The organism is Streptomyces exfoliatus, from assembly GCF_000725545.1.
GTDB classification, from domain to species: Bacteria; Actinomycetota; Actinomycetes; order Streptomycetales; family Streptomycetaceae; genus Streptomyces; species Streptomyces exfoliatus.
In genome coordinates, this window is the sequence record NZ_JNZP01000001.1 from 57,672 (window position 1) to 283,164 (window position 225,493).

Annotated in this window: 209 protein-coding genes, 1 tRNA gene, 1 other RNA gene, 5 pseudogenes and 1 riboswitch (2 of these 217 only partly in view); of the genes and pseudogenes, 98 read left to right on the plus strand and 118 right to left on the minus strand. The window is 72.1% G+C overall.

Annotated features, from left to right (window positions below):
* The 7 genes from IO20_RS0100245 to IO20_RS0100275 all read right to left on the minus strand — a co-directional run.
* Window positions 1-525, minus strand: partial view of an acyltransferase family protein gene (locus IO20_RS0100245; protein WP_030547907.1) — the 5' portion only. 672 nt of this gene lie to the left of the window's left edge; only the first 525 of its 1,197 coding nucleotides appear in the window; the start codon lies at window positions 523-525; its stop codon lies off the left edge, out of view.
* Entirely contained in the window at window positions 522-1,502 is a 981-nt protein-coding gene (locus IO20_RS0100250; protein ID WP_030547905.1) for an alpha/beta hydrolase, read from the minus strand. Before IO20_RS0100250 ends, IO20_RS0100245 begins: the two co-directional genes overlap by 4 nt.
* 211 nt (window positions 1,503-1,713) lie before the next feature.
* Window positions 1,714-2,394 (minus strand): response regulator, encoded by a 681-nt coding sequence (locus IO20_RS0100255; RefSeq protein WP_030547903.1) that lies wholly within the window; start codon window positions 2,392-2,394, stop codon window positions 1,714-1,716.
* Window positions 2,391-3,839 carry a sensor histidine kinase gene (locus IO20_RS0100260; RefSeq protein WP_078945892.1) on the minus strand — a complete coding sequence of 483 codons (1,449 nt, stop codon included), beginning with the start codon at window positions 3,837-3,839 and terminating at the stop codon, window positions 2,391-2,393. Before IO20_RS0100260 ends, IO20_RS0100255 begins: the two co-directional genes overlap by 4 nt.
* 103 nt (window positions 3,840-3,942) lie before the next feature.
* The gene (locus tag IO20_RS0100265; protein WP_030547899.1) at window positions 3,943-4,911 is read right to left on the minus strand and encodes a DUF4429 domain-containing protein; all 969 of its coding nucleotides are present in this window, start codon (window positions 4,909-4,911) and stop codon (window positions 3,943-3,945) included.
* Between the two features lie 74 nt (window positions 4,912-4,985).
* Window positions 4,986-6,200, minus strand: a complete 1,215-nt coding sequence (locus IO20_RS0100270) for an alpha/beta hydrolase (RefSeq protein ID WP_030547897.1) — start codon at window positions 6,198-6,200, stop codon at window positions 4,986-4,988.
* Window positions 6,201-6,320: 120 nt separating this feature from the next.
* The gene (locus tag IO20_RS0100275) at window positions 6,321-6,956 is read right to left on the minus strand and encodes a TetR/AcrR family transcriptional regulator (RefSeq protein ID WP_030547895.1); all 636 of its coding nucleotides are present in this window, start codon (window positions 6,954-6,956) and stop codon (window positions 6,321-6,323) included.
* 118 nt (window positions 6,957-7,074) lie between these two features.
* On the opposite strand from IO20_RS0100275, the gene IO20_RS0100280 reads away from it, so the two are divergent.
* Window positions 7,075-8,700, plus strand: a complete 1,626-nt coding sequence (locus tag IO20_RS0100280) for an MFS transporter (protein ID WP_030547893.1) — start codon at window positions 7,075-7,077, stop codon at window positions 8,698-8,700.
* Window positions 8,701-8,848: 148 nt separating this feature from the next.
* Window positions 8,849-9,250: a peptidase inhibitor family I36 protein gene (locus IO20_RS0100285; RefSeq protein ID WP_030547891.1), complete on the plus strand. Its 402-nt coding sequence runs from the start codon at window positions 8,849-8,851 to the stop codon at window positions 9,248-9,250.
* Here IO20_RS0100285 and IO20_RS0100290 read toward each other — a convergent pair.
* Window positions 9,231-10,046, minus strand: coding sequence for a potassium channel family protein (locus IO20_RS0100290; RefSeq protein WP_051874326.1), 816 nt, complete (start codon window positions 10,044-10,046; stop codon window positions 9,231-9,233). The genes IO20_RS0100285 and IO20_RS0100290 overlap by 20 nt on opposite strands.
* Window positions 10,047-10,165: 119 nt before the next feature.
* Window positions 10,166-12,898, minus strand: a complete 2,733-nt coding sequence (aceE, locus tag IO20_RS0100295; protein ID WP_030547887.1) for a pyruvate dehydrogenase (acetyl-transferring), homodimeric type — start codon at window positions 12,896-12,898, stop codon at window positions 10,166-10,168.
* Between the two features lie 430 nt (window positions 12,899-13,328).
* Here aceE (IO20_RS0100295) and IO20_RS0100300 point away from each other — a divergent pair, with 430 nt between their 5' ends.
* The 6 genes from IO20_RS0100300 to IO20_RS0100325 all read left to right on the plus strand — a co-directional run bounded on the left by IO20_RS0100300 (window position 13,329) and on the right by IO20_RS0100325 (window position 17,748).
* Window positions 13,329-13,751, plus strand: coding sequence for a DUF3052 domain-containing protein (locus tag IO20_RS0100300; protein ID WP_030207808.1), 423 nt, complete (start codon window positions 13,329-13,331; stop codon window positions 13,749-13,751).
* Between the two features lie 131 nt (window positions 13,752-13,882).
* Window positions 13,883-14,341: a peroxiredoxin gene (locus IO20_RS0100305; RefSeq protein ID WP_030547885.1), complete on the plus strand. Its 459-nt coding sequence runs from the start codon at window positions 13,883-13,885 to the stop codon at window positions 14,339-14,341.
* Window positions 14,342-14,478: 137 nt separating this feature from the next.
* Window positions 14,479-15,054 (plus strand): TerD family protein, encoded by a 576-nt coding sequence (locus IO20_RS0100310; RefSeq protein ID WP_030207810.1) that lies wholly within the window; start codon window positions 14,479-14,481, stop codon window positions 15,052-15,054.
* A gap of 82 nt (window positions 15,055-15,136) precedes the next feature.
* A complete protein-coding gene (locus tag IO20_RS0100315; protein ID WP_030207814.1) occupies window positions 15,137-15,712 on the plus strand; it encodes a TerD family protein in 576 nt (191 codons plus the stop codon).
* Between the two features lie 29 nt (window positions 15,713-15,741).
* Window positions 15,742-16,887, plus strand: a complete 1,146-nt coding sequence (locus IO20_RS0100320; protein WP_030547883.1) for a DUF475 domain-containing protein — start codon at window positions 15,742-15,744, stop codon at window positions 16,885-16,887.
* Between the two features lie 123 nt (window positions 16,888-17,010).
* A complete protein-coding gene (locus IO20_RS0100325; protein ID WP_030547881.1) occupies window positions 17,011-17,748 on the plus strand; it encodes a TerD family protein in 738 nt (245 codons plus the stop codon).
* A gap of 87 nt (window positions 17,749-17,835) precedes the next feature.
* Here IO20_RS0100325 and IO20_RS0100330 read toward each other — a convergent pair whose 3' ends face one another.
* Window positions 17,836-18,741 carry a TerD family protein gene (locus tag IO20_RS0100330; protein ID WP_078945891.1) on the minus strand — a complete coding sequence of 302 codons (906 nt, stop codon included), beginning with the start codon at window positions 18,739-18,741 and terminating at the stop codon, window positions 17,836-17,838.
* Between the two features lie 177 nt (window positions 18,742-18,918).
* Here IO20_RS0100330 and IO20_RS0100335 point away from each other — a divergent pair, with 177 nt between their 5' ends.
* From IO20_RS0100335 to IO20_RS0100345, 3 genes are all read left to right on the plus strand, one after another.
* A complete protein-coding gene (locus IO20_RS0100335; RefSeq protein ID WP_030547877.1) occupies window positions 18,919-20,157 on the plus strand; it encodes an HpcH/HpaI aldolase/citrate lyase family protein in 1,239 nt (412 codons plus the stop codon).
* Window positions 20,158-20,175: 18 nt separating this feature from the next.
* Window positions 20,176-22,650 carry a phosphoribosyltransferase gene (locus IO20_RS0100340; protein ID WP_030547875.1) on the plus strand — a complete coding sequence of 825 codons (2,475 nt, stop codon included), beginning with the start codon at window positions 20,176-20,178 and terminating at the stop codon, window positions 22,648-22,650.
* Window positions 22,651-22,766: 116 nt separating this feature from the next.
* The gene (locus tag IO20_RS0100345; protein WP_245684835.1) at window positions 22,767-23,588 is read left to right on the plus strand and encodes an HAD family hydrolase; all 822 of its coding nucleotides are present in this window, start codon (window positions 22,767-22,769) and stop codon (window positions 23,586-23,588) included.
* Between the two features lie 11 nt (window positions 23,589-23,599).
* Here the strand turns inward: IO20_RS0100345 and IO20_RS0100350 are convergent, their stop codons facing one another.
* Both IO20_RS0100350 and IO20_RS0100355 read right to left on the minus strand, forming a co-directional pair.
* Window positions 23,600-23,815, minus strand: coding sequence for an FmdB family zinc ribbon protein (locus IO20_RS0100350; protein WP_030547871.1), 216 nt, complete (start codon window positions 23,813-23,815; stop codon window positions 23,600-23,602).
* Between the two features lie 69 nt (window positions 23,816-23,884).
* On the minus strand, window positions 23,885-25,201 hold the full coding sequence (locus tag IO20_RS0100355; protein ID WP_245684836.1) for a coiled-coil domain-containing protein: 1,317 nt from the start codon (window positions 25,199-25,201) through the stop codon (window positions 23,885-23,887).
* A 324-nt stretch (window positions 25,202-25,525) separates the two neighbouring features.
* Here IO20_RS0100355 and IO20_RS0100360 point away from each other — a divergent pair.
* Both IO20_RS0100360 and IO20_RS0100365 read left to right on the plus strand, forming a co-directional pair.
* Window positions 25,526-25,600, plus strand: a tRNA-Val gene (locus tag IO20_RS0100360).
* A 114-nt stretch (window positions 25,601-25,714) separates the two neighbouring features.
* Window positions 25,715-26,353 carry a hypothetical protein gene (locus tag IO20_RS0100365; protein WP_030547867.1) on the plus strand — a complete coding sequence of 213 codons (639 nt, stop codon included), beginning with the start codon at window positions 25,715-25,717 and terminating at the stop codon, window positions 26,351-26,353.
* Here IO20_RS0100365 and IO20_RS0100370 read toward each other — a convergent pair.
* The 6 genes and pseudogenes from IO20_RS0100370 to IO20_RS41115 all read right to left on the minus strand — a co-directional run.
* Window positions 26,331-27,482 (minus strand): tyrosine-type recombinase/integrase, encoded by a 1,152-nt coding sequence (locus IO20_RS0100370; RefSeq protein ID WP_030547865.1) that lies wholly within the window; start codon window positions 27,480-27,482, stop codon window positions 26,331-26,333. The genes IO20_RS0100365 and IO20_RS0100370 overlap by 23 nt on opposite strands.
* 646 nt (window positions 27,483-28,128) lie before the next feature.
* A complete protein-coding gene (locus IO20_RS38145; RefSeq protein WP_342668728.1) occupies window positions 28,129-29,922 on the minus strand; it encodes an AAA family ATPase in 1,794 nt (597 codons plus the stop codon).
* Between the two features lie 419 nt (window positions 29,923-30,341).
* Complete coding sequence (locus tag IO20_RS0100380; protein WP_030547864.1) at window positions 30,342-30,623, minus strand: hypothetical protein; 282 nt, start codon at window positions 30,621-30,623, stop codon at window positions 30,342-30,344.
* Window positions 30,620-31,324 carry a GntR family transcriptional regulator gene (locus IO20_RS0100385; protein WP_106978531.1) on the minus strand — a complete coding sequence of 235 codons (705 nt, stop codon included), beginning with the start codon at window positions 31,322-31,324 and terminating at the stop codon, window positions 30,620-30,622. The genes IO20_RS0100380 and IO20_RS0100385 overlap by 4 nt, the downstream gene beginning before the upstream one ends.
* Complete coding sequence (locus IO20_RS0100390; protein WP_030547862.1) at window positions 31,321-31,545, minus strand: hypothetical protein; 225 nt, start codon at window positions 31,543-31,545, stop codon at window positions 31,321-31,323. Before IO20_RS0100390 ends, IO20_RS0100385 begins: the two co-directional genes overlap by 4 nt.
* Before the next feature lie 385 nt (window positions 31,546-31,930).
* Window positions 31,931-32,205 (minus strand): annotated as a pseudogene (locus IO20_RS41115) (hypothetical protein); the annotation flags it as partial.
* A gap of 105 nt (window positions 32,206-32,310) precedes the next feature.
* Here IO20_RS41115 and IO20_RS36150 point away from each other — a divergent pair.
* Window positions 32,311-33,039, plus strand: a complete 729-nt coding sequence (locus IO20_RS36150) for a GntR family transcriptional regulator (RefSeq protein WP_245684849.1) — start codon at window positions 32,311-32,313, stop codon at window positions 33,037-33,039.
* A gap of 727 nt (window positions 33,040-33,766) precedes the next feature.
* Here IO20_RS36150 and IO20_RS40175 read toward each other — a convergent pair.
* The 5 genes from IO20_RS40175 to IO20_RS0100435 all read right to left on the minus strand — a co-directional run bounded on the left by IO20_RS40175 (window position 33,767) and on the right by IO20_RS0100435 (window position 38,169).
* Window positions 33,767-34,702 (minus strand): hypothetical protein, encoded by a 936-nt coding sequence (locus IO20_RS40175; protein ID WP_157850717.1) that lies wholly within the window; start codon window positions 34,700-34,702, stop codon window positions 33,767-33,769.
* Window positions 34,703-34,955: 253 nt separating this feature from the next.
* Window positions 34,956-35,699, minus strand: coding sequence for a hypothetical protein (locus IO20_RS0100410; protein ID WP_030547856.1), 744 nt, complete (start codon window positions 35,697-35,699; stop codon window positions 34,956-34,958).
* Between the two features lie 1,373 nt (window positions 35,700-37,072).
* Window positions 37,073-37,387, minus strand: a complete 315-nt coding sequence (locus IO20_RS40180) for a hypothetical protein (protein WP_157850718.1) — start codon at window positions 37,385-37,387, stop codon at window positions 37,073-37,075.
* 27 nt (window positions 37,388-37,414) lie between these two features.
* Window positions 37,415-37,768: a hypothetical protein gene (locus IO20_RS0100430; RefSeq protein ID WP_030547852.1), complete on the minus strand. Its 354-nt coding sequence runs from the start codon at window positions 37,766-37,768 to the stop codon at window positions 37,415-37,417.
* A gap of 134 nt (window positions 37,769-37,902) precedes the next feature.
* Window positions 37,903-38,169: a DUF6959 family protein gene (locus IO20_RS0100435; RefSeq protein WP_030547850.1), complete on the minus strand. Its 267-nt coding sequence runs from the start codon at window positions 38,167-38,169 to the stop codon at window positions 37,903-37,905.
* A 692-nt stretch (window positions 38,170-38,861) separates the two neighbouring features.
* Between IO20_RS0100435 and IO20_RS36155 the strand changes: the two genes are divergently transcribed.
* A complete protein-coding gene (locus IO20_RS36155; RefSeq protein WP_030547848.1) occupies window positions 38,862-39,257 on the plus strand; it encodes a hypothetical protein in 396 nt (131 codons plus the stop codon).
* Window positions 39,258-39,379: 122 nt separating this feature from the next.
* Here IO20_RS36155 and IO20_RS36160 read toward each other — a convergent pair whose 3' ends face one another.
* Window positions 39,380-39,763 carry a DUF4240 domain-containing protein gene (locus IO20_RS36160; protein ID WP_245684850.1) on the minus strand — a complete coding sequence of 128 codons (384 nt, stop codon included), beginning with the start codon at window positions 39,761-39,763 and terminating at the stop codon, window positions 39,380-39,382.
* A gap of 182 nt (window positions 39,764-39,945) precedes the next feature.
* Between IO20_RS36160 and IO20_RS0100450 the strand changes: the two genes are divergently transcribed.
* Both IO20_RS0100450 and IO20_RS0100455 read left to right on the plus strand, forming a co-directional pair.
* Window positions 39,946-40,341 carry a hypothetical protein gene (locus IO20_RS0100450; protein WP_030547846.1) on the plus strand — a complete coding sequence of 132 codons (396 nt, stop codon included), beginning with the start codon at window positions 39,946-39,948 and terminating at the stop codon, window positions 40,339-40,341.
* Between the two features lie 55 nt (window positions 40,342-40,396).
* Entirely contained in the window at window positions 40,397-40,936 is a 540-nt protein-coding gene (locus IO20_RS0100455; RefSeq protein WP_245684837.1) for a DUF4231 domain-containing protein, read from the plus strand.
* Window positions 40,937-41,011: 75 nt separating this feature from the next.
* Here IO20_RS0100455 and IO20_RS0100460 read toward each other — a convergent pair whose 3' ends face one another.
* Window positions 41,012-41,461, minus strand: coding sequence for a lamin tail domain-containing protein (locus IO20_RS0100460; protein ID WP_030547842.1), 450 nt, complete (start codon window positions 41,459-41,461; stop codon window positions 41,012-41,014).
* A 126-nt stretch (window positions 41,462-41,587) separates the two neighbouring features.
* On the opposite strand from IO20_RS0100460, the gene IO20_RS0100465 reads away from it, so the two are divergent.
* Complete coding sequence (locus tag IO20_RS0100465) at window positions 41,588-42,394, plus strand: MBL fold metallo-hydrolase (RefSeq protein ID WP_030547840.1); 807 nt, start codon at window positions 41,588-41,590, stop codon at window positions 42,392-42,394.
* Here the strand turns inward: IO20_RS0100465 and IO20_RS0100470 are convergent.
* Window positions 42,336-43,094: a GntR family transcriptional regulator gene (locus IO20_RS0100470; protein ID WP_030547838.1), complete on the minus strand. Its 759-nt coding sequence runs from the start codon at window positions 43,092-43,094 to the stop codon at window positions 42,336-42,338. The two genes, IO20_RS0100465 and IO20_RS0100470, sit on opposite strands and share 59 nt — an antisense overlap.
* Window positions 43,095-43,282: 188 nt before the next feature.
* On the opposite strand from IO20_RS0100470, the gene IO20_RS0100475 reads away from it, so the two are divergent.
* Window positions 43,283-43,507: a hypothetical protein gene (locus tag IO20_RS0100475; RefSeq protein ID WP_030547836.1), complete on the plus strand. Its 225-nt coding sequence runs from the start codon at window positions 43,283-43,285 to the stop codon at window positions 43,505-43,507.
* Window positions 43,508-43,656: 149 nt separating this feature from the next.
* Entirely contained in the window at window positions 43,657-43,917 is a 261-nt protein-coding gene (locus IO20_RS0100480) for a DUF2277 domain-containing protein (RefSeq protein WP_030207858.1), read from the plus strand.
* Here IO20_RS0100480 and IO20_RS0100485 read toward each other — a convergent pair.
* From IO20_RS0100485 to IO20_RS41120, 5 genes are all read right to left on the minus strand, one after another.
* Window positions 43,877-44,500: a DedA family protein gene (locus IO20_RS0100485; RefSeq protein ID WP_030547834.1), complete on the minus strand. Its 624-nt coding sequence runs from the start codon at window positions 44,498-44,500 to the stop codon at window positions 43,877-43,879. The two genes, IO20_RS0100480 and IO20_RS0100485, sit on opposite strands and share 41 nt — an antisense overlap.
* Window positions 44,501-44,823: 323 nt before the next feature.
* On the minus strand, window positions 44,824-45,396 hold the full coding sequence (locus IO20_RS0100490; protein WP_078945887.1) for a DoxX family protein: 573 nt from the start codon (window positions 45,394-45,396) through the stop codon (window positions 44,824-44,826).
* A 182-nt stretch (window positions 45,397-45,578) separates the two neighbouring features.
* Window positions 45,579-46,229: an HNH endonuclease family protein gene (locus tag IO20_RS0100495; protein ID WP_030547830.1), complete on the minus strand. Its 651-nt coding sequence runs from the start codon at window positions 46,227-46,229 to the stop codon at window positions 45,579-45,581.
* A 258-nt stretch (window positions 46,230-46,487) separates the two neighbouring features.
* Entirely contained in the window at window positions 46,488-47,156 is a 669-nt protein-coding gene (locus tag IO20_RS0100500; protein ID WP_030547828.1) for an HAD-IA family hydrolase, read from the minus strand.
* A gap of 368 nt (window positions 47,157-47,524) precedes the next feature.
* Complete coding sequence (locus IO20_RS41120; protein WP_051874324.1) at window positions 47,525-47,752, minus strand: peptidoglycan-binding domain-containing protein; 228 nt, start codon at window positions 47,750-47,752, stop codon at window positions 47,525-47,527.
* Between IO20_RS41120 and IO20_RS41125 the strand changes: the two genes are divergently transcribed.
* From IO20_RS41125 to IO20_RS0100515, 3 genes are all read left to right on the plus strand, one after another.
* Window positions 47,742-48,434: a hypothetical protein gene (locus IO20_RS41125; protein ID WP_037634327.1), complete on the plus strand. Its 693-nt coding sequence runs from the start codon at window positions 47,742-47,744 to the stop codon at window positions 48,432-48,434. The two genes, IO20_RS41120 and IO20_RS41125, sit on opposite strands and share 11 nt — an antisense overlap.
* A gap of 617 nt (window positions 48,435-49,051) precedes the next feature.
* The gene (locus tag IO20_RS0100510) at window positions 49,052-51,112 is read left to right on the plus strand and encodes an MDR family MFS transporter (RefSeq protein WP_030547824.1); all 2,061 of its coding nucleotides are present in this window, start codon (window positions 49,052-49,054) and stop codon (window positions 51,110-51,112) included.
* 106 nt (window positions 51,113-51,218) lie between these two features.
* Complete coding sequence (locus tag IO20_RS0100515) at window positions 51,219-52,004, plus strand: hypothetical protein (protein ID WP_078945885.1); 786 nt, start codon at window positions 51,219-51,221, stop codon at window positions 52,002-52,004.
* A gap of 20 nt (window positions 52,005-52,024) precedes the next feature.
* Here IO20_RS0100515 and IO20_RS0100520 read toward each other — a convergent pair whose 3' ends face one another.
* Both IO20_RS0100520 and IO20_RS0100525 read right to left on the minus strand, forming a co-directional pair.
* The gene (locus IO20_RS0100520) at window positions 52,025-52,510 is read right to left on the minus strand and encodes a GNAT family N-acetyltransferase (protein WP_030547821.1); all 486 of its coding nucleotides are present in this window, start codon (window positions 52,508-52,510) and stop codon (window positions 52,025-52,027) included.
* A gap of 65 nt (window positions 52,511-52,575) precedes the next feature.
* Window positions 52,576-52,905 carry an antibiotic biosynthesis monooxygenase family protein gene (locus IO20_RS0100525; RefSeq protein ID WP_030547819.1) on the minus strand — a complete coding sequence of 110 codons (330 nt, stop codon included), beginning with the start codon at window positions 52,903-52,905 and terminating at the stop codon, window positions 52,576-52,578.
* A gap of 248 nt (window positions 52,906-53,153) precedes the next feature.
* Here IO20_RS0100525 and IO20_RS0100530 point away from each other — a divergent pair, with 248 nt between their 5' ends.
* On the plus strand, window positions 53,154-54,344 hold the full coding sequence (locus IO20_RS0100530; RefSeq protein WP_031126568.1) for a serpin family protein: 1,191 nt from the start codon (window positions 53,154-53,156) through the stop codon (window positions 54,342-54,344).
* Here IO20_RS0100530 and IO20_RS0100535 read toward each other — a convergent pair.
* The 3 genes from IO20_RS0100535 to IO20_RS0100545 form a co-directional block, all read right to left on the minus strand.
* On the minus strand, window positions 54,337-55,005 hold the full coding sequence (locus IO20_RS0100535; RefSeq protein WP_030547814.1) for an O-methyltransferase: 669 nt from the start codon (window positions 55,003-55,005) through the stop codon (window positions 54,337-54,339). The two genes, IO20_RS0100530 and IO20_RS0100535, sit on opposite strands and share 8 nt — an antisense overlap.
* A complete protein-coding gene (locus IO20_RS0100540) occupies window positions 55,002-56,099 on the minus strand; it encodes a DUF2330 domain-containing protein (protein ID WP_030547812.1) in 1,098 nt (365 codons plus the stop codon). The genes IO20_RS0100535 and IO20_RS0100540 overlap by 4 nt, the downstream gene beginning before the upstream one ends.
* A gap of 99 nt (window positions 56,100-56,198) precedes the next feature.
* Window positions 56,199-57,446, minus strand: coding sequence for a cytochrome P450 (locus IO20_RS0100545; RefSeq protein WP_030547810.1), 1,248 nt, complete (start codon window positions 57,444-57,446; stop codon window positions 56,199-56,201).
* Between the two features lie 227 nt (window positions 57,447-57,673).
* On the opposite strand from IO20_RS0100545, the gene IO20_RS0100550 reads away from it, so the two are divergent.
* Window positions 57,674-58,852, plus strand: coding sequence for a steroid 3-ketoacyl-CoA thiolase (locus IO20_RS0100550; RefSeq protein ID WP_030547809.1), 1,179 nt, complete (start codon window positions 57,674-57,676; stop codon window positions 58,850-58,852).
* On the opposite strand, the gene IO20_RS0100555 is transcribed toward IO20_RS0100550, so the two are convergent.
* Window positions 58,836-59,927, minus strand: a complete 1,092-nt coding sequence (locus tag IO20_RS0100555; RefSeq protein ID WP_030547807.1) for an NAD(P)H-dependent flavin oxidoreductase — start codon at window positions 59,925-59,927, stop codon at window positions 58,836-58,838. The two genes, IO20_RS0100550 and IO20_RS0100555, sit on opposite strands and share 17 nt — an antisense overlap.
* On the minus strand, window positions 59,924-60,562 hold the full coding sequence (locus IO20_RS0100560) for a flavodoxin family protein (RefSeq protein WP_245684838.1): 639 nt from the start codon (window positions 60,560-60,562) through the stop codon (window positions 59,924-59,926). Before IO20_RS0100560 ends, IO20_RS0100555 begins: the two co-directional genes overlap by 4 nt.
* 132 nt (window positions 60,563-60,694) lie before the next feature.
* Between IO20_RS0100560 and IO20_RS0100565 the strand changes: the two genes are divergently transcribed.
* Window positions 60,695-61,288: a TetR/AcrR family transcriptional regulator gene (locus IO20_RS0100565; protein WP_030547803.1), complete on the plus strand. Its 594-nt coding sequence runs from the start codon at window positions 60,695-60,697 to the stop codon at window positions 61,286-61,288.
* A 92-nt stretch (window positions 61,289-61,380) separates the two neighbouring features.
* Here IO20_RS0100565 and IO20_RS0100570 read toward each other — a convergent pair whose 3' ends face one another.
* The 7 genes from IO20_RS0100570 to IO20_RS0100600 all read right to left on the minus strand — a co-directional run bounded on the left by IO20_RS0100570 (window position 61,381) and on the right by IO20_RS0100600 (window position 69,049).
* Window positions 61,381-61,782: an aggregation-promoting factor C-terminal-like domain-containing protein gene (locus IO20_RS0100570; protein ID WP_030547800.1), complete on the minus strand. Its 402-nt coding sequence runs from the start codon at window positions 61,780-61,782 to the stop codon at window positions 61,381-61,383.
* Between the two features lie 285 nt (window positions 61,783-62,067).
* Window positions 62,068-62,940 carry an ECF transporter S component gene (locus tag IO20_RS0100575; protein WP_030547798.1) on the minus strand — a complete coding sequence of 291 codons (873 nt, stop codon included), beginning with the start codon at window positions 62,938-62,940 and terminating at the stop codon, window positions 62,068-62,070.
* A complete protein-coding gene (locus IO20_RS0100580) occupies window positions 62,937-64,643 on the minus strand; it encodes an ABC transporter ATP-binding protein (protein ID WP_030547796.1) in 1,707 nt (568 codons plus the stop codon). Before IO20_RS0100580 ends, IO20_RS0100575 begins: the two co-directional genes overlap by 4 nt.
* Entirely contained in the window at window positions 64,640-65,761 is a 1,122-nt protein-coding gene (locus IO20_RS0100585; protein WP_030547794.1) for an energy-coupling factor transporter transmembrane component T family protein, read from the minus strand. The genes IO20_RS0100580 and IO20_RS0100585 overlap by 4 nt, the downstream gene beginning before the upstream one ends.
* Before the next feature lie 16 nt (window positions 65,762-65,777).
* Window positions 65,778-66,509 carry an SCO2322 family protein gene (locus tag IO20_RS0100590; protein ID WP_030547793.1) on the minus strand — a complete coding sequence of 244 codons (732 nt, stop codon included), beginning with the start codon at window positions 66,507-66,509 and terminating at the stop codon, window positions 65,778-65,780.
* 5 nt (window positions 66,510-66,514) lie between these two features.
* Window positions 66,515-67,765 carry an SCO2321 family membrane protein gene (locus IO20_RS0100595; protein ID WP_030547791.1) on the minus strand — a complete coding sequence of 417 codons (1,251 nt, stop codon included), beginning with the start codon at window positions 67,763-67,765 and terminating at the stop codon, window positions 66,515-66,517.
* A gap of 95 nt (window positions 67,766-67,860) precedes the next feature.
* Window positions 67,861-67,938, minus strand: a riboswitch (cobalamin riboswitch).
* 73 nt (window positions 67,939-68,011) lie between these two features.
* A complete protein-coding gene (locus IO20_RS0100600) occupies window positions 68,012-69,049 on the minus strand; it encodes a Strvi_7410 family MBL fold metallo-hydrolase (RefSeq protein WP_030547789.1) in 1,038 nt (345 codons plus the stop codon).
* A 131-nt stretch (window positions 69,050-69,180) separates the two neighbouring features.
* On the opposite strand from IO20_RS0100600, the gene IO20_RS0100605 reads away from it, so the two are divergent.
* From IO20_RS0100605 to IO20_RS0100620, 4 genes are all read left to right on the plus strand, one after another.
* A complete protein-coding gene (locus IO20_RS0100605) occupies window positions 69,181-70,641 on the plus strand; it encodes an aldehyde dehydrogenase (protein WP_030547787.1) in 1,461 nt (486 codons plus the stop codon).
* Window positions 70,641-70,877 (plus strand): ferredoxin, encoded by a 237-nt coding sequence (locus IO20_RS0100610; RefSeq protein ID WP_030547785.1) that lies wholly within the window; start codon window positions 70,641-70,643, stop codon window positions 70,875-70,877. Before IO20_RS0100605 ends, IO20_RS0100610 begins: the two co-directional genes overlap by 1 nt.
* 90 nt (window positions 70,878-70,967) lie before the next feature.
* The gene (locus tag IO20_RS0100615) at window positions 70,968-71,543 is read left to right on the plus strand and encodes a hypothetical protein (RefSeq protein WP_030547783.1); all 576 of its coding nucleotides are present in this window, start codon (window positions 70,968-70,970) and stop codon (window positions 71,541-71,543) included.
* A 99-nt stretch (window positions 71,544-71,642) separates the two neighbouring features.
* Window positions 71,643-72,194 (plus strand): hypothetical protein, encoded by a 552-nt coding sequence (locus tag IO20_RS0100620; RefSeq protein ID WP_030547781.1) that lies wholly within the window; start codon window positions 71,643-71,645, stop codon window positions 72,192-72,194.
* Window positions 72,195-72,243: 49 nt separating this feature from the next.
* On the opposite strand, the gene IO20_RS0100625 is transcribed toward IO20_RS0100620, so the two are convergent.
* Window positions 72,244-72,876 carry a TetR family transcriptional regulator gene (locus IO20_RS0100625; protein WP_031126571.1) on the minus strand — a complete coding sequence of 211 codons (633 nt, stop codon included), beginning with the start codon at window positions 72,874-72,876 and terminating at the stop codon, window positions 72,244-72,246.
* Between the two features lie 228 nt (window positions 72,877-73,104).
* Here IO20_RS0100625 and IO20_RS0100630 point away from each other — a divergent pair, with 228 nt between their 5' ends.
* The 4 genes from IO20_RS0100630 to IO20_RS0100645 all read left to right on the plus strand — a co-directional run bounded on the left by IO20_RS0100630 (window position 73,105) and on the right by IO20_RS0100645 (window position 76,992).
* Window positions 73,105-74,433 carry a glycosyltransferase family 4 protein gene (locus IO20_RS0100630; RefSeq protein ID WP_030547777.1) on the plus strand — a complete coding sequence of 443 codons (1,329 nt, stop codon included), beginning with the start codon at window positions 73,105-73,107 and terminating at the stop codon, window positions 74,431-74,433.
* A 10-nt stretch (window positions 74,434-74,443) separates the two neighbouring features.
* The gene (locus IO20_RS0100635) at window positions 74,444-75,223 is read left to right on the plus strand and encodes a class I SAM-dependent methyltransferase (protein ID WP_078945903.1); all 780 of its coding nucleotides are present in this window, start codon (window positions 74,444-74,446) and stop codon (window positions 75,221-75,223) included.
* A complete protein-coding gene (locus IO20_RS0100640; protein ID WP_030547773.1) occupies window positions 75,220-76,311 on the plus strand; it encodes a prenyltransferase/squalene oxidase repeat-containing protein in 1,092 nt (363 codons plus the stop codon). The genes IO20_RS0100635 and IO20_RS0100640 overlap by 4 nt, the downstream gene beginning before the upstream one ends.
* A 129-nt stretch (window positions 76,312-76,440) precedes the next feature.
* Window positions 76,441-76,992 carry a hypothetical protein gene (locus IO20_RS0100645; protein WP_030207942.1) on the plus strand — a complete coding sequence of 184 codons (552 nt, stop codon included), beginning with the start codon at window positions 76,441-76,443 and terminating at the stop codon, window positions 76,990-76,992.
* 5 nt (window positions 76,993-76,997) lie between these two features.
* Here the strand turns inward: IO20_RS0100645 and IO20_RS0100650 are convergent, their stop codons facing one another.
* From IO20_RS0100650 to IO20_RS0100660, 3 genes are all read right to left on the minus strand, one after another.
* Entirely contained in the window at window positions 76,998-78,008 is a 1,011-nt protein-coding gene (locus tag IO20_RS0100650; protein ID WP_030547771.1) for an LLM class F420-dependent oxidoreductase, read from the minus strand.
* Window positions 78,009-78,123: 115 nt separating this feature from the next.
* Window positions 78,124-78,975, minus strand: coding sequence for a DUF5336 domain-containing protein (locus IO20_RS0100655; RefSeq protein ID WP_030547769.1), 852 nt, complete (start codon window positions 78,973-78,975; stop codon window positions 78,124-78,126).
* 105 nt (window positions 78,976-79,080) lie between these two features.
* The gene (locus tag IO20_RS0100660) at window positions 79,081-79,974 is read right to left on the minus strand and encodes an N-acetylmuramoyl-L-alanine amidase (RefSeq protein ID WP_030547767.1); all 894 of its coding nucleotides are present in this window, start codon (window positions 79,972-79,974) and stop codon (window positions 79,081-79,083) included.
* Window positions 79,975-80,373: 399 nt separating this feature from the next.
* Between IO20_RS0100660 and IO20_RS0100665 the strand changes: the two genes are divergently transcribed.
* Entirely contained in the window at window positions 80,374-82,149 is a 1,776-nt protein-coding gene (locus IO20_RS0100665; RefSeq protein WP_245684839.1) for a hypothetical protein, read from the plus strand.
* Between the two features lie 10 nt (window positions 82,150-82,159).
* Here IO20_RS0100665 and IO20_RS0100670 read toward each other — a convergent pair whose 3' ends face one another.
* Both IO20_RS0100670 and IO20_RS0100675 read right to left on the minus strand, forming a co-directional pair.
* Complete coding sequence (locus tag IO20_RS0100670; RefSeq protein ID WP_030547763.1) at window positions 82,160-82,789, minus strand: class I SAM-dependent methyltransferase; 630 nt, start codon at window positions 82,787-82,789, stop codon at window positions 82,160-82,162.
* Window positions 82,790-82,846: 57 nt separating this feature from the next.
* On the minus strand, window positions 82,847-83,254 hold the full coding sequence (locus tag IO20_RS0100675; RefSeq protein WP_037634337.1) for an ATP-binding protein: 408 nt from the start codon (window positions 83,252-83,254) through the stop codon (window positions 82,847-82,849).
* A gap of 84 nt (window positions 83,255-83,338) precedes the next feature.
* Between IO20_RS0100675 and IO20_RS0100680 the strand changes: the two genes are divergently transcribed.
* The 3 genes from IO20_RS0100680 to IO20_RS0100690 are packed head-to-tail and all read left to right on the plus strand — an operon-like array spanning window position 83,339 to window position 84,808.
* Entirely contained in the window at window positions 83,339-84,187 is an 849-nt protein-coding gene (locus IO20_RS0100680) for a helix-turn-helix domain-containing protein (protein ID WP_030547758.1), read from the plus strand.
* A complete protein-coding gene (locus tag IO20_RS0100685; protein WP_030547756.1) occupies window positions 84,147-84,356 on the plus strand; it encodes a DUF397 domain-containing protein in 210 nt (69 codons plus the stop codon). Before IO20_RS0100680 ends, IO20_RS0100685 begins: the two co-directional genes overlap by 41 nt.
* 20 nt (window positions 84,357-84,376) lie before the next feature.
* The gene (locus IO20_RS0100690) at window positions 84,377-84,808 is read left to right on the plus strand and encodes a hypothetical protein (protein ID WP_030547754.1); all 432 of its coding nucleotides are present in this window, start codon (window positions 84,377-84,379) and stop codon (window positions 84,806-84,808) included.
* Between the two features lie 9 nt (window positions 84,809-84,817).
* Here IO20_RS0100690 and IO20_RS0100695 read toward each other — a convergent pair whose 3' ends face one another.
* Together IO20_RS0100695 and IO20_RS0100700 are read right to left on the minus strand one after the other, a co-directional pair.
* Window positions 84,818-85,222 carry a DUF4259 domain-containing protein gene (locus IO20_RS0100695; protein WP_030547752.1) on the minus strand — a complete coding sequence of 135 codons (405 nt, stop codon included), beginning with the start codon at window positions 85,220-85,222 and terminating at the stop codon, window positions 84,818-84,820.
* 72 nt (window positions 85,223-85,294) lie between these two features.
* On the minus strand, window positions 85,295-85,876 hold the full coding sequence (locus IO20_RS0100700) for a hypothetical protein (protein ID WP_030547750.1): 582 nt from the start codon (window positions 85,874-85,876) through the stop codon (window positions 85,295-85,297).
* A gap of 113 nt (window positions 85,877-85,989) precedes the next feature.
* On the opposite strand from IO20_RS0100700, the gene IO20_RS0100705 reads away from it, so the two are divergent.
* The 5 genes from IO20_RS0100705 to IO20_RS0100725 all read left to right on the plus strand — a co-directional run bounded on the left by IO20_RS0100705 (window position 85,990) and on the right by IO20_RS0100725 (window position 92,984).
* Complete coding sequence (locus tag IO20_RS0100705; protein WP_030547748.1) at window positions 85,990-86,961, plus strand: endonuclease/exonuclease/phosphatase family protein; 972 nt, start codon at window positions 85,990-85,992, stop codon at window positions 86,959-86,961.
* 51 nt (window positions 86,962-87,012) lie between these two features.
* On the plus strand, window positions 87,013-87,879 hold the full coding sequence (locus IO20_RS0100710; protein WP_030547747.1) for an alpha/beta fold hydrolase: 867 nt from the start codon (window positions 87,013-87,015) through the stop codon (window positions 87,877-87,879).
* A 139-nt stretch (window positions 87,880-88,018) separates the two neighbouring features.
* Complete coding sequence (locus IO20_RS0100715) at window positions 88,019-90,181, plus strand: acyl-CoA dehydrogenase family protein (protein WP_030547746.1); 2,163 nt, start codon at window positions 88,019-88,021, stop codon at window positions 90,179-90,181.
* Between the two features lie 13 nt (window positions 90,182-90,194).
* Window positions 90,195-91,388 carry a lipid-transfer protein gene (locus IO20_RS0100720; protein WP_030547745.1) on the plus strand — a complete coding sequence of 398 codons (1,194 nt, stop codon included), beginning with the start codon at window positions 90,195-90,197 and terminating at the stop codon, window positions 91,386-91,388.
* 120 nt (window positions 91,389-91,508) lie between these two features.
* Window positions 91,509-92,984: an MFS transporter gene (locus IO20_RS0100725; RefSeq protein WP_030547743.1), complete on the plus strand. Its 1,476-nt coding sequence runs from the start codon at window positions 91,509-91,511 to the stop codon at window positions 92,982-92,984.
* A gap of 55 nt (window positions 92,985-93,039) precedes the next feature.
* Here IO20_RS0100725 and IO20_RS0100730 read toward each other — a convergent pair.
* A pseudogene (locus IO20_RS0100730) lies at window positions 93,040-93,465 on the minus strand (response regulator); the annotation flags it as partial.
* 303 nt (window positions 93,466-93,768) lie between these two features.
* On the opposite strand from IO20_RS0100730, the gene IO20_RS0100735 reads away from it, so the two are divergent.
* From IO20_RS0100735 to IO20_RS0100745, 3 genes are all read left to right on the plus strand, one after another.
* Window positions 93,769-94,623 carry a MaoC/PaaZ C-terminal domain-containing protein gene (locus tag IO20_RS0100735; protein WP_030547739.1) on the plus strand — a complete coding sequence of 285 codons (855 nt, stop codon included), beginning with the start codon at window positions 93,769-93,771 and terminating at the stop codon, window positions 94,621-94,623.
* A gap of 80 nt (window positions 94,624-94,703) precedes the next feature.
* Complete coding sequence (locus IO20_RS0100740) at window positions 94,704-95,780, plus strand: Zn-dependent alcohol dehydrogenase (RefSeq protein WP_030547736.1); 1,077 nt, start codon at window positions 94,704-94,706, stop codon at window positions 95,778-95,780.
* A gap of 15 nt (window positions 95,781-95,795) precedes the next feature.
* Window positions 95,796-96,755 carry a 3-oxoacyl-ACP reductase gene (locus IO20_RS0100745; protein ID WP_030547733.1) on the plus strand — a complete coding sequence of 320 codons (960 nt, stop codon included), beginning with the start codon at window positions 95,796-95,798 and terminating at the stop codon, window positions 96,753-96,755.
* A 108-nt stretch (window positions 96,756-96,863) separates the two neighbouring features.
* Here the strand turns inward: IO20_RS0100745 and IO20_RS41950 are convergent, their stop codons facing one another.
* Both IO20_RS41950 and IO20_RS0100755 read right to left on the minus strand, forming a co-directional pair.
* Window positions 96,864-96,992: a hypothetical protein gene (locus IO20_RS41950; RefSeq protein WP_281181556.1), complete on the minus strand. Its 129-nt coding sequence runs from the start codon at window positions 96,990-96,992 to the stop codon at window positions 96,864-96,866.
* 48 nt (window positions 96,993-97,040) lie between these two features.
* On the minus strand, window positions 97,041-98,213 hold the full coding sequence (locus IO20_RS0100755; RefSeq protein ID WP_031126575.1) for a hypothetical protein: 1,173 nt from the start codon (window positions 98,211-98,213) through the stop codon (window positions 97,041-97,043).
* Between the two features lie 228 nt (window positions 98,214-98,441).
* Between IO20_RS0100755 and IO20_RS0100760 the strand changes: the two genes are divergently transcribed.
* From IO20_RS0100760 to IO20_RS0100780, 5 genes are all read left to right on the plus strand, one after another.
* The gene (locus tag IO20_RS0100760) at window positions 98,442-99,494 is read left to right on the plus strand and encodes an ABC transporter substrate-binding protein (protein ID WP_030547730.1); all 1,053 of its coding nucleotides are present in this window, start codon (window positions 98,442-98,444) and stop codon (window positions 99,492-99,494) included.
* Between the two features lie 66 nt (window positions 99,495-99,560).
* Window positions 99,561-100,379 carry a Nif3-like dinuclear metal center hexameric protein gene (locus IO20_RS0100765; protein WP_030208021.1) on the plus strand — a complete coding sequence of 273 codons (819 nt, stop codon included), beginning with the start codon at window positions 99,561-99,563 and terminating at the stop codon, window positions 100,377-100,379.
* Window positions 100,376-101,119, plus strand: a complete 744-nt coding sequence (locus IO20_RS0100770; RefSeq protein WP_211270337.1) for a zinc ribbon domain-containing protein — start codon at window positions 100,376-100,378, stop codon at window positions 101,117-101,119. The genes IO20_RS0100765 and IO20_RS0100770 overlap by 4 nt, the downstream gene beginning before the upstream one ends.
* Complete coding sequence (locus IO20_RS0100775) at window positions 101,119-102,570, plus strand: bifunctional RNase H/acid phosphatase (protein ID WP_030547725.1); 1,452 nt, start codon at window positions 101,119-101,121, stop codon at window positions 102,568-102,570. Before IO20_RS0100770 ends, IO20_RS0100775 begins: the two co-directional genes overlap by 1 nt.
* Window positions 102,571-102,656: 86 nt before the next feature.
* The gene (locus IO20_RS0100780) at window positions 102,657-103,526 is read left to right on the plus strand and encodes a DUF3592 domain-containing protein (RefSeq protein WP_030547723.1); all 870 of its coding nucleotides are present in this window, start codon (window positions 102,657-102,659) and stop codon (window positions 103,524-103,526) included.
* On the opposite strand, the gene eda is transcribed toward IO20_RS0100780, so the two are convergent.
* Together eda and yaaA are read right to left on the minus strand one after the other, a co-directional pair.
* Complete coding sequence (gene eda / locus IO20_RS0100785) at window positions 103,527-104,177, minus strand: bifunctional 4-hydroxy-2-oxoglutarate aldolase/2-dehydro-3-deoxy-phosphogluconate aldolase (RefSeq protein WP_030547721.1); 651 nt, start codon at window positions 104,175-104,177, stop codon at window positions 103,527-103,529.
* 63 nt (window positions 104,178-104,240) lie between these two features.
* On the minus strand, window positions 104,241-105,008 hold the full coding sequence (gene yaaA / locus IO20_RS0100790) for a peroxide stress protein YaaA (RefSeq protein WP_030547719.1): 768 nt from the start codon (window positions 105,006-105,008) through the stop codon (window positions 104,241-104,243).
* A gap of 130 nt (window positions 105,009-105,138) precedes the next feature.
* On the opposite strand from yaaA, the gene IO20_RS0100795 reads away from it, so the two are divergent.
* Window positions 105,139-106,581, plus strand: coding sequence for an RNB domain-containing ribonuclease (locus IO20_RS0100795; RefSeq protein ID WP_030547717.1), 1,443 nt, complete (start codon window positions 105,139-105,141; stop codon window positions 106,579-106,581).
* Here IO20_RS0100795 and IO20_RS0100800 read toward each other — a convergent pair.
* Both IO20_RS0100800 and IO20_RS0100805 read right to left on the minus strand, forming a co-directional pair.
* A complete protein-coding gene (locus IO20_RS0100800) occupies window positions 106,526-107,485 on the minus strand; it encodes a hypothetical protein (protein WP_245684840.1) in 960 nt (319 codons plus the stop codon). The two genes, IO20_RS0100795 and IO20_RS0100800, sit on opposite strands and share 56 nt — an antisense overlap.
* Window positions 107,482-108,246 carry a MerR family transcriptional regulator gene (locus IO20_RS0100805; RefSeq protein ID WP_030547713.1) on the minus strand — a complete coding sequence of 255 codons (765 nt, stop codon included), beginning with the start codon at window positions 108,244-108,246 and terminating at the stop codon, window positions 107,482-107,484. The genes IO20_RS0100800 and IO20_RS0100805 overlap by 4 nt, the downstream gene beginning before the upstream one ends.
* Window positions 108,247-108,326: 80 nt before the next feature.
* On the opposite strand from IO20_RS0100805, the pseudogene IO20_RS40905 reads away from it, so the two are divergent.
* Window positions 108,327-108,512, plus strand: a pseudogene (locus tag IO20_RS40905) (Uma2 family endonuclease); the annotation flags it as partial.
* 82 nt (window positions 108,513-108,594) lie between these two features.
* Window positions 108,595-108,993: RNase P RNA component class A (rnpB, locus tag IO20_RS37415), an RNA gene on the plus strand.
* 65 nt (window positions 108,994-109,058) lie between these two features.
* Here rnpB and IO20_RS0100815 read toward each other — a convergent pair.
* Both IO20_RS0100815 and IO20_RS0100820 read right to left on the minus strand, forming a co-directional pair.
* Window positions 109,059-109,580, minus strand: coding sequence for a DUF1203 domain-containing protein (locus IO20_RS0100815; protein WP_030547709.1), 522 nt, complete (start codon window positions 109,578-109,580; stop codon window positions 109,059-109,061).
* Window positions 109,581-109,715: 135 nt separating this feature from the next.
* Entirely contained in the window at window positions 109,716-110,720 is a 1,005-nt protein-coding gene (locus tag IO20_RS0100820; protein WP_245684841.1) for a helix-turn-helix transcriptional regulator, read from the minus strand.
* Window positions 110,721-110,838: 118 nt separating this feature from the next.
* On the opposite strand from IO20_RS0100820, the gene IO20_RS0100825 reads away from it, so the two are divergent.
* Complete coding sequence (locus IO20_RS0100825; RefSeq protein ID WP_030547699.1) at window positions 110,839-111,300, plus strand: VOC family protein; 462 nt, start codon at window positions 110,839-110,841, stop codon at window positions 111,298-111,300.
* 44 nt (window positions 111,301-111,344) lie between these two features.
* Here IO20_RS0100825 and IO20_RS0100830 read toward each other — a convergent pair whose 3' ends face one another.
* Window positions 111,345-112,502 (minus strand): serine hydrolase domain-containing protein, encoded by a 1,158-nt coding sequence (locus IO20_RS0100830; protein WP_078945883.1) that lies wholly within the window; start codon window positions 112,500-112,502, stop codon window positions 111,345-111,347.
* A gap of 163 nt (window positions 112,503-112,665) precedes the next feature.
* Between IO20_RS0100830 and IO20_RS0100835 the strand changes: the two genes are divergently transcribed.
* Together IO20_RS0100835 and IO20_RS0100840 are read left to right on the plus strand one after the other, a co-directional pair.
* Complete coding sequence (locus IO20_RS0100835) at window positions 112,666-113,901, plus strand: sensor histidine kinase (RefSeq protein ID WP_030547695.1); 1,236 nt, start codon at window positions 112,666-112,668, stop codon at window positions 113,899-113,901.
* Entirely contained in the window at window positions 113,898-114,614 is a 717-nt protein-coding gene (locus IO20_RS0100840; protein WP_030547693.1) for a response regulator, read from the plus strand. Before IO20_RS0100835 ends, IO20_RS0100840 begins: the two co-directional genes overlap by 4 nt.
* A 21-nt stretch (window positions 114,615-114,635) precedes the next feature.
* On the opposite strand, the gene IO20_RS0100845 is transcribed toward IO20_RS0100840, so the two are convergent.
* A complete protein-coding gene (locus IO20_RS0100845) occupies window positions 114,636-115,070 on the minus strand; it encodes an RICIN domain-containing protein (RefSeq protein ID WP_030547691.1) in 435 nt (144 codons plus the stop codon).
* A gap of 131 nt (window positions 115,071-115,201) precedes the next feature.
* Here IO20_RS0100845 and IO20_RS41130 point away from each other — a divergent pair, with 131 nt between their 5' ends.
* Window positions 115,202-116,362: an excalibur calcium-binding domain-containing protein gene (locus IO20_RS41130; RefSeq protein WP_051874321.1), complete on the plus strand. Its 1,161-nt coding sequence runs from the start codon at window positions 115,202-115,204 to the stop codon at window positions 116,360-116,362.
* A gap of 154 nt (window positions 116,363-116,516) precedes the next feature.
* Entirely contained in the window at window positions 116,517-116,840 is a 324-nt protein-coding gene (locus IO20_RS0100855) for a nuclear transport factor 2 family protein (protein WP_030208062.1), read from the plus strand.
* Window positions 116,841-117,026: 186 nt separating this feature from the next.
* Here IO20_RS0100855 and IO20_RS0100860 read toward each other — a convergent pair whose 3' ends face one another.
* Window positions 117,027-117,803: an SDR family oxidoreductase gene (locus IO20_RS0100860; protein WP_051874320.1), complete on the minus strand. Its 777-nt coding sequence runs from the start codon at window positions 117,801-117,803 to the stop codon at window positions 117,027-117,029.
* Window positions 117,804-117,905: 102 nt separating this feature from the next.
* Between IO20_RS0100860 and IO20_RS0100865 the strand changes: the two genes are divergently transcribed.
* Window positions 117,906-119,549 carry an alkaline phosphatase D family protein gene (locus tag IO20_RS0100865; RefSeq protein WP_030547684.1) on the plus strand — a complete coding sequence of 548 codons (1,644 nt, stop codon included), beginning with the start codon at window positions 117,906-117,908 and terminating at the stop codon, window positions 119,547-119,549.
* On the opposite strand, the gene IO20_RS0100870 is transcribed toward IO20_RS0100865, so the two are convergent.
* Window positions 119,536-120,564, minus strand: coding sequence for a Gfo/Idh/MocA family protein (locus tag IO20_RS0100870; RefSeq protein ID WP_169749502.1), 1,029 nt, complete (start codon window positions 120,562-120,564; stop codon window positions 119,536-119,538). The genes IO20_RS0100865 and IO20_RS0100870 overlap by 14 nt on opposite strands.
* Before the next feature lie 83 nt (window positions 120,565-120,647).
* Here IO20_RS0100870 and IO20_RS0100875 point away from each other — a divergent pair, with 83 nt between their 5' ends.
* Complete coding sequence (locus IO20_RS0100875) at window positions 120,648-122,021, plus strand: multidrug effflux MFS transporter (protein WP_030547680.1); 1,374 nt, start codon at window positions 120,648-120,650, stop codon at window positions 122,019-122,021.
* Between the two features lie 63 nt (window positions 122,022-122,084).
* Here the strand turns inward: IO20_RS0100875 and IO20_RS0100880 are convergent, their stop codons facing one another.
* Window positions 122,085-122,777: a hypothetical protein gene (locus tag IO20_RS0100880; protein WP_157854993.1), complete on the minus strand. Its 693-nt coding sequence runs from the start codon at window positions 122,775-122,777 to the stop codon at window positions 122,085-122,087.
* Window positions 122,778-122,944: 167 nt separating this feature from the next.
* Between IO20_RS0100880 and IO20_RS0100885 the strand changes: the two genes are divergently transcribed.
* Window positions 122,945-123,928, plus strand: a complete 984-nt coding sequence (locus IO20_RS0100885) for a small ribosomal subunit Rsm22 family protein (protein ID WP_030547676.1) — start codon at window positions 122,945-122,947, stop codon at window positions 123,926-123,928.
* Window positions 123,929-123,965: 37 nt separating this feature from the next.
* Here IO20_RS0100885 and ddaH read toward each other — a convergent pair whose 3' ends face one another.
* Entirely contained in the window at window positions 123,966-124,796 is an 831-nt protein-coding gene (ddaH, locus tag IO20_RS0100890; protein ID WP_342668730.1) for a dimethylargininase, read from the minus strand.
* A gap of 154 nt (window positions 124,797-124,950) precedes the next feature.
* Between ddaH and IO20_RS0100895 the strand changes: the two genes are divergently transcribed.
* Window positions 124,951-125,586, plus strand: a complete 636-nt coding sequence (locus IO20_RS0100895) for a TetR/AcrR family transcriptional regulator (RefSeq protein ID WP_030547672.1) — start codon at window positions 124,951-124,953, stop codon at window positions 125,584-125,586.
* 113 nt (window positions 125,587-125,699) lie between these two features.
* Entirely contained in the window at window positions 125,700-126,479 is a 780-nt protein-coding gene (locus IO20_RS0100900; RefSeq protein ID WP_030547669.1) for a bifunctional DNA primase/polymerase, read from the plus strand.
* A 57-nt stretch (window positions 126,480-126,536) separates the two neighbouring features.
* On the opposite strand, the gene IO20_RS0100905 is transcribed toward IO20_RS0100900, so the two are convergent.
* From IO20_RS0100905 to IO20_RS0100935, 7 genes and pseudogenes are all read right to left on the minus strand, one after another.
* The gene (locus IO20_RS0100905; protein ID WP_051874319.1) at window positions 126,537-127,571 is read right to left on the minus strand and encodes an SCO2278 family lipoprotein; all 1,035 of its coding nucleotides are present in this window, start codon (window positions 127,569-127,571) and stop codon (window positions 126,537-126,539) included.
* Complete coding sequence (efeU, locus tag IO20_RS0100910; protein ID WP_030547665.1) at window positions 127,528-128,409, minus strand: iron uptake transporter permease EfeU; 882 nt, start codon at window positions 128,407-128,409, stop codon at window positions 127,528-127,530. The genes IO20_RS0100905 and efeU overlap by 44 nt, the downstream gene beginning before the upstream one ends.
* Window positions 128,410-128,439: 30 nt before the next feature.
* On the minus strand, window positions 128,440-129,690 hold the full coding sequence (gene efeB, locus IO20_RS0100915) for an iron uptake transporter deferrochelatase/peroxidase subunit (protein ID WP_030547663.1): 1,251 nt from the start codon (window positions 129,688-129,690) through the stop codon (window positions 128,440-128,442).
* Window positions 129,691-129,716: 26 nt separating this feature from the next.
* Window positions 129,717-130,874 (minus strand): iron uptake system protein EfeO, encoded by a 1,158-nt coding sequence (gene efeO, locus IO20_RS0100920; protein ID WP_030547662.1) that lies wholly within the window; start codon window positions 130,872-130,874, stop codon window positions 129,717-129,719.
* Window positions 130,875-131,001: 127 nt separating this feature from the next.
* Window positions 131,002-131,778, minus strand: a pseudogene (locus IO20_RS0100925) (heme ABC transporter ATP-binding protein); the annotation flags it as partial.
* Between the two features lie 77 nt (window positions 131,779-131,855).
* Window positions 131,856-133,040: a FecCD family ABC transporter permease gene (locus IO20_RS0100930; protein ID WP_078945882.1), complete on the minus strand. Its 1,185-nt coding sequence runs from the start codon at window positions 133,038-133,040 to the stop codon at window positions 131,856-131,858.
* On the minus strand, window positions 133,037-134,071 hold the full coding sequence (locus tag IO20_RS0100935) for a heme/hemin ABC transporter substrate-binding protein (protein ID WP_030547656.1): 1,035 nt from the start codon (window positions 134,069-134,071) through the stop codon (window positions 133,037-133,039). Before IO20_RS0100935 ends, IO20_RS0100930 begins: the two co-directional genes overlap by 4 nt.
* Before the next feature lie 80 nt (window positions 134,072-134,151).
* Here IO20_RS0100935 and IO20_RS0100940 point away from each other — a divergent pair, with 80 nt between their 5' ends.
* The 3 genes from IO20_RS0100940 to IO20_RS0100950 all read left to right on the plus strand — a co-directional run bounded on the left by IO20_RS0100940 (window position 134,152) and on the right by IO20_RS0100950 (window position 137,968).
* The gene (locus tag IO20_RS0100940) at window positions 134,152-135,558 is read left to right on the plus strand and encodes an HtaA domain-containing protein (RefSeq protein ID WP_030547653.1); all 1,407 of its coding nucleotides are present in this window, start codon (window positions 134,152-134,154) and stop codon (window positions 135,556-135,558) included.
* Window positions 135,559-135,611: 53 nt separating this feature from the next.
* Entirely contained in the window at window positions 135,612-137,213 is a 1,602-nt protein-coding gene (locus IO20_RS0100945; protein ID WP_030547651.1) for an HtaA domain-containing protein, read from the plus strand.
* A gap of 86 nt (window positions 137,214-137,299) precedes the next feature.
* Window positions 137,300-137,968 carry a PhzF family phenazine biosynthesis protein gene (locus IO20_RS0100950; protein ID WP_030547649.1) on the plus strand — a complete coding sequence of 223 codons (669 nt, stop codon included), beginning with the start codon at window positions 137,300-137,302 and terminating at the stop codon, window positions 137,966-137,968.
* Here IO20_RS0100950 and IO20_RS0100955 read toward each other — a convergent pair.
* Window positions 137,958-138,608 carry a biliverdin-producing heme oxygenase gene (locus IO20_RS0100955; protein WP_030547648.1) on the minus strand — a complete coding sequence of 217 codons (651 nt, stop codon included), beginning with the start codon at window positions 138,606-138,608 and terminating at the stop codon, window positions 137,958-137,960. The two genes, IO20_RS0100950 and IO20_RS0100955, sit on opposite strands and share 11 nt — an antisense overlap.
* 127 nt (window positions 138,609-138,735) lie before the next feature.
* Entirely contained in the window at window positions 138,736-139,593 is an 858-nt protein-coding gene (gene map, locus IO20_RS0100960; RefSeq protein ID WP_030547646.1) for a type I methionyl aminopeptidase, read from the minus strand.
* Between the two features lie 61 nt (window positions 139,594-139,654).
* Here map and IO20_RS0100965 point away from each other — a divergent pair, with 61 nt between their 5' ends.
* Window positions 139,655-139,885, plus strand: a complete 231-nt coding sequence (locus IO20_RS0100965) for a hypothetical protein (protein ID WP_030208099.1) — start codon at window positions 139,655-139,657, stop codon at window positions 139,883-139,885.
* Window positions 139,886-139,915: 30 nt separating this feature from the next.
* On the opposite strand, the gene IO20_RS0100970 is transcribed toward IO20_RS0100965, so the two are convergent.
* Window positions 139,916-141,199 (minus strand): MFS transporter, encoded by a 1,284-nt coding sequence (locus tag IO20_RS0100970; RefSeq protein ID WP_030547644.1) that lies wholly within the window; start codon window positions 141,197-141,199, stop codon window positions 139,916-139,918.
* Between the two features lie 85 nt (window positions 141,200-141,284).
* Window positions 141,285-141,887 carry a hypothetical protein gene (locus tag IO20_RS0100975; RefSeq protein ID WP_030547642.1) on the minus strand — a complete coding sequence of 201 codons (603 nt, stop codon included), beginning with the start codon at window positions 141,885-141,887 and terminating at the stop codon, window positions 141,285-141,287.
* A 297-nt stretch (window positions 141,888-142,184) separates the two neighbouring features.
* On the opposite strand from IO20_RS0100975, the gene npdG reads away from it, so the two are divergent.
* Both npdG and IO20_RS0100985 read left to right on the plus strand, forming a co-directional pair.
* Entirely contained in the window at window positions 142,185-142,883 is a 699-nt protein-coding gene (npdG, locus tag IO20_RS0100980) for an NADPH-dependent F420 reductase (RefSeq protein ID WP_030547640.1), read from the plus strand.
* 77 nt (window positions 142,884-142,960) lie between these two features.
* The gene (locus IO20_RS0100985; protein WP_030547638.1) at window positions 142,961-143,146 is read left to right on the plus strand and encodes a hypothetical protein; all 186 of its coding nucleotides are present in this window, start codon (window positions 142,961-142,963) and stop codon (window positions 143,144-143,146) included.
* 15 nt (window positions 143,147-143,161) lie between these two features.
* Here IO20_RS0100985 and IO20_RS0100990 read toward each other — a convergent pair whose 3' ends face one another.
* A complete protein-coding gene (locus tag IO20_RS0100990; RefSeq protein ID WP_030547637.1) occupies window positions 143,162-143,956 on the minus strand; it encodes a site-2 protease family protein in 795 nt (264 codons plus the stop codon).
* Between the two features lie 115 nt (window positions 143,957-144,071).
* Here IO20_RS0100990 and IO20_RS36180 point away from each other — a divergent pair, with 115 nt between their 5' ends.
* Entirely contained in the window at window positions 144,072-147,557 is a 3,486-nt protein-coding gene (locus IO20_RS36180; RefSeq protein ID WP_030547636.1) for an AfsR/SARP family transcriptional regulator, read from the plus strand.
* A 27-nt stretch (window positions 147,558-147,584) separates the two neighbouring features.
* On the opposite strand, the gene IO20_RS0101005 is transcribed toward IO20_RS36180, so the two are convergent.
* From IO20_RS0101005 to panB, 3 genes are all read right to left on the minus strand, one after another.
* Entirely contained in the window at window positions 147,585-148,445 is an 861-nt protein-coding gene (locus tag IO20_RS0101005) for an ABC transporter permease (protein WP_030547635.1), read from the minus strand.
* Window positions 148,442-149,434 (minus strand): ATP-binding cassette domain-containing protein, encoded by a 993-nt coding sequence (locus tag IO20_RS0101010; protein ID WP_030547633.1) that lies wholly within the window; start codon window positions 149,432-149,434, stop codon window positions 148,442-148,444. Before IO20_RS0101010 ends, IO20_RS0101005 begins: the two co-directional genes overlap by 4 nt.
* A 107-nt stretch (window positions 149,435-149,541) precedes the next feature.
* Window positions 149,542-150,405 (minus strand): 3-methyl-2-oxobutanoate hydroxymethyltransferase, encoded by an 864-nt coding sequence (panB, locus tag IO20_RS0101015; protein ID WP_030208117.1) that lies wholly within the window; start codon window positions 150,403-150,405, stop codon window positions 149,542-149,544.
* Between the two features lie 391 nt (window positions 150,406-150,796).
* On the opposite strand from panB, the gene IO20_RS0101020 reads away from it, so the two are divergent.
* Window positions 150,797-151,825, plus strand: a complete 1,029-nt coding sequence (locus IO20_RS0101020; protein ID WP_030547631.1) for an endonuclease/exonuclease/phosphatase family protein — start codon at window positions 150,797-150,799, stop codon at window positions 151,823-151,825.
* Between the two features lie 131 nt (window positions 151,826-151,956).
* On the opposite strand, the gene IO20_RS0101025 is transcribed toward IO20_RS0101020, so the two are convergent.
* Window positions 151,957-153,720 (minus strand): NAD+ synthase, encoded by a 1,764-nt coding sequence (locus tag IO20_RS0101025; RefSeq protein ID WP_030547629.1) that lies wholly within the window; start codon window positions 153,718-153,720, stop codon window positions 151,957-151,959.
* 150 nt (window positions 153,721-153,870) lie between these two features.
* On the opposite strand from IO20_RS0101025, the gene gadC reads away from it, so the two are divergent.
* Genes gadC through IO20_RS0101040 form a run of 3 tightly spaced genes read left to right on the plus strand, consistent with a single transcriptional unit; the run spans window position 153,871 to window position 156,951 of the window.
* The gene (gene gadC, locus IO20_RS0101030) at window positions 153,871-155,349 is read left to right on the plus strand and encodes a glutamate/gamma-aminobutyrate antiporter GadC (protein ID WP_030547627.1); all 1,479 of its coding nucleotides are present in this window, start codon (window positions 153,871-153,873) and stop codon (window positions 155,347-155,349) included.
* 13 nt (window positions 155,350-155,362) lie between these two features.
* Entirely contained in the window at window positions 155,363-156,148 is a 786-nt protein-coding gene (locus tag IO20_RS0101035) for a DUF998 domain-containing protein (RefSeq protein ID WP_051874317.1), read from the plus strand.
* A complete protein-coding gene (locus IO20_RS0101040; RefSeq protein WP_030547623.1) occupies window positions 156,145-156,951 on the plus strand; it encodes an alpha/beta fold hydrolase in 807 nt (268 codons plus the stop codon). Before IO20_RS0101035 ends, IO20_RS0101040 begins: the two co-directional genes overlap by 4 nt.
* Here IO20_RS0101040 and IO20_RS0101045 read toward each other — a convergent pair.
* The 4 genes from IO20_RS0101045 to IO20_RS40650 all read right to left on the minus strand — a co-directional run bounded on the left by IO20_RS0101045 (window position 156,936) and on the right by IO20_RS40650 (window position 159,277).
* Window positions 156,936-157,355, minus strand: coding sequence for a CBS domain-containing protein (locus IO20_RS0101045; RefSeq protein ID WP_030547621.1), 420 nt, complete (start codon window positions 157,353-157,355; stop codon window positions 156,936-156,938). The genes IO20_RS0101040 and IO20_RS0101045 overlap by 16 nt on opposite strands.
* Before the next feature lie 124 nt (window positions 157,356-157,479).
* On the minus strand, window positions 157,480-158,133 hold the full coding sequence (locus IO20_RS0101050) for a DUF305 domain-containing protein (protein WP_030547619.1): 654 nt from the start codon (window positions 158,131-158,133) through the stop codon (window positions 157,480-157,482).
* A gap of 17 nt (window positions 158,134-158,150) precedes the next feature.
* Window positions 158,151-158,798, minus strand: a complete 648-nt coding sequence (locus IO20_RS0101055) for a thioredoxin-like domain-containing protein (protein WP_030547617.1) — start codon at window positions 158,796-158,798, stop codon at window positions 158,151-158,153.
* 74 nt (window positions 158,799-158,872) lie between these two features.
* Window positions 158,873-159,277, minus strand: coding sequence for a hypothetical protein (locus tag IO20_RS40650; RefSeq protein WP_245684842.1), 405 nt, complete (start codon window positions 159,275-159,277; stop codon window positions 158,873-158,875).
* A 290-nt stretch (window positions 159,278-159,567) separates the two neighbouring features.
* On the opposite strand from IO20_RS40650, the gene IO20_RS0101065 reads away from it, so the two are divergent.
* From IO20_RS0101065 to IO20_RS0101075, 3 genes are all read left to right on the plus strand, one after another.
* Window positions 159,568-160,929: a glutamine synthetase family protein gene (locus IO20_RS0101065; RefSeq protein WP_015033133.1), complete on the plus strand. Its 1,362-nt coding sequence runs from the start codon at window positions 159,568-159,570 to the stop codon at window positions 160,927-160,929.
* A 254-nt stretch (window positions 160,930-161,183) separates the two neighbouring features.
* Window positions 161,184-162,224 (plus strand): hypothetical protein, encoded by a 1,041-nt coding sequence (locus IO20_RS0101070; protein WP_051874316.1) that lies wholly within the window; start codon window positions 161,184-161,186, stop codon window positions 162,222-162,224.
* 112 nt (window positions 162,225-162,336) lie between these two features.
* Window positions 162,337-162,825: a GNAT family N-acetyltransferase gene (locus tag IO20_RS0101075; RefSeq protein ID WP_211270334.1), complete on the plus strand. Its 489-nt coding sequence runs from the start codon at window positions 162,337-162,339 to the stop codon at window positions 162,823-162,825.
* A 142-nt stretch (window positions 162,826-162,967) separates the two neighbouring features.
* Here the strand turns inward: IO20_RS0101075 and IO20_RS0101080 are convergent, their stop codons facing one another.
* Entirely contained in the window at window positions 162,968-163,399 is a 432-nt protein-coding gene (locus IO20_RS0101080) for a VOC family protein (protein WP_030547608.1), read from the minus strand.
* A gap of 160 nt (window positions 163,400-163,559) precedes the next feature.
* Entirely contained in the window at window positions 163,560-165,578 is a 2,019-nt protein-coding gene (locus IO20_RS0101085; protein WP_342668732.1) for a PIG-L family deacetylase, read from the minus strand.
* 336 nt (window positions 165,579-165,914) lie between these two features.
* Here IO20_RS0101085 and IO20_RS0101090 point away from each other — a divergent pair, with 336 nt between their 5' ends.
* Entirely contained in the window at window positions 165,915-168,902 is a 2,988-nt protein-coding gene (locus IO20_RS0101090) for a bifunctional [glutamine synthetase] adenylyltransferase/[glutamine synthetase]-adenylyl-L-tyrosine phosphorylase (RefSeq protein ID WP_030547596.1), read from the plus strand.
* A 44-nt stretch (window positions 168,903-168,946) separates the two neighbouring features.
* On the opposite strand, the gene IO20_RS0101095 is transcribed toward IO20_RS0101090, so the two are convergent.
* Window positions 168,947-169,900, minus strand: a complete 954-nt coding sequence (locus tag IO20_RS0101095) for a phosphatase PAP2 family protein (RefSeq protein WP_051874315.1) — start codon at window positions 169,898-169,900, stop codon at window positions 168,947-168,949.
* An 89-nt stretch (window positions 169,901-169,989) separates the two neighbouring features.
* Window positions 169,990-171,012, minus strand: a complete 1,023-nt coding sequence (locus IO20_RS0101100) for a LacI family DNA-binding transcriptional regulator (RefSeq protein WP_030547592.1) — start codon at window positions 171,010-171,012, stop codon at window positions 169,990-169,992.
* 348 nt (window positions 171,013-171,360) lie between these two features.
* On the opposite strand from IO20_RS0101100, the gene IO20_RS0101105 reads away from it, so the two are divergent.
* The 7 genes from IO20_RS0101105 to pulA all read left to right on the plus strand — a co-directional run bounded on the left by IO20_RS0101105 (window position 171,361) and on the right by pulA (window position 184,571).
* Complete coding sequence (locus IO20_RS0101105) at window positions 171,361-172,638, plus strand: extracellular solute-binding protein (protein WP_030547590.1); 1,278 nt, start codon at window positions 171,361-171,363, stop codon at window positions 172,636-172,638.
* Between the two features lie 19 nt (window positions 172,639-172,657).
* The gene (locus IO20_RS0101110) at window positions 172,658-173,674 is read left to right on the plus strand and encodes a carbohydrate ABC transporter permease (RefSeq protein WP_030547588.1); all 1,017 of its coding nucleotides are present in this window, start codon (window positions 172,658-172,660) and stop codon (window positions 173,672-173,674) included.
* On the plus strand, window positions 173,671-174,537 hold the full coding sequence (locus IO20_RS0101115) for a sugar ABC transporter permease (protein ID WP_030547587.1): 867 nt from the start codon (window positions 173,671-173,673) through the stop codon (window positions 174,535-174,537). Before IO20_RS0101110 ends, IO20_RS0101115 begins: the two co-directional genes overlap by 4 nt.
* Before the next feature lie 62 nt (window positions 174,538-174,599).
* On the plus strand, window positions 174,600-176,267 hold the full coding sequence (locus tag IO20_RS0101120; protein WP_030547585.1) for a glycoside hydrolase family 13 protein: 1,668 nt from the start codon (window positions 174,600-174,602) through the stop codon (window positions 176,265-176,267).
* Window positions 176,255-177,358 (plus strand): LacI family DNA-binding transcriptional regulator, encoded by a 1,104-nt coding sequence (locus IO20_RS0101125; RefSeq protein WP_051750921.1) that lies wholly within the window; start codon window positions 176,255-176,257, stop codon window positions 177,356-177,358. Before IO20_RS0101120 ends, IO20_RS0101125 begins: the two co-directional genes overlap by 13 nt.
* A gap of 135 nt (window positions 177,359-177,493) precedes the next feature.
* Window positions 177,494-179,209 carry a carbohydrate-binding module family 20 domain-containing protein gene (locus tag IO20_RS0101130; RefSeq protein ID WP_030547581.1) on the plus strand — a complete coding sequence of 572 codons (1,716 nt, stop codon included), beginning with the start codon at window positions 177,494-177,496 and terminating at the stop codon, window positions 179,207-179,209.
* Window positions 179,210-179,279: 70 nt separating this feature from the next.
* Window positions 179,280-184,571, plus strand: coding sequence for a pullulanase-type alpha-1,6-glucosidase (gene pulA, locus IO20_RS0101135; RefSeq protein ID WP_030547579.1), 5,292 nt, complete (start codon window positions 179,280-179,282; stop codon window positions 184,569-184,571).
* 31 nt (window positions 184,572-184,602) lie between these two features.
* Here the strand turns inward: pulA and IO20_RS0101140 are convergent, their stop codons facing one another.
* Window positions 184,603-185,130 carry a GNAT family N-acetyltransferase gene (locus IO20_RS0101140; RefSeq protein ID WP_030547577.1) on the minus strand — a complete coding sequence of 176 codons (528 nt, stop codon included), beginning with the start codon at window positions 185,128-185,130 and terminating at the stop codon, window positions 184,603-184,605.
* A 64-nt stretch (window positions 185,131-185,194) separates the two neighbouring features.
* Here IO20_RS0101140 and IO20_RS0101145 point away from each other — a divergent pair, with 64 nt between their 5' ends.
* The gene (locus IO20_RS0101145) at window positions 185,195-185,527 is read left to right on the plus strand and encodes a 5-carboxymethyl-2-hydroxymuconate Delta-isomerase (RefSeq protein ID WP_030547575.1); all 333 of its coding nucleotides are present in this window, start codon (window positions 185,195-185,197) and stop codon (window positions 185,525-185,527) included.
* On the opposite strand, the gene IO20_RS0101150 is transcribed toward IO20_RS0101145, so the two are convergent.
* A complete protein-coding gene (locus tag IO20_RS0101150; protein ID WP_030547573.1) occupies window positions 185,512-186,234 on the minus strand; it encodes a TetR/AcrR family transcriptional regulator in 723 nt (240 codons plus the stop codon). The genes IO20_RS0101145 and IO20_RS0101150 overlap by 16 nt on opposite strands.
* Window positions 186,235-186,271: 37 nt before the next feature.
* On the opposite strand from IO20_RS0101150, the gene IO20_RS0101155 reads away from it, so the two are divergent.
* Window positions 186,272-186,691, plus strand: coding sequence for a hypothetical protein (locus tag IO20_RS0101155; protein WP_030547571.1), 420 nt, complete (start codon window positions 186,272-186,274; stop codon window positions 186,689-186,691).
* A gap of 3 nt (window positions 186,692-186,694) precedes the next feature.
* Here the strand turns inward: IO20_RS0101155 and IO20_RS0101160 are convergent, their stop codons facing one another.
* From IO20_RS0101160 to IO20_RS0101180, 5 genes are all read right to left on the minus strand, one after another.
* Window positions 186,695-187,750, minus strand: a complete 1,056-nt coding sequence (locus IO20_RS0101160; RefSeq protein ID WP_030547570.1) for a PDR/VanB family oxidoreductase — start codon at window positions 187,748-187,750, stop codon at window positions 186,695-186,697.
* Window positions 187,750-188,634, minus strand: a complete 885-nt coding sequence (locus tag IO20_RS0101165; RefSeq protein WP_030547569.1) for a metal-dependent hydrolase — start codon at window positions 188,632-188,634, stop codon at window positions 187,750-187,752. The genes IO20_RS0101160 and IO20_RS0101165 overlap by 1 nt, the downstream gene beginning before the upstream one ends.
* Before the next feature lie 161 nt (window positions 188,635-188,795).
* Window positions 188,796-191,156 carry a hypothetical protein gene (locus IO20_RS0101170; protein ID WP_030547568.1) on the minus strand — a complete coding sequence of 787 codons (2,361 nt, stop codon included), beginning with the start codon at window positions 191,154-191,156 and terminating at the stop codon, window positions 188,796-188,798.
* A 95-nt stretch (window positions 191,157-191,251) separates the two neighbouring features.
* Window positions 191,252-192,052 carry a tyrosine-protein phosphatase gene (locus tag IO20_RS0101175; RefSeq protein WP_030547567.1) on the minus strand — a complete coding sequence of 267 codons (801 nt, stop codon included), beginning with the start codon at window positions 192,050-192,052 and terminating at the stop codon, window positions 191,252-191,254.
* 80 nt (window positions 192,053-192,132) lie between these two features.
* Window positions 192,133-193,143 carry an NAD-dependent epimerase/dehydratase family protein gene (locus IO20_RS0101180; protein WP_031126615.1) on the minus strand — a complete coding sequence of 337 codons (1,011 nt, stop codon included), beginning with the start codon at window positions 193,141-193,143 and terminating at the stop codon, window positions 192,133-192,135.
* A 243-nt stretch (window positions 193,144-193,386) separates the two neighbouring features.
* On the opposite strand from IO20_RS0101180, the gene IO20_RS0101185 reads away from it, so the two are divergent.
* The gene (locus tag IO20_RS0101185; RefSeq protein ID WP_245684843.1) at window positions 193,387-193,968 is read left to right on the plus strand and encodes a hypothetical protein; all 582 of its coding nucleotides are present in this window, start codon (window positions 193,387-193,389) and stop codon (window positions 193,966-193,968) included.
* A gap of 43 nt (window positions 193,969-194,011) precedes the next feature.
* Window positions 194,012-195,484 carry a PepSY-associated TM helix domain-containing protein gene (locus IO20_RS0101190; RefSeq protein ID WP_031126620.1) on the plus strand — a complete coding sequence of 491 codons (1,473 nt, stop codon included), beginning with the start codon at window positions 194,012-194,014 and terminating at the stop codon, window positions 195,482-195,484.
* Here IO20_RS0101190 and IO20_RS0101195 read toward each other — a convergent pair whose 3' ends face one another.
* The gene (locus IO20_RS0101195) at window positions 195,485-196,024 is read right to left on the minus strand and encodes a winged helix-turn-helix domain-containing protein (RefSeq protein WP_030547560.1); all 540 of its coding nucleotides are present in this window, start codon (window positions 196,022-196,024) and stop codon (window positions 195,485-195,487) included.
* A gap of 351 nt (window positions 196,025-196,375) precedes the next feature.
* On the minus strand, window positions 196,376-197,407 hold the full coding sequence (gene glnII / locus IO20_RS0101200) for a glutamine synthetase (RefSeq protein WP_030208202.1): 1,032 nt from the start codon (window positions 197,405-197,407) through the stop codon (window positions 196,376-196,378).
* A 353-nt stretch (window positions 197,408-197,760) separates the two neighbouring features.
* Between glnII and IO20_RS0101205 the strand changes: the two genes are divergently transcribed.
* A complete protein-coding gene (locus tag IO20_RS0101205; protein WP_078945880.1) occupies window positions 197,761-198,735 on the plus strand; it encodes a Gfo/Idh/MocA family protein in 975 nt (324 codons plus the stop codon).
* Here the strand turns inward: IO20_RS0101205 and pdxR are convergent.
* Both pdxR and IO20_RS0101215 read right to left on the minus strand, forming a co-directional pair.
* On the minus strand, window positions 198,666-200,084 hold the full coding sequence (pdxR, locus tag IO20_RS0101210; RefSeq protein WP_030547556.1) for a MocR-like pyridoxine biosynthesis transcription factor PdxR: 1,419 nt from the start codon (window positions 200,082-200,084) through the stop codon (window positions 198,666-198,668). The two genes, IO20_RS0101205 and pdxR, sit on opposite strands and share 70 nt — an antisense overlap.
* Before the next feature lie 24 nt (window positions 200,085-200,108).
* The gene (locus tag IO20_RS0101215; RefSeq protein WP_030547553.1) at window positions 200,109-200,468 is read right to left on the minus strand and encodes an arsenate reductase family protein; all 360 of its coding nucleotides are present in this window, start codon (window positions 200,466-200,468) and stop codon (window positions 200,109-200,111) included.
* A 148-nt stretch (window positions 200,469-200,616) separates the two neighbouring features.
* On the opposite strand from IO20_RS0101215, the gene IO20_RS0101220 reads away from it, so the two are divergent.
* Window positions 200,617-200,892 (plus strand): hypothetical protein, encoded by a 276-nt coding sequence (locus IO20_RS0101220; protein ID WP_030547551.1) that lies wholly within the window; start codon window positions 200,617-200,619, stop codon window positions 200,890-200,892.
* Between the two features lie 75 nt (window positions 200,893-200,967).
* Here the strand turns inward: IO20_RS0101220 and glnA are convergent, their stop codons facing one another.
* Complete coding sequence (gene glnA, locus IO20_RS0101225) at window positions 200,968-202,392, minus strand: type I glutamate--ammonia ligase (protein ID WP_030547548.1); 1,425 nt, start codon at window positions 202,390-202,392, stop codon at window positions 200,968-200,970.
* 221 nt (window positions 202,393-202,613) lie between these two features.
* Here glnA and IO20_RS0101230 point away from each other — a divergent pair, with 221 nt between their 5' ends.
* Complete coding sequence (locus tag IO20_RS0101230) at window positions 202,614-203,081, plus strand: RDD family protein (protein WP_030547547.1); 468 nt, start codon at window positions 202,614-202,616, stop codon at window positions 203,079-203,081.
* Between the two features lie 80 nt (window positions 203,082-203,161).
* On the opposite strand, the gene IO20_RS0101235 is transcribed toward IO20_RS0101230, so the two are convergent.
* The 4 genes from IO20_RS0101235 to lipB all read right to left on the minus strand — a co-directional run bounded on the left by IO20_RS0101235 (window position 203,162) and on the right by lipB (window position 206,259).
* Window positions 203,162-203,866: a DUF4191 domain-containing protein gene (locus IO20_RS0101235; RefSeq protein ID WP_030314289.1), complete on the minus strand. Its 705-nt coding sequence runs from the start codon at window positions 203,864-203,866 to the stop codon at window positions 203,162-203,164.
* A 10-nt stretch (window positions 203,867-203,876) separates the two neighbouring features.
* Window positions 203,877-204,092: an SCO2195 family GlnR-regulated protein gene (locus tag IO20_RS0101240; protein WP_030208220.1), complete on the minus strand. Its 216-nt coding sequence runs from the start codon at window positions 204,090-204,092 to the stop codon at window positions 203,877-203,879.
* Between the two features lie 277 nt (window positions 204,093-204,369).
* Complete coding sequence (gene lipA / locus IO20_RS0101245) at window positions 204,370-205,317, minus strand: lipoyl synthase (protein WP_030547545.1); 948 nt, start codon at window positions 205,315-205,317, stop codon at window positions 204,370-204,372.
* Between the two features lie 102 nt (window positions 205,318-205,419).
* Window positions 205,420-206,259 carry a lipoyl(octanoyl) transferase LipB gene (lipB, locus tag IO20_RS0101250; RefSeq protein ID WP_030547543.1) on the minus strand — a complete coding sequence of 280 codons (840 nt, stop codon included), beginning with the start codon at window positions 206,257-206,259 and terminating at the stop codon, window positions 205,420-205,422.
* Between the two features lie 295 nt (window positions 206,260-206,554).
* Between lipB and IO20_RS0101255 the strand changes: the two genes are divergently transcribed.
* A complete protein-coding gene (locus tag IO20_RS0101255) occupies window positions 206,555-208,117 on the plus strand; it encodes an NsdA family TPR-like regulatory protein (RefSeq protein WP_030547540.1) in 1,563 nt (520 codons plus the stop codon).
* Between the two features lie 72 nt (window positions 208,118-208,189).
* Here IO20_RS0101255 and IO20_RS0101260 read toward each other — a convergent pair whose 3' ends face one another.
* Both IO20_RS0101260 and IO20_RS0101265 read right to left on the minus strand, forming a co-directional pair.
* Window positions 208,190-209,617 carry an NAD(P)/FAD-dependent oxidoreductase gene (locus IO20_RS0101260; protein ID WP_078945879.1) on the minus strand — a complete coding sequence of 476 codons (1,428 nt, stop codon included), beginning with the start codon at window positions 209,615-209,617 and terminating at the stop codon, window positions 208,190-208,192.
* A gap of 198 nt (window positions 209,618-209,815) precedes the next feature.
* Window positions 209,816-210,727 (minus strand): TIGR01777 family oxidoreductase, encoded by a 912-nt coding sequence (locus tag IO20_RS0101265; RefSeq protein WP_030547536.1) that lies wholly within the window; start codon window positions 210,725-210,727, stop codon window positions 209,816-209,818.
* Between the two features lie 46 nt (window positions 210,728-210,773).
* Here IO20_RS0101265 and IO20_RS0101270 point away from each other — a divergent pair, with 46 nt between their 5' ends.
* A complete protein-coding gene (locus IO20_RS0101270; RefSeq protein ID WP_030547535.1) occupies window positions 210,774-211,274 on the plus strand; it encodes a GNAT family N-acetyltransferase in 501 nt (166 codons plus the stop codon).
* Here the strand turns inward: IO20_RS0101270 and IO20_RS0101275 are convergent.
* Entirely contained in the window at window positions 211,264-211,965 is a 702-nt protein-coding gene (locus IO20_RS0101275; protein ID WP_051874314.1) for a TetR/AcrR family transcriptional regulator, read from the minus strand. The genes IO20_RS0101270 and IO20_RS0101275 overlap by 11 nt on opposite strands.
* 131 nt (window positions 211,966-212,096) lie before the next feature.
* Between IO20_RS0101275 and IO20_RS0101280 the strand changes: the two genes are divergently transcribed.
* A complete protein-coding gene (locus IO20_RS0101280) occupies window positions 212,097-212,891 on the plus strand; it encodes an SDR family NAD(P)-dependent oxidoreductase (RefSeq protein ID WP_030547531.1) in 795 nt (264 codons plus the stop codon).
* A gap of 43 nt (window positions 212,892-212,934) precedes the next feature.
* Here IO20_RS0101280 and IO20_RS0101285 read toward each other — a convergent pair whose 3' ends face one another.
* Window positions 212,935-213,456 (minus strand): DUF4240 domain-containing protein, encoded by a 522-nt coding sequence (locus tag IO20_RS0101285; protein WP_030547528.1) that lies wholly within the window; start codon window positions 213,454-213,456, stop codon window positions 212,935-212,937.
* Between the two features lie 98 nt (window positions 213,457-213,554).
* On the opposite strand from IO20_RS0101285, the gene IO20_RS0101290 reads away from it, so the two are divergent.
* Window positions 213,555-214,475 (plus strand): SDR family oxidoreductase, encoded by a 921-nt coding sequence (locus IO20_RS0101290; RefSeq protein ID WP_030547526.1) that lies wholly within the window; start codon window positions 213,555-213,557, stop codon window positions 214,473-214,475.
* Window positions 214,476-214,506: 31 nt separating this feature from the next.
* Here the strand turns inward: IO20_RS0101290 and IO20_RS0101295 are convergent, their stop codons facing one another.
* From IO20_RS0101295 to IO20_RS0101320, 6 genes and pseudogenes are all read right to left on the minus strand, one after another.
* The gene (locus IO20_RS0101295) at window positions 214,507-215,487 is read right to left on the minus strand and encodes a helix-turn-helix transcriptional regulator (protein ID WP_031126630.1); all 981 of its coding nucleotides are present in this window, start codon (window positions 215,485-215,487) and stop codon (window positions 214,507-214,509) included.
* 8 nt (window positions 215,488-215,495) lie between these two features.
* Window positions 215,496-218,105, minus strand: a pseudogene (gene aceE, locus IO20_RS0101300) (pyruvate dehydrogenase (acetyl-transferring), homodimeric type); the annotation flags it as partial.
* 310 nt (window positions 218,106-218,415) lie between these two features.
* The gene (locus tag IO20_RS0101305; RefSeq protein ID WP_030208296.1) at window positions 218,416-219,039 is read right to left on the minus strand and encodes a GntR family transcriptional regulator; all 624 of its coding nucleotides are present in this window, start codon (window positions 219,037-219,039) and stop codon (window positions 218,416-218,418) included.
* Between the two features lie 120 nt (window positions 219,040-219,159).
* Window positions 219,160-220,932, minus strand: coding sequence for a 2-oxoglutarate dehydrogenase, E2 component, dihydrolipoamide succinyltransferase (sucB, locus tag IO20_RS0101310; protein ID WP_030547519.1), 1,773 nt, complete (start codon window positions 220,930-220,932; stop codon window positions 219,160-219,162).
* Between the two features lie 62 nt (window positions 220,933-220,994).
* The gene (lpdA, locus tag IO20_RS0101315) at window positions 220,995-222,383 is read right to left on the minus strand and encodes a dihydrolipoyl dehydrogenase (protein WP_030547517.1); all 1,389 of its coding nucleotides are present in this window, start codon (window positions 222,381-222,383) and stop codon (window positions 220,995-220,997) included.
* 288 nt (window positions 222,384-222,671) lie between these two features.
* A complete protein-coding gene (locus tag IO20_RS0101320) occupies window positions 222,672-224,180 on the minus strand; it encodes a leucyl aminopeptidase (protein WP_030547515.1) in 1,509 nt (502 codons plus the stop codon).
* A 314-nt stretch (window positions 224,181-224,494) separates the two neighbouring features.
* Between IO20_RS0101320 and IO20_RS0101325 the strand changes: the two genes are divergently transcribed.
* Window positions 224,495-225,493, plus strand: the 5' portion of a protein-coding gene (locus IO20_RS0101325; RefSeq protein ID WP_030547513.1) for a hypothetical protein. The gene runs 1,125 nt beyond the window's last position; only the first 999 of its 2,124 coding nucleotides appear in the window; the start codon lies at window positions 224,495-224,497; its stop codon lies beyond the right edge, outside the window.

Sequence of the window (225,493 nt, forward strand, 5' to 3'; positions counted from 1 at the left end):
CAGCGGCGCCGCGGCCCACACCCCGAGGCGGCGGGCCGCCCGCACGCACAGCGGGGTGAGCGCGGTGACCACCGTGTAGACGCCGACGAACCAGAGGGGCTGGATGACGAGGGTGGACGCCGTCCGCAGGCTGTCCACGGGCACCCCGAGGCCGAAGTGGAGCAGCGGCAGCAGCGCCGCCCACACCGCGGTGACCCCGAGGACCGGGCGGCCGAGCCGGGCGAGCCGGGCCTTCAGCCACTCGCCCGCCGAACCCTTCCTGCGCCGGTACGAGAGCACCGAGGCGTAGCCGCCGACGAGGAAGAAGATCCCCAGCATCTGGAGGACCCAGCTGACCGGGGCGAGTCCGGCGAACGTGCCCAGCGGGCTCGCGTTGTGGATCGCGCCGTCGGAGGAGAGCGTGAACCCGCCGAGCAGCCAGTGCCCGGTGGGCACGGCGAGCAGGGCCAGGGCGCGGAGCCCGTCGATCGCCCGGTCGCGGTGGACGGGGGTGCGGGATTCGATCCGCTCGGCCAGCCTGTTCATCGGACGTCTCCCTCGGCGATGGCGGCGAAGGCGCGCAGGGAGCCGGTGCCGGGCGCGAAGTAGCCGCCGTGGCCGGCGGCGTCGTCGGCCGGGACGCGGCGGGCGCCGAACGCCGGGTCGGTGGGGTCGGTGCCGTGCCCGAGACCGGCGAGCTCGACGTTCGGGATCCGGTCGATCCAGTCGGTGGGGTCCTTCGCGGCCCAGACGCGGGCGGATGTGCCGAGTTCGGCGACGTTCTCGGCGCGCATCCCGGGGGAGCCGAAGACCACCAGGTCCTTGGCCTTCAGGTCGCGGGCGGCGAGGCCGCAGACGACGGAGCCGTAGCTGTGGCAGAACACGGACGGTTCGGCGGCCCCGACGGCGGCGAGCCCGTCGGTGAACCGGGTGAGCCGGTCCGCCCCGATCTCGGCGAGACGGCCGGTGGCCGCGTCGAGGCCGACGCCGACGGGCGTGGTGTACCCGGCCCAGGCGACGACCGCCGTACGGCCGCCGGTCGCCCGGCGCAGGGCGGTCGCCATGTCCGCGAGCGGCCGGACGTGCGCCGTGTCGGTGTCGGAGCCGGGCACGATCACCGCCACGTGCTCGGCCCGCTCCAGGTCCCCGTACACGAGGGCGACCTGTCCCCGGCCGCGCGGATCGTGGGCCAGGACCCGCGCCCCTTCGAACTGCCCTTGTGTGGCACGGGCGTTGGCCTCGTACCGCAGGGCCAGGGGCGCGCCGTCGAGGTTCCCGACGACCGTGGGGTGCGTGCGGGCCAGTTCACGCTGTCGTACGGGGCCGAGGCCCGCGAAGAACCGACTGACCTCGGCCGGGCTCATCCGCTCCGGGTCCGGCAGCCCCGCAGCCCGCCAGGCCGCGGTCCCGACCGGGGCGCCGGTCACGGCCCGCTGCGCGTCCCCCGACGCCCAGCCGGCCGTTCCGGTGATCACGGTGGCCACCAGGGCCATGGTGGTCAGGGTCCTCGCAAAGCGGCGCATGGGCTCGCCCTCCCTCTCCGGTTCTCGCTCGTTCGTCGGCGAGAGGAAGGTAGGAAGACGGCGGGTGACGACACGTCACACCGGGGAGCCAACCCTGTGCTGATACCCGGGTAGGGGGTGGACGAGCGGCCAACCCCAGCGCGGGGGTGGGGTTTTCCCCCGGGGGTCGGCAGGGGGAGGGGTGGCCGGGGGCGCGGAGGGGCCCGGGAGGTCAGGACGTGCCCGGGGTCACCAGGCCCGACTCGTACGCGAAGACCACGGCCTGCGCCCGGTCGCGGAGGTCCAGCTTGGCGAGGACCCGCCCGATGTGGGTCTTCACCGTCTGCTCGGCGAGGACCAGGTGGTCGGCGATCTCCTGGTTCGACAGGCCCCGGGCGATCAGCTCCAGGACCTCCGTCTCCCTCGGGGTGAGGCCGTTCAGGCGCAGGGCCGTGGTGTCCCGGCGCGGCGCGGGCCGGGACGCGGCGAAGTCGGCGATGAGCCGCCGCGTCACGGACGGGGCGAGCAGCGCCTCGCCCGCCGCCACCACTCGTACCGCCGAGATGAGATCGGCCGGCGGCGCGTCCTTCAGGAGGAAGCCCGACGCGCCCGCGCGCAGCGCCTCGTACACGTAGTCGTCCACGTCGAAGGTGGTCAGCATGAGCACCCTCGGCACGTGGGTGACACCGGTCGGCGGGTGCAGGATCTCCCGGGCGGCGGCCAGCCCGTCCAGCTCCGGCATCCGTACGTCCATCAGGACGACGTCCGGGTGCGTGGACCGCGCCACGTCCACGCCCTGCCGCCCGTCCGGCGCCTCGCCCACCACGTCGATGTCGGGCTGGGCGGAGAGCAGCGCGGCGAATCCGGCCCGCACCATGGCCTGGTCGTCGACGATGATCACGCGGATGGTCACTCGGGTTCCTTGCCGGTCGTGGGGATGTTCGTGCCGCTCGCGGTCGTCGCGGTCGTCGCGGTCGTGACGGTCGGGGTGGCCGGGTCCTGGGCCAGCGGCATCCGTGCGGCCACCCGGAAACCGCCGTCCGGCAGCGGACCGGTGTCGAGCGAGCCGCCCGTCAACCGTACGCGCTCCCGCATGCCGACGAGCCCGTGCCCGGTACCGGACGCGCCCCGCTCGACCGAGGAACCGGGCTCCGTGGCGGGGCCGTTGACCACGAGGACCGTCAGCCACCCCTCGTCCGCCCGGACCGACACCCGGGTCGAGGCGCCGGGCGCGTGCCGGACGACGTTGGCCAGGGCCTCCTGCACGATCCGGTACGCGGACAGGTCCACCGCCTGCGGCACGTCCCCGAGGTCCGCGGCGAGCCGCAGTTCGGCCGGCACCCCGGCCCGTACCGTCGCCTCGACCAGCTGCTGGACCCGGTCGAGACCCGGCTGCGGGGCCCGTTCGCCCTCGCTGCCGTCGCTGCGGAGCACGGACAGCAGCCGCCGCATCTCGGCCAGCGACTCGCGCGCGCTCGCCGCGATCGAGGTGAACTCCTCGCGGGCGGCCTCCGGAAGCTCCGGGATGCGGTACGGGGCCGAGTCGGCCTGCACGGTGATCACGGACATGTGGTGGGCCACCACGTCGTGCAGCTCGCGTGCGATCCTGGCCCGCTCCTCCAGGAGGGTGCGGTGGGCCCGTTCGGCCTCGCTGATGGTCTCCTGCTCCCGCAGCAGCCGCTGGGCGTCGCCCCGCGCGCGTACGGCCGAGGTGAGGAGCAGCAGCACCCCGGTCAGCACGAACAGCAGGGTGTGGATGCTGGTGTACCCGTCGGGCCGGAAGACCTCCATGGCGTATCCGGCCGCGCCCGTGGCCAGCCAGACGCCGAACAGCGTCCGGCGGGACTCGCGCAGGCCGAGCGCGATCATCAGCGCGCAGTAGCCGACGACGCTCGGCGGGGTCCAGGGCCAGAGATGGGCGCGCGGGCCGTCCGATGCGAGCAGGACGAGCGCGCCGAGAAGGTTGGCGGGGAAGATGATCCACCAGGCCTGCAGGGGGCGGGCGACGGCGAGCAGCAGCGGCGCGGTCTGGGCGGTGCCGATCGCGCCGGCGAGGGCGCCGTTGACGCCGTAGTCCCCGCTGAGGAGGTGGACCGTGGTGGGCAGGAGCGACGCGACGAGCGCGAGGCCGAAGACGTACGGCACCAGCCGCACCCAGCGAGAGGAGGCGTCGGAGAGCAGGGGAGCCCCGGGCGCGCTGGGGGTGGTGAGCGCGGACGTGAATCCCTGGAACGTCTCGCCTGCGCGGGCACCGAGCCCGTGGAACGACGCACGCGTCCGGGTGCCGAGCCGGCTGATCCGGTTCGGTTTCTCGGGCCGGCGGGAGGATGGCGGCTCGTGCCGCGGTTCGGTAGCCATGACCCGCCCAGGGTAGGCAGCGTGCCCGGCCCCCGACGTCATACCGCGGACCGGGCTACGGCCTGATACCCGGGTATGACATCGGGGCCAGGACGGCCCGGACTCACAGCTCCGCGAGCAGTTCCGCCTTCTTCGCCGAGAACTCCGCGTCCGTCACCAGGCCGGCCTGGTGCAGTTCACCCAGGTGCCGAATCCTTTCGGCAACGGCTCCGGCAACCGCTCCGGCATCGGCTCCGGGGGCGGCCACGCGGGCGGGGACGCGGTCCGTCGTCGTCCGGATGGCCGCGAGCACCGCCGCGGCGAAGGGGAGGGACAGGTGCACCGGCCCGTAGCCCAGGCCGAAGAGCACGGAGGCGGGGTCCCGGTCCGGCTGGGACGCGCGCGGTTCGCCGCCCCTCGGCACCAGGCGCAGGTGCCCGCCGAGGACGTCCGGAGAGCGCCACTCGACCCCGCAGAGGTCCCGTACCTGGAAGAACTGGTCGCCCGCCTTCCACTTCTCGGAGGACGCGCCCGTCGAGGACCAGCGGAAGGCGACCTCCGACCGGCCGTCGAAACTCGCCTTCCCGTCGTACGCCTTGAAGGCCTGCGGCCCCGGCGGCGGCGCCACGAGGAAGCGCTCGGCGGGCGTCACGTCCACGTCCACGATGTCGAAGGCGCTGGTCCCGAAGGCGCCCGCTTCCAGGAGGTCAGGGGAGGCCTCGGTGGGGTCCGGGACGTCCCAGGCGGCGGTCGTCCGCGGTCCGAGGACCTTCCGCAGCTCGTCCCGGTAGTACTCGGCGAGCGTCTCCCGATCCGCCGGGAGCACCAGGCGGTACGGATCGCATTGTTCCGCGAGCTGCCCCGCGGCCGCCTCCATCAGTGGATCGGCACCCGGTCTCGGCACGGCGTGCAGCACGACGGTGTCCCGTTTGCCGGGCGTGAGCGTCACGGACGCCAACGCCTCGTACGGTATCCGTCGCTCGCGCAGCACGTGGAAGAGCTTCGGCGTGCGGTTCCCCCGTTCGAAGCGGATGACGAGGGCGTCGCTCTCGAACTCCCAGGTGGCATGAATTCCGGCCAGCACATCACCCATACGCCTCATCGTAGGGGGCCCGTGCCCGTGCGTCGCCCCCGTGAAAGGTCCCGAAATCACGTGATCTACGCGCGTCAGTACCCTTCCGCGCCGGATATTCCGTCGTGGCAAGCGCTGTCGGCACGTGCGCAGACCAGGTTCCGGTAGGCGCCGACCCCTATCGCGGCGAAGTTTCCGAGGCTCTCGGTGCCCGGCTCGAAATAGCCGCTGTGGCCGAGCGCCCCCCGCGCCGAGAGCAGCCGGGCACCGAACTCCGGCGCCACCGGATCGGCGCCGTGGCCGATCCCGCCCAGCTCGACGTGGGGCACGTCCCCGATCCAGTCGTCCGGGTCCCGCATCGCCCACACGCGCGCGGGGGTGGCGAGTTCGGCCGCCCGCTCCACCCTCATCCCGGGGCTTCCGGCCACCGTCAGGTCGGTCACCCGGGCGGGCAGCCGCGGTGCCGCGAGCCCGCAGAGCACGGAGCCGTAGCTGTGACAGAACAGCGCCACGCGCGCGTTGCCCGGCAGTGCCTCGGTCAGCCCGACGAGCCGTACGGCGCCTCCCTGGGCGAGCCGGCCCGTCACCGCGTCGACGCCGACCCCGACGGGCGCGGTGTAGTCGGCCCAGGCGATCACGGCGACCCGCTCGTCGGGCGCCGCCCGCCGCTCGGCGGCGTAGAGGGCTTCGGCCATGCCGACGGGAGCCCCGTACCGGCCGTGGGTCTTCTGGAAGGTCAGGAGGTTGGTGTCGACACCGGGCACGATCACGGAGACCCGCCTGGCCCGCTCCAGGTCCCCGAGGACCTCGGCCGCCCGCCCCGTACCGGTCGGGTCGAAGGCGAGGATCTGACGGCCGGGCCGCAGCAGCGAGGTGAAGCGGTCGAACCGGCGCCGCGCCTCGTGCCGGCCTTCGGCGGAGAGCCGGAGGTCGTCGACCCTGCCGCGCTCGGCGGCGAGCGCACGGCCGAGGGTGATCCGGTTGGCGCGGTAGCGCAGCCCGACCGGTGCGCCGTTGAGATTGCCGACGACGAGCGGATGGCGCTCGGCGAGCGTGGCCGCGCGCGCGGGGCCGAGCCCGGCGAAGTACGCGGCGACGGTACGGGAGGGGGAGCCGGGGCCCGGCAGCGGGCGGTGGTCGATCCGGTCGCGCGCCCAGTCGGTGAGCGCGGCCTCCAGGGAAGGCCCCGGCGCGGGGCGGTGCCGGATCGTGGTCCACCCGGTGGTCGCGAGGAGCACGAACACGACGCCGAGCGCGAGCAGGGCGCGCACGACGGTCAGGGAGGGCGAGGCGGCTTCGGCTGACGTCACGGGCCGCCACCCTACGGGGCGCGGGTGAACACCCCCGGATCCGGCCCCGAGGACGCCGGGACCTCAACGCCTCGCTTTCGGGATCATGCCGGGCTCGGCCTGATCCCGAAAGACAGGACCCTAGGGGGTGTCGCGCCAGCTGGGGGCGAGCGCAGGACCGAGGTGGTCGAGGTACTCCTCGGTCAGGGCGCGGATCGCCTCCAGGCTCTGGTCCGTACCCCTGCCCCACAGCTGACCCGTCACCCGCATCACGCCGCTGAACGCCGCCACCGCGATCCGGGGGCGCGGGTCCGCGTCCAGGTCGAGGCCCTCGCGCTCGGCGATGATCCCGGCGATGGTCTCCTCCATCTCGGTCGAGCGGCGCAGATGGACGGCGAGCAGCGCGGGCGTCGACTCGATCATCTGGAAGCTGCGCAGGTACAGCTCGACCGGCACGACCTCGATGATGGCGTCGCCGATGGTGTCCCAGGCGGAGAGCACGGCGTTGCGCATCGCATCGAAGGGGCCCTCGCCCGGCGGCCGCTGCCCCAGGGCGTCGACGAAACGCTCCTCCACCATCTGCTGGACGGCGAAGGCGACCTCCTCCTTGGAGGAGAAGTAACGGAAGAACGTGCGCTGGGAGACCTCGACGGCGTCGACGATCTCGTCGACGGTGGTCCGCTCGTACCCCTGGGCCGTGAAGAGCTCCAGGGCCACCCGGGTCAGCTCGTCGCGCGTGCGCTGTTTCTTCCGCTCGCGCAGGCCGGGCAGGGTCACGTCTCGGTCCTCTTTTCAGGCATTTCGTCCGGGCTCAGCCTACCTGTGAGCTACGTGACAGTTACCGGCGTGTGAATCGCTTTGTCAATTGTCAGTGACTGTCACTAGCCTCGTTCGCATGACTAGTCAGACCACCGTGGAAAAGGCCCCGCAGGGTCAGGGGAGCGCCCGGGAACCCGTTCCGGGCCCGGCGAAGGGACTGCGCGGCCATCCCTGGCTGACCCTGTTCGGCGTGGCCGTGGGCGTGATGATGGTCGCCCTCGACGGCACCATCGTCGCCATCGCCAACCCCGCCATCAAGACCGACCTCGGCGCCTCCCTCGCCCAGGTCCAGTGGATCACCAACGGCTACCTGCTCGCGCTCGCCGTCGCCCTGATCACCGCGGGCAAGCTCGGTGACCGCTTCGGCCACCGGCAGACCTTCCTCATCGGCATCGCCGGCTTCGCGCTCGCCTCCGGTGCGATCGGCCTCTCCGACTCCATCGGCGCCGTGATCGCCTTCCGCGTCCTCCAGGGCCTCTTCGGCGCCCTGCTGATGCCGGCCGCGCTCGGCCTGCTGCGCGCCACCTTCCCCGCCGAGAAGCTGAACATGGCCATCGGCATCTGGGGCATGGTCATCGGCGCCTCCACGGCGGGCGGCCCGATCGTCGGCGGCCTGCTCGTCGAGCACGTCAGCTGGCAGTCCGTCTTCTTCATCAACGTCCCGGTCGGCGTCCTCGCCCTCGTCCTCGGCCTGGTCATCCTCAAGGACCACCGCGCCGAGAACGCGCCGCGCTCCTTCGACGTCCTCGGCATCCTGCTGCTCTCCGGCGCCATGGCCTCCCTCGTCTGGGGCCTCATCAAGGCCGGCGAGTCGTGGGGCTGGACCGGCGGCAAGACCTGGGGCTGTCTGCTCGGCGCGGTGCTCCTCTTCGCGGTCTTCGCCTTCTGGGAGACCAAGGTCAAGGAGCCGCTCGTCCCGCTGGCCATGTTCCGCTCCGTGCCGCTCTCGGCCGGTGTGGTCCTCATGGTCCTCATGGCCTTCGCCTTCATGGGCGGCCTGTTCTTCGTGACCTTCTACCTCCAGGGCGTGAAGGGGCTCAGCCCGGTCGACAGCGGTCTGCGCCTGCTGCCGCTGACCGCGATGATGATCGTCTCCTCGCCGCTGGCCGGCGCCCTGATCACCAAGTTCGGCCCGCGGGTGCCGCTCGTCGGCGGCATGGTCTGCACGGCCGTCTCGATGTTCGGCATGATCACGCTCTCGGCCGGCACCAGCACCCTCGTGATGTCCCTCTGGTTCGCGCTCCTCGGCCTCGGGCTCGCCCCGGTCATGGTCGGCGCCACCGAGGTCATCGTCGGCAACGCGCCGCTCGAGCTGTCCGGCGTGGCCGGCGGTCTGCAGCAGGCCGCCATGCAGGTCGGCGGCGCGCTCGGCACGGCGGTGCTCGGCGCCGTCATGTCCTCCAAGGTCGCCGACGCCTTCGAGGGCAACTGGAAGGACGCCGGCATCCCGGCCCCGGCCAACCCGCAGCTGGAGCAGGCCGCCGAGTTCGGCATGGCCCCGCCGGAGCTGGCGCAGGCGCCGGGGATGACCCCCGACCTCGTCCAGCAGATCACCGGGGTCATCCACGACACCTTCCTGGACGGCATGGGTCTGGCCTTCACCGTCGCCGGTGCCGTCGCCGTCGTCGCGGCGCTCGTCGCCACGCTCACCAAGCGCGGGGAGAACGCGGAGGCGGGCGGCATGGGCGGCGGTCACATCTGACGTCCGCCTGACGTCCGCCTGAGTTTGTCGGGGTTCCCGTAGGGGGCCGTCACCCGTTCGCGTGAACGGGGGCGGCCCCTCTTCCGTCGGCGGGTGGCCTCCGCCATTCTCTTGATTACAGAGAGTGACGAAACGGGGGTTCATCGGTATGTATACGAAGAAGGCCGTACTGGCCATCGCGGCCGTCCTGGCCGCCCTGCTTTCCGCGGTGGCGGCACCGGCGGCAGCTGCGGCACCGGCGGCGGCAGCCGCGCCGTCCGGGACCGTTCTCGGGCCCTGCGGTCCCGGCCGGCTCTGCCTCTGGGCCAAGCCCGACTTCAAGGGCCGGGCACAGACCCACGAGCTGGCCACGACCGACATCGACAGCTGTGTCGCCCTGCCGCCGGGCACCTCGGCCCAATCCCTGGCCAACCGCACGGGGCGGCCGGTGACCACCTACCAGTCCGCCGAGTGCGCGGAGGCGGGCGAGTTCGAGACCTACCCCGGACGCGGGACCTGGGTGCCGCAGACGCCCTACGAGGTCAGAGCGTTCAAGCTGTGGGAGCGGTAGGGGCGGAAGGGACAGAGGCTGCGGAGGCCGTGGGGGTCGGGGCCGGGATGACGGTCTCTGCCGGGACGACGCCCTCCGCCGGAGGAGCGAGCCGTGCCACCTCCGCGCGCAGCTCGCGCACCTCCTGGGTCAGCGCCTCCAGGAGCTCCGTCTGCCGGCGCTCCACGGCGTCGTCCCGGTCGAACCGGGAGATGAACCAGGCCGCGATGTTGGCGGTGACGACACCGAGCAGGGCGATGCCCGAGAGCATCAGGCCCACCGCGAGGACCCGGCCGAGGCCCGTGGTCGGGGCGTGGTCGCCGTAGCCGACGGTGGTCATCGTGGTGAACGACCACCAGACCGCGTCCCCGAGCGTCTTGATGTTGCCCTCGGGGGCGTCCCGTTCGACGTGCAGCACGGCCAGCGAGCCGAACATCATCAGCCCGACGACCGCGCCCGCCACATAGGTGGTGAGCGTTATCTGCGGGGCCATCCGGGCCCGCCGGCCCACCAGGAGGAGCGTCGACACGAGCCGCAGCAGCCGCAGCGGCTGCACCATCGGCAGCAGGACCGCGAGCAGATCGAGGGGATGGGAGCGGACGAAGGCCCAGCGCGACGGGGCGATGGCGAGCCGGACCAGGTAGTCGAGGGCGAAGACCGCCCACACCGCCCACTCGACGTGGGTGCACAGCCGGTGCACCCAGGCATCGGCGCCCGGAGCCACGATCGGCACGGCGTAGGCGACACCGAACGCCACGGCGAGCACGAGCAGCGGTGCCTGTGTGCGTTCTTCCCAGCTGTACCGGCGTTCCTTCATGCGGGGAATCGTAGAGAACGCCGAAGGGCGGCGGGACCAGGGTCCCACCGCCCCTCACCAGGCGCTCCGTGCTACGGGAGCACCGTGTCGGTCAGGCGATCACGATCAGGCGATCACGATCAGGCGTCGCCGCCCGCGGGGCCGGGATCGGCCGCCGCCACGTCGAGCAGCTGGTAGCGGTCCACCGCCTGCTTCAGGACCGACCGCTCGACCTTGCCGGCACGCGCCAGCTCGGTCAGCACCGCGAGGACGATCGAAGGAGCGTCGATGTGGAAGTGGCGACGGGCCGCGCCGCGCGTGTCCGCGAAGCCGAAGCCGTCCGCGCCGAGCGAGGTGTACGGGCCCGGCACCCAGCGGGAGATCTGGTCGGGCACCGCGCGCATCCAGTCCGAGACCGCCACGAACGGGCCCTCGGAGCCCTGGAGCTTGCGCGTCACGTACGGGACGCGCTGCTCCTCGTCCGGGTGGAGCAGGTTGTGCTCCTCGACGGCCACGGCCTCGCGGCGCAGCTCGGTCCAGGACGTCGCGGACCAGACGTCGGCCCGTACGTTCCACTCCTCGGCGAGGATCCGCTGCGCCTCGATCGCCCACGGCACGGCGACACCGGAGGCCATGATCTGCGCGGGGATCGCGCCGGCCTCGGCCGGCCTGAAGCGGTGGATGCCCTGGAGGATGCCCTCGACGTCCACGTCCGACGGCTCGGCCGGGTGCTGGATCGGCTCGTTGTAGACGGTCAGGTAGTAGAAGACGTCCTCGGCCTCGGAGCCGTACATGCGGCGCAGACCGTCCTTGACGATGTGCGCGATCTCGAAGCCGAACGCCGGGTCGTAGGCGATGCAGGCCGGGTTGGTCGAGGCGAGCAGATGCGAGTGGCCGTCCGCGTGCTGGAGGCCCTCGCCGGTCAGCGTCGTCCGGCCGGCGGTGGCGCCGAGCACGAAGCCGCGCGCCAGCTGGTCGGCCATCTGCCAGAACTGGTCGCCGGTCCGCTGGAAACCGAACATCGAGTAGAAGACGTACACGGGGATCAGCGGCTCGCCGTGCGTGGCGTACGCCGAACCGGCGGCGATCAGCGAGGCCGTGCAGCCGGCCTCGGAGATGCCGTCGTGCAGCATCTGCCCGGTCGGCGACTCCTTGTAGGCGAGGAGGAGTTCGCGGTCCACCGCCTCGTACTGCTGGCCGAGCGGGTTGTAGATCTTGGCGCTCGGGAAGAAGGCGTCCATGCCGAAGGTGCGGTACTCGTCGGGGGCGATCAGCACGAAGCGCTTGCCGATCTCCTTGTCCCGCATGAGGTCCTTCAGGATGCGGACGAAGGCCATCGTGGTGGCGATGGACTGATGCCCGGAGCCCTTCTTGGCCGCCGCGTAGGCGTTGTCGTCGGGAAGCGCCAGCGGCTTCGCCCGCACGACCCGGGTCGGGACGTACCCGCCGAGACCGCTGCGGCGGTCGTGCATGTACTGGATCTCCTCGGAGTTCCGGCCCGGGTGGTAGTACGGCGGCAGGCCGTCCTCCAACTGCCGGTCGGTCACCGGGATGTGCAGCCGGTCGCGGAAGCGCTTCAGGTCGTCGACCGTCAGCTTCTTCATCTGGTGGGTCGCGTTGCGGCCCTCGAAGTTCGGGCCGAGCGTCCAGCCCTTGACGGTCTGCGCGAGGATCACGGTCGGCTGGCCCGCGTGGGCCTTCGCCGCCGCGTAGGCCGCGTAGATCTTCTTGTGGTCGTGACCGCCGCGGCCCAGGTGCAGGATCTGCTGGTCCGACATGCCCTCGACCATCGCACGCAGCCGGTGGTCGTCGCCGAAGAAGTGGTCCCGGATGTAGCCGCCGGTCTCCGTGGCGTAGGTCTGGAACTGGCCGTCCGGAGTGGTGTTGAACTTGTTGACCAGGATGCCGTCGCGGTCCTGCGCGAGCAGCGGGTCCCAGGAGCGGTCCCAGATCAGCTTGATGACGTTCCAGCCGTTGCCCCGGAAGATCGACTCCAGCTCCTGGATGATCTTGCCGTTGCCGCGCACCGGGCCGTCGAGCCGCTGCAGGTTGCAGTTGACGACGAAGGTCAGGTTGTCCAGGCCCTCGCGGGCGGCGATGGAGAGCTGGCCGACCGACTCGACCTCGTCCATCTCGCCGTCGCCGAGGAACGCCCAGACGTGCGACCTGGAGGTGTCGGCGATCCCGCGCGCCTCCATGTAGCGGTTCATCCGGGCCTGGTAGATCGCGCCGAGCGGGCCGAGGCCCATGGACACGGTCGGGAACTCCCAGAAGTCCGGCATCAGCCGCGGATGCGGGTACGACGAGAGCCCGTTGGGGAACTTCGACCTCTCCTGGCGGAAGCCGTCGAGCTGGGTGTCGTTCAGCCGGTCCAGGAGGTAGGCGCGGGCGTAGATGCCGGGGGAGGCATGGCCCTGGAAGAAGATCTGGTCGCCGCCGTCACCCTCGTCCTTGCCGCGGAAGAAGTGGTTGAAGCCGACGTCGTACAGCGAGGCCGAGGAGGCGAAGGTCGCGATGTGACCGCCGACGCCGATGCCGGGGCGCTGGGCGCGGGACACCATCACGGCCGCGTTCCACCGGGTGGCGTTGAGGACCTTGCGCTCGATCTCCTCGTTGCCGGGGAAGAACGGTTCGTCCTTGGTGGCGATGGTGTTGACGTAGTCCGTGCTGCGCATCTCGGGCACGGCCACGCGCTTCTCGCGGGCGCGCTCGATCAGCCGGAGCATGAGGTAGCGGGCCCGTTCCCGGCCCCGCTCGTCGACGGCCGCGTCGAGGGAGTCGAGCCATTCCTGGGTCTCTTCCGGGTCGAAATCCGGGACCTGGCTGGGAAGGCCGCCAATGATGATCGGGTTGCGATCGGATCCGGGAGCCACGCTGTTCCTTCGCTGTTCGGTGGTGCCCACGGGGCCACGGGGTGGTCGGGATGTTCCATCGTGTACCCCGCCGACGCCAGACGTCACATTTACCGAGGGGTAACCCCCAGGGGGTGTCTCCCGGTGCCCTCCACGAGTCTGGTTACGGTCAAATCGCAACCTTACGCCCAACTCGCGCATGCGTTTCGTCCGGGTGTTCGGCAGACTGAAGCCTCGGAAACAAGTAAACCGGGATGAATCATGTGTGTCCGATCACGGAGCGGGTATCCGCGGTGCCGGAAGTTGCGGCGAGACGGCCCCAAACGTCACCGTTTCGGCGGTCTCCACGGCCGGGCACTTGCGCGATCCACCCCGGCACGTGTGGACTACGGCCAGCGCCGCGCGCTTACGCGCGGCCCAAAGCATTTACCGAATGAGCAGGAGGCAAGCCGTGAGCGCGACCGCGGACCACGCGGAGGAGCGGACCAACCCGGCCGGAAGGCTGGGGTTCGAGCCCGGACAGGTGGTCCAGGAGATCGGCTACGACGAAGACGTCGACCATGATCTCCGTGAAGGCATCGAGTCCATCATCGGGGCCGATCTCGTGGACGAGGAGTACGACGACGTCGCCGACGCCGTCGTGATCTGGTTCCGCGACGAGGACGGCGATCTCACCGACGCCCTGGTGGACGCCATCGGTCTTCTGGAGGACGGCGGCACCATCTGGCTGCTGACGCCGAAGACCGGCCGCGACGGCTACATCGAGCCGAGCGACATCAACGATGCCGCGCAGACAGCTGGTCTCTCCCAGACCAAGAGCATCAGCGTCGCCAAGGACTGGACGGGCACCCGCCTGACGGCCCCCAAGCGCTGATCACCACGCTGCGACGAGCCCCCGCCGGTACGCCGGCGGGGGCTTTCGTGCACAGGCCGTAGGCTGGGCTTCACCGATTCGGCCCAAGGGCATGTGCAAGGCCAGGGCTCCGTCGAAGGGACGCGTACGCGATGGCGATCGAGGCCGGCACCGAGGCCCCGGAATTCGAGCTGAAGGACAACCACGGGCGCACCGTGCGGCTCTCCGACTTCCGCGGCGAGAAGAACGTGGTGCTGCTCTTCTACCCGTTCGCCTTCACCAGCGTGTGCGCCGGTGAGCTCGGCGAGCTGCGCGACAACCTCCCCACGTTCGTCAACGACGACACCCAGCTGCTCGCCGTCTCCAACGACTCCATCCACACCCTGCGCGTCTTCGCCGAGCAGGAGTCCCTGGACTTCCCGCTGCTCTCCGACTTCTGGAAGCACGGCGAGGCCTCCCGTGCCTACGGCGTCTTCGACGAGGAGAAGGGCTGCGCGGTGCGCGGCACCTTCATCATCGACAAGGAGGGCGTCGTCCGCTGGACCGTCGTCAACGCCCTTCCGGACGCCCGCGATCTCGGCGAGTACGTCAAGGCGCTCGACGGCATCTGAGGCGCATCCGGCCGACATCTCCGATTCGCGGGGCGAATCGACTGTTTCGACCGGGAACCCGTCACTAGGATCCAGTCGTTGATCCGAATGCCAACGCACTACGGGGGCGCTGCCCCTGGAAACCAATGGAGGGACTCGTGGGAGTCAGCCTCAGCAAGGGCGGCAACGTCTCGCTGACCAAGGAGGCCCCTGGCCTCACCGCCGTGACCGTCGGTCTGGGCTGGGACGTCCGCACCACCACCGGTACGGACTTCGACCTCGACGCCAGCGCCATCCTGGTGACCGAGGAGGGCAAGGTCCGCAACGAGCAGGACTTCGTCTTCTTCAACAACCTGAAGAGCGGCGACGGCTCCGTCGAGCACACCGGTGACAACACCACCGGTGAGGGCGAGGGCGACGACGAGCAGGTCAAGGTCAGCCTGGCCACCGTGCCGGCCGATGTCGCCAAGATCGTCTTCCCGGTGTCGATCTACGACGCCGAGAACCGCCAGCAGTCCTTCGGCCAGGTGCGCAACGCGTTCATCCGCGTCGTGAACCAGGCCGGCGGCGCCGAGATCGCCCGGTACGACCTCTCCGAGGACGCCTCGACCGAGACCGCCATGGTCTTCGGCGAGCTGTACCGCCACGGTGCCGAGTGGAAGTTCCGCGCCGTCGGCCAGGGCTACGCCTCGGGTCTGCGCGGCATCGCGCAGGACTTCGGCGTCAACGTCTGAGCCGAGTCGTTCGAACCGTCCGGCGCCGCACATCCCGTGCGGCGCCGGACGTGCCTCATCACCACCGGGGAGGAACCGAAACATGGGCGTCACGCTCGCCAAGGGAGGCAATGTCTCCCTCTCCAAGGCCGCACCCAACCTGACCAAGGTCCTCGTCGGGCTCGGCTGGGACGCGCGCTCCACCACCGGAGCCCCCTTCGACCTCGATGCCAGCGCTCTGCTGTGCCAGGCCGGACGGGTGCTCGGGGACGAGTACTTCATCTTCTACAACCAGCTCCGCAGCCCCGAGGGCTCCGTCGAGCACACCGGTGACAACCTCACCGGCGAGGGTGACGGGGACGACGAGTCCCTCATCGTGGACCTGTCCATGGTGCCGGCCCACTGCGACAAGATCGTCTTCCCGGTGTCGATCCACGACGCCGACAACCGGGGCCAGAGCTTCGGCCAGGTCAGCAACGCGTTCATCCGCGTCGTGAACCAGCTGGACGGCCAGGAGCTCGCCCGCTACGACCTCTCCGAGGACGCCTCCACCGAGACCGCGATGATCTTCGGTGAGCTCTACCGCTACAACAGCGAATGGAAGTTCCGCGCGGTCGGCCAGGGGTACGCGTCGGGGCTGCGGGGCATCGCTCTAGACTTCGGGGTCAACGTTTCGTAAAGCCAAGCAGTTTCACGATGGGGTAGAGAGTGGTTCTGAAAACCTTCGGCTGGTCGTTCGCCATCACGGCGCTCGGCCTGGCCTTCGCCGCTTGGCAGTGGGGGTGGGAGGCGTTCGGGGTCGTTCTGATCCTGTCGATCCTCGAGATCTCGCTGTCCTTCGACAACGCCGTGGTCAACGCGGGAATCCTGAAGAAGATGAATGCCTTCTGGCAGAAGATCTTCCTCACGATCGGCATCCTGATCGCCGTCTTCGGCATGCGACTGGTCTTCCCCGTCGCGATCGTCGCCATCAGCGCCAAGGTCGGCCCGATCGAGGCCATCGAGCTGGCCCTGGACGACCCCGAGCGGTACGAGTCCCTGGTCACGGACGCCCACCCGGCGATCGCCGCCTTCGGTGGCATGTTCCTGCTGATGATCTTCCTCGACTTCATCTTCGAGGACCGTGACATCAAGTGGCTCGGCTGGCTCGAGCGCCCGCTGGCCAAGCTCGGCAAGGTCGACATGCTGTCGGTCTGTGTCGCGCTCATCGCCCTGCTCGTCACGGCGATGACCTTCGCGACGCACGCGCACACCAGCACCGGCGTGGCGGACAAGTCCGCGACCGTACTGCTCTCCGGCGTCGCCGGCCTGATCACGTACCTCATCGTCGGCGGTCTCTCCGGCTTCTTCGAGAACAAGCTGGAGGAAGAGGAGGAGCGCGAGCACGAGGCGGAGGAGAAGGCCAAGGCCGAGGGCAAGCCCGTCTCGGCGGTCGGCCTCGCGGGCAAGGCCGCCTTCTTCCTGTTCCTGTACCTGGAAGTGCTCGACGCCTCGTTCTCCTTCGACGGTGTCATCGGTGCCTTCGCCATCACCAACCACATCTTCTGGATGGCGCTCGGCCTCGGCATCGGCGCCATGTACGTCCGTTCGCTCACGGTCTACCTGGTCCGTGAGGGCACCCTGGACGACTACGTCTACCTGGAGCACGGCGCGCACTACGCGATCGGCGCGCTGGCCGTCATCCTGCTCATCACCATCCAGCACGAGATCAGCGAGCTCATCACCGGCTCCATCGGTGTGGTCCTGATCGCGCTCTCCTTCTGGTCCTCCGTCCGCCGCAACAAGGCGCAGGCGGCGGCCGAGGGCGGGTCCGGCTCCTCGGGGGACAAGACCGAGGTGTCGTCCGGGGTGTGACACCCCCGGCAATGAGGAACGCTTCACTGCGGGGCGGCCGGTGCACCCGGCCGCCCCGCAGGCATGTGCGCGGTGCGATGCGACGACCGGTCGCGTCGACGACCAGTGGGGGGTGAAGGCGGCATGGCCTTCTGGGACAACCTGTTTCCGGGAAGGGCGGCGCAGTTCGAGTCGGGCAGCGCCGCGTCGAACACCATCGACTTGACGAGACGGCGTCCGTCCGTCTCGCTCACCAAGCAGGGCGCCGCCACCGGCAACCTCCGGGTGAACCTCTCCTGGCGGATGAGGACCTCGGACCTCGAAGGACGCTCACGCCAGAGCGGGCGGCTGCTCCGCAACCCGGCGCAGCTCTTCAAGCCGGAGGTCGTCCAGGCGCACACCCAGGGCATGGTCAACGTCGACCTGGACCTGGGCTGCCTCTACGAGCTGACCGACGGCAGCAAGGGCGTCGTGCAGCCGCTCGGTGGCTTCTTCGGTGATCTGAACACCGCCCCGTACGTGAAACTCAGCGGCGACGACCGCTTCGGGGGCTCCTCCGGGGAGACGATATTCGTCAACCTGGACCAGAAGGACGAGATCAAGCGGCTGCTGTTCTTCGTGTACATCTACGACCAGACGCCGGCCTTCGACCGCACGCACGCCAAGATCACCCTGTACCCGAGCAACGGGCCGCGGATCGAGATCGAGCTCGACGAGCGCGCCCCGCAGGCCCGCTCCTGCGCCGTCTTCTCCGTGGACAACAGCAAGGGCGAGCTGACGGTCCGCCGTGAGGTGCGCTTCGTGTACGGCTTCCAGGCCGAACTGGACCGGTTGTACGGCTGGGGCCTGCAGTGGGGGCGCGGCTACAAGACGAAGGCGTAGGCCGTGGCCTGCGCCGGGCTCTCGGGCCTCTTCAGGTCCTCGGGCCCGCTCCGGTCCTCAGGGCCCTCCAGCGGGCCCGTCAGGTCCTCAGGACCGGACGAACTGGGGGCCCATGGGCGGCATCCGGAACTCCGGCGCGGGGTTCTGGTCCGGGCCGCCCACCGGCTGCGGGTAGCCGTACGCGGGGGCCGGGATGTCCGCCTGAGGCTGGGGGTAGCCGTACGCGGGCGCCCGGTCGGGCACGGGCGGCGGCACGGTCGGCCGCGGGGGTACGGGGGTGTGGACGAGGGTCAGGTCGAGGTCCGGGCCGGCTTCGGGGGAGCCGGTGGCGGCCGTGGCGCCCTCCTGGGCCTCCGCGGCGCCCTGGGAGCCCTCCTGACCGTCCGGACGCCCGGCGGGGGCGCTCGACCCGTCCAGGCCCTCCAGGCCGTCCTGGGCGTCCTCGTCGACCGAGATGCCGAAGTCGGTGGCGAGGCCCACGAGGCCCGTCAGGTAGCCCTGCCCCACCGCGCGGAACTTCCAGCCCTCCCCGCGCCGGTACAGCTCGCCGCAGATCACCGCGGTCTCCTCGCCCGTCTCCGCCGTCACGGAGAACAGCGCCAGCGGCTCGCGGTCGGGGCCGGCCGTCGCGTCGTACAGCAGGATCCGCAGGTCGGAGACGGAGCGGAAGGTGCCGCCGTCGGAGGAGGCCGCGATCACCACCCGGTCGACCGAGGGGTCAAGGCTGCCCAGATCGGCCTCCACGGTGTCCGTGAGGCCCTGGGAGTCCCGCTTCTTCGGCAGCCGCCGCACCAGGCCCGAGGGATGGCGCGGCTGGTTGTAGAACACGAAGTCCTCGTCGGACCGCACGCGACCGGAGGGCCCGAGCAGCAGAGCCGAGGCATCCACGTCGGGGACCCCGGAGCCCGGGGTCCAGCGGAGCACGGCCCGTACGGCCGCGGTGTCGAGAGGGACGTTGGAGCCCTTCAGCATCGCGTGCGTCATGACCGTAATCCTGCCCTCCCGGCAGACCCTCGGACAACGCGGGGGCCGTCACCGATACCGGGCCGAGACGACGGATGCTGACGAGTTACCTGAATTTCATGCATGAAGGGAACTGCGGACACCCGCACCTACGTACTATTACCGGCCACATGTCGTCAGGTCGAGAAAGGTAGACGGGGGACTTATATGCGTCATTTCGGACACATCCCGTCCGCGACACGGGCCGGGTTGTTCCACCGCGAGCCGGCCGAGTTCACGGCCGACTCGCCCGCGCGCACGCTCGCCGTGGCCCTGGGTGCCACGCTCTACAGCCCGGCCACCCGGCCGCGGCTCGCCGACGACGTGCGCAAACAGGCGGCCCGCGGAGTGGTCTCCATGGTCCTCTGCCTCGAGGACTCCATCAGCGACGCCGACGTCGAGGACGGCGAGGCCAACCTCGTCCGCCAGTTCGCCGACCTCGCCGCCGGAACCGTGACGGACGCCGACACCGCCACGGCCCCGGGCGCGGACAGCGCGACGGGCACCACACCGGACGCCGGAGCCGCCACCGACGTCCCCCTGCTCTTCATCCGGGTCCGCGAGCCGCGCCAGATCACCGACCTCGTCACCCGCCTGGGCGAATCGGTCCGACTGCTGTCCGGATTCGTGCTGCCCAAGTTCACCGAGACCCGCGGCCGGGCCTTCCTCGAAGCGCTCACCCAGGCCGAGCGGACGAGCGGCAGACGCCTCTTCGCCATGCCCGTCCTGGAGTCCCCCGAGCTGCTCCACCTGGAGACACGGGCCGAGACCCTGGCCGGGATCGCCTCGATCACCGACAAGTACCGCGACCAGGTCCTCGCCCTGCGCCTCGGCGTCACCGACTTCTGCTCCGCCTACGGACTCCGCCGCTCGCCCGACATGACGGCCTACGACGTCAAGATCGTCGCGAACGTCATCGCCGACGTCGTCAACGTCCTCGGCCGCTCCGACGGCACCGGCTTCACCGTCACCGGACCCGTCTGGGAGTACTTCCGACCCGGCGAGCGCATGTTCAAGCCACAACTTCGCCGCAGCCCCTTCCTGGAAGGCCGCGCGGAGGACCTGCGCACCGCCCTCATCGAACACGACCTCGACGGGCTGCTGCGCGAGATCGAGCTCGACCGCGCCAACGGACTGCTCGGCAAGACCTGCATCCACCCCACCCATGTGGTGCCGGTGCACGCGCTCTCCGTGGTCAGCCACGAGGAGTGGAGCGACGCGCAGGACATCCTGCGGCCCGAACAGTGCGGCGGCGGAGTGCTCCGATCCGCCTACACGAACAAGATGAACGAAGTGAAGCCGCATCGCGCGTGGGCCGAGCGCATCCTCCAGCGCGCCGAGGTCTTCGGCGTCGCCCATGAGGACGTCGGCTTCGTGGATCTGCTCACCGCCGGACTTGCCGGCTGACGAAGGGACGTCGACGACGTGGTGTGGACCGGAACGTGGGTCGCGGAGCGACTGGGCGTCGAACTGATCGGCGACGAGGAGCTACCGGCCCTGTTGGGCCTCGCACTGCGTCGCAACCCCAAGCGGGCGCATCTGCTGGTCTCCAGCGTGCTCGGCAAGCACGTGCCCCAGCGGCCGTCCGTGGTGTACGGCTCCGGCCTGGACCTCGGGCGGCGCGTCCGCGCCCTCCTGGGCGACGAGGAGGCGGCGCGCTCCGTCGTCCTCGGCTACGCGGAGACCGCCACGGCCCTCGGCCACGCGGTCGCCGACGGCCTCGGCCCGGCCCCGTACCTCCACTCCACCCGGCGGCCGGTGGCGGGCGTCGCCCGCGCGGGCGGCTTCGAGGAGTCGCACTCGCACGCCACCTCGCACCTGCTGCTGCCCGAGGACCCGAAGCTGCTCGCGGGCGACGGGCCGCTGGTCCTCGTCGACGACGAGTTCTCCACCGGCAACACGGTCCTCAACACCGTGCGGGCCCTGCACGAGCGCTACCCGCGCGACCGGTACGTCGTCGTCGCCCTCGTCGACATGCGCGCACCCGCCGACCGGGACCGCCTCGACGCCTTCGCCTCGGAGATCGGTGCCCGCGTCGACCTGATCGCCGGCGCCGCCGGAACGGTACGCCTCCCCGAGGGCGTACTGGAGAAGGGCCAGGCGCTGGTGGCGGAGCACGAGGCCACCGGTTCCGGGACGCCCGTGCCCGTACGCCCCGTCGAGGCCCCCGCCCCCGTGCGGATCGAGCTCCGCTGGCCCGAGGGCATACCCGACGGCGGCAGGCACGGCTTCACGCCCGAGCACCGCGCGGTCCTGGAGGCCGCGCTGCCGCGCATGGCGGGCAGCATCGCCGAAGCGCTGCGAGCCCCCTCCGCCACGGAACCGCCGGTCGCGAAGCCCCGCGTCCTCGTCCTCGGCTTCGAGGAGCTGATGTACGCGCCGCTCCGCCTCGGCACCGCCCTGGAGGACGCCGGACACGACGTCCGGTACTCCACCACCACCCGTTCGCCCGTCCTCGCGGTCGACGACCCCGGTTACGCGATACGCACCCGGCTCGTCTTCCCCGCCCACGACGACCCCGCCGACGGACCCGGCGAGCGCTACGCCTACAACGTGGCGGGCGCGGGCTTCGACGCCGTCGTGGCCGTCGTCGACTCGACCGCCGACACCCCGGCCCTGCACGCCCCCGACGGCCTCCTCGCGCAGCTGACCGCACACGTCCCGCGCGTGGTGCTCGCCGTCGTCCCCTCGTACACGCCCCAGGTCTCCGACTCCGAAGCTCCCGAAAGGAGCTCCATGCTGCCCGAGCCCCTCCGCGGCCCCGCCTTCTCCTCGTACGCACCCGAGGAGGTCGGCTGGCTGCTCCAGGACCTCTCGGACGTCGAGCTCGAGGCGCCCACCGAGGAACGCGAGGAAGCCATCCAGAGCGGCGGCGCGCACTACGCCGAGTCGCTCCCCGTCGAGTACCAGCCCAGCGCCCGCTACCAGGAGCTCTTCCACACCGCCCTGGAGGGCTCCGCCGCCCGGATCGCCCGCGCCGTCGGCACCGTCACCGAGACCGTCCTCGCCGAGCGTCCCGGCCGCGTCCCGGTGCTCGTCTCGCTCGCCCGGGCCGGCACACCCGTCGGCGTTCTCATGCGCCGCTGGGCGCAGGCCCGCCACGGCCTCGACCTGCCCCACTACGCGGTGTCCATCGTGCGGGGCCGCGGCATCGACGCCAACGCGCTGCGCTGGCTCGCCGCCCACCACGACCCCGCCGACGTCGTGTTCGTCGACGGCTGGACCGGCAAGGGCGCCATCACCCGCGAACTCGCCGAAGCCATCCGTGCGTTCGAGGCGACCGAGGGCATCAAGGGCTTCGACCCGGAGATCGCGGTCCTCGCCGACCCCGGCTCCTGCGTCCGCACGTACGGCACCCGCGAGGACTTCCTCATCCCCTCCGCGTGCCTCAACTCCACGGTGTCCGGCCTGATATCGCGCACGGTCCTGCGCGCCGACCTCGTCGGCCCCGACGACTTCCACGGCGGCAAGTTCTACCGCGAACTCGCCGGTTCCGACGTGTCGAACGACTTCCTCGACGCGGTGGCCGCCCGCTTCGACGAGGTCACCGGAACCGTCGACACCGACGTCAAGGAACTCCTGGCCGCCGACCGCACCCCCACCTGGGAGGGCTGGGCCGCGGTGGAGCGGATCAGCGAGGAGTACGGCATCCACGACGTCAACCTGGTCAAGCCGGGCGTCGGCGAGACGACCCGGGTCCTGCTCCGGCGCGTCCCCTGGAAGATCCTCGCCAAGCGGGGCGCCGACGCCGACCTCGCGCACGTCCGCCTGCTCGCGGAGCAGCGCGGCGTCCCGGTCGAGTTGGTCGACGAACTCCCGTACAGCTGCGTGGGACTGATACACCCTCACTACACCAGGGGTGCGACAGGCGCCGACGGCAAGGCGGTGGTGTCCCAGTGAGTACGACCCCGATCACACAGGTGACGACGACACAGGCGCCGGCGCAGGCACCGGCACCGACCACGGCGCAGATCGCGGCGGTGAGCACGGAAGTGAGCGCGGAAGTAGGCACGGCTGTGAGCACGGCGGTGGGTACGACGCTGGTCGCGAGCGACCTCGACCGCACCCTCATCTACTCGTCCGCGGCCCTCGCCCTCGGCATGCCCGACGCCCAGGCGCCCCGGCTGCTCTGCGTCGAGGTCCACGAGTCCAAGCCGCTCTCCTACATGACCGAGGACGCCGCCGAACTCCTCGCGCGGCTGACCGGTGAAGCGGTCTTCGTCCCCACCACGACACGCACGCGCAAGCAGTACCAGCGCATCCAACTCCCCGGCACCGCACCGAAGTACGCGATCTGCGCCAACGGTGGGCACATCCTCGTCGACGGCGCCACCGACGAGGACTGGCACGCCTCCGTCCTGGACCGGCTCGCCGAGGAGTGCGCGCCGCTCTCCGAGATCCGCGCCTACCTCACCGCCACCACGGACCTGTCCTGGGTGCGCAAGCACCGCGTGGCGGAGGACCTGTTCGCCTACCTGGTCGTCGAGCGGGAACGACTCCCCGAGGAATGGCTGGCGCGCTTCGGCGCCTGGGCGGGGGACCGCGGCTGGACGGTGTCGCTCCAGGGCCGCAAGGTGTACGCCGTGCCGAAGCCGCTCACCAAGAGCGCGGCCGTCCGCGAGGTCGCCCGCCGCACCGGCGCCACGCTCACCCTGGCCGCCGGCGACTCCCTGCTCGACGCCGACCTGCTGCTCGCCGCGGACCGGGCCTGGCGCCCGGGCCACGGCGAACTGGCCGACAGCGACTGGACGGCCCCCCACCTCGACGTCCTCGTGGAACGCGGGGTCGCGGCGGGGGAGGAGATCCTGCGCCGCTTCCGGGCGGCCGCCGCGGTGTAGGAACCCGGGGGTCAGCCGCAGCAGCCCCCACCACAGCAGCCGCCGCCGCCCCCGCCGCTCGGTGCGGGGGCGCCCGCGGCCGAGCCGCCGACGGCCACGGCCGAGAGCAGCTTCACGGTGTCGTCGTGCCCGGCGGGGCAGGAGGCCGGATCGGAGGACTCGGCCATCGGACGGCTGAGCTCGAAGGTGTCGCCGCAGGTGCGGCAGCGGAATTCGTAACGAGGCATGGGACCAGGCTAGAGGCTGCGCCCACGTGCCGGCAGACCCCCGGCGCCGAGGTCCCCCTCCGCCCCGGCTCAATGGCCGGTGCCGCGCTCCTCCCTGATCTGACCGACGACGTGCGCGGCGGCGGCCCGTACGCCCTCCAGCTCGGTCAGGAAGTGCCAGTAGTCCGGGTGCCGGCCCTCCAGACCGTCGACGGCCCGGTCGAGGCGGGCGACGGCTTCGTCGAGGGGCCGGGCATGGCGCGGGTCCGGAGTGGTCCGCCCGGCCATCGCGAGCCGCTGGGCGTCCCGTACGGCGAACCGGGCGCGGTCGATCTCGGCCTTCGGGTCCTTGGCGACGGCGTCCAGGCGGCGCAGCCGGTCGCCGGCGGCCGAGACCGCCTCGTCGGTGGAGTCGAGCAGCGCGCGGACGGTCGACAGGAGCGAGGTCGCGTCGGGCCAGCGCTGCTCGGCCCGCGCCTTCGCCGCCTCGGCGAGCCGCTCCTCGGCCTGCCGCAGCGTGACGGCGGCCTGCTCGGGCACGTGCTGGAGGTCCTGCCAGCAGTGCGCGGTGAAGCGCCGCCGCAGCTCGGACAGGACCGGCTCGACGCCCCCTCCGCGGGTGCCGAGCGCCTCGGTGCGGGTACGGAGGGAGACGAGGCGCCGATCGATCTCGGCGGCCCGCTCGGGCAGGCGCTCCGCCTCGGCCCGTACGGCCTCGGCGTCGCGCAGGACCCGGTCGGCGCGCTGGAGGGTCTCGGGGACGCCGTGCCGTCCGGCGCCTTCGTTGAGCCGGGTCAGCTCGGGCCCGAGGGCGGCGAGCCGGGCGGCGAGGTCGTCGGCACGCAGCCCGCTCTCCCGTACGGCGTCCAGGGCGCCGCTCGCGCCGCGCAGGGCCTGCCGGGCGCGCTCGACGGCGGGGGCGAGCCGGGCGAGCTGGGTCTCGGCGCGGTCGAGCAGCGGCCCGAGACCCTGCTCGAACCGGTCGAGCTCGCCCTTCACCCGATCCAGCTCCTCCTTGGCGCGGGCCAGCTCCGTGCGGGCCCGGCCGGCGGTCGCGGCGTCGAGCTCGTCACGGTCGAGGTCATGGGCGTCGACGGCGCTGATGTAGACGTGGCTGACCTCGTCGATACGGCGCCCGAGCCCCTCGAAGCCCTCGACGGCGCGGCGCGCTTCCGGGGAACTGTCGACGGCGGTGATGGTCTCGATGGAGATCCGCAGCCCGCGCTGGGCGGTGTCGAGCTCGTAGAAGGCCGCGGCGGCGGCGTCCTTGGCGGCCTGCGCCTCGGCCCGCTGCCCCTCACCGCGCCCGCCGAACCAGCGCCGGGTGCCGCCGCCGGCGAAGGCCTGCGGGAGCAGGGCCCCGACGAGCAGCGGCAGGACGAGCCCGATCCCGAACACGGAAGGCACCCCTCCGCCCCCCGAAGCGGATCGACGCTCCCCCCGGCTCGGCACGTCACGACGCCGAACGCCGCCGTCCCCCCTCGCGTCGCTCGCCGCCACGTACCTCTCCCGTGCTGTGTCCGCCGTGCCCGGTCCGGTTCATTCTCCCACCAGGTAAGGACGAACACACAGACAGATCAGTTCACCCCGAGCACGAACGAACGCGGACGACGCCCCGGCATCCCGCCCCCCCCACCACGGAGCGTGACGCCCCGAAGACGCCCCCACCGCCCCCGGGGTATCGGTTTGCGGCACCCACCGGTCCGCCATGTAGGCTGTTGCCTCCTCCACGGGTGCGTAGCTCAGGGGTAGAGCGCTGCTCTTACAAAGCAGATGTCGGCGGTTCGAAACCGTCCGCGCCCACCAGCACAAAGGCCCCTCGCCGATCATGGCGAGGGGCCTTTGACATCTATTTCTGACATCAACGTCCATGGTCACTGTGGCTGGGGTTCCAGGGCCGGGACTCCACGAGGGGGAGCGGTGGAGGACGTCTTCGACACGACCGGGAGACCGCCGAAGGGCTGGATGCACGCCGTCTTCCACGGCGGCCCGTACGGAGAGGACGTGGGCCGCTGCATCCCCGGCCCTCCCGCGCCGGCCACTCTGTCGGTCCCGCTGCCAGGGGGCGGTGTCCACGTGTACCGCCTGTGGACGGTGGGCTCGTGGTCCGACCCGGACGACCCGATAGCCGTCTATAACCCCGACGGCCCTTCGGTTCCGCCGTCTCTTCTGACCGCCCAGGAGGGGCAGTGGACCCAGGAAGGGCGACAAAGACGGGGCCTCGGGCCCGTCAGGCTCGTCGCGCTGACCGACGAGGGACAGATGACGTACGACCCTGATGCCGCCGCCGTCGAGGCGATGCTTGCAGGGCTGGAGGAGCGGCAGTACGTGGTTCTCCAGCGGCTGACCGACCACGATGAAGGTGACTGCTACTTCCAGGTTCTGTTTTCCGAGGACGCCATCTACGAGATGGAACACCGAGCGGGTACGACCGGTGAGCGTCAGCAGACGCGATCGGCTTCCCAGACGGAGGTTCGTGACGCCGTCCTCCGCTGGGTAGCCGATCAGTCGAGCCGGTGCACTGACCTCGAAGGTCCTACGACCGGGGACGGCTCTTGAGCAGTCGATCCACGTGACTCACGGCCTCCCGCTGCGTGTCCTGGACGACGTGGGTGTACACGTTCATCGTCACGGCGATCTGGCTGTGCCCGAGGATCTCCATCACGACGCGGGGCGGGACGCCGGCCGCGGTGAGGAGCGTCGCCGTACCGTGCCGGGCGTCGTGCAGCCGGACGACGCGGAGACCGGCGTTCTTCGCGACGCGGGTGAACGAGCGGTACAGGTTGCGCGGCTCGATGGGCTGGCCGGTGCGCGTGGTGAAGACGTACCCGGTCTCCGTCCACTTCTCCCCGGCACGCTCACGGGCGGCGGCCTGCTTGAGACGCTGCCACCGCAGGGGAGCGACGCAGATCGCGGGGAGGGGAAGCGTCTGCTTGCGCCGACGCCCCTTGGGGTCGTCCTCGTACACCTCACCGGCCACTCGTTGCCGCTGCGTCCTGACTCGGATCTCCCGCTTGTCGAGGTCGACGTTCTCCCAGCGGAGGCCGACGACCTCCCCACGGCGGAAGCCGAGGGCGATGGCGAGCACGAAGGCGGCGTACAGCGGGTCCTTCCGGGCGGCGGCGAGGAAGTCGAGCGTCTCGTCCAGGGACCAGGGGGAGAGCTCCCGGGCGGCGACGGTCGGCGGCTCGACGAGCGTCGCGACGTTCCGGCTCACCAGCTCCTCGCGGCAGGCGGCGGTGAGGGCGGTGCGGAGGACGCGGTGCGACTCCTTGGCGGTGGCGGCGCTGGTCTTCTTCTCCAACTGGACGAGGAAGCGCCGAACGTCGGCGACGCCGAGGGATTCCAGCCGCTTGGAGCCGAGCATCGGGACGAGGTAGAGCCGGACGTGCACCTCGTACTTGGCCGCGGTGGTCTTCTTGCGGCGCGGCTTGACGATGTTGTCCAGCCAGTACGGCAGCCACTCGGAGAGCTTCATCGAACGGGTCGGGACGGGAACGCCGTTGTTGACCTTGTCGAGGAGCGCACGGCGCTTTGCGTCGCACTCGGCCCAGGTCTTGCCGTAGGCGAACTTCCGGGCGCGGGTGCCGTCGGGCTGGAGGACGTAGACGGCGGCCTGAAAGCGGCCGTCGGACCGCTGGGTGATGGTGCCGGCCCCGTTGGGGTTGCGCTTGCGCTGGGTGGCCATCAGGCGGCCTCCTCGATCTGGTGGTCGATGAAGTCCCGGACGGCGTCGATGGGGACACGGCGCGAGCGGCCGACGGTGATCGAGACCAAGGCACCCGCCGCGCATGGCGCGGCGCGCGCGGCCCGTCGCCCGGGCCTGCGCTCCTGTCTCCGCCCCGCTCCAGCCCGACCGCCGGCCGCACGCCTGACAGCTCGGGTTATTGGGCGACGAACCACGACGCGGCCGAGGCCGTACGCGAGTGCGACTCAAGACGATGCCTCCGGCGGGGGCGCTCAGGCTCCAGGATGGGAGGGGCTCGCGGGCGGGTGCCGGCCGGTGGGGTGTGGAGGTGGGTGGCTCCCATCCCGTCTGCCGTCGACCCAGGCAGAGCCGAGCAGACACGGCACCGGGCGTCCAGGTCGTTCGTACAGTGGCGCGCTCCACCTGGACGCCCGGCACCGCGCCTGCTCCACGGTGTGTGGGTCGACGGCAGACGGGATGGGGGCTGGAACTGTTGCTACGCGCCGGCTTCTTCACGTCATGGAGCCTCTTCAGCGGCCACTCCAGAGGGTGAACGACTCTGTCGAGTTGACCAGGCTCTGATCTGCGGTTGCGCTCGGCTTCCGAAGATCAGGCCGTCACCCGATCGTGGCCGTTCTGAAGAAGCTCATGGGAAGCGAATGATTCCGCAGTTGCAGTGAAAAATGTTTCCATGCTTCCCTATGGTTTGACGACAGGTTTTGCACCATACCTTATCCCACAACTCCAGTACGGCATCACCAAAATTCCGGGCGTCAACAATAGATAGCCCTGTGGCCCATTCATTGTAATGAGCCCCATGGATATTCCTTAGCCACATGTAGTCGTTGACTCGGTTGGCTTCCTCCTTGAGGCCAATCTCCCTCAGTTTCTTTGCCACGCTCGGCCATGTGTCACCGAGGGTGTACTTGTCGCCGTACCTTCGAGTTACCGAGGTCTGAAGGCTCTTGCTCATCCAGTCGGATAGCGTCTCCAATAGGTACCCGGCATTTCCGCAAATTAGCCTGGGATCATCCGCTGCAACTACACCCCGCAGGTCATCTGAGGCGTCTCTACGGGCCTCGATAATCCTTGGGCCAGTTGCAAAGCCCCAGTCGTGAACTTCCCTCTCAACAAACTGATGCTTCGCCGCGAAGACCGCAGAGAACTGCTCCTTCCAGAGCCGATCGTGGAAGGTAACCAAGAATTGCCACCCCTTGAATTCCTCAAGGAGGTATCGTGCAACCTTTACCCTAATGGCCGAGTCTACGCTCTGAAGGACATCGTCGAGCACCATGATTTTCGGCTGCCCGTGCTCACTTGCGAACTTCATGAGAGAAAGGAATAGAAGCAACGCCAGGAGATCCAAATTCGCCTCACTGAAGTAACCCTCAGCGCGTACTGTAACACCATTGGAAAGTTTAGCAATGAGTGCAATTTCTGCACTTTCCGAGGAGAGTTCCAGGCTGACTGAAATGACGGACTCGGCTGTAGGGGAAATCCTTTTGAAGCTGTCAGTTAGAGTCTGGGCGACCTCGCCAAGAAGTGAGAATAGCGGTGCATTGTTAGCAGCCTTCCTTGCTTTTGCGACCTCGTCGCTCGCTGCTCGAACACGGCCAATCTCCTTCCGGACGATGGCCGCCTGTTCGTAGATCTCTTTCCTCTGTGCCGTAATCCTGCCCTGGCGCGTATCCTGATTCCTGGAATATCCCCGTGACGCAAACCAGGCATTGAACGAAGCCAAGTCGTGCAACTTAGTCTTCAACCCACCAAAATTAGATCGAGTGATCTTCGCTAGCACCCTTGCCGCGTTGTTGCGCGCAATCGTGCATGTTTCTCTATGTGATTCAGCGTGGCTGATTGCGTCGGAATATTCTTGAGGCACAGCTGAGACAGAAGCGACATTTCTCATGAATTCCGCGAATACGCCGTGCCGTGCTCTGGGGGCGCTTCTAAGGAAGCTAATGATCTCTTCTCTATGTAGGGCCAAGCCGCTTCCACGGAAAGCAGGATGTGGAGCTCTCGGGACGCTATCCAAGGCCCCATCTATCTCGACCACTGAACGCTTAAAGGTGGATCCGTCCGCGAAGGTGACCTCAACCTCTGTAGCTTGATCGGGGCTGACGACATTGCGAAGTCGCTCAAGCGAGTGTTGCTTGGATTCGCTGGCGAATCGTGGGTACCTTCCGGAGATACAAAATTCGAGCGCATCGACGAAAGTTGATTTACCCGCTCCATTCTCTCCAGTCAGGAGACACGACAAAGGGGTCGAGCTGTCGGAGTTTGAGAAATTCAGGGTCATTTGATGTGGAATTCCCCTGAAGCCCTTAACTCGCACACTCCTAATTCGCACCCTGCACCTCGCTATTTGGAGAGATTTTCGAGGGGGCTTACAGTGCTGAGGGTGGCCTCGGGCCGGAGTGCGGGGCCACCGGTTTTTCACTGTGGATGATCTCGCCGCCTCGGCGTCGCCCTCTACCGGTCAGGGGATCTTAGCCCGCTACGCGTCGTCATGTAACCATCCCATTGCTGCTTGTTACGGCGGGAAGGGCCGCCATGTGTTGTGTCGCCCTTGAGGGGTAAAAACAGGTCACTCTGGGAGGAAAGTTGCGAACCGGCTTCCAAGAGGAATAGCTGCTGGACTAGCCGCCTCAACGTGGCCTATGCGTGGACGACGCGCTGCACTGAGCCCCAGCTCCCCTGCGACCGGCGGCAACATGCGGGACGCAAAGGGCCTCCGAAGCCGTGTGTCCGAGAAGCCCCCGGCAGAGATGCTGGGGGCTTCGTGGTCGTACATATGGGGCCCTGTGCCCCATGGCGTTTCGAGGAGGGATGCCTTGTTGGCGTGGGCGAGCACCCCGCCTATGGGAGGCGTCGGCCGCGGCTCTCTGCAACGCGTAGCACCTGGCCCAGGGCAGTCGTGAGATCTGCGGACGCCGCACGAAGATCCACCGGGTCGGGCTCCGGGAGGCCGAGCAGCTCGATGGCGTGGTGCAGTACGTCGGCCGCCTGGTCGAGGCAGGTCGTTTCGAGGGTGTCGGCCAGGCGAGACAGGCGGCTGCTGTCGTCGTCGGTGCTCAGGAAGCACGGTTTGCCGTCGGGGCCGGACCACGGGAGGAGCCGCAGCTCGTCACGGGAGGTCATCTGTCCGTCTCCTCCTTGAGGGTCGGGTGGGTGGTGAATACCGCGTCTGCGGCGTCGCTGGGGAGGGCCAGGAGCGCGGCTTCGAGTACGCGGCCGGTGGAGTTGAGGGCGATGCGCGTGATGGTGAGGACCGTCCGCGTGGGGCTGATGCGGAGGGCGGCTGCCTCATCCGGAGTGGGGAGGCGGGCGGTGACCGTCTCCTGGGTTTCCGTACGGTCCACGTCTCGACCGCCGGGCCAGGAGGACGAGGCGAGTTGTGCGGCCGGGGCGAGCTCGCGGGGGATGTAGATGCGGGCCACGCTTCGGGGAGTATCGCCCTCGTAGGTAATGCAGTGGAACTCCGTCAGGGGAGTGTTGGACGGGACCTTCAAGAGGGTTCTGATGTGGCCGCGGGCCCGGATGTTGGTCGTGCGGATGGTGGTCTGGAGGTCGCGGGCGAACGGTATGCCGGCGCCGCCTGTGTAGGCGATGCGGCGTAGCGGAGTGCGGACGAAGTTGCCCTTGCCGTGGGTCTTCTCGATGAGCCCTTCCGCCTGGAGGAGGGCGAGTGCCTGGCGGATGGTCGGGGTGCTGACCTTGTAGTGGGTGGCCAGTTTGGGTTCCGAGGGGAGGCGGTCTCCGGCCTTGAGGTGGCCGGTGGTGATCTGGGTGCGGAGGTCTTCGGCGATGGTGTCGCGGAGGGTCGGCACGGTCGTAGTCACCACCTTTTCTGGACTCGGAGGGCGACCAGGCGGGTGCGGGGGTGCATGGTCAGTTGCTCGCCCGTTTCGAAGAGGAGGCGTTTGGCTCCGAGGGGGAGTTGGCGGAGGTCGGCTACTCGGCAGGGCATGCCGCCGATCTGGATGACGTCGCCTCGCTGGACGTTGATCGAGGTGATCTCGATGGGCGCGACCACGGCGCCGGTCGGGGCCCAGGACTTCATGCCGTTGCCTCCGAGTGGGGCGGGGCGGTCGCTGGCATGTGGCAGGGGCAGGCGCACGCCTCGTAGATCACCGGGATGTCGACAGGCGCCGTTACCGGGGAGGAGTGGGCGCACTCGTGATGGGTGCCGATCTGGCACCGGGACGAGCGGTACGGGGTGGGCTTCGTGTGGGGCATCAGGCCGTCTCCGCCTGGGTGAGGTGGGGGCGCTCGGTGGTGGGGGCGGCGTACCGACTGACGCAGGGCGTGCTGGCGCCGTGGCCGATGGTCCGTCCCGGTGGGGTGGTGCGGCGTAAGGGCTTGTAGGGATGGGCGGTTCGGACCGGCCGCGGTCTGGTCGAGTGGAGTGCGCGGCGGATACGGTTGCGCATGCTGATCAGCTCCCATCGCTGATGGCCGGGTCCCCGGACGTCGTGTGTCGCGGGGACCGCTTGTTCACGGCGGCCCAGAGGGTTCGGCCGCCCAGGCTGGTGGCGAGGAGACCGAAGCGGTCTGCCTGTGCCAGGACTTCCAGGACCTCCCGCCATGTTTCTGCCGGGAGGGTTTCCGGTACCTCCGCTTCGATCGACGTGTGTCTGGTGTGGGCCAGCACGCGTGTGGTGAGTCCGAGGGCGGACAACCGGGTGGCGAGAGCCTCCGCGCTTACTTCGGGAGCAGGCACAGGGCAGCCTCCGTTACCGGTGATCACTTTAAGTGAAGCTAGTTAACTAGATTAGAGCTAGTGGACTAGATTTTCCATATGCCTGAGCAGCCGCCATAACTCCGTATCGCCGACGAACTGCGGCGGCGGATCGCGGAGCACGAGTGGAGTCCTGGAGACCGGCTGCCCTCGCGGGCTCAGATCGGCCAGGAGTGCGGGGTGGGCGAGAACGTTGTCCGCCGGGCCCAAGAGCTGTTGATCTCCCAGGGCGTGTTGGAGGGGCGGGCCGGGTCCGGGACCTACGTGGCCGAGCCTCGGCAGCGGGTGCGGATGGTGCGGTCCGCGGCGCGCGAGCAGCCTGACGGGTCGCCGTTCCGGGCAGATATGAAGGCCGTCGGGCGGAACGGTGGCTGGGAGAGCCGGACCGATGCGAAGGTGCCCGCGCCGGCGGAGATCGCTGCGCGGCTCGGGGTCGGTGAGGGCGAACTGTGCGTCCGGACCGTCTACGAGTTCCTCGCCGACGGGCGTCCCGTGCAGCTGTCGACGAGCTGGGAGCCGTACGACCTCACCGGCGGGACCCTTGTCGTTCTGCCTGAGGGTGGACCGCATGCAGGGGCCGGCGTTGTGAACCGAATGGCCCAGATCGGCGTCACCGTCAGCCACGCCGTCGAGCAGCCCGAGCCGCGGCAGGCGACTGCGGAGGAGGCTTCCCTTCTCGGGATCCAGAAGGCCGCGCTCGTCACGCATATCCGGCGGACGTACTACAGCGACGAGGGCCGCCCCGTCGAGACTGCCGACATCATCGTGCCCACCGCCCATTGCGAGATCGTCTACGAGATCCCGATCAGCCGCTGACTAGGCTTCGCATAGGGGGTAGAGTCGCTTGGTTCGGTATCTGCAGCAGTAAATGGAGGCAACAGCCGCCATTATTGCCAGCCGCTCCTGGCCGTCAGGCTAGCTTTATGGACCGCTTAGGGGTGATGCGTCGTGGACCCGGACAGCGGATCGCTAGGCGGCTCGCCTGCCAGCCGAATTGCGGGAGACCGTGCGGGCTCGATCGCGTCTCGGTCCGTGACGCCAATTAGTGCGTTGAAAAGCCAAATGAGGCGCATGGAGCGAAGGGAGCCCAGGAGCAGCAAGCCCTCGGCCGGCCAAGCCAAGAATCCCGGTTTGGAGTTCCGGTCGATCAAAAGAAGGACGATGCACCCTCCGGCAATCAAGAGCATGCTGCTCAGGATGCTGGACCAGTTCCGTCGCAAGCTAGGCCCGAACCGCTGACGCATGGCTTGGATTGTATCGCCGCGGGAACTTGCGTACTGCGCGATGGCCGCGGTGGCGAATCCGCCAACCAAGGCCGCGACAGAAGCAGTCGTCGTGTAAACATCCTTCCTTCTATCCAGGCTTGGCCTCTCGAAGAAAGCCGACATCCCTCCAGATTTCCACCAGACTGCGTGAATAGCGAGTACGAGCGCTGCGGCCAGCCAATCAAGGCCTGGCGTTTCGCTCCATATATTCTTGATTCTTGTGACCACCCGGAACATAGCTGCCACACCCCCTCGACCCAAGGAGTCCAACACTAGCCCTAGGCACTGACAGCGGCCCTCAGGTCCCTTTCGCGGTCGCGTGCCACCTGTAGGATCGCCTCTACGGCGGACTCGTAGCGAGGACGCGGGTAGTTTGAGCCCACTTCAATGCGGCACTTGACCGTAATGTGGTGCTTTATGAAGTCGAGTGGCTCATCGGTCACTTCGCCATCTTCATCGATCGATGTGATGTTGGCCTGCGCGCGATCGATCCCGCTAGGCTCCTCCAGGTAGCCGAGTTCTGACATCAGGGAGTGGATGTCGCCCTGCAATCTGCGTTGTGCGCGGAAGCGTGCTACTGGCCCGGGCCCATTCTTCTTGGGGACTTCCAGCTTCAGTGAAATGCGATGATCCGGGTAGCGTTCGGAGCTAAGTCTTACAAAGCTTGCCAATCCCTCTCCGTCGGGGGGCGGGATGGCGGGGCTCGGACGGTAGCTGAACTCGAAGCTATGAACGGCGTCTGCCTTTTCGAGCTTCTCCCATACATTCTGCCCGATTACAGGCCAGAGGGCGATTTCCTCACTCGCGACGTTGCATCCGTTGAGCCACCGTTGAATAGAAGACGCTCGGGGGGAACCTGGCTTCCCTTGCAGGACGCCGATGATATTTCCGTAGTCCAGGAAACATACCGTTGTCGTGTCGATGGTTCCTTTGTTTCCCTCAAGTCTCATCTCCTCGATTCGCCCCAAATCGAGATCCACTGTCTGGAGCTCACTGGTTCCTACTCTTCCGACGAGAAGATTGAATCGACCGGAGGCGTGGACGGATTGGCCGATGTAGCTGTGTTGGGTGTGGGACAAAACTCGATCGGAAACTGGTCGATTCTCAATCTCCATGAGAGGTGCCTGCCAATTTGCATGTTCCATGCGGGGGTTAACCCCATCCTTGGCGCGCACGATCTCAAAGAAGGCAACCGTCCCTGTCCTCGTCGCCATGGCCCCCACCTCGTTCGCTGTACAGCTGCGTAGCCACATAGCGTGACGGTCCGTGACGATCTCCGCAAGGAGTTGTCGTAAAGCGAGCTGTAGCCGCGTGCGCGCACGTGTGCTTTGGCTTGATCGGGACGGCCAGGTGGCCTGGTCCTGCCTAGTGGGTGCCAAAGCGTGGGCCCGTCGCCGTCGCTGGCTACGACAGGCGCACGCAAGTTCAATCGATGGCAGAGCCGGCTTGCGTGCGCTTCCGTCACGGCTAGGAAGGTGGATGGTCCAGGCGCTCCAAGGTGAGCTGGTAGGCGTTCCTCAGTCGCGTGAAGTCGTAGAAGTCCCCCTGCGGCTCGCGCTTGACGGTCAATAGCCCCTGCGCTTCGAGTTCCTTGCGGCCCTTGGTCCACGTGTCCGAGGACAGGTTGTAGCGCTGACGCCTCGCCGTGTGGATGTATCGAGGCTCCGAGTGCCCTCCAAGGGCTTCTCTGAGGGCAAACAGTAGGGCCGTTGCCGTTGGCGACAGCTGGAGGAGCCAGCCCCGTGTCCAGAACTCGACCGGCATGCCGACGTAGCGGCCCTCCTCCCTTGGTTGCGTGTACACCCCTCCATCACCGGTGGCGCTCCGCAAGGTGATCGCCGAGGGCCGCCCCCACTGCGGCTGGAGGTCGATGAACTGGTTCTCTTCCAGCCACTTCAAGTTGCTGGCCACCCGCCTTGGCCCCGTCCTCGGGTCGAGTGCGAGCATCTGCGTCCAGCCGTTCGGGCCCGGCGGTCTGCGCAGGTCAAAGGGCTCTTTCGTGGCCATCATGGTGATGCACAGGTAAAGCTGGAGACGCACCTTGCCGCCGCGCCCGCCTTGGATGAGCCGAGCAAGCGGCGGAGGTGAGTCGCCGTCCTCAGGTGCGATGACGAACGCCGGCGGGAAAGGGATGTGCCCCCGCCTCTTCGCCTTGTCCGCTGCCCCCTGCAAGTAGGCGAGCGCCTCAGGCTGGCGTCCATCGAGTGGCACGTCTTTTACCTTCCTGCAGGAGAAACAGGGATATGGGGCTAACAGGGGTACACGGGGGTGCTTGGAGCTTCTCTATGGATCCCGTCACGAGGGTCGAGAGACTACAGCAAGAGCGTAGACCTATACGAGGCAAAGGAAGACTACTCATCTGCTGATGTCAGGTGACTCCTGCACAGACGGCAAATACCCCTTTTGACCTGCTGTTTTCCCCCTGTCAACATCGCCTCAGTCAAGCCGGAGATCGTCGCGTGGCCCACCTGGGATGCTGCCGCGATTCCACGGATGAGGGGATTGATAGAGGTTGTCCAACCACGACTCATCGCTCCGAGGCCTCTGGGCGGCGGTCATCGTGCTCGGTGCGCTCATGGCCGCCATGCTCAGCACCGCCGCTCTTTGGACGGTGGGAGCGCCTGCGTACGCCGCGCTGGGGGGAGGGGGTGTCACCTTCATCGGTGTAGCCACCCTGGGGTTCACTCTGAGGAAGTTCTTGACCGAGTGAGGAGTAAGGCGTGATGCCGTAAGGCTCTGAGTAGCCGACATGGGTGCTCAGGGCCGTCCGGTCGGTACGGCGGGAGAAGTCTGAGCTTGTTCTCTGGGGCCTGTGCTGTCGGCGTGCTGCCGTCCGCCGCGGTTGCGCCTCCCCGCTCTGCGTCGAGCGCTGGAAGCATTTCACTGTCCGACGACGAAGGGGACAGGATGATTCAGCCGACGTGCAGTGCTCCTACCCAGAGCGGAGGCCGCTGCCGGAACAAGGCGATGACGGGTACCTCGCGGTGCTCCAAGCACCAGGGGGCTTGGTCCCCGTACGGGGTCGAGCAGCGGAAGAAGAAGGAAGCCGAAGCCAAGATGAAGAAGCTTCGGAAGAGGCGGTAACGGGCCGTCGAGTGCGGCCGGCTGACATCCACTGACATCAACGGCGGCGGATGACAGCGGTCGCCCGCGAGCTGCCGTGGCGGTGGTGACCAGCGATCCGCCCTTGGCGAGGGCGCCCCGCACGAGCTTACAAAGCAGATGTCGGCGGTTCGAAACCGTCCGCGCCCACCAGGGAATAGGCCCCCAGCCGATCATGGCTGGGGGCTTCCGCTGTGTTCTGCGGAGGAACGCCGAACCGGCTCGCCCGAGGCAGGTTCCGCGTAATGGCCGACTGGCCGCTCCCGTGCCCCGACTGCGACCGGCCCATGGAATGGAAGGGATTCTTTCTCAGCAAGCGTGAAGAGGACGAAGAGCGGGTCCGCCGCTTCCTGTGGGCGCTGTCAGGGCCGGACCCTATGGTGGCACTGGACCGACCGCCAGGATGAACCGCTGGAGCTCTGTCCCTTTCCCGGCTCGGTCCGCTGACTTCCGCAGCCTTGGGTATTGTCCGAACCGTTTGATCAGCCGGTAGCGGGGGTGGCATACACGACGAGCGGCACGATGAGCGGCTGTCCGATGAGGAGCTGGAGCTGTTCGTCCAGTACCTGCACCGGTTCGCGAACCACGAGGACATCTTCCTGAACCTGGAAGCCGGGGATCGAGAGCACCCCGTCTACGTCGTGGTCGGCAGGGACTGTCCCCCGGTCGGGGACGCCTCTGACTATCGGCGGCCGTTCGCGGATCGGCGGCAGCCGACATCCACCACTGACATCTACGACGGCGAATGACAGCAGTCGTCCACGGCTCCGCACTGCGTCCGCGAGCAGCCGTCCCACCCTGGCAACACCTGCCCGACCGAACTCCTACAGCGGTGATCGCTCGCTCCACCGCTGTAGGCGGAAGCAGGCCACCAGCGCGCTGCCGTCTTCGGTGAGGTAGAAGACGAAGCTCCCTTTCTGATCAGCAGAATCGATCATCCCTCCGCGCACCGGTCGGCCGTGCTCCCTGAGGAGCTGCACCGCTCGTTCCAGCCCGAGAGGTTCGACTCCGCGCAGCCGCGCGCGCTGAAGCCGGCGTGAGAAGACCCCGGCATGTTGCCCTGAGGGCTGCGTCGTATCGAACGTGTGATAGGTGGCGCCGTCATGGAGGGCGGCCAGAGCCGCCACGGACGCCGCCTCGTCATTGGCCAACAGCTTCTCCAGTACGTGCCGTTCCATGCTCACCTCCGTCGGGATCCTGCGGTACAGCAGCCAGGTACCGCAACCCACTCATCGCCCCCGCCCGGCAGCGTTCCTCCGGGGCCTCAGGGACGCCGGTATGCCCCCGCTGACCGATCCGGCTAGAGCTACGGTCAGAAGGGTCGTCGCTCCCCGTGGGCGTCGAGAGCGTCGGTGTAGCGCTGGAGCTTCACCCCGAGATCCTGCCGGAGGAGGCTCGCCACTCGGCGGGCTTCCTCCAGCTCGCCGGCGGCGCAGAGTTCGACGAGCTCAGCCACGTCCGCGGAGAGCGTGCTGAGGGTGTCGCCTTGGACCAGGACGCCGGGAAAGCGACGGCCTGGCAGGCGTACTACGGCGTCGTTGCCACCGTCGGTGAACAGCTCGGCTTCCACGCGCTCCATCGAGCCTCCGTCTCAGTGCCCGTCTCGTCCAGCTTGGTTCAGGGCCAGGGCCGAGGTTGGGGCGCTCGGCATCACTGACCGCGCCTGAACGCAGGTGGACAGCCTGGTGCAGGCTGTCACGCGGCATCAACAGATTTGGAAGGCGTGCGCGCGGCCCGCGCTGGCAGGTCACTCTTGGCCATCGGCGGAGCCTGGCCGTCGGTTGGGTCCCGGAATTGCACCAGGCCGCCCCCGGACAGAGCCAGGGATGCAGCTGCACTACAGAGCTGGATACCTCGGAAACCGGCCGCGCGCAGGCACGACAGTATCTCCGGGTACTGACAGACGAGGCTCTCACGATCCCAGGCCTATGGTGGCCAGCGATGAGGGGAAGCCCCCAGGAAACCTCTGAGCCGGGCGAACTGGTCGAAGCACGCGGCCTACCGCGCTCCCAGCCGCGTTGGTTGCGCTAGCCACTGGCCATCAAGAGAGAGCCCATCTCCGCCTCGGACTGCACCGGCTCCAGGAAGCAGTGGTGGCGCAGTGCGCGGCCATTCCTGGGTCGAAAAAAAATTGGCCCCTTTCGTAGGCCATCGACCCTCTGAGGCGCCCTAGGCGACAGGGCCTCGGGGCCGTGTGTGCTCGAAACTGCTCGGCCAGGCCGTCTGTTCGGCATACTCGGTCACCTGGATCGCGAGCACAGGGGGTGGGCGGTGTACGGCCGGAGCGATGAGGCATGGGACCAGTTGACCGATGCCGGCCTGAAGTTCCTCGTTGAGCGGGCACAGCTCCGCAAGGTCACGACTTACACGGAGATGAACTCTGTGCTGGTTCGGCGGACCGGGATTCCTGGCTTTGACTTCGAGCAGGCGGATGAACGTGCTGCCATGGGCCGCCTGCTCGGATTGATCGTCGAGCGCGATTACCCGGACACCAGACTCATGATCTCTGCCCTGGTGCACTACCTCGGCGCGAATGATGCCGGGCCCGGTTTCTATGCACTTGCGCAGCAGCTCGACCTGCTTCCCAAGGGCTCCTCCGCGATGGCGAAACTGGCGTTTTGGATCGGGCAGGTCAACTCCCTCCACGAGCTTCATGCTCGTTCGTAGCTATCGGGAGACAGCAGGCATTCACGTTCTCTACGTGTCGGACGAGGCGGTCGGAGGCGGCTTCCGTGGCTGGGGGCTTTTTGTGTGAGCATGGGAGGCGTCGCTTCAAGCGGTAGCTCGCCTCAGGCTCGTAGGTCTGGCCAGCCGTCTCTGTTGGAGTAGCTCTCGGAGCAGTACCGGGTCGCGTGGTTCCACTTCTTGCCTGTGGCCAGTTCGTACGCCTTGTCCGGTACGTACAGCAGCCATTCGCCGTCGCGCTCGCTTGAGGTGTACGGGGCGAACTTGTCGGCGTCGGAGAAGACGCTCTCCCACACCGCTTGCCCTGCGGCGACCACAGCGCAGCGTGTGTACAGGAACACGTCGGCCGACTGCGGGAAGGGGCTGCCGTACCGGGCTGTCAGGTCGACGACCGGGAGCGTGCCGAACTTCTCCTGGTCCAGGCGGTAGAGGGCCTCTGACAGGTGCTCCGCGAAGCCGATGATGTGGGGGGCGGGGTGGCGGCTCAGGTTCCTCGGCGAGGCGTCGGCAGCTCTCCTCGGTTGCTTTGCCGTCCAGGGTGGCTGTCAGTGCCCAGAAGTCGGTCCATGTCACTCTCACGCGGCACAGGCTGTCAGGGCGGTCTGACATCTGCCGGGGGCGGTCCTGCCCCGCTGCTCTTTCGTGTGTTTCGGGCTGGCAGAGTTGGTCCATGCTTCTGAGTCCTGAGAAGACCCTGTTCGTTCGGGGTGTCACCCCTGCGCTGCTGCTTTCCGAGGCATCCGTTCACGGACTTCTGCCGACTCTGGCCGTGACGGACGGGGCGGTGCCCCTGTGTGGTGGGTGGAGCATCGTGCCTCGGCTCACTATGTGCGTCGTGGACGGGCCCGGGGAGGCCGGGGTTGTCGTTCCCGCTCTTGTGGCCCCTGTGGTCGATGTCGCCGACGGGGTCCTCGTGCCCGGCGACATGGGGGACTGGTGTGCGGACACCGAGCGGGCCGGCGGGGCGCTTGTCCTGTCGCTCGACGAGCTGCCCGAGACGCTCGACTGGGCCCACTTGATCGGCTCTGGTGTCGCGCGTGGCGGGTTTGTCGCCTGTCCGGTCTGACGCCCGCCCCGCTCTGCCGTTGACGTGGACCTGGCGGAGTGGGTGTACTTCCTGTATGGCTGAGGTGGGGGACGCGCCCGAGATCGGGGTGCAGGGCGGTGAGATGACGCCGCAGCGGTACATCGAGACGAGGCTCTCGCAGTACCAGGAGTGGTACGACTCCAAGGCGACCCGGATGAAGGCGATGCATCTGCGGATGCGGACCGTGTCCGTCGTCGGTGGGGCGCTCGTGCCCGTGTTCGTGAATCTCGACCTGGTCTTCGCCCGGGTCACGGCCACGGTGCTGAGTCTCGTCGTCGTCGCCGCCGTGTCGCTGGAGAGTGTGTACCGGTACCGGGAGCAGTGGAAGAACTACCGGTCGACCGAACAGCTCCTCGGGCACGAGCGCGTGTACTTCGAGACCAAGGTCGGGCCGTACCACGACATGTCGAAGCGGGACGCGTTCTCGACGTTGGTCGCCCGGGTCGAGAAGGCCATCGCCAACGAGAACTCCGCGACCCTGAACGTGATGACGCTCGGCGGGCAGGTCGGTGCCGATGTGCAGCGGCACGGGATTCCCGCCCCGCGGTCGCCGGTCGAGGACGGCCCGGTGTGAGCGCGGTGGAGGTCGAGCGGGCCCCTGGGCGCCTTGTCCCCGGGGCCCGTGGTGTTCACCTGCGGTGCTGCGGGGTCAGCACCACTTGTAGTCGACCTGCGTCGAGTTGTACGAGCAGCCGTCGACCCACGTGCCGGTCGACTTCCGCAGCGTCGCCGTGTCCTTGTCGTTGTTCCAGACGTACCAGCCGCGGTTCTGGAAGACGCTCGTCGCGTTGTTGGTGCCCTTGCCCGTGCGGACCGTGACGATCTTGCCCGCGCCGAGCGTGAAGGTGCCGAAGGTGTACTTGTGGTTGGCCGCGTCGGTGAGCGTCCAGCCCCGCAGGTTCACCGCGTAGGCGGTCGTGTTGCGTATCTGCACCCACTCGCCGTTGAGGCTGTAGTTGCCGCCGCGGTCCGTGCCCGGGCTGTCGTAGTAGATCTTGTACAGGTGGACCGAGCCGGCGGCCTGCGCCTGCGTGGGCAGCAGAAGGATGCCGGAGGCGGCGGCCGCGGTCAGGGCCGCGAGTGTGCGTACGCGAAGCATGGATGTCCCTCGGTTTCTGCCGGAACGCCCGCCGATGGGGCCCGGCGAGCACACAGAATATGCATGACCTTCACTCCTTCCGCACAGATTCCCGTGAGTTGGTCGGCTGTGACCTAAAGTCGTCCCATGGCCGACGAACCCCTGCGTCTCACCGTCCTCGGTTCCGCGACGCCCTTCGCCCGGCCCGGCAACGCCTGTTCGGGCCATCTCGTCGAGGGCGGCGGCGTGCGCGTCTGGGTCGACGCAGGGAGCGGCACCCTCGCCGAACTCCAGCGGTACGTCGCCCTCGGTGACGTCGACGCGGTGTGGATCTCCCATCTGCACGCCGATCACTCCGCCGACCTCCTCACCGCCTACTACGCCCTGCTGTACGCGGGACTTGAACTGCCTTTGCCCGTACTGCTGTTCGGGCCGGCCGGGATCGCGGATCGGCTCGCCGGCTTCCTCACCAACGGGCCCGACCGCAGCCCCGTCGAAGGCGCCTTCCGCGTCGAGGAGTTGTACGACGGGCATGTCGTCCGGGTCGGCGGGCTCACCCTTCGGTCGCGAGCCGTCGAGCACGGGATGCCGGCCTTCGCGCTGCGCGTGGAGGACGAGGCCGGGCGCTCGCTCGTCTACTCCGGGGACTGCGAACCCTGTCCCTCCCTCGTCGAACTCGCCCGCGACTGTGACCTTCTCGTGTGCGAGGCGGACGGGGCGGGGGCCGGGCATCACTCGGCCGCGCAGGCCGGCCGGAGCGCGGCCGATGCCGGTGCCGGCCGGCTTGTCGTGACCCATGTCGGGGCGGGCGTGCGGCCGGAAGAAGCCGTCGCGCTGGCCGCCGCCGAGTTCCCCGGCGAGGTGGCCCACGCCGACCCGGGGCTGCGGATCGAGGTCACGCGTCGAAGTCGTACTCCAGGACGTACGCCGACGAGTCCAGCGTCATCTCGTTGAGCTCCACGGCCGTCCCCGGCCCACTGAACGCCGTACGCCCGATGAGGACCACCGGCGTCCCGAACTGAAGGGCCAGCCGGTCCGACTCCTCCGCCGTCGGCATCCGGCAGCGGATCTCCTCGCGGAACCGCACCGGCCGGTGGCCCAGCTCGGCCAGCCGGGCGTAGGTCCCGCCCGGCCCGGTGTCCGGCTCCGTGATCGGCGTTCCGCGCACGAGGTCCGCGGAGAGGTACGAGACCGAGAGCAGCACCGGCTTGGCGTCGAGGACGAAGCGGCGGCTGCGGACGCATACGGGTGCGCCCGGCGGCAGGTTCAGCGCCCCCGCGACCCGCGCGCCGGCCGGCGTCTCCGCCACCTCGATCTGGTCGACGACCAGGTCCCGGTCCTCCACGTCCGCCGACCAGACCGAGCGTCCGTTGCCCCACTGCTCGCCCGACAGGCGCGGGATGCCCCGGCGGCGCAGCGGGCGGAAGACGCGGACGAAGACCCCGGCACCCTTACGGGCCTCCGCGAGACCCTCGTTGCGCAGCACGGCGAGGGCCTGGCGCGCCGTCATCCGGGCGACCTCGTAGGTCGTCATGAGGTCGTTCTCGCCGGGGAGCCGGTCGCCCGGCGCGAAGGCGCCTGACTGGATCGCGGTTCTCAACTCGTCGGCGATGCGCTGGTACTTGGGCCGACGAGCGCTTTCCTGGTCAGTCACGGGCGGACCACTCCCTTCATTTGCGGGACACCCTACGGCGCACCCCGCGGCCAGGGTGCACACGTGTACGCCGCCCCGCCCGGTCGATCCATCCATCGGGGGACATCTCTAGAGATACGTTGACAGGGCGGGGCCGTAGGGCTTCTCTGGGTGTCCCCACGTTTCAGGGAGATCGGGACGGAGGATGCGTGCAGCCACTTCCCGAGGTCGGTGACCTCGTCCGCGACAACGCCACCGGGCGGGTCGGTTTCTATGTGGAGAGCGTCTCCGGACGCTTTCTGATCCGCGCCGTCCACGGCGGCGGCGAATGGGAGGCCGAGCCCACCGACGTCCAGCCGGCCACGCCCCTGCGGGAGCTGCGCGCCCGCGCCGCCGAGATCAACGCGCGTAGTCGGCGGGGGCTGGGGGCCTGAGGGCCTGAGCGCGCCTGAGCGGGCCTGAGCAGGCCTGGGGGGCTTGTGAGGGGCGTCGGGCGTTCGGTCGGGTAGGGCCTGGTGGTCTCGGTCCGGTGGCCCTTTGTGCGGGCTCGGCGGTTGTCAGTGGGGCGCGCCACACTGGAGGCATGTGCCGCAGCATCAAGACGCTCCGACCGCCCGCGCTGCCCGAGGAGGCGACCGAGGAGGACATCCGCGCCGCCGCCCTGCAGTACGTCCGCAAGGTCTCCGGGTTCCGCGCCCCCGCCGCCCACAACCGCGAGGTCTTCGACCGGGCCGTGGACGAGATCGCCGCCGCGACCGCGAGACTTCTCGACGACCTGGAGGTGCGCGGGGCGCACCCCGGTGTCAGGAGGCAGGAGCGGGAGCCACAGCCGGACGCCGTATGAGGTAGGCGGCGAGACCGCCGGCCAGGAAGAGCGCAAGGGTCGACACCCCCGCGCTGAACCAGGTCGCGCCCAGCCACTGCCCGCCGAGCCAGCCGAGCCCCACGCTGTACGAGGCCCAGGTCACGCCCGCGAGCGCCGACCACGGCAGGAACTCCTCGACCCGCCGCTTCGCCGCGCCCGCGCCGAGGGAGACCACGGAGCGGCCGGCGGGGGCGAAGCGCGCGAGGACCACGAGCAGGCCGCCGCCCCGTGTCAGCGCGGTGCCGAGACGTTCCTGCGCCAGGGACAGGCGCTTCGACCGGGCGATGGCCCGGTCCAGCCTGGCCCCGCCCCGGCGTGCGAGCCGGTACGCGAGGAAGTCGCCGAGCACGGATGCCGTGGCCGCGCAGAGGAGCAGGGGCAGCAGCGACGGCATGCCGGGGGTCGCCGCGGTGGCCGTGGCCGCCGCCGTGGCGGCCGTGATCACCAGGAAGCCGCTCGGCAGCACGGGCAGGAAGACGTCGAGCAGGATCGACGTCGCCACCACCGGATAGATCCATGGGCCGGCGGTGAGCGACCGCAGCGATCCCAGGCTGTCGAGCAGATTCACAGGGCCTGAGCCTACGCGGGGGCGGGAGGCCGTCTGCCGGGTGGGTGCCGGTGGGACGTCGGGCGGGTGCCGCGCGGGTGATGCGCGGGCGCCGGGGGTGCCGGTGGAGTGCGGGGTGGGGTTTCGGGGGCGAAAAGGGCCGGAAGACGTGCTGCGGATTCCGGCCCGTTCCCGTACGGAGACGGCTCCCGTTCCCGTACGGAGGGGGCCCGTTCCCGTACGGAAACTGCTCCCGTTCCCGTACGGGGGGCCCGTTCCCGTACGGAAACTGCTCCCGTTCCCGTACGGAGGCGGCTGTTCTGTCTCTGTGGCCGTGCTCAGGCGGCGCCGACCGGCGTGCCCTGCTCCTCGCGGTCCTCGTTCGTCCTGCGCGTCGTCGAGCCCGTCGCGACCCGGGCTCCGAAGAGCCGGTCCACGGCCAGCGCGCCCGGGCCGGTGAACACCAGGAGCGCGAACGCCCAGCAGAACAGGGCCGCGGTCTCGCCGCCGTTCTGGAGCGGGAAGAGGGACTCGGGCTGGTGCACCTTGAAGTACGCGTACGCCATCGAGCCGGAGGCGAGGAACGCGGCGCTGCGCGTGCCGAGTCCGGCCAGGACCAGGACGCCGGCGCCCAGCTGGATCACGGCCGCGTACCAGCCCGGCCAGGTGCCGGCCGGGATCGTGCCGCCGCCCATCGCGCCGCCGAGGACGCCGAAGAGCGAGGCGGCGCCGTGGCAGGCGAAGAGCAGGCCGACGACGATGCGGAAGAGGCCGAGCGCGTAGGGCTGCGCCTGGTTCAGGCGGTCCGTGAGGCTGCCCGTGTCGCTCTGGCCTCCCTGGCCGCTCCGGCCGCTCGGATTGTCCGTGGTGTTCGCGGTGTTCGTGGTGCTCGTGGTGTTCGTGTTCTTCATGGGGGACTCCTTCGGCCTGCCTCGTCCGTGGGGGACGGGGAGTGGGGGACGGAAACCGATGAGGCCGCAAGGTTAGGCATCCCTCAGTAATACTTGCAAGTTCAACATTCGGCCACCGGGGAGCGGGTGGCGCGGTTTGCTCCCCGGTGGCCTTTGTCGAAGCCGATTCAGCAGGGTTGCTGTCAGCAGGCGTTGAGGACGGACTGCAGGGCGCTCTTCTCGGCGGAGTCGACGCTGAGGTTCCAGTGGTACTTCACGTGCACCCACGCGCGGGCGTAGGTGCAGCGGTAGGCGGTGCGCGGCGGCAGCCACTCCGCCGGGTCGAGGTCGCTCTTCGCCTGGTTGACGTTGTCCGTCACGGCTATGAGCTGCGGCCGCGTCAGGTCGTTCGCGAAGGCCTGGCGCTGTGAGGTGGTCCAGGAGCTGGCGCCCGAGCGCCACGCCTCGGCGAGGGCGACGACGTGGTCGATGTCGAGGTCGGACGCGACGGTCCAGGTGGCGCCGTCGTACTCGGAGTACCAACTGCCGCTCACCGAGGCGCAGCTGGAGTCCGTGACGACGTTCACGCCGTCGCGCTTGAGGACGGTCTCGCGGGTGTTGCAGGCGCCGGACTGGGTGATCCAGTGCGGGAAGAGGTCGCGGCTGTAGCCGGTGGAGGAACCTTCCGCCTTCACGGTGAGGGCGGCCAGGTAGGTGCGGGCTGTGGCGGCGCTGACCGGGGTGGGCATGGCGGCCTGGGCGGTCGGGGCGGTGGCGAGGAGGCCGGTCACGGTGAGGGCGGCGGAGGTGGCGAGAACGGCGAGTCGACGCGCGTAGATCATGCCGACGGGCATGTGAACTCCCTTGAGCTGGGGGGACTGTGCCCGGAGGCCGTCCCCGTGGGGCGCCGGGCGGTGGCCCGGTCATCGTGGCGGCGCCAGGTTTCGGTGGGGCGTGCGCCAGGTAACAGAGTGGCGACATGGACACGTCACATCAAGGGGTGTGCGGCGTCCGATGGAGTGAGGGATTCCGTGCGGCGCCCGGCGGTTGGGCGTACGACGAGACCCCGGGCCGTTTCCCGGCCCGGGGTCTCGTCGTCGTATGCGGAGGTTCTACGGAAGGACGGTCAGGGTGATCGTCCCGTCGGCCGCGGCCTCGACCCGCAGGTGGTCGAGGTCGGGGATGTGGACGTCCGGCGCGAAGGCCGCCGCGCGCGGGCCCACGCCCACGATCCTCATGCCGGCCGCGCGGCCGGCCTGGATGCCGGCCTCCGAGTCCTCGAAGACGATGCAGTCCGCGGGGGCGAAGCCCAGCTCGGCCGCGCCCTTGAGGAAGCCCTCGGGGTCCGGCTTGCTGGCCCCGACGCACTCGGCGGTGACCCGGATCTCCGGCATCGGCAGCGCCGCCGCCCCCATCCGCGCCTGCGCGAGGGCCTCGTCCGCCGAGGTCACCAGGGCGTGCGGCAGCTCCGCGAGCGCGGCCATGAAGGCCGGGGCGCCGGGGACGGGAACGACGCCGTCGAGGTCGGCGGTCTCCTCGGCGAGCATGATCCGGTTGTCGGCGTGGTTCTGCGCCATCGGGCGGTCCGGGAGGAGGACGGCCATCGTCGCGTACCCCTGACGGCCGTGGACCACCTTGAGCACGGCGTCACCGTCGAGGCCCTGCCGCTCCGCCCAGCGTCGCCAGCAGCGCTCGACGACGGCGTCCGAGTTGACGAGGGTGCCGTCCATGTCGAGGAGGAGGGCGCGGGCGGTGAGCGTTGCCGGGGTGGTGGCAGGCATCAGGTCTCCAGAGGGGTGGTACGGAGAACGAAGCGGTCCCGCCCACCGGTCAGGGTTTCGCGGGCGGGGCCACTTTGTTCTTCTACGATACAAAACCGGGGGCCGTCTTGGCCAACCCGGTCCGCATGGCGGGACCGGGAGGGCGCCGGGGCGGGACCGGGAGGCTGCCGGGATGGAGCCGGGGGCGGGACCGGGAGGGCGCCGGGGTGGCACCGGGAGGGAGCCGGGGGCGGCGCTGGGATGGTGCCTGGGTGTAGCCGGGGGCGGTGCCGGGGCGAGGCCCGGATGAGGGCGGGGGCGAGACCGGATGGGGCCCCGATGAGGGCCCGGATGAGGCAGGGGCGAGGCGCGGACGAGGGCCGGTGTCGTCAGATGTTCGGCGTGTTCTCCTCCAGGACCCGGCGGGTGGCGGGGCCGTACACGCCCTCCGGGTCGCTCAGGCCCCAGTGCCACGTCTGGTAGCGGGCCACCGCCTCCCGTACCTCCTCGTCGTACCGTCCGTTGACAGGGCCGTCGTAGACCCACACGGCGGTCAGCCGCCGCTGGAGCTCCTTCACCTCGTGCCCGGTGGAACCGAGGCTCAGGGTGACCTCCACCTCGTCCAGCCCGGGTGACTCCGAAGGAGAAGTCGACGCGGTCGGTCCCGTCGTCGTCGGTCCGGCCCCCGGCGCCGACGAGGAGCCGGTCGGAGGCGCCGCCGGGCCCGTCGCGCTCGGCGAGGCGCTCGGCCGGGCGGTGGTGCGGCTCGCGGTGGGGGTGGGCGTCGGCGACGCGGACGTCGGGCGCGCGGTGGGGGAGGGCGACGCCGGATCCGGGCTCTCGGAGGACGGGGACGGGGACTCGGACACGGCGATGTTCAGGGACGCGCTCGTGGTGACCTCGGGCACGTCCGCCCGGTCGTCGCGCTCCTCCCCGCCGCCGAGCAGCGCCGCCGCCAGGGCCGCCGTGCCCGCCACGGCGGCGGCGGCCACCACGGCCACCACCGCGCCCCGCCTGCGGCCCCGTCCCGGGGCCTGTCCCCGGTCATGGCCGGGTGGCGGCGGTACGGCGCCCCCGCCGCCCAGCAGCAGCGGCATGGTCTCGGAGGGGTCCCCGCCCGGGTACGAGCCCGCGGGCGCGCCGGGACCCGCCCCCTCCCCGTACGCCCCTGTCCCGTATGGCTTCGCCCCGTACGCCCCCGCTCCGTACGCCCCCGGCAGCGGTGCCGTGACGGACGAGGAACCCCCGTCCGGCCGGATCGCCGTCAACTGGGCCGTCGGCGGATCGTCGGCCCCGTGAGAGGAGGTGTCAGCCCCGTGGGGCGAGGCGTCACCCCCGTGCGAGGAGGCGGCACCCCCGGACGGGTCCCCCGCCCCGTAGGACCCGTACGGGCTCGTGTCCTCTCCCGAGTCCAGCGTCACGTACGGCCTGATCCGTAGTGGATCGAAGTCCTCGGCCGCCGCCAGCTCCGCCTGGGCGCAGGCGCAGCCAGGTCTTTCCGCACCGCATTCAGGACAGACGTGTCCGGTCATGATGGGTCCCCTCCCCGATACAACTGCGAGCGATTATGCAGCCCGCCCCTAGGACCTGTCTTTTGGGTCAGGCCGGGCTGGCGGGGCCTGGCACGCACGCTCGCCGCGATGTCGTCACTCTCCCCCAAGCTCTCGGCTTCGCTCGAGCAGGGCGGTATCCCCATGGCTCCGCCATGACTCCCTCCTCCGCCTTGCGATCGCACGCACCAGACCCCGCTCCCTGATCCGGCCTGATCCAAAAGACAGGCCCTAGCCGGTGGGCGAACAGCGGTGCTCTTCGGGAGGCCATAACCGGACATTCGGACCAGGATGGAGGGGCCGTCCCATGGGCCGTCCGGCGGGACGCCCGACGACACGCCCGACGACACGCCCGAGGAGACGCCCATGGCTCAGGAAGTGAGCCCCTCCCAGCTCGGCGGCGCCCCGGCGCCGGGCGAGGGTCAGAGCCACCGCACCGTCCTCGTCGCGATCGGCGCGCTGCTGCTCGGCATGCTGCTCGCCGCCCTCGACCAGACCATCGTCTCCACCGCCCTGCCGACCATCGTCAGCGAGCTCGGCGGCATGGAGCACCTCTCCTGGGTGGTCACGGCGTACATGCTGGCGTCCACGGCCGCGACACCCCTCTGGGGCAAGCTCGGCGACCAGTACGGCCGCAAGAAGCTCTTCCAGTCCGCCATCGTCATCTTCCTCATCGGCTCCGCCCTCTGCGGCATCGCCCAGAACATGCCGCAGCTCATCGCCTTCCGCGCGATCCAGGGCCTCGGCGGCGGCGGCCTCATGGTCCTGTCGATGGCGATCGTCGGCGACCTCGTGTCCCCCCGGGAACGTGGCAAGTACCAGGGCCTCTTCGGCGCCGTCTTCGGCGCCACCAGCGTCCTCGGCCCGCTGCTCGGCGGCCTCTTCACCGAGCACCTCTCCTGGCGCTGGGTCTTCTACATCAACCTGCCGATCGGGATCGTCGCGCTCTTCGTCATCGCGGCCGTGCTCCACATCCCGGTGCGCTCGACCCCGCACGCCATCGACTACCTCGGCACCTTCCTCATCGCCTCGGTCGCCACCTGCCTGGTCCTCGTGGCCTCCCTCGGCGGCACCACCTGGGCGTGGGGTTCGGCGCAGATCATCGGCCTCGCCGTCCTCGGCTGCGTCCTCCTCGTCTGGTTCGTGTACGTCGAACGGCGGGCCGCCGAACCGGTGCTGCCGCTCAAGCTGTTCAGGATCCGGACCTTCACCCTCGTCTCGGTCATCAGCTTCGTCGTCGGCTTCGCGATGTTCGGCGCGATGACCTATCTGCCGACCTTCCTCCAGGTCGTGCAGGGCGTCACGCCGACCATGTCCGGCGTGCACATGCTGCCCATGGTCGCCGGCATGCTGATCACCTCGACCGCCTCCGGCCAGATCGTCTCCCGTACCGGCCGCTGGAAGGTCTTCCCCATCGCGGGCACCGCGCTCACGGCCCTCGGCCTGCTGCTCCTCAACGAGCTGACGGAGACCACCTCCACCGGGGTGATGAGCGTCTACTTCTTCGTCTTCGGCGCCGGACTCGGCCTGGTCATGCAGGTCCTCGTCCTGGTCGTGCAGAACGCCGTCTCGTACGAGGACCTCGGCGTCGCCACCTCCGGAGCCACCTTCTTCCGCTCCATCGGAGCCTCCTTCGGCGTCGCCGTCTTCGGCACGATCTTCACCAACCGGCTCACCGCCAAGCTCGACGAGGTGTTCGCCTCGGCCGGACAGGACATCCCACCGGGCATCGGCCCCGAGGAGGTCGCCGCCGACCCGCGCACCCTCGGCGAACTCCCGGCCGAGCTGCGCCCCTCCGTCCTGCACGCGTACGCCACCTCCATCACCGACGTCTTCCTGTACGCGGCCCCCGTCGTCCTCGTCGCCTTCGTCGTCGCCTGGTTCCTCAAGGAGGACAAGCTGCGGGCCTCGGTCACCGCGCCCGACACCAGCCAGACGCTCGCCTCCAACCCCGTCGAACGCTCCTCGTACGACGAATGCGCCCGCGCCCTCTCCGTCCTCGGTTCCCGCGAAGGACGCAAGGCGATCTACGAGAAGATCACCGCCCGCGCGGGCCTCGACCTGCTGCCCGCCGCGAGCTGGCTGCTGCTCCGCATCCGCCGCCACGGCACGGTCGAGCCCGCCCGGCTCGCCGAGACCGTGCCCGTACCGCTGCGGGTGATCACGGAGGCGTCCCGGCAGGTGGAGGAACGACACCTGGCCACCCGGGAAGGACTCCAGCTGATCCTCACGGAGGAGGGCGTACGGGTGGCGACCCGGCTCGCGGCCGCCCGGGAGGAGTCGCTCGCCGAGCTCCTCGGCGACTGGTGGGGTCCGGACCGTCCCACCGACCTGGTGCAGCTGGTGGAGCAGCTGACGGCGGAACTGTCCGGCTCGGACGGGGAGCGGCCGCACGACCCGGAGCCGCCCCGGGACCACCACGCGTAGGTCGCCGGACGGGGTAACTCCCGCTCCACAAACCCTCTGTGACCAGAACTCAGGCCTGCTCAGTACGCTGTCCTCTCCAAGATCACGTCACAGGGGGACGGGCAGGATGAGCAGCGAACAGCCACACCAGGGCGGGTACGGCGGACAGCCGGGATACGGCGGGCAGTCGGGGTACGGCGGGCAGCCCGGGTACGGGGCGCCCGGCGCCCCCGGCGGATACGGACTGCCGGCGCAGCCCGCCCCCGCCCGAGCGGCCTCCCACCGAGGGGCCTGGATAGGCGCGGGAGCCACCCTCCTCGCGGCGGTGATCGGCGTCGTCGGTACGTACGTGGTGACCAGCGGCAACGCCAAGCCCACACCGCCCGCCGCACAGGGCCCGGCGCCCTCGGCCACCACGGCCGGCACTCCGGGCGGCCAGGCGGCTGCCCCGGACGCGTCGCAGAGCCCGGATGCCTCGCAGTCCCCTGATTCACAGGCGCCCCCGACGGCGGCGACGCCGCCCGCGAAGCCGGCCGGCACCGTCGGGTGGCAGGGCGCCCTGGCGATCACGTACGCGGACGCGAAGGACCTGGACTCCGCGCCTCCCGTGGAGTCCGAGATCAACGAGGAGAACGACTTCTCCGTCCACCCCTTCGGCACCAGTCACATGCTGAGCCCCGACAGCGGGGCCAAGGCGCTGGTGTGGAAGGACTCCACGAAGGTGCCCACGTACGCGGACTGCGCGGGCGTGGTCGACACGCTGGGGACCACGACGGCGATGAAGACGAAGACCGGCCTGGTGCTCTGCGCCCGCACGAACGACGGCCGCGTCGCCCGGCTGACCGTGAAGGAACTGACCGGGCAGGCGAGCGACATGAGCGTGGTCCTCGACGTCGTCGTCTGGAGCGGCTGACCGCGAGCGGCCCCGGCGGATCAGAGGTCCTTGCCGTACCAGACGTCCATGTACGGACCGGAGCAGTAGGCCGGTATCTCCGCGTACCCGTGCCGCGCGTACAGGGCACGTGCCTCGACCAGGTCCAGTCGCGTGTTGAGGACCATCCGGCGCGCGCCGAGCGCGCGGGCCGCGTCCTCGAGGCCGCCCATCAGGACGCCGGCGCCGCCGAGGCCGCGAAAGGCGTGGCGCAGGAAGACCCGGGTCAGCTCGGCGCGTTCCCCGTCGAGGAGCAGGACTCCTCCGCAGGCGGCGGGCTTCCCCTCGTAGCGCCCGACGAGGAACTGCCCGGTCGGCGGGGTCAGCAGCTCGACCCCGTCACCGGCCAGCCCCTCGTCGATCTCCGCCTCGGTCGCGGGGCGCTTCCAGTAGCGGCTGGCGACGTCGTCGTAGTAGTCACGGCGCAGAGCGGTCGCGTCCGGGGTGTCGACGCGCTCGGGGGAGAAGGTCCAGGTCATGCGTGCCATTGTGCGGCGCGCACGACCCGGGGCGCAGCTCCGTTTCCCCCGGCCCGGCCCGGCCGGGGCACGGCTCAGTTCTTGGGGGACGCCTGCTGGACGACCTCGAACGACCAGAGGGTCGATCCGGAGGCGGCGGGCTTCGGCCGCTCACCGCCCTCGCTGCCGCCGCCCTGGTGGGCTGCCTTCATGGAGCCGTTCATCCAGGCCTGGAAGTCCTCCTCGCTGCGCCAGCGGGTGTACACCAGGTACTGGTCGGTGCCTTCCAGCGGGCGCAGCAGCTCGAACCACTCGAAACCGTCGGAACCCTCTACGGCCCCCGCGCGGGACGCGAAGCGCTGCTCCAACACCTCGCGCTGCTCGGCCGGAACGGTCAGGACGTTGATCTTTACCACGCTGGGCACATGACACCTCTCGGGAAGCACAGGCCGGGCACAGCACCCCGCCTTGATCACGCCCGTGCAGTCTCCTACACAGGCCGGTCAAAGCGGCGTGAGGACGACGCGCGGGCATCACCCGTGGCGCGATGACGCCGGCCCCGCGCGGCGGGCTTCTTGGCCAGGGGGGCGACTCCGGCGTGGCTCCCATGTGAGGCTCTGTACGGGTGGCTCGGTGCTCCCTTTCCCCTCACGACGCTCATGGAAGGCACGACATGACGCAGACCCCCACCACCCTCCGGGTGGACGCGGTACGGGAGTTGGCCGCGCGTTGGTTGCCCCTGCTCGGGGACGACGACTTCGTCGTCTCGCCCCTCGGGCTGTGGCTGGCCCTCGGGGCTGTCGCCTCCGGGGCCGGAGGGCGGACCGGCGAGGAGATGGGGGAGTTGCTCGGGGTCGAGGGGGCGGCCGCCGCCGAGGCCGTGACCCTAGGCGGGCGGTGGCTCGGGCAGGCGCCGGACGTGGCGGTGGCGACCGGGGTGTGGAGCCGGGTGCCGGTGCTCGACGCCTTCCGGGCGGGGCTGCCCGACGTGCGGTTCGGGCTGCTGCCCGGGGCGGTGTGGTCCGCGCTGCCCGACGACGCCTTCGGTGCGACGGACGACATGTCCCTCGGCGTGATCCCCGACGCGCAGGAGGAGCTCGACGCCTGGGTACGCAGTGCCACCGGAGGGCGGATCACGCGGCTGCCGCTCGATCTGGACGGTTCCGAGGATCTCGTGCTGCTCAACGCCCTCGCGCTGAAGGCCTCCTGGCTGACCGCCTTCCCCGGGCATCTCACCCGTGACGAGCCCTTCACCGACGGAGACGGGGACGCCCGGCCCGTGCCGACCATGCGGCAGCGGATCCCGGCCGGCCGGGTCTGGTACGTGGGCGGGGTCACCGTCGTCGAGCTGCCCTGCGCGGGGGAGGGGGGCGTGCGGGTGCGCTTCGTGCTGGGGGCCGAGGCCGACGGGGCAGACGTCGACGGGGCCGAGGCCGACGGGCCCGGCGACGTGCTGCCCGCCGCCTGGGCCGGGGCCGACGCGCGGCGGCCGCTCGTCGCGGATGCGGCCGATCTCAGCCTGCCGCGCTTCACCCTCCGTACGAAGACCGACGCGAGGGAGTATCTGGCCGCGCTCGGCCTGACCCGGGCGATCGACCCGCGTGAGGCCGACTTCTCGGGCCTCTCGCCGGCGGACCTGTACATCGCCAAGGTCGTGCAGGAGGCGGTGGTCGAGGTCGCGGAGGAAGGGGTGGAGGCGGCGGCCGTCACCCAGGTGACGATGCCGCGCAGCGCCGCCCCGCCCCGTCACGAGGTGGTGGAACGCATCGCCTTCGACCGGCCGTTCGGTGTGGTCGTCCTCGACGGTTCGGGCGAGGTGCCGCTGTTCACGGGCTGGCGGCGGAGCGCGCCTCCGGTCAGCTGACGACCCGGGCGAGCAGCAGGCCGTCGTAACCCTTCGTGCCGACCGTCTGGAGGGCCGTCGCGTCCAGTCGGGGTTCGCGGGCGACGAACTCGAACAGTTCGCGGGTCCCGGTGATCGCCGGGTCGTCCGGGTCCGGAGTGGCGACCCTGCCGCCGCGCACCACGTTGTCGACGATGATCACCGTGCCGGGGCGGGAGAGCTTGAGGGCCCATTCGGCATAGCGCGGGTTGTTGACCTTGTCGGCGTCGACGAAGACCAGGTCGAAGGGGCCGGCGCCCTCCGCCTCCAGCTGCGGCAGGGTGTCCAGGGCCGCGCCCGTGCGGACCTCGACGAGCTTGTCGAGGCCGGCGCGGGCGATGTTGGCGCGGGCGACGTCCGCGTGGGCGGGGTCGTATTCCAGGGTGATCAGCCGTCCGTCGGCGGGCAGGGCGCGGGCCAGCCAGATCGTGCTGTATCCGCCGAGGGTGCCGATCTCCAGGATGTTCCGGGCGCCCTGCGTCAGGGCCAGCAGGTGGAGCAGCTTCCCCTGGTTGGGGGCGACGGCGATCTCGGGCAGGCCGGCCGCCGTGGAGGCGGCGAGCGCGGCCGTGAGCACGTCGTCGGCCGGTGCGACGGTCCTGCTGAAGTAGTCGTCGACCGCGTTCCACTGAGGGTTCGTCATGTCATGGAACGTACACCGGTGTCCCCCGCCGGGCGGCGCCGTGCCACGCGTACGAGCAGCAGTGCCGCGACCACCACGAGCAGCAGACCGCCGCCCACCGTGAGGAGCCACACGGGGATGCCGCCGGCGACGGTGAGGAGTCGGTCGGTGTACTCGACCTGGCGGTACGGGGTGTCCGCGACGGTCCTCAGACGGTGGTCGTCGTCGATCCGCGCCGGATTCGGGAACTCCTGCTCCACGACCGTCAGATGCACCGGGCGCCGCCCCGCGAGTCCGGCGAGGGCGCCGTCGGGGCGTTCGATCCGGCCGGCGAAGGTCACCTCGGGGCGGTCGCCGCCGATGGCGGAGCGGGGTTCCATCCGGTGGTCGGCCAGGATGGAGAGGCCGAGGGTCTGGGAGTTCGCCGCGAGGCGGGAGAGCCGCATGGGGTAGACGAGTTCGGGCGAGGCGAAGGTGATGCGGAGGGGTGTCAGTTCGCCCTGGAGGACGGTGTCCTTCTCCTCGGGTGCGAGGCGGACGGCGACGTACTCCCACTTCCGGTCCACGTACGGCTGGAGCGCGCCGGTCAGCCGGTCGGGCAGTTCGAAGCCGTGGCTGCGCAGCCAGTCGCCGAGGGCCTCCGGGTCGGTGGCCGTCAGGCGGGCGACGTCGAAGGGGCCGAGCCGCTCGCGGCCGACGACCCCGACGCCTGCGCCCCTTCCGGGCTGGGCGCCGGCCCCGTCGCCGTAGCCGCCCGCGAACGGCCAGTCGTCCTCGCGCGGCCAGAAGTGGAAGCGGTCGCGCTGCTCGGGCTCGGTGAGGCGTTCGATCTCGTCGAAGAGCGCCGGGTCGCCGAGGGTGACGTCGGCCCGGCTCGGCACCGGCATGATCCAGGCGGCGTGCCGGGCGTCGCCGTGGACGTTGAAGCGCATGACGATCGTCTCGGTGCGGCCGTCCCAGTGGACGGCCGACTCCTCCCGGTCGACGCCGATGCGCTCGGACTTCGACGGGATCATGGCGCCGCAGCCGCAGGCGTACGCCGGTGCGACGAGCGAACCGAGCTGGAGTGCGAGCAGCGCGACGATGGTGGTCAGGATTCTGTGTGTCCCCCGCATGCGGGGTGGGACGTCATCGGTGGTGATCCGGTTCCGATGCCGGTCGGTGGTGATCCGGTTCCGGCGCCGGTCGGGGGTGGACGGAGGGCCGTGGCCGGCTCAGGTGCCCGCGCGGACCCGGAGTTCCTTCACGCCGTTCAGCCAGGCGGCCCGCAGCCGGCGCGGTTCGCCGGCGAGCGTCAGGTCGGGCAGGGCGTCCGCGACGGCGTTGAAGATGAGCTCGATCTCCTTGATCGCGAGGGCCTTGCCGAGGCAGAAGTGGGGACCGCCGCCGCCGAAGCCGAGGTGGGGGTTGGGGTCGCGGGTGATGTCGAAGCGTTCGGGGTCGGTGAACACCTCGGGGTCGTTGTTGGCGGAGGAGTAGAAGAGGCCGATCCGGTCGCCCTTGGCGATCTTCTGCCCGCCGAGTTCGGTGTCCTGGGTCGCGGTCCGCTGGAAGGAGACCACGGGGGTGGCCCAACGCACGATCTCCTCGGCGGCGGTCGCCGGCCGTTCCCGCTTGAAGCGCTCCCACTCCTCGGGGTGGGTGAGGAAGGCGTGCATGCCGTGGCTGATGGCGTTGCGGGTGGTCTCGTTGCCGGCGACGGCGAGCAGCAGGACGAAGAACCCGAACTCGTCGGAGGACAGGTTGCCCTGGCCCTCGGCGGCGACGAGCTGGCTGACGATGTCGGCGGCGGGACATTCCTTGCGGGCCGCGGCCATGTTCATCGAGTAGCCGATGAGCTCCATGGCGGCCTCGGCGCCTATCTCCTCGGTGATGGCGTATTCGGGGTCGTCGTACGCGACCATCTTGTTCGACCAGTCGAAGATCCGGGAGCGGTCCTCCTGGGGGACGCCGATGAGTTCGGCGATGGCCTGGAGGGGCAGTTCGACGGCGACCTTGGTGACGAAGTCGAAGGTGCCGTCGGCGTCCGCGCCGCGTTTCGCCTCGTCGACGATGGCGTGGGCGCGGTCGCGCAGCGCGGTCTCCAGGTTGCGGATCGCCCGGGGGGTGAAGCCCCGCTGGACGATCTGGCGGACCCGGGTGTGCTCGGGCGGGTCCATGTTGAGCATGATCAGTTTCTGGACCTCGATCTGGTCCCGGGTGATGTGCTCGTTGAAGCGGATGACGGCCGTGTTCTCGTTCGAGGAGAACAACTCGGGGTGGGTGGAGACGTACCTGACGTCCGCGTGGCGCGTGACGGCCCAGTACCCGGCGTCCTCGAAGCCCGTGATGCCGGGCGGCTGCGGGCACCACCAGACGGGTGCGGTCTGCCGCAGCCGGGCGAACTCGGGCAGCGGGACGCGGTCGCGGAGCAGATCGGGGTCGGTGGCGTCGAACCCTTCGGGGATGTGGGGGCAGGGCATCGGCAACACACTCCATATCTGATGGACCGTCAGGAGGTGTCTGGGAAGTTAGTAACGAGTTCTACAAGTAGCAAGAGGCAGAACGGGAAGTGTTGCCTCCCGGACCCTTGCGTACCCGCGGTAGCAGTCATAAGACTGCACAGAGAACTAGAACGCGTACTAGTTCCCCGTGACGCCGACCGACGGGCTGCCGGGACGCCCCGTCCGGTCGAGGAGAGGACGAGCTCATGGCCGCGGAACCCGTCATCGTCGAAGCCGTACGCACCCCCATCGGCAAGCGCGGAGGCGCGCTCGCCAACCTCCACCCCGCCTACCTCCTGGGCGAGACCTACCGCGAACTCCTCGGCCGCACCGGCATCCACGCCGACTGCGTCGAGCAGATCGTCGGCGGTACGGTCACCCACGCCGGCGAACAGTCCATGAACCCGGCGCGCACCGCCTGGCTCACCATGGGCCTCCCCTACGAGACGGCCGCCACCACCGTCGACTGCCAGTGCGGCTCCTCGCAGCAGGCGAGCCACATGGTCGCCAACATGGTCGCGGCCGGGGTCATCGACATCGGCATCAGCTGCGGCGTCGAGGCCATGTCCCGCGTGCCGCTCGGCTCCGGCTCCAAACACGGGCCGGGCAAGCCCTTCCCCGACGAGTGGAACGTCGACCTCCCCAACCAGTTCGAGGCCGCCGAACGCATCGCCCGCCACCGCGGCCTCACCCGCGAGCGCGTCGACTCCCTCGGCCTGCTCTCCCAGGAACGGGCCGCGAACGCCTGGGCCGAGGAGCGCTTCAAGCGCGAGACCTTCGCCGTCCAGGTCCCCACCACCGAGGAGGAACAGGCCGCCGGACAGGGCATGTGGCGGCTCGTCGACCGGGACGAGGGCCTGCGCGACACCACCATGGAAGGGCTCGCCCGCCTCAAGCCCGTCATGCCGACCGCCGTCCACACGGCCGGGAACTCCTCCCAGATCTCCGACGGCGCCGCCGCCCTCATGTGGGCCTCCAAGCGCATGGCGCGCGCCCTCAAGCTCCGCCCCCGCGCCCGGATCGTCGCCCAGGCCCTCGTCGGCGCCGACCCGCACTTCCACCTCGACGGGCCGATCGACGCCACCCGTGCCGTCCTCGGCAAGGCCGGGATGTCGCTCAGGGACATCGACCTCGTCGAGATCAACGAGGCCTTCGCCTCGGTGGTGCTGAGCTGGGCGCAGGTCTTCGAGCGGGACCTGGACGGTCTGGAGAAGGTCAACGTCAACGGCGGCGCCATCGCCCTCGGCCACCCGGTCGGCGCGACCGGTGCGCGGCTCATCGCCACCGCCCTGCACGAGCTGGAACGCTCGGACAAGGAGTTCGCGCTCATCACGATGTGCGCGGGCGGGGCCGTGGCGACCGGGACGATCATCCAGCGGTTGTAGCCGTCGCGGATGTGCTCTCTTCGACCAGCTTCGCCAGGTACTCCGCGGCGGTCGTCTCCGTACGGGCGAGGGCCGCGGCCTGGCCGGCCCACAGGTTGACGCAGTCGGCGCGACCCGCGGCGGCCGCTGCCCGGCGGATCGGCTGCATCAGGGCGTTCTGGACCGGGTACGGGGGGACCTCGTCCTCGTACGCCGCCATGTCGCGGACGAAGAGGTTCGGGACGCCCCGGGCCGTGCGGCCGGAGAAGAGGCGGGTGAGGACCGTCGTGCGCGACTCCGGCGTGCCGAGCGTCCGCCGGTGCACCTCGCTCGCGCCCGACTCGCGGGTCGCGAGAAAGCCCGTACCGATCTGGACCGCGTCCGCGCCGAGGGCGAGCGCCGCCGTGACCCCGCGGCCGTCGGCGATCCCGCCCGCCGCGATGACCGGCACGCTGACCGCGTCCGCCACCTGCGGGACCAGCGAGAACGTGCCGACCAGAGACTCCCGTACGGGACGCAGGAACGCCCCCCGATGACCGCCCGCGTCGCTGCCCGAGGCGACGATCGCGTCCACGCCGGACTGTTCGAGGGCCACGGCCTCCTCCACTGTCGTCGCCGTACCGATGAGAGAGATGCCGAGCCGTCGCGCCTCCGCGACAAGGTGACGTGACGGCAGCCCCATCACCAGGCTGACGGCTGCCGGTTCGGCGGCGAGCAGGGCGTCGACCTGCGCCTCGTAGTCCGGTCGTGCCGCCGCCAGGTCGGCGGCGGTCGGCGGGGTGACGCCCAACTCGTCGTAGTACGGCTTCAGCCGGGCACGGTGCGCGGCGAGTTCGGTGTCGGTCGGCCGGAGTGCCGCCTCGTCCTCAAGCGGGACCCACAGGTTCACCCCGAACGGGCGCCGGGTGCGGGCCTTCAGCCGGGCCACCAGGTCCGTGATCTCCTCCGGGGAGAGGATGTGGGCCCCGTACGAGCCGAGCCCGCCGCCCTCCGAGACCGCGGCGGTCAGCTCGACCGAGGAGAGCCCGCCGCCGAACGGGCCCTGGACGACCGGGAGCGCGATGCCGAAGAGTTCCCCGAGCCGGCCCGGCCTCACGCCGTCACCGCCAGGGCGCGCTCGGCCGCACGGCCCAGGGCCTGGCGCAGCGCGGCCCGTGCCACCCGCTCGCCCAGGTGCCGGGCGGTGAGCAGGTCCGACGTGCCGGGGGCTTCGTCCGGGCCGAGGTCGGAGGGGGACTGGGCCATGGCGCCGACGAAGCCGCCGAGCCGGTTGAGGTCCTCGGGGCTGCCGCCGCTGGAGTAGATCCAGCCGGGTTCCAGACCGAGCGGCACCCAGGTCATGCCGTGCTGGGCGGCGAAGACGGTCAGGGACAGCAGGGCGTTGTCCTTGTTGCCGTTCACCCCGGCCGAGTTGGTGAAACCGGCCGCGAGCTTGTCCTGCCAGCCGCGCGCTGCCCAGACCGGCGCGCTCGCCTCGGCGAACCGCTGGAAACCGGCCGAGGTCGCGCCCATGTAGGTGGGCGAGCCGAACACGATCGCCTCGGCCGCGTCGAGGGCCGACCAGAGTGACTCGTCGAGGGTCGACACGTCCCGCAGATCGGCGTGTGCGCGGGGAACGGAGGCTGCGCCCTCGGCGACGGCGGCGGCCTGGCGGGCGGTGTGGCCGTAGCCGCTGTGGTGGGCGATGACGACGGTGACGGGTGGGATGGCGAAGCCGGGGACGGCGGACATGCGTGTCCTCCTGTGTCGCGGCGGGCTGTGTGCCCGCCGATGCCGAGGACACTAGACGACCGGTCAACTAAAAAGCCAGTGGCCGCCATGCCGTTCCCGCCGGAATAGTTGACCGGCCGTATAGTGACCGCCATGGGACGCACCAGCACGGCACGCGAACGGCTCCTCGAAGCCACCGGCGACCTCATGCGCAGCCGCGGCTACAGCAGCCTCGGCGTCGCCGAGATCTGCGCCCGCGCTGACGTGAAGAAGGGCAGCTTCTACCACTTCTTCGAGTCCAAGCAGGCCCTCACCGTCGAGGTCGTCGACGCCTACTGGCAGGGCGAGCTCGCCTGCTGGAACGGAGCGCTCGCCGGTCCCGAGCCCGCGCTCGAACGGCTCCGCCGGCTGCTCGACGGCATGGCGGACGTCCAGCGCAGGACGAAGGAGACCTCCGGCACGGTCGACGGCTGCCTTCTCGGAAACCTCGCCCTGGAGCTGAGTACCCAGGAACCGGGCGTACGGGCCCGCCTGGAGGAGATCTTCGACGAGCAGATCGCCCTGGTGGCGGGGGTCCTCGCCGAGGCGGCGGCCGAAGGTGCCGTCCCGGCGGACCGGGCCACGCACGCGACCGCCCGCGCGGTCATCGCACAGGTGGAGGGCATGGTCCTTCTCGCCAAGCTCAAGAACGACCCGACGGTCATGGACGACCTGTGGCCGCACGCGCTGATGCTGCTCGGCGCGTGAAAGTCGTGCGCACGGGCCCGGGAACGCCGCAGGCCCCGCCCTCCCTGTACGGGAGGCGGGGCCTTGCGGGTGCGCTGTGCGGCGGGTGACTCTTAGTACCAGCCGTTGGCCTGCCAGAACGCCCAGGCGGCGTTCGGGGAGCCGTAGCGCTCGTTCATGTAGTCGAGACCCCACTTGATCTGCGTGGCGGGGTTCGTCTTCCAGTCAGAACCGGCCGAGGACATCTTCGACGCCGGCAGGGCCTGGACCAGGCCGTAGGCGCCGCTGGACGAGTTGGTGGCCTTGTGGTTCCAGCCGGACTCGTGCGAGACGATCTTGCTGAAGGACGCGTACTGCGAAGCGGGAACGATCTGTCGGGCGAGCTCCTGCGGGCTGGCGGCGGAAGCCGTGCCCGTCGTGCCCAGCACCGCACCGGACGCGCCCAGCAGCACGGCTGCGGAGGCGGCGATCTTCTTGTTGCGGGCAGAGACACGAGTGGTGAGCGAGCGGAACAACGTATCGACCTAACGTCGGGAACAAGGGCCGCGCCAGACGATTTCGGCAAGCCGGAACCAGAGCCCGGGGAACCCGGGAACTGGGGGGGACCGGCCGTCCGAGGCGCTGTGGTGAGCACCGGCTGCCTGGCGACGTCCACCAGACAACCAGGGCTGGAACGCCGATGCAACGACCCCCTGTACGAGGGAGGTTCGGACTCGCGGGGGAAGGTCCCGGGGTCGGCCTTGGGACGTTTCCGCAGGTCGTGGGGGTATCTAGGGTGATTTGGGCTGCTTCGTCGTCTACTATTCCGCGTCGTACGTGACGTAGGTCCTGTGGGGCGCCTCACCCGGGGCGGCCCTCTCCGGGCCCTCGAATGTGACCTGGGCCTCGAAGTTCGCCCGTCGCGTGGCCCGCCGCAGCGCCTTCAGAAGGGTGCCGCCGATCGTGAGGGTGAGGACGACGGTCAGGGCGGCCCTGCCGAGGTCCCAGCCGAGGGAGGTCGCCACCACGTAGGCGACGAAACGGACCAGGTTCTCGTCGAGGGGAGCGCCCGGCTGGAACGAGACCCCGCTGCTCAGGCCCTGCAGCAGCACCCAGCCCTGCAGATTCATGACCGTCCCGTACGCGAACGCCGCCACGCAGCCGTACGCCGAGAGCATCAGCAGCTCCCCCCGGCCCCGCAGCCCGTCCGGGCCCGGCAGCAGACCGGCGCCCATCGTGAACCAGCCCATCGACAGCATCTGGAACGGCATCCACGGCCCCACACCGCCCGTGAGCAGGGCCGACGCGAACATCGTCACCGCGCCCAGGACGAAACCGAAGCCCGGCCCGAGGACCCGGCCGCTCAGCACCATCAGGAAGAACATCGGCTCCAGACCGGCCGTCCCCGCACCCAGCGGCCGCAGGGCCGCGCCCACGGCGGCCAGCACCCCCAGCATCGCCACCGCCTTCGCGTCCATCCCGCAGTCGGCGATCGTCGCCACGACCACGGCGACCAGGAGCGGCAGCAGCGCAGCGAACAGCCACGGCGCGTCCCCGGCGTGCGAGGTGACGGCGGAACCCGCGTCCGCGAAGAGCGGCCAGCAGAAGGCGATGACCCCGATGAGGGAGACCAGGACGAGAGCGGTGACGGAACGCGGCCCCAGGCGGACAGGGCGTGAGCTTGTCGTCCTCACAGCGCCTCCTCCACCTGCTCGACCGTGAGCCAGTGCTGCGGGGCGAGGATCTTCGCCACCTGCGGCGAGAAGGCGGGGGAGGAGACGACGACCTCGGCCGTCGGGCCGTCCGCCACCACCTCGCCGTCCGCGATGATCACCACCCGGTGCGCCAGTTCCGCCGCCAGCTCCACGTCGTGCGTGGCGAGCACGATCGCGTGCCCGTCCGCCGCGAGGGAGCGGAGGTGGGTGACCAGCCGGGCCTTCGCCGCGTAGTCCAGACCGCGCGTCGGCTCGTCGAGGAGGAGCAGGGGCGGGCTGCCGGTCAGGACGACGGCCAGCGCGAGCGTCAGGCGCTGCCCCTCGGACAGGTCCCGCGGATGCGTCCCGTCCGCCACCCCCGGCAGCAGCTCCGACACCAGCGCCCGGCAGGTCCCGGGCGCCGTGCCGGCGTCCGCGTCGGCCGCGGCGCACTCGGCGGCGACGCTGTCCGCGTACAGCAGGTCACGCGGCTCCTGCGGGACCAGGCCGACCTGGCGGATCAGCTCGCCGGGGGCGGTGGTGTGCGGGACCCGCCCCGCGACGCGGACGGTGCCGGAGGTCGGGGCGATCATGCCGACCAGGGTCGAGAGGAGGGTGGACTTCCCGGCGCCGTTGCGGCCCATGAGCGCGACCGTCTCGCCCGCGTGGACCTGGAGGTCGATGCGGCGGAGGGCCTCTACGCGGCCGCGGCGGACGGCGAGGGCCTCCACGTGGAGCAGAGGGGTGGGGGTGTCGGATTCGGTGCGGCGCCGTTTGAAGAGGTTGAGTCCCCCACCCCGCCCCTTCCCGAAACCGGGGGCTCCGCCCCCGGACCCCCGCGCCTCAAACGCCGGCGGGGCTGAATCTCGCAGCCCGGCAAGAAGCCCCGCAGGGTCCCGCCCCTCCAGTCGCCCCTTCAGCTCGCCCGCCCTCCGCCGCGCGTCCCGCACCGTCAGCGGCAACGGCTCCCAGCCCGCGAGCCGTCCCAGCGCCACCACCGGCGGATGCACCGGCGACACCGCCATGATCTCCGCGGGGGACCCCATCACACCCTCCGGCAGCAGCAGCACCTGATCCGCGTACTGCACCACCCGTTCCAGCCGGTGCTCCGCCAGCAGCACCGTCGTGCCCAGGTCGTGCACCAGCCGCTGGAGGACCGCGAGGACGTCCTCCGCCGCCGACGGGTCGAGCGCGGACGTCGGCTCGTCGAGGACGAGGACCTTGGGGTGCGGGGTGAGGACGGAGCCGATCGCGACCCGCTGGCGCTGGCCGCCGGAGAGCGTGGCGATCGGCCGGTCGCGGAGCTCGGCGAGGCCGAGGAGGTCGAGGGTCTCCTCGACGCGGCGCCGCATGACGGCGGGCGCGAGGCCGAGGGACTCCATCCCGTACGCCAGCTCGTCCTCGACCGTGTCGGTGACGAAGTGCGCGGACGGGTCCTGACCGACCGTGCCCACCACGTCCGCGAGCTCGCGCGGCGGATGGGTGCGGGTGTCGCGGCCGTCGACGGTGACGCGGCCGGTCAACGTGCCGCCGGTGAAGTGCGGGACGAGCCCGGACACCGCGCCGAGGAGCGTCGACTTGCCGACGCCCGACGGGCCGACGAGCAGGACCAGCTCGCCCTCGGGGACGGTGAGGTCCACGCCCCGCAGGGTCGGTTCCGTATCGTCCTCGTACCTCACCGAGACGTTCTCGAAGCGGATCACGCGTTCTCCTTCGGAGCGGGGGCCACGAACGCGGGCAGCAGCCCCACCAGGATCGATACGGCGGGCCAGAGCGGAAGCTCCGGAGCCTCCAGCGGGACGACCCCGGGGTGCAGCGCCTCCGGGGCGTACGCGTTCGCCCAGATCATCAGGACGGCGACCGCCACCCCCGAACCGGCGACGAGCCAGGCCCTCGGGCCCCAGCGGTCCGGCCGGTAGCGGGTGCGGACCGTCCGGCGTCCGCCGAGCCGCAGCCCGGCCATGGCCGCCAGGAGCCCGGCGCCGAGCAGCGGAAGCCCGTACCCCGCGCCCTCGGCGGCGAGCAGCCCGTACGAGCCGGCGCAGACGCCCAGCAGCCCGCCGAGCGTCAGTACGTTCGTGGTGCGCCGTACGGAGGCCGGGACCAGCGCCGTCCGCCCGTACCCGCGCGCGTCCATCGAGGCGGCGACGGCGATCGACCGTTCGAGCGCGCCCTCCAGGACCGGCAGGCCGATCTGGAGGACCGCCCGTACGCCGCCGGTGGGGCGGCCGCGCAGCCGGCGGGCGGTACGAAGCCGGGCCACGTCGGCGACCATGTTCGGCGCGAAGGTCATCGCCACCACCACGGCGACCCCCACCTCGTACAGCGCTCCCGGCAGCGACTTGAGCAGCCGCGCCGGGTTGGCGAGGGCGTTCGCCGCGCCCACGCAGATCAGCAGGGTCGCCAGCTTGGCTCCGTCGTACAGGGCGAACACCAGCTGTTCGGCCGTCACCCGCCCCCCGATCCGCACCCCCTGCGCCCAGTCGGGCAGCGGCACTTCGGGCAGCGTGAACAGCTCGTGCGTCCCCGGGATCGGGGAGCCGAGCAGCAGCGAGAAGACGACCCGCAGGAAGACGACGAACAGGCCCAGCTTCACGAAGGCGCCGTACGAGCGCGCCCAGGGCGCGTCCGTACGGCGGGCCGCCACGACATAGCCGGCGACCCCGACGAGCAGCCCGAGCAGGAGCGGGTTGGTGGTCCTGGACGCGGCGACGGCGAGGCCGAGCGCCCACAGCCACCAGGCGCCGGCGTGCAGGGCGTTGGCCCGGCTCGCCTCGGGGGCCGCGAACGTGCTGAGGCCAGGGCCTGTCTTCTGGATCATGCCGGGCTCGCCGCGCTCATCCGCGGCGGCGGGCCTTCCAGATCGCCGCCCCGCCGAGGGCCAGGACGGCCGCCCCGCCGGCGAGCACGCCGAAGGACGGGCCCCCGCGCTCCTCCCCTGCGGTGGAGGCGGCCGGAGCGGAGGGCGCGGTGGACGCGGCCGACGGCTTCGAGGCGTCCTCCGCGACCTGCTCGCCGCAGCCCCGCGCCGGGTAGCCGGCGATCCCGCACAGCATGGCCGCGCCGTCGTACCGCAGCGGCTTCGCCACCGTGGCGAGCGCCTCCGCGCCCGTCGCGTCCTCGCGGATCTGCGCGCAGCCGACCTCGACCGGCTTCGTCGGCGGGGTCTCGCCGGGCGGTGCGTCGGCCGGGCCGCCGAAGTCGACGACGACCGCGACCCGCTTGGAGCCGTCCTTCTTCTCCACCGCTCCGCAGATCCCGGTGAAGTCGGGTGCGACGGAGGGCAGGGAGGTGTCGGCCGTGCCGTTGCTGATCGCGAAGCGGAAGCCGATCACGTCCCCCTCGGCGGGACGGGCCGTCGCCGGGCCCTGCGTGGCGTACGCCCACGGCGTGCCGCCGGAGCTCTCCCAGAACGACCAGTAGCGGTAGCCGGCGGCCTGCGCCGGAGCCGCCGCGACCGACGTCAGGGTGAGCAGGGCCCCGGCCGCGGCACCCGCGGCGAGGGCGGCGCGGCTTCTCCCGGCGGCTCTCCCGGCCGCCTTCCCGGCCGCCTTCCCGGCCGCCTTCACGGTCGTCACTTCTTGCGGCCGCTCACGAGGAAGCCGATGCCGACGCCGACGACCATGCCGATGCCGATGATCCACCAGACGTCGAAGCCGCGGCCCTCGTCCTCGGTCGTCGAGGACGCGGAGGTGTCGGGGGCCTTGGGCGCGGGGCCGGTGGCGTTGAGCTGCTCCACCAGGTCCGCCGAACCGAACTCGCGCGGGTCGGTGTCCATCGCGCGGGCGGCGAGGATCAGCTGCGCGTAGGCGGCGGGGCCGCTCTCCTTCGCCCAGGCGGCGGAGTTCTTCTCCAGCCACTCCAGGGCGGGCTTCGCCTCCTTCGCGGCGCCGGAGGCGGCGAGCGCGACGACGGCGTCGGCGGTGTTGCCGACGTCGGGCTTCTCGGCGGTGTCGGTGGCGCCCGGCATGGGCGGCAGGGTCAGGTGGCCGGTCTTCGCGAGGGCCTTCGTCAGGTAGGAGGCGCCGTTCAGCGCGGCCCGGTCGATCGTCGGCTTCGCGAGGTCGGTGCAGGCCGGGGGCTGCTCCGGGGAGGCCTTGGTGGCGACGACGCTCTTGCCGAGCCCGGCGAGGGTGGCCGCGGCGGTGGCGTCGGCGTTCGCGAGGAGCTTGCCGGACTTGTCCGGCTGGTACGCGAAGGCGCCCGCGCCGTCCTTGTCCGTGCAGGGCAGCGCGAAGGTGAGGAGCGCGTCGTAGGGCGTACGGCCCTCGGCGGAGGTGAACGAGCCGGGCTTCACGCCCGTCGCGGCGAGCGCGCCGATGACGACGGACGTCGAGTTGGCGTCGCTGGCGCCGCCGGCGCCGTAGCCCCAGCCGCCGTCCTTGTTCTGCACGGACCGCAGCCAGTCGCTGCCCGCCTTGACGGCGGCGTCGAGCTTCTCCGGTTCGGCGGCCTGGCGGCGGACGGCGCGGAGCGCCTGCACGGCGACGGCGGTGGCGTTGGTGTCGCGCATCGTCTTCGCGTCGCAGGGCTTCGTGACGTCCGCGCGGTACGAGCTGAAGGAACCGTCCTCGCACTGCTGGCCGCGCAGCCAGTCCACGGCCTGGTCGGCGGGCTGGAAGCCGGTGGCGCGCTGGGCGAGGAAGGCGAGCGACTGGCGCCAGACACCGTCGTACGTCGGGTCCTTCGTGCCGTAGGGACCGGCCGGGGCCGTGCCGGCCGACGGGGACGGCGAAGGCGCGGCGGTGGCGGCACCGGCTGCTCCGGTGCCGAGCAGGACGGCGGCGGCGGCGAGCGCGGCGGCGCCGCGGCGGACGGTGTTCATGGGGCCCTCTCGTGCGGCCGGGCACCGGCACGCCTCAGGGGCACCAGGCTCCGGCTCCGTATTCCTCGACGGTGCCGGCGGTCACGTCCCGGACGGGGCATTCCGACTCGCCGCTCCCCGTGGGGAGACGGCTCACGGTTGCGGGACAGTGCCGGATTCGCACCGGCTTCCCCCCGTACGGGCATGATGACGACGTGGGCCCACTCTACCGGCCCCCAGGCGCTCCACCCGGGGGTGGGAGGTGCCTCACACGGCCACGTACTCCACGGGGTCCGTGCCCGTCACCGCTTCGGCGCGGCCCAGTTTCACCAGGCGGCGGACGTGGGCCTCGGCCTCGCTGACGGCGATGTTCCGGGAGCCGTAGGGGATCTGTTCCCAGGGGCGGTTCCACTCCATCCGCTCGGCGAGCTGCCAGGGGGTGAGCGGGGCGGCGAGGAGGCCGAGGAGTCCGGTGAGCCGCTCCTCGTGGTGGTCGAGGAGCTCGTGGACGCGGCCGGCGGCGTCCGCGAAGGCGTGCTGGTGGGCGGGGAGGACTTCGGCGACGCCGAGGCGCCCGACGCGTTCGAGCGAGTCCAGGTAGTCCCCGAGGGGGTCGGTCTCGGTGTGGTCGTCGGGGTCCTCGTACAGGCCGATGTGCGGGGAGATCCCGGGCAGCAGGTGGTCGCCGGAGAAGAGCCGGCCGTGGCCGGGCAGCCGGGAGGGGTGCTCCTCCTCCAGGTGGAGGCAGACGTGGCCGGGGGTGTGGCCGGGGGTCCAGATCGCCCGCAGCCGCCGGCCGGCGAGGTCGAGCAGCTCACCGGGGACGATCTCGCGGTCGGGGAGGGCGGAGCGCAGCCCGGGGAGGGTGGCCATGCGGCCGGAGGCGCGCGCGGCCCGGAGCGGGGCGAGGTGGTCCTCGGGGGCGCCGGCGGTGGCGAGTTTGCGGGCGAGGTAGTCGAGCCAGGTGCCGGGATCGGACTCGCGGGTGCGGCGGACGACGGCGGTGTCGGCGGCGTGCATGGCGATCCAGGCCCCGGACTCCTCGCGGACGCGGCCGGAGAGACCGTGGTGGTCGGGGTGGTGGTGGGTGATGACGATCCCGTGGACGTCCGCCACCCCGAGGCCGAGCGCGCCGAGCCCGACGGCCAGTTCGGCCCAGGAGGCCGGGTCGTCCCAGCCGGTGTCGACGAGGACGGGGCCGCGGTCGGTGTCGAGGACGTGGACCAGGGTGTGGCCGAGCGGGTTGTCCGGGATGGGCACCCGGAGCGACCAGACGCCTCCGCCGTGCTCGGTCACCTGGGTCATGTGCCCTCATCTCTCCAAGACCGTACGGAGCTTGCCCGACCGTTGCCCATCATAACTAGAACTGGTATCAGTTCTGGGTGTCAGTACTGATACATCGTCAGGGAATTCCTTCTCCTCTGGAGGCGGCGGTCATGACCGAGCTTGTGGAGCACGGAAAGCTGTACATCGGCGGGGAGTTGACCGACCCGCTCGGCGAGGAGGTCATCGAGGTCGTCTCCCCGCACACCGAGGAGGTCATCGGGCGCGTCCCGCACGCCTCCGCCGCCGACGTCGACCGGGCCGTGGCCGCCGCCCGCCGGGCCTTCGACGAGGGGCCCTGGCCCCGGATGACGGTGGAGGAGCGGATCGCCGTCGTCACCCGTATCAAGGACGGGGTCGCCGCGCGGTACGAGGAGATCGCCCGCTCCATCAGCGCCCAGAACGGCTCCCCGTACTCCTGGTCCGTCCTCGCCCAGGCGCTCGGCGCGATGATGGTCTGGGACGCGGCGATCACCATCGCCCGCGACTTCGTGTACGAGGAGCGGCGCGGCGGCGTCCTCGGGCCGCTGCTCGTCCGGCGCGAGCCGGTCGGGGTCGTCGCGGCCGTCGTCCCGTGGAACGTGCCGCAGTTCACCGCCGCCGCCAAGCTCGGGCCCGCGCTGCTCGCCGGCTGCGCGGTCATCCTCAAGCCCTCGCCCGAGACGCCCCTCGACTCGTACATCCTCGCCGAGATCGCCACCGAGGCCGGGCTGCCCGAGGGCGTGCTCAGCATCCTGCCCGCCGACCGGGAGGTCAGCGAGTACCTCGTCGGCCACCCCGGCGTCGACAAGGTCTCCTTCACCGGCTCGGTCGCGGCCGGCAGGCGCGTCATGGAGGTCGCCTCCCGCAACCTCACCCGCGTCACCCTCGAACTCGGCGGAAAGTCGGCCGCCGTGATCCTGCCGGATGCGGACCTGGACACCGCCGTCGCCGGGATCGTCCCCGCCGCCTGGATGAACAACGGCCAGGCGTGCGTGGCCCAGACCCGTATCCTCGCCCCCCGCTCCCGGTACGAGGAGATCGCCGAGGCCTTCGCGGCGGCGGCCGGCGCGCTCGTCGTCGGCGACCCGCTCGACCCGGCCACCCAGGTCGGCCCGCTCGTCGCCAGGCGCCAGCGGCAGCGCTCCCTCGACTACATCGGCATCGGCCAGGGGGAGGGCGCCAAGGTCCTCGCGGGCGGCGGCCGGCCGGCCGGGCTCGATCGCGGCTGGTACGTCGAGCCGACGCTCTTCGGCGGCGTCGACAACTCCATGCGGATCGCCCGCGAGGAGATCTTCGGCCCGGTCATCTGCCTCCTGCCGTACGCGGACGAGGCCGAGGCCCTCCGGATCGCGAACGACTCCGAGTACGGCCTCAGCGGCAGCGTCTGGACCGGCGACGTCGAGCACGGCATCGACTTCGCCCGCGCGGTGCGCACCGGCACCTTCAACGTCAACACCTTCAGCCTGGACATGCTCGGGCCGTTCGGCGGCTACAAGAACTCCGGCCTGGGGCGCGAGTTCGGCCCCGAGGGCTTCGGCGAGTACCTGGAGCACAAGATGATCCACCTGCCGGCCGGCTACGGAGACGTGTGATGGGCGACCGCTGGCACGTCGAGGTCGACCGGGGCGTCTGCATCGGCTCCGGCATGTGCGTCAACCACGCCCCGGACGGCTTCCGTCTCGACACGGCCCGCCAGTCCCACCCGCGTGAGCCGGAGACCGACGCGGGCGAACTGCTGCTCGCGGCGGCGGAGGGCTGCCCCGTGGAGGCCATCCAGATCACCCTGGCGGCGGGCGGCGAGCCGGTGTTCCCACCGGAGGATGAGTAGCCACGGTCCGCCCCTGACCGCCCGTGACCTGCCCGTACGTCGTGTGTGACACTCCTCCGGCACAGCAGACGCACAGGGAGTGGGGCAGACATGCGGGGTCGCGGTACATGGTGGGCGGCGGTCGCCGGAGCGACGGCGGCGGCGCTTCTGGCGGCGGGCTGCGGGCCCGGTGCGAAGCCCGGGGCCTTCGGCCGCCAGGCGGCGCACGCCGAGATCACCGCTGCCGTCGAGGGGGCGGGGCTGCCGGAGTCCGACCTCCCGGGGACCGGCGGGCCGACCCCCACGGGCTCGACCCCCGAGCCCACGCCGACCACGGAGCGGGAGCGGGTGGCCGCGCGCATGGCCGCCTGCTCCACCGGCTGGCAGTACGTCGGCCCTCTCGTCGAAGGGTCGCGCGGCGACTTCGACAAGGCGGTCGCCGCCCTCGTCGGCGAGAAGTGGGTCCAGGACCAGCGCCAGGTCGAGAAGCTCGACGACAAGGGCAGCACGATGGTCGCGGTCACTCTCAAGAAGCGGGGCTGGACGCTGTTCGGGAGGCACCACAGTGCGCCGCAGACGCTGAGCCTGGAGATGATCTCCCTCCAGGCGTCGGAGGACTCGTGCATGAAGCAGTTCACCGACAAGGAGCTGGACCTCCTGGAGGGCGAGGGCGGCGAACAGCCCTGACGCGACGTGCCTTTGCACGCTCCGTTCGTTCCCACGTGCAAAACTGTGCCCCTGTCAGCGGGGGCAAGAGGTCTTCGTGCGGGCCGTTTTGGGAGTGTTGTGCGCAAGGTGATGACGGCGGTCGCGGCCGCCGGTGTGGTGCTGCTGGTCGCGGGCTGTGGCAGTGAGGGCGGTACGGACAAGGGCGGTTCGTCCTCCGCCGGTTCGTCCTCGGTCGGTTCGGCCGCCACGGGCGGCGCGGGTGGCTCCGGTGGTTCGAGTGACGCGAAGCTGGACGGGGCCGCCGTCACCAAGGAGCTGACCGACGCGGCCACGGCGGCCGGGTTCACGAAGGACTCCTCGGACGACGAGGTGCCGCCGGAGCTCAAGGACTGCATGGTCAGCTGGTCGGCCGACGTCGAGAAGGCCGCCGACCCGAAGAAGTCCTACGCGGCCACGATCACGGCCCTGACCAAGGGCGGCTGGCAGGAGGAGCGGAGCACCGAGCAGAACGGCTCGGTGATCAAGTCCCTGAAGAAGGGCGGCTGGCAGCTCAACGCCAGCGACCACTCCACCGGTCCGGTCAAGCTGGTCATGTTCATCGGCGCGGACAGCAGCCCGACGTGCGCCGCGCTCATCGCGAAGGACAACGCGAAGCACCAGAAGCCCTGATTCGGCGCGCCGCCCGTGCCCCCACCGCAGGGGGCGCGGGTGGCGTACGTCAGGCCCGCCTGTCGCCGGTCTCCGGCGCCGTCAGGTCGATCAGCCGGCAGACCGTCTCGATGTCGATCTTCACCTGTGCGATCGAGGCGCGTCCGGACAGCCAGGTGATCAGCGCCGAGTGCCAGGTGTGCTCGATCACCCGGACCGCCGAGAGCTGCTCCGGTGTGGGGTGCTCCGTCCCCATCGCGTCCAGGATGATCGCGGTCGTCAGCCGGGAGACCGTGTCGACCTCGGGGCTCACGCTGCGGTCGGCGAAGGTCAGGGCCCGCACCATCGCGTCGGCGAGCTGCGGTTCGCGCTGGAGCGCGCGGAAGGTCCGCATCAGGGTCTCCGCGACCCGCTCCGACGGGTCGGCGCCCGCGGGCGGCCGCTTCCGCAGGGTGGTGTGCAGGTGCTGGAGCTGGTCCTGCATCGTCGCGACCAGCAGGTGGATCTTGGACGGGAAGTAGCGGTACAGCGTCCCCAGGGCCACCCCGGCCGCCTCGGCGACCTCCCGCATCTGCACGGCGTCGAAGCCGCCCCGCGCCGCGAGCTGGGCGCTGGCGTTCAGGATGCGGCGCCGCCGCGCCTCCTGGCGCTCCGTGAGGGGCGGCGACGCGGGTCTGTGGTCCGCTCTGTTGTCTGCGGTCATGGGGTCCCGTTCCGTGCGGTGGGGAGCGACAGTATGGCGGGGTGGGCGCCGTGGCGCGAATCACCTGTTCCGGCTCTCACCACGGGGCTACCTGCCGGTAGATTCTGTCCTCCTTGAAGGATCAAGAAGATCAGGCCAGAAGATCAAGAACGATCAAGTCTGTAACTTGTTCTAGATTAGCGCGAGCGGTTACGCTCCGGCGAAACGCACGCTCGAAGGGGGTCGCGCATGACCGCTGAGGCCATAGAGGCAGGCCCCCGCCAGGGCGTCACCGCGACCGGTGACACTCCGCTGCGGATCGCTCTCCTCACGTACAAGGGAAACCCTTTCTGCGGCGGTCAGGGCGTCTACGTCCGGCACCTCTCCCGCGAGCTGGCCCGCCTCGGTCACCACGTCGAGGTCATCGGCTCGCAGCCGTACCCCACTCTCGACGAGGGCGTCCCGCTCACCGAGATCGCCAGCCTCGACCTCTACCGCTCGCCGGACCCGTTCCGGACGCCGAAGCGCGACGAGTACCGGGACTGGATCGACGGTCTCGAGGTCGCCACCATGTGGACCGGCGGCTTCCCCGAGCCGCTCACCTTCTCCCTGCGGGCCCGGCGCATGCTCGCCGCCCGCCGCGGGGACTTCGACGTCGTCCACGACAACCAGACCCTCGGGTACGGGCTCCTCGGCGGCCCGCGCGCCATCGGCGCCCCGCTCGTCACCACGATCCACCACCCCATCACCGTCGACCGGCAGCTCGAACTCGACGCCGCCGCCGGCTGGAAGCGCCGTGCCTCCGTCCGTCGCTGGTACGCCTTCACCCGCATGCAGAAGCGGGTCGCCCGCCGGCTGCCGTCCGTGCTCACCGTCTCCGGCACCTCCCGGCGGGAGATCGTCGACCACCTCGGCGTCCGCGACGACCGCATCCGGGTCGTCCACATCGGCGCCGACACGGACCTGTGGTCGCCCGACCCGGCCGTCGCCGAGGTCCCCGGCCGGATCGTCACCACCTCCAGCGCCGACGTCCCCCTCAAGGGCCTGATCCACCTGATCGAGGCGCTCGCCAAGCTCCGCACCGAGAACCCGGCCGCGCACCTCGTCGTCGTCGGCAGGCGGGCCGAGGACGGGCCGGTCGCCGCGGCCATCGAGCGGTACGGGCTCGACGGCGCCGTCGAGTTCGTCAAGGGCATCAGCGACGCCGAGCTCGTCGACCTGGTCCGCTCCGCCCAGGTCTCCTGCGTGCCCTCGCTGTACGAGGGGTTCTCGCTGCCCGCCGCCGAGGCGATGGCCACGGGCACCCCCCTCGTCGCCACCACCGGCGGGGCCATCCCCGAGGTCGCGGGGCCCGACGGCGAGACCTGCCTCGCGGTGCCGCCTGGCGACGCGGGGGCGCTTGCCGCCGCGCTGGGGCGGGTGCTGGGTGACCCGGGCCTTCGGGCCCGGCTGGGGGCGGCCGGGCGCGCCCGGGTGCTGGAGCGGTTCACCTGGGCGCGGGCCGCGCAGGGCACCGCAGAGCTGTACCGCGAGGCGGTCGCCGCGCAGGGCGCCGGTGTGCGCGGGGGCGCAAGGTGACACCTCGCGCCTGCCCACAACGTTCCGTCAACACCGAAAGCAGGACGACCCCGTGCTGACCGTCGACTTCACCCGCTTCCCGCTCGCCCCCGGCGACCGTGTGCTCGATCTGGGCTGCGGTGCGGGCCGGCACGCGTTCGAGTGCTACCGGCGCGGCGCCCAGGTCGTGGCCCTCGACCAGAACGGCGAGGAGATCCGCGAGGTCGCCAAGTGGTTCGCGGCCATGAAGGAGGCCGGGGAGGCCCCCGCGGGCGCCACCGCCACCGCGATGGAGGGCGACGCCCTCAACCTGCCCTTCCCCGACGAGTCCTTCGACGTCGTCATCATCTCCGAGGTCATGGAGCACATCCCGGACGACAAGGGCGTGCTCGCCGAGATGGTCCGCGTGCTCAAGCCCGGCGGCCGGATCGCGATCACCGTGCCCCGCTACGGCCCCGAGAAGGTCTGCTGGGCGCTCTCCGACGCGTACCACGAGGTCGAGGGCGGCCACATCCGCATCTACAAGGCCGACGAGCTCCTCGGCAAGATCCGGCAGGCCGGCCTCAGGCCGTACGGCACGCACCACGCGCACGCGCTGCACTCGCCGTACTGGTGGCTGAAGTGCGCCTTCGGCGTGGATAACGACAAGGCGCTGCCCGTCCGCGCCTACCACAAGCTCCTGGTCTGGGACATCATGAAGAAGCCCGCCCTGACCCGGGTCGCCGAGCAGCTGCTCAACCCGGTCGTCGGCAAGAGCTTCGTGGCGTACGCGACCAAGCCCCACCTTCCCGAGGCGGACGCGGCCAAGTGACGAGCCCCGAGCGGATCGCCGAGCACCTCGTGCTGCCCGGCGTCCTCACCGCCGAGCAGGCCGCCGAGACGGTCACCGGGATACTCGCCGTCCAGCGCGAGGACGGCGCCATACCGTGGTTCCGCGGCCATCACCTGGACCCGTGGGACCACACCGAGGCCGCCATGGCCCTGGACGCGGCGGGCGAGCACGCCGCCGCGACCCGCGCCTACGAGTGGCTCGCCCGGCACCAGAACGGCGACGGCTCCTGGTACGCGGCCTACCGCGACGGCGACCCGGACGACGTCACCGACCGGAGCCGGGAGTCCAACTTCGTCGCCTACATCGCGGTCGGCGTCTGGCACCACTACCTGTCGACCGGCGACGACGCCTTCCTCGACCGGATGTGGCCCGTCGTCTTCGCCGCCGTCGAGTTCGTCCTCGGGCTCCAGCAGCCCGGCGGCCAGATCGGCTGGAAGCGCGAGGCCGACGGCACCCCGGTGAACGACGCGCTGCTCACCGGCAGTTCGTCGATCCACCAGGCGCTCCGCTGCGCCCTCGCCATCGCCGAGACCCGCGAGGAGCCGCAGCCGGACTGGGAGCTGGCGACCGGGGCGCTCGCTCACGCGATCCGCAGCCACCCGGAGCGTTTCCTCGACAAGTCGCGCTACTCGATGGACTGGTACTACCCGATCCTCGGCGGCGCGGTCACCGGACCGGACGCCCTGGCCAGGATCGAGGCCGACTGGAGCGCGTTCGTCGTGCCCGGCCTCGGGGTGCGCTGCGTGATCCCCAACCCGTGGGTCACCGGCGGCGAGAGCTGCGAACTCGCTCTCGCCCTCTGGGCGATGGGGGAGTCCGACCGCGCCCTCACGATCCTCCAGGACATCCAGCACCTGCGGGCCGGGAACGGCATGTACTGGACGGGGTACGTCTTCGAGGGCGACGAGGGGGCGGGCAGGGCGTTCTGGCCCGAGGAGCAGACCAGCTGGACCGCGGGCTCCCTGCTGCTCGCGGTGGCGGCCCTGGGCGGCGAGGAGGCCACGGGCGCCGTCTTCGGCGGCGAACGCCTCCCGACGGGCCTCGAACCGGACTGCTGCGAGGCCTGAGCGCGCAAGGGCGCCCGTTCCTTCACGCGTGCCCGTCACCCGAGTTCCCGTACCCGTACGGAGTCGTCCGGGTGGCGGGTGCTCGGGCCCCGGGTGAGGCTGACGCCATCACCCCAGGGAGGTCCCGTCGTGCCCAGAAGTCTTTCGCGCGGTGTCGTGGCGCTGCTGCTGTCCTGCACCCTGCTCCTGACCACCGCCGCCTGCGGCGGTGACGGCGAGGCCCAGAGCGTGAGCGGCGCCCCGACCCCGACGGCGTCCGCGAGCTTCGAGCAGCAGAAGCTGGCGAAGACGCGGTTCGTGGCCAACGCCGGTCTGGCCGCGGGTGCCACGTACCAGTGGATCGTGAAGCCGTACCGCGCGGGCAAGTTCAAGAAGGGCGCCGACGGTCGCACCTTCGCCCTGGTGAAGGCGGGCCTCGCGGGCGCGTTCACGTACAACCGGCTCAAGGCGGCGACGAACAACGCCAAGGGCGATCCGCTGCTCTCGAAGGCGGTCGCGCCGCTCACGGCCGGCATCGAGTCGCTCAAGGACCTGGGGACGAAGCTCCGCAAGGGCGAGGTGGGCGACGCGGACGTCGGCGCCTTCGAGGGAGTCATCAACAGCGTCAAGGACGCGGGGAAGAGCGCGGGCGCCGAGGTCGTCGACAAGGTGCCGAGCGCCTCGCAGCTCAGCGGCGGCTGACCGGGTCAGGCGTTGAGCTCCGCGAGCAGACCGAGCGTGGCGGGGTCCGGTGACGTGACGAGGAGGTCCGTCACCGGGCCCCGCCGCCATGTCTCCAGGCGGGCGGCGATCCGCCGCCGGGGGCCGACGAGTGAGATCTCGTCCGCGAAGGCGTCCGGCACCGCGCGTACGGCCTCCTCCCGCCGCCCGGCCGCGAACAGCTCCTGGATGCGCCGGGCCTCCTTCTCGTATCCCATCCGTCCCATCAGGTCGGCGTGGAAGTTGCGGGCCGCGTGCCCCATGCCGCCGATGTAGAAGCCGAGCATCGCCTTGACCGGCAGCAGCCCGGCCGCCACGTCCTCGCAGAGCTGGGCGCGGACCATGGGGGCGACGAGGAAGCCCTCGGGGAGTGCCTCCGGCAGGGCGTACACCTCGGCCCAGCGGTCGGGCGTCCAGTACAGCGGCAGCCAGCCGTCGGCGAGGGTGAGGGTCTGCGCGATGTTCCTGGGGCCCTCGGCGCCGAGGAGGACGGGGACGTCGGACCGGAGCGGATGGGTGATGGGCTTGAGGGCCTTGCCGAGGCCGGTGCCGTCCGCCCCGGTGTACGGGTGGGAGTGGTGGCGCCCGTCGAGCCGGACGGGGCCCTCGCGGCGCAGGACCTGGCGGACCACGTCCACGTACTCCCGGGTCGCGGTCAGCGGGGAGCGGGGGAAGGGGCGCCCGTACCATCCCTCGACGACCTGCGGTCCCGACAGGCCGAGCCCGAGCAGAACCCGTCCGCCGGAGAGGTGGTCGAGCGTGAGGGCGTGCATCGCGGTGGTGGTGGGGGCGCGGGCCGCCATCTGCGCGACGGCGGTGCCCAGCCTGATGCGGCTGGTGTGGGCGGCGATCCAGGTGAGCGCGGTGAAGGCGTCGGAGCCCCAGGCCTCCGCCGTCCACACGGAGTCGTAGCCGAGCCGCTCGGCCTCGCGGGCGAGGTCGAGATGGGCGGGGGAGGGGCCGCGGCCCCAGTAGCCGAGGGCGAGTCCGAGTCGCATGCCCCGCATCCTTTCTGACGATCCGTCAGTTCGGGTGTTGCGGGGACTGTACGGCAACGGCCCCCCGCCCGGAAGGGATTCCGGACGAGGGGCCGTGTGCGCGCGTACGGCGGGATCAGCCGCGCTGGATGCCCGTCGTGTCCTGGAGGACGCCGCGGCGGCCGTCCTGCGTCTGCGCCACCAGGGCGGCACCGCGCTGCTCCACCGCCAGGTACCAGGTACCCGGAGCCAGTTCGGCGATCGGCGCCTGCGAGCCGTCCTCCGCGTACAGCGGACGGGCGACCGGGACGGCGAACCAGAACGGAGCGAAGTCCCCGGCCGGCTGAGCCTGCGGGGCCTGCTGCTGCGGCTCCGGCTGGTGCGGGGCCTGCTGCTGCGGGGCGCCGGCCTGCGCGCCGAACGACTGGCCCGCACCCTGCGAGGGATCCTGCGGACCGCCGTACGGCTGGTGCTGCTGCGCGCCCGGGTAGCCGTAGCCGCCGGGGACGCCCTGCTGGCCGGGCTGCATGCCGTACGGCTGCGGGGTCTGCGGCTTGGGCGCGGGGAGGAGCGGGGCCTTGAGGGCGGGGACCAGCGGGCCGGCCACGGCGGCACCGGCCGCGACCAGGGAGGCGATGAGGCCGAGGATCAGGCCCGCGCCGGCGTTGTCCGACTCGAAGATCCACATCAGCACGGTCCAGGCGGCGGCGATGGTGAACGCGGCACCGACCTGACCGAGCTCCAGGCCGGCCACCTTGCGCGGCTGCGGCAGCGCGCGGGAGACGACGACGAGGGCGACGCCGGCGATGCCGAGGAGGAAGGAGCCCCAGCCGAGCGGCGACGCCTCCCACGCGTTGATGCTGTCGAACTGGTCGCAGACCGCGTCCGGGGCGTCGCAACCGGAGATGCCCAGGAACGAGGCGATGAACAGCACCACCGCTGCGCCGATCAGCACGCCATCGCCTCGGGTGAGGGAGCGGATATTCACGTAAGAGTCCTTCGTCGGTCGTCGGTCGTCGCGTCGGGGTGGCGCTCAAGGTTCGTGGCACGGGGGAGGCCCCATCGTACGGAGCGAATCTATCGCCCGCCGGTTCTACCCCTTGAGGTAGGTGGCGATGCCGTCCGCGATCCCCTGGGCGGCCTTCTGTCGCCACGTCGCCGACGTGAGCAGCGTCGCATCCTTCGGATCACGCATATTGCCGCATTCGACGAACACCTTGGGGACGGTTGAGAGATTGAGTCCGCCGAGGTCGTCGCGGACGTCCAACCCCGTGCCGTCGCCCAGGTAGTTGGCGGGCGCCGTTCCGGTGGCGCGGGCGAACCGGTCGGCGATCCGCTCGCCCAGCTCACGGGAGGGGCCGACGATCTTCGCCGTGTCGGCGGACCCCCCGCGCACGGATGCGGGAAGGATCACATGGAATCCGCGGTGGCCGACGGCGGAACCGTCCGCGTGGACGGAGACGACGGCGTCGGCGCGGGCCGCGTTGCCGATCCGCGCACGCTCGTCGATGCACGGGCCCCAGGGGCGCTCGGCGTCGTGGGTGAGGACGACGGTGGCGCCGCGGGCGGTGAGGAGGTCGCGGAGCCGGTGGGAGACGTCGAGGGTGAACGACGCCTCGGTGTATCCCGCGTTCGTGGAGGTGCCGGTGGTGTCGCACTCCTTGCGGTTGGTGCCGATGTTCACCTTCTGGTTGATTTCCGTGGAATGACGGAAATTGCCGGGGTTGTGACCGGGGTCGATGACGACGGTCCGTCCGGCGAGGGAGAGAGCCGGCTGGGGTGAGGCGGAGGCCAGAGGGGGCCGGGACGCGGTCGCGCTCGCGTGTCCGGTCGTCGGGGACTGCGGGCTCTGCGGGCTCTGCCCGGACTTCCCCGTCGGCGGCGAGGCCTGGGAGGCCCCGCACCCGGCGAGCACGGCGCAGCAGCCCGTGGCGGCGAGGACGAGGGCGAGGGTACGGCGGGCGGTGTTCCGGTGGTCGTACGGCACGCCCGCGACTTTAGGGCCTTTGCGGGGAGAAACCGCGTAGGGATAGGTCGCAGGTTGGTCACCGGCTTCGCAGATCGGTGGACGCGTGTGAGTGAACCGTGAAGGGTAGGTGGGAAGAGGCGACGGTGGGGTGTCACCGCGCATGGACCACGAGGGGGAACCGTGGTGGGGGAAGAACCGACCGACGCACGTCCCGAACCGAACGACGCACGTCCCGAACCGAATGATTCCCGGCCCGAGCCGACGGATGCCCGCCCTGAGCCGGGCGACGCCCGTCCTGAGCCGGTCGATGACCGTCCCTGGGCCGCTCCCGTTCCGGCCGCTCCGACCGCTCCGACCGCTCCGACCGCTCCGACCGCACCGCCTGCTCCGGTCGCACCGCCCGCTCCCGTGCCTCCCGTGGCTCCGGCCCCGCCCGTGGCTCCCGCCCCGGTCGCCGGGCCGCCCACGCTCGCCTTCGGGGCGCCGGCCGCCGCGGCCGCCGCCCCGCAGGGCGCCGCGCCCGGCCCCGTACCCCAGCCCGTGCCCGGTCCCGGCTGGGCGGAGGCGGGAGCCACACCGCCGCCCGGCGCCCCGCCCGGCTACGGTCCGCCGCAGGGTTACGGCGGTCAGCCGCCCGGCTACGGCCCGCCCCCCGGCTACGGCGGTCAGCCGCCCGCGCAGCCGCCCGCCCAGCCGCGCGGGGAGGCGAACCCGGCCCAGGCCGCCATGATCGGCCTGCTCAACCTCTCCTGCCTGGGCCTCGGTTACGTCCTCTTGCGCAACTGGGTCGGCGCCGCGCTCTGCTGGATCGCCACCGCCGCCCTGCTCGTGATGGCACTTCCCGCCGACGTCGACGGCGTGCCCCAGGGGCTCCTCATCGGCTACGGCGTCTTCCTGCTCGCCGTCGCCGCCGACGGGGCCAGGCGCGGGCTGCGCGCGACCCTGCGGATCGGCGCCGCCTTCCGCCGCCTGGCGCTGCCGCTCGCGCTCGTGCTGCTCGCCGTGCCCGCGGGCGGTTCGCTCGCGTACGGGGCGGCCCGCGACGAGGCGAAGCAGCAGGCCCTGCTCGAACAGCTCGCCGCCGCCGACGCACTCGTGAAGTCCGCCGAAGGCCTCCCCTTCGACAAGGCCGAGCCGACCTTCCGCACGGCGCTCACCGCCTACGAGGACCTCGGGACGAAGCACGCGGGATCGCGGGCAGGGAAGCTCGTCCCCGCGCGGCTCGACACGTATTACGAGACGCTCTCCGCTCCGTACACCGAGAAGAAGTACTGCGCGGCCGTCCCGCAGCTCACGCACCTGCGGGGGCTCCCGGACACGGTCGACAAGACCCTCCTCGGCACCCGGCCCGCCAAGACCGACGAGCCGCTGGCCCACTCGCTCTACGAGTGCGGGGCGGCGGCGCTCGGCGTGGCGACCTCCGCGCCGGATGCCAGGGAGAGCTTCAACAAGCTCCTCGGCGACTTCCCGAAGTCGAGCCACGCGGCCCGCGTCGCCCCGGCCGTCGAGGCGTCGATCAAGACCCGGTCGTCCGCCCTCGCCGGGAGCGCCGAGCCCTGCGACACCACCGCGGAGCTGCGCGTCATCCGCGCCTCCGTCGACGGCATGCCCGACCCCTCCCTGGAGAACGCCGGGGACCAGGTCGCCGCCGCGGTCCAGAAGGGCGACTTCGCCTGCGGGACGGACCAGTTCAAGGACAAGGACTTCAAGAGCGCGCTCGACACGATGACGGCGTACGCCAAGGACTACCCGACGAGCCCGCAGGCCGCGCACGCCCGCTCCATCGCCATCGCCGCCGAGATCGCCGAAGAGGAGGCCGACGCGGGGAAGAAGCTGCCCCCGGCCGACGTCCCCGGCGGCGCCCGGATGGTGATGGTCGTGAGCAACGACGGCCCCGGCGAGGTCGAGCTGCTCTACACGGGCCCGATGACCGGCAAGGTCACCCTGAAGGCGTGCGGGACCTGCACGAAGTACAAGACCCCGCTGCTGGTCAACTCGCCCAAGATCAAGGCCTGCACGGGACCGGCCTCGAAGTACCCGAAGGCGACCCTGCTGCTGCCCGCCGGCAACTACCACTTCCTCCAGAAGCGGGCCGCCGGCACGTCCTCGGCCGGTGACACGAAGTCGAGCAAGGCGAAGATCGAACCGGGCTACTCCTACACCAACTGCCTCTACGTGACCTCGCTGTACTGACCCCCCGCGCTCAGCGGCGGCGCAGCACCCGCATCGAGTCGGTGACCGAGATCTCCTCGAAGTCGCCCGACTCGATCGCGCGGAGGTAGATCCGGTACGGGGCCTGGCCGCCGTCGGCCGGGTCCGGGAAGACGTCGTGGATGACGAGCAGGCCCCCGGGGGCGACCTTGGGGGCCCAGCCCTCGTAGTCGTTCGTGGCGTGCTCGTCGGTGTGCCCGCCGTCGATGAACACGAGGCCGAGCTGCCCGCCCCACACCTTCGCGACCTGCGGCGACCGCCCGACCACGGCGATGACGTGCTCCTCAAGGCCTGCCTTGCGCAGCGTCCTGCGGAACGTCGGCAGGGTGTCCATGAGTCCGACCTCCGGGTCCACCACCGTCTCGTCGTGGTACTCCCACCCGGGCTGCTGCTCCTCGCTGCCCCGGTGATGGTCCACGGTCACCGCGACCGTCCCCGCCTGCCGGGCCACGTCCGCGAGCAGGATCGTCGAGCGCCCGCAGTACGTGCCGACCTCCAGGAGCGGCAGCCCGAGCTTCGCGGCCTCGGCGGCCGCCTCGTACAGCGCGAGGCCCTCCCCGGCGGGCATGAACCCCTTCGCGGCCTCGAAGGCGGCAAGGATCTCGGGCGCGGGCACGGACATGGTGACTCCTACTGGCGGGTACGCGGGTACGAGCGCCCATCGTGCCCTACGCCCGCTCTACGCGTCGCACTCGAACCACACCGTCTTGCCGGCGGCCGTCTCGTCGGCCCCCCACCGGTCCGTCACCGCCTCCACGAGCGCGAGCCCCCGCCCGCTCCCGTCCAGCGGACCGGCGAGCTTCGCGATCAGGGCCCCGGGGACGGCGTCCGCGACCTCCACCCGCAGCCCGTACGGCTCGCGCAGCATCAGGACGGAGCACCGCCGGCCCGGCACGTGCCGGACGACGTTCGCGACGAGCTCGGTGAGCGCGAGGGTCGCCGGGTCGGCGAGGCGGTCGAGCTCCCACCGCGTGAGGAACATGCGGAGGATGCGGCGCATGTGACCGGCGGAGTGCTCACCGACGGTGAAGCCCATGCGGTAGCTCGTCGCAAGTGCGGCGGGATAGAGGTCTGTTGCCTGATTCATGCCACCAGGTTGGGGTCGCTTCGTTACGCTCGGCTACGGACTGAACGCAACGCCTCACCGCGTGAGCTTGGGGGTGACCTCGCCGTGGTCAACATCCGCAACCTGGATCCGAGCGCCTCGCCGCTGGACTATTACGGATCCGAACTTCGTCGCCTGAGAGAAGGGGCTGGGCTCAGCCAGTCGCAGCTCGGCGACATCCTCTTCTGCACCGGCTCGCTCGTCGGCCAGGTCGAGACGGCGAGAAAGGTCCCGACCAGGGAGTTCTCGGAGCGCCTTGATGCCGCGCTGATGACCGGTGGGTTCTTCACGCGGCTGGTGGGGCTGGTGCTCAAGAGCCAACTCCCGACGTGGTTCAGGCCGTACGCGGACATGGAGGCGAAGGCGACGTACCTCTGCTCCTTCCAGGCGCAACTGGTGCACGGCCTGCTCCAGACGAAGACCTACGCCCAGGCCCTCATGGGGGCCCGGTTCGAGAGCGATCTCGAAGGCCTGGTCGCCGCCCGCATAGAGCGCCAGCGCATCCTGGACCGTGAACATCCGCCCCTCTTCTGGGTCGTCATGAGCGAGGCGGCACTGCGCCAGGAGGTCGGCGGGAGGGCGGTGATGCGGGAGCAACTGGCCCACCTGTTGGAGATGCAGGAGCGCGAGTGGGTGAAGATCCAGATCCTGCCGTTCGAGGCTGGCGCGCACGCGGGATCGCATGGCTCCTTCAACCTCCTCCGCTTCGAGAGCGACCCCGACCTTGTCTACACCGAGGACTTCGTCCAGGGTCATATGACCGTGGATTCGGCCGCGTTCAGGGAAGGGTCGCTCCGTTACGATCACCTGCGAGCGGCCGCTCTCTCGGTGGAGGACTCGACCGCGCTGATCACCCGCGTCATGGAGGAACACTATGGAGAGCAACCGGAACCTGGCGGGCGCGCGCTGGCGTAAGTCCTCGTACAGCGGCGACAACGGCGGCGACTGCGTCGAGGTCGCCGACCTCGCCGCTCACGTCGCCGTCCGGGACTCCAAGAACCCCGAAGGCCCCGCCTTCCTCACCGCCCCCGCCGCCTTCACGGCGTTCGTGCGGGCCGCCGCCGAGGGGCGTATCGGTCGCTGACCGTGTCGACCCTCATAGGGATGATGATCCTCGCCATCGGCCTGCCGGCCTGGGCGGGGATCACCTACGTCGGCCTCGTCCGCGCCCGGCGAGGCAACGACCTTCCGCAGCCCGACCTGCCCCGCCGCCGTACGCCCGCCAAGAAGGCGGCCTGGATCGCCGCGCTCGCGTACGTCGCGGGTGGTGTGCTGCACGTGTACGGCATGTCGTACCTGCCGTTCCTCTTCCCGGAGGACGCGTGCTGGTTCAACGCGGGGTACAAGGCCGTCCCCGACTCCAGCAGCGCGCTTCCCGTCAGCCTGGTGTGCGCGGGCGAGGAGATCGTCCCGTGGTGGGTGAACCCGGGACTGCTCGTCCTCGCGGTCACCGCCGTCACCGCGACCGTCACGAGTGTCGCGCTCGCCCTCAGGGACAGGCCCGCCGGAGCGCGCACGACCGACCCGATGGGCTGACCTGACAGGTCAGCTCCCCGCCAGGACCGTCCGCAGCTTCCGTACCCCCGCCTTCCATTCCTCGCCGGCCGACTCCTCCCAGAGTTCGAGGAGTTCGGACGGCTCGACGAGCACCCGGTCCAGGGCCTCGACGGCCGCCGGGCGGAGTTCCGCCGGAAGCACGGGCAGGGGCTTCTTCGGGCCGTACGCGGTGGTGACAGGGTCGCCGCCCGGGCATTGCGCCGCGACCAGGGCCGCCGACGCGATGGCCTCCACGGCCAGATCCGAGTCCAGGTAGTCGTCGCCCGTCCCCGTCACCTCGCGGAACGTGGCGAGGAGCACGTCCGCCTTCTTCTCCTCCGGTGCCTCGTCGACCCTGTACGAGAAGTCGGCGGCGGTGTCGTTGTCGAAGGGGCCGATGTCCCAGGTGCCCATGGTGTGCTCACTCTCTCCGTCGTCCAGATCCAAGGAGAGCGTGACAGGCGGCACTGACAACGGACCCGCCGCTCAGTCCTCGACGCCCAGATCCGCGCGCATGGCCTTCTTCATCGCTCCCACGTAGGGCCAGACGTCCTGGTGGAGATCGTCCTTCATCGCCTCCAGCTCGGCCGCGTACCGGGAGGGCTCCTCCGCGTACTTCCTGAGCTTTCCGTACGCCTCGTTCAAGCGTCTCTTGGCCGTGCTGGTAGCGCGCGACACCGTGTCGGGGACGATCATCTGGGACTCCGCGTAGCTGTCCCGGTAGGCCAGCCTGGCCGCCTCCAGGTTCTCCAGGGACGCGGCGACGCCGTCACCGCGCCCGAGCGCGTGGAGGTGGTTGGTCATCTCCGTCAGGTACTGGCGCGAGGCGGTGTTCAGCGCGATGTAGCAAGCGCGTCGGCGCTCCAGGCTCTCGCGCTGCCCCTGCCGGGCCTGCTCCGCCCTGAGCAGCTCCTCGGCGTGCCCGCGTTCCTCGCGCCGCTGCTCGGCGGCGGCCTGGAGCTCCATGCGCTTGGTGCGGTCCGCACGGACCTGTGTCAGGAGCGCCGCTCCCAGTGTTCCCGCCACGCCGACCACGGCGATCAGCAGTGCCGTCCAGCTCGCGCTCATGTGCCCCCCTGCGTACGGCTCGTTCCCCGCGACGATGCTGCCACAGGGGAGGGCCGGTGGGGTGTGCTGTGCGAGGATGCGCCGTCCGTTGCCGATCATGAAGGGACGTGCCCATGCGCGCGTCGTTCAGAGCGCTGTTCGCCGCGCTCTTCTCGATAGGTCTGCTCCTCGGTGCGGGGACCGGGTCGGCCCAGGCCGACGAGGTCACCCCGCAGACCGCACCGGAGCTGCGCTTCGTCTCGTACAACGTGTGCGGCGCGAAGTGCCCGCTGCCGGAGGCCACCGACGCGGTCAGGTCCGCGTGGGTCACCGGTCTGGTGCGGGAGATCGACGCCTGGGACACGGACCTGATCATGCTTCAGGAGCTGTGCTACGGGCAGTGGAGGCTGATCCGCGACGCCCTGGCGGGGCGTACCGGAGAGGACTCCTACGACACCGTGTGGGGCGCGTCGCTGGCCTCCGCCTCCGACTGCGACCAGTGGGACCCGGTCGACCGGCGGTTCGGGCTCGCGATCTTCTCGAAGGGCGCGGGCTCGATCGTCGAGGGGACGCGGAGCGTCACGTTCCTCCCCGAGGCGCCCGCGAAGGACACGGAGGACCGCATCCTGCTCTGCGCCCGGGCCCAGCTGGACGCCCGCGTCGCCCGCGCCTGCAACACCCACATCGACCCCAGTGACGCGGCCACGGCCCTGCAGGTCCCCGAGGTGGCGAAGCTCGTCGAGGCCGGCCGGCAGGCGGGCGAGCCCGTGGTCCTGGCGGGGGACTTCAACCAGGTGCCCGGGCACGCCGACATGAACACCCTCTACAACCACGGGACGGGTTCCACCGGCCGGTTCCAGGAGGTCGACGAGAACGACAAGGAGCACTTCACGGCCGTCGACTGCCCGCAGACGGAAGCCCGCTGCCGCAGCGGCGAGGCGACGGCCAGCCCGACCTGCTCGTCGCACACGACCGGAGCCGCCAAGATCGACTACGTCTTCCTGAGCTACGAGTGGTTCAAGACCGTGCGCGGGGACGCGCTGCCCTGCCCGCCGGGCATGTCCGACCACCACCCCCTACGCGGCGCGGCGGCCTGGGAGCAGTAGTCCGTTCGAATCCGTGAGCGAAGCGGCACATTTCGCCTAGGGTGGTGTGCGATGACTCCCTTACGCGCACACGACTTCGGGGGCGATGGCCCCCAGCTGGTTCTTCTGCACGGTTACGGACGTTCGCTCCACGACTGGGACGCCGCGGCTCCGCTGCTCGCCGCCGCCGGTCACCGGGTCCTCGCCGTCGACCTTCCCGGGCACGGCGGCTCGCCCTCGGTCTCCCCGTGGACCCTCTCCACGGTGGTCGAGCAGCTCGCCGACACCCTCGTCGCGCGCGGGGTGTCGGAGGCCGTCGTGGTCGGCCACTCCCTCGGCGGCATCGTCGCCGTCGAGTACGCCCGCGCCGACCCCGACCGGGCCCGCGCCCGTGCCGCCGTCGATCTCGACGGCTTCTGGTGGCCGCGTGACCGCCCCGGCGGCGCGCAGGTGACCGAGGGGCTGCTCGCGAGGGCCGGGATCGTCGCGCCGCCCGGGTACATCGAGGGGCAGGTCGCCCACTCCGCCCGGTCCGGGATTCCCGCCGACCGGGCGGAGGCCGCCGCCCGCGCCGCCGCCCGCCCGCTGCCCGACGGCAGCTGGCAGACGCTGCCGCGCCGGGAGGCGGCGCTCGAACTCGTCGACGAGCTCCACGCGCTAGGCGAACTCGGCGTCACCGCCTGGCTGGGCGGCGTCGAGCGGCCGCTGTACGTGGTCCAGGCCGCCCGGCGGCCGGTGCCCACGCCCGGCATGGAGTGGTTCGACGAGTTCAGTGCCCGGTGGGCGCGCGAGGTCTCCGACGAGCTGGACGCGCTCTCCCGTGACCGGTCGACGATCAGCGTCGACCGGATCGACGCCACCCATCCGATGATCCTGGAGACTCCGGAGCTGGTGGCGAAGCTGGTCGCCGCGTTCGTCGGGGGTCTGCCGCCCGGCTGAGGAGCGCCACGCGAAGCCTGAGCCCCGTCGATCCGTCCGCGCGGACCGGCGGGGCTTTTCGCTGCGCGTTCGCGTGGCCCGGGCAACAGATACGCATCTGACCTTCCGTCAGAATGGAACGTGTTCTAGTCTGCGCGCCATGGGCATCGCCATCACGCACGAACAGCGGGAGCTCGCCCGATCCGTCCGCGGCCTGCTCGCCCGCGCCGTCCCCCCGGAGGACGTCCGCAAGGAACTCGACGCCCCCGAGCCCGCCACCGGCCGGCCCGGGTACTGGGACACCCTCGCCGGACAGGGCCTCCTGGGGCTCCACCTGCCCGAGGAGTACGGGGGAGGCGGCGGCGACCTGGGAGACCTGGCCGTCGTCGTGGAGGAGGCCGCCGGGGCGCTGCTCCCGGGGCCGTACCTCCCCTCCGTCCTCGCCGCCGAGGTGCTCCACCGAGGCGGGCTCGGGGAGCTGGCCGGCGACCTCGCCTCCGGCGAGCGGATCGGCGCCGTGGACCTCGCGGACACCGGCTCCCTCACCGCCGTCCGTACCGCCGACGGGTACCTCCTCGACGGCACCGCGCCCCCCGTCCTCGGCGGCGCCCAGGCCGACCTGGTGATCCTGCGGGCCGCCACCACCGACGGCGCCGTCTGGCTCGCCGTGGACACCGCCGGGCTCCTCGTGCGGCCCCACACCGGCGCCGACCCCACCCGGACCACCGCCGAGGTCACCGCCAGGAACGTCCCCGTCCCCGCCGCTCGCCGGCTCACCCTCGACCCCGCCCTCGTCCACGACCTCGCCGCCGTCCTCCTCGCCGCCGACGCCTGCGGCACCGCCGCCCGCGCCGTCGAGACCGCCGCCGAACACGCCCGTACCCGCGAACAGTTCGGCCGGCCCATCGGACGGTTCCAGGGCGTCAAACACCTCTGCGCCGACATGCTCGTCCGGCTCGAACAGGCCCGCGCCCTCACCTGGGACGCCGCCCGCGCCACCCGGAGCGAGGCCCGGTCGCTCACCGCCGCGCTCGCCGCCGCCACCGCCCTCGACACCGCGTACACCTGCGCCAAGGACTGCATCCAGATCCTCGGCGGCACCGGTTTCACCTGGGAACACGACGCCCATCTCCTGCTCCGCCGCGCCGTCGTCGCCCGCCAGCTCCTCGGCGCCGGCGACCACCACCGCCTCGCCGCCCTCCGGCACGCGGCCGCCGGCGTCCGCCGCGGTCTCCGGCTCGACCTGCCGCCCGAGGCCGACGCCTACCGCGCCGCCGCCCGCGAGGCCCTCGCCCCCGCCGTCGGACTCGAACCCGCCGCCGCCCGGCGCGCCCTCGCCCCCACGGGGTACGCGGCCCCGCACCTCCCGGAGCCGTACGGGCTCGGCGCGGGACCCCTCCAGCAGCTCGCCGTCCAGCGTGAGATGGACGAGGCCGGCATCAGGGTCTCCGGGCTCGGCATCGGCGCCTGGGTCGTGCCCTCGCTCCTCGCCCACGGCACCCCGGCCCAGCAGGCCGAGCACCTCGGCCCGACCCTGCGCGGCGAACGCCTCTGGTGCCAGCTCTTCTCCGAACCCGGCGCCGGCTCCGACCTCGCCTCCCTCCGCACCCGCGCCGAACGCACCGAGGACGGGCGCTGGCGGATCAACGGCCAGAAGGTGTGGACGAGCGCCGCCCAGTGGGCCCATTACGGCATCCTGCTCGCCCGTACCGACCCCGCCGCCCCCAAGCACCGGGGGCTCAGCTACTTCCTCGTCGACATGCGGAACACCCCCGGGGTCGACGTACGGCCGCTCAAGGAGATCACCGGCGAGTCCCTCTTCAACGAGGTCTGGTTCGACGACGCGGTCCTCCCGGCCGACGCCGTCGTCGGCGAGGTCGGTGACGGCTGGCGGGTCGCCCGCAACACCCTCGGCAACGAACGCGTCCACATGGCCGACCAGGTCGCCTTCGACACCGGCCTCGAAGCCCTCGTCGAACGCGCCGCGCCGCACGACGGCTCCGTGCGCGTAAGGATCGGGGCGCTCCTCGCCGAGGCGCACGCGCTCGCGTGCATCGGCCTGCGCACCACCCTGCTCCAGGTGTCCGGGCTCGAACCGGGCGCGGGCGCCAGCGTCCGCAAGCTCGTCCAGACCCTCCACCAGCAGAAGGTCGCCGAACTCACCCTCGAACTCCTCGGACCGGAAGGCGCCGTGCGCGAGGGCCCCGGCGAAGGGGCCGTCCACGGGCTGCTCATGTCCCGCTGCCTGACCATCGCGGGCGGCACCACCCAAGTACAGCTCAATGTCGTCGCCGAGCGGCTGCTCGGCCTGCCGAGAGACTGAGGGGGAACCGAAGATGGGCAAGGCGTACGTCGTCGGCGTCGGAATGACGAAGTTCGAGAAGCCGGAGACCCGCGACTGGCAGTACTGGGACATGGCCCGCGAGGCCGGCACCGCCGCCCTCGACGACGCCGGCGTCCCGTACGCGCGCGTGGAGCAGGCCGCCGTCGGCTACTGCTTCCAGGCCTCCACCGCGGGACAGCGCGCCGTGTACGAACTCGGGCTCTCCGGCATCCCCGTCTACAACCTCAACAACAACTGCGCGACCGGCTCCACCGCCCTCATGACCGCCCGCCAGTTCGTCGAGGGCGGCATCGCCGACTGCGTCCTCGCCCTCGGCTTCGAGAAGATGAGCCGGGGAGCGCTGGGAGGCGGGTCGGGGGCGGGTGACTTCTCGGCTTCTCCCGTCGCCCGGCACTACGGCATCATGGCCGCCGCCCACGGCTTCGAGGCGAGTCCGCCCACCGCGCAGATCTTCGGCAACGCCGCCCGCGAGCACATGGAGCGGTACGGGACGACCGAGGTGCAGCTCGCGGCCGTCGGGGCCAAGAACCACCAGCACTCGGCGAACAACCCCAACGCCCAGTTCCAGGACGTCTACACCGTCGACGAGATCCTCGCCGCGAAGTCCGTCCACCGGCCGCTCACCCGGCTCCAGTGCTCGCCCACCTCCGACGGCGCGGCGGCGGCCCTCGTCGTCTCCGAACGCTTCGTCGACGCGCACGGGCTGCGGGGGAGGGCCGTGGAGATCGCCGGACAGGCGATGACCACCGACACCGAGGAGTCCTTCGCCTCGCGCTCCTGCATCGACGCCGTCGGCCGCCCGATGTCCCGGGCCGCCGCCCGTCAGGCGTACGAGCGCTCCGGACTCGGCATCGAGGACGTCGACGTCGTCGAACTCCACGACTGCTTCTCCGTCAACGAACTCCTCACCTACGAGGCCCTCGGCATGTGCGAGGACGGCGCCTCCGGCAAGCTCGTCGAGTCGGGCGCCACCACGTACGGCGGGCGCTGGGTCGTGAACCCCTCCGGCGGCCTCATCTCCAAGGGCCACCCGCTGGGCGCGACGGGCCTCGCGCAGACCGCCGAACTGGTCTGGCAGCTCAGGGGCGAGGCGGGCGCGCGGCAGGTGGCGGGGGCGCGGGTCGGACTCGCGCACAACATCGGCCTGGGCGGGGCGGCGGTGGTGACGCTGCTGCGCAAGCCGTAGCGGCCGCGGACGCCCGCTGCTCCCTGCTGCGCGAGCCGTAGCGGCCGAGTACGCCGCCCTCGCTGCTGCGCAAGCCGTAGGACTCACGGCGTATGTACGGGGCGGAGGGGGTCTGCGACCATGACATCCATGTCGCAGACGGACTCCGCCACGAGCACCTCACCCACCCCCTCCATACCCCCGGCCCATCCGTGGAAGGTCGTCCTGACCGCCTGCGCGGGCCAGTTCCTCGTCGTCCTCGACGTCTCCGTCGTGAACGTGGCACTGCCGTCGATGCGGACCGACCTCGGGCTCTCGGCCCTGGGGCTGCAATGGGTGCTCAACGCGTACGCCATCGCCTTCGCCGGCTTCATGCTGCTCGGCGGGCGCGCTTCCGACCTCTACGGACGGAAGGCGATGTTCCTGCTCGGGCTCGGGCTCTTCACCGCCGCCTCCGCCGCGGGCGGCCTCGCCGAGGAGGGCTGGCAGCTCGTCGCCGCCCGAGCCGTGCAGGGCCTCGGTGCCGCCGTCCTCTCCCCGGCCACCCTCACCCTGGTCACCAGCGCCGTCCCTGCGGGAGCCGCCCGCACACGGGCCATCGGCACCTGGACGGCGGTCGGCGCGGCGGGCGGCGCGGCGGGCGGATTCGTCGGCGGCGTCCTCGTCGAACTGCTCTCCTGGCGCTGGGTCCTCCTCATCAACGTCCCCATCGGCGTCCTGGTCCTCGCGGGCGGCCTGCTCTGGCTGCGCGAGTCCCGCACCGGCGCGGGCCGCCGCCTCGACCTGCCGGGAGCCGTCCTCGTCACCGCCGGTCTCGCCACCCTCGCGTACGGCATCGTCGAGACCGAGGCGGCGGGCTGGACGGACCCGGCGACCCTGCTCACGCTCCTCGGCGGCGTGCTGCTCCTCGGCCTCTTCGTGGCCGTCGAGGCCCGGACGGCGGCCCCGCTGATGCCGCTGAAGATCTTCCGTACGCGGGCGGTCACGGCGGCCAACGTGGCGATCCTGCTGTGCGGTTCGAGCTCCTTCGGCATGTGGTTCTTCATGACGACGTACGCGCAGAGCGTCCTCGCCTACACCCCGCTCCAGGCCGGCCTCGCGCTCGTCCCCAGCTCCGTCGCCGTCATCGTGGGCTCCAAGCTGGCACCCCGGCTGATGCCGGCGGTCGGCGCGCGGAACCTGGCCGTGCTCGGCACCCTCGTCGCCGCGGCGGGCTTCGCCTGGCAGTCGACCCTCACGGCCGACGGCACCTTCCTGGGGACGATCCTGGGCCCCGGCGTCCTGATGATGGCCGGCCTCGGCCTGGCCACCACCCCGCTGGCAGCCCTCGCCACCTCCAGCGCCTCCCCCGCGGACACGGGCCTGGTCTCGGGCCTCGTCAACACGTCCCGCACGATGGGCGGTGCCCTCGGCCTCGCCGTACTCTCCACGGTCGCCGCCGCCACGGCCGGACCCGTCGCCCCCGACTTCGGCGACCCGTCCTCCGGCCACCTGGTCCCCGGCTACGCGATGGCCTTCCGCGTCTCGACGGCCGTCCTCATCGCGGCGGCCGTCCTGATGCACCTCTGGCTCCCCAAGCCGGCGGGCCGCGGCGGGGCGCAGACGAAGGGGGCCTAGGGGGTGTCTTGCCGATCAGGCCGGATCGACAAGACACCCCCTAGGGCCTCTCGCCCGGCCCGTCTCCCGCCGCCGGCTCCCCGGCCGTCCCGGCGAGGGCCGGGTCGATGACCGTCTCGCCGCGCAGGGCCCTGCGGATCGCCTCGGCCAGCTCCTCCACGGGGCCGTCCTTCACCAGGAACCCCGCCGCGCCGGCCTCCATCGCCCGGCGCAGAGAGCCCGGCCGGCCGAAGGTCGCGAGGATCAGGACCCGGCAGTCCGGGGCCTCCGACCGCAGGTCCGCCGCCGCGTCCAGGCCCGAACGGCCCGGCAGCCCGATGTCGAGGAGGGCCACGTCGGGCCGGGAGAGCAGGGCTGCGTCCACGACCTCGTCACCGCGGCCCACCTGCGCCACGACCTCCATGTCGTGCTCCATGCCGAGCAGCAGGGCCAGCGCCCCGCGCGTCATGCCCTGGTCCTCGGCGAGCAGCAGTCTGATCATTCCGTCGGCTCCCCTCGTGCGGTCGTTCCGAGTCAAGGGTGCGGCCTTCGGTGGCGGACCGCTCGCCCAGACGCGCTCCCGGGGGACGTGCCGACGCGCCCATCTGACGTATCGTCAGGTAGGGCGACCCGGGAGGGTTCACAACGCTTGCCGCCTCGGCTATACATGGGGACCACCGACCTAGAACGCGTTCTAGAACGGCCGCGTACGGGACGGTCCCCGCACGGCCTCGGTGCGGCCGACGGTGCGGACGGCCGCGCCGAGGTCTTCCACCGCACGAGGAGCCACGAGGAGCAGCAGCCGATGCCCATCGACCCCGCAAAGGCCGTCGCCGCCGAACCCCGCAGCGCCGAGATCTCCTGGGACCACAAGGACGTCCAGCTCTACCACCTCGGGCTGGGGGCGGGCACCCCCGCGACCGACCCCGACGAGCTCCGCTACACCCTCGAATCCCGGCTCCACGTCCTGCCCAGCTTCGCCACCGTCGCGGGCGCCGGCATGGGCGTCGTCGGCGGACTCTCCGCGCCCGGCATCGACATCGACCTCGCCGCCGTCCTGCACGGCGGCCAGTCGGTCACGCTCCACCGCCCGGTACCCGTCGCCGGCCGCGCCGTCTCCACCTCACGCGTCGCCGCCGTGTACGACAAGGGCAAGGCCGCCGTCCTCGTCCTGCGCACCGAGGCCGCCGACGCCGAAGGGCCCCTCTGGACCAGCGACGCCCAGATCTTCGTCCGCGGCGAGGGCGGCTGGGGCGGCGACCGCGGTCCCTCCGAGCGCCTCGCCCTCCCCGACCGCGCGCCCGACGTCACCGCCGAGCGACCGATCCGCGAGGAACAGGCCCTGCTCTACCGGCTCTCGGGCGACTGGAACCCGCTCCACGCCGACCCCGAGTTCGCGAAACTCGCCGGCTTCGACCGCCCGATCCTGCACGGCCTCTGCTCGTACGGGATGACCCTCAAGGCGGTGGTGGACACGGTGCTCGGCGGGGACGTCACCCGCGTCCGCTCGTACCGCACCCGCTTCGCCGGGATCGTCTTCCCCGGCGAGACCCTGCGCGTCCGGATGTGGGCGGGCGAGGGCGGCGTCCAGGTGACGGTCACCGCGGTGGAGCGCGACGACGCCCCCGTACTCGCCGACACGGTCGTCGAACACTCGTAGATCCGCCAGATCCGCCAGATCCGCCAGATCCGCCAGATCCGTTCAGATCCGTTCAGATCCGTCCCGGAGGGAGCCGCACCATGCGCGCAGCCGTACTGCACGAGATCGGCCAGGACAAACTCGAAGTCGTCGACGACGTCGAGGCGGTGGGCTTCGGCCCCGGCAAGGTGCGGATCCGGGTCCGGGCCACCGGCCTCTGCCACTCCGACGTCTCCGCGATGAGCGGCGTCCTCCCGCAGCCCGCCCCCTTCATCCCCGGCCACGAGGGCGCCGGCGAGATCCTCGACGTCGGCGACGGCGTCACCGGACTCGACCAGGGCCAGCGGGTGCTGCTCTGCTGGCTGCCCGCCTGCGGTAGCTGTCCCGCCTGCAAGCGCGGCCAGACACAGCTGTGCCTGGCCGGCTTCATGAACGCCGGCACGCCCAACTTCAAGCGCCCCGGCGGCGACGTCTTCGGCTTCGCCGGCACCGGCACCTTCACCGAGGAGGTCGTCGTCGACGCCGGCTGCGCCGTCCCGATCCCCGACGACGTGCCCTTCGAGATCGCCGCCCTCATCGGCTGCGGCGTCACCACCGGCCTCGGCGCCGCCATCAACACCGCCAAGGTGGAGGCGGGTTCGTCCGTCGCCGTCATCGGCTGCGGCGGCGTCGGCATCTCCGCCATCCAGGGCGCCAAGCTCCAGGGGGCCGCCCAGATCGTCGCCGTCGACCCCGTCGCGTCGCGCCGCGAGGCCGCGCTGCGCTTCGGCGCCACCGAGGCCGTGGCCCCGGACGCGCTCGCCGACGCCAAGCAGCGGGTCACCGGCGGAGAGGGCTTCGACTACGTCTTCGAGGTCGTCGGCAAGTCCGCCACGGCCCGCACCGCGTACGAGACGACCCGCCGCGGCGGCACCCTCTGCGTCGTCGGCGCCGGCGCCCTCGACGACTACCTCCAGCTCAGCATGTTCGAGCTGTTCTTCGACGAGAAGCGGATCCTGCCGTCCATGTACGGCGGCGGGGACGTGCTCCGGTCGTACGAGCGGGCCATCGCGCTCTGGCGGGCGGGCCGCATCGACCTGGAGTCGCTCATCACCCACCGGGTGCCGCTCGCGGGCATCAACGAGGCCCTGGAGCAGATGCGCACGGGCGTGGCGCTCCGCACCTGCATCGAGATCTGAGAGGACCCCCACGCGATGTCACTCCCCCTGGAAGGGCTGAGCGCGATCGTCACCGGCGCCGGGCGCGGCCTCGGCCGCGCCGAGGCCCTCGAACTGGCCAGGCTCGGCGCCGCCGTCGTCGTCAACGACTACGGACAGCCCGGCCGCGACGGCTCCGGCGCCGCCTCCGCCGCGCCCGCCGAGGAGGTCGCCGCGGAGATCCGCGCGGCGGGCGGCCGGGCGGTCGCGCACCTCGGCGACGTCTCCGACTTCGAGACCGCGCGGGCCCTGGTCGACCTGGCCGTCGCCGAGTTCGGGAAGCTGGACGTCCTGGTCAACAACGCGGGCATCCTGCGCGACCGGATGGTCTTCTCGATGAGCGAGGACGAGTGGGACTCGGTCGTACGGGTCCACCTCAAGGGCCACTTCAACACCACCCACTTCGCCGCCGTGCACTGGCGGGGACGCGCCAAGGCCGGGGAGACCGGCGTCTACGGCCGGATCGTCAACACCTCCTCCGAGGCCTTCCTCGCGGGCTCGGCCGGTCAGCCCAACTACGCGGCGGCCAAGGGCGGCATCGTCGGTCTGACCACCTCGACGGCGCTCGCGCTCGCCCGGTACGGGGTCACCGCCAACGCGATCTGCCCCAGGGCCAGGACGCGGATGACGGAGGACGTGTTCGCGGCCATTCCAGCGATCAAGAGCGGCGGCGAGCCGGGGGAGGGGGAGCTCGACCCGCTGTCCCCGGAGCACGTGGCGCCGCTCGTCGGCTATCTCGCCTCCCCGGCCGCGTCCGGGGTCAACGGCCAGCTGCTCGTCGTGCACGGCGGGATGGTGGCGGTCGTGGACCGGCCGCGGGTTTCGGCCAAGTTCGACACGGCCAAGGAGGCGTTCACGTACGAGGAACTGGACGGCCTGCTCACCCCGCACTACGCGTCCCGCCCGGCGGGCGAGACCTTCGCCGCGGCGGAGGTGCTGGGGCTGAAGAAGGGCTGAGGACGGGCCGTCGGACGAGGACGGTCAGCGGTGGGGAAACACGAGGGCCCCGGGGACACCCCGGGGCCCTCGCGTCACTGGAATCGCTCCGTCGCCGGACCTACCGCGTCACTGCGCGTCCGGCTCGCGGCGGTGGCGGCCGTGCGGGGAGGACGCGGAGTCCTCCGTCGGCGAGGCCTCACCGCGGTGCTTGCCGGAGCCGATCCGCTCCTGCCCGTGCGTGCTGTTTTCCGACATGGTCGAACTCACCCCGTTGACATCGGTCTTGCTGTGCAGCCCGAGATTCTAACCAGCGGGTCTCCGGTCGGTGAGAGGCGCCTGCTGCAACGGCACCGGACGGCACACCCGGGGCTCCTCGGCGACCGCCGGCACCGTCACCGGCGGCTCGGGTTCCGGTTCCGGCGGCGCCTCCATGTCCGCGAGCCCGCACGGCGCCCCGGCCGTCGCGTACGGCAGCCGCAGCACGCCCCCGGCCGTCCACAGGCCCGCACCGGCCAGCCAGCCCGCGGGGGCGGCCAGATGGCCCAGTCGGCGGGCCGACGGCCGCCAGACACCCACCCAGCTGCCGCCCGCCGCGTCGATCCGCAGCGCCACCGAGCAGCTCTCCGGCATCAGCACCTGCCCCGGCTGCACCGCGAACGGCGTCACCGCCGCGTCGTCGAGCCGCAGGCACTCCGGGAACCGCACCGGCAGCAGACTCCCGAGCACCCCCCAGCCGAGCCGGTCGTGCCCCGGCGACGGCGCGTCGGAGCGGATCAGGAGCAGCCCGCTGTCCGGGTCGGCGAGGAGCAGCCGGTCGTCGCTCCCCTCGGTGATCTGGAGCAGCGGCGTCACCTCCCCGCCCCGCTCCAGGTCGACGGCGACGGCCTTCACGGGACCGTCGCCGAGCCGCCGGTCGAGCGCGAGCATCCGGCCCGTACGGTCGAGCCACACCCCGCCCGTGCAGCGGCCCCTGACCTCCGCCACCTGCTCGGGGCCGAAGGCGCCGCCCGCCACCAGCCACAGCGTCGTCGTGTCGGGGCCGACGCACATCGCGTACGCGCAGATCCCGTCGGGCGAGGGCGGCAGCAGCACCAGGTGCTCGGAGCCCGGGGCCTCCACCGCGCCGAGCTGGAGTTCGCCGGTGGCCGGTCCTGTGGGATAGAGCAGCGAGAAGGTGTTCCGCCGCCCGTCCACGCGGCGGGCGACGAGGACGCGGCCGTCCGCGAGGGGCAGCAGCCGGGTGCCCGGCTCCTCCGGCTGGTCGAGGGGGAGCGGCACGGCGTACGGCTCCGGGCCGTCGAGCGTCCACCTCTCCACGTACAGGGCGTCACCGGCGCCCGCGAGCCGGGCCGCGTACGCGCCGTTCGCCGTGATCGTGAACCCCGTCGGCCAGTCGGCGCTCCCGGGGCGCGCCCCGTCCCGGTGTCCCTCGCGGTCGTCGTCCTCGGCCGCCGTCTCGATGGCACACGCTGTCATCGACTCGTCACCTCCGGCCACGAAGCTAGTTTTCGCACTTCCAGCCGAACAACACGAGCAGGGTCACTTCACACATAAGGGTGGCCGTGGGCGTGTTCGGCTGAGGGGTGGGGGGTGGTTGTGCTGGAGTTTCCCGTGATGAGTAAGGTAAGGCGAACCTAAACGGAGTCTCAGGCTCCGGCCGGTCGTGCCCGAAATCCCCGCCAGGACCCGTACAGGAGCCTTCTCATGTCCCTCCGCCGCCGCGGCACCGCCGCCGCCGTCGCCCTCGCCGCCGCGCTCTCGCTCGCGGCCTGCGGCGGAGGCGACACCGGATCCGACTCCTCCAAGAACGAGGACACGACCAAGGGCGACACGACCAAGAAGAAGGACGTCGCCACCGGCGGCAAGGACTTCGGCGACGCGGCGGCCAAGACCGCGGCCATGGGCACCGACGCCACGGCGGGCCAGTTCCCCCGCACCCTGACGCACGCCCTCGGCAAGACCGAACTGAAGGCCGCCCCCAAGCGGGTCGTCGTCCTCGACGTCGGCGAGCTCGACAACGTGGTCTCCCTCGGCATCCAGCCCGTCGGCTACGCCCCCTCCGAGGGCGACGACGGCATCCCCGGCTACCTCGCGAAGAACGCCGGCGCCCCGAAGTCCGTCGGCACCATCAACAACCTCAACCTGGAGGCCATCGCCAACCTCCAGCCCGACCTGATCCTCGGGAGCCAGCTCCGCGCCGCGGACAAGTACGACGAGCTGTCGAAGATCGCGCCGACCGTGTTCTCCATCCGTCCGGGCTTCACCTGGAAGGAGAACTACCTCCTCAACGCCGCCGCGCTCGACAGGACCGCCGAGGCGAAGGAGAAGCTCGCCGCGTACGAGACGAAGGCGAAGCAGCTCGGCACCGACATCGGAACGAACAAGCCGACCATCTCGATGGTCCGCTACCTCCCGGGCAAGATCCGCCTCTACGCCAAGGCGTCCTTCATCGGCACCATCCTCGAGGACGCGGGCCTGCCGCGGCCCAAGAACCAGCAGATCAACGAGCTGGCCGCCGAGATCAGCCCCGAGAAGATCGACGAGGCCGACGCCGACTGGATCTTCACCGGCGTGTACGGCGACGCCAAGGCCACCAAGAAGGACACCGCCCAGGCCAACCCGCTCTGGAAGAACCTCAAGGCGGTCAAGGCCGGCCAGGCCAAGGACGTCCCGGACGAGACCTGGTACCTCGGCCTCGGCGTGACCGCGGCGAACAGCGTCCTCGACGACCTGCGCGCGGACCTCGTCAAGAAGTAGTCCCTGGCCGGTGGGTTATCCACAGGCCAGAACGGTGGGGCACGTGAGGAAGGTAGCCTTTCCTCCGTGCCCCGTCTGTCTGAAGTAACCGCCGCGCTCGACGCCCTCTGGCCGCCCGAGCGGGCCGAGTCGTGGGACGCCGTCGGCACCGTCTGCGGCGACCCCGACGCCGAGGTCACCCGCGTGCTCTTCGCCGTCGACCCCGTCCAGGAGATCGCCGACGAGGCCGTCGCCCTCGGCGCCGACCTGATCGTCACCCACCACCCGCTCTACCTGCGCGGTACGACGACGGTCGCGGCCGGCCACTTCAAGGGCCGCGTCGTGCACGGACTCATCAAGCACGACATCGCCCTCCACGTCGCGCACACCAACGCCGACACCGCCGACCCCGGCGTCTCCGACGCCCTCGCCGGCGCCCTCGACCTCCGCGTCACCGGCCCCCTCGTGCCCGAGAACAACCTCGGCCGGATCTGCGAGCTGGACCGCCCCGAGACCCTCGCCGAGTTCGCCGCCCGCGCCGCCGCGCGACTGCCCGCCACCGCGCAGGGCATCAGGGTCGCCGGAGACCCCGGCATGACCGTGCGCCGCGTCGCCGTCAGCGGCGGCTCCGGTGACAGCCTCTTCGACGCCGTGCGGGCCGCGGGCGTGGACGTCTTCCTCACCGCCGACCTGCGCCACCACCCCGTCTCCGAGGCCACCCAGCACTCTCCCCTCGGGCTCGTCGACGCGGCCCACTGGGCCACCGAATGGCCCTGGTGCGAGCAGGCGGCCGCCCAGCTCGACGAGATTTCCGACCGTCACGGCTGGGACCTGCGCGTCCACGTCTCGAAGACGGTCACCGACCCCTGGTCCTTCCACCACACCTCCCCTGGAGCCCCCAACTGAACGCCGCGCCCGCCGACCAGATCCGCCTTCTCGACGTCCAGGCCCTGGACGTCCGCCTCCAGCAGCTCGCCCACAAGCGCGGCTCGCTGCCCGAGCACGCCGAGCTGGAGTCGCTCTCCAAGGACCTCACCCAGCTGCGCGACCTCCTCGTCGCCGCGCAGACCCAGGAGAGCGACTGCGGCCGCGAGCAGACCAAGGCCGAGCAGGACGTCGACCAGGTCCGCCAGCGCGCCACGCGCGACCAGCAGCGCCTCGACTCCGGCGCCGTCTCCTCCCCGAAGGACCTGGAGAACCTCCAGCGCGAGATCGTCTCGCTCGCCAAGCGCCAGGGCGACCTGGAGGAGATCGTCCTCGAGGTCATGGAGCGCCGCGAGGCCATCCAGGAGCGCCTGACCGAGCTGACCGAGCGGGTCTCCGCGGTCCAGGCCAAGACCGACGCCGCCACCGCCCGGCGCGACGCCGCCGAGGCGGAGCTCGACGCCGAGGAGGCCTCCGTGGCCAAGGAGCGCGAGCTGATCGCGGGCTCCGTCCCGGCCGACCTGCTCAAGCTGTACGAGAAGCTGCGCGAGCAGCAGGGCGGCGTCGGCGCGGCCCGGCTCTACCAGCGCAAGTGCGAGGGCTGCCACATCGAGCTCAACATCACCGAGCTGAACGACGTCCGTGCCGCCGCCCGTGACGCGGTCGTCCGCTGCGAGAACTGCCGCCGCATCCTCGTCCGCACCTCGGAGTCCGGTCTGTAATGTCCGTCCCTCCGTCTTCGCGAGAGCTGATCGTCGAGGCCGACGGGGGCTCCCGGGGGAATCCCGGGCCCGCCGGCTACGGGGCGGTCGTCCTGGACCCCGCCACGGGCGAGACGCTCGCGGAGGCGGCCGAGTACATCGGCGTGGCGACGAACAACGTCGCCGAGTACAAGGGCCTGGTGGCAGGCCTGAAAGCGGCCCGGGCGCTGTTCCCCGACGCCACCGTCCACGTCCGCATGGACTCCAAGCTGGTCGTCGAGCAGATGTCCGGCCGCTGGAAGATCAAGCACCCGGACATGAAGCCGCTCGCCGCCGAGGCCGGCCGGGTCTTCCCGGCGGGCCGGGTCCGCTACGAGTGGATCCCGCGCGAGCGCAACAAGCACGCGGACCGGCTCGCGAACGAGGCGATGGACGCGGGCAAGCTGGGCCGCCGGTGGGAGCCGTCCGCCTCGACGGCCGGCCTCGACGCCATGGCCGCCCGCAACGCCGCGACTCCGGCGGGTCCGCCGGGTGACGCGACGGCGGGCGCGGCCCGCGCGAGGGCGGCGCTGGGGGCACGGCCGTCCGCCGGGACCCGCACGAGCGTGCCGGGGACCGGAACGGCCGCCTGGCCGAGCACGGCGTCCCGACCGTCCGCCCCCGGCGACCTGCCGGACGAGGGCCTGTTCACGGAAGAGGCCCTCGGGGCCCCGGGCGACTTCGAGGCCACGGGCGATTTCGAGGCCGAGGCGGGCACGGGGGGCGCGACGCCCGCCGTTCCCGTGCAAGCGGCGACCGCCACTGTCCCCGCCGCCCCCCGGCAGGGCTGGACCGGGCCCGACATGGGCGCCCCCGCGACCTTCGTGCTGCTGCGGCACGGGGAGACCGCGCTCACGCCCGAGAAGCGTTTCTCGGGCAGCGGGGGCACCGACCCCGAGCTCTCGGCGGCCGGGCTGCGGCAGGCCGAGGCCGTCGCGGAGGCGCTGGCCGCGCGCGGCACGATCCAGGAGATCGTCAGCTCGCCGCTCACCCGCTGCCGGCAGACCGCCGCCGCCGTCGCCGCCCGCCTCGGACTCGACGTACGCGTCGATCAGGGGCTGCGCGAGACCGACTTCGGCGCCTGGGAGGGGCTGAGCTTCGGCGAGGTGCGGGAGCGGTACCCGGAGGACCTCGACGCCTGGCTGGCCTCGCCGAAGGCGGCGCCGACGGGCGGGGGAGAGAGCTTCGCCACCGTCGCCCGGCGCGTCGCCGCGACCCGGGACCGGCTGACCGCCGCCCACGCGGGCCGCACCGTCCTCCTCGTCACTCACGTCACGCCGATCAAGACCCTGGTCCGGCTCGCGCTCGGCGCCCCGCCGGAGTCCCTGTTCCGGATGGAGCTGTCGGCCGCGTCGATCTCGGCGGTGGCCTACTACGCCGACGGCAACGCGTCCGTACGACTCCTCAACGACACCTCGCACCTGAGGGCCTGAGAAGCTGAAGGTCTTCGGCCGGGGGACCTTTCACCCCGGCGGTCGTATGATCGCGCGACGTCGTCCGGAGAGCTGGGGGTGCGGCCGTGGAGACGGTGCTGTCGGGGAGAGGCACGCGCGCCAGGTTCGACGGCACACGCCTGAGGATCGTCCGGGACGGCACGACATGGACGGTGCCCGTCCAGGCGATCGCCTCCGTGGAGGAGTCGGCGGGCGGGGCGGTACGGGTCGTCCTCGCCGGGGATCCCTCCCGCGCCCGGCACGGACTCGGCGGCTCCGTCGCCCTGTCGGGACCGAACGCGCGCGCGGCCGGAGCCTTCGCGGGCCATGTCCGTACGGCGCTGGGGCGCGTCACCCCCGCCGCCGACGGGCACGCCCTGGTCACCGTCGTACGCCCGGAACCCGCCGGCGCGGGCGGCGGACTCGGGGGGACGGCGCGGCGCGCGGTCCGCGTCGGCGCGGCGCTCGCCGGCTACGCGACGCTCCTCGCGGTGATCGGTGTGACCGGCCCGCGCAGCACTGTGACAGCCGCCGTGTCCCTCTCCTTCGGCGGGCTGCTCGGCATCCTCGGCGGTGTCCCGCTCTGGCGGGTCGGCCGCCGTTTCCACGCCATGGCTGTCCTGCGGCGGCGAGGTATCGGCGTCGTCGCCCGGATCGACGGCCGCGTCAAGATCTGGTCGAAGGGAGCCTCGCTCTGGGAGTTCCCGTGCCTCTCGTACACGACCGTCGACGGCGAGAAGTACGCGCGGGTGCCGTCACGGGTCTCGATGTGGGCCTGGGGTGAAGTGCGTCCCACGGTGGAGATCCTCTACGACCCCGAGTTCCCGCGCCGCGCCGGTGTGCCCCCGACCGTCGGTTTCGCGCTGCGCAGCGTCGTCCTCGGCCTGCTCGGCCTGGTCCCCATGTTCCTCTTCGTCCTCGCGGTGCTCGCCAACACCCCGCTCCTGGACCTCTAGTCAGCGCAGCGCCGCCGCCTCGCGCGCCAGGGCCTCGACCCGTGCCCAGTCGCGGGCCGCGAGGGCGTCGGGCGGCAGCATCCACGTACCGCCGACGCAGCCGACGTTCGGAAGGGACAGATAGGCCGGGGCGGAGGCGAGGGAGACGCCGCCGGTCGGGCAGAAACGGGCCCGGGGGAGCGGCCCCGCGAGGGACTTCAGGTACGGGACGCCGCCCGCCGCCTCGGCCGGGAAGAACTTCATGGTGTCCACCCCCCGTTCGAGCAGCGCCACGACCTCCGAGGCCGTCGACACCCCCGGCAGGAACGGCACGCCCGAGTCCCGCATCGCGCCGAGCAGCCGCTCGGTCCACCCCGGGCTGACCAGGAACCGGGCACCGGCGCCGACCGCTTCCGCGACCCCGGCCGCCGACACGACCGTCCCCGCGCCGACGACCGCGTCCGGCACCTCGGCCGCGACCGCCCGGAGGGCGTCGAGCGCGGCCGAAGTGCGCAGGGTGATCTCGATGAGCGGCAGACCGCCCGCCACCAGTGCCCGCGCCAGGGGTACGGCGTCGGCGGCGTCCTCGATCACGACGACCGGGACGACGGGGACGGGAGCGGCTGCCGGGGCGAGGCCGGCAAGCTCGGCAAGGTCGAACACGCTCGTCATGGCCTCATCCTGGCCACAGTGAGCGAACTGCGCAACGAGCGTTGCGCAGGGCGCAACGGCACTCTAGTGGATCTCGTCCACCAGGACGTCCAGCGACCCCGCCTTCCCCGTCTCCTCCACCACGTATCCCAGGTCCCGCAGCGCCTCCACCAGCTCCCCGGTCGACCGAGGCCCCGCGCCCGCCTCCAGGAGGCTCCGCACGATCCGCCCCTTCGTCGCCTTGTTGAAGTGGCTGACCACCTTCCCGGTCGGCGCGTGCAGCACCCGCACCGTCGCCGTCCGCGCCGCCACCTCACCCTTCGGCTTCCACGCCGACGCGTACGCCGACGAGCGCAGGTCCAGGACCAGACCGTCCCCGGCCACCTCGGGAAGAACGGACGCCATCGCACCCCGCCAGTGCGCGCCGAGCGCGCCGAGCCCCGGCAGCTTCACCCCCATCGAGCAGCGGTACGACGGAATCCGGTCCGTCACCCGCACCGCGCCCCACAGCCCCGAGAACACGAGCAGCGACCGCCCCGCCCGCTTCCTGGCCGCCGCGTCCAGGGTCGCCAGACCCAGCGCGTCGTACAGCACGCCCGTGTAGACCTCGCCGGCCGGACGCGCGCCCGCCGTCCGCAGCTCCACGTTCTTCGCGACCTCGCCGCGCAGGCCCTCGCTCAGGCCAAGGACCTCGCGCGCCTTCTCCTCGTCGGCCGCGCACAGCTCGACCAGCTCGTCCAGGACCGCCGCCCGTGCCTCCGCGAGCCCCGGCAGGGACAGCGATTCCGGCTTGAGCGGCGCCCCGCGCCCCGAGGAGGCCTTGCCTTCGGAGGGCGGCAACAGCACGAGCACGGCGGTTCTCCTTCATACGTACGGGATCGGGGGTGCGGCCCCGCCCCTCAAGACTACAAAGCGCGAGCCCCCGCCCTTGCCGTACGGCCTTCGGGGTGCCGTCCCCGGCACCCCGCCATACGCTCGGTCCATGCCCCGCCGCCCCCTTCACGTGACCGGCGCAGCCGAGACGCCGCTGCGGGCCGCCCTGCGCGCGCTCCGTACCGAGCTCGCGATCCCCGACGACTTCCCGAGCGCCGTCCTCGCCGAGGCCGAGGCCGCCGCGAAGACCCCCCGGCTCCCCGCCCACGACGCCACCGACCTGCCGTTCTTCACCGTCGACCCGCCCGCCTCCACCGACCTCGACCAGGCCATGCACCTGGCCCGGCGGGCCGACGGCGGCTACCGCGTCCACTACGCCATCGCCGACGTCGCCGCCTTCGTCACCCCCGGCGGCGCGCTCGACGCCGAGGCCCACCGGCGCGTCCTCACCCTCTACTTCCCCGACGGCCGGATCCCGCTCCACCCGGCCGTCCTCTCCGAAGGGGCCGCCAGCCTCCTCCCCGGCGACCCCCGCCCCGCCCTGCTGTGGCGGATCGACCTCGACGCCGAGGGCCGCCGCGTCGCCACCGACGTCCGCCGCGCGATGGTCCGCAGCCGCGCCAAACTCGACTACGAGGAGGTGCAGCGGCAGATCGACACGGGGACGGCGGAGGAGCCCGTCGCCCTCCTCCGGGACATCGGCCGGCTCCGCGAGACCCTCGAAGCCGAACGCGGCGGGATCTCCCTCAACGTCCCCGAACAGGAGATCGTCGCGCACGGCCGGAGCTACTCCCTCGCCTACCGGGCCCCGCTCCCCGCCGACGGCTGGAACGCCCAGATCTCCCTGCTCACCGGCATGGCCGCCGCCGACCTCATGACCGCCGCCGGCACCGGCATCCTGCGCACCCTCCCCACCGCCCCCGACGGCGCCGTCGCCCGCCTGCGCCGCTCCGCACGGGCCCTCGGCGTCGACTGGCCGCACCACGTCTCGTACGCGGACGTCGTCCGCGCCACCGACCCCACGAACCCGCGCCACGCGGCCTTCCTCCAGGAGTGCACCACCCTGCTGCGCGGTGCCGGGTACACCGTCTTCACCGACGGCCTCGTCCCCACGCCGGCCGTGCACGCCGCCGTCGCGGACGAGTACACCCACTGCACCGCGCCGCTGCGGCGGCTCGTCGACCGGTACGCGGGCGAACTGTGCGTGGCGGCGGTGGCGGGCGACGAACCGCCCGAGTGGGTACGGGCCGCCCTGCCGACGCTCCCCGACGAGATGGCCATGGGCACCCGCCGCGCCAACACCGTCGAGCGCGAGAGCGTCGACATCGTCGAGGCGGCCCTGCTCGGCGAACGGGTCGGCGAGGTCTTCGACGCGTACGTCATCGACGTGAAGGAACGCGATCCGGCCGTCGGCACCGTCCACCTGGACGACCCGGCGGTCGTCGCCCGCGTCGCGGGCGGGGACCGCCCGCTGCCGCTGGGGGAGTGGCTCCGGGTCAGACTGACGGCGGCGGACCCGGGGACGGCGAAGGTACTGTTCGCGCCCGCGTGACGTCCGGCATGACGTCCGGCGTGACGTCCGGCGTGACGTCCTCCGCGAGGGCCCGCGTGAGCTGCTTGTACAGGGCGCGCGAATCGTCGGCGTGGACCCGGATCAGCCGTACGGGGCGGGGCGTCCCGCTCAGGAACCGCGGCACGTCGACCGGCTCGGCAAGCTCGATCGTGACGGAGGTCTGGGAGCCGACCGCGAGGTTCAGCTCGCCCTCGGCCTTCTCGTGGGTGAACAGCAGCTCCTGGCGGACCGCCGCGATCCGGCCGAGCGGCACGCGCACGTCGACGTGCGCGGCCTGCCGCAGCCGCAGGACGTCCCCGGTCAGGGTGTGCGGACGGCTCGCGGAAGCGGCGTGCAGCCCGAGGACGAAGAGCACGGTGTAGACGTCCAGGACGAGGACGACCGCGTGGACCAGGGGCCAGTCGGCGAGCAGGTACGACATGCCGACCGTCTCGACCAGACACACGAACGCGAAGCCGTACATCAGCGCCGCCTGGTCCCGCGCGTGCGGGAACACCCCGTCGGCGCCCTCCACCCCGTGCGGCCGCCGCGCCACCCAGCGCACCAGGCTCACCATGATCAGCAGCTCGTGCCCCATGATCCGCAGCACGGGCCCGGGCACCAGCTCGGCCAGGGCCTCCCGCCGCGAGAGCCCGCGCCGCCGCAGCCGCGCCCAGACGAGACCCCCGGCGGCGAGCAGCCCCAGGACGAGCAGCTCCCCGACGAGGAGCACGCCCCCGGGCATCCGTACCCCGGCGAGAAGACAGACGAAGAGCACGGCCTCGGCGGGCAGCGCGGCGTACGCGACACCGCGCAGCAGCCGCAGCCCCCGTCCGCGCGGCGGCCCGCCCGCCGCACCGGCCACCGGCGCCGGGCCCTGCCGTGATGTTCCGGTTCCGGTCATGCCCCCGCCTCCGACGAGTCGTCGTTCCGACGTGTCAGGACCAGCTCGATCGCCCGCCGTACCGCCGCCGACTGGGCGGGGGCCAGGTCGGCGAAGAAGGCGTCGGCGATGCCGCCGGAGCCCTCGGGAGGCAGCTCCACGGCCAGCCCGTCCGGCAGGACGGCGGCCAGGGCGCGGGCGGCCCCGTCCACCCGAGGGTCGTCCGGCTCCGCGTCGGCGAGGGCGTCGAGGAGCCCGTACACCTCCCGGGCGCTGCCGGCCGCCCCGTGCATGAGGCTCATCAGCTCGGCCCGCTCGGTCTCGGGGACGACGGTGTCGAGCAGGGCCAGGATCTCCCGGTCCTTCGCCGCCATCGGGGACTCCGGCAGCTCGCCCAGGCCCGCGAGCAGCGCCGTGAGTTCAGGGGACACGGGCCCGTCGGCGGGCAGGCGCCCGGCCCGCGCCTCGGTGAGGAGCGGGGCGAGTCGTTCCCTGCGCTCCCGGACCACCGCCTCCTGCCGGGCCAGGTCCTCGTCCAGCTCCTCCAGGACCTCCACGAGCCCCCGCCCCTCGTCGTCCGCGAGCACACCGCGTACCTCGTCGAGCCCCAGCCCCAACTCGGTCAGCCGCCGGATCCGGGCGAGCAGCACGGCGTCCCGGACCCCGTACTCGCGGTACCCGTTGGCCCGCCGCGCGGGCTCGGGCAGCAGCCCCGCCTGGTGGTAGTGCCGCACGGCCCGGGGAGTGACCCCGACCAGGGCGGCGATCTCGCCGATACGCATGCGCCCAGTAGAAACCCTGACGCTGCGGCAAGGTCAAGCATGGTCCGCCGTCCCCTCCGGATCATGTGCCACGACCGGTGGGGGAGATCGTCGTGACGCCGCCGCCGGACGGGGACCACGAGAAGTACATCAGCCGCGTCCTGCGGCAGCTCGTCAGGAGATCGCCGGTCGACATGGACGCCTCGGGGACCAAGGGCCTCAAGGCGGCCGGCACCGCTGTGGAGCGGCTCAGGAACCACCTCATCCCGGACCTCACGTTCGCCCCCCTCGGCTTCGACCTGGAGACGGCCGAGTTCCTCTGAGGGCGGCTGCCTCCGAATCGGCGGGTAGCATGGTCGGCACGGCAGACGAGCCGGGCGGACGGCCGCGTGGAGATCTTCGGATCTTCCCGAGGAACGTCCGGGCTCCACAGAGCAGGGTGGTGGCTAACGGCCACCCGGGGTGACCCGCGGGACAGTGCCACAGAAAACAGACCGCCGGGGATCTCGGTCCTCGGTAAGGGTGAAACGGTGGTGTAAGAGACCACCAGCGCCTGAGGTGACTCAGGCGGCTAGGTAAACCCCACTCGGAGCAAGGTCAAGAAGGGACACCTCGGTGTCCCTGCGCGGACGTTCGAGGGCTGCTCGCCCGAGTTCGCGGGTAGACCGCAGGAGGCCGGTGGCAACGCCGGTCCTAGATGGATGGCCGTCGCCCCGACGACCGCGAGGTCCCGGGGCACAGAACCCGGCGTACAGCCCGACTCGTCTGCCGGCCCACGCGGAAGGGCCCCTGATCAGGTGCATACCTGGTCAGGGGCCCTTTTCTCGTGGTCGTCAGGGGCGTCGTACCTCGAAGTGGAAGCAGCCGTACTCGACCGCCCGGACGTGGACCAGGGCCACGGCCGGGTCGGTGAAGGCCTCGGTGAGAGCGGCGTCCAGTCCCTCGTCGGGCGCCTCCGGGAGTTCCAGGAGGCGGCCTCCGACGATGTGGCCCGCCGCGTCGTAGCGGCGGAGGGTCCGGAGCGCCCCGGGGCGGGTGAAGGGGTACGCCTCCGAGGGGGCGGGGTCGCCGCAGTCCTCCGCGTGGATGAAGACGGGACCCTGTTCGTCGTACGCGCCCGGCTCGGCCCCGGTCTCGGCGGCCCAGCGGCGCAGCGGGGCGTACGAGACCAGCGCGATCCGCTCGCCGGGGGCGGAGGGGCGCAGGCAGCAGCGGAGCGGGTCGCCGCCGTCGGTGGCCGTCCGCGGCACACAGGGGCGCCCGGCGTCGTCGGAGGCGCGCAGCTCGGCCAGCGCCGAGGGAGCGATGGGGCGGGCGAGGTGCGCGGTGGTGAGGTGGGTGGCTTCGGTGCTCATGGGGCCAGGCTCGCGCGGGAGCCGCCGCTGCGCTGGCGCAATTCGGACGGCGTGCCGGCCCGGGCACTACCGGCCGTCCAGCCACTCCGCGCGCGTACGCCCGCCCCGCCCCGGCCCGTCATCCCGCCCCGCCCGTCATCCCGTGCCCAGCCGCCCTGTCCGGTCTTCTCCGTCCGGTGCGGGCGCCGCACCGGCCTTCAACAGCCGCTCCGCCAGCGCACGGCAGCGGCCGGCGAGTTCCGGCGGGTCGAGCGGCTCGAAGTCGTGCCCGAGGAGGAGTACGTGCAGGATCAGCGCGTCGAGGCCGGCGGCGCCGCTGAGCACCTCGCAGCGGTCGTCCCCCCGTGGCCGTACGACCGCCGCCGACGCCGGGACCTGCGCGCGGACCGTGTCGGCCGGCGCGTGCACGAGGAACCGGGCCTGGTGGGGGTAGACCCGGCCGGTCACCCCCTCCTGCACGTATGTCGCCGCGTCGGGTGCCTCACGCGGGCGGAACCGCCAGGTCCTGGCGGACACCTCCGTCATCCTGTCGACGCGGAAGCTGCGCCAGTCGGCACGGTCCAGGTCGTACGCGAGGAGGTACCAGCGGCGGTCGGAGGCGACCAGGCGGTAGGGCTCGACCCGCCGACGGCGCACCTCGTCACCGGACGGGTAGTCGAAGCCCGCCTCGACCTCGTCGCGGCAGGCTCCGGCGAGGGCGGTGAGCACCTCGGGGTCGACCGGCTCACGGCCCCTGCCGAAGAACTCCACCGAGCCGGAGAGGGCGCGCACCTCGTGCCGCAGCCGCGTGGGCAGCACCCGGTCGAGCTTCGTCAGCGCCCGGAGCGCCGCGTCGCCGGGTCCCGCGGCCGCGCCGGCGAGCAGTGAGACCGCGGTGGCGATGGCCTCCTCGTCGTCGAGGAGCAGCGGCGGCAGGTCACGCCCGGGGCCGAGCCGGTAGCCGCCGCCGACGCCCTGGCCCGCGTGCACCGGGTAGCCGAGCGAGCGGAGCCGTTCGACGTCACGCCGGACCGTGCGCGTCGTCACCCCGAGCCGGTCGGCGAGTTCGGGGCCGCTCCAGGTGTGGCGCTGCTGCAGCAGGCCGAGCAGGGTCAGCACCCGTTCCGTGGTGCCCCGTTCGGCGCCGGTCGATGCGATCACGGAGCCACCCTGGCACGCCCTTGCACGCCCCTGGGGCATGGCGGACCGATTCTGTCCGCCATGGGTGTCAGGGTGGACTCACAGGACGAGGAACCCCCGTAACGAACGGAGCGGCACGATGAGCCGTCACTTCCAGGTCACCTTCGACGCCCACGACCCGCGCGCGCTGTCGTCCTTCTGGCGCGACGCACTGGACTACGTCCACCCCGGCCCGCCCGGGGTCGAGCTGCCCGAGGGCGCCGACCCGCTGGCCGCGTGGGACGACTTCCTCGCGCGGATCGGCGTACCGGAGGAGCAGCGCAACACGAGGTCCGCCATCGAGGACCCGGACGGGCAGGGCCCGCGGGTGTTCTTCCAGCAGGTGCCGGAGGACAAGGCGGCCAAGAACCGCGTCCACCTCGACGTCCGCGTCGCGCCCGGACTCGAGGGCGACGAGCGGATGGCGGCCCTGGAGGCCGAGTGCGACCGGCTCGTCGCCCTCGGCGCGAAGCGGGTGCGCCGCTTCGAGCCCGAGCCCCCGATGAGCACCGGCTGGATCGTGATGACCGATCCCGAGGGCAACGAGTTCTGTCTCGACTGACGCCCTGCCCCCGGACGGGCCCGGGCGGCCCCGGGCGTCCCGACTCAGCGGCAGAGTGCCTTGTCCACGACCGCCTCGACGCGCCTCGTGCCCGCGATCTCGACCGGGATGCTCGTCACCGCGATGTTGACGGCGCGGCCGTCGTCCGTGGCGCCGCCCCGGGTCTCGTACCCCACGATGTCCCCGCCGTGGCCCCAGTAGACGCCGCCGCACGTCAGCGGCCGGCTCATGAGCCCCAGACCGTAGCCGGCGCCGGTGTTCCCGACCGGGACCGTGGTGCGCATCTGGGCGAGCTGGGCGGCCGGGAGGAGTTCTCCGTCGAGGAGCGCGGTGAAGAAGCGGTTGACGTCGGAGTTGGTGGAGATCATCTGCCCGGCCGCCCCGCCCGCCGAGGGGTCGATCTCGGTGAAGTCGCGCAGCGGCTCATCCGCCGTGAGCCGGTGGTAGCCGCGGGGGTGGGGCTCCCGGATGGTCTTGTCGCCGGGCGCGGGGAAGTAGGTGTGGCGCAGGCCCAGGGGCCGGACGATCCGCCGGTCGATCTCCTCGGCGAGCGGGCGGCCAGTGACCTTCTGGGCGATCAGACCGGCCAAGATGTAGTTGGTGTTGCTGTACGACCACTTCTTCCCCGGGGCGAACTCGGCCTTGTGCCGGAGGGCGATGTCGACCAGGTCGCGGGGCTCGAAGTACCGGTGCGCCATCTCGTCGTCGCTGATGTGCGTCCCGTACTCCGGAAGTCCGCTGGTGTGCTGGAGGAGCTGACGGACCGTGATGTGGCGTCCGTCGATGCCGTTCCCGCGGACGAGGCCCGGCAGGTAGGTGTCGACGTCGGCGTCGAGGTCGACCTTCCCCTCGCCGACCAGCTGCAGGACGACGACCGCGGTGAACGTCTTGGTGTTGCTGCCGATCCGTACCTGGCCGTCCCTCGGCACCTTCGCCCCGGTGGCCAGGTCGCCGACCCCCGCGGTGTACGTACGGCTGCGGCCCGCACGGTCCTGGACGGTCGCGAGCGCGGCGGGCTGCCCGTCGCGCACCAGCGCCTCCAGGCCCTGCTGCACGGTGTCCGGCCGCGCGGCGGCGAAGGCCGTCGGCGGCGCCAGGGCACCCGTGGCCACGACGGCGAGGGCCACCGCGGCCGCGGCCGCCAGGGCTCCGCGCCGGCGGCGCTCGGAGGGTCGGGGACGGTGGGCTGTCTGCTCACGCATGGACGGTCAACTCCCGTGTGATCGTGGTCGTTCGTGCCCTTCGACCGGGCAGGACACGATCATGGGTTCCGGGGGCTCCGGCGCGCATCGCGGGAAAGCGGGAGAAGGTGCTCCCCCGATCGGGGGAGGCCGGGCGCGGGCCGCCCGTCCATACTGGCTGATCATGATCAAGGCAATGCGGCCGCTGCTGCGGCGCTCCACCTACTCGGGTGCGCTGTTCGGCTACGGCGCCGTCCTGGCGAGCCTTCCCCTGCTGTCCTTCGCGCTGCTCCCGGCGCTCGCGTGGCGGTCCGCTCCCGAGGGCGTGCAGATCGGCCTGGCCGTGCTCGTCTGGGCGGTGCTGATCGGCCTGGTCGGCCTCGCCCGCACCACCCGGCGGGTGCTGGTCCTGTCCGCCCGGCGGCTGCTGAAGGTGCCGCTGCCCGACGCCGACGCCGTACGGGCCGCCGGATCCCGCGCCGGCCGCTGGCGGACTCCGCTCTGGCTGCTGCTGCACGTGGCGGTCGGCTGGACGGGTGCGCTGGCGAGCGGTCTGCTGCTCTTCGTGGGCCTGACCCTGCCGGGAGGATGGCTAGACGCCGAGCTGGGCCTGAGTCTTTTCGGCCGGTCGGTACGGGTGGAGGGCGGCTGGCAGAGCTGGGCGGCCGGGCTCGGCTGCCTGCTCCTCGCGGGGGCCGTCTGCGTCCTGGTGACGAGGACCCTGCGGTGGTCGGCGCCCAGGCTGCTCGGGCCGTCCACGGCCGAGCGGCTCGCGTCGGCGGCCGAGCGGGAACTGCGCCTGGCCGAACGCAACCGGCTCGCACACGAGCTGCACGACTCCATCGGGCACACGCTGACGACGACCACGATCCAGGCGGCGGTCGCCGGCGAGGTGCTCGCCGCCGATCCGGTGGCGGCCAGGGCGGCCCTGCGCAGCATCGAGGAGTCGGCCAGGGCCGCCCTGGAGGACCTGGACTACGTGCTCGGCGTCCTGCGGGAACGGGAGGCCGAGACGGCGCCGACCCGCACCCTGGCCGATCTGCCCGAGCTGTTCGACCGGGTACGGCACACGGGCGCGGTGGTGGAGCCGGACCTCTCGGGGGACCTGACCCACGTACAGGGGACGCTGTCCCGGGCCGCGTACAGGATCCTGCAGGAGGGGCTGACCAACGCGATGCGGCACGGAGGGGGCGGGCCCATCGCGGTCCGCGTGCGGGCCGGGGCGGAGGTACTGGAGCTCGGCGTGGTCAACGGGACGGCGGACGAGGGCAAGGGACCCCGTGCCTTCCCGTCGTCCGGGCACGGCCTCTCCGGTCTCGCCGAACGGGTACGGCTCCTGAACGGGGACATCGAGTCCGGCCCGGACGGGCCGCGGCACTGGCGCCTGTCGGTCCGGCTTCCCGTACGGCCGTCGGCATGAGCGGGGCGAGCGCGGCACCCGTCACCCTCCTGATCGCGGACGACGATGAGGTGACCCGCAGCGGCCTGCGCACCCTGCTCGCGGCGCAGCCGGGGATCGCCGTGGTCGGGGAGGCCGCCGACGGCGTCGAGGTCGTCGAACAGGCGCGGCTGCTGCGGCCCGACGTGATCCTGATGGACGTGCGGATGCCGCGCCGCAACGGGATCGAGGCCACCCGGCACCTCCTCGCGGAACCGGCCGGATCCGGTGCCGCCGGGGCGGCCGGGTCGTCCCGCGCGTCCGACCCGCCGAAGGTCGTCGTGATCACCACCTTCGAGAACGACGACTACGTGACGGCCGCGCTCGGCGCCGGCGCCAGCGGGTTCGTGCTGAAGAGGCTGCCGGTCCGGCAGATCGCGGAGGCGGTACGGATCGTGGCGGCGGGGGAGGCGATCCTCTTTCCCGCGACGCTGCGCCGGATGGTCGCCGCCCGCCCCAGGGACTCCGCCGACGCGCTGCCGAGGGCGGCGCTCACGGGGCGGGAGGAGGAGGTCCTGCGGCTGATGGCCACCGGCCTGTCGAATCCGGAGATCGCCCAGACCCTCACCGTCAGCCTGGAGACGGTGAAGACGCACGTCGGGAACGTGCTGACCAAGCTCGGCGCCCAGAACCGGACCCACGCGGTGGTCATCGCGTACGAGTCCGGTCTGGTCGTGCCGGGGTTCGCCGGCTGAGTCCCCGTATCCGTCCGAGGGTCAGTCGAGGACCTCGATCGTCCACTGCGGGTCCCGGTCGTCCGTACGGACGAAGATCCGCTTGGGGAGCAGGGAGCGGTCCTCGAAGAGGTCGCGGCCGAGGGCCAGGCCGTGCTGGTCGATCGTGTACGTCCCGGTGCGGAGGTCGGCGAGCGAGGTGACCGTGGCGGCGCCGTCGTCGTCGACGCGCTGGATCCGCCAGACGGAGGCGGGGGAGTCGTCGCCGCGGACGCCCACCGGGGCGCGGTCGGTGCCCTCCGCGACGATGGTCTCCTCGGTGCCCTTGGCGGTGAAGCGGAAGCCCTGGCCCTCCCGGGTGACCACCCACTCCGCCGAGTGCCCCTGGTCCACGAGGAAGCCGACCAGGGCTCCGTCCTCGACTCCGACCGGGGCCCCCTTCGCGTACAGCTTGACGACCTTGCCGGTGTCTGACATCTGTCCTCCTGGGCTGATTGCGGCAGTTGGGGCGATAGTGCCCGGTCGGGCCTGGGTGGGGCCAGCGAACACGCAGGTCATAGGCTGCGCGGTGCTGGGAAGTCGTCAGGGAGGGGAAGGTTCCGCACGTCGTGGAGCACGATCGGACGCAGGGTCGGGAGCAGGGCCGGACGCAAGGCCGGACGCAGGGTCAGGAGCAGGGGCGGGAGCAGAGGCGGCGCGACTGGGGGCCGATCGGCCCGGCCGGCGTGTCCCCGGACAAGCGGGCGGCGGCCTCGAAGCCGGCCGGGGAACGGTGGTGGCGGCGGCCGGGGTTCGTCGTCCTCTTTCTGGTCCTCGTACCCCCGGCCGGCATGGTGCTCGCCTGGCGGACCCGGTGGACGCCGGGCCGGAAGGTGGTCGCGACCGTCCTGTCGGGGGTGTGGTTCGTGGCGGTGGGGACGAGCGAGCCGTCGACGGAGGAGCCCGCGACGGCCGCCGCCGGGTCCCGGGTGACCGCGTCTCCGACCGCCCGTGCCCCGGACGGCCGGTACACCCCGCCCACCCCCACGCCGCGCCCGACGGTGCGGCGGGTCGTGGCCGACTACACGGGCCAGAACCTGGAGACGGCGACGAGGGCCGCGTACGAGGCGGGCTTCAGGACGCGGTCGCACGACGCGACCGAGGACGACAAGATGCAGCTCGTGGACGGCAACTGGAAGGTCTGCTTCCAGGAGCCGGCGGCCGGGGAGACGGTCGTGGCGGAGGAAGGGCGGCGGAGCAGGATCGAGTTCGCGGTCGTCGAGAAGAGCAGCCCCTGCCCGGCGCGGGACGGCGAGGCCGTGGTGTTCCCCAAGATGCCGGACGTGGTCGGCAAGACCTTCGCGAACGGTTCGGCGGTGCTCCGGAAGCTGGGCCTCACCCGGATCACCGGCACCAGCGTGTACACGGACGTCGACCTGGCGGCCGGTCACGACGACTGGCGGATCTGCTTCCAGGACCCGGAGGCGGGCGAGGACGTCGAACGGCCGGAGCACCTGTCCGTACGGCTCTCCCTCGCGCGGCCGGGGCTCGCCTGTCCGAGCGAGGAGTACGCCCGGCTGAACCCGGACCCCGACCCGGACCGGCACGGCTCCGGAACGGGCACGGGATCGGGTTCCGACTCCGGCTCCGGCTCCGGTGGCGGCCTCGCGTACTACAAGAACTGCGACGCCGTCCGCGCGGCCGGCAGGGCCCCCATCTACCGGGGCCAGCCCGGCTACCGCTCGGGCCTCGACCGCGACGGCGACGGCAAGGCCTGCGACTGGTCATGACGGTCGGGCGGGCGGACGTGCCGGACGACGTGAGCGGCGCTCGGCCGCGTGGCGGGCCCGTGCTCGTCCAGGTGGCCCAGCCCGGCCGCTGACACGCGGGCGCGTACGGCCAGGTTCCCCGGGCGGGCCGGGCCGCCGGGTGTACGGGTGGGGCATGACGATTCCTGTGAACCAGCTCAGCGACCCCGCCGTGCGCGCCTTCGTCACGGCCCTCAACGCGAACGACGAGGAGGCCTTCCGGGCGGCTCTCGTGCCCGGCGCGACCATGTCCGACGACGGGTCCGAGCGGGACGTGGAGCAGTGGACGGAGAAGGAGGTCTTCGCCTCGCGCGGGCACATGGAGATCGAGTCCGAGAAGGGCGACGGGCGCGATCTCGTCGCCCGCTACCGCAACGACACCTGGGGCGAGATGCGGACCCGCTGGCGCTTCACCGTCGAGGACGGCAGGATCGCCCGCTTCGAGACCGGACAGGCCTGACGCCCGGCCCGTCGGACGGGGGTCCTAGGGTCTTTCGTTCGGATCGGGCCGGATCAGGGGGCGGGGTCTGGTGTCGTGCGTCGCAAGGCGGAGGAGGGCGCCATGGCGGCGCCATGGCAACCGACGACAACGCGGCGAGGCGCGGTGCCAGGGCCCGCGAGCCCGGCACGATCCAAACGAGAGGCCCTAGCCCCGGCCGATGTACGGCATCGTCGTCGCCATGACCGTGGCGAACTGGACGTTCGCCGCCAGCGGCAGGGACGCCATGTGCACCACCGTCGCCGCCACGTCCGCCGCGTCCATCACCGGCTCCGCCGCCAGTTCGCCATTGGCCTGCAGGATGCCGGTCTGCATGCGGGCCGTCATCTCGGTCGCCGCGTTGCCGATGTCGAGCTGGCCGCAGGCGATGCGGTACGGGCGGCCGTCGAGCGACAGGGACTTCGTCAGGCCCGTCATCGCGTGCTTCGTCGCCGTGTACGCGATCGAGTGCGGGCGCGGTACGTGGGCGGAGATGGAGCCGTTGTTGATGATCCGGCCGCCCTGCGGGTCCTGCTCCTTCATGGCCCGGAAGGCCGCCTGGGCACAGAGGAACGCGCCCGTCAGGTTGACGTCGACGACCGCCCGCCAGGTGTCCGGGTCCAGGTCCTCGACGGGGACGCCGCCGCCGGCGAACGTACCGGCGTTGTTGAAGAGCAGGTCGACGCGGCCGTAGCGGTCCCGTACCGCCGTGAAGAGGGCCGCCACCTCCTGCGCCGAGGTCACGTCCGTGGGGACCGCCAGGAAGTCGCCGGCCGGGAGGGCCGCCGCCGTCTCCTCCAGGGCCCGCGCCCTGCGCCCCGCCAGGGCCACCGACCAGCCCGCCTCCGCGAGGGCCAGTGCCACGCTCCGGCCGATGCCCGATCCCGCTCCCGTCACCACTGCGATGCTCATGGGCGCGCAGCGTACGCGAGACGTGTGCCCCATGAACTCATTGTCCCGACACGTGGATGTTCTGTACCCGACAACGTGAGGTCGTCCCGTCCCCCTCGAATGGCGGAAGCGCAACATCCGTCCGGGGAGGGGCACATGACCCACGTACACGACGACGTACAGGACCACTCCGAAGAACTCCGCGCCGCGGCCCGCCACTTCGGCCGCCGCCGGTTCCTCACCGTCTCGGGCGCCGCGGCCGCGCTCGCCTTCGCCACCCAGCTGCCCGCGGCCGGCGCCGCGGCCGCCGCCGAACTCGACGGCCGGCGTGTCGGCGAGTACCCGTTCAGCCTGGGGGTGGCCTCGGGCGACCCCCAGCCCGGCTCCGTACTCCTGTGGACCCGGCTCGCACCCCGGCCCTTCGAGCCCGGCGGCGGACTGCCCGCGCGCCGGGTCGGGGTCCGCTGGGAGCTCGCCCACGACGAGCGCTTCACCCGGATCGCCCGGCGCGGCCTGGCCACGGCACACCCCGAGTTCCGCCACGCGATACACGTCGAGGTCGAGCACCTCTCCCCGGGCCGCGTGTACTTCTACCGCTTCCGCGTCGGCGAGTGGACCAGCCCGGTCGGCCGCACCCGCACCGCCCCCGACCTGGGCGCCCACAACACGGCCCTCAAGCTGGCCGCCGTCTCCTGCCAGGCGTACCACGACGGCTACTTCACGGCCTACCGCCACCTCGCGGACGAGGACCTCGACGTCGTCTTCCACCTCGGCGACTACCTGTACGAGTACGCCGTGAACGCCACCGGCGGCGCCCGCGCCTACACCGACCGCGTCCTCCCGGCCGTCTTCAACCGCGAGACGGTCACCCTGGAGGACTACCGGCTGCGCTACGGCCTCTACAAGTCCGACCCCGACCTGCGGGCCGCGCACGCCGCCCACCCCTTCGTCGTCACCTGGGACGACCACGAGACCGAGAACAACTACGCGGGCGGCATCCCCGAGAACGGCGTCCCGCCCGAGGAGTTCCTGCTCCGCCGCGCCTCCGCCTACCGCGCCTACTGGGAGCACCAGCCGCTGCGGGCGCCCCAGCGGCCCGAGGGTCCCGACATGCGGATGTACCGGCGGCTGCGCTTCGGGCGGCTCGCCCAGTTCGACATCCTCGACACCCGCCAGTACCGCTCCGACCAGGCCTACGGGGACGGCTGGCACGTCCCGGGCCCCGTGCTCGACGACCCGGCGCGCACCCTGACCGGCGCCGAGCAGGAACGCTGGCTGCTTGCCGGCTGGCGCGCCTCGCGGGCCCGCTGGAACGTGCTGCCGCAACAGGTGGTGTTCTCCGAGCGCCGCGACCGGCCCACCGCCGACTACACGGTCTCCATGGACGCCTGGGACGGGTACGCGGCCTCCCGGCGGCGGGTCCTCGCGGGCGCCGAGGCCGCGGGCGTCGAGAACCTGATGGTGCTGACCGGCGACGTCCACGTCGGCATCGGCCTCGACATCAAGGCCGACTTCCGCGACCCGGGCTCCAGGACCGTCGGCACCGAGATCGTCACCACCTCGATCGCCAGCGGGAAGAACGGCGCCGACCGCCCGTCCAACTACGACCGGATCACCCAGGCCAACCCGCACGTGAAGCTCTACAGCGGGCGGCGCGGCTACGTGACGGTGGCGCTCGGGACGGAGAGCGCCCGTGCCGACTTCCGTACGGTCCCGTACGTGACGGCCCCGGGCGCCCCCGTCACCACGGCCGGCTCCCTCGTCACGGAAGCAGGCGACCCCGGTCTCAGGCCTGCGTGACGAGCGCCTCCCGAGGCTCTTCCCGCCGGTCCTCCTGCGGGTAGCGGACGCCGATGCGGTCCCGTACCGCGTCGAGCGTCCGCATCACCGCGAGCGAGCCGTCGAGCGGCACGAGCGCCGACTCCGTCGCGCCCGCCCGCAGGCAGCGCATGACCTCGGCGGCCTCGTGCCGGAGGGAGTGCGGATCGTCCTCGTTGACGAACTCCTCCGGCTCCTCGCCGTCGCGGTGCAGCGTGAACCGCTCGGGGAAAAAGAAGCCGCGCGGTACGTCGATCCGGCCGAGGGTGCCCGTCACGGACGCCGTCAGCGGGGTGTCCGCGACGAGCGAGCAGGACAGCAGGGCCGAGGCGCCCTTGTCCGACCAGCCGAGCAACATGCTGGTGTTGACGTCCACGCCCAGCGGCGAGAGCAGCGCGTGCGCCTGGACGGAGTCCGGCTCACCGAGGAGCAGCTGCGCGAACGACACCGGGTACACGCCCAGGTCGAGCAGCGCCCCGCCGCCCACCGCCGGGTCGAGGAGCCGGTGATCCGCGGGGAACGGGCCCGCGAGCCCGAAGTCCGCCTGCACCGTGCGGATCTCGCCGATCGCCCCGTCGCGGACCAGCTCGACGAGCCGCCCGATGAGCGGGTTGCAGTACATCCACATGGCCTCCATGAGGAAGAGACCACGGTCCCGGGAGAGAGTGACGAGTTCCTCCGCCTCCCCGGCGTTCAGCGTGAGAGCCTTCTCGCAGAGCACCGCCTTGCCCGCCTCCAGGGCGAGGCCGGCCGCCTCCCGGTGGGCGTGGTGCGGAGTGGCCACGTACACCACGTCGACGTCCTCGTCGGCGAAGAGCCCGGCCCACTCCCCGTACGCCCGCGGGATCCCGAACCGGTCGGCGAAGGCCTTCGCCGACGCCTCGGTGCGGGACGCCACGGCGACGATCTCCGCGCCGTCGAGCGTCGCGACGTCCGTCGTGAACCGCTCCGCTATGCCGCCCGTCGCCAGGATTCCCCAGCGCACCTTCTGACTCATGTTCCCCACCCGTCCCACAGAGGTCTCGACCATGCCGATCGAGCTGAGAGCATAGGCAAGGATTCAACGAAATGGAGCAGTCGATGCCGGAGAGCGGCCACAAAACGACACAAGGACACATAACCGATACCGCCCCCGAGACCAGCACCGGCCCGGTGACCACCACCGGCCCGGTGACCGCCACCGGCCCGGAGACCGCCACCGCCGGCACGGCGAAGGCCGCCGACGCGACCGCCGCACGAAGGACCGGGCTGCTCGTCACCCTCGTGCTCGGCGGGCTCACCGCCCTCCCCCCGCTCTCCATGGACATGTACCTCCCGGCCCTGCCGGAGGTCACCGGAGCGCTGCACGCCCCCGCCGCCACGATCCAGCTCACCCTCACCGCCTGCCTCGCCGGCATGGCCCTCGGGCAGCTCGTCGTCGGCCCCATGAGCGACAAGTGGGGACGCCGCCGCCCCCTGCTCATCGGCATGATCGTGTACGTCGTCGCCACCGCGTTCTGCGCGCTCGCCCCCACCGCCGGACTCCTCATCGGCTTCCGGCTGCTCCAGGGCCTCGCGGGCGCCGCCGGCATCGTCATCGCCCGCGCCGTCGTCCGCGACCTGTACGACGGCGTCGAGATGGCCCGCTTCTTCTCCACCCTCATGCTGATCTCCGGCGTCGCCCCGATCATCGCGCCCCTCATCGGCGGTCAGATCATGCGGCTCACCGACTGGCGGGGCGTCTTCCACGTCCTCACCCTGATCGGCGTGCTCCTCACCGTCGTCGTCTGGCGCTTCCTCGGCGAGACCCTTCCGCCCGAGCGGCGTCACGAGGGCGGCGTCGGCGAAGCCCTGCGCACCATGAGGGGCCTGCTCGCCGACCGGGTCTTCACCGGCTACATGCTGACCGGCGGACTCGCCTTCGCGGCCCTCTTCGCCTACATCTCGGCCTCGCCGTTCGTCGTCCAGGAGATCTACGGAGCCTCCCCGCAGACCTTCAGCCTGCTCTTCGGGATCAACTCGATCGGGCTCGTCGCCGTCGGCCAGATCAACGGCAAGCTCCTCATCGGCCGCGTCAGCCTCGACAAGGCGCTCGGCTGGGGCCTCGGGATCATCCTCCTCGCCGCCCTCGCGCTGCTCCTCATGACCAGCGGCGTCTTCGGCGAGGTCGGGCTCGTGCCCGTGGCCGCCGGACTCTTCGTCCTGATGTCCGCGATGGGCCTCGCCATGCCGAACACCAACGCCCAGGCCCTGATGCGCACCCCGCACGCCGCCGGGTCCGCCTCCGCGCTCCTCGGCACCACGTCGTTCCTCGTCGGCGCCATCGCCTCCCCGCTCGTCGGCATCGCGGGCGAGCACACGGCCGTCCCGATGGCGGTCGTCCAGCTCACCTGCGCCGTCCTGGCCGTCACCTGCTTCCTCGGCCTGTGCCGCCCGTGGCGGACCACCGACAAGGCGGCGGTCGCGGGCGCCTGACAGGCAGGCGGCCACGGGCGTCCGGCGGGACGGTGCCGGGCGGGTCCCTGGGTGTCCCGGGGGTCAGTACCCCCGGCTCCCGGTCTCGCCGAGGGCCTGGACCTGGCTGGCCTGGACCACGGCGGAGTGCCGCACGTTGTCGGGCAGGACGTCGCTCGCGACGATGTGCGCCACGACGGTGCCCAGGCGCATGACCACGACGTCGACGTCGACCTCGTCGTCCCGGACCGCCTCGGTCTCGTCGGCCCCGGAGTCCACGGTCTTCTGCTGCCAGCGGCCGCCGGAGGAGGCGTCCGCCTTCCGCCACCGGTCCACCTGGCCCTTCATCGCCGCCTTCGCCTGATCGGCCGTCTCGAACGAGAAGAGCCGGAACTCCACGCGGGCGCCGTCGGAGTTGCCCCGAGCCTCCATGTCCTTCCCGGAGGCGGCGACGAGACCCGCGCAGGAGATTCCTTCCTCCTGGGCGCAGTACTCGGCGGCCTCGCCCTCCTGGACGACGAAGGGGTCGCCGCCGACCATGACGTCGCCAACCTGGGACTCGATCGGCAGTGCGTTCAGCAGTCCGGTCGCGTCCAGCATGAGGGGCCGCGGCGCATCCGCCCCCTGCTCGCCCCCCTGCTCCGCCCCCTGCTGGTTCGCGCCGGGAACGGCCGCGGGCTTCGTGCTCCCCGGCGCCGGATCCCCCTCCGTACCGCATCCCGCCAGCGCGAACGCCAGTGCCGTCGCCACGACAGTCCCCCGTACGGCAGCCTTCACCTGAACTCCTCATGCATCCGATGACAAGTGATCAACTTGGCATGAACACCCAACATCATCGGCGGGAGATCGACCAACTCCGCAGGCCCGCACGGTCGCTCGTGGCCGCCGGTGCCCAGGAGGCGGGCTCGGCCGCCGGCCCGCGCTCCACCGCCTAAAATGTCGAGGTGAACGCCTCCGCCCCCTCCGCCGACTCCCTGCGCGCCGCCCTCGCCGGGCTCCTCGACGGGCTGCCGCCCCGCCGGGCCGCCCAGGCCGTCGAGCGGCTGATCGCCAACTACCGGGGCACCACCCCGACGGACGCCCCCGTGCTGCGCGACCGCTCCGACGTCGCCGCGTACGCCGCGTACCGGATGCCGGCGACCTTCGAGGCGGTACGGGGCGCCCTCGGCGCGCTGTGCGCGGCCATGCCCGACTGGGAACCCCGTACCCACACCGACGTCGGCGGGGGGACGGGCGCGGCGAGCTGGGCCGTCGCCGAGGCCTGGGAGGACGCGCCGCCCCGCAGCACCGTCCTCGACTGGGCGGAACCGGCCCTCGCGCTCGGCCGCGAACTCGCGGCCGGCACCCTGGACGCCGAGTGGCGCACGGCCAGGATCGGCGGCGGGCTGCGGCTCGCGGAAACGGACCTCGTCACCGTCTCGTACGTCCTCAAGGAGCTGACCGAGGCCGACCGGGCGGCGCTCGTGGCCGAGGCGGCGCGCGCGGCCAGGACCGTGGTGATCGTCGAGCCCGGCACCCCCGACGGCTACGAGCGGATCATGGCCGCCCGCACCCTCCTCGTCGACGCCGGGTTCACCGTCGCCGCCCCCTGCCCGCACAGCGGGGCCTGCCCGATCGAGCCGGGCGCGGACTGGTGCCACTTCTCGGCCCGGGTGAGCAGGTCCTCGCTGCACCGGCAGGTGAAGGGCGGCTCGCTGCCGTACGAGGACGAGAAGTACAGCTACGTGGCGGCGACCCGCGAACCGGCGGCCCCGACGGTCTCCCGCATCACCCGCAGGCCACAGATCCGCAAGGGCCTGGTGCTCCTGGAACTGTGCGGCCCCGACGGGCTCGCGCGGGAGACGGTCACCAAGCGCCACGGGCCTCTGTACAAGCAGGCCCGTGACGCCGAGTGGGGCGACTCCTGGCCCCCGGACGACGAGGGCTGAGGAGGCCGGCCGGTCGCCGGCGGGGCTCAGGACCGCTTCAGGGCCGCAGCTCCTGGGTGCAGCACTTCACGCTGCCGCCGCCCTTGAGGAATTCGCCCAGGTCCATGCCGATCGGCTCGAAGCCCCGCTCGCGCAGCGGCTCGAAGAGGCCCACCGCCGCCTGCGGGAGGAGGACGTTGAGGCCGTCGCTCACCCCGTTCAGACCGAGGGCCGCCGCGTCCGCGGCCGTCGCGATCAGGGCGTCGGGGAAGAGCCGGGCCAGCACCGCGCGGCTGCCGGGGGAGAAGGCGTCCGGGTAGTACATGATCTCGTCCCGGGCGTCGTCCAGGACGCACAGCGCGGTGTCCAGGTGGTAGTAGCGCGGGTCCACCAGCTCCAGACCGATCACCGGGCGGCCGAAGAACTCCTGCGCCTCGCCGTGGGCGAGCGGGCTGGAGCGGAAGCCGCGTCCTGCGAGGATCCAGGAGGCGGTGACGGCGAAGTCGCCCTCGCCCTCGTTCACGTGCTCCGGGACCCGTACGGCGTCGTCCGCCCAGCCGTTTCCGCGGAACCAGGACAGGTGCGCACCCGCCTCGGCCGCGCGTTCCGCGTGGGCGAACCTCGCGCCGAGGACGCGGCCGCCGACGACGGTGGCGCCGTTCGCCGCGAAGACCATGTCCGGCAGCGCCGGGTCGGGCGTGAGGAGCTCGACGGTGTGGCCGAGCGCGCGGTAGCGGTCGCGCAGGTCCTCCCACTGGGTGAGGGCGAGCGGCAGGTCGACCGGTTTCGTGGGGTCCATCCAGGGGTTGATGGAGTACGTCACCGCGAAGTGTGCGGGTGGGCACATCAGATAACGGCGGGGCGAGGACGAGCGCGGGGTGGGGCGCAATGAGGGCTCCTCACGGACGGGCGGACGTAAGAACCGGAGATCGGTGGACCCCATGTTCCGCCCTCGGAGCCCCGCACGCTGTGGACCGTTCGGGTGGTTCGGGGACCACCCGCACAGGCGAGACGTACCGTCTCGGCGCTGTTAGATTGGGGTCATGTCCGACACCAAGGCCCCCGACGCCTCCCGGCGCAGCGAGCGCTCCCGCCGCGCCATCTTCGACGCCGCCCTCGCCCTCGTCTCCGAGACCGGCTACGCCAGGACCACCATCGAGGGCATCGCCGCCCGCGCCGGCGTCGGCAAGCAGACCATCTACCGCTGGTGGCCCTCCAAGGCCGCCGTCCTCCTCGACGCCTTCCTCGACCTGGCCGCGCGGGCCAACGAAGCAGCGGGGCTGGACGCCCCCGGCGGGGAAGGGGCCGGTGAGATCCCGAACACCGGCGACCTCGCCGCCGACCTCAAGTACGTCCTGCGCGCCACCGTCGACGAGATGAACGACCCCGCCTTCGACCTCCCCACCCGCGCCCTCGCAGCCGAGGGCATCGTCGACCCCGAGCTCGGCGCCCGCTTCACCGAGGCCCTCCTCGAACCCCAGCTCCAGTACTACGCCCGCCGCATCGAGGCGGCCCAGGCCGCGGGCGACGTCGACCCCGACGCCGACCCCCGCATCGCCCTCGAACTGCTCGTCGGCCCCCTCCACCACCGCTGGGCGCACCGCACCCTGCCGCTCACCCACGGCTACGCCGACGCCCTCGTCGACCAGGTCCTGCGCGGGCTCGCCCCCCGCCCCTGACCCCGTGCGCACACCGGTTCCCCACCCCGGTTCCACACTCCGGTCACCTGAGGCGCAGGATGGTGGGACCATGGGAGGAGCCGAACGGGCGAGCATGAGCTGTGAGGGGATAGATGGGCGACGGCATCGGCCGCTACCGCGGCACGGAGAGCAAACTCGCACAGTGGCTGCGCAGGCGCCCCAAACGCACCGCGGCCGACGACGAGAACGACCGCGAGAAGCTGCTCCTGGCCGTCGCCGCCGCAGGGCTGCCCCTGGCCCCCGCCGCGTACCCCGTGGGCTACAGCTGCTCCTGTGAGCGGATCGGCTGTCCCACCCCCGGCCGGCACCCGGTCTCCTTCGCCTGGCAGACCCAGTCGACCACCGACCGCGCCCAGATCGAGCGCTGGGCCCGCAACGAGCCCGAGGCGAACTTCGTCACTTCCACCGGCATGGTCCACGACGTCCTCGACGTACCGATGGCGGCCGGCCGGGCCGCCCTGGAGCGCCTGCTCGCCGACGGCGTCGAGGTCGGGCCCGTCGCCGAGTCCGCCGACGCCGACACCCTCGGCGGGCGGATGCTCTTCTTCACCGCCACCCGCGGCACCCCCGAGGACGAGGACGAGTGGTGGCCGTGTGAGCTCGACTGCCACCCGGAGACGATGGACGAGCACCCGGGGCTGCGCTGGCACTGCCGCGGCAGCTACGTCCTCGTACCGCCCGCCCGGCTTCCCGGGGACGAGAGCGCCCATCCGGTCGTCGCCTGGCTCCGCGGCCCCGAGCACCCGCTGCCCGACCCGCTGAACCTCCTGGACACGCTCCAGGACGCCTGTGCGCGGCACGCGGCGCAGCGCGAGGCGGACGGGGACGGGGAGCACACGGCCCACGAGATCGCCTGGCCGCTGACCCGCTGACCCGCTGACCCGCTGATCTGCTGTCCGCCTGACCCAGCGGGCCGGCCGTTGAGGGCCCTACGAGCCCTGTGCGCCCACCACGCCCTGGAGCCGGCCCGTGACCGTCACCGCGTCGCGGTCCGTGCCCGCCGGCTTCACCAGGACCACCTGGTCGGACACCCACTCCTTGGTGACCGTGTTCTTGACCTCGCCGGTCAGCAGCGCCTTGACGCCCGGGTCGACCTTCGGCCGGTAGCCCGGCGCCGCCGTCTGCCGCTCGAAGTACCGGGTCGCGAAGAAGACGAGCGCGCCGCCGTCCTTCGTCCGCAGTCCGAGCGGCGCGAAGTCGCCCTGGTTCGCGGCCCGGTCGAGGTACTGGGTGGCGAGTCCCGGCCGCTTGGCCGCCTTCTGCCGCTGCTCGCGCCACGCCGTCGTGTGCGGCCCCGCCGCGAACGTCCCCGGCCGCCCGTCCTTCAGGAACGAGGCGTACTGCCCGCCGAGGTCCTGGGGCGCGACCGCGTAAGCGTCGCTGTCCGCCTCGACCGGCACCGCGTACCCGTCCTCCTCGGCGAACTCCGGCACCTCGGAGGGGGTGAGGATCACCAGGTGGGCGACCTCCCACAGCTGCTGCGGCCCGTTGCGGACGAAGACCAGGATCCAGCGCTGGTCCTCGGAGCCCGCGGCGTCCCGGTTGGCGTCGGTGTCCGCGAGGAACCAGCGCGGCCAGCCCGCCTTGCGGGGCAGGACGAACCGCGCGTCCGTCAGTTCGAGGGGCTGGTGATTCGGGTTGCCGCCCGGGCTCGTGACCGCCCCCGCGCGCAGGCCCGCCTGGTTGATCTCCCCGAGCGGACCGGTGACCCGGCCCGCGACGAGGGCCGGGTCGTACGCCTTGTCGGCCCGGTTGTAGGCGCTCGTGAAGTCGGCGAGTGCCTGCGCGGCCTCGGCCTTCGTCGCCGGCGGCATCAGGGCGAGCTCGCCGTGCACCGTCACACAGCCGCTCGCCGTCAGGGCGAGGGCGGTCGCGGCCGCCGTCGCCGCAAGGAGCCTCACAGGCCGTGCCGACCACCGCTCAAGCGGTCGTCCCGGCGCTCGCCTCAGCGTCAGCCTTCTCATCGGTCGCCTTCTGCTTCTTCACCCGCGCGGACGGACCCGACCCTATCGGGGCCAGGAACAGCGCGAGCGTCGGGACCAGATACAGCGCCCACACCGTGACCTGAAGGACCGTCGGGTCCGGCTGGAAGTTGAAGACGCCCTTGAGGAGCGTGCCGTACCAGCTGTCCGGCGGGATCGTCGCCGAGACGTCGAAGGCCTTGTTCGCGAGGCCGTCGAGGAAGCGGGCCTCCTGGAGGTCGTGCACGCCGTACGCGAGCACCCCTGCCGCCACCACGACCAGCATCCCGCCGGTCCAGGTGAAGAACCTCGCCAGGTCGATCCTGAGCGCGCCCCGGTAGAACAGCCAGCCGAGCAGCACCGCCGTGAGCAGCCCGAGGAGGACCCCGGTCAGCGGCGCGTACGAGCCGTCGGACGAGGCCCGTACCGAAGCCCAGACGAAGAGGGCCGTCTCCAGGCCCTCTCGGCCCACCGCCAGGAAGGCGGTGGCGACCAGGGCCCCCGTGCCCATCCGCAGGGCCGCGTCCAGCTTGCCGTGCAGCTCGTCCCTGAGGTGCCGGGCCGTGCGCCGCATCCAGAAGACCATCCAGGTCACGAGGACGACGGCGACGATCGACAGCGTGCCGCCGAGCAGCTCCTGCGCCTCGAACGTCAGCTCCTGCGAGCCGAACTCGAGACCGGCGCCGAAGGCCAGGGACACGCCGACGGCCACGCCGACGCCGATCCAGATCGGCCTCAGGGCGTCCCGCCGGCCGGTCTTCACCAGGTACGCGATGAGGATGCAGACGACCAGACTGGCCTCAAGGCCTTCGCGCAGGCCGATCAGATAGTTGCCGAACACGCCGGTTCCCTCCCTGGGGTACCTGAGGAGTCACGAGAACAGCGCACGGCCCCACCAGTCGTCCCTGTCCCGGACGCCCGGCGGGATCGCGAACAGCGCCGAACCCACGTGCTGGATGTACTCGTTGAGGACGTCGGAGGCCAGCGAGGTCTGCACCGGGACGAAGCCGGTACGGACGTCCCGCTGGTACGCCAGGAAGAACAGGCCCGCGTCGAGCCGCCCGAGCCCGTCCGTGCCGTCGGTGAAGGAGTAGCCGCGCCGCAGGAGCGTCGCCCCGCCGTTGCTGTCCGGGTGCGCGAGCCGGACGTGCGCGTCCGGCTTCATCGCCTTCAGGAACGGCTCGTCGTGCTCCCTCGCCTTGCCGACCGCAGCGCCCTCGCGCTTGTCGCGGCCGAAGATGTCCTCCTGTTCGGCGAGCGGCGTACGGTCCCAGGTCTCGACGTTCATCCGGATGCGGCGGGCGACGAGGTACGAGCCGCCGTCCATCCAGGCGGCGCCGCCCTCGGCGTCCCTGCCGGAGACCCACACGTGCTTCGCGAGCCGCTCGGTGTCGGTGCCCGCGATGTTGCGGGTGCCGTCCTTGAAGCCGAACAGGTTGCGCGGCGTCTGGGCGTCGGGGGTCGTCGACGACGTCTTGCCGAAGCCCAGCTGGGACCAGCGCACCGCGACCTTGCCGAAGCCGATCCGCGCCAGGTTCCGGATGGCGTGCACCGCGACCTGCGGGTCGTCCGCGCACGCCTGGACGCACAGGTCACCGCCGCTGCGCGCCGGATCCAGGTTGTCGCCGGGGAACCTGGGCAGCTCCACCAGCGCCCCGGGCCGCTTGTCCTTCAGCCCGAAGCGCCCGTCGAAGAGCGTGGGGCCGAAGCCGATGGTGAGGGTGAGACGGGACGGCTTGAGGCCCAGGGCCTCGCCGGTGTCGTCGGGCGGCGCCTCCGGCAGCCCGCCGTACGCGCCGCCGCCGACCTCGGCGCCGGCCGTCATGCGCTCGGCGGCCCGTGTCCAGTCCTTGAGGAGCTGGACGACCTCGGCGCGGTCCTCCGTCCGCACGTCGAAGGCCGCGAAGTGCAGCCGGTCCTGCACGGGAGTGGCGATGCCGGCCTGGTGCGTGCCGTGGAACGGCACGGCGGAGCCGCCGTCGGCGACCGGGACGGGGGCGTCCCCGTCAGCGGCCAGCAGGGCCGCGCCGCCTGCCGCGGCGGCGAGCCCGGCACCGCCCAGGGCGATCACCGTACGGCGGGAGGGCGCCGTGGCTTCGGCTTCCCTGTCGTCCTCGGACATGTCCCCGTCCTTCCGTGAAGGCTCGACTACTTGACGACGGCGGCGGCGAGCTTGGAGAGCGGCTCGGCCAGCGCGTTGACGCCGTCCGACAGCTCCTTGCGCTCGGCCGGGCCGACCTTGTCGTACGAGGTGAAGACGTAGCTGTTCTTGTCCGTGCGGTACTTGTCGAGCAGCGTGTTCAGCGCGGCGAACTGCTTGTCCAGTTCGGCCACGAGCTTCGCGTCGTTCTTCGCGGCGACCGGCTTGAGCAGCTCGAAGGACTTCTGCGCGCCCTCGACGTTGGCCTTGAAGTCGACGAGGTCGGTGTGGGAGTAGCGCTCCTCCTCGCCGGTGACCTTGCCGGTGGCGACCTCGTCCAGGAGCTCCTTGGCGCCGTTGGCCATGGAGGTCGGGGTGATCTCGGCCTTGCCGACCCGCTTCACCCAGTCCGCGAGGTCCTTGTCGAGGGTGTCGGCGAGGGTCTTCTCGGCGGCGCCGATCTTCTTGTCCTGCCAGAGCGCCTTCTCCAGGCGGTGCCAGCCGGTCCAGTCCTTCGCCGGGTCCTGACCCGCTTCGAGGCCGTCCTCGCGGACGTCGACCTTGGGGTCGATGTCGCCGAAGGACTCGGCGACGGGCTCGGTGCGCTCCCAGCCGATGCGGGACTCGGCGTAGGCCTTCTTCGCGGCCTCGATGTCACCGGCGCGGACGGCGTCGGTGAAGACCTTCACCTTGGGGAGGGTCGCGTCGGCCTGCGCCTGGACGTACTGGCGGTAGGCGGCGACGGCCGCGTCCATGCCGGGCGAACGCGGGACGGACGAGGCGCCGGCGCCGGTGGCCCTGACCTGCTGGCGGATGCCCGCCCCCGTCATGCCGGGCTTGCAGACGATCGCGTAGTCGCCGGGCTTGATCTCGGCGGTGACGGTGGCCTTGGTGCTGGGGCCGATGTTCTCGCGCTCGGTGACGATCCGGTCGTCCGGGTAGAGGACGTAGACCTCGGTGACCTTCGAGCCGCGGTTCTCGACGGCGAGCCTGACGTGGCCGGCCGGGAAGTCCTTCTTCGACACCTCGCAGGAGTCGTCCTTGGCGACGACGGTGATCGTGCCGTCCTCCCCCTTGGCGTCGCTCTTCTCGGTGCAGCCCGTGACGGCGGTCAGAGCGGCCGCGGTCGCGGCGGCGGTGACGACGGAGAGGCGGACGGCTCGCATGAGGGCTCCAGGAAGGCGGGGTGCGGGGCAGAGGGCAGGGCTGAGGACGTGCTCGGTACGGGGGCGGTGCGGGGCCGAGGCGGACCCAACTTAGCCGTGGCTTACCTAAGAAAGGGTCAACAGTCGGTCAAGCACCCGGAACCGTCCTTTTCGGTACGACGAGGGGGACCCCGGTCCGCGGGTGCGGGAACACCTCCACCGGCTGCCGGTACACCCGGCCGAGCAGCTCCTCGTCGAGGACCTCCGACGGCGGCCCGTCCGCCGCGACCCGGCCGCCGTGCACGATCGCGACCCGGTCGGCATGGGCCGCGGCGAGCCCCAGGTCGTGCAGCACCACCACCACCGCGGCCCCGGCCGCCGCGCGTTCACGGCAGAGCCGGAGCACCAGTTCCTGATGGCGCAGGTCGAGCGCGGCCGTCGGCTCGTCGAGGAGCAGCAGCCCCGTCCGCTGGGCGAGCACCCGGGCCAGGGCGACCCGGGCCCGTTCGCCGCCCGACAGCGCCAGGAAGGGGCGGGCGGCGAACCCCGTCACCTCGGCCGCCGCCATGGCCTCCGCCACGGCCGCCTCGTCCTCGTCCTCCCGGTCCGTCCCCGCCCACGGGGCCCGGCCCATCCGCACCACGTCGGCGACCGGGAAGGGGAAGGACAGCGCGGCCGCCTGCGGCAGCACGGCGCGGCGCAGGGCGAGTTCGGGCGCGGTCCAGGCGCCGACCGGCCGGTCCCCGATCCGTACCTCCCCCGCGTCCGGGACGAGGTCCCCCGCGAGGACGCCGAGCAGCGTCGACTTGCCGGCCCCGTTCGGCCCGGCGAGCGCGAGCACCTCCCCGGCCCGCACCGTGAGCCCGGCCCCGTCGAGCACCGGCCGCCGCCCGAGCGCGATCCGCGCGCCGACGACCTCCGCGACGAGGCCGCCGGCCGGGACGGGGACGGGGAGGGTGCGCGTACGACCCCTGAGACCGCCCCTTCCGAGAACGGCGCGGATCATGCCCAACCACCTTGCTTGCGACGGGTCCTGCGCAGCAGCCAGAAGAAGAACGGGCTGCCGATGAGGGCGGTGAGCACGCCCAGCGGGAGTTCGGCCGGAGCGGCGATCGTCCGGGCCGCCAGATCGCCCGCGGTGAGCGCGACCGCTCCGCCGAGCGCGCTGCCCGGGATCAGGAAGCGGTGACCGGGCCCGTTCGCCATCCGCAGCACGTGCGGGACGACGAGGCCGACGAAGGTGACGATCCCGGAGACCGCGACCGCCGCCGCGGTGAGCAGCGCCACGACCAGGATCAGGGCGATCCTGAGCCGTTCCACGTCCACGCCCAGGTGGCGCGCGGGCCGTTCGCCGAGCGCGAGCAGGTCGAGGCGGCGGGCGTGGAAGGGGGCGACCGCCAGGCCGACCAGCGCGCACGGCAGGACGGCGAGGACCTTGGGCCAGGTGGCCTGGGCGAGCGAACCCAGCTGCCAGAAGGTGATCTGGCTGATCTGCGCGTCGTCGGCGAAGAAGAGGAACAGGCCGATCAGGGCGCCCGCGAAGGCGGTCACCGCGATACCGGTGAGGATCAGCGTCACCACCTCGGTCCGGCCGCCCGAGCGGGACATCGCGTAGACGAGGAGCACGGTGACGAGGCCGCCGGCGAAGGCGCAGACGGACACGGTCCAGTTGCCGAGGAAGGTGAGCCCGAGCACGACCGCGCCGACCGCGCCGACGGCGGCTCCCGAGGAGATGCCGATGACGCCCGGCTCGGCGAGCGGGTTGCCGAACACGCCCTGCATCAGGGCGCCCGCGCAGCCGAGGGAGGCGCCGACGAGGACGGCGAGGACGACCCGGGGGAGCCGGATGTTCCACAGGACGCTCTCGGCCGTGCGGTCGAGCGCGTGCCCGCCGAGCCCGATCCGGTGCTGTACGGAGGAGAGGACGTCCCCGAGCGGGATCCCGTACGCCCCGGTCCCGGCGGAGAGCAGGGCGAGCAGGAGCAGGGCGGCGAGCAGGCCCGCGGTGAGGGGGGTGGCGGTGGAGCGGCGCCGGGGGGCGGCTTCGGCGGTCCGGGGTGAGTCGGGTGAGTCGGGTGAGCCGTGGGTGCCGCGTGTGTCGGTGGCCTCCGGGTTCTCCGGGCTCTCTCGGCTTTCCCGGCTTGCCCGACTCTCCGCGGCGCCCGGAGTCTTCTGGAGCGTCGTCACTTCTTCTCCCCGTACAACTGACCGACCAGGGACTTCAGCACCTGGTCGGTGCGCGGGCCGTAGTTGAGGAGGACGCCGTCGTCGACGGTGACGACCCGGCGGTCGGCCCCCGCCGGGGTCTCCGCGACGCCCGGGACCTCGACCAGGCCGTCGATCCCGCCGACGGAGGCGAGGCCCTTGCTCATGACGAGGATCGCGTCGGGCGCGGCCTTGGCCAGGGCTTCGCTGGTGATCGGGGTGAAGTCCTTCGTCAGGCCCGACTCCTTGCCAGCGTCGACCGCTCCCGCCGCTTCGAGGAGGGAGCTCGCGCCGGACCCGGCCCCTCCGAGGAGGTAGACGGCGGCCGAGCCGCGTACGTACAGGAAGGCCACCCGCGGCTTCTCCTCGCGGGCCGGAATCCCCTTCCGTACGGCGTCGATCCGTTCCCGGGTGCGCTTCCCGAGCGCGCTGCCGGAGTCCGGTACCCCGAGGGCGGCGGCGACGGCGTCGATCCGGGTGCCGACGTCGGCGAGTCCCTTCGCGGGCTTCACGACCACGACCGGGACGCCCGCGTCCCGGATCTGCGCGACGGCCTCGGCGGGCCCCGTGGTGCTCTCGGTGAGGACCAGGGTGGGCCGGAGCGAGAGCACGCTCTCGGCGGAGACGTCATGGGCCCGGGTCACCACCGGGAGGTCCGCGGCCTGTTCGAAGGTGGCGGTGATGTCGCGGGCGACGACCCGGCCGCCGAGGCCGAGGGTGAAGACGATCTCGCTGAGGCCGCCGCTGAGCGGCACGATCCGCTCGGTGGAGGTGACGGTGACCGTGCGTCCGTCGGCCGAGGGGACGGTGACGGGCAGTCGGGGCGAGGCGGGGGCGGCGAGCGGCTCGACCCGGTCGGGGGCGGCGGCGGTTCCGGTGGCGGCGCCGACGGGGGCCGAGCCGCCGCTGCCTCCTCGGCCGGGGGCGCCCCCGCTTCCGTTTCCGCAGCCGGTCGCCGCGAAGGCGAGGGCGAGCACTGCTGTCAGCGCTCCCGCGAGGCGAGTTCTGCGCACCGGGCACCGTCCTGTCGTTCGTTTCCTTCGATGTGACTTAGGTTAGCCTTACCTTACTAGTCAGTCCTCGGAGGGGTTCCATGCCGCTGCCCAGACCTGCCCGCGCGCTTGCCGTGACCCTGTTCGCGGCCCTGCTCGCCGCCCTCGTCCCGGCCGGTGCCGCCCACGCGGAGAGCCGCACGGTGCAGGGCGGACGGCTGGACTGGGGCATCAAGTCCTCCTTCCAGAGCTACGTCACCGGGCCCATCGCGCAAGGGAGTTACGGACTCACCGGCGGAGCCGCCACCGTCGGCGGCGGCCAGTTCCGCTTCCACTCCGCACAGGGCTCGTACGACCCGGAGAGCGGCGCCTTCGAGGCCGCCTTCTCCGGCGGCGTCCGCTTCACCGGCCACCGCAAGGCGGACGGCACCGACGAGCTGGACCTCACCATCAGTCGCCCCCGGGTCCGGATCCAGGGCGGACAGGGCACCCTCTACGCCGACATGGCGAGCAAGGCCAAGGGCAGCGGCAAGGTGACCGTCACCGCCCGGGTGCCGCTCGCCACCCTGAACCTCGGCGGCATCGACATGCGGGGCGGCGGCAGCCCCGTCGCGCTCGCCGGGGTACCCGCCACCCTCACCGCGCAGGGCGCCGCCGCCTTCGCCGGCTACTACCCGGCCGGCACCCCGCTCGACCCCGTCTCCCTCACGGTCGACGTCACGTCCCCTCAGCGGAAGCCGACCTCCGCACCGCCGGCCGTCGAGCCGACCGCCAAGCCCGCCGCGACCGCCTCGGCAACCGCGGGCGCGGCCCTCGGGAGCCTGCGCACCGCGGCCGTCGACTGGGGGGTGCGCCGCACCTTCCGCGAGTACGTCACCGGCGCCGTCTCCGAGGGGAAGTGGACCCTCGCCGGCGGCGCCCAGGACGGCGGCGCGCTCTTCCGCTTCCCGAGCGGCAAGGGCACGTACGACCCGGAGAAGGGAACCCTGGACGCCGCGTTCTCGGGCGGTGTCCGCTTCACCGGCGCCCATCTGGACCTCACGCTCGACCGGATCACCGTGAAGGTGAGCGGTGGCACCGGCACCCTCGGCGCCGACGTGACCAGCGCGGGGAAGACCGAGAAGGCCGTTCCCCTCGTCACCTTCGCCGCCCCGGACCTCGCCCCGAAGAACGGCCTCGCCGCCGTCGCCGAGGCCCCCGCCACCCTCACCGAGGGCGGCGCCAGGGCCTTCGGCGGGATGTACAGGGCCGGGACCGCGATGGACCCGGTGTCCCTGGCCGTCGCCGTCGACACACAGGCCCAGCTGCCCCCGCTCCCGGACCTCGGCAGCGAGACCACGCCGTCCGCCGCCCCCTCGAAGCGGGCCGCCCCCTCCGCCGCGACCGCCGCGACCTCCGACTCCTCCACCGGCGTGTACGCCGCGATCGGCGCCGTCGTGCTCCTCGGCGCCGTGCTCGCGGTCCTCACCGCCGTACGTCGTCGCCGTACCGGCACCCCCACGCACTGACACTCCCCGCGCACCCCCCTCGCGCCCGCGTCCCACCTAGGAGAACCACCGTCATGGCCACCTTCTCGCGCCGTTCCGTCACCCGGGCCGCCGCCGTCACCACGGCCGCCGCCCTCGGTACGGGCGCCCTCGCCCTCGCCCTGCCCGCCGCCGCCGACACCGCGCCGCCGCCCCCGATGACGCTGAGCGACGGCACCCTCGACTGGGGCATCAAGCAGTCCTTCCGCTCGTACCTGGCGCAGCCCTTCGCCCACGGCAAGACCACCGTCGAAGGGGGTGCCACGCAGGCCGCGAACCACGGGGTCTTCACCTTCGTCGACGGCACCGGCACCTACGACACGACCACCCACGGCACCGCCAACTCCTTCAAGGGCGGCGTCCACTTCGAAGCCCACTCGGGCGTCCTCGACATCCGGATCTCGGACGTCAGGCTGTCCACGAAGGGCTCGGCGGCGCCGACCGGCGAGATCACCGCCGACATCGTCACCAAGGAGAAGGACGGCTCCTTCAGCACCCGCCAGGACATCGCCTTCGCCGCCCTCGACATGGCCGGCGTCCGACCGGCCCAGGGTGCGGGCGGCGCCATGGTGTTCAAGGACATACCGGCGAAGCTGACGAAGGACGGCGCGGCGGCGTTCGCGGGCTTCTACAAGGAGGGCGACGCGCTCGACGCCGCCACGCTGACGGTGAAGGCGGGCGGCAGGCCGACCACCGCGCCCCCGACGACCGCCCCGCCGACGACCCCGCCCCCGACCACCGCGCCTCCCACGACCGCCCCTCCGACGACGGCGACGCCGACCACCGCGCCCGCCACCACGGCGCCGCCGACCACCGCGCCGACGAGCCCCGCCCCCACCACCACCGCTCCCGCCGGTGTCGTCGACGGCAGGCTGACCTGGGGGGTGAAGCAGAGCTGGCAGAACTACATCCGCGACATCTGCGGCGGCACGGTCACCCCCTCCGGGGGCGTGACGAGGAACGGCTCGTCCTACGACTTCGGCTACGCCAAGGCGGACCTCGACGCCGACGCCCGCAAGCTGGACGCGGCGTTCACCGGCGAGCTCGCCTTCGCCTGCGCCGCGCACGGCATCGACTGGACCATCGGCGACGTCAAGGTGAAGGCGACGGGCTCCTCCGGCACCCTGACCGCCGACGTCACCACCGCCACCGGCACCAGGAACGACGTGGCCTTCGCCGACCTCGACCTGTCGAAGGCCGACTGGACGGGCCGCGGAGGGGTCGTCACCCTCGCGAACGTCCCGGCGAAGCTGACGGCGGCCGGCTCCGCCACCTTCACCGCCCCGGGCGGCCGGGGCGGTTACCCCGCCGGCACCGTCATGGACCCGCTGACCGTGACCCTCTCGGCCGACGAGGACGCCCCGCTGCCCACCGCCTCCGGCGGCCCGTCCACCCCGGGCGGCTCCGGCGCCACCGGCGGATCCGGTACGGCCGGCGGCTCGTCCACCACGGGCGGCGGCGGAACCGTCGGAGGCGCGGGCACGGTCGGCGGCTCCGGTACGGCCGGCGGTTCCGCCGCCCTCGCCGCCACCGGCTCCGGCACCCCGACCGGTCTCCTGCTCGGCGCCTCCGGGCTGCTCGCCGCCGCCGGCGCGGCCGTCGTCGTCGCCGTACGCCGCCGCGCGATGGAGTCCTGAGCCGTCACCGCCCGGCAGACAGGGCCGCACCCCGGAAACGGCGGTGCGGCCCTGCCGCCATGTCGCGGAATGGTTCAATTCCTGCCATGAACACGACCGCCACTGACATCGACGTGCTCCGGGTCTTCTGCGCGGGCGACGGCCGGTACGGCAACGCGCTCGGAGTCGTACGGGACGCCCGTACCCACCCCGACGAGTCCTCCCGGCAGGCGCTCGCCAAGGAGCTCGGATTCAGCGAGACGGTGTTCGTGGACGACCCGGAGCGCGGGATCGTCGACATCTACACCCCCGGCCTGCGGCTGCCGTTCGCCGGACACCCGCTCGTCGGCGCCGCCTGGCTGCTCGACCTGGAGGTCGTGTGCCCGCCCGCCGGCGAGGTGTGGGTGCGCGGCGACGGGGAGTTCACCTGGATCGAGGCGCGCGCGGAGTGGGCGCCGCCGCGGACCCTGCGCCAGTACGGCTCGGCGGCCGAGGTGGACGCCCTCGGCGTGCCCGAGCCCGGCGAGTGGATCTACGCCTGGGCCTGGGAGGAGGAGGCCGCGGGCCGCGTCAGGGCGCGGGCGTTCCCGGGGCGCGGCGACGGCATCGACGAGGACGAGGCGACCGGCGCGGCGGCCCTGCTGCTCACGGCGGAGCTCGGCCGGGCCCTGAACATCACACAGGGCCGGGGGTCGCAGCTGCTCACCGCCCCCGGCCCTGACGGCATCGTGGAGTTGGGCGGACGGGTCCGCCTGGAAGGAACGCTCACGCGCTGAGCGGGAACTCGCCTCCCAGCTGGTGGAAGACGGCGCTGTTGAAGTCGAACGCGCGCTTGCACTCGTCGACGATCCGCTGCTTCTCCAGGTCGTCGGCGTTCACCCCGTCGAGCAGCTCCCGGTACGCCCGCTTGAACGCGGCCGGGTTGGAGATCTCGTCGAAGACGTAGAAGCGGACGCCGTCGCCCTTGCGGTCGAAGCCCCAGGTGCGCTCCGCCTTGTCGCGGATGATCTGACCGCCCGACAGGTCGCCCAGGTAGCGCGTGTAGTGGTGGGCCACGTACCCGGCCGGCCAGTCGCGCGCGCACTCCGCGACCCGCTCCGCGTACGCGGCGGTGGCGGGCAGCGGGGAGAGCCCGGCGCGCCAGCCGGGGCCCCGCAGATGCGCGAGGTCCTGTTCGAGGGAGGCCGTGCGGAACAGCTCGGGCTGTATGAACGGCCCGGCGACCGGGTCCTCGCGCAGCGCCTCCGCACCCTCCTCCAGGGCGCGGTACACGAACCAGAGCTGCTCCGTGTAGCGCGCGTACGCGTCGACCGCCAGACGCCCACCCAGCAGGTCACCCATGAAGGACGACGTCTCCGCCTCGGTGTGCTGCTCGTGCGAAGCCGTACGGATCAGGGTGGAGAAGGGGGTGTCCAAGGCGTGCCTCCGAGACCGATGGAACGGGAACCAGTGACGATCCTGCCAAGTTAGGCTTACCTAAGTCAACTGGTTCCCGACGTCCTGTCGGTAAACGCTACCCATCCGGAGGGGCGGCGCAACGTACTCAGGGCAACGTGAGGATTTCTGTCCCGTTCTCGGTCACGACGAGCGTGTGCTCGAACTGCGCGGTCCGCTTCCGGTCCTTGGTGACCACGGTCCAGCCGTCGTCCCACATGTCGTAGTCGTGCGTGCCGAGCGTCAGCATCGGCTCGATGGTGAAGGTCATGCCGGTCTTGATCTCGGTGGTGTGGTGGGGCGAGTCGTAGTGCGGGACGATCAGGCCCGAGTGGAAGGACGAGTTGATGCCGTGCCCGGTGAAGTCACGGACGACGCCGTACCCGAAGCGCTTGGCGTAGGACTCGATGACCCGCCCGATGATGTTGATCTGACGGCCGGGACGCACCGCCTTGATGGCCCGGTTCAGGGCCTCCCTCGTCCGCTCGACGAGCAGCCGCGACTCCTCGTCGACGTCACCGCAGAGATAGGTGGCGTTGTTGTCGCCGTGGACGCCGTTGATGTAGGCCGTGACGTCCAGGTTCACGATGTCGCCGTCCCGCAGCACCGTGGAGTCCGGGATGCCGTGGCAGATGACCTCGTTGACCGAGGCGCACAGCGACTTCGGGAACCCGCGGTAGCCGAGGGTGGAAGGGTAGGCGCCGTGGTCGCACATGAACTCGTGCGCGACCCGGTCGAGCTCGTCGGTGGTGACACCGGGGGCGATGTGCTTGGCGGCCTCCTCCATCGCCTGCGCGGCGATGCGGCCGGCGATCCGCATCCGCTCGATGGTGTCGGAATCCTGCACCTCGGGCCCGGTGTACGGGGCCGGGGCGGGCTTCCCGACGTACTCGGGGCGACGGATGGAGCCCGGAACGGAACGATGGGGGGAGAGCTCCCCCGGTACGAGAAGCGACTGGCCAGACATGACAGCGAGTCTAACGACCGGGTCTGGGGCAGCATGGTCTCGGAGGAAGGAGCCGACGACGATGGCCCTGTTCAAGAAGCGCACCGTGGGCAAACCGGGCGAGTGGTACTACTGCCTGGAACACAAGAAGGTCGAAGAGGGACCCGAGTGTCCTGCGAAGAACCGTTTCGGCCCGTACACCACCCGTGAGGAGGCATCGCACGCCATGGAGACCGCCCGCGAGCGGAACCTGGAGTGGGAGACCGACCCGCGCTGGCACGACAGCGGCCGGACGCAGGAGCCGCCCGACTAGGAGAGCGACCGGCCAGGAGCCGCCCGGCCCCTACCGGGCGGCCTCCTGCTGGGCCTTGCGGCGCAGGGAGTCCTCGTCCGTCTCCGAGTCGTACGTGAGCAGCTTCGGCAGCGCCAGACACAGCAGACCCACCGAGGCGACACAGGCCACACCACCCGTCCAGACCGCCGCCCGGGTGCCGGTCCAGCCGGCCATCGCGCCCGCCCTGACCTGGCCCAGCTGCGGGCCGACGCTGTACGAGAGCACCTCGATGCCGGCGAGCCGGCCGCGCAGCTCCTCGGGGATCGTCTGGTTCCAGATCGTGGCGCGGCCGAGCCCGCTCAGCATGTCGCCGGCCCCCGCGAAGGCCAGACAGAGCAGGACCAGCCAGATGTTCCCGAACCAGCCCGCCGCCGCGATGGCGAGTCCCCAGCCCGCCGCGCCGCCGACGACGAGCAGCCCGTGCCGCCGCACCTTCGACGTCCAGCCGCTGGTCAGCCCGATCACCAGGGAGCCGACCGAGCCCGCCGCGTACATCAGGCCGAGCGACCAGTCCGCGTCCAGCTCGTCCGCGAGGAACGGGAAGATCGTGTTCGGGAAGGCGAAGAACATCGCCGCCAGGTCGATCGCGTACGTGCCGAGCAGCACCGGCCGCGACCAGGCGTACCGCGCCCCCTCCGCGATGCCCCGCAGCGAGGGCTTCTCCGCGTCGTGCGCGGGAGGTGCGGGGGAGAGACGGCGGCACAGCAGCACCGAGGCGGCGAAACCGGTGATCGTCACCCCGTACGCGGGCGCGTGACCCGCGTACGCCACGACCAGACCCGCCAGGGCCGGGCCCGCGATCGAGCCGATCTGCCAGCGCAGCGAGTTCAGCGCGGCCGCCGCCGTCTGCTGCTCGTGCGGCACGATCCGGGCCAGCAGCGAGTCCAGGGCGGGCCGCTGGAGCCCCGCGAGCGCCGAGACCCCGGCCGCGACCACGTACAGCGGCCAGAGCAGCGGCTCCGGGAGCAGCGCGTTGACCAGCAGGATCAGGCCGAGGACTCCGAGGCCCGCCTCGGTCGCGAGGATCACCTTCCGCCGGTCGACGGCGTCGGCGAGCGCCCCGCCGTACAGGCCGAACACCACGAGCGGCACCAGCTCGACCGCGCCCATCGCGCCGACGGCGAGCGGCGAACCCGTCATCTCCTTGATCTGCAGCGGCAGCGCGATCATCGCCATCGCGCTGCTGAAGTACGTGACGAGTCCCTGGACCCAGAGGAGCCGGAAGTCGGGGGAGGAGCGCCACGGCGCCAGATCGGGCAGCAGGGCGGAGATCTTCGCGAGGGGGGAGGTCACGAGGGGCCATGCTGCGGTGGGAAGGTGCCGCGGGCAACCGAATTACCGGGCGGGCGGCCTCCGGGTGCCGTGCCCTGGGTCGCGCCTACCAGCGGGACGGCGGCGGGGCCGTCAGCCGGTCCGCGAGAGCCGAGAGGCGGTCCCGGAAGCGGCGGGCCCCGCGCGGCGACGGCGGGCTGTTCTCCCCGGCCGCCGCGCTCACCAGGTGCTGCACCGTGTCCAGGTCCACGCCCGCCCCCTCCGACACGGTGAGCGTCTCGTGCGCGAGCCCCCGTACCTCCTCGTCGCCCCCGTCGAGCGACAGGACCGTCGCCCCCGCCCGCCGGGCGTCGTGCACCCGCTGGAGCAGCCCCGCGTCCGGCCGTTCCGGCGCCACCATGAGCAGGGTCGCCCCGCGCCCCGCCGCCTCGATCCGGCCCAGGCCGACCGCCAGATGCGCCGGATCACCGGGCCGCACCCGGTGCCGCACAAGCGTCGGCGCCAGCTCGGGCAGCCCCGACCAGGCGGACTCGTCGACCAGGTGCGCCGCCAGGTGCCAGGGCTCGTACTCCTCCGTGCCGACCAGGAGCAGCCCGTCCCGGTGCGGGACGAGCGAGGACCGGAGCGTGCCCGCGAACCGGCGGGCCGCCCGCGGCCACTCCGTCCCGGCGAGCACTTCCCGCAGCAACGCGACCCGTACGGCATCCATGGGCCCGCATCCTGCACCAGACGGCGGCCCGGCGGCGGCCGGTTGTGACGGTTCCACTCATACGGGAGCGCCCAGGGGGTGTCTTGTCGGCCAGGCCGGGCTCGCGGCGTCTGGTGCCGCGCCTCGCCGCGTTGTCGTCGGTTGCCGTGGCTCCGCCCCGGCGCCCTCCTCCGCCTCGCGAGGCGTCCCCTGGGCCCTGCGGGCGTGGGGAGACCCCATGCGCCAGACGCCGCTCCCGGATCCGGCCTGACCGACAAGACACCCCCGACACCCCGACCGGTCGGTAATGTCGGGGCCATGACTACGACTGACAGCAAGCCCGCCCCCAAGGACCCGTGGGACCTCCCCGACGTCTCCGGCCTCGTCGTCGGCGTCCTCGGCGGCACCGGCGAGCAGGGCCGCGGCCTCGCCTACCGCCTCGCCAAGGCCGGCCAGCAGGTGATCATCGGCTCCCGCGCCGCCGATCGCGCGCAGGAGGTGGCCGCCGGGATCGGCCACGGCGTCGAGGGCGCCGACAACGCCGAGTGCGCCCGCCGCAGCGACATCGTGATCGTCGCCGTGCCGTGGGACGGTCACGCCAAGACCCTGGAGTCGCTGCGCGAAGAACTCGCGGGCAAGCTCGTCGTCGACTGCGTCAACCCGCTCGGCTTCGACAAGAAGGGCGCCTACGCGCTCAAGCCGGAAGAGGGCTCCGCCGCCGAGCAGGCCGCCGCGCTCCTCCCGGACTCCCGGGTCGCCGCCGCCTTCCACCACCTTTCGGCCGTCCTCCTCCAGGACACCTCCCTGGAGGAGATCGACACCGACGTGATGGTCCTCGGCGAGGAGCGCGCCGACGTCGAGCTGGTGCAGGCCCTCGCCGGCCGCATCCCCGGCATGCGCGGCGTCTTCGCCGGCCGCCTGCGCAACGCCCACCAGGTCGAGTCGCTCGTCGCCAACCTGATCTCGGTCAACCGCCGCTACAAGGCACACGCGGGGCTGCGGGTCACCGACATCTGAGCCGGTCCCGGCGGAGCGGAGGGCATGGGGGACACTGGACGGGCACCAGCAGCCGTACCGGACAGGAGCCGACCCCCATGCCCCGCCTCGCCCTCTACTCCCTCGTGGTCTGCGCGCTGGCCGTCACCGCGGCCGTCGTCTCCTTCGTCGAGGGCAGCTTCCTCGGCGTCGTCTGGATCCTGCTCGCCGGCCTCTCCTCCAACATGGCCTGGTACTACATCCGCCGCGCCAAGATCGAGAAGACGGCCGCCGCCGAGGGCTAGACCCCGCCGTCAGGGTCAGACCTGGCAGAGCTCCGGCGTCTCCTGCCAGAACCGGAACAGCTGCGAACCGCAGTACCGGGTGGCCTCCGGCACCCCGAGCGACCGCATCAGCGCGTCGATCGCGTCGAAGAAGGCCGCGTTGACCGCCGGGACGAACAGCAGCGCGATCACGATGAAGAAACCGTACGGCGCGTACGGCTCGACCTGGCGCTTCACCTTGTACGAGAGCCACGGCTCCACCACCCCGTAGCCGTCGAGCCCCGGCACCGGCAGCAGGTTCAGGAGCGCCGCGGTCACCTGGAGGAACGCCAGGAAGGCCAGCGCGAACTGGAACGTGAGCGGCACCCCGTCCAGGGCGCCGAGCCAGAACGGGGCCGTGCAGACCAGGGCGAACAGCACGTTCGCCAGCGGGCCCGCCGCCGAGATCAGGCTGTGCTTCCAGCGGCCCCTGATCCGGCCCTGCTCGATGAAGACCGCGCCGCCCGGCAGACCGATCCCGCCCATGATCACGAACAGCACCGGAAGCACGATGCTCAGGAGCGCATGGGTGTACGCGAGCGGGTTCAGGGTCAGATAGCCCTTCGCCCCGACCGTGATGTCCCCGCCGTGCAGGGCCGTACGGGCGTGGGCGTACTCGTGCAGACAGAGCGACACGACCCACGCCGAGGTCACGAAGAGGAACACCGCCAGGCCGGGCGAGGCGGCGAAGTCCGTCCACGCCGCCCAGCCGGTGACGGCCATGACGGCGAGGATCGCCAGGAAGACGGGACTGATCCGCCGTTCGTGACGCCGGGTGGTGGCCGTGGTCATCTCGGAAGCTCCCAGGGGACGGAGGGGGCCCGACACACGGGCCCGATGTGCGGGAAACGTACCGGGAGACGGGGCGAGTTCCGGAGTCGGGGACCCACTCACGGAGAATGGGCCCGTGCACTACTCCGTCCTCGGCCCGACCCTCGCCCATGCCGCCGACGGCACCGACGTGGCCGTCGGCGGCCCGCGGGTCCGCGCGCTGCTCACCGTCCTCGCCCTGCGCGCGGGCCGGACCGTGCCCGTGACGGAGCTCGTCGACGAGGTGTGGCACGGCGACGAGCCGCCCGCCGACGCGGTCGCCGCGCTCCAGGCCCTCGTCGGACGCCTCCGCAAGGCGCTCGGCCGGGACCGCGTGATCTCCGCCGACGGCGGCTACCGACTCGACGCCCGGCCCGAGGACGTGGACGCCCACCGCTTCGAACGCCTCACCGTCGAGGGCGTGGCCGCGCTCGGCACCGACCCCGCGCGGGCCGCCGCCCTCCTCGACGAGGGCCTCGCCCTGTGGCGCGGGCCCGCCCTCGCCGACCTGCCGGACCGGGACGCGGAGGCCGCGCGCCGGGAGGCCCGGCGCCTCGACGCCCGCCGGGCCAGACTCGACGCGGCCCTCGCCCTCGGAGAGGCACGGGCGGCCCTGCCCGAGCTGACCGCCCTGTGCGCGGCCCACCCCCTCGACGAGCCCCTCCAGGCCCTGCGGATCCGTGCCCTGCGGGACACCGGGCGCCCGGCCGAGGCCCTCGCCGCGTACGAGGCGGTGCGCCGCGCCTTCGCCACCCGCCTGGGCACGGACCCGTCGCCGGCCCTGCGCGCCCTCCACGCGGAGCTCCTCACCCCGGACCCGACGTCACCCCGCCCCGGACGGAGCCCGGGTCCCTCACCGTTGCCCGCGCCCCCGGCCCCCGTCCCCGGGAACCTGCGGGCCCGGCTCACCAGCTTCGTCGGGCGCGACGAGGAGATCGTCGCGCTCCGGGAGGACCTCCGTACGGCCCGGCTCGTCACCCTGCTCGGACCCGGCGGGGCCGGGAAGACCCGCCTCTCGCAGGAGGCCGCCGAGCGCGGGGCCGAGGCCTGGCCGGACGGGGTCTGGGTCGCCGAACTCGCGCCCGTCACCGACCCGGAGGCCGTCGCAGAGGCCGTCCTCGCGGCCGTCGGTGCCCGCGAGACGGTGCTGCGCGGCGCGGGAGCCGAGGAACTCCGGGCCGGCGGCGACCCGCTGTCCCGGCTCGTCGAGCACTGCGCGGGGCGCCGCATGCTGCTGCTCCTCGACAACTGCGAGCACCTCGTGGCGAGCGCCGCCGCACTCGCCGAGACGCTGCTCGCCCGCTGCCCCGGACTGCGGGTCCTGGCGACGAGCCGGGAACCCCTCGGGGTGCCGGGGGAGAGGGTCCGGCCGGTGGGACCGCTGCGCACGGAGACGGCCCTGCGCCTGCTCGGCGAGCGCGGCGCGGCGGTCCGGCCCGGGTTCCGCGTCGAGGAGGACCCGGAGGCGGCGGCCGAGATCGTGCGCCGCCTGGACGGGCTGCCCCTGGCGATCGAGCTGGCGGCGGCCCGGCTGCGGATGCTGACCCTGCGCCAGATCGCGGAACGGCTCGACGACCGCTTCCGGCTGCTCACCTCGGGAGCGCGGACGGTACTGCCCCGCCAGCAGACCCTGCGGGCGGTCGTCGACTGGTCCTGGGACCTTCTGGACGACGCCGAACGGGCCGTGCTGCGCCGCCTCTCGGTGTTCACCGGCGGCAGCGACCTGGAGGCGGCGGAGGCGGTGTGCGCCGAAGCCACCGAGGAAGCGACCACCGCCGGGCCGACCACCGCCGGAGCGGCCACGGCCGGAGCGACCACGGCCGGGGCGACCACCGCGGGAGCGGCCACGGCCGGGGCGACCACCGCCGGGCCGACCACCGCCGGAGCGGCCGGACCCGGCGGAGCGATCGGGCCCGCCGCCCTCCGGCCCTCCGACGTCCTCGACCTCCTCGGCTCCCTCGTCGACAAGTCCCTCGTCGTCTCCGCCCCCGGCGACGACGGCATGCGCTACCGGCTCCTGGAGACCGTCGCCGAGTACGCGGGGGAGCGGCTCGACGAGGCCGGGGAGCGGGCCGCGACCGAGCGGCGGCACCTCACGTACTACCGGGAACTGGCCCGCCTCACCGACCCCGAGCTGCGCGGCTCCGGCCAGGTCGCGGCCATCGCCCGCTTCGGGACCGAGTACGGCAACATCCGCACCGCCCTGCGCCGGGCCCTCCGCGCCCGCGACGAGGACGAGGCGCTCGTCCTCGTCCACTCCCTGCTCTGGTACTGGCAGATGCGCGACCTGCGCACCGACGCCCTGTACTGGTCGAAGGCCGCCGCCGCCCTCGGACCCGACCCGTTCGCACCGCCCGCCGCCCCCGTCGTCCCCCTGCACGAGCCGTGCACGGCCGCGCCGCCGCCGCTCTCCGAGGCGCAGCGCTGGGAGGCCCGGCGCGGGGTGCGGCTCGTCGAGCTGATCAACATGGACCACGAGACCGGCCCCTGGACCACCCCGGAGGGCGTGCGGCGGCTCCGGGAGATGACCGCCGTCTACGAGCCCGGCCTGCCGCAGACCTGCCGGCTGCCCGGCTCCTTCGCCGTCTTCGCGGTCCTCCTCACCGGCGAGGCGGGCCGGCTGATCGAGCTTCTCGACACGACCGTCGAGGCCTGCCGCCGCCACGGCTACGCGTGGGAACTGGCCAACGCCCTCCAGCTGCGGGCCAACATGTTCGCCAACCGGGCCGACCTGGCCGTCGAGGCGACGGCGGACGCCGACGAGAGCCTGGAGATCTTCGTCCGACTCGGCGACGCCTGGGGCGCGGCGGAGGCACTCCAGTCCCGTGCGGAGGCCCGGGAGCGACGGCTCGAATTCGAGGGCGCGGCCGAGGACTTCGCCGCCGCGATCGGCTACGCGGAGCAGATCGGCGCCCAGTCGCAGATGGCCCTGCTGCGCGCCCGCTACGCCGGAATCCTCGTCGAGACAGGGCAGGTCGACGAGGGGGAGGCGATCCTGCGGGAGATCGTCGCCGGACGGTACGGCTCGGGCCATGAACCCCTGGTCGGCGGCAGGCTCTTCCTCGGCATGACGCTCGGCCGCACCGGCCGCACCGCCGAGGCCCGGGAGCAGTTCGACGCGCTGCGGAAGGAGTTCCACTCCGAGACCCTCTCGCTCTTCGAGGGCTTCACGCTCGGTAGCCTGGGCTGGCTGGACAACCTCGACGGACGGTACGACTCCGGGCTCGCCCTCGCCGCGGAGGCGTACGAGTGCTCCCTCGGCGCGCTGTCGATGATGGTCGCCCCGGCGATGCCGTCGAACCATCTCGTGGTGGCGGCCTGGGCGCTCGCGGGTCTCGGCGGGCCGGACGCGCGGACCGGGGCCGTGCTCCTCGGAGCCAGGGAGGGGCTGCTGCCGCCGGGGCACCGGGTGGCGCCGATGGAGCGGGAGAACCTGGAGCGGGCGACGGAGCTGGCCCGGTCCGCTCTCGGCGAGGACGCGTTCGCGGCGGCGTACGCCGAAGGCGGCGGCCTCTCCCTGGAGGAGGCCGCCGCCCTGCTCGGTCGCGCCGCCGACGCGATCAGTGAGCGCGCCGAGTCCTGAACCCCCGTGGGGAATCCCGTACCGGACTCAGGTCTTCTTGCGGAACTTGGTCACGGCGAGCGGCGCCGTGACGGCCGTGATGACCAGGGCCCAGCCGAGGGTCATCCACACGGAGTGGGCGACCGGACCGCCGTTGATCAGGTTGCGGGCGGCGTCGGCGAGGTTCGACAGCGGGTTGTAGTCGGTGAAGGCCTTCAGCCAGTCGGGCATCGACGTCGGCGGGGCGAAGATCGACGAACCGAACTGCAGCGGCATCAGGACGATCATCGCCATGCCCTGGACGGCCTGGGCGGTCTTCAGGGTCAGGCCGAGCAGGATGAAGATCCACATCAGCGAGGCGCCGAAGACCATCGAGAGACCGATCGCGGCGAAGAGGTGGAGGACCGAGGTGTGGATCTCCAGGCCGAGCAGGAAGCCCATGCCGAGGAGGATCGCGGTGGCGATCAGCATCCGGCCGACCTCGACGACGATCTTCGCGATGAGGACGGAGGACCGGGCGATCGGCATCGTCCGGAACCGGTCCATGACCCCCTTCTTGAAGTCGTCGTTGATGCCCACGCCGACGGCCATGGCGATGTTCATGCCCATCATCGCCATCAGGCCCGGCGTCACGTAGTTGACGTACACCTCGTTGTTGCCCTTGCCGGCGATGGCGCCGCCGAACACGTACACGAACAGCAGGATGAAGATGATCGGCATCAGGACGGCGTCGAACATCGACTCCGGGTCCTGCTTGATCTGCAGGGCGTTGCGCCGGGCGAGGGCGCCGATGTGGCGCAGGTTGCCCCGCAGGCCGATCCGGCCCTCGGCGACGGGCGCGCGCCGCGCCGGGGCGCGGCCCGGGCCGCCGGTCTCGGCGGGGGACTTGGTGACCGTGGTCGTGCTCACGCGGCGACCTCCTCGGTGATCTCGTCGGAAACGGCGGTCTTCTGGCCGGTGATCGCCAGGAACACCTCGTCCAGGCTGGGCAGATGGGTGCCGATGTGGGCGATGCCGAAACCGCGCGCGCCGAACAGGGCCACCACGGCCGTCAGCTGCTGGTCGGTGAGGATCGGGACGTACAGCGCGCCCTCGTCGGGCACCACGGTCGCCCCGGCGACGCCGTCGAGCCCGGTCTCGCGGAGCGCCGCGGCCATCGCCGACAACTGGTCCGGGTCCACCGGGCGGACCTTCAGGGTCCGGCCGCCGACCTTGGCCTTCAGCTCGTCGACGCCGCCCTTGGCGATGACCTTGCCCCGGTCGATGACGGTCAGCTCGCTCGCGAGCTGCTCCGCCTCCTCCATGTACTGGGTGGTGAGGAGGACCGTGACGCCCTCGGAGACCATCCGCTGGACCTCGTCCCACACCTCGTTGCGGGTGCGGGGGTCGAGGCCGGTGGTCGGCTCGTCCAGGTAGAGGACCGCCGGCTGCCCGATCATCGAGGCGGCGAGGTCGAGGCGCCGCCGCATGCCGCCGGAGTAGTTCATCGCGGGCCGCTTGGCGGCCTCGGTGAGGGAGAAGCGCTCCAGCATCTCGTCGGCCCGGCGGCGGGCGTCGGCGCGGGAGAGGTCGAGCAGCCGCCCGATCATGTACAGGTTCTCCCAGCCGGACAGCTTCTCGTCGACCGAGGCGTACTGACCGGTGAGGCCTATGGTGCGGCGCAGCTGGCGGGGGTGCTTCACCACGTCGTACCCGGCGACGGTGGCGGTCCCGGCGTCCGGCACGAGGAGGGTGGAAAGACAGCGGACGAGGGTGGTCTTCCCCGCGCCGTTGGGCCCGAGCACCCCGAGGACCGTGCCCTCCCTCACGTCGAGGTCGACCCCGTCGAGGGCCTTGGTGGCGCCGAAGTGCTTCACGAGGCCCCGGACCTCGACGGCGTTGGTGTGTGATCGCGTCATGCCCCCCACTACACCAGGCGCCACCGACAATCCCCCGACAGACGACCTACAGCCCGCCGATGGGGGATGTCGGCGGGCTGCAGGCCTCTTGGTGGAACCGCGGTGGACTAGTGGAAGGTGTGCTCCTCGGCGGGGAACGACCCGCCGCTGACGTCCTCCGCGAAGGCGCGCGCGGCGTCGCCGAGCGTCGCGCGGAGGTCGGCGTACTGCTTGGTGAAGCGCGGCACCTTGCCGCCGGTGAGACCGGCCATGTCGGTCCAGACGAGGACCTGGGCGTCGGTGCCGGCGCCCGCGCCGATGCCGATGGTCGGGATGTGCAGCGAGCGGGTGACCTCGGCGGCCAGCTCGGCCGGTACGAGTTCCAGGACGACCGCGAACGCGCCCGCGTCCTGCGCCGCCTTCGCGTCACGGAGCAGCTTGTGCGCGGCCTCGTCGGAGCGGCCCTGCACCCGGTAGCCCATGGTGTTGACGGACTGCGGGGTGAGGCCCAGGTGGGACATGACGGGAATGCCGGCCTGCACGAGCAGCTCGGTCTGCGGCAGCGAGCGCTCGCCGCCCTCCAGCTTGATCGCGCCGACACCCGCGTCCTTCACCAGCCGGGTGGCGTTGCGCAGGGCCTGGACGGGCCCCTCCTGGTACGAGCCGAAGGGCAGGTCGCCGACGACGAGGGCGCGCTTGGTGCCCCGGACGACGGCGGCGGAGAGGATCGTCATCTCGTCCATCGTGACCGGCACGGTGGTCTCGTAGCCGAGGTGACAGTTGCCCATGGAGTCGCCGACGAGGATCACCGGGATGCCGGCCTCGTCGAAGACGGAGGCGGTCATCGCGTCGTAGGCGGTGAGCATGGGCCACTTCTCGCCGCGGGTCTTGGCGGCGGCGATGTCGTGGACGGTGATGCGGCGCGTGCCCTTGCCGCCGTACAGCGCCTTGCTGCTGTCGGCGGGCGTCTTCTGGGCAGGCTGAAGCGTCATGGTGAAGCTCCTTGTGTCATCTCGAGGCGCCCTGACGGCGTCCCCGGACCACATCCATGGTGGCACTTCGCCGGGCGGGCGGGGAAGTGGGCCGGAGTGGCGCTGTTCACACCGGTGTGGCGCGCCCCTCCTGGAAGCCCCCCATCCCCCTGGAAGCCCCCCATCCCCCGGGCGCGACCCGCGCGACCGGCCGGGACCCGGTCAGGACCCGGCCCGGACCCGGTCCGGACCCGTACGAATGTGCGCGTTCTGTCACAGGTCCGCCGCCCGTGCCACCTGCAGGAACCCGCCACGCACCAGTGTCGTCCCTGGGGGAGTACGACGGACCCGGGATCGCCTAGTGTCGACATCGGGTCACGCGAGACGGCAAGGCAGCAGTGAGGACAGGGCGATGGCGCGGGTGGACATGACGGAGACCGGGCACGGTGGTGCCGGAGACGAGCGCCACGGTTCCGGGTCCAGGTTCAGGAGCGCACTCGCGGGCCTCCGCCACGACCGGGGCATCTGGCGCCGGGGCGTCCTGGTCGCCGCGGCGGCCGTGGCGCTCACGCTCCTGATGGTCTTCCACGCCGAGATCCCCAACCGGATCGGCAACCTCGGCAGCCTGACCGAGACCTTCCTGCCCTGGCTCGGCCTCTTCGTGCCGCTCCTGCTGGTCCTCGCCCTGCTGCGGCGCTCCGCCACCGCCCTGATCGCCGTGCTGTTGCCCGCCGTGGTGTGGCTCAACCTCTTCGGCGGGCTCGTCGCCGACAAGTCGGCCGCCGGCGGTGACCTGACCGTCGCCACCCACAACGTGAACGCCGACAACCCCGACCCCGAGGGCACGGCCCGCCAGCTCGCCGCGTCCGGGGCCGACGTGCTCGCCCTGGAGGAACTGAAGGGCGACGTCGTCCCGGCCTACGAACGAGGCCTGGCGGAGGCGTACCCGCACCACTCCGTCCAGGGCACGGTCGGCCTGTGGAGCAAGCTGCCCCTGCGGGACGCCCGGCCGGTCGACATCCGGCTGGGCTGGACCCGCGCCATGCGGGCCACCGTCGTCGCCCCCCAGGGCGAGGTGGCCGTGTACGTCGCCCACCTGCCGTCCGTGCGGGTCAAGCTGAACGCCGGCTTCACCGCCAGCCAGCGCGACGTCAGCGCCGACGCCCTCGGCGAGGCCATCGCCCGCGACCGGCACGAGCGGCTCGTCCTCCTCGGCGACCTCAACGGCACCATGAACGACCGCGCGCTCAACGCCGTCACCTCGCAGCTCCGCTCCACCCAGGGCGCGGCAGGCGACGGCTTCGGGTTCAGCTGGCCGGCGTCCTTCCCGATGGCCCGGATCGACCAGATCATGGTCAAGAACGTCGAGCCGATGTCGTCCTGGGCCCTCCCGGAGACGAAGAGCGACCACCTCCCCGTCGCCGCCCGCGTGAAGCTCTGACGAAGCCCTGAGACGTACGTCGCCGACGGCTCAGGCGAGCGTCGGACAGTCCGTGTAGCCCGCCTCGCCGCCCGAGGCCGCCGCCGGTACGGCCGGCTGACCCGGCCGTACCGGCCGCCTCGACCGTCCCGTCAGCGTGCCGTCGGCGTCTCCCGCCAGCGGTTCGTGATCGGCAGGCGCCGGTCCTTGCCGAAGCCCTTCGCCGAGATCTTGGTGCCCGGCGGGTACTGCCGCCGCTTGTACTCCGCCGTGTCCACCATCCGCAGCGTCCGCGTCACCAGCTCCTCGTCGAACCCGGCGGCCACGATCGCGTCCCTGCCCTGGTCCTGGTCCACGTAGAGCGCGAGGATCGCGTCCAGGACGTCGTAGTCCGGCAGCGAGTCCGTGTCGACCTGGCCGGGGCGCAGCTCCGCGCTGGGCGGCTTGGTGATCGAGCTCTCCGGGATCGGCGGGACCTGCCCGCGCTCCTCGGCGGCCCGGTTCCGCCAGCGCGCCAGCCGGAACACGGTCGACTTGTAGACGTCCTTGATGGGGCCGAACGCGCCGACGGAGTCGCCGTACAGCGTCGAATAGCCCACCGCGAGCTCGGACTTGTTGCCCGGCGCGAGGACGATGTGGCCCTCCTGGTTGGAGATCGCCATCAGCGTCGTGCCGCGCAGCCGCGACTGGAGGTTCTCCTCCGCGAGGCCGGTGAGACCGAGCGCGCCCATGTACGCGTCGAACATCGGCTCGATCGACACCGTGCGGTAGTTGAGCCCGGTGCGGCGGGCCAGTTCGGCCGCGTCGCCGCGCGAGTGGTCGGAGGAGTACTTCGAGGGCATCGACACCCCGTACACGTTCGCCGCCCCGAGCGCGTCGCAGGCGATGGCCGCGACGAGCGCCGAGTCGATGCCGCCGGAGAGCCCGACGAGAACCGAGCGGAACCCGTTCTTCGCGACGTACGCGCGCACCCCGATCACCAGGGCGGAGTACACCTCCTCGTCGTCGTCGAGCCGGTGCGCGTAGCCGCCCGTCAGCTCCGGCTCGTACGCCGGCAGCGGCTCCTCGGAGAGCACCACGCGGTCGATCCGCAGTCCGTCGTGCACCAGGCCCTCGGGCGCGTCGGCCGCGGCCGACGGCAGGTCCAGGTCGAGGACGACGCTGCCCTCGACGAACTGCGGCGCCCGCGCGATCACTTCGCCGTCCGCGTCGACCACGATCGAGTCGCCGTCGAAGACCAGCTCGTCCTGACCGCCCGTCATCGCCAGGTAGGCCGTGACGCATCCGGCCTCCTGCGCCCGCTTGCGGACCAGTTCCAGCCGGGTGTCGTCCTTGTCCCGCTCGTACGGCGAGGCGTTGACGGACAGGAGCAGCCCGGCCCCCGCGCTGCGCGCCGCAGGCACCCGGCCGCCCTCCTGCCACAGGTCCTCGCAGATCGCGAGCGCCACGTCGATCCCGTGGACGCGGACGACGGGCATGGTGTCGCCCTGGACGAAGTAGCGGTACTCGTCGAAGACGCCGTAGTTCGGCAGGTGGTGCTTGGCGAAGCGCAGCACCACCTCGCCGCGGTGCAGCACGGCGGCGGCGTTCTCGGGAGACCCCGCGGGCCTGCCGAGCCTCGGCTCGGCCCGCTCGGAGCGGTCCAGGTAGCCGACGACGACCGGCACCTCGCCGAAGCCCTCGTCGGCGAGCCGGCGGGCGAGACCGCGCAGGGCCGCGCGGGACGCCTCTACGAAGGAGGAGCGCAGGGCGAGGTCCTCGACGGGGTATCCGGTCAGCGCCATCTCGGGGAACGCGACGAGATGCGCGCCCTGTCCGGCGGCGTGCCGGGTCCAGTGCACGATCGCCTCGGTGTTTCCGGCGATGTCTCCGACGGTCGAGTCGATCTGATTCAGGGCGAGGCGTAGTTGAGGCACCCGGCCAGTCTAATCGTCAGACCGACGTTATGTCCTGGGATACGGGCGCCGAGTCCCGGATCTCCGCCAGGGACCTCCGCCACGGAGGGCGGGCGCGGACTCCTGGATCTTCGACATGCGGGGCGGCCGTGCCCCGCTGATCATGTCCCCATGACGACCACTGACGATCCGGCAGAGTCGGCACGCCCCACCGGGACCGACACGGCGGTCCTGCGGGACGACGGCACCAAGAGGCAGTTCATCTCCTGGCTGACGCTGGCCTTCATGACCACCGCGTCGGTCGCCAGCCTGCGGCCCTCGCCGTCCATGGCCATCTACGGCCTCGCCGCGATCTTCCTCTACCTGCTGCCCGCCCTCGTCTTCCTGCTCCCGACCGCCCTCGTCGGCGCCGAACTGGCCTCCGGCTGGAACGGCGGCATCTACCGGTGGGTGAGCGAGGCCCTCGGCAAGCCGCTCGGCTTCCTCGCGGTCTGGTGCCAGTTCGCCATGACCATCGCGTACTACCCGAGCCTCCTCGCGTACGTCGCCTCGACCTTCGCGTACGTCATCGACCCCTCCCTCGCCGAGAACGGCGTCTACGTCGCGATCGTCATCGTCGTCGTCTACTGGTCCGGGGTCTGGATCTCCGCGCGCGGTACGAAGACGATCGCCGGCCTCTCCTCCTTCGGCCTGATCATCGGCACCCTCATCCCCGGCGTGCTCCTGGTCGCCCTCGGCATCGTCTTCCTCGCCCAGGGCAACCCCTCCGCGCAGCCCATGAGCGCCGACCACTGGCTCCCCCCGTGGACCGGCCTCGCGAGCCTCGTCCTCATCGTCAACAACTTCCTGTCCTACGCGGGCATGGAGATGAACGGCGTCCACGTCTCCTCGCTGCGCGACCCGAAGCGCGAGTACCCGAAGTCGATGTTCCTCGCGACCGGCCTCGTCCTGCTGATCTTCATCCTTCCGGCCCTGGCCATCGCCTGGGTGATGCCGTCCTCGCAGCTCAGCCTCACCGCCGGGCTGATGCAGGCCTTCCAGGCCTTCTTCGACCACTTCTCCATCGGCTGGATGACCAAGGTCGTCGGCATCATGCTGGTGTGCGCCGCCCTCGGCGGCATGCTCACCTGGCTGGCGGGACCCGCGAAGGGCCTCGTGCTGCTCTCGCGGCAGGAGGGCTATCTGCCGCCCTCGCTGCAGAAGTTCAACAAGGACGGCGCCCCGCAGAACATCATGATCGCTCAGGGTGTCGTCACCACCCTGATCGGCGTCCTCTACGCCTTCAGCGACGACGTCTCCAGCGCGTACTGGATGTTCTCCGTCATCACCGTGCAGATCTACCTGATCGCGTACCTGCTGATGTTCGTGGCCGTCGTCAAGCTCCGCAGGACCCAGCCGGACGTCGAACGAGGCTTCCGCGTCCCCGCCGTCGCATGGGTCGCGGGCGTCGGCTTCGTCGCCTCGGTCGCCGCGCTCGTCATCGGCTTCGTCCCGCCGGACCAGTTCGGCGACCAGCCGCTCTGGCGCTATCTGCTGATCGTCGGCGGCGGACTGCTGCTCCTCGGCGTCGCCATTCCGGCCGCGCTCCTGAAGTACCGCAAACCCAGCTGGATCCATCCCGACCACCGGCAACCCTCCGAGACGCCGTAGCGTCTGATCCACCATGACCGAGAAGGTGACGCGAGCCTCGGCCGCCCTGCTCGCCCTCGGCGCGCTCGCGTACACCGCGTGGGTGCTGGAAGTCGTCGTCAGGACCGGGCTCGACCCGGTCCGGACGTACGTCTCCGAGCTCGCCGCGGCCGACCAGCCCCTCGGCGGCCTGTTCCGGGCGACGGACCTGGTGGCGGGACTCCTCGTCCTGGCGGGGGCGGCGACGGGGCTCGCCGGTCGGTTCACGTCCGCCCGGTGGGTTGCGTCCGCCGGCCGGGGCGCGCTCGATGGCCGGCCCCGGGCGTCCGCCGGCCGGTTCACGTCCGCCGGGTGGATCGCGCTCGCCGTCTTCGGGGCCGCCACCGCCGTCGACTCGCGCCTGCCGCTCAGCTGCGCCCCGACCGCCGACCCCCTGTGCGCGGCCCGCGAGACCGCCGGACTGGTGCCCGCCACCCATGCGGCCCATGCGGTCAGTTCCGGCCTCGCCATGACCGGCGCGCTCGTCGCCATGGTCGCCCTGACCGTCGCCGCCCGCCGACACGGCCGGTGGCCGCCCCTCGCCCGTACCGGCCCGGTTCTCGTCGTCCTGGAGCTGGTGGCCACCGCCTGGACCCTGGCCGCCGTCGCCGCCTTCGAGGCCGGGAAGGGCACGTGGGCGCTCGGCGCGGGCCAGCGGTCCCAGGTGCTCCTGGTGGCACTGTGGCTCGCGGTCCTCGCGTACTCCCTCGCCACCGAGAAGGACCCCTTGCCCGACGGGAGCCCCACGACCGAGGTCCCCACTCCCCAGGAGGAACGGTGACCTTCGTACGCGTCGGGGGAGTCGCCCACCACGTCACCGTCGAAGGCTCGGGACCCGTCTGCGTCCTCAGCGCGGGGCTCGGCCTGAGCTGGTTCGACTGGGACCCCGTCGTCCCTCTCCTCGCCCCGCACCGCACGGTCGTCCGCTTCGACCGCCCGGGGCACGGCCTCTCCGCGCCCGCCGCCGCCCCGCCCACCGCCGAGGGCGAGGCCCACCGGATCGCCGGCCTCCTCGCCGCCCTCGGGCTTCCCGGGCCCGTCACCGTCGTCGGGCACTCGATCGCCGGGTTCCACGCGGAGGCCTTCGCCCGGATCCACCCGGACAGGACCGCCGCCCTCGTCCTCGTCGACTCCTCGGTGGAGGAACATCCCCGCCCCGGCCGCGCCACCGCCGTGGCCCGCCTCCTCGGCGCCGTCCTCTGCGCCGCCGGAGCCCCGGCCGCGCTCGGCCCGGCGGTCCGCCGCGCGGCCGTACGCCACGACCCGGCCCCGGCCGACCTCGTCCGCCGCGTCTACCGCACCTCACGCGTCCTGCGCGGCACCCTCCTGGAGAACGCCCGCTACGGAGCCGTCGCCGCAGGGCTCCTCGCCCTCCGCGACCGGCACCCCCTCCCGCCGTGCCTCCCCGTCACCGTCCTGGCCGCTCCCGACGGCTCGGCCCGCTGGGAGCGGCGCCAACGCGCGCTGGCCCGACGGCTCGGCGCCCACTACGAGGCGGTCGTGCCGTCGGGCCATCTGGTCATGCTGGACCGCCCGGACGCGGTGGCCCTGGCGGTCCTGCACCCGGGTCAGGAAGCGGCGTAGACGCTCGTACAGAACGCCTTGATCTGCTCGTCCGACAGGTGCTGCGCCAGATCGGCCTCGCTGATCATGCCGACGAGCCGCTTGTTCTCGATGACGGGCAGGCGCTTGATCTGGTGACTCTGCATCTCGTCCAGCACGGCGCCCACGTCCGCACCCGCCTCGACCCAGCGCGGGGTGCCCTTCGCCATCTCGCCGCAGGTGATCTTCGCCGGGTCGTGGCCCATGGCCACACAGCCGACCACGATGTCGCGGTCCGTGAGGATGCCGCAGAGGCGTTCGTTCTCGTCGGCGATGGGCAGTGCGCCCACGTTCAGGTCGCGCATCAGCTGCGCGGCGCGGTCGAGCGTCTCGTGTGCCGGGATCCACCGGGCCCCGGGGTGCATGATGTCCTTCGCCGTGGTCATGAGGTGCGTACCTTTCGTCGAACGCGGTCACCGTTACGTCCCCGAGCAGACTCATTCTCGGCGCACGACACGGCCCCCGCGACCGCAAGGGTCACGGGGGCCGTGGGCCGCATCGGCCGACCGGTCAGGCGGCGCCGCGCTTCTTCAGCATGTTCGCCATCAGCAGGATCTCGGACTCCTGCGCGTCGACCATGCCCTGGGCGAGGTCGCGCTCGATGTCCACGGAGCACTTCTGGACACAGCCCTGGGCCATGTGGACCCCGCCCCTGTGGTGCTCGGTCATGAGCTTCAGGTACAGGATCTCGGCCTCGCGGCCACTGGCCTTCCGCAACTCGTCCAGCTGCGCGTTGGTCGCCATGCCCGGCATGAGCGCCCCGTCGAGCGGCCCGGTGTCACCGGAGCCGCCCATGCCCATCCAGGTCATCGGCTCGACGCCGGACTGGACCTTGGGCAGCTCCCACAGGTCGAGCCAGCCGAGCATCATGCCGCGCTGGTTCGCCTGCGTGTTGGCGATGTCGTACGCGAGGCGGCGCACCTCCTCGTCCTGGGTGCGGTCCCGGACGATGAACGACATCTCGACGGCCTGCTGGTGATGGACGGACATGTCCCGGGCGAAACCGGCGTCCGCGGAGGTGGTCGACGGCGTGCCCGGCGCCTCCTCGCGCTCGGCGGAGGCGACGGTGACGGCGCCCCCGGCGAAGAGCAGGGCGAGCGCGACGGCGGTGACCGCCGCCCACTGGGTCCGGTTCGGCCGCCGGGCCGCAGCCGGGGAGGTCAGGCCGTCCTCGTCGCCGGTCACTTGTCGAGTCCGCCGGTGCACGCGGCGCCGGGCTCGGGGGTCTGCTTGCCCTGGACGTACTTCGTGAAGAAGGCGTCGATCCGCGGGTCGGAGGCGTTGTCCACGGTCACCTGCTTGCCCCAGGCGGACAGCATGATCGAGCCGGCCTGGTCGTCCACCGGGCTCATCAGCGTGTACTTGGTCTTGCCGACCTTCTCTTCCAGCTTCTTCACGTCACCGGCGTCGGCCTTCTTGTTGTACGTCACCCAGACGGCGCCGTGCTCGAGCGAGTGGACGGCGTTCACCTCGGAGATGGCCTGCTTGTAGACCACGCCGTCGCAGTTCATCCAGACCGGGTGGTGGTCACCGCCGACCGGCGGCTTCATGTCGTACTTCACGGCCGTCTCGACGTGGTTGCGGCCGAGCTTGGCGGCGTCCCAGGACTTCTCGGCGGCGATGGGGGCCTTCGCCGCGGCTTCCTTCTTGTCCTGCTCGTCGGACTTCTTCATCAGCACGAAGGTGCCGAAGCCGACGAGACCGAGGACGACGATCCCGGAGACGCCGATGGTGATCAGACGGTTGCGGCGCTCACGGGCCTGCTCGGCGCGGCGCATCTCCTCTATTCGGGCGCGGCGGTCGGCGTTGGCGGAGCGGTTGGCGGCCATGGTGATGTCGTCCTTCTTCAGGGATGGGGGTGGAGTTCGGGGGTGGACATGCGGGGGCGGTGAGCCCGCCGCCGCTAGGTCCGGAGAACTTGAAGGACGTGCAGGTCCGGCGCGCGCGGCTGGGCGCAGGAACGGCGTGCCGGGCCGTCGTCGGACGGCGGGTCGAGACGCGGGAGCCCGCCCTCCGCGTGCAGCGGCGGATCGAGCGGGGGCGCGCTGAGCACCGCGGGGGAGAGGGAGGGGAAGAGGGAGCAGCCACCCCGGTCGTACGGGCAGACGTACTCGCGCGCGACGGCGGAGCCCCGCGAGGCGTCGGCCCGGACGGCGTGGGGCCGGGCGGCGTGGGGCCGGGCGGTGTCGGCCGGTACGGCGTCGGCCCGCGGATGGTGGGCATCGGCCACGGTTCCCGCACCCGGCCCCGACCCCAGACAGAAGAAGAGCGCGGCGAGGAGCGTCGCCACGGCACTCACCAGTGCCATGGGACGCGCGTGTCGGGACAGGCGTTCGAGCCGTGGGGCCCCCATGGGCGGAGATCGTAGTGTGCGCGGGCCCTCTGTGGGCCGAACGGGGTACCACTCGGTACGAGGCCGGGTGTCCGCCGGACGGACGCAGCCGCGGACCCGGCCGTTCCCGCGTTACCTGAGTCACACCGGAGCGGGCAGTATGGGTGTGCAACGTGCGCGAAACCATGTGGTGGGATGCTCAGGTGCCCCCCGATGTGCCGAGGCGGTGGGAGCAGGCGGCCTGACCAGCGAGGATGGGTGTGGAAATGGACAAGCAGCAGGAATTTGTGCTCCGTACGCTTGAGGAGCGCGACATCCGCTTCGTACGTCTGTGGTTCACCGACGTGCTGGGCTTCCTCAAGTCGGTGGCCGTGGCGCCCGCCGAACTGGAGCAGGCCTTCGACGAGGGCATCGGGTTCGACGGTTCGGCGATCGAGGGCTTCGCCCGCGTGTACGAATCGGACATGATCGCCAAGCCGGACCCGGGAACCTTCCAGATCCTGCCGTGGCGCGCCGAGGCCCCGGGCACGGCGCGGATGTTCTGCGACATCCTGATGCCGGACGGCTCGCCGTCCTTCGCGGACCCGCGCTACGTGCTGAAGCGGGCGCTGGCGAAGACCTCGGACCTCGGCTTCACCTTCTACACCCACCCCGAGATCGAGTTCTTCCTGCTGAAGGACAAGCCGCTCGACGGCACGCGGCCGACCCCGGCCGACAACTCGGGCTACTTCGACCACACCCCGCAGAACGTGGGCATGGACTTCCGCCGCCAGGCGATCACGATGCTCGAATCGATGGGCATCTCGGTGGAGTTCAGCCACCACGAGGGCGCGCCGGGCCAGCAGGAGATCGACCTGCGGTACGCCGACGCGCTCTCCACGGCGGACAACATCATGACCTTCCGCCTGGTCATGAAGCAGGTGGCCCTGGAGCAGGGCGTCCAGGCCACGTTCATGCCGAAGCCGTTCTCGGACTACCCCGGCTCGGGCATGCACACCCACCTGTCCCTCTTCGAGGGCGACCGGAACGCGTTCTACGAGTCGGGCGCCGAGTACCAGCTGTCGAAGGTGGGCCGCTCCTTCATCGCGGGCCTCCTGAAGCACGCGGGCGAGATCTCCGCCGTCACCAACCAGTGGGTCAACTCGTACAAGCGCATCTGGGGCGGCTCCTCCCGCACGGCCGGCTCGGGCGGCGAGGCCCCCTCGTACATCTGCTGGGGCCACAACAACCGCTCGGCCCTGATCCGCGTCCCCATGTACAAGCCGGGCAAGACGGGCTCCTCCCGCGTCGAGGTCCGCTCCATCGACTCGGGCGCCAACCCGTACCTGACCTACGCGGTCCTCCTCGCCGCCGGCCTCAAGGGCATCGAAGAGGGCTACGAACTCCCGGCCGGCGCCGACGACGACGTCTGGGCCCTCTCCGACGCGGAACGCCGCGCGATGGGCATCGAACCGCTCCCGCAGAACCTGGGCGAGGCGATCGCCCTGATGGAGAAGAGCGAACTGGTCGCGGAGACCCTCGGCGAGCACGTCTTCGACTTCTTCCTCCGCAACAAGAAGCAGGAGTGGGAGGAGTACCGGAGCGAGGTCACCGCCTTCGAACTCCGCAAGAACCTGCCGGTGCTGTAGGGGCGGGCCAGGGCCGCTAGGGCCCTCAACGGACGAGCAGGGCCGACGGTCGCGAACCGTCGGCCCTCAGCCGTTCTGACGGCCGACGCCGTGGCTTCCGGGTGGGGGCCGTCGCGTCGACGAGCGCACTCTTGCTTGGCGATCATGCCTCAGGCATACTCCAGCCCTCCCCCCACGCACGGCTCCTTCCGCGGCCCCCTCCGGTGCCCGGGGAACGCGCCGCTCCGACGACCGTTCCCCTGGACAGGACCAGCGTGACCTTCGACCGTGTGCTTCTCCTGCTGCTCGTGGCAGGGCCCCTTTTCTGGTTCGGGCTGTTCCCGCTGCGCCCGCAGAGCAAGGTGCTCTCCGGGCCCCACCCCGCCCTGTGGCGGGCGATCCTCCTGGCGGGCCTCGGATTCTGGCGGCCGGGCGCGCGACTGATGGAGGAGGCCGGTCAGGACTGGGAGCGCCGTGCCCTCTACAGCCAGCGCCTCGCACGCGCCGGCGGATGGTGGTGGCCGCTGTGGGTGCGCGCCTGGGAGCGGGCGCGCCCGGGCGATCCGGACGTGGCGCTCGTCCGCGCGGCGGCGCAGGTCGGCCATGCGTGGCGGCTGCGCGGGGCCTACGCGGCGAGTATGACGCCGGACGTCCGGTTCAGATGGTTCCACGCCGCACTCTGCCGAGCGCGTGAGGACGTGGCGAAGGCGGCCCTGCTCAACCCCGCTGACCCGACTCCCCATGTGCTCGAAATCCGGATCGCCCTCGGCCTCGGGTATCCCCGTGACGTGATGAGGGAGCTCTGGGGCGAGCTCGTCGCACGCGCTCCGCATCACTTCGACGCCCACTACAGCGCGCTGCAGTACTGGAGCAGGAAGTGGCGGGGGACGGACAAGCTGGCGCGCGAGTTCGCGCGGACGGCCGCCGCCGACGCGCCGGCGGGCTCGCTGCTGGCCGCGTTGCCGCTGTTCGCCTGGTACGAGACGACGATGCACGACGACTACGCCTACCTGCACTGCACCTCTCCGCAGGTGCGGTCCATGGTGGCCGCGGCGGTGGAGGACATGGAACAGGCCGGGGGTCATCCGGCCCTGCCCCGCGTCCAGCACCTGGTCGCTCACTGCCTCCACGAGCAGGGGCGGCACCGGGAGGCGCTGCGGTATTTCCGTGCGGTGGACGGCTGGGTCGACGGGGTCCCCTGGCGCTACCGTCCGCTGGCGAGGTTCGCCTACCGAGGTGCGCGTACGGCGGCGGTTCGCGCCGTCGTCGCCGAGCGCCTGCGCCGCAGGCCCCCCGTCGGAACTCCTGCCCCCTGATCTCCCGGCTCCTCGTACGCGACAGACGTGGGCCCTACCGCAGCCGAGCGGTAGGGCTCCTGACGGTGGGAAATCCGTTGCCGGCGGGCCGCGAGCCGTGAACACTGCCCCGGTGAAGATCACTTCCGTCGCCACCGCGCGACTTCTGCTGCATCCCCTGACCGTCGTCGACGCCGAGCGTGTCGTGGCCCGGGAGTCCGGGCCGGGGGACCCGTGGGGGGAGGGGTATCCCGGGGACGGTGACGTCCGGTCGGCCACCGGGTTTCTGCGCGGGGTCGCCGAGCGGGGCGATCCGGGGGTGTTCCGGCCCTACCGGATACGGCTCGACGGCGTCGTCGTCGGCGGCATCGGGTTCCACGGGCCGCCTGACGCGCAAGGGGTCGTCACCGTCGGGTACGGGCTCGTGCCCGGGGCGCGCGGGAAGGGATACGCCTCCGAGGCCCTGCGGGCCCTCGTCGAGGTGGCGCGGCAGGCCGGCGCCGCCGGGGTGAAGGGGGACGCCGACCTCGACAACCTGGCCTCCCACCGGGTGATGGAGGCCGCCGGGATGCCGTGCGTGGCCCAGGACGCCACGCTCCGCCACTTCTACCTGGCCCTCTAGCGCCCGAGGCCGAGCCCGGCGGAGGGCCGCCGGGAGGGCGGCCGTGGCGAGGAGGGGTCACCCCGGCGGGTGTCCCGCCGGTCGAGCCGGGCGCGCGGCGGGACCGGCGAGACGTGCGGCGGGACCGGCGAGACGCCCGGCGTCAGCGGTCCGAAAGCTCCGACGGGGCCTCCTGGACCACCCAGCCGTTGCCGTCCGGGTCCTCGAAGGCCATGAACGAGTTCCAGGTCTGGCCCTTGCCGTCCTCCCAGCCCGACGCGCCCACGTGCCGGATCGGGGTGACGTCCACACCCCGGTCGACCAGCTCCGCCCGCGCGGCCTCGATGTCCGTGACGCAGAGCTGCAGGCCCTGCAGGCTGCCCGGCGCCATGTCCCTCGTGCCCGGCATCGACGGCATCCCGCTCAGCATCGCGATCGAACAGCGCGAGCCCGGCGGCGTCGCCTGGATGATGCGCATGCCCGGCGCCACCTCGTCGTCCAGGTCGATCTTGAAACCGCACTTGTCGCCGTAGAACTCCTTCGCCCGGTCCATGTCGGTGACAGGTACCGGGACGACTTCCAGGGTCCAGTTCATGGGGGGTCTCCTCAGAAACGCCAGCAGAGTCGTACCACCGTCGCCCACGAACGCCCCCTCGCGCACCTCGAATCGCCAGTCCGGTCCCTACTTCTCGGAGTGCGCCCCCGCGAGGAACTCAGCCGCCCCCGCGAGGAACTCAGCGGTCCCCGCGAGGAACTCAGCGGTCCGCCGGCGTCCAGTGCAGCCGGCCGTCCAGGCCGATCGCCGCCACCCCGTCCGTCCCCGCGTCCGGCGCCCCCGAGAACAGGAACCCCTCCAGGCTCCACACCGGCCGCGCCCCCGTCCGGCCGTGCGGCGCCGTCGCCAGGAAGCCCGTCCGCGAGCGGACCGCCAGCAGACCGTCGCCGCCGCTCACCGGGCCGAAGCCCGCGACCCCGGCGCCCGGCAGCTCCGTGACCGGCGAGACCGGGGCGACGCCCGAGAAGTCGGCGCTCCGCAGGTCGCCGGAGGCCGGCTTGCGGAACCAGAGCCGTACCCCGTCGCCGTCGGGCGCCGCGCTCGCGCTCAGCGCGAGCGTCGTCGCCGGAAGTCCCGTCCGCACCGGACCGGTGAGCGGCCCGCCGGGGCGCTCCTGCGCCCACGCCAGGACGGTCTTCGGGGTGCTGGCGAAGACGTATCCGCGCCCGGTCCCGTCCGTCGCCGCGACCGGATCGCCGTACACGTCCGTGCCGCCGAGCACCCGCCACGGCCCCCAGCCGCCGTCGGTGAGCTGCTCGCGGGCCGTCAGACGGTGCCGGCTGTCGCGCAGCAGCACGGTCGCCCGGCCGTCTCCGGCCACGGTCACGGCGGGCGCGCTGATGTCCGAGGTCCCGTCCGCGTCGCCCCGTTCGGGCGTGCCGAGGGAGCGCCACGCGCCGAAGACGCCGCCCGGCGCCGCCTGCACGGTGGTGACGACCTCGCGCCGGTAGCCGGCCGGGCCGTCCGAGAGGACCGTCCGGGTGCCGAAGACCGCGAGACGGCCGTCGGGCAGGGTCACGGAGGTGACCCCGCTGTCCAGGCCGCCGCCGGGCAGCAGCGTCGGGCCGTGCCACGCGCCGCCGCCCGCCGGCTTCCGCCAGGCCGCGAGCCGGCCGTCGAGGACGGAGAAGGCGTGGAGCCCGCCGTCCCCGTCCCGCTGCACCCAGGAGGTGGAGGTGCCCCGGGCGTACCGGACCGTCTGGGTCCAGCCGCGTCCGCCGGGCCGCGCGGCCACCTTGAGGTCCCCGCAGCCGGCGGCGGTCCCGCAGTCGTTGACGCCGTCGAGCCAGGCGTACGTCTCCAGGGTCTTCAGCTTCGCGCCCGCCGTCTCGGGGTCGAGCGTGTGCGGCAGGAGACTGGTGGGGTAGCCGAGGTAGTTCTGCACGCCGACGTGCGGATGCCCGGGGACCTCGGCGTACCGGGCGAGCGCGGCCTGCGTGAACCTCGCCCCGTACAGGTGGTCCTGGTGGTCCCTGAGCTTCCCGGTCTCCGGGTACGTGCCCGGGCTCGGGTCCTGCATCCGGACGAAGGTCGGCCGGAACCGGTCGAGCAGCCCCGCGATCGTCGCCACGACCTGGTCCTTCGTGTACGTGAAGTCGGCGCCGACCGGGGTGCCGGAGGAGCGCTGGGAGCCGAGCGCGGGGATCCGGCCGTGCCAGAGGCCGTTGAGGCTGTGCGGGCGGTCGCCGGTGGTCGAACCGGCCTCGCGTATCTGCAGCCACACCAGCCTGACCTGCGGATCGGCACGCAGCGTGTCCATCTCGGCCGTCGCGCCGCCGGCGGTGGGGATCGCGACCCGCTCCCAGGGACTGGTCCGGCTGCCGGTCGCCATCTCGGCGTACGCGGCGCGGATGCCGTTCTGCCGGGCCTCGGCGTAGTCCGCCTTGTCGGCCAGGGTCCGGGCGGCGTCGCGCGGGCGCGCGTTCACGCCGTCCGACTCGCCGGCAGTGAGGTAGACCGAGGTCAGGGGGTTGCCGGAGCGGAGGGACTGGGAGACGTCCGGGTTCATGAAGAACAGGTCGTCGTCCGGGTGCGCCACGATCTGCACGACCGACGTGGGCGCCTTCGCGGCCCGCCCGGGCTGGGAAGGCCCCGCCTGCGAAGGCACCGGCGCCTCCGCCTTCGGCTGCGCCGCGTGTGCCGTCGGCGTCCGGGGCGCTCCCGTCACCGAGAGCAGTCCGGCGAAGGTGCCGCCCACCAGGACGGCGGTCACGCCCACGGAGGCGGCCCTGCGGGGGGACGGGAGGAGACGGCGACGGGGGCGGACGGGCATGTTCGGCGGCGCGCTTTCAGCAAGGTGCGGACAGAGGGAGGGCAGGAGAGGAGAAGGACGGACAGGCGGCGGAGGCCCGCCCACGAGCGGGGCAGACCTCGGAACTACAAGACGGACTTTCAAGAAATACGGTTCATCGGCCCCGAAAAGCGATCAATGTGCGAGACGTCACGTGTGATCCGCTGCGAAGCGAAGGCCCGGCCGCCCCCGTCCCCCGCTCCGGATAGGCTCGATCCGCCCGGTCACCACCCGGGGTTGGACGTGCTCGGAGGGAGCGGCGGAATGACGGTGCCGGGGCGCAGGAGCAGCACCTTCTCACGTCTGCTGCGGCACGGGTTCACCGACCCCTCCGGGGCCGAGCGGCTCCTGGAGGTGCCCGAGCTGTCCGCCCTGCGCGGCGACTCCGTCCTCCTCGACGCCCTCGGCGCCACCGCCGACCCCGACCTCGCCCTGCGCGGCCTGGTCCGTCTGGCCGAGGCGCAGCCGGAGACCGAGCGGCAGACGTTCACGACCACGCTGCTCTCCGCCAAGCCCTTCAGGGACCGGCTCCTCGGGGTGCTCGGGGCCTCCGAGGCGCTCGCCGACCACCTGGCCCGGCATCCCCGCGACTGGGAGTCCCTCGTCACGTACGAGGCGGTCGACCTGCATCCGGGGGTCGCCGAGTTCGAGCGGGGGCTCGCCGAGGCCGTCGACGCGGTCACGCTGCGGGTCGCCTACCGCCGCTGCCTGCTCGCCATAGCGGCCCGCGACGTGTGCGGCACCATCGACGTCGCCGAGACCGCCGCCGAGCTCGCCGACCTGGCGACGGCGACCCTGCGCGCCGCGCTCGCCATCGCCCGTTCCGCCGCGCCCGCCGACGCCGCCCAGTGCCGGCTCGCGGTGATCGCGATGGGCAAGTGCGGCGGCCACGAGCTGAACTACGTCTCGGACGTGGACGTGATCTTCGTGGCGGAGCCGATGGAGGGCGCCGACGAAGGCAAGGCGCTCCAGGCCGCCACCCGGCTCGCCTCCCACCTGATGCGGATCTGCTCCGAGACGAACATCGAGGGCACCATCTGGCCGGTCGACGCCAACCTCCGCCCCGAGGGCCGCAACGGCCCCCTCGTCCGTACGCTCTCCTCCCACCTCGCCTACTACCAGCGCTGGGCGAAGACCTGGGAGTTCCAGGCCCTCCTGAAGGCGCGCGCCGTGGCCGGCGACCCGGAGCTCGGCGCCCAGTACATCGACGCCGTCTCCCCGCTCGTCTGGCAGGCCGCCGAGCGCGAGAACTTCGTCCCCGACGTGCAGAAGATGCGCCGCCGCGTCGTCGACAACATCCCCGCCGCCCAGATCGACCGTGAGCTGAAGCTCGGCCCCGGCGGTCTGCGGGACGTCGAGTTCGCCGTCCAGCTCCTCCAGCTCGTGCACGGCCGCAGCGACGCGGGACTGCACAGCAGCACGACCCTCGACGCGCTCGCCGCCCTGGCCGCCGGCGGCTACGTCGGCCGGGCCGACGCCGCCCAGCTCGACGAGGCGTACCGCTTCCTGCGGGCCATGGAGCACCGCATCCAGCTGTACCGGCTGCGCCGCACCCATCTGGTCCCCGAGGACGAGCCCGGCCTGCGCCGCCTCGGCCGCTCGCTCGGACTGCGCACCGACCCGGTCGCCGAGCTGAACAAGGAGTGGAAGCGGCACGCGGCCGTCGTCCGCCGCCTCCACGAGAAGCTCTTCTACCGGCCGCTGCTCGACGCCGTCGCCCAGCTCGCCCCCGGCGAGATCCGGCTCAGCCCGAAGGCGGCGGGACAGCGGCTCGAGGCGCTGGGTTACGTGGACCCCGCCGCCGCCCTGCGGCACCTGGAGGCGCTGGCCTCCGGGGTGAGCCGGAAGGCCGCGATCCAGCGGACGCTGCTGCCGGTGCTGCTCGGCTGGTTCGCGGACTCGGCCGACCCGGACGCCGGCCTGCTGGGCTTCCGCAAGGTCTCGGACGCGCTCGGCAAGACCCCCTGGTACCTGCGGCTCCTCAGGGACGAGGGCGCCGCCGCCGAGAACCTCGCCCGGGTGCTCTCGGCCGGCCGGCTCACCCCCGACCTGCTGCTCCGCGCCCCGGAGGCGGTCGCCCTCCTCGGCGACCCGGAGGGGCTGAAGCCGCGCGGCCGGGACCATCTGGAACAGGAGGTCCTGGCGGCGGTGGGCCGGGCGGGCGACGCCGAGCAGGCGGTCGCGGCGGCCCGCGGGGTGCGCCGCAGGGAGCTGTTCCGTACCGCGGCGGCCGACCTCATCGGCTCGTACGGCACGGAGGACAACCCCCGCGAGCGCGACCCCGGCGCCCTGGTCGACCGGGTGGGGGACGCCGTCACCGATCTCAACGCGGCGACGATCGCCGGCGCCCTGCGGGCCGCCGTGCGCGCCGAGTGGGGCGAGGAGCTGCCCACCCGGTTCGCGGTCATCGGCATGGGCCGCTTCGGCGGTCACGAGCTGGGGTACGGCTCCGACGCCGACGTCCTGTTCGTGCACGAGCCGCGCGAGGGGGGCGACGAGCAGGAGGCGGCCAGGGCCGCGAACCGGGTGGTCGCCGAGATGCGCAGGCTCCTCCAGCTGCCGACCGCCGACCCGCCGCTGCTGATCGACGCGGACCTCAGGCCGGAGGGCAAGAGCGGCCCCATGGTCCGCACCCTGAAGTCGTACGAGGCCTACTACCGCCGCTGGTCCCTGGTCTGGGAGAGCCAGGCGCTGCTGCGCGCCGCGCCCATGGCGGGCGACCGGGAGCTCGGGGAGCGGTTCATCGAGCTCGTCGACCCGCTGCGCTATCCCGCCGAGGGCCTCGGCGAGGACGCGGTCCGCGAGATCCGCCGCCTCAAGGCCCGGATGGAGTCCGAGCGGCTGCCGCGCGGCGCCGACCCGACGCTCCACGCCAAGCTGGGGCGCGGCGGCCTGAGCGACGTCGAGTGGACGGTCCAGCTGCTCCAGATGCGGCACGGCTGGGCGGAGCCGGGGCTGCGGACGACCCGCACCCGCGAGGCGCTCCGGGCGGCGCACGCCGCGGGCCTGATGGCGACGGAGGAGGCGCAGACCCTGGACGAGGCCTGGGTCCTCGCCAGTCGCGTCCGCAACGCGGTCATGCTGGTCCGCGGCCGACCCGGCGACACCTTCCCCTCGGACCCGCGGGAACTGGCCGCGGTGGGCCGGTACCTGGGGTACGGCCCCGGGCGCGTCGGCGAGCTGGTCGACGACTACCGCCGGATCACCCGACGGGCGAGGGCCGTCGTCGAGGAGCTGTTCTACGGGGGGTAGGCCCGCCGACCGCGCCCGCCGTCGTCGGCGGGGACCGGGTCAGGTCACCTGCCGGAGCTGACCCGCGGCTGCTCCGTCGGCTCGCCCGTATCGCCCGTCTCGCCGGTGACCTCGTCGGCCACCGCGGTCTCGCGGTCCTCGCCCTCCACGCGCGGCGGACCGCCCGAGGCGATCGGCGCCGCCGGTTCCACCAGCTTGGGCAGGTGGTGCGGCCGCGAGCCGTACCAGAAGTACGAGACGAGGAAGCCGAAGGCGAGGCAGATCATGCCGCCGACCGCGTCCAGCCAGAAGTGGTTCGCGGTGGCGACGATCACCACGAGCGTCGCCACCGGGTAGAGCGCGCCCAGGATCTTCGCCCAGGGCGCCTTGGCGAGCAGGAGGATGGTCAGCCCGCACCAGAGCGACCAGCCGATGTGCATCGACGGCATCGCCGCGTACTGGTTCGACACGTGCTTGAGGTTGCCCGAGGCCATCGAGCCCCAGGTCTCGTGGACGAGGACCGTGTCGACGAAGTTCTGGTTGGTCATGAGCCGGGGCGGTGCGAGCGGGTACAGGTAGTAACCGACCAGCGCCACACCGGTGGTGGCGAACAGCACGGTGCGGAACGCCCCGTAACGGCCCGGGTGCCACCGGTAGAGCCACACGAGTACACCGATGGTCACGATGAAGTGCAGCGTGGCGTAGTAGTAGTTCATCGAGACGATCAGCCAGGTCACCGAGTTCACGGCGTGGTTGACGGTGTGCTCGAAGGCCAGGCCGATGGACTGCTCGGCCTGCCAGATCCAGTCGGCGTTCTCGAACGCCTGGGCCTTCTGCTCCGGCACCGCGTTGCGGATGAGGGAGTACGTCCAGTAGCTCACCGCGATGAGCAGGATCTCGAACCAGATCGTGGGACGCCGGGGCCCGCGCGTCCGCAGCCGCGACAGCCTGCCGTCGGCCACAGTGGGTGACGACGGGGTCGTCCGGTCGTCCAAACTCTTCACGGTCGTTTCACCCATAGGCAGAGAGTGTGCCAGATCCCCTCCCCCCGACCGATCATCCCTCGAACGGGTGACGGGCGCACCCGCTCCCCCTCGGGGACGAGGTCTCAGGGACGAGAGGGAGCCGAGGCCGTTGAACCGCGAACGACCAGCTCAGGCATGAAGACGAACTCCGAGTGCGGGGCCGGGGTGCCCCCCACCTCTTCGAGCAGCGCGCGGACCGCGGCCTGCCCCATCGCCTGCACGGGCTGCCGGATGGTGGTCAGCGGCGGATCGGTGAAAGCTATGAGGGGCGAGTCGTCGAAACCGACGACGGAGACGTCCCGCGGCACGTCGAGCCCCTGCTGCCGGGCGGCCCTGATCGCGCCGAGCGCCATCATGTCGCTCGCGCAGACGACCGCCGTGCAGCCCCGGGAGATCAGCGCGCCGGCCGCCGCCTGACCGCCCTCCAGGGTGTACAGGGAGTGCTGGATCAGCTCCTCGGACTCCTCGGAGCCGAGGCCGAAGCGCTCCGCCATGCCCTGCTGGAAGCCCTCTATCTTGCGGAGCACCGGCACGAACCGCTTCGGCCCCACGGCGAGCCCGATCCGGGTGTGCCCGAGGGCGGCCAGGTGCGTCACGGCGAGCCGCATCGCGGCCCGGTCGTCGGGGGAGACGAAGGGTGCCTGGATCTTGGGGGAGAAACCGTTGAGGAGGACGTACGGGACGCCCTTGCCGCGCAGCTGGTCGTAGCGCGTCATGTCGGCGGTCGTGTCGGCGTGCAGTCCGGAGACGAAGATGATGCCGGCGACGCCGCGCTCCACCAGCATGTCAGTGAGCTCGTCCTCGGTGGACCCGCCGGGGGTCTGGGTGGCGAGGACCGGCGTGTAGCCCTGCCGGGTCAGGGCCTGCCCGATGACCTGCGCGAGCGCGGGGAAGATCGGGTTGTCCAGTTCGGGGGTGATGAGGCCGACGAGCCCCGCGCTGCGCTGGCGCAGTCGTACGGGACGCTCGTAGCCGAGCACGTCGAGCGCGGCGAGGACGGATTCACGGGTGGCCGTGGCCACGCCGGGCTTGCCGTTGAGCACGCGGCTGACTGTGGCCTCACTGACCCCCGCCTGGGCTGCGATGTCGGAAAGCCGCGCGGTCATGGGGATGGACTGTACCGGTCACGCGGCGTATTGCCCACCGCACGGATGATGCAAGCCACCTCGCAAGGTCTTGCAGTCCTTGCAGGGCGTGCGGGGTCGGTCACGGGGCGCACGCAGGCACCGGAGGGCGCGCGAGAGGCGTGTGTCACCTGGTGTCAAGCGATGCGATGGCAACCTTAGGGACACGTCGATGTAACGATCGCCGGTGCTTGCAGAAAGTTCTCGCAAGGTCTTTCGGCTCGTTTTCATCTTTGTTACGTTCCTGGCAACCCGGAGCGCCGCGAGGGAGCGGTCGCATGAGGAAGGTTCCAGCCCCTCGTCCCCCCGGGATCAGTTGAAGGAGTTCACATGCGGCGTGGCATAGCGGCCACCGCTCTGGTCGCGGCCCTGGGCGTGACCCTGGCGGCGTGCGGTAGTGACAGCGGTTCGAACGGCGGCGGCGCCAAGAGCTCGGGCGAGCTCTCCGGCACCGTGACCTGGTGGGACACCTCCACGGTCGGCTCCGAGGACAAGGTCTTCAAGAAGATCGCCGAGGACTTCAAGAAGAAGCACCCCAAGGTCACCGTCAAGTACGTGAACGTGCCGTTCGGTGAGGCGCAGAACAAGTTCAAGAACGCCGCGCAGTCCGGCTCCGGCGCCCCCGACGTCATCCGCTCCGAGGTCGCCTGGACCCCCGAGTTCGCGGACCTCGGCTACCTCGCCCCGCTCGACGGCACCGCGGCCCTGAAGAACAACGAGGACTTCCTCAAGCAGGCCGCCGCCTCCACCCAGTACAAGGGCAAGACCTACGGCGTCCCGCAGGTCATCGACTCCATGGGCATCTTCTACAACAAGAAGATCTTCAAGGAGGCCGGCGTCGAGGTCCCCAAGACCATCGACGAGCTCAAGACCGTCTCCGCCAAGATCAAGCAGAAGACCGGCAAGCCCGGCCTGTACCTGCGCGGCGACGACGCCTACTGGTTCCTCTCCTTCCTGTACGGCGAGGGCGGCGACCTCGTCGACGCCGAGAAGAAGACGGTCACCGTCGACAGCGCCGCCGGCGTGAAGGCCTTCAAGGTCGTCAAGGACCTGGTGGACTCGGGCGCGGCCAAGACCGACGCGACCGACGGCTGGAACAACATGCAGACGGCCTTCAAGGACGGCAAGGTCGCCATGATGATCAACGGCCCGTGGGCCGTCTCCGACACCTACGCCGGCAAGGAGTTCACCGACAAGGCCAACCTGGGCATCGCCCCGGTCCCGGCCGGCTCGGCCGGCCAGGGTGCCCCGCAGGGCGGTCACAACCTCGCCGTCTACGCGGGCTCCAAGAACCTCGACGCCTCCTACGCCTTCGCCGAGTACATGACCTCGGTCGAGACGCAGGCGACGGTCGCGAAGGAGCTCAGCCTCCTCCCGACCCGCGAGTCCGTCTACATCAAGCCGGACGTGGCGACCAACGAGATGATCGCCTTCTTCAAGCCGGTCGTCGACAAGGCCGTCGAGCGCCCCTGGATCCCGGAGACCGGCAGCCTCTTCGCGCCGCTCGTCACCGAGTACACCAAGGTCCTCACCGGCCAGACCACCCCGGACGCGGGAGCCAAGGCGACGGGCGACGCCTACCGCAAGCTCCTGAAGGACTGGAAGTAACAGGAAGGCAGGCCGGCTGATGGCTGTGGACACCCCCAGCCAGTCGGTGGTGAAGGCCGCGGGCGACGACGTCGCCCGCGGCCGGAGCCGCGGAACTGGTAAGCCCCGGCGCGCGGCGAAGAAGCGCTCCCTCTCCACCCACTGGTACGCCTGGGCGATGGTCGCCCCGGTGACCGTCGTGATCGCCGTGATCATCGGCTATCCACTGGTCCGCGGCGTCTACCTGTCGTTGACGAACGCCAACGAGCGGAACGTCGCCCGCTCGATCGGGGTCAACGAGATCCCGGCCACCTACGAGTTCGTCGGCCTGGACAACTACGCCGACGCGATCACCGGTGGCCAGTTCCTCGGCACGCTCGGCTGGACGGTCCTCTGGACCGTGTCCTGTGTGGCGATCACCTTCGCCCTCGGCCTGAGTCTCGCCAACGTCCTCAACCGCAGGATCGCCGGCCGCTCCGTCTACCGGATGCTGCTCATCCTGCCCTGGGCCGTACCCGGCTTCGTCTCGGTCTTCGCCTGGCGCTTCCTCTACAACCAGGACAACGGTCTCCTCAACAAGATCCTCACGGGCGGCGGCATCGACGGCGTCCCGTGGTTGAACGACCCCACCTGGGCCAAGTTCTCGGTCATCCTCGTGAACGTCTGGCTCGGCATCCCGTTCATGATGGTCGCCCTCCTCGGCGGGCTCCAGTCCATCCCTGGCGAGCTGTACGAGGCCGCCGAGATGGACGGCGCCAACGCCTGGCAGCGCTTCCGGCACATCACCATGCCCGGGCTCAGCTCGGTGTCCACGACGGTGATCCTGCTCTCCACCATCTGGACCTTCAACATGTTCCCGGTGATCTTCCTGCTCACCCGGGGCGGACCCGGCGAGGCCACCCAGATCCTCGTCACCCAGGCGTACAAGTTCTCCTTCGAGATCAGCCCGCGCGACTTCGCCCAGTCGTCCACGTGGGGCGTCCTCATCCTGGTCCTCCTGATGATCTTCGCCGCGATCTACCAGCGCGTCCTCCGCAAGCAGGGAGAAGTCTGGTGACCACCACGACCCCCACCCCCACCGCGAACCTCCCCGTCCGCGGCCGCCGTTCGCCGCTCGCCTCGGTCGCGCTGCACGTCACGCTGATCACGGCGTCCGTGATCGCCGTCTTCCCCGTGCTGTGGGTCCTGCTGACCTCGCTCAAGCCGGCGCAGTACGCCACGACGACGGACTTCTTCAAGGAGACGACGCTCGCGAACTACACGAACCTCCTGAACGACACCCCGTTCCTGACCTGGTTCGCCAACTCGCTGCTCGTCGCCGGTCTCACCACCGTCATCGGCGTCTTCATCTCCGCCACCACGGGCTACGCCGTGAGCCGCTTCCGGTTCCCCGGCAAGCGCGGCCTGATGTGGACGCTGCTCATCACCCAGATGTTCCCGGTCGCCGTCCTCATCGTGCCGATCTACAACATCATGGCGTCGATGGGCCTGCTCAACCAGCCGGTCGGCCTGGTCATCACGTACCTGACGATCGCCGTCCCGTTCTGCGCGTGGATGATGAAGGGCTTCTTCGACACCATCCCGCGCGAGATCGACGAGTCCGGCTACGTCGACGGACTCACCCCGTTCGGCACCTTCTGGCGGCTGATCCTGCCGCTGGCCAAGCCGGGCATCGCCGTCACCGCCTTCTACTCCTTCATCACCGCCTGGGGCGAGGTGGCCTACGCCTCCGCCTTCATGGTCGGCGACGAGAACCTCACCCTGGCCGGCGGACTGCAGAAGTTCGTCAACCAGTACGGCGCCCAGTGGGGCCCGATGGCCGCGGCCTCCGTGCTCATCGCCATCCCCGCCGCCCTGGTGTTCCTCTTCGCCCAGCGGCACCTGGTCACCGGCATGTCAGCCGGTGCCGTCAAGGGCTGACGGCCCTGAGCGCCCCTCCAGTACGCACCCCTGTACGCACCTCCTTACCTCCCAGGGAAGACATGACCCAGCATCTCGCCACCCCGGCCGACGCCCCGACCACCGGCACGCACACGGGCTGGTGGAGAGACGCGGTGATCTACCAGGTCTACCCGCGCAGCTTCGCCGACGGCAACGGCGACGGCATGGGCGACCTGGAGGGCATCCGCAGCCGGCTGCCGTACCTCAAGGAACTCGGCGTCGACGCCGTCTGGCTCTCCCCGTTCTACGCCTCGCCGCAGGCCGACGCCGGCTACGACGTCGCCGACTACCGGGCCATCGACCCCATGTTCGGCTCGCTCCTCGACGCCGACGCCGTGATCCGCGACGCCCACGAACTGGGCCTGCGCATCATCGTCGACCTGGTCCCCAACCACTCCTCCGACCAGCACGAGTGGTTCCAGCGCGCGCTGCGCGAGGGCCCCGGGTCCGTCCTGCGCGAGCGCTACCACTTCCGCCCCGGCAAGGGGAAGAACGGCGAACTCCCGCCGAACGACTGGGAGTCCATCTTCGGCGGCCCGGCCTGGACCCGCACGGAGAACCCGGACGGCACCCCCGGCGACTGGTACCTGCACCTGTTCGCCCCGGAGCAGCCCGACTTCAACTGGGAACACCCCGCCGTCCGCGACGAGTTCCGCTCGATCCTGCGCTTCTGGCTCGACATGGGCGTCGACGGCTTCCGCGTCGACGTCGCCCACGGCCTGGTCAAGGCCGAGGGCCTGCCCGACCTCGGCGCCCATGACCAGCTGAAGCTGCTCGGCAACGACGTCATGCCCTTCTTCGACCAGGACGGCGTCCACGAGATCTACCGCTCCTGGCGGAAGGTCCTCTCCGAGTACGACGGCGAGCGCATCCTCGTCGCCGAGGCCTGGACCCCGACCGTCGACCGCACCGCGAACTACGTGCGCCCCGACGAGATGCACCAGGCGTTCAACTTCCAGTACCTGGGCACCCACTGGGACGCCGCCGAGCTGCGCCGCGTCATCGACGAGTCGCTCCAGGCGATGCTCCCCGTCGGCGCCCCCACCACCTGGGTGCTGTCCAACCACGACGTCACCCGGCACGCCACCCGCTTCGCCAACCCGGCGGGCCTCGGCACCCAGCTGCGCACCCCCGGCGACCGCGCACTCGGTCTGCGCCGGGCCCGCGCGGCGACCCTGCTGATGCTGGCGCTGCCCGGCTCGGCGTACGTCTACCAGGGCGAGGAGCTCGGCCTGCCGGACGTCACCGACCTGCCCGACGAGGTCCGTCAGGACCCGTCGTTCTGGCGGGCCAGCGGCCAGGACGGCTTCCGCGACGGCTGCCGGGTCCCGATCCCGTGGACCGTCGAGGGCTCCTCGTACGGCTTCGGCGACGGCGGCTCCTGGCTGCCGCAGCCCGCGGCCTGGGGCGGCCTGAGCGTCGAGGCCCAGACCGGCGACCCCGGCTCCACCCTGGAGCTGTACCGCAGCGCGCTCGCCGTGCGCCGCGAGCGCCCCGAACTCGGTGCGGGCGAAGGCGTCCAGTGGCTGGAGGCACCCGAGGGTGTGCTCTCCTTCCGCCGCGACGGCTTCGTCTGCACCGCCAACACCACCGGCCGGGCCATCTCCGTCCCGCTGCCCGGCCGGTATCTCCTCTCCAACGAGGAAGTGCGGATCGTCGACGACGAGGCCTTGGTGCCCGCCGACACCACCGTCTGGTGGGCGGTGTGACGATCCCCCTGCCGCGGGGCACCGGAAACGGTGCCCCGCGGCTCGCGGACATCGCGGCCCAGTCCGGGGTCAGCGAGGCCACCGTCAGCCGGGTCCTCAACGGCAAGGCGGGGGTGGCCGGCGCGACCCGGCACAAGGTGCTCGCGGCCCTCGACGTGCTCGGCTACGAGCGTCCCGTACGCCTCAAACGCCGCAGCGCGGGTCTCGTGGGGCTCGTCGTGCCCGAGCTGACCAACCCGATCTTCCCGGCGTTCGCGCAGGTCGTCGAGCAGGTCCTCGCCGGGCACGGCTACACCCCGGTGCTCTGCACCCAGATGCCCGGCGGCGCCACCGAGGACGAGCTCGTCGAGCAGCTCGTGGAGCGCGGGGTGGCCGGCATCGTCTTCCTCTCCGGCCTGCACGCGGACGCCTCCGCCGACCCGGCCCGCTACGCCCGGCTGACCGCCCGCGGCGTGCCGTACGTCCTCATCAACGGCTACAACGAGCACATCGACGCCAACTTCGTCTCCCCGGACGACCGGGCCGCCGCCCGCATGGCCGTACGGCACCTCGTCGAGCTGGGCCACGAGCGGATCGGGCTCGCCATCGGCCCCACCCGCTACGTCCCCTCCCGACGCAAGGCCGAGGGCTTCGCCGCCGAGCTGTACGAACTCCTCGGCGTCGAACGCGCGGACGCGGAACGGTTCATCAGACCCACGCTCTTCGGCGTCGAGGGCGGCCACGCCGCCGCCGACATCCTCCTCCGCGAGGGGTGCACGGGCATCGTCTGCGCCTCCGACCTGATGGCGCTCGGTGTGATCCGCGCCGTCCGCGCCCGCGGTCTCGACGTGCCGGGGGACGTCTCCGTCGTCGGCTTCGACGACTCGCCCCTGATCGCCTTCACCAGCCCGCCGCTGTCCACCGTGCGCCAGCCGGTCCAGGCCATGGCGACGGCCGCCGTCGGCGCGCTCCTGGAGGAGATCGAAGGCAATCCGGTGCAGCGCACGGAGTTCGTCTTCCAGCCGGAGCTGGTCGTCCGCGGCTCCACCGCGCAGCCGCCGGCCAAGGCCGCGGCGGCCTTTTCGCAGGTGGTCCCGCAAGTCCTTTCGTAACAACTTGCGTTGGGCTGTCCGGAGGGTTGACCGGGCACCGGGGCACTCGTACGGTCACGGCTGAAAACAGTTGCTGAACTTTTCGGCAACTTCTTGCGACACCGACTGCGACACCGACGTCGTACAGGAGGAAGCATGGCCAGAAAAACCGTGGCCGCTGCACTCGCCCTCGTGGCGGGAGCCGCCGCTGTGGCCGTCACGGGAAACACCCCGGCGCAGGCCACCCCACCCGGCGAGAAGGACGTCACCGCGGTGATGTTCGAGTGGAACTTCGCCTCGGTCGCCCGTGAGTGCACCGATCGCCTGGGCCCCGCCGGATACGGATACGTGCAGGTCTCCCCGCCGCAGGAACACCTCCAGGGCGGCCAGTGGTGGACCTCGTACCAGCCGGTCAGCTACAAGATCGCCGGACGTCTCGGCGACCGCACCGCCTTCAAGAAGATGATCGACACCTGCCACGCGGCGGGCGTCAAGGTCGTGGCCGACTCCGTCATCAACCACATGGCGAACGGCTCCGGCACGGGAACGGGCGGGACCCCGTTCTCCAAGTACGACTACCCGGGCCTCTGGTCCGGCTCCGACATGGACGACTGCCGCTCCTCGATCAGCAACTACGGCGACCGCGGCAACGTCCAGAACTGCGAACTCGTCCAGCTCCCCGACCTCGACACGGGTGAGGAGTACGTCCGCGGCAAGATAGCGGGCTACCTGAACGACCTCCTCTCGCTCGGCGTCGACGGCTTCCGGATCGACGCCGCCAAGCACATGCCGGCCGCCGACCTCGCCAACATCAAGTCCCGGCTGACGAACCCGAACGCGTACTGGAAGCTGGAGGCCATCCACGGCGCCGGCGAGGCCGTCTCCCCGAGCGAGTACCTCGGCAGCGGAGACGTCCAGGAGTTCCGCTACGCCCGCGACCTCAAGCGCATCGTCCAGAGCGAGAAGCTCGCCTACCTCAAGAACTTCGGCGAGGCCTGGGGCTACATGCCCTCCGGCCAGTCCGGCGTCTTCGTCGACAACCACGACACCGAGCGCGGCGGAGACACCCTCTCCTACAAGGACGGCGCGAACTACACCCTCGCCTCCGTCTTCGCGCTCGCCTGGCCCTACGGCTCCCCGGACGTCCACTCCGGCTACGAGTGGACCGACAAGGACGCGGGCCCGCCCAACGGCGGCCAGGTCAACGCCTGTTACACGGACGGCTGGAAGTGCCAGCACGCCTGGCGCGAGATCTCCTCCATGGTGGCCTTCCGCAACACCGCGCGCGGCCAGGCCGTCACGAACTGGTGGGACAACGCCGGCAACGCCATCGCGTTCGGCCGCGGCTCCAAGGCGTACGTGGCCATCAACCACGAGTCCTCGGCGCTCACCCGCACCTACCAGACCGCCCTGCCCGGCGGCACCTACTGCGACGTCCAGTCGAACACGCCCGTGACGGTGAACTCGTCCGGCCAGTTCACGGCCACCCTCGCCGCCCACACGGCCCTGGCCCTGCACGTCAACGCCACCGGCTGCGGCACCACCCCCACCACGCCGCCGACGACGAACCCGCCCGCCACCTCCGGCGCCTCGTTCAACGTCACCGCCACCACCGTGGTCGGCCAGAACATCTACGTCACCGGCAACCGCGCCGAGCTCGGCAACTGGTCCACCGCCGCCGCCGTGAAGCTCGACCCGGCCGCGTACCCCGTCTGGAAGCTCGCCGTCGGCCTCCCCGCCGGCACGGCCTTCGAGTACAAGTACGTCCGCAAGGACGCCGCGGGGAACGTCACCTGGGAGTCCGGTGCCAACCGCACCGCGACCGTCCCCGCCTCGGGCCAGATCGTCCTGAACGACACCTTCCGCAACTGAGCCTCCCCCTCTCCGCAGGGCCGCCCCACCGGGGCGGCCCCCTCTTCCCGTACCTCCAGGGAGCACCCCCGTGACACGCAAGAGAACGGCGGTCGCGCTCGCCGCCGCCCTGTGCGCCGCCCTCGCGCCCGCCGTCCCCGCGTCCGCCGCGCCCCGGCCCCCCGCGCCGCCCTCCGACCGGGCGCTCGCGGCCGAGCCCGCCCGCCAGGACCTCACCCGCGAGCAGTTCTACTTCGTGCTGCCCGACCGGTTCGCCAACGGCGACGCCTCCAACGACCGCGGCGGCCTCACCGGCAGCCGCACCCAGACCGGCTTCGACCCCACCGACAAGGGCTTCTACCAGGGCGGCGACCTCAAGGGCCTGACCCAGCGGCTCGACTACATCAAGGGCCTCGGCACCACCGCCATCTGGATGGCGCCGATCTTCAAGAACCGGCCCGTCCAGGGGGAGGGGAAGGACGCCTCCGCCGGCTACCACGGCTACTGGATCACCGACTTCACCCAGGTCGACCCGCACTTCGGGACCAACGAGGACCTGGAGAAGCTGATCGCCGCCGCCCACGCCAAGGGCATGAAGGTCTTCTTCGACGTCATCACCAACCACACCGCCGACACCGTCGACTACGCCGAGAAGAAGTACGGCTACCGCCCCAAGGGCGCCTACCCGTACCTCGACAAGGACGGCCGCCCCTTCGACGACCGGGCCGCGATCGGCAAGGTGGACGCGGACTCCTTCCCGTACACCCCCGTCGAGAAGGCGAACACCAAGGTCCCGGCCTGGCTCAACGACCCGACGATGTACCACAACCGGGGCGACTCCACCTGGGCCGGGGAGTCCGCCGAGTACGGCGACTTCGTCGGGCTCGACGACCTGTGGACCGAGCGCCCCGAGGTCGTCGAGGGCATGAAGAGGATCTACGAGACGTGGGTCCGCGACTTCAAGATCGACGGCTTCCGCATCGACACCGTCAAACATGTCGACCTGGACTTCTGGACGCAGTGGGCCACCGCCCTCGACGCGTACGCCAAGGAGCGGGGCCGCGAGGACTTCTTCATGTTCGGCGAGGTCTACTCCGCCGACACCACCGTCACCGCCCCCTACGTCACCCGGGGCCGGCTCGACGCCACCCTCGACTTCCCCTTCCAGGACGCCGCCCGCGCCTTCGCCTCCCAGGGCGCCGGAGCCGACCGCCTCGCCAAGGTCTTCGCCGAGGACTACCGGTACACCACCGACAAGGCCAACGCCTACGAGCAGGTGACCTTCCTCGGCAACCACGACATGGGCCGCATCGGCACGTTCCTCAAGCAGGACAACCCGAACGCCTCCGACACCGAACTCGTGCGCCGGGCCACCCTCGCCAACGAGCTGATGTTCCTGTCCCGCGGCAACCCGGTGATCTACTCCGGCGACGAGCAGGGCTTCACCGGTGCCGGCGGCGACAAGGACGCACGCCAGCCCCTCTTCGCGGCGCGGTCCGCCGACTACCTCGACGACGACCAGCTCGGCACCGACCGCACCCACGCCACCGACGCCTACGACACCACGCACCCGGTGTACCGGTCCGTCGCCGCCCTGTCGAAGCTGACCCGCGAACACCCGGCGCTCCGCGACGGCGTCCAGCAGGAACGGTACGCCGAGGGCTCCGTCTACGCCTTCTCCCGTACGGACGCCACGCAGCGCACCGAGTACCTGGTCGCCTCCAACAGCGCCACCACCGCGAAGACCGTCACCGTCCCCGTCGACTCCGCGAACCTCCGCTTCCTGTACGGAGGACAGGGCGCCGTGACCGCTGCCGACGGCAAGGTCACCGTCACCGTCCCGGCCCTCTCCTCCCTGGTCCTCAAGGCCGACAAGCCCCTCGCGGACCCGGCCGCGAAGCCCGCCCTGTCACTCGAGGCCCCGGCCGCCGGCTCCACCGGCACCGTCGAACTCACCGCCGACGTCACCGGCGGCGGCCTCAACCGGGTCGTCTTCGCCGCCCAGACCGGCAACGGCCGCTGGCAGACCCTCGGCACCGCCGACCACGCCCCCTACAAGGTCACCCAGCACGTGACCGCCGCCGCCGGCACCCCGCTCCGCTACAAGGCCGTCGTCGTCGACAGCGCCGGCCGCACAGCGAGTGCCACCGCCGCCACCACCGCCGGCGCACCCCCGGCCCCCGAGAAGCCGGTGGCCGTCGAGCGCACCCACGCGATCGTCCACTACAAGCGCCAGGACGGCGACTACGAGGGCTGGACCCTGAAGGCCGCCGGGCAGGAGGCCGCGTTCACCGGCCGCGACGCCCACGGCGCCTTCGCCTGGGTCAAGGTCCCCGAAGGCGCGTCCACCGTCACGTACACCGTCGAGAAGAACGGCACCGCCGACGGCCCGCAGCGGAGCATCACCCTCGGCCGCACCGGCGAGGTCTGGATCACGCAGGGCGCCGAAGGCCAGTCCGACACGAACCCGGCCCCCGCCCCGCAGGACAAGACCAAGGCCCTCATCCACTACCAGCGCCCCGACGGCAACTACGACGGCTGGGGCCTCCACACCTGGACCGGCGCCGCCCAGCCCACCGACTGGTCCAGGCCCCTCATGCCCGTCCGCACCGACGCGTACGGCGCCGTCTACGAGGTGCCGCTCGCCGAGGGCGCGACCTCCCTCTCGTACATCCTCCACAAGGGCGACGAGAAGGACCTGCCCACCGACCAGTCCCTCGACCTCGCCACCTACGGCCACGAGATCTGGGCGCTCTCCGGACAGCAGAAGTACCTCCTCCCGACCGTCGGCGGCGCCCCGAACCTCGACCTCGCCAAGGCCGAGGCCCAGTGGATCGACCGGAACACCGTCGTCTGGAAGGTCAAGTCCACCGACGCCACCAGCCAGCAGCTGGTGTACGCGAAGGACGGCGGGATCACCGTCACCGACGGGTCGCTCAGCAGCGAGGGCCAGTGGCTCCGACTCGCCTCGGCCACCCTCACCGACGCCCAGAAGGCGAAGTACCCGCACCTCAAGGACTACCCGGCCTTCACCGTCGACCCGCGTGACGCGGACCGCGTCCGCGCCTCCCTGCGCGGCCAGCTCATCGCCACCCAGCGCGCCGCCAACGGCGCCCTGCTCGCCGCCACCGGCGTCCAGACGGCGGGCGTCCTCGACGACCTGTACGCGCCGAAGGCGACGAAGGCCGCACTCGGCCCGGTCTTCCGCGCCGGCCGCCCCACCCTCTCCCTCTGGGCCCCCACCGCCCAGTCCGTCGCCCTCGAACTCGACGGGAAGACCGTGCCCATGCGGCGCGACGACTCCTCCGGCGTCTGGTCCGTCACCGGCCCCAGGACCTGGACGGGCAAGCCGTACCGGTACGTCGTGAAGGTCTGGGCGCCCACCGTCCAGAAGGTCGTCACCAACAAGGTCACCGACCCCTACTCCACCGCCCTCACCACCGACTCCGCCCGCAGCCTCGCCGTCGACCTCACCGACACGGCCCTGGAGCCCAAGGGCTGGGAAGCCCTGAAGAAGCCGGCCGCCGTGCCGCTGCGCGACGCCCAGATCCAGGAACTCCACATCCGCGACTTCTCCGTCGCGGACCCCACGGCGAAGGCCGGCCACAAGGGCACCTACCTCGCCTTCACCGACAAGGACAGCAAGGGCTCGAAGCACCTCAAGGCGCTCGCCGACTCCGGCACCTCCTACGTCCACCTCCTCCCGGCCTTCGACATCGGCACCATCCCCGAGAAGAAGTCCGACCAGCAGACGCCCGCCTGCGAGCTGAAGGTCTACGCCCCCGACTCCGAGGAGCAGCAGGCCTGCGTCACCGCCGCCGCGGCGAAGGACGCCTACAACTGGGGCTACGACCCGCTGCACTACACCGTCCCCGAGGGTTCCTACGCCACCGACCCGAACGGCACCCGCCGCACCGTCGAGTTCCGGCAGATGGTCCAGGCCCTCAACGGCCAGGGCCTGCGCACGGTCATGGACGTCGTCTACAACCACACCGTCGCCGCCGGACAGTCCGACAAGTCCGTCCTCGACAGGATCGTCCCCGGCTACTACCAGCGCCTCCAGGCCGACGGCAGCGTCGCCACCTCCACCTGCTGCGCCAACACCGCGCCCGAGAACGCCATGATGGGCAAGCTCGTCGTCGACTCCGTCGTCACCTGGGCGCGCGACTACAAGGTCGACGGCTTCCGCTTCGACCTCATGGGCCACCACCCCAAGGACAACATCCTCGCCGTGCGCAAGGCGCTCGACGCCCTGACCGTCGAGAAGGACGGCGTCGACGGCAAGGCGATCGTCCTCTACGGCGAAGGCTGGAACTTCGGCGAGATCGCCGACGACTCCCGCTTCGTCCAGGCCACCCAGAAGAACATGGCCGGCACCGGCATCGCCACCTTCTCCGACCGGGCCCGCGACGCCGTCCGCGGCGGCGGCCCCTTCGACGAGGACCCCGGCGTCCAGGGCTTCGCCTCCGGCCTCTACACCGACCCCAACACCTCCACGGCCAACGGCACTCCGGCCGAGCAGAAGGCCCGACTGCTCCACTACCAGGACCTGATCAAGGTCGGCCTCACCGGCAACCTCGCCGGCTACACCTTCACCGACACCTCGGGCCGTACGGTCAAGGGCTCCGAGGTCGACTACAACGGCGCCCCGGCGGGATACGCCGCCGCCCCCGGCGACGCCCTCGCCTACGCCGACGCCCACGACAACGAGACCCTGTACGACGCGCTCGCGTTCAAGCTCCCGGCCGGCACGTCGGCCACGGACCGCGCCCGCATGCAGGTCCTCGCCATGGCGACCGCGACCCTCTCGCAGGGCCCGGCGCTCTCCCAGGCCGGTTCGGACCTGCTGCGCTCCAAGTCCCTCGACCGCAACTCGTACGACAGTGGCGACTGGTTCAACGCGATCCACTGGGACTGCCGCGAAGGCAACGGCTTCGGCATCGGCCTCCCGCCGGCGCCCGACAACAAGGCCAAGTGGGGCTACGGGAAGCCGCTCCTGGTCAACCCGTCCCTGACGGTCGGCTGCGAGCAGATCGACGGCGCCTCCGCCGCCTACCGCGACCTGCAGAAGATCCGCACCACCGAGCCGGTGTTCTCCCTCGCCACCGCCGGACGGGTGCAGGAGGCCCTCGCCTTCCCGCTCTCCGGAAGCGACGAGACCCCGGGCGTGATCACCATGCGCCTCGGCGACCTGGTGGTCGTGCTCAACGCGACCCCGGGAAGCACCTCGCAGAAGGTCGCGGACCTGGCGGGCAAGGCCTACGGCCTCCACCCCGTCCAGGCCGCCGGCACGGACGAGGTCGTCAAGTCCGCCTCCTACGAGTCCGCTTCGGGCACCTTCACGGTCCCGGCCCGGACGGTGGCGGTCTTCAAGGCCGGGTGATCCTCACCGGGTGATCTCCACAGGGTGATCCTCACCGGGGGAGCGGCGCCTCGACCGGCCGCTCCCACAGGATGACTCCGTACCGGGTTCCGTCGGCGGCGAGCTTGCCCGGCTCCTCGCCGACCACCCGGTAGCCCGCGGCTTCGTAGTACGTACGGAGCCGCGGGTTGCTCGTCATCGAGTCCAGCCGGGCGACCGACCGCCCCCGGGCCGCGATCCGCTCCTCGGCGTGCGCGAGCAGCACCCGCCCGGTTCCGGCGGGCGCCGTCTCCCGGTCGGTCATCAGCCGGTGCACGTAACCGGCGACCGGCGGCTGCGGGCCCCAGGCCTGCTCGTCCTCCCACCACAGTTCGTACGCGCCCACCACCCGGCCCCCGAGGCACGCGAGCCACACCTCGCCCGCGGCGATCCGCGCCCGGAAGTGCCCGGCGCTCTTCGCGCCCGGTTTCCACTGCTCGATCCCGTTCCGCACCATCCAGTGGGCCAGCCCGTCGAACAGCTCCACCAGCAGGTCCAGATCGCCTTCGTCCGCCTGTCGGAAGGTCACTTGTGTCGTCATGGCGATCACCGTAAAGGTGTGGCCGGACATCCGTCCGTCGTACCCCTCTGGCCCGGAGGCACTCATGCCGCAGATCACCGTCGACTACTCCGCGCCCCTCGACCGGCGCGGCTTCGCGCTCGCCCTGCACCCGCTCGTCGCCGAGACGGTCGACACGACGATCGACGCCTGCAAGACCCGGTTCCGGGAGATCGAGGAGCTGGTCGTCGGCGACGGGTCGACCGACGACGTCATCGTGCACGTCGAGATCGCCCTGCTGTTCGGCCGCACCGACGAGGTCAAGGCGCGGCTCTCGAAGGCCGTCCTCGCCCTGCTGCCGGAGTACCTCAAGGCGACGGAGGGCGTACGCCTCTCCGCGGAGGTCCGCGATCTCGAATCGTCCTACCGCAAGCGCTGACCGGGGACGGCGGACAGCGTGGGCATCAGCGCGACGAGCCGGGCGACGAGCTCCCCGAAGGGACCGTCGGCCGGCTCGTCCGCGAGGACGCCGACGAGGATGTCCGCCGTCTCCTGGTCGTAGGCGGCACTCACCGCGGCGAGCGCCGCGAAGTCGTGCACGAGCTGCAACTCCAGCTCCGCGCGCGGCACCCGGCGCCCGTCCAGCCACAGGAGCGCCGTCGACTCGGCGAGCGACACCCACGAGCGGACGACCAACTCGAGCCGCGCGGACGGCTTCCTGACCCGCAGATGGGCCAGGATCTGCTCGTACGCGGCCTGCCGCACCTCGTCGATCATCGCGTTCGTCGTGGAGGAACCCACCGCGGGCCCGCCCCGCATCAGCGCCGCGAACCCCGGGCCGTGCTCGTCCACGAAGTCGAAGAACCGGCCCATCACCCGCAGCAGCCGTGCCCCGAGGGGCCCCTGGGGCGGCTCCACGAACCTGGCCGCCAGCTCGTCGGCGGCCCGGCGCAGCGCCGCCTCGTAGAGGCTCTGCTTGCCGGGGAAGTAGTGGTAGACCAGCGGCCGCGAGATGCCCGCGGCGGCGGCGATCTCGTCGATGGAGACCTCGTCGGGAGAGCGGTGGCTGAAGAGTTCGAGAGCCACCCCGATCAACTGCTGCTTGCGCTCCTCGACGCCCATCCTGCGGCGTACCCCGGTCGTCATACGAACAGCCTAACGGGGTCCGTTAGTGTGCTGCTTCATGAGCGCTTCCGACCAGGACACCACGGCCGCCGGGGCCCAGGAGGCCGCGGAGGCCTCCGAGGGCGACGAGAACGGCGAGACCAACGAAGAGATCTCCGGCGAGGAGACCTCCGACGAGGAGGGCCCCGGCGAGGAGGGCCCCGGCGAGGAGGGCCCCACTTCGGGTCTCACGCCCAAGCAGGCGCGGCGACTGCGCGTCGCCGCCGCCTCCGTGCTGCTCGTGGCGATGGCCGTGGTCCTCGTCGTCCGCCTCGCGAGCCGGACGTCCGTCCTGGTCGTCGGCGTGTACGGACTCGCCATGATCCTCTGCGGGATCGTGATCGAGCTGTCCCGCAACGGCCGTACGCGGCTTGCGACCTGGCTCCTGGTGGCAGGCCTGGCCGCCGCCCTCGCCTTCGACTGGCTCATCCTGCCCTGACGCCTACAGGTCGAGGACGAGCCGCTCGCCCGCGCAGCGCGAGACGCAGATCAGCATCGAGTCGTCCCGCTCGGCATCGGTGAGCAGGTCGTCCCGGTGGTCGATCTCGCCCTCCAGGACGTGCTGTCTGCAGGTTCCGCAGAACCCCTGCCGACAGGAGTACATGAGACCGGGGACCTCTTCGCGGACTGCCGCGAGCACCGACTGGTCGGCCGCCACCGTCACCGTGCGTCCCGAGCGGCGCAGTTCGACCTCGAAGGCGGTGCCGCCGGTCGTCGCCGCGGCCGAGAAGCGTTCGAGGAGCGGCGTCCGGCCCTCCGGCATCGCCGCCGCCACCGCGTCCATGAGGCCCTCGGGGCCGCAGCAGTACACGAGGGTCTCGGCGGGGACGTGCCCGAGGAAGCCGAGGTCGGGGTAGCCCGACTCGTCCTCGGCGACCACCGTCACGCGGTCGCCGCCAAGCGCCTCGATCTCCTTCAGATACGGCAGGGTGGCCCGACTCCGCCCGCAGTACACGAGCCGCCAGTCCGCCCCGGCCGCCTCGGCGGCGCGCAGCATCGGCAGGACCGGGGTGATGCCGATGCCGCCGACGACGAAGACGTACGCGGGGGCCCCGAGGAGCGGGAAGCGGTTGCGCGGGCCCCGGATCTCGATCTCCAGGCCCTCGTGGAGCCGCTCGTGGACCTCGCGCGAACCGCCCCCGCCGTCCTCGATGAGACGCGTGGACACGGTGTACGAGGAGAGGTCGGCCGGATCGCCGCAGAGCGAGTACTGCCGGACGAGCCCGGAGGGCAGGACGAGGTCGATGTGGGCGCCCGGCTGCCAGGCGGGCAGGTCCCGTCCCGCGAGGCGGAGTTCGACGACGCCGTCGGCGGGCGTGGCGCGGCCGGTCACCCGGACCTTGCGGGGGACGGTGCTGCCCCGGCCGTAGCCGGACACGGGCTCGTCGAGCGCGGGCATCGGCCACAGCGGGGCCGTGGACATGCGGCTGCGGACGGCCCGGCGGACGAGCAGCGCGGCGGCCCCGGCGGCGAGGGCGACGGTGGTGAAGCGGGGCATCAGCGGCCTCCGTTGGCGCCGGGGGAGGAGGCCAGGTAGGCCGTGGCCTGCGCGGTGTCGCCCTCCTGGGAGGGGTGGTAGGCGCGGCTGAGGTAGCGGGGTATCGAGCGCAGCATGGCGGGGGTGGAGGGCAGCACACCCTGCCGGCCCTTGCGGATGAACTGGCCGAAGGAGGCCTTGCCGTCGAGGAGCGTCGGGTCGTTCTCCATGAAGAAGCGGACGCCACGCTGCCAGAGGAAGAGGAGCGTGGAGAAGGCGAGCGCCCAGGTGCGGGCGCGGCGCCGGTAGCCGCCGTCGAGGTGCATGAAGAGCTCGAAGGCGACCGAGCGGTGCTCGACCTCCTCCGCGCCGTGCCAGCGCAGCAGGTCGAGCATGACGGGGTCGGCGCCGACCCGGTCGAGCTCGTCGGCGTTGAGGACCCAGTCGCCGAGGAAGGCGGTGTAGTGCTCGATGGCGGCGATCATCGCGACCCGCTCCATCAGCCACCAGCGACGCGGCCGGCCCGGCGGCAGGGTCCGGTCCCCGAGGAGCTTCTCGAAGAACCAGTCGACCTGGGCGGTGTACGGGGTGGGGTCGAGGCCCTGCGCGCGGAGGTGCGGGAGGACGTCGTCGTGGGCCTGGGAGTGGACGGCCTCCTGGCCGATGAACCCGATGACGTCCGCGCGCAGCCGGTCGTCCGTGATGTACGGCAGCGCCTGCTTGTAGACGTGCACGAACCAGCGTTCGCCGGCCGGGAGCAGCAGGTGCAGCACGTTGATGGTGTGCGTGGTGAAGGGATCGCCGGGCACCCAGTGGAGGGGGGTCTCGTCCCAGTCGAAGGAGACCTTGCGGGCCTTGAGCTCGACGTGCTCCGACGCCACCGGTGCAGGCTGCGTATTAGACATGGCGTCAATGTACTGAGAGGTACGGCGATGGCAACAGGCCTGTGCACCCGATTATCGCCCCGCCCCTCGTCCTCTTCTCGCCCTCCCCTCCTCCCTGCCTCCTCCTCCGCTCACCCTCTTCTCACCCTTCTCACCCTCTCCGGCCGCCCTCCCCGGCCGTGTCAGCGCAGGGCGGCCACCCGCGTCCCGTCCCGCAGGGTGCCGTCCAGGTCCGCTCGCGCCCCCGCCTTCGCCTTCACCGCGAGGAACGGGCCGTCCGACCGCCCCTTCACCCCGCCCGAGGTCTCCAGCGCGGTGAAGTCCGGGCTGCCCGCCGCCAGGACGTACCAGCCGCCGCTCGGCGCCTGCCACAGCACACCCGCCAGGACCCGGGGGTCCCGCACCCCGCAGGCGGGCGAGCCCTCGGAGCGGGCCGCGAGCGCCGCCGGGACGGTGGGCGCCGGGACCAGGAACTGGGCGAGGACCCTGCCGCCCGTGCCCCGCCAGGTCTCCGCGCGCGTGCACAGCCAGGTGCCCAGACCCGCCCCCTCCGGGAGCGGCTGCCGGGCGAACCGCCAGGCGTTCACCGACCGCACCCCGTTCCCGCCCACCGCCGTCAGTTGGCACGCGGTCCGCGCCCACGCCTCCCGCGCCTGCGGCCCCGTCGCGTCCGCCGGCGCCGCGGGCGGACCCCACAGGAGCCGGGCGGGGGCCAGCTCACCGAGGTCGGCGAGGAGCCGCAGCCCCGAACCGTCCCGCACCTGAAGGGTGTTCCAGCGGGTGCAGCCCTTCGCCAGGGCGGGGCTCGGCACCGGATCGGTCATCCCCTGCGCGTCCCGCACCAGGGGCCGGGGCGGCTTCGCGGGCGCGAGGAGATCCCGTACCGCCGTCTCCTTCACCCAGGGCGCGGTGAGATAGCGGACGTTGCCCGCCGCACGGGACAGCACGAGCGCCGCCGAACCGACCGAGTCGGCCCCGTCGGTCCGCGCGAAGTCGAGCGCCGCGCCCGCCGTGCCCTCGACCGGCTCCGCGTACCGTACGGCCCGCAGCCCGTCGTGCAGGAGCACCACCCGGGCCCCGTCCACCACCCCCGCGAACAGCAGCTGGGGCGGCCCCATCGGCGGACCGACCGGCGTCCCCGGCGTCGCCGAGGAGCGTACGGAGGCCCCGGGCCTGGCCCACACGGCGAGCGCGCGCCGCAGCAGCGCGCTGTCGCCGGTCAGGCCGCCGCGCGCGGGCCACACGGAGAAGTCCTGCCGGGTCGAACCCGGCCAGGCCGCCGGAGCGACCCGCCTGAGCGCCGCGGGGTCGAGAGCTGCCTCCGCGGCCGGGTTCCGGGCGTACGAGGGCGCCGCAGCACCGTTTCTTCCCCACCCGTCCCCGGGCAGCCCGAGCAGCGTCCCGCACACGACGAGCGCGGCGGCGGCGACGAGCGCGGCCCGGCCGTGCTGCCGCCGCCGCATGAGGTCGGTGGGCCGGGCCTGGAGCGCGCAGGGATCGAACTCGTCGGATTCGAGCAGCGCGGCGCCGCTGACGCGACCGGAACGGGCGAGGGGACCCGGGGCGGGACCGGAGCCGGGGGTGGGGCCGGGACCGGGGGCGGCGACGGGCCGGGGCGTCGAGGGCCCGCCGGGGTGGCCGGCCCGACCGTTCCCGCCGGCGCCCGCGGGCGGCGCGTCCAGGCCCGGCGTATCGGCGCCGACGCTGCCGGCCCGGCCGCCACCCCCGCCGGGACCACCCTGCCCGCCGACCCTGTCGGCGTGGCCGTCCCGGCCGCCGGCACGGGGCACGGCCCCGTCCGTGCCCCCGGTCCCCGCCGGGTTCCCGGGCCTCCCCGGTCCGCCGGGCGCGCGGGGCCCGCCCTGCTCGCCGACCCTCTCCGCACGCCCGTTCCGGCCGAAGCCCTCGGCGGCGCCCGGGCCACGGCCCTGACCGGTGACGAGGCCCGCGGACGGCGAGGCCGCGGCCCCGGTGTCCACCTCGTCCAGCGCGTCCGCCTCCGCCAGGGCCGCCGCGGGGTCCTCCACGCCGACCGACGCCAGGACGCGCAGCACCTCGGGGTCGCCCTGGCGTTCCAGACCGCGCAGGACGTAGGCCGCGCGACCGGGTCCCGAGAGCCGCGACAGCCGCTGGTCCAGGGCGAGTTCGTCGGCGCCGCCCACCCGGGGGAACAGTCGCAGCCCCCACACGTGCGGAAGCAGCGGCGGGAACTGCGCCCGGCGCGGCAGCGCGAGGCGCCGCAGCGGCAGCCCGGCGATCAGCGCCTGCCGCAGCACCTCGCCCCGTACGTACGCGTACCCCGGATCGACCGCGTCCTCCGTGAGCCGCGGCTCCGGCACGGCGGGCCCCGGGACCCGGCGGCGCGGCAGGGAGCGCTGGACGAGCGCGTGCGCGGTCAGCACCCGGCGGTTGCGGCCGAGCGAGGGCGGCAGGACGAGGTAGGCGATGCGGACGAGCCGCGGATAGCGCTCGACGAGCGCGGCCTCGGCCTGCTCGACGTCGATGGGGCCCACGGGCGAGGGAACGAGATCCTGGGTGCTCACGTTCAGCAGAACGAGCGATTCTTCCGATGGTCACCCCGGCCGGGTCGGGCCTCGGCCGCGCTCCCGGACGGGGCGCCGGCCCGGCACCGCCCCGCTCAGCGGGCCTCCACCGTCAGCCGCTCGCGGATCCGTTCCGTCACCTCGTCGGGGACGCCGAGCCCCTCCCGTACGTACTTCTCCATCGACCCGTGCCGGACCTCCACCTCGTCCAGGGCCGCCGCCAGGTACTCCGGCACCACGCCGATCATGTCGAGCGCGAGGTCGGGGTCGCCGCCCTGCGCGGTGAACCCCTCGATCATGGGCGCGAACGCCTGCCGTACCGCGGTGTTGACCGACAGGTACTCGCTCCGCACGGTCTCCTCGTCCGCGCCCAGCAGGGACAGCACGACCGTCGCCGCCCAGCCCGTCCTGTCCTTGCCCGCCGTGCAGTGGAAGAGCAGCGGCCCGGCCCCCGGAGCCCCCAGCTCGGTGAGGAGGGCGTGGTAGGAGGCCCGGCCGGAGTCGCTGGAGACGAAGGCCCTATAGGTCCGGGCGAAGGCCTCCCGGACCTGGCCCCCGCCGAGGTACTCCTCGGCGAGCGCCGGGTCCGTGAGCAGCTTTTTCAGACGCGCGGCGGGCGGCAGCCCGCTGACGGCGAGGTGGTCGGCGAGCACGTCCGCGACGAGCAGCCGCGCCCCGGCGGGCAGCCGGTCGGGCCGGTCCCCGCGCTCCACCTCCGTACGGAGGTCGACGACCGTACGGATGCCGAGACCCGCCACCGCCGGCTCGGACGGATCGAGCCGGTCGAGCTGCGCGGAGCGCAGGACGAGGCCGCGGCGGACGGCCCGCCCGGCACCGAGCGGCAGCCCGCCGAGATCCCGGAGGTTGGCGACGGAGGTGGCGGGAAGGGCGGGCATGACGGCGACTCCTCCGGGTTCGTACGCGTTCGTGTCGACCGTAGACGATCACCCCGGTTCGGGCAGCTCCGAGCGGTTCCTCACCCGCCCGACGACGCCGTGAGCTTCGCCAGGACCTCCGCCTCCCGCTCGGGGGAGAGGCCGACCTGCGGCCGGTCCGGGCGCTGCGGCGCCGCGCCGCCGAGCGACTCCAGCCACGCCCAGGTGTCGGCGACGGTCTCCGCCACCGGGCGGCAGCGCAGTCCGGCCTTGAGCGCCTTGGTGACGTCGGCGGTGTGCATCGCGTCGTACATCTCGCCCGGCGGCAGCCACACCGGCAGCTCCGACCACGGTTCCGCACCCGCCGCGAGCAGTGCTTCCGGGGCGGTCCAGCGGAGTTCGGCCTCCGCGCCGGTCACCCGTACGCACGCGTCGAGCAGCCCGCCCATGGTCGTGTGCCCGGGCGGCGAGACGAGGTTGTACGGCCCGGAGAGCCCGGCCGCTATCGCGTCGAGGGTCCACTCGGCCAGGTCGCGGACGTCGATGTACTGGATCGGCGAGTCCGCGGGACCGGGGGCGAGGACCGGGCCGCCGCGCGCGATCCGGCCGAGCCACCAGGGGAGCCGGCCCACGTTCTCGTACGGGCCGATGATCAGACCCGCGCGGACGAGCAGCGTCCGGTCCGCGCCGAACGCGGCGGTGGCGGCCAGCTCACCGCCCCGCTTGGACTCCGCGTACGGCATGTCCCCGTCGTCCGGCGACCCCTCCACCAGCGGGCCGTCCTCCGCGAGTCCGGCGGCGGGCGGCCAGGCGTACACGGACCGGCTCGACACGTACGCGTACCGCCCGACCCGGTCGGCGAGCAGCCGGGCAGCGTCCCGTACCGCCGAGGGCGCGGCCGACCAGGTGTCCACGACGGCGTCCCAGGAACCCGCCGCGAGCGCGGCGAGACCGTCGGGTCCTGTGGTGCGGTCGCCGAGCAGCGAGGTGACCCCCGCCGGCGGCGCGTGCCGGCCCCGGTGGAAGACGGTCACCTCCCAGCCCCGTTCGAGCGCGGCCTCGACGACCGCGCGGCCCACGAACTCCGTACCTCCGAGCATCAGCAGTTTCATGATCCGAGACTGCCCGGCCGCCCGGTGCGGGGCCAAGGCATTCCGCTCCCGGAGGATTCCGCCACGGGAGGAACGCCACGGGAGGCGTCACGGGGACATCAGGGCCGCGGGGGGTCTCGTGCGCCGGATGGCGGGGTGACACCATGACGGGCGATGACGGATGCCCGGTCGCCCCTGCGCGCCTTGCGAGCCGCCCTGTTCGCGGTGGTGTGCGTGACTCTGGCGGTCGTGGGGCATTCGTCCATGTCTGCGCACCGGCTCCCGGCGCCCGCCCTGCTCGGTGCCTTCGCCGTGACGGCGGCGGTCGCCTGGGCGGCGGCGGGCCGGCGCCGGGGCGCGCCGACGATCGCGGGCGCGCTGATCGCCCTCCAGGGCGCGCTGCACCTGGTGTTCTCGCTGGCAGGGACCCACCCGGCGGCGACACACGCGCATGCCGGAAGCGGCGGGACGCACGCGACGCACGGCGCGGAGACGCTCTCCCCCGCGACCTCCGGCACGACCTCTGCCGCGACCTCGGTCGCCGGCACGGACACCGCCGGCATGCTCGCCGTCCACCTCCTCGCCGCGCTCCTCTGCGGCCTCTGGCTGGCCCACGGCGAAGCGGCGTTCTTCACGCTGGCCCGAGCCGCCCTCGCCTACGCCTTCACGCCCCTGCGCCTGCTCCTCGCACGGGTCCGCGTCCCCGACGCCCCGCGCCGCGCGGTCCGCAGGACCCGGCGGAGCACCCACCGGCCGCGCACCCTCGTCCTCGCGCACACCCTCCCCCGGCGCGGCCCGCCCCGCCCGCCCGTACCCCGCGCCACGGCCCTCGGAGCACACGTCTGACCCGGGGGTCTTCCCCCTGTCTGCACCGACTCCTAGGACAGCCATGACCATCGACGATCCCGCACGCCCGGAAACGCCCGAGGCGCCACCGTCGGAAGCCGCCCCCGCCCCCGCCCCCGCACCCGCTTCCGCCCCGGCCACTGCCCCGCGGAAGCCCGGCACCTGGAGCGCCCTGCGCCCCCTCGTCCTCCGTCTCCACTTCTACGCGGGCGTCCTCGTCGCCCCGTTCCTCCTCGTGGCCGCCGTCAGCGGCCTGCTGTACGCGCTCTCCTTCCAGGCGGAGAAGGTGGTGTACGCCCACGAACTCGAAGTCCCCGTCGGCGACACCGCCCTGCCGCTCTCCCAGCAGGTGAACATCGCCCGCAAGGTCAACCCGAACGGCACCGTCACCGCCGTCTGGCCCTCCGCCGAACCCGGCGCGACCACCCGCGTCCTGATGGCCGACCCCGACGTCCCCGAGGGCACCTCGCTCGCCGTCTTCGTGGACCCGTACACCGGGGACGTACGCGGACAGCTGCCCAGCTACGGCAGCTCGGGCGCCCTCCCGCTGCGCACCTGGATCGACGGCCTGCACCGCGACCTGCACCTCGGCGACCTCGGCCGCAACTACAGCGAACTCGCCGCGAGCTGGCTGTGGGTCATCGCGCTCGGCGGCCTGCTGCTCTGGCTCGGCCGGCGCCGGAAGAACCGCCGCGCCCTGTTCGTCCCCGAGGGCGGCCCGGCCTCCCGCCGCCGCACCCTGTCCTGGCACGGCTCGGTCGGCCTGTGGGCGGTGACCGGACTCGTCCTGCTGTCGGCGACGGGCCTCACCTGGTCGCGGTACGCGGGCGAGAACATCGGCGCGGTCCAGGACGGCCTGGGCGGCGCGACGCCGACCCTCTCCGCGACCGTCGGCGGCGCGGCGGCCGGCGGCTCCTCGGAACACGAGGGCCACGGCGGCGCGCACACCGGGGGCGGCGGCACCGCCCAGGGGCCGGACATCGGCCTCGACAAGGCACTGGAGGCGGCCCGCGCGGCCGGCATCGACAGCCCGAGGATCTCGGTCGTCCTGCCGGCCGAGGGCAAGGGGTACGTGGTCAAGGAGACGGACACGCAGTTCCCGCTCCAGCTGGACTCGGCGGCCGTGGACCCGGCGGACGGCAAGGTCGTCGACCGCCTCGCCTTCGCCGACTACCCGCTCCTCGCCCAGCTGACCCGGATAGGCATCGACGCGCACACCGGCGTCTTCCTGGGCCTGTTCAACCAGCTGGCCCTGGCGGCCCTGGCGCTCGCCCTGATCCTGCTGATCCTCTGGGGCTACCGCATGTGGTGGCTGCGTCGTCCGGGCCGCCCGGCGGCGCGCGGGGCGTGGCGGCGGATCCCGGTGACCCTGCTGCTGCCGTTCGCCGCGGCCACGGCCCTGGTGGCCTGGTTCGTCCCGCTGCTCGGCCTCAGCCTGCTGCTGTTCCTGGCGGCGGACCTCGCCCTGGCCCTCGTGGCGAGGGTCAGGGCGAGGTCCCGTACGACAACGACCTGATCAGGGCGTGTACTTGTAGCCGACCCGCCGCACGGTCTGGATCGTGTGGCGGTGCTCGGCGCCCAGCTTGCGGCGCAGCCGCGCCACGTGCACGTCGACCGTACGGCCGTCGCCGACGTGCCCGTACCCCCACACGGTGGTGACCAACTGGTCGCGGGTGTGCACCCGGTGAGGGTGCGCCACGAGATGGGCGAGCAGCTCGAACTCCAGATAGGTGAGTTCGAGCTCCCGCCCGTCGACGACGGCGATCCGCCGGACCCCGTCGATGGCCACCGGCCCCTGTGCCGCTTCGAGAGGAGCGGGTACGGCGGCGGGTGCCTGGGGCTGCTGGTCGGCCGGCAGGAGGACCAGGTACCCGACCATCGGCGGCCGCCCGGGCAGCGTCGGCAGGGTGTGCGGGGGAGCGGGCAGCAGGGTGGCGCCGGGCGGCAGGAAGTCCGCGACCCGGGCGAAGTCGACGACCTCGTTCGGGTCGACGGCGCGCAGCCGGTGGCGACCGGGGCGGACGGCGGTGAGGGAGGCACTCGGGGCAGGGGCCATGGGAGGTCAGCTCATTTCGCGCGGAGAAACGGACGGACAGGAGTCGTACGTCGTGCGCGTCGGCCGAAGGCCGTGGATCGGACCGTACCGATCGGGGCTTTAGAGGGCCGACGCGTTCCTCGCGCGGCAACACACCCGGTCGAAGTCGTGATGCTGCCGGGAAGGCCAGAACGGCTCGAGGTCATGACGACCTGTCGCGCTGTCGTTCTGTGTGAGGGCCATATCCCTATTGAACCAGAAGGGAATGCGGATGAGCAGCCCCGCACCGGCCAAAGCCCGTGTCATCCATCCCACATGACGGAAAGGCGCCCACCGTGTGAAACGGTGGGCGCCCCTTCGGAGAGGTGCGGATCAGACCTGGCCGGCCTTCTCCAGGGCCTCGCAGCAGGTGTCCACCAGGAGGCGGGTCACCACGTACGGGTCCACGTTCGCGTTCGGGCGACGGTCCTCGATGTAGCCCTTCTGGTCCTGCTCGACCTGCCACGGGATGCGGACCGAGGCGCCGCGGTCCGAGACGCCGTAGGAGTACTGGTCCCACGGGGCGGTCTCGTGCAGACCCGTCAGGCGGTCGTCGATGCCGGCGCCGTAGTTCTTGACGTGGTCGAGCGGCTTCGAGCCCTGGCCGAGGGACTCGGCGGCGGTGATGATCGCGTCGTAGCCCTCGCGCATCGCCTTGGTGGAGAAGTTGGTGTGCGCGCCCGCGCCGTTCCAGTCGCCCTTCACCGGCTTCGGGTCGAGCGTCGCCGAGATGTCGAAGTCCTCGGCCGTGCGGTACAGCAGCCAACGGGCGATCCACAGCTGGTCCGAGACCTCCAGCGGGGCCAGCGGGCCGACCTGGAACTCCCACTGGCCGGGCATGACCTCGGCGTTGATGCCGGAGATGCCCAGACCCGCCGCGAGGCAGTTCTCCAGGTGCGCCTCGACGACGTCACGGCCGAAGATCTCGTCCGCGCCGACACCGCAGTAGTAGCCGCCCTGCGCGGCCGGGAAGCCGGCCTCGGGGAAGCCGAGCGGGCGCGAGCCCTTGAAGAAGGTGTACTCCTGCTCGATGCCGAAGATCGGCTCCTGGGCGGCGTACTTCGCGGCGACCTCGGCCAGCGCGGCGCGCGTGTTGGACTCGTGCGGCGTCATGTCCGTGTTGAGGACCTCGCACAGCACCAGGATGTCGTCACCGCCGCGGATCGGGTCCGGGCAGGAGAAGACCGGCTTGAGGACGCGGTCCGAGGCGTGGCCCTTGGCCTGGTTCGTGCTGGAACCGTCGAAGCCCCAGATCGGCAGCTCGTCGAGCGCGAGGGCGTCGCCGACGATGATCTTCGTCTTCGAGCGAAGCTTCGCGGTCGGCTCGGTGCCGTCGATCCAGATGTACTCAGCCTTGAAGGTCACGGGCCTCATCCTTTGGGCGTGCTGCTGCGGGAGTCGCAACGGCTCGCGGCGCTGCGAGAAGCTGCGGTGTGTCGGTGTCCGGTCGCAGCTTCGCAACACGGGATTTCCCGTCGGTTGCCCGAATGTGAACCCCGTGTTACTCAGCTTTCCTGTGTTTCCCGCGGCCGCTGTGCGACGGAGCGGATCTCCGGGAGCGCCCGGAGAGCGGAGACCGCCGCCCCGGCCGCGCCGTGGCGGCGTACGGGGACTCCCGCCCCGTCGTATACGGGGTTCGGCGGCGCCCGCTTTCCCCGCCAGGGCGGCGCCGCCCGCGCGGTCGGGGGCTGTCAGTGGCACCCGGCAGACTGGGGGCCATGGCGAAGCACCCGGGCGCGAAGCCCCGTATCGGACTCCTCGGCACCGGCCCCTGGGCCGCGCGCACGCATGCTCCCGCGCTGGCCGGGCATGCCGGGATCGAGTTCAGCGGGGTGTGGGGCAGACGCCCCGAGGCGGCCGCCGAGCTCGCCGCCTCCTCGGGCACGCGCGCGTACGACGACGTGGACGCCCTCTTCGCCGCCAGCGACGCCGTCGCCCTCGCGCTGCCGCCGGACGTGCAGGCCCCGCTCGCGGTGCGGGCCGCGGAGGCCGGGTGTCACGTCCTCCTCGACAAGCCGGTCGCGACGACGGTCGCGGGGGCGCGGGAGGTGGCCGAGGCGGTCGAGGCGGCCGGGGTCGCCTCGGTGGTCTTCTGCACGCTGCGGTTCGCCGAGCCGACGGCCCGCTGGATCGACGCGCAGGCGGCGGCAGGCGGCTGGTTCCTCGGCGAGGCGCACTGGCTCGGCTCGCTCTACGGACCGGGTTCCAGCAGTGCGTACGCGGCCTCGCCGTGGCGGCGGGAGAAGGGCGGCCTGTGGGACGTGGGACCGCACGTCCTCTCGGTCTACCTGCCGGTCCTCGGCGACGTCACGGAGATCACCGCGGTGCCCGGCCCGGCCGACACCCACCACCTGGTGCTGCGGCACACCTCGGGGGCGAGCAGCACGGCCACCCTCACCCTGAGCGCGCCGCCGGGGGCGGCGGGGGCGGCCCTCAGCCTGTACGGCTCCGCGGGAAGGGTCGAACTACCGCGCTGGGAAGGGGCGGTGGGCGCGTTCGGCGCGGCCGTGGACGCCCTCGTCACGGCGGCCCGCACGGGCGAACCGCACGCGTGCGACGCCCGCTTCGGCCTCCGCCTCACCGAGATCCTGACGACGGCGGAGGCGCAGGTGGCCCGTCAGCGTCAGGAGCGGCCGTCACGCGAGGCCGCCTCGTCCAGCGCACCGCACAGCGCGTCCACGGCGGCCCCGTAGAGCCGCTCCGGCGGCGTGGCGTAGCCGACGACCAGGCCGTCCGGGTGGGCGGGGCCCCGGGCGTCGGGATGGCGGTACGAGGCCAGGCCCTCCACGGCGACGCCGTGCCGGGCCGCCGCGGCGAGCGCGGCCCGCTCGGTGCCCGGCGGGAGTTCCACCACGGCGTGCAGCCCGGCGGCGATCCCCGTCACGCGCACCTCCGGCACCCGTTCGGCGAGCGCGGACACCAGCCGGTCGCGGCGCGCCCGGTGCCGCTGGCGCATCCGCCGGACGTGCCGGTCGTACGCGCCGGAGGCGAGGAGGTCGGCGAGGGTGAGCTGGTCAGGCGCGGAGGCGTACGGCTCGCGCTCGCCCTTCGCCGCGACCACCCCGTCCACGAGCGCCGACGGCAGGCACATCCAGCCGATCCGCAGCGTGGGGGAGAGGCTCTTGCTCACGGACCCGACGAGGACCGTCCGTTCGGGGTCGAGCCCCTGAAGGGCGCCCACCGGCCGCCGGTCGTAGCGGAACTCCCCGTCGTAGTCGTCCTCGACGACCAGCCCACCGGAGGCCCGCGCCCACTCCAGGACGCCGGCCCGGCGTTCGGGGTGCAGCGGGCCGCCGGTGGGGAACTGGTGCGCGGGGGTGAGCAGTACCGCGCCGGCGTGCCGGGGGATGTCCCCGGCCCGCACCCCGTGGTCGTCCACGGGCACCGGCACCGTGCCGACCCCGGCCTCGGCGAGGAGCCCCCGGTGGAAGGGCAGCCCGTACGCCTCGACCGCCCACGGGCCCGGCGGGCCGAGCACGCGCGTGAGCAGCCGCAGCGCGTGCGCGGCGCCCGAGCAGATCACGATCCGCTCGGGGGAGGTCCGTACGCCCCGCACGCGCGCGAGGTACTCGACGAGGGCCAGGCGCAGTTCGATCCGGCCGTGCGGGTCGCCGATCCCGAAGGCCTCGTGCGGGGCGACGGCCAGCGCCCGTCGGGCCGCCGCCAGCCAGGCCGCGCGCGGGAAGGTGCCGGGGTCGGGCTTGCCCTGGACGAGGTCGTACGGGAGCGGAGGCGGCGCGGCGGGCCGTACGGGTCCGGGGGCGGGCGCGGCGACCCGGTCGGCGACCCGGGTCCCGGAGCCCTGGCGGGCGGTGAGCCAGCCTTCGGCGACGAGTTCGGCGTACGCGTCGGCGACGGTGTTCCGGGCGATCCCGAGGTCGGCGGCGAGCGCCCGGTAGGGCGGCAGCCGGGTCCCGGGGGCGAGCCGCCCGCCGCGCACGGCTTCGCGCAGGGCCCCGATGAGTGCGGCCCGCCGCCCGCCGCCCGCGCGCAGCTCCAGGTGAAGATCGACCCCGAGCTCGCCGCTCCCCGTCCCGCTCACGCCGTCATCCCTTCTTCCCCCTGGTCAGCGGGACAGCGCGTCCCGTACGGCTTCCTCGGTCCGGCCGACGACGGCGGTGCCGTCCTCGGCGGTGATGATCGGCCGCTGGATGAGCTTGGGATGCGCGGCGAGGGCCTCGACCCATCGGTCGCGGTTCCCGGCGTCCCGGGGCCACTCCTTCACACCGAGCGCCTTGGCGTCGGCCTCCTGCGTCCGGGTGATGTCCCACGGTTCGAGCCCGAGCCGGTCGAGCACCTGCCGGATCTCGTCGGGCGAGGGGACGTCCTCCAGGTAGCGCCGCACGGTGTAGTCGGCGCCCTCGGCGTCGAGAAGGGTGAGGGCGCTGCGGCACTTGGAACAGGCGGGGTTGATCCAGATCTCCATGGCCCTCACGGTACCCCCCCGACCTCGCTCCACCACCCCCCAAACCCTGTCTGGCCAGGGGCGATTGTCAGTGGGGGCCACTAAAATGAGGGGTGAAGGTGAGGGTCCCGGGGAGGGCCCGCACCTACCGTTCGCCAGGAGGTAGCCCATGGCTCTCGCCGTGATCCGGACGCCGTCCATCGAACCCTGGAAGCCCCTCCAGAGGAAGCCCCTTCCCGCGGGCCGCCCCCGCGAGTGGTACGTCACGCACAACCGGCGCCTGAAGGCCATGCGCCTCGCGATCGCCCTCCTCGACGCCGGCGTCTACGTCCCGTCGAAGGCCACGAACGCGACGATACGCACCACGGCCGACCGCATCGGCATCCACCCGCCCTCGGACTCCACCTGCCGCATGGTCCGCGCCCTGATCCGCTACGGCCGCTGACCGGCGGGGGAAAACGGCGAGGGCCGCCGCTCCCGGAGATCCGGGGGCGGCGGCCCTCACTCGTGAGGCTCCGGCCTAGAGGTCGAAGTAGAGCTCGAACTCGTGCGGGTGCGGGCGCAGCTGGATCGGGGCGATCTCGTGGGTGCGCTTGTAGTCGATCCAGGTCTCGATCAGGTCGGAGGTGAAGACGCCGCCGGCCTGCAGGTACTCGTTGTCGGCCTCGAGGGCGTTGAGCACGGCCTCCAGGTTGGTCGGGACCTGCTGGACGTTCGCGTGCTCCTCGGGAGCGAGCTCGTACAGGTCCTTGTCGATCGGCTCCGCCGGCTCGATCTTGTTCTTGATGCCGTCGAGGCCCGCGAGGAGCAGCGCCGAGAAGGCGAGGTACGGGTTCGAGGACGGGTCCGGCGCGCGGAACTCCACACGCTTGGCCTTCGGGTTCGAGCCCGTGATCGGGATGCGCATGGCGGCGGAGCGGTTGCGCTGCGAGTACACCATGTTGACCGGCGCCTCGAAGCCCGGGACCAGGCGGTGGTACGAGTTCACCGTCGGGTTGGTGAAGGCGAGCAGCGACGGGGCGTGCTTGAGGATGCCGCCGATGTAGTAGCGGGCGGTGTCCGAGAGGCCCGCGTAGCCCGTCTCGTCGTAGAACAGCGGGTCGCCGTTCGCCCAGAGCGACTGGTGGACGTGCATGCCCGAGCCGTTGTCGCCGAAGATCGGCTTCGGCATGAAGGTCGCGGTCTTGCCGTTGCGCCAGGCGACGTTCTTCACGATGTACTTGAAGAGCATCAGGTCGTCGGCCGCGGCGAGCAGCGTGTTGAACTTGTAGTTGATCTCGGCCTGGCCGGCGGTGCCGACCTCGTGGTGCTGGCGCTCGACCTGCAGGCCGACGTTCTCCAGCTCCAGGGAGATCTCGGAGCGCAGGTCGGCGAAGTGGTCGACCGGCGGGGCCGGGAAGTACCCGCCCTTGTAGCGGACCTTGTAGCCGCGGTTGTTCTCCTCCGCACCGGTGTTCCAGGCGCCGGCCTCGGAGTCGATGTGGTAGAAGCCCTGGTTCGCCGAGGTCTCGAAGCGCACCGAGTCGAAGACGTAGAACTCCGCCTCGGGGCCGAAGTACGCGGTGTCGGCGATACCGGTGGAGGCGAGGTACGCCTCGGCCTTCTTCGCGATGTTGCGCGGGTCACGGCTGTACTGCTCGCCCGTGATCGGGTCGTGGATGAAGAAGTTGATGTTCAGCGTCTTGTCGCGGCGGAAGGGGTCCACACGGGCCGTCGACAGGTCGGCGCGGAGCGCCATGTCGGACTCGTGGATCGCCTGGAAGCCGCGGATCGACGAGCCGTCGAAGGCGAGCTCCTCCGCCGGGTCGAAGGCCGTCGCCGGGATCGTGAAGTGCTGCATCACGCCCGGAAGGTCGCAGAAGCGGACGTCGACCATCTTGACGTCGTTGTCCTTGATGAACTTCTGGACCTCGTCGGCGTTCTGGAACCCGTGCTTCTCGGACATCCAACTCCTCCTACTCCCGGCCCGGGGAGGGGCGGGGTTGCAGCTCGGTCGTGCGGCCAGTGCGGTGGCACACGCTGGACCCGACCATAGGCAGACGGGATTTCTCAAGCATGACCCATTTGTTTCGTCCAAGTTAACCGGGGCGGGTGTGCGCCGCGCCCCGGTGTGTCTGTGCCGACCCGGACGGAAGTGATCGAAAACGGGCGCAGTACCGTGGTCGGGTGGACAACAGGCAAGCACTCGGATCGTGGCTCTCCGGCCCCCGTGCCGCGGCGGAGCAAGCAGGCGTGGACTTCGGTTACCGGGGTCAGCAGCTGGGACTGCCCGAGGAGGGACCCGGCTCGATCGCCCGCCCGGGCCGCCGGCTCGGCGCCCTCGCCGTCGACTGGGGTCTGTGCCTCTTGATCGCATACGGCCTGATCACCGACGGCTACGGCCAGGCGACCAGCAACTGGGCGCTGCTCCTCCTGTTCGTCACGAGCGCGCTGACCGTCGGCTCCGTCGGCGCCACGCCGGGCAAGGTGCTCTTCCGTCTGCGTGTCGTCTCCGCGAACGGGGGCCGGCTCGGACCGTTCCGCGCGGTGCTCCGCTCCCTGCTCGTCTGCCTGGCGATCCCGGCCCTCATCTGGGACCGCGACGGCCGCGGCCTCCACGACCGCCTCTCCGGCGCCGTCCAGGTCCGTATCTGACCGGCGGCACGTCGGCGGCACAGAGGAAGGGCCCCGGACCGTGTGGTCCGGGGCCCTTCTCGTGTGCTCGTTCGGGCGCGTCAGCGCATCTTTCCGCCCCGCGGCATCCGCATGCCCTTCGGCATCGGACCCTTCGGCAGCGGCATGTTGCTCATCAGGTCGCCCATCGCCCGCAGCCGGTCGTTGGCCGCCGTCACCTGCGGGCCGGTGAGCACCCGAGGCAGCTTGAGCATGGTCGTACGGACCTTCTTCAGTGGCACCTGGCCTTCGCCGTCACCGACGATGATGTCGGTCACCGGCACGTCCACCACGACGCGGTTCATCCGCTTCTTCTCGGCCGCCAGCAGAGGCTTCACCCGGTTCGGGTTGCCCTCCGCCACCAGCACGATGCCGGCCCGTCCCACCGCCCGGTGCACGACGTCCTGGCTGCGGTTCATCGCGACCGCGGGGGTCGTCGTCCAGCCGCGCCCGACGTTCTGCAGCACCGCCGCGGCCGCGCCGGGCTGGCCCTCCATCTGCCCGAAGGCCGCGCGCTCGGCGCGCCGCCCGAACACGATGGCCGCCGCCAGGAGCGCCAGGACGAAGCCCAGGATGCCCAGGTAGACCGGGTGCCCGATCAGGAAGCCGATCGCGAGGAGGACACCGAGTACGACGATGCCCACGCCTGCGACGACAAGTCCGACCTTAGGGTCGGCCTTTCGGGTCATCTTGTACGTGAGGGCGATCTGCTTGAGCCGCCCCTGGTTCGCAGCGTCAGCGCTGCCCGTGTTTGCCTTCCTCGCCATGTCCAGAAGTTTACGTGGCCCGGGAAGTCCGGCCCGACGCGACCTCCATCACGTGCTGGGCCTCGACCCGGTCCTTGGCGCGGCGGCGGTCCTCCAGGACGGAGTTCCAGGCGTTGCGCCGCGCGGTGCGCTGCCCGGCGCCGAGGAGCAGTGCCTCCACGGCCTTCAGGGCGTCGGTCACGGACGGGATCGCGGTGACGCGGACGTGCGTCGATGCGGCCGGCATGTCGGGGTCCTCCCTCGATTGCGGGTGAGACGAGGCGGGGGGGTGCGAGCAGGTGGTGGCGGTGAGTGAAACCAAGCTCACAGATCGGTGTTACCAGGGCGTGACCCGGTGGTCAAACACTGATGAAACGTTGATGCGGCCAGGCGGGGGACGGGGGGAACGCCGACGCGGCCCGTACATCCCCGCTGAGCTGCGGAGGTGTACGGACCGCGTCGAATCCGGCCATTACCGGCCGGTCACTTCTTGTGCTCGGTTTCACGTGGCCCGCAAGGCGCGCTCAAGCGCGGCTGCGGTGCTCCATCGCCTGCTGGAAGAGACGGCCCGCCCGGTACGAGGAGCGGACCAGCGGGCCCGACATCACGCCGGAGAAGCCGATCTCGTCGGCCTCCTCCTTCAGCTCCACGAACTCCTGCGGCTTCACCCAGCGCTCCACGGGGTGGTGCCGGACCGAGGGGCGCAGGTACTGGGTGATCGTGATCAGCTCGCACCCGGCGTCGTGGAGCTGCCGGAGCGCCTCGCTGACCTCCTCGCGGGTCTCGCCCATGCCGAGGATCAGGTTCGACTTCGTGACCAGACCGTAGTCCCGCGCCTGGGTGATGACGTCGAGCGAGCGCTCGTACCGGAAGCCGGGACGGATCCGCTTGAAGATCCGCGGGACCGTCTCCACGTTGTGCGCGAAGACCTCGGGGCGGGAGGCGAAGACCTCCGCCAGGAGCTCCGGCACCGCGTTGAAGTCGGGCGCGAGCAGCTCGACCTTGGTGCGGCCGTCGGCGCGGTCCGCGGTCTGCTGGTGGATCTGGCGCACGGTCTCCGCGTACAGCCAGGCGCCGCCGTCCTCCAGGTCGTCGCGCGCGACGCCCGTGATGGTGGCGTAGTTCAGGTCCATCGTGACGACCGACTCGCCGACGCGGCGGGGCTCGTCGCGGTCAAGGGCTTCGGGCTTGCCCGTGTCGATCTGGCAGAAGTCACAGCGCCGGGTGCACTGGTCACCACCGATGAGGAAGGTCGCCTCGCGGTCCTCCCAGCACTCGAAGATGTTGGGGCAGCCCGCCTCCTGGCAGACCGTGTGCAGGCCCTCGCTCTTCACGAGGCTCTGCATCTTCGTGTACTCGGGCCCCATCTTCGCCCGCGTCTTGATCCACTCGGGCTTGCGCTCGATGGGGGTCTGGGCGTTCCGGACCTCCAGGCGCAGCATCTTGCGTCCGTCGGGTGCGACTGCGGACACATCGGCTCCTGTAGCTTCGATTCTTCGGCGAACACCAGGGTACGCCGTTGCTTCCCATGCCTTACTACGTCTGGCCAACCTCTGGCCAGGGCCCTGCATTCCTCAGACCGAGGCCGTTTCCGCCGGGGCGGTCTCCGTCGCGGCCGTCTCCACCGGGCGCTCGACCTCGCGCGGCCTCAGCTCCGCGTTCTCCAGGACCTCCCGCAGATGGCGCTCCACCACCGGGAGCACCTCGGCGATCGTGAGGTCCCGGCCCAGCTCGTTGGCGAGCGAGGTCACACCCGCGTCGCGGATGCCGCACGGGATGATCCGGTCGAACCAGGCGTTGTCCGGGTTCACGTTCAGGGCGAAGCCGTGCATGGTGACGCCCTTGGCGACCCGGATGCCGATGGCGGCGAGCTTGCGGTCCTCGCGGCGCTGGCCGGCGTTGGACGGGGCGTACTCGGGGCCGTTCAGGCGCGGGTCGAACTCCTCGTCGTTCAGCCGCGGGTCGAAGTCGAGCGACAGGCCGCCGAGCGCGGGTCGCTGCTCCACCGGGTCGCCGAGCACCCAGACCCCGCTGCGGCCCTCGACCCGGCTCGTCTCGACGCCGAACTCGGCGGCCGTGCGGATCAGCGCGTCCTCCAGGCGGCGGACGTGCGCGACGACGTCCACCGGGCGGGGCAGCTTCATGATCGGGTAGCCGACCAGCTGGCCGGGGCCGTGCCAGGTGATCTTCCCGCCGCGGTCGACGTCCACCACCGGGGTCCCGTCGAGCGGGCGCTCGCTCTCCGCCGTACGCCGGCCGGCCGTGTAGACCGGCGGGTGTTCGAGCAGCAGGCAGGTGTCGTCGATCTCGTCCGCGAACCGCGCGGCGTGCACCTCGCGCTGCTTGTCCCAGGCCACCTGGTAGTCGACGGCTTCCGCGCCGAACCCAAGGCGGACGAATCGCAGCTCACTCACGGCCATGCCTCCTCCTGGATGCCGTATGCCGGATGCGGGGAACCGGGGATCGTCCCGGGCCGGCTCGGCACCATGCGTCATTCGCGCCCATGCCACTGTACGGCGGTGCGGCGGACACCCCTCCGGCAGGTGGACGGGGGCACCTACGTCAGCGATGCCGTCAATCCTCACACGATCGGATGAATGTGGGGCGAAGGTGGCGGTACGGGCCGTGAGGACCGCTAAATTCACGCCGTTCCATGAGGGTCCGACGGGGCTGCCGTCCGGACCCGGAAGGCAGGAGACCGCACAGCTGATGACGGAACGACCACCGCAGCGCATCCCGAACCGCCAGCTCGCCGCGCTCATCGCCGAAGCCGGGTTCTCCCACGCCGGGCTCGCGAGACGGGTGGACCAGCTCGGTCTGGAGCACGGTCTCGACCTGCGGTACGACAAGACCTCGGTGACCCGCTGGCTCCGCGGCCAGCAGCCGCGCGGCACCACGCCCGCGCTCATCGCCGAGGTCTTCACCCGCCGTCTCGGCCGTCGTCTCTCCGCCCAGGACCTCGGCCTGGACGCCTGCGCGCCGGTCTACGCGGGCCTGGAGTTCGCGGCCACCCCCGAGGAGGCCGTCGACATCGTCAGCGGGTTGTGGCGCAAGGACTCCGGCAGTCACGCCGAACTCCGCAAGATCGCCTTCACCCCGGCGGGCCTGGTCGTCCCCAGCCGGGACTGGCTGATCGGGCGGGCCGACGACCGGGTCGCGCGCGGGGATCAGGCGGCCGCCCCCCGCCCCTCCGCCGCCGGCGCGACCGTCGAGCCCCGCGTCCCGCACGACCCGCGCCTGGCGCACGATCCCCGCCTCCCGCACGACCCGCGTCTGGCGCACGACCCCCGCCTGGCGCACGACTCCCGGGTGCCGTCCCAGGGCCGCTTCTCCGTGCCCCGGCAGCGCGGCACCGACCGGGGCCCCGGCCAGCGGGTCTCCACCGGCGACATCGCCGCCCTCCGCTCGGTCGGCGAGCTGTTCCGCACCCTCGACCACGCCTACGGCGGCGGCCACGCCCGGCAGGCCCTCGTCCGGTACCTGGAGCACGAGGCCGAGCCGATGCTGCGCGGCACCTACGGCGAGTCGGTCGGGCGCCGTCTCTTCGCCGCCGTCGCCGACCTCACCCGGCTCGCCGGGTGGACCTCGTACGACATCGCCGCCCACGGCCTCGCCCAGCGCTACTTCGTCCAGGCGCTGCGGCTCGCGCAGGCCGCCGGGGACCGGGCCTACGGCTCGTACGTCCTGCTCACCATGAGCTGCCAGGCCGTCTACCTCGGTCACGGCCGGGAGGCCGTCCAGCTCGCCCGGGTCGCCCAGCAGGGCGTCGGGCCCGCCGCGCCGCCCGTCGTCCAGGCGATGCTGCACGCGATCGAGGCCCGCGGGCACGCGGTCCTCGGCGAGGCGCGGGTGTGCAGCGCCTCGCTCGTACGGGCCGAGCGGGCCCTCGAAGCGGCCCGGCCCGGCGACGAGGTGCCCTACTGGGCCCGGATGTTCGACGAGGCCCAGCTCGCCGACGAGCTCGGGCACTGCCACCGCGACCTCCAGCAGTACCGCCCCGCCGCCCAGCACGCCGAACGCGCCCTCCAGCTCCGCGCCCCCGGCTTCGCCCGCAGCCGCCTCTTCTGCCGGGTCGTCCTGGCCACCTCACGCCTCGCCCTCGGCGAACTCGACCAGGCGTGCGCCCTCGGCGCCGAGGCCGCCCAGCAGGCCTCGGAGATGCGCTCGGCGCGGGCGATGGAGTACGTACGCGACTTCGAGCGGCGCCTGGAGCCGTACCGCGACGCCGCGGCGGCCCGCACGTACCGCGACCGCGTGGCGGCCATCGGCTGACCCCGGGCTCGCCGAACCGCCGCGCCCGGGCACCCGCGCTCGTGCCGGGGGTGTCCGGGCGGGCCGGTTCCGTCAGGCCGCCGTCTCCCTCGTCCGCTCCTCGGCCGGCACGCGCACCCCCAGGTCCCTCAGGAGGGCCCCGGCGGCCCGGGTGCCGGAGGCGAGGGCGCCCTGAGGGGTGCTCGTGGCGCGGTGGTCGCCGCAGACGTAGAGGCCGGCGAGCAGCCGCACCGAGCGGCGCGCGTCGTGCGGCGGCGCCATCGCGGGGAAGGCGTCCGGCGTGTGGCGCAAAGCGAGCAGCTCCCACTCGTCCGTCGACGAGCCGTACAGCGTGGCGAGGTGCTTGCGGACCCGCCGCTCCGTGTCGTCCGGCGGTGCTCCGAGCACCGTCGAGGTGATCAGCGCCCGGCCCTCCGGCGCCCGGCTCGGATCGACGGCGCTCATCACGGCGGTGTGCGCCACCGGCCCGCCCGGGTCGGACTCCAGGAGCAGCGTCGGCTCCCCGGTGGGTGCCGCGGGCGCCGTGTGATGGAGCACCGTCACGGAGTGGAAGGCGGGGGTCCGCAGCCCCGGAAGGAGCGCGGCCGCCGTCCGCGCCCCCGTGGCGAGCACCACCGACCGGCAGCGGAACACCCCGTGGCCGGCCGTCGTGACCCGGGAGATGGACGCCTCCGTGACCCGGACGCCGGTACGGACCGTGCCCGGCGGCAGCGTGGCCGCCAGCCGCTCGGGGAGCGTCGCCGAACCGCCCTCGGGGACGGCCAGTCTGCCCCGGGCGAAGGCGCGCAGCGCGAGGTCCGCGTGCCGGCTGGACGTGCCGAGGTCCGGGTCGCCGAGGAGCGCCGCGAGCAGCGGCCGCAGCACCCCCTGCACGGTCCGGGCGGGCAGCCGGGCGGTGAGTGCCTCGCGCGCGGTCCGCTCCGGGCGGGCGAGGAGCCGCTGCGTCGGGGTCGCGGCGAGCCGGACGAGGGAGGCGCCGAGCCGGGCCTGGTCGAGCGAGGCGGCCGGATGACGGGGGGCGCTCGCGAGGGCGCGTGCCACGCTGAACGCTCCCCCCACGCTCCGATGGCCCGTGCCCCGGCTCCCTCCGGCCGTCCGGCGCGGATGCGGTGCGCCCCAGCGCGCGTACCGGCCGTCGCTGTGCACGAGCACGCCCGGCGCGAAGGGGCGCAGCACCAGGCCGTCGAGCCCCGGGGTGGCCCGCAGCTCCTCGTGCGACAGGGTGAGCAGGGGCCCGACCCGGTCGAGCAGGAAGCCGTCCACGGCCTCGGTCGCCAGCCGGCCCCCGATCCGGGGCTCCGCCTCCAGGACGGCGACGGAGAGCCCGGCGCCGGTCAGCCGGTGGGCGGCCGCGAGCCCCGCGACCCCGGCACCCACGATGACGACGTCGACGGCGCCCCCGGCGTCCGCGACGTCGATGTGCTCTGTGACGTCGCCCGCCTCCGCGATGTCGACGTCCGTACGCTGTGCGGTCCTTGCGCTGTCTGCGCTGTTGAGCACGTGCCCCTCCCCAGGTCGGCGCGGCCGGTGGGAGGCCTATGCCCCCAACACGCCTCCGGAATGCCCGAGTTCGCCGTTCGGGTCGAGCCTAGGCAGCGCTCCCACGGCTGCCAGCCGCGCGCACCGGGGTGCGTGCGGCACGGGGGAGCGCAAGGGGGCGGAGGCCGGTGGGTGTCGGGCGCGCGGGAAGGGTGCCGCTCAGCGGGCCGCCGCTCTGATCGAGTCGTCGATCGTCGGGAACGCGAACTCGAAACCGGTCTCCAACAGCCGCCCCGGCAGCACCCGCTGACTCCCCAGCACGTCCTGCGCGAAGTCCCCGAGCACCACCTTCAGGGCGGGCGCCGGCACCGTGAACAGGGCCGGCCGGCGCAGGACCCGCCCCATCGCCGCCGTCACCTCGCGGTTGGTGACCGGCTCGGGGGCCGTCAGGTTCACCGGGCCCGAGAGCGAAGGCGTGTCGACCAGATGTCGCAGGGCGGCCACCTCGTCGTGGAGGGAGATGAACGACCAGTACTGGCGGCCGTCGCCCATCCGGCCACCGAGCCCGGCACGGAAGACGGGGAAGAGCCGTCCCCAGGCCCCGCCCTCGCGGGCCACCACCAGGCCGGTACGGGCGTAGGTGACCCGGATGCCCGCCTCCTCGGCGGGGGCCGCCGCGGCCTCCCACTCCACACAGACCGAGGGCAGGAAGCCCGAGCCGGCGGGGGCGCTCTCGTCGACCGCGCGGCTGCCGGTGTCCCCGTACCAGCCGAGCGCCGTGCCGCAGACCAGGCTCTCGGGCGGCTCCGCGAGCGAGGCGAGGGCCTGGGAGATCGCCGTCGTGCCGAGCACCCGGCTGTCCCGGATCTCCCGCTTGTACGCCTCGCTCCACCGGCGCTCGCCGACCCCGGCGCCCGCCAGGTGCACGACGGAGTCCACGCCGACGAGCCCGGCGGCGTCCACGTACAGCCGCTTGGGGTCCCATTCGACCTCGTCGGCGGTCCTGGCGGGCCTGCGGACGAGGCGGAGGACGTCGTGGCCGTCGGCGCGCAGGGAGCGGACCAGGGCCGAGCCGATGAGCCCGGAGGCGCCGGTGACGGCGACACGCTTGCGGATGGAGGAACGCTGCATGGGGCCATCCTGCCCCCTCCGGCGCCGCGCGTGGCACAGTGGCGTCATGATCGTGGAAGAGACGCGGATACGTGGTGCGGAAGCCGGTGACGGGGACGTCCTCGCCGAACTCGACCGGGCCGTCTGGTCGCCCGTGCACGCGGTGCTGCCCGCGGCGACTCCGCCGTACGAGCCCTTCTTCGACGCCCGCCACCGGCCCGAGGACTACCTCGTGGCGGTGCTCGGCGGCGCCGTCGTCGGCTACGTCCGGGTGGTGCCGCCGACCCCGCTCGCGTCCAACGCCCACGTCCGCCAGATCCAGGGCCTCGCGGTCGCCGACTCCGCCCGGGGGCGCGGCGTGGCCAGGGCGCTGCTGCGGGCGGCGATGGACAAGGCCCGCGCGGACGGCGCCGTCCGGCTCACCCTCCGGGTCCTCGGCCACAACGCGCCGGCCCGCGCGCTCTACGCCTCCGAGGGCTTCGCGGTCGAGGGCGTGCTCCCGGGGGAGTTCCTGATCGACGGCGCGTACGTGGACGACGTCTGCATGGGCCGGTCGCTCACCGGCTGACGCCGGGGGTCGTGCCCGAGGCCGACCGGGGAGAGCCGCCTTCCGGGTGCAGCAGCCGCATCCCGCCCATCAGTTCGCGCAGGCACCGGACCGCCAGCTCCGCCGGTGCGCCCTCGCCGCGTACCGGCGCGTCCGTCTCCGCCCAGGCCTCCAGGGCGACCCGGATGGCGTCCGTGGCCGCCGCCGCCGCGAGCCGTACCTCCAGCGGGTCGGCGTCCGGCCCGGCGAGCGCGGCGACGACCTCGCGCAGCCGCTCCTCCGAATCCTGGTTGACCCGGTACCAGACGGCCCGCAGTGCCGGGTCCTCGGCGGCCGCGCGCAGCAGCCCGCGCGTCCATCGCAGCCCCTCCTCCGCCGCCGCGTCGGCCGGGGTCAGCGAGGCGGCGATCGAGCGTTCCAGGGCCTCGGGCAGCCCGGCGCCGGGTTCCGTCGCGGCGAGGATCTCCCGCCAGCGGTCGGCGCCGCCCGCGAGGAGCGGGGCCACGGCGTCCTGCTTGGAGCGGAAGTACCGGTAGAAGGTGCGCAGCGCGACGCCGGCCCGCAGGGAGATGTCCTCGGCCGTGGTGCCGTCGGGGCCGTGCTCGGTGAAGAGCTCGGCGGCGGCGCGCGCGATGTCCAGCTGGGTGGCGGCCTTGCGGCGTTCCGTCAGCGTCCGGGTGGGGGGCGTGGCGCCCTCGGGCTTGGTGCTCACCGTACGAAGCGTACGCCCGCGCCTGCCTTCGCTGCATGACGTGCAGTTATGGCAAAACGTGCCACTTGGGCGTACGGTGGCGGCATTCCGCACGGCTCGGCACCCCGAGCCGACATCGAGAGGTTGCCGCCATGAACCAGCTGACCCGTTACGAAGGACGCCGCGCCCTCATCACCGGGGGCGGCTCCGGCATCGGCCAGGCCACCGTCCTGCGCGTGCTCGCCGAAGGCGGCCGGGTCGTCGCCGCCGACATCAGCGAGGACGGCCTCAAGGACACCGTCGCCAAGGCCGGCGACGCCGCCGGCCGGCTCACCACCGTCGTCGTGGACGTCGCGGACGAGGCCTCCGTACGCGCCGGCGTCGCCGCCGCCGTCGAGGCGCTCGGTGGACTGGACGTCCTGGTCAACGCGGCCGGCGTGCTGCGCTCCTCGCACACCCACGAGACGAGCCTCGACTCCTTCGAGCAGGTGATACGGATCAACCTCACCGGCACGTTCCTCGTGATCCGCGAGGCGATCCCCGCCCTCCTGGAGGGCGAAGGCTCCGCCGTCGTGAACTTCTCCTCCACCTCCGCGATGTTCGCCCACCCCTACATGGCGGCCTACGCGGCCAGCAAGGGCGGCATCCAGTCCATGACCCACGCGCTCGCCGCCGAGTACGCCAAGCAGGGCATCCGCTTCACCGCCGTCCAGCCCGGCTCCATCTCCTCCGGCATGACCGACGGCAGCGGCGCCAGCCGCCGGAGCGTCGGCCCCGGCCTGCCCGAGGACACCGACTGGTCCCTCTTCGCGAAGCTCGCCCCCGCCCTCGGCCAGGGCTTCGCGGGACCGGAGACCGTCGCGGGCGTCGTCGCCATGCTGGCGAGCGAGGACGGGAAGTTCATCACCGGCACCGAGGTCCGCGTCGACGGCGGCACGCACTTCTGACGCGTACGGGGCAGGGCGCCGCCCCGGTCACCCGGCCGGCGTCCTACCCCGCGCCGAAGCGCTCCCACAGCCGCGGGAAGCGCGCCGCGAGCACATCGTCGTCCGACAGGTCGAAGGGGGTGCCGAGCGGCTCCCCGCCCGGCATCGGAATGCCCAGGTCAGGGGTCTCCGCACCGGTCAGTCGCTCGTACGCCTCGTCCGCGGCGAAGCCGATCTCCTCTCCGTCCCCGTCGATCTCCGCGTCGAAGTCGTCGAGCAGCTCCGCCAGGGCGTCCGGATCGTGCACCGCGCCCTCGTAGACCTCCCGGCCCTGGCCGATGAGCCAGCAGCGGAACGAGTCGAAGGCCTCGTCCCCCGCCCCGTCGAAGAGCACGGCCGCCGCGCCCCACAGATCCCAGAGATACGCGCGGTTGTAGCGGGCCTCGAAATGGCGCGCGTAGTCGAGCACGGAGTCGGGATCCAACCGGGTCAGCCGTTCCACGAGCAGATCGGCCTGTTCCTCGGGGTCGCCCTCGGCGTCCTCGCGGCTGGCATCGATGATCTCCCAGAACTCCGTCTCGTCCATCACGGCACCAGCATCGTGGCTCGGGGGGTGCGACGCACCCGGAAAGCCCGAAATGAAACCGGACACAAGGTGTCGTACTTTCCTGCGAATCTGGGCGCATGACAACCGAGACGAAGCCGCTGCACGGACGGATCTGCCTGGTCGCGGGCGCCACCCGGGGAGCGGGACGGGCCATCGCCGTCCAGCTGGGGGCCGCCGGAGCCACCGTGTACGTCACCGGCCGCACCACCCGCGAGAAGCTCAGCGAGGTCGGCCGGGCCACCGAGACCATCGAGGAGACCGCCGAACTGGTGACGGCCGCGGGCGGCGAGGGCGTCGCCGTCCCCACCGACCATCTGGAGGCCGAGCAGGTCCGGGCCCTCGTCGACCGGATCGACCGGGAGCGGGGGCGGCTCGACGTCCTCGTCAATGACGTGTGGGGCGGCGAGCACCTCGTCACCTTCGGAAAGAAGACCTGGGAGACCGACCTCACCGGCGGTCTGCGGATGCTGGAACTCGGCGTGCGGACCCACGCCATCACCTCGCACACGGCACTGCCGCTCCTCGTCCGCGAGCGCGGCGGCCTCGTCGTCGAGGTCACCGACGGCACCACCGCGTACAACGGCACCCGCTACCGGGAGAACCTCTTCTACGACCTCGCCAAGAACGCCCCCCTCCGGATGGCCTTCGGCCTCGGCAAGGAGCTGGAGGAGTACGGCGGCACGGCGGTCGCGCTCACCCCCGGCTGGCTCAGGTCCGAGCAGATGCTCGCGGGCTTCGGGGTCACCGAGGAGAACTGGCGCGACGCCGTCGAGAAGATCCCCGACTTCGCGGTCTCCGAGTCCCCGGTGTACGTGGGCCGGGCGGTCGCCGCACTCGCCGCCGACCCCGACCGCCACCGCTGGAACGGCGAGTCGCTGTCCAGCGGGCAACTGGCGAAGGAGTACGGCTTCACCGACGCCGACGGCTCACAGCCGGACGCCTGGGGCTTCATCGTCGCCGGAGAGACGGGCACGCCGGACGTGAACGACTACCGGTAGGCCGGCGGCGCGGACGGCTCACCCGTCCGCCTCACCCGTACGACTCCGCCATCGCGCGGGCCGCGTCCCGGAAGCGGGCGCGGAGGGCGGCCGGGGCCAGCACCTCGGCCTCGGCGCCCAGGGCGAGCAGCTGGGAGAAGGCGACCTCCTCGCTCTCCACCGGGAGCGTCGCGGTCACCCGGCCCTCCGCGTCCCGCGTCCCCGCCGCCAGAGCCTCCTCCGCGGCCGCCCGGTCCGTCACGTACGGCAGCCTCCGTGCCCCGGCCTCCGAGAGCCGTACGACGACCTCGGCGCGCAGGATCGACCGGGCGAACTCCGCCGCGCGTTCGGCCCAGAAGGCCGCCAGGTCGAAGTCCTCGTCCCGGGTGAACCGCTCCTCGCCCACGGCCACCGCCGCGAAGCGGTCCACCCGGTACGTGCGGAAGACCTGGCCCGAGCGGGCGCACACGTACCAGACGCCTGCCTTCAGGACGAGACCGTACGGCTGGAGCTCCCGCTCCACCTCCTCGCCGTCACCGCGCCGGTAGCGGGTCGAGACCCACCGGTCGTCCCAGACCGCCTCCGCGATCGGGGCCAGCAGCTCCGGGGTCTCGGGCTCCTGGTACCAGCCCGGCGCGTCCAGGTGGAAGCGCCGGCCCACCGCGTCGGGGGCGTCCCGGAGCGAGGGCAGCAGCGCCGCCGACACCTTGAGCCGGGCCGCCGACGCCGCGTCCGCGAGCCCCAGGTCACGCAGCGCGCCCGGCAGCCCCGACAGGAACAGCGCCTCCGCCTCGCCGCGCGCCAGGCCCGTCAGACGCGTGCGGTAGCCGCCGACGAGGCGGTAGCCGCCTGCCCGGCCCCGGTCGGCGTAGACCGGAACCCCCGCCTCGGAGAGCGCCAGGGCGTCCCGCGTGATCGTGCGCTCCGACACCTCCAGCTCGGCGGCGAGTTCGGCCGCCGTCATCGACGGACGCGACTGGAGCAGGAGGACCAACTTGATGAGGCGGGGGGGGGGGCGGAGGGACCTCTTCATGCCGGCCCCCCCCAGTGACGGCGGGCCGCGTCACGGGTGTCCGAGAGGCCGAAGCCGTCGGCGCCGAGCGAGGACCAGTCCTGCTCGACCCACTGCGCGATCTGGTCGGGGACCTGGCGCATGTAGTCGGAGACGGCGAGGACCGGGGAGGTGACGCCTTCGAGCGCCCTGCGCAGGTACGGGACCTGCTCCTCGCCGCGCAGCAGCGCCGCGTCGGCCTCCAGGGCGTCGCGCCGCAGCTCCGTCCAGGAGGTCGCGGACCACACGTCGGCGCCCACGCCCCACTCGGCGGCGAGCACCTTCTGCGCCTCCAGGGCCCAGTGGATGGCCGTACCGGAGGAGAGCAGCTGGATGCGCGGGGCGTTCGCGGGCAGGTCGAGACCGGCCGACTCCGCGGTGTTGAAGCGGTAGAGGCCCTTGACGATGCCCTCGTCGACGCCGGACGGCTTGGCCGGCTGCGGCATCGGCTCGTTGTAGACGGTGAGGTAGTAGAAGACGTTCTGGTCCTCGCCCTCGGCGGCCTCGCCGTACATCCGGCGCAGACCCTCCTTGACGATGGCCGCGACCTCGTAGGCGAACGCCGGGTCGTACGTCAGGGCCGCCGGGTTGGTCGCCGCGATCACCGGCGAGTGGCCGTCGGCGTGCTGGAGGCCCTCACCGGTCAGGGTCGTACGGCCCGCGGTCGCGCCGATGAGGAAGCCGCGGCCGAGCTGGTCGCCGAGCTGCCACATCTGGTCGGCGGTCCGCTGCCAGCCGAACATCGAGTAGAAGATGTAGAACGGGATCATCGCCTCGCCGTGCGTGGAGTACGCGGTGGAAGCGGCGATGAAGTCGGCCATCGAACCGGCCTCGGTGATCCCCTCGTTGAGGATCTGGCCGTTGACGGCCTCCTTGTAGTACATCAGCTGGTCGCGGTCGACCGGCTCGTACGTCTGGCCCTTCGGCGAGTAGATGCCGAGCGACGGGAACAGCGACTCCATACCGAAGGTACGGGCCTCGTCCGGGACGATCGGGACCCAGCGCTTGCCGGTCTCCTTGTCGCGGATCAGGTCCTTGACCAGGCGGACGAACGCCATCGTCGTGGCCATCGACTGCGTGCCGGAACCCTTGTCGAAGGCGGCGAAGGCCTTCTCGGCCGGGGCCGGCAGCGGCGCGAGCGGCTGGGTGCGGCGGGCCGGGGCCGGGCCGCCGAGGGCCGCGCGGCGCTCCTGGAGGTAGCGGACCTCGGGCGAGTCGGCGCCCGGGTGGCCGTAGGGCACCTGGCCGTCGACGAACTGCGCGTCCGAGATGGGAAGTTCGAGAAGGTCGCGCATGTTCTTGAACTCGTCGGTGGAGAGCTTCTTCATCTGGTGGTTCGCGTTCTTCGACGCGAAGCCCTCACCGAGGGTGAAGCCCTTGACGGTCTGCGCCAGGATGACCGTCGGCGCGCCCTTGAACTCCACGGCGGCCTTGTACGCGGCGTACACCTTGCGCGGCTCGTGGCCACCGCGCGAGAGGTGGAAACACTCGAGGATCTTGTCGTCGCTGAGCAGCTGCGCCATCGCGACGAGCGCCGGGTCCTTGGCGAAGAAGTCCTGGCGGATGTAGGCGGCGTCGCGGGTCTGGTACGTCTGGACCTGCGCGTCCGGCACCTCGCGGAGGCGGCGGACGAGGGCGCCGGTGGTGTCGAGCGCGAACAGCTCGTCCCAGGCGTTGCCCCACAGCGACTTCACGACGTTCCAGCCGGCGCCGCGGAACTGGGCCTCCAGCTCCTGCACGATCTTGAAGTTGGCGCGGACCGGGCCGTCGAGGCGCTGCAGGTTGCAGTTGATGACGAAGGTCAGGTTGTCCAGGCCCTCGCGGGCGGCCAGGGCGAGGGCCGCGGTCGACTCGGGCTCGTCCATCTCGCCGTCACCGAGGAACGCCCACACGTGCGAGGCGGAGACGTCCTTGATGGAGCGGTTGGTCAGGTAGCGGTTGAAGCGCGCCTGGTAGATCGCGGAGAGCGGGCCGAGACCCATGGAGACGGTGGGGAACTCCCACAGCCAGGGGAGGCGCCGCGGGTGCGGGTAGGAGGGCAGGCCGTTGCCGCCGGACTCCTGCCGGAAGTTGTCGAGGTGGGCCTCGTTCAGGCGCCCGTCCAGGAACGCGCGGGCGTAGATGCCGGGGGCGGCGTGACCCTGGATGTAGAGCTGGTCGCCGGAACCGACCGCGTCTCCGGAGTCCTTGCCCTTGAAGAAGTGGTTGAAGCCGGTCTCGTACAGCCAGGCGGCCGACGCGAAGGTGGCGATGTGGCCGCCGACGCCGTACTTGGAGCCGCGGCTGACCATCGCGGCCGCGTTCCAGCGGTTCCAGGCGGTGATCCGGCGCTCCATGTCCTCGTCGCCGTCGAACGCGGCGCCCGTCGGCTCGGCGGAGGTCGGGATGGTGTTGACGTAGTCCGTCTCCAGGAGCTTGGGCAGGGCCAGGCCCGCGCCCTCGGCGTGCTGGAGCGTGCGGCGCATCAGGTAGGCGGCCCGGTGAGGGCCGGCGGCCTTGGTGACGGCGTCCAGGGAGGCCGCCCACTCGGCGGTCTCCTCGGTGTCACGGTCCGGGAGCTGGTCGAGCTCGCTCGGAATCTTGCCTACGGGATCGGTCATGATCGCCGCCTTCCGGACAGGTGGGGTGGAGAAGGGGTGCCTTGTCTGGCAGGACAGGGCGAAGGGCCGGGTAGCGGCCCGCCGAAGACTGTAAACCGGCGATCGATGATCGATCAAAGGGTTGAAGGGGAAAACCTCTTCAGATGGAGAAAGTCGGCACAGGGTGCCGCGAAACAGGGCACCCGGTGCCTCAATTCGGCTTGTTTTCGCAGGTGGGGACGGCTGTCTGAGAAGGCACTCGCACGGATGAGCGGGTCCACCGTACGGTGGACCCGCTCATCATCCGCTCACTCTGCGTACACGCCTGGGTTCAGGCCCGCGGCGCGCAGCCAAGGACGTGCGCCTTCACAAGCGCCCCGATGTTCGGATCGCCCCGGCGGAAGGCCTCCACCAGCTCCTGGTGCTCCTCCGCGTACGACTTCTGGACCGTGCCCAGCCAGCGGATCGACAGGGCCGTGAACACCTCGATGCCGAGCGTCTCCCAGGTGTGCAGCAGGACCTTGTTCCCCGCCGCCTTCACCAGCTCCCGGTGGAACGCCACCGTGTGCCGCACCTGCGCCGTACCGTCGGCCGCCGCGTCCGCCTCGTACAGCGCCGCCACGTGCGGTTCCAGGGCCGAGCAGTCCGTCGCGAGCCGGCCGGCCGCCAGCTCGGCCGCGATCTGCTCCAGACCGGCGCGCACGGGGTAGCTCTCCTCCAGGTCCGCCGCGGTCAGGTTCCGCACCCGGACGCCCTTGTTCGGCGCCGACTCGATCAGCCGCAGCGACTCCAGCTCCCGCAGCGCCTCGCGGACCGGGGTCTGGGAGACCTCCAGCTCGGTCGCGATCCGACGCTCCACGATCCGCTCTCCCGGCTTCCAGCGGCCACTGACGATCCCCTCCACGATGTGCTCGCGGATCTGCTCGCGCAGCGAGTGGACGACGGGGACGGTCATGACGCGGCTCCTCGGGGAGTGTTGACTCTCAAGACAATACGGCGGCGCCCCCGTCCGGAAACACTTCCGGACGGGGGCGCCGCAGGTGAGGCTCGTTACGTTGCCAGGACGGCGACGCGATTACAGGCCGAGGTCGACCTCGAACTCGCCGGCCTCGAGGATCGCCTTGACGGCCGTCAGGTAGCGGGCCGCGTCGGCGCCGTCCACCAGACGGTGGTCGTAGGACAGCGCGACGTACGTCATGTCGCGGATCGCGATCGTCTCACCCAGGTCCGGGTGGTTGATGACGACCGGACGGCGCACGGTGGCGCCGATGCCCAGGATGGCGACCTGGTTCGGGGGCACGATGATCGTGTCGAACAGCGCGCCGCGCGAACCGGTGTTGGAGATGGTGAAGGTCGCACCCGCCAGGTCGTCCGGCGTGATCTTGCTGGCGCGCACGGCGCCGGCCAGCTCCGCGGTCTTCTTCGAGATGCCGGCGATGTTCAGGTCGCCCGCACCCTTGATGACCGGGGTCATCAGACCCTTCTCGGAGTCCACCGCGATACCGATGTTCTCGGTGTCGAAGTAGGTGATCGTGCCCTCGTCCTCGTTGATCCGGGCGTTGATGACCGGGAAGGCCTTCAGCGCCTGGGCCGCCGCCTTGACGAAGAACGGCATCGGGGAGAGCTTGACGCCCTCACGGGCCGCGAACGCGTCCTTGGCACGGGCGCGCAGCTTCATCAGCTTGGTGATGTCGACCTCGACGACCGAGGTCAGCTGGGCCTGGCCGTGCAGCGCCTTCATCATGTTGTCGCCGATGACCTTGCGCATGCGGGTCATCTTGACGGTCTGACCGCGCAGCGGCGAGACCTCGAGGGACGGGGCCTTCGGGGCGGCGGCGGCCGGAGCAGCGGCGGCGGGGGCGGCCGCGGCGGCCTTCTTGGCCTCGGCGGCCGCGAGGACGTCCTGCTTGCGGATGCGACCGCCGACGCCCGAGCCCTTGACGGCCGCCAGGTCGACACCGTTCTCGGTGGCGAGCTTGCGGACCAGCGGGGTCACGTACGCGCCATCCTCCGCCGGCGCGGTCGGAGCCGCGGCGGGCGCCGCGGGAACCGGGGTGACCACGGCCGGGGCGAGGGACGGGGCGGCGGCGACCGGAGCCGGAGCGGCGGCCGGGGCGGCCGGCGCGGGAGCCGGGGCCGCGGCCGGAGCCGGAGCGGCGGCGGGGGCGGCCGGAGCCGGAGCCGGAGCGGCGGCCGGAGCGGCACCCGCGGCGCCGATGACGGCCAGCTTGGCGCCGACCTCGGCGGACTCGTCCTCGGCGACGACGATCTCCAGGAGGACACCCGAGACCGGGGCCGGGATCTCGGTGTCGACCTTGTCCGTGGAGACCTCGAGCAGCGGCTCGTCGGCCTCGACGGACTCGCCGACCGACTTCAGCCAGCGGGTGACGGTGCCCTCGGTGACGGACTCGCCGAGCGCCGGAAGCACGACGTCGGTGCCCTCGGCGGAACCGCCGCCAGCGGCGGCCTCGGCCGTCGGGGCCGGAGCCGGGGCCTGGGCCTCGGTGGACGGGGCGGCCTGCGGCGCGGGGGCCGGGGCCTCCTGCTGCGGGGCGGCCGGGGCCGGAGCGGCCTCGGCGGCCGGGGCGGCGGCAGCGGCGGGGGCACCGGAGCCGTCGTCGATGATGGCCAGCTCGGCACCGACCTCGACCGTCTCGTCCTCGGCGACCTTGATGGAGGCCAGGATGCCCGAGGCGGGGGCGGGGATCTCGGTGTCGACCTTGTCGGTCGAGACCTCGAGCAGCGGCTCGTCGGCCTCGACACGCTCACCCTCGGCCTTGAGCCAGCGGGTGACGGTGCCCTCGGTGACGCTCTCGCCGAGCGCCGGCAGGGTTACGGAAACCGACATGGTTTCAGTTGCTCCTAACGAATTGCGGAAAGTGGTCGTCGCGCCCTGTGATGACGTGAGCGTCAGTCGTGGGAGTGCAGCGGCTTGCCGGCCAGGGCCAGGTGAGCCTCGCCGAGCGCCTCGTTCTGCGTCGGGTGGGCGTGGATGAGCTGCGCGACCTCGGCCGGCAGCGCCTCCCAGTTGTAGATCAGCTGCGCTTCGCCGACCTGCTCGCCCATGCGGTCACCGACCATGTGGACGCCGACCACGGCACCGTCCTTGACCTGGACGAGCTTGATCTCGCCCGCGGTCTTGAGGATCTTGCTCTTGCCGTTGCCCGCGAGGTTGTACTTCAGGGCGACGACCTTGTCCGCGCCGTAGACCTCCTTGGCCTTCGCCTCGGTGATGCCGACGGAGGCGACCTCGGGGTGGCAGTACGTCACCCGCGGCACGCCGTCGTAGTCGATCGGGACGGCCTTCAGGCCGGCCAGGCGCTCCGCGACGAGGATGCCCTCGGCGAAGCCGACGTGCGCGAGCTGGAGCGTCGGGACGAGGTCGCCCACGGCCGAGATCGTCGGCACGTTGGTGCGCATGTACTCGTCGACCAGGACGTAGCCGCGGTCCATCGCGACGCCCTGCTCCTCGTAACCGAGACCCGCGGAGACCGGGCCGCGGCCGATGGCGACGAGCAGCACCTCGGCCTCGAAGGTCTTGCCGTCGGCCAGGGTGACCTTGACGCCGCCGTCGGTGTACTCGGCGGACTGGAAGAACGTGCCGAGGTTGAACTTGATGCCGCGCTTGCGGAACGCGCGCTCAAGAAGCTTCGAGCTGTTCTCGTCCTCGACCGGGACGAGGTGCTTCATGCCCTCGATCACCGTGACGTCGGTGCCGAAGGACTTCCAGGCGGAGGCGAACTCGACGCCGATGACGCCGCCGCCCAGGATGATCGCGGACTCCGGGACCCGGTCCAGGGTCAGCGCGTGGTCCGAGGTGATGATCCGGTTGCCGTCGATCTCCAGGCCCGGGAGCGACTTCGGCACGGAGCCCGTGGCGAGGAGGACGTGACGGCCCTCGACGCGACGGCCGTCCACGTCGACGGAGGTCGGGGAGGAGAGGCGGCCGGTGCCCTCGATGTAGGTCACCTTGCGGGAGGCGACGAGACCCTGCAGACCCTTGTACAGGCCCGAGATCACGTCGTCCTTGTACTTGTGCACGCCCTTGATGTCGATGCCCTCGAAGGAGGCCTTGACACCGAACTGCTCCGCCTCGCGCGCCTGGTCGGCGACCTCGCCGGCGTGGAGCAGGGCCTTCGTCGGGATGCAGCCGTTGTGCAGGCAGGTGCCGCCGAGCTTGTTCTTCTCGATCAGTGCGACGTCCAGGCCCAGCTGCGCTCCGCGCAGGGCCGCGGCGTAACCGCCGCTACCGCCGCCGAGGATCACTAGGTCGAAAACGGTGCTGGCGTCGTTCGCCACGTCACGTCCTCCATGCATGTGCGCTCGTCGCCGGTCGTCGAAGACCAGGCGGCGGCTGGTGTCCGGCCGCTTTATTTCGGCCCTGTGGTGGGGGCCCTGTCCTGCCGAGAACCCATCTTCGCACTTGTTGACGGACGGCGGGACGCGGGGCCGTGCTCTGAGACGGCCGATCGTCCGTACGGCCGGGTCCCGGCGGCGTACGAACCTACGGATTTCGTCGCGAGCGAACGGGCGGCGAACGGTACGGCCCCGGGCGCGAAGCCCGGGGCCGTACCGTCACGCCACTGCTCAGAGCTCGCCGGCGGCGGTGCGCTCGGCCAGCTTCACCAGGGTGCGGACCGAGGAGCCGGTGCCGCCCTTGGGGGTGTAGCCGTACGGGGCGCCCTCGTGGAAGGCGGGGCCCGCGATGTCCAGGTGGGCCCAGGTGATGCCCTCGCCCACGAACTCCTGGAGGAAGAGACCGGCGACCAGGCCGCCGCCCATCCGCTCACCCATGTTGGCGATGTCGGCGGTGGGGGAGTCCATGCCCTTGCGCAGGTCCGCGGGGAGCGGCATCGGCCAGGACTGCTCGCCGACCTCCTCGGCGATCTCGTGGATGGCCGAGCGGTAGTCGTCGTCGTTGGCCATGATGCCGAAGGTGCGGTTGCCGAGCGCCAGGACCATGGCGCCGGTCAGGGTCGCCACGTCGACGATCGCGTCCGGGTGCTCCTCGGAGGCGCGGGTCAGCGCGTCGGCGAGGACGAGCCGGCCCTCGGCGTCGGTGTTCAGGACCTCGACGGTCTTGCCGCTGTACATGCGGAGCACGTCACCCGGGCGGGTGGCGGAGCCGGACGGCATGTTCTCGGCGAGGGCGAGCCAGCCGGTGACGTTGACCTCCAGGCCGAGGCGGGCCGCGGCGACGACGGCGGAGAACACGGCGGCGGCGCCGCTCATGTCGCACTTCATCGTCTCGTTGTGGCCGGCCGGCTTCAGGGAGATGCCGCCCGAGTCGTAGGTGATGCCCTTGCCGACGAGGGCGAGGGTCTTCTCCGCCTTCGCGTGGGTGTACGCGATCCGGACCAGGCGCGGCGGGTTCTCGGAGCCGTTGCCGACGCCGAGGATGCCGCCGTAGCCGCCCTTGGCGAGCGCCTTCTCGTCGAGGACCTGGACCTTGAGGCCGTGCTCCTTGCCGGCGGTCTGAGCGGCGGCGGCGAACGCGGCCGGGGTCAGGTCGTTCGGCGGCATGTTGATCAGGTCGCGGGCGCGGTTCATCTCCTCCGCGACGGCCTGGGCGCGCTCGGCGGCGGCCTTGTGGGCCTTGTCGCGCGGCTTGGCGCCCAGCAGGGCGACCTCGGCGAGGGGCTTCTTCGCGTCCTTGCCGTTCTCCTGGTAGGCCGTGAAGGCGTACGCGCCGAGCAGGGCGCCCTCCGCGATGGCGGCGGCGTCGTCGGCGGTGGCGATCGGCAGGGCGAACCCGGCCTTCTTCGAACCCGTCAGGACGCGGGCGGCGGTACCGGCGGCGCGGCGCAGGGTCTCGGCGCCGAAGGACTCGCCGTCCTCGGGGGCGGAGCCCAGGCCGACGGCGAGCACGACGGGGGCCTTGAGACCGGCGGGGGCGGGCAGCTTGGTCGCCTCACCCTCGGCACCGGAGGCGCCCAGGGTCTCCAGGACGGCGGCGAGCCGGCCGTCGAAGGCCTTGTCGACGGCCTCGGCGCCCGGGGCGACGACGAGCGCCTTCCCGGACTTCGCGACGCCGACGACGAGGGCGTCGGCGCGCAGCGTCGCCGCGCCGGCAGTGCTGAGAGTGAGAGCAGTCACGGTGGTGAAATCTCGCTTCCATTGAGTTCTGTGGCGGTCGAGGGATAGGCCGACCGTGCCCGCCGCATCGTATTTCGGCCCGGAGAGCGCCGAGAACGAGCCTACGCTCGCTCACCCGCTTCGCTCACGGCGGCGCTGATTCACTCATCCGTGGTGTCTCTTTCATGTTTACCGTTCTGGCTCCGAGCGCTCCTCCACACTCGCCTCAGTCACGCAAGGACGACCCGCTCGTCTTCGCATCATCTGCAGCATCTCCACAGCTCCCCCGCCCCGGTCCGGGCGCGGGCGGACCTGCCGAGGGGGGACACCACCCGATGGACTCCGGCCGAATCCGTATGCCCGGAACCGCGCTCCGCACCAGCCGCGGCGCCCGTTCCGCACCCCGAACGACCGGCGGAGCACCCCGCACCGCCCGTGTCGCGGCCCTCGCCGCCGCCGCGCTGCTCGCCACCGTCGTGCCGTCCGCGCAGGCCGTCGCCGCGACGCCGCCCCGCGTCGACCTCACCGTCCTCGTCGTCGACGACGGCGGCAGCGCGGTCGGGGCGATCACCGCCGAGCTGAAGGGCTCCGGCGTCCCGTACCGCAGGATCGACCTCAACGACCCGAACCGGCCGGTGCTGAACACGGCCTTCCTCAGCGACACGGTCGACGGGCGGCCGCGCGCCAAGTACCAGGGCGTCGTCCTGCCGCACGAGACCGCCTTCGGGCCCGACTCCGCCGAGCACACCGCCCTCCAGGCGTACGAGCGGACCTTCGGCATCCCGCAGGTCGACGCGTACACCTGGTCGCACCCCGGCGTCGGACTCGACTACACCAACGAGGGCGGCTGGTCCGGCGTCCTCGACGGCACCACCGCGGGAGTCACCGCCGCCGGGAAGGCCGGCCCCTTCCGGTACCTGTCCGGCGCGCTCACCTTCGAGGACAACGACCCCTCCATCGCCGAGAGTTACGGCTACGCGGGCCGCCCGCGCGCCGGCTACACCAGCTTCCTCGACGTCCCCGTCGCCGGGTCCGACGGCGGCCGGGCCAGCCTCGTCGGCGAGTACGCCGCCGACGGGCGCCGCGAACTCGTCGTCACGTTCGCCTACAACCAGCACCAGCGGCAGTTCCGTGCCCTCGCCCGCGGCATCGTCGAATGGCTCACCCAGGGCGTCCACCTCGGACAGAGCCGCAACTACCTCTCCGTCCACGTCGACGACGTCTTCGCCCCCGACGCCCGCTGGGACACGGCCCTCGACTGCACCCCCGGCGACTTCGACTGCGTCGGCGACGACGGCGAGGGCGTCGACCCGATCCGGATGACGGTCGCCGAC

Bases quoted from the DNA above. Each gene is read 5' to 3' on its own strand.
- IO20_RS0100250 (WP_030547905.1), bottom strand. From the start codon at position 1,502: ATGCGCCGCTTTGCGAGGACCCTGACCACCATGGCCCTGGTGGCCACC.
- IO20_RS0100260 (WP_078945892.1), bottom strand. From the start codon at position 3,839: ATGGCTACCGAACCGCGGCACGAGCCGCCATCCTCCCGCCGGCCCGAG.
- IO20_RS0100265 (WP_030547899.1), bottom strand. From the start codon at position 4,911: ATGGGTGATGTGCTGGCCGGAATTCATGCCACCTGGGAGTTCGAGAGC.
- IO20_RS0100280 (WP_030547893.1), top strand. From the start codon at position 7,075: ATGACTAGTCAGACCACCGTGGAAAAGGCCCCGCAGGGTCAGGGGAGC.
- IO20_RS0100285 (WP_030547891.1), top strand. From the start codon at position 8,849: ATGTATACGAAGAAGGCCGTACTGGCCATCGCGGCCGTCCTGGCCGCC.
- IO20_RS0100290 (WP_051874326.1), bottom strand. From the start codon at position 10,046: ATGAAGGAACGCCGGTACAGCTGGGAAGAACGCACACAGGCACCGCTG.
- IO20_RS0100305 (WP_030547885.1), top strand. From the start codon at position 13,883: ATGGCGATCGAGGCCGGCACCGAGGCCCCGGAATTCGAGCTGAAGGAC.
- IO20_RS0100315 (WP_030207814.1), top strand. From the start codon at position 15,137: ATGGGCGTCACGCTCGCCAAGGGAGGCAATGTCTCCCTCTCCAAGGCC.
- IO20_RS0100325 (WP_030547881.1), top strand. From the start codon at position 17,011: ATGGCCTTCTGGGACAACCTGTTTCCGGGAAGGGCGGCGCAGTTCGAG.
- IO20_RS0100335 (WP_030547877.1), top strand. From the start codon at position 18,919: ATGCGTCATTTCGGACACATCCCGTCCGCGACACGGGCCGGGTTGTTC.
- IO20_RS0100350 (WP_030547871.1), bottom strand. From the start codon at position 23,815: ATGCCTCGTTACGAATTCCGCTGCCGCACCTGCGGCGACACCTTCGAG.
- IO20_RS0100370 (WP_030547865.1), bottom strand. From the start codon at position 27,482: ATGGCCACCCAGCGCAAGCGCAACCCCAACGGGGCCGGCACCATCACC.
- IO20_RS0100380 (WP_030547864.1), bottom strand. From the start codon at position 30,623: ATGACCTCCCGTGACGAGCTGCGGCTCCTCCCGTGGTCCGGCCCCGAC.
- IO20_RS0100390 (WP_030547862.1), bottom strand. From the start codon at position 31,545: ATGAAGTCCTGGGCCCCGACCGGCGCCGTGGTCGCGCCCATCGAGATC.
- IO20_RS40175 (WP_157850717.1), bottom strand. From the start codon at position 34,702: ATGGCGACGAGGACAGGGACGGTTGCCTTCTTTGAGATCGTGCGCGCC.
- IO20_RS0100430 (WP_030547852.1), bottom strand. From the start codon at position 37,768: ATGGAACGGCACGTACTGGAGAAGCTGTTGGCCAATGACGAGGCGGCG.
- IO20_RS0100435 (WP_030547850.1), bottom strand. From the start codon at position 38,169: ATGGAGCGCGTGGAAGCCGAGCTGTTCACCGACGGTGGCAACGACGCC.
- IO20_RS0100450 (WP_030547846.1), top strand. From the start codon at position 39,946: ATGCTTCTGAGTCCTGAGAAGACCCTGTTCGTTCGGGGTGTCACCCCT.
- IO20_RS0100455 (WP_245684837.1), top strand. From the start codon at position 40,397: ATGGCTGAGGTGGGGGACGCGCCCGAGATCGGGGTGCAGGGCGGTGAG.
- IO20_RS0100460 (WP_030547842.1), bottom strand. From the start codon at position 41,461: ATGCTTCGCGTACGCACACTCGCGGCCCTGACCGCGGCCGCCGCCTCC.
- IO20_RS0100465 (WP_030547840.1), top strand. From the start codon at position 41,588: ATGGCCGACGAACCCCTGCGTCTCACCGTCCTCGGTTCCGCGACGCCC.
- IO20_RS0100480 (WP_030207858.1), top strand. From the start codon at position 43,657: ATGTGCCGCAGCATCAAGACGCTCCGACCGCCCGCGCTGCCCGAGGAG.
- IO20_RS0100490 (WP_078945887.1), bottom strand. From the start codon at position 45,396: ATGAAGAACACGAACACCACGAGCACCACGAACACCGCGAACACCACG.
- IO20_RS0100495 (WP_030547830.1), bottom strand. From the start codon at position 46,229: ATGCCCGTCGGCATGATCTACGCGCGTCGACTCGCCGTTCTCGCCACC.
- IO20_RS0100500 (WP_030547828.1), bottom strand. From the start codon at position 47,156: ATGCCTGCCACCACCCCGGCAACGCTCACCGCCCGCGCCCTCCTCCTC.
- IO20_RS0100510 (WP_030547824.1), top strand. From the start codon at position 49,052: ATGGCTCAGGAAGTGAGCCCCTCCCAGCTCGGCGGCGCCCCGGCGCCG.
- IO20_RS0100515 (WP_078945885.1), top strand. From the start codon at position 51,219: ATGAGCAGCGAACAGCCACACCAGGGCGGGTACGGCGGACAGCCGGGA.
- IO20_RS0100520 (WP_030547821.1), bottom strand. From the start codon at position 52,510: ATGGCACGCATGACCTGGACCTTCTCCCCCGAGCGCGTCGACACCCCG.
- IO20_RS0100530 (WP_031126568.1), top strand. From the start codon at position 53,154: ATGACGCAGACCCCCACCACCCTCCGGGTGGACGCGGTACGGGAGTTG.
- IO20_RS0100535 (WP_030547814.1), bottom strand. From the start codon at position 55,005: ATGACGAACCCTCAGTGGAACGCGGTCGACGACTACTTCAGCAGGACC.
- IO20_RS0100540 (WP_030547812.1), bottom strand. From the start codon at position 56,099: ATGCGGGGGACACACAGAATCCTGACCACCATCGTCGCGCTGCTCGCA.
- IO20_RS0100545 (WP_030547810.1), bottom strand. From the start codon at position 57,446: ATGCCCTGCCCCCACATCCCCGAAGGGTTCGACGCCACCGACCCCGAT.
- IO20_RS0100550 (WP_030547809.1), top strand. From the start codon at position 57,674: ATGGCCGCGGAACCCGTCATCGTCGAAGCCGTACGCACCCCCATCGGC.
- IO20_RS0100560 (WP_245684838.1), bottom strand. From the start codon at position 60,562: ATGTCCGCCGTCCCCGGCTTCGCCATCCCACCCGTCACCGTCGTCATC.
- IO20_RS0100565 (WP_030547803.1), top strand. From the start codon at position 60,695: ATGGGACGCACCAGCACGGCACGCGAACGGCTCCTCGAAGCCACCGGC.
- IO20_RS0100585 (WP_030547794.1), bottom strand. From the start codon at position 65,761: ATGATCCAGAAGACAGGCCCTGGCCTCAGCACGTTCGCGGCCCCCGAG.
- IO20_RS0100595 (WP_030547791.1), bottom strand. From the start codon at position 67,765: ATGAACACCGTCCGCCGCGGCGCCGCCGCGCTCGCCGCCGCCGCCGTC.
- IO20_RS0100600 (WP_030547789.1), bottom strand. From the start codon at position 69,049: ATGACCCAGGTGACCGAGCACGGCGGAGGCGTCTGGTCGCTCCGGGTG.
- IO20_RS0100605 (WP_030547787.1), top strand. From the start codon at position 69,181: ATGACCGAGCTTGTGGAGCACGGAAAGCTGTACATCGGCGGGGAGTTG.
- IO20_RS0100610 (WP_030547785.1), top strand. From the start codon at position 70,641: ATGGGCGACCGCTGGCACGTCGAGGTCGACCGGGGCGTCTGCATCGGC.
- IO20_RS0100615 (WP_030547783.1), top strand. From the start codon at position 70,968: ATGCGGGGTCGCGGTACATGGTGGGCGGCGGTCGCCGGAGCGACGGCG.
- IO20_RS0100625 (WP_031126571.1), bottom strand. From the start codon at position 72,876: ATGACCGCAGACAACAGAGCGGACCACAGACCCGCGTCGCCGCCCCTC.
- IO20_RS0100630 (WP_030547777.1), top strand. From the start codon at position 73,105: ATGACCGCTGAGGCCATAGAGGCAGGCCCCCGCCAGGGCGTCACCGCG.
- IO20_RS0100650 (WP_030547771.1), bottom strand. From the start codon at position 78,008: ATGCGACTCGGACTCGCCCTCGGCTACTGGGGCCGCGGCCCCTCCCCC.
- IO20_RS0100670 (WP_030547763.1), bottom strand. From the start codon at position 82,789: ATGTCCGTGCCCGCGCCCGAGATCCTTGCCGCCTTCGAGGCCGCGAAG.
- IO20_RS0100675 (WP_037634337.1), bottom strand. From the start codon at position 83,254: ATGAATCAGGCAACAGACCTCTATCCCGCCGCACTTGCGACGAGCTAC.
- IO20_RS0100685 (WP_030547756.1), top strand. From the start codon at position 84,147: ATGGAGAGCAACCGGAACCTGGCGGGCGCGCGCTGGCGTAAGTCCTCG.
- IO20_RS0100690 (WP_030547754.1), top strand. From the start codon at position 84,377: ATGATGATCCTCGCCATCGGCCTGCCGGCCTGGGCGGGGATCACCTAC.
- IO20_RS0100695 (WP_030547752.1), bottom strand. From the start codon at position 85,222: ATGGGCACCTGGGACATCGGCCCCTTCGACAACGACACCGCCGCCGAC.
- IO20_RS0100700 (WP_030547750.1), bottom strand. From the start codon at position 85,876: ATGAGCGCGAGCTGGACGGCACTGCTGATCGCCGTGGTCGGCGTGGCG.
- IO20_RS0100705 (WP_030547748.1), top strand. From the start codon at position 85,990: ATGCGCGCGTCGTTCAGAGCGCTGTTCGCCGCGCTCTTCTCGATAGGT.
- IO20_RS0100710 (WP_030547747.1), top strand. From the start codon at position 87,013: ATGACTCCCTTACGCGCACACGACTTCGGGGGCGATGGCCCCCAGCTG.
- IO20_RS0100715 (WP_030547746.1), top strand. From the start codon at position 88,019: ATGGGCATCGCCATCACGCACGAACAGCGGGAGCTCGCCCGATCCGTC.
- IO20_RS0100720 (WP_030547745.1), top strand. From the start codon at position 90,195: ATGGGCAAGGCGTACGTCGTCGGCGTCGGAATGACGAAGTTCGAGAAG.
- IO20_RS0100725 (WP_030547743.1), top strand. From the start codon at position 91,509: ATGACATCCATGTCGCAGACGGACTCCGCCACGAGCACCTCACCCACC.
- IO20_RS0100735 (WP_030547739.1), top strand. From the start codon at position 93,769: ATGCCCATCGACCCCGCAAAGGCCGTCGCCGCCGAACCCCGCAGCGCC.
- IO20_RS0100740 (WP_030547736.1), top strand. From the start codon at position 94,704: ATGCGCGCAGCCGTACTGCACGAGATCGGCCAGGACAAACTCGAAGTC.
- IO20_RS0100745 (WP_030547733.1), top strand. From the start codon at position 95,796: ATGTCACTCCCCCTGGAAGGGCTGAGCGCGATCGTCACCGGCGCCGGG.
- IO20_RS41950 (WP_281181556.1), bottom strand. From the start codon at position 96,992: ATGTCGGAAAACAGCACGCACGGGCAGGAGCGGATCGGCTCCGGCAAG.
- IO20_RS0100755 (WP_031126575.1), bottom strand. From the start codon at position 98,213: ATGACAGCGTGTGCCATCGAGACGGCGGCCGAGGACGACGACCGCGAG.
- IO20_RS0100760 (WP_030547730.1), top strand. From the start codon at position 98,442: ATGTCCCTCCGCCGCCGCGGCACCGCCGCCGCCGTCGCCCTCGCCGCC.
- IO20_RS0100775 (WP_030547725.1), top strand. From the start codon at position 101,119: ATGTCCGTCCCTCCGTCTTCGCGAGAGCTGATCGTCGAGGCCGACGGG.
- eda (WP_030547721.1), bottom strand. From the start codon at position 104,177: ATGACGAGCGTGTTCGACCTTGCCGAGCTTGCCGGCCTCGCCCCGGCA.
- IO20_RS0100795 (WP_030547717.1), top strand. From the start codon at position 105,139: ATGCCCCGCCGCCCCCTTCACGTGACCGGCGCAGCCGAGACGCCGCTG.
- IO20_RS0100800 (WP_245684840.1), bottom strand. From the start codon at position 107,485: ATGACCGGAACCGGAACATCACGGCAGGGCCCGGCGCCGGTGGCCGGT.
- IO20_RS0100805 (WP_030547713.1), bottom strand. From the start codon at position 108,246: ATGCGTATCGGCGAGATCGCCGCCCTGGTCGGGGTCACTCCCCGGGCC.
- IO20_RS0100815 (WP_030547709.1), bottom strand. From the start codon at position 109,580: ATGAGCACCGAAGCCACCCACCTCACCACCGCGCACCTCGCCCGCCCC.
- IO20_RS0100825 (WP_030547699.1), top strand. From the start codon at position 110,839: ATGAGCCGTCACTTCCAGGTCACCTTCGACGCCCACGACCCGCGCGCG.
- IO20_RS0100830 (WP_078945883.1), bottom strand. From the start codon at position 112,502: ATGCGTGAGCAGACAGCCCACCGTCCCCGACCCTCCGAGCGCCGCCGG.
- IO20_RS0100835 (WP_030547695.1), top strand. From the start codon at position 112,666: ATGATCAAGGCAATGCGGCCGCTGCTGCGGCGCTCCACCTACTCGGGT.
- IO20_RS0100840 (WP_030547693.1), top strand. From the start codon at position 113,898: ATGAGCGGGGCGAGCGCGGCACCCGTCACCCTCCTGATCGCGGACGAC.
- IO20_RS0100845 (WP_030547691.1), bottom strand. From the start codon at position 115,070: ATGTCAGACACCGGCAAGGTCGTCAAGCTGTACGCGAAGGGGGCCCCG.
- IO20_RS0100855 (WP_030208062.1), top strand. From the start codon at position 116,517: ATGACGATTCCTGTGAACCAGCTCAGCGACCCCGCCGTGCGCGCCTTC.
- IO20_RS0100860 (WP_051874320.1), bottom strand. From the start codon at position 117,803: ATGGGGCACACGTCTCGCGTACGCTGCGCGCCCATGAGCATCGCAGTG.
- IO20_RS0100865 (WP_030547684.1), top strand. From the start codon at position 117,906: ATGACCCACGTACACGACGACGTACAGGACCACTCCGAAGAACTCCGC.
- IO20_RS0100870 (WP_169749502.1), bottom strand. From the start codon at position 120,564: ATGAGTCAGAAGGTGCGCTGGGGAATCCTGGCGACGGGCGGCATAGCG.
- IO20_RS0100875 (WP_030547680.1), top strand. From the start codon at position 120,648: ATGCCGGAGAGCGGCCACAAAACGACACAAGGACACATAACCGATACC.
- IO20_RS0100895 (WP_030547672.1), top strand. From the start codon at position 124,951: ATGTCCGACACCAAGGCCCCCGACGCCTCCCGGCGCAGCGAGCGCTCC.
- IO20_RS0100900 (WP_030547669.1), top strand. From the start codon at position 125,700: ATGGGCGACGGCATCGGCCGCTACCGCGGCACGGAGAGCAAACTCGCA.
- IO20_RS0100905 (WP_051874319.1), bottom strand. From the start codon at position 127,571: ATGAGAAGGCTGACGCTGAGGCGAGCGCCGGGACGACCGCTTGAGCGG.
- efeB (WP_030547663.1), bottom strand. From the start codon at position 129,690: ATGTCCGAGGACGACAGGGAAGCCGAAGCCACGGCGCCCTCCCGCCGT.
- efeO (WP_030547662.1), bottom strand. From the start codon at position 130,874: ATGCGAGCCGTCCGCCTCTCCGTCGTCACCGCCGCCGCGACCGCGGCC.
- IO20_RS0100940 (WP_030547653.1), top strand. From the start codon at position 134,152: ATGCCGCTGCCCAGACCTGCCCGCGCGCTTGCCGTGACCCTGTTCGCG.
- IO20_RS0100945 (WP_030547651.1), top strand. From the start codon at position 135,612: ATGGCCACCTTCTCGCGCCGTTCCGTCACCCGGGCCGCCGCCGTCACC.
- IO20_RS0100950 (WP_030547649.1), top strand. From the start codon at position 137,300: ATGAACACGACCGCCACTGACATCGACGTGCTCCGGGTCTTCTGCGCG.
- map (WP_030547646.1), bottom strand. From the start codon at position 139,593: ATGTCTGGCCAGTCGCTTCTCGTACCGGGGGAGCTCTCCCCCCATCGT.
- IO20_RS0100965 (WP_030208099.1), top strand. From the start codon at position 139,655: ATGGCCCTGTTCAAGAAGCGCACCGTGGGCAAACCGGGCGAGTGGTAC.
- IO20_RS0100975 (WP_030547642.1), bottom strand. From the start codon at position 141,887: ATGGATGCCGTACGGGTCGCGTTGCTGCGGGAAGTGCTCGCCGGGACG.
- npdG (WP_030547640.1), top strand. From the start codon at position 142,185: ATGACTACGACTGACAGCAAGCCCGCCCCCAAGGACCCGTGGGACCTC.
- IO20_RS0100985 (WP_030547638.1), top strand. From the start codon at position 142,961: ATGCCCCGCCTCGCCCTCTACTCCCTCGTGGTCTGCGCGCTGGCCGTC.
- IO20_RS0100990 (WP_030547637.1), bottom strand. From the start codon at position 143,956: ATGACCACGGCCACCACCCGGCGTCACGAACGGCGGATCAGTCCCGTC.
- IO20_RS0101010 (WP_030547633.1), bottom strand. From the start codon at position 149,434: ATGACGCGATCACACACCAACGCCGTCGAGGTCCGGGGCCTCGTGAAG.
- panB (WP_030208117.1), bottom strand. From the start codon at position 150,405: ATGACGCTTCAGCCTGCCCAGAAGACGCCCGCCGACAGCAGCAAGGCG.
- IO20_RS0101020 (WP_030547631.1), top strand. From the start codon at position 150,797: ATGGCGCGGGTGGACATGACGGAGACCGGGCACGGTGGTGCCGGAGAC.
- gadC (WP_030547627.1), top strand. From the start codon at position 153,871: ATGACGACCACTGACGATCCGGCAGAGTCGGCACGCCCCACCGGGACC.
- IO20_RS0101035 (WP_051874317.1), top strand. From the start codon at position 155,363: ATGACCGAGAAGGTGACGCGAGCCTCGGCCGCCCTGCTCGCCCTCGGC.
- IO20_RS0101045 (WP_030547621.1), bottom strand. From the start codon at position 157,355: ATGACCACGGCGAAGGACATCATGCACCCCGGGGCCCGGTGGATCCCG.
- IO20_RS0101055 (WP_030547617.1), bottom strand. From the start codon at position 158,798: ATGGCCGCCAACCGCTCCGCCAACGCCGACCGCCGCGCCCGAATAGAG.
- IO20_RS40650 (WP_245684842.1), bottom strand. From the start codon at position 159,277: ATGGCACTGGTGAGTGCCGTGGCGACGCTCCTCGCCGCGCTCTTCTTC.
- IO20_RS0101065 (WP_015033133.1), top strand. From the start codon at position 159,568: ATGGACAAGCAGCAGGAATTTGTGCTCCGTACGCTTGAGGAGCGCGAC.
- IO20_RS0101080 (WP_030547608.1), bottom strand. From the start codon at position 163,399: ATGAACTGGACCCTGGAAGTCGTCCCGGTACCTGTCACCGACATGGAC.
- IO20_RS0101090 (WP_030547596.1), top strand. From the start codon at position 165,915: ATGACGGTGCCGGGGCGCAGGAGCAGCACCTTCTCACGTCTGCTGCGG.
- IO20_RS0101095 (WP_051874315.1), bottom strand. From the start codon at position 169,900: ATGGGTGAAACGACCGTGAAGAGTTTGGACGACCGGACGACCCCGTCG.
- IO20_RS0101100 (WP_030547592.1), bottom strand. From the start codon at position 171,012: ATGACCGCGCGGCTTTCCGACATCGCAGCCCAGGCGGGGGTCAGTGAG.
- IO20_RS0101105 (WP_030547590.1), top strand. From the start codon at position 171,361: ATGCGGCGTGGCATAGCGGCCACCGCTCTGGTCGCGGCCCTGGGCGTG.
- IO20_RS0101110 (WP_030547588.1), top strand. From the start codon at position 172,658: ATGGCTGTGGACACCCCCAGCCAGTCGGTGGTGAAGGCCGCGGGCGAC.
- IO20_RS0101120 (WP_030547585.1), top strand. From the start codon at position 174,600: ATGACCCAGCATCTCGCCACCCCGGCCGACGCCCCGACCACCGGCACG.
- IO20_RS0101130 (WP_030547581.1), top strand. From the start codon at position 177,494: ATGGCCAGAAAAACCGTGGCCGCTGCACTCGCCCTCGTGGCGGGAGCC.
- IO20_RS0101140 (WP_030547577.1), bottom strand. From the start codon at position 185,130: ATGACGACACAAGTGACCTTCCGACAGGCGGACGAAGGCGATCTGGAC.
- IO20_RS0101145 (WP_030547575.1), top strand. From the start codon at position 185,195: ATGCCGCAGATCACCGTCGACTACTCCGCGCCCCTCGACCGGCGCGGC.
- IO20_RS0101150 (WP_030547573.1), bottom strand. From the start codon at position 186,234: ATGACGACCGGGGTACGCCGCAGGATGGGCGTCGAGGAGCGCAAGCAG.
- IO20_RS0101155 (WP_030547571.1), top strand. From the start codon at position 186,272: ATGAGCGCTTCCGACCAGGACACCACGGCCGCCGGGGCCCAGGAGGCC.
- IO20_RS0101160 (WP_030547570.1), bottom strand. From the start codon at position 187,750: ATGCCCCGCTTCACCACCGTCGCCCTCGCCGCCGGGGCCGCCGCGCTG.
- IO20_RS0101165 (WP_030547569.1), bottom strand. From the start codon at position 188,634: ATGTCTAATACGCAGCCTGCACCGGTGGCGTCGGAGCACGTCGAGCTC.
- IO20_RS0101175 (WP_030547567.1), bottom strand. From the start codon at position 192,052: ATGCCCGCCCTTCCCGCCACCTCCGTCGCCAACCTCCGGGATCTCGGC.
- IO20_RS0101180 (WP_031126615.1), bottom strand. From the start codon at position 193,143: ATGAAACTGCTGATGCTCGGAGGTACGGAGTTCGTGGGCCGCGCGGTC.
- IO20_RS0101185 (WP_245684843.1), top strand. From the start codon at position 193,387: ATGTCTGCGCACCGGCTCCCGGCGCCCGCCCTGCTCGGTGCCTTCGCC.
- IO20_RS0101190 (WP_031126620.1), top strand. From the start codon at position 194,012: ATGACCATCGACGATCCCGCACGCCCGGAAACGCCCGAGGCGCCACCG.
- IO20_RS0101195 (WP_030547560.1), bottom strand. From the start codon at position 196,024: ATGGCCCCTGCCCCGAGTGCCTCCCTCACCGCCGTCCGCCCCGGTCGC.
- IO20_RS0101205 (WP_078945880.1), top strand. From the start codon at position 197,761: ATGGCGAAGCACCCGGGCGCGAAGCCCCGTATCGGACTCCTCGGCACC.
- IO20_RS0101215 (WP_030547553.1), bottom strand. From the start codon at position 200,468: ATGGAGATCTGGATCAACCCCGCCTGTTCCAAGTGCCGCAGCGCCCTC.
- IO20_RS0101220 (WP_030547551.1), top strand. From the start codon at position 200,617: ATGGCTCTCGCCGTGATCCGGACGCCGTCCATCGAACCCTGGAAGCCC.
- glnA (WP_030547548.1), bottom strand. From the start codon at position 202,392: ATGTCCGAGAAGCACGGGTTCCAGAACGCCGACGAGGTCCAGAAGTTC.
- IO20_RS0101235 (WP_030314289.1), bottom strand. From the start codon at position 203,866: ATGGCGAGGAAGGCAAACACGGGCAGCGCTGACGCTGCGAACCAGGGG.
- IO20_RS0101240 (WP_030208220.1), bottom strand. From the start codon at position 204,092: ATGCCGGCCGCATCGACGCACGTCCGCGTCACCGCGATCCCGTCCGTG.
- IO20_RS0101255 (WP_030547540.1), top strand. From the start codon at position 206,555: ATGACGGAACGACCACCGCAGCGCATCCCGAACCGCCAGCTCGCCGCG.
- IO20_RS0101265 (WP_030547536.1), bottom strand. From the start codon at position 210,727: ATGCAGCGTTCCTCCATCCGCAAGCGTGTCGCCGTCACCGGCGCCTCC.
- IO20_RS0101270 (WP_030547535.1), top strand. From the start codon at position 210,774: ATGATCGTGGAAGAGACGCGGATACGTGGTGCGGAAGCCGGTGACGGG.
- IO20_RS0101280 (WP_030547531.1), top strand. From the start codon at position 212,097: ATGAACCAGCTGACCCGTTACGAAGGACGCCGCGCCCTCATCACCGGG.
- IO20_RS0101285 (WP_030547528.1), bottom strand. From the start codon at position 213,456: ATGGACGAGACGGAGTTCTGGGAGATCATCGATGCCAGCCGCGAGGAC.
- IO20_RS0101290 (WP_030547526.1), top strand. From the start codon at position 213,555: ATGACAACCGAGACGAAGCCGCTGCACGGACGGATCTGCCTGGTCGCG.
- IO20_RS0101295 (WP_031126630.1), bottom strand. From the start codon at position 215,487: ATGAAGAGGTCCCTCCGCCCCCCCCCCCGCCTCATCAAGTTGGTCCTC.
- IO20_RS0101305 (WP_030208296.1), bottom strand. From the start codon at position 219,039: ATGACCGTCCCCGTCGTCCACTCGCTGCGCGAGCAGATCCGCGAGCAC.
- sucB (WP_030547519.1), bottom strand. From the start codon at position 220,932: ATGTCGGTTTCCGTAACCCTGCCGGCGCTCGGCGAGAGCGTCACCGAG.